A 229,229-nucleotide genomic window follows, 5' to 3' on the forward strand; every position below is an offset into this window, starting at 1 on the left:
CCATGAATCGGTTAACGATTCGGTAACGAATGATGCAGTTGCGTCGCCTCTGAAGGTGTTGTGGATTTCCACCTTCAGAGGTGTCTTTTTGTGTTGGGTGGTGAGTCAGGTTTTTCGCGCCTGTCCGCGCGGAAATATTTCTTCCTGGTTGTGCTGGCCGCTGGGCCATCAGCCAATCTTAAGGGCTTACACATGCAAAATGCCGTCAACAGCAGCGATGTCCTCGCTGACAATTTCAAACAGGCCGTTAACAGTGAAACCAATGAGATGGAAGTCTTAGGCCATCTGATTGCTGAAATCCTGCACAGCGGTATGCCGGTGACCAATAAGGCGATTATTGCCGCCCTGATTGGCCGCCTGGAGCAGGAAGCCGATGTCGTCCAGCTGGATGTCTACCGTCACCTGCTGGAACTGGTGGTTCACCAGACTCCGGATGATTTTTCGCTGTAGCCGCAGCGGATTCCAGGGATGGAATCAACCTTATCGCCCCGTTTTACTGGCGCCTCGCGTCATCCCCCGGTAACATCGCCCGCGTTAACTTTTCCACTAAATATTGCTATGCCGTGACGGCATGCGCATCCAATAAAAGAGCCTGCAACAGATGAGTCAAACTGCCGATCGCCCCGCTGCCACAGCGAGCGACATCACGGTCGCACGTGTGCTGCGTTCACCTTCTCTTTTCACCGGCGAGTGCCTGGCCGGGGTGATTACCGCCCTGGCGCTGATACCGGAAGTGATTTCGTTCTCCGTGATTGCCGGCGTCGACCCTAAAGTCAGCCTTGTCGCTTCGGTGGTGCTGTGCCTGACGCTGTCGATTCTGGGAGGACGGCCAGCAATGGTCACCGCGGCGGCCGGTTCCGTCGCGCTGGTGATCGGGCCGATGGTGCACGCGCATGGCGTGGAGTACATTCTGCCGGCGGTGATCCTCGGCGGTATGATTCAAATCATTTTCGGCCTTGCCGGGCTGTCGCGCATGATGCGCTATATTCCGCGCTCGGTGATGATCGGCTTCGTTAACGCGCTGGGTATACTGATTTTCTTTGCGCAGGTGCCGCACGTCTGGGGCCAGTCGGGCCTGGTGTGGCTGCTGTTCGCCGCCACGCTGGCCATCGTGCTACTGCTGCCCAAAGTGCTTAAAAGCGTGCCTTCGCCGCTGGTGGCTATCGTGGCTGTCACCGCAGTCGCGCTGCTGCTGGGCTATCGCGTGCCCAACGTCGGCGATGAAGGGCCAATGCGCGCCGGCCTGCCGGATTTCAATACCCTGCTGGTGCCGCTTAATCTGCAGACGCTGCAGATTGTCTGGCCCACCGCGCTGTCGGTCGCCTTCGTCGGCCTGATGGAATCCCTGCTGACCGCCAAACTGGTGGATGACATGACCGATACGCCTTCCGGCAAGCGGCGTGAATCCTGGGCGCTGGGCGTCGGCAATATTCTGGCAGGCTTTTACGGCGGTATCGCCGGCTGCGCGATGATCGGCCAGACCATTGTTAACGTTGAGCTGGGCAAGGCGCGTACCCGGGTGTCCACCGTGGCCGCAGCGCTGGTGCTGCTGTTACTGGTCACCGGTCTGAGCCAGATCATGGCGCAGATTCCGATGGTGGTGCTGGCGGGCATTATGATGGTGGTCGCGGTGAAAACCGTGAACTGGCACAGCCTGCAACCGGCCACGCTAAAACGCATGCCGTGGTCGGAAACGCTGGTGATGGTGCTGACCGTCGCCGTCACAGTGTGGACCGGTAATCTCGCGCTTGGCGTGCTGGTGGGCGTGATGCTCGCCATGATGCTGTTTGCCCGCCGCATCGCTCACGTGATTCATGCCGAACGCCAGTTGAGTGACGATGGCGAGCAGGTGCACTACACGGTGCGCGGCCCGCTGTTTTTCGCCAGCAGCAACGATCTGTTTGAGCATTTTGACTACGGCCACGATCCGCAGCGCGTCACCATCGATTTGACCCACGCGCAGATTTGGGATGCCTCCAGCGTGGCGGCGCTCGACGCCATTGAGTACCGCTACCAGCGGCACGGCGCCAGCGTCACCTTCACCGGCCTGGATAACCGCAGCAGCGATTTCCGCGATCGCCTCAGCGGCAATCTCGGCTAGATGTGCGATAGGGACGCCCGGTGCGGGCGTCCTGTTCGGCATTATTTTACCAGGGCAAACAGATCATTGAGCGATTCGCTCATGGTTGGGTGGGTAAAAATCTGGTCACGCAGCACGCTATACGGCAGCCCGGCATCCATTACCGTTTTCACGATGTTAATGACTTCATGCGAGTCCGCTGCCAGCAGCGCCACGCCGAGAATTTGCTGGCTGCCATTATCAACCACGGCTTTCAGCATGCCACGGGTGTCGTCAACAACGCGCGAACGCGGAATCGCGGCGACCGGCAGTGTCACCACCTGAATATCCCGCCCCTGCGCGCGCGCCTGCGCTTCAGTCAAACCAATGCGTGATAACACAGGCGTCATAAACACGGAATACGGGATGTTAACGCGATCTTCGGTGGTGCGCGTGCCCTTGCCCAGCAACTGATCGTAAACGATGCGGAAATCATCAAGCGAAATATAGGTAAACTGTGGCCCACCGGTAACATCGCCCAGCGCCCAGATATGATCCACGGAAGTTTTAAGCTGTTTATCGACGCGCACCGCGCCGCGCGCATCGGTCACCACTCCCGCGTTTTCCAGTTTCAGTGCCTTCGTCGCCGGACGACGGCCCGTGGCAACCAGCAGCACATCGACTTCACGATCGCCCAGTGCGGTATGCAGCGTCACGCTGTCGCGACCGCTGGTCACACGCTGTAATGAAGTGTTGAGCTCGAGCTTAACGCCCTGCTCCTGCAGGATCCCGGCTATCGCCGCACTGATATCATCATCTTCCCGCGCCAGAAATTGCGGTGCACTTTCAAACAACGTCACTTCGCTGCCAAAACCGGCAAACATGGAAGCAAACTCAACGCCAATATAACCGCCGCCAAGGATCCCCAGCCGCTGCGGTAGTTGCGTCAAATTCAGGATACCGCTGCTGTCAACCACGCGCGGTCCGGCAACTAAGCCTTCCAGTGCGGGAAACACCGCTTCGGCACCGCTATTGATAAAAATTCGCTCAGCATGAATCTGGCTGACCTGCTGTGAGGAGGTGATTTTCAGCGTGTGGGCATCCACAAATTCCGCCTCACCATCAATGACATCGACCTGTGCAATAGCGGCCAGGTTGAGATAATTCTTCTCACGCAACAATTCTACTACTGCCGCTTTGCGCTGCATGGCATCGCTGAAACTGGCATGATGTTGCACATCGTGGACCAGTGCTTTCGTTGGGATACAGCCAACATTAATGCAGGTGCCACCATACATTGCGCGGGATTTTTCGATGATCGCGACACGCCATCCGGCGCGCCCCAGTGCCGCCGCCAGTGTTTTACCTGCTTTACCAAATCCGATGATTGCTGCCTGATAATGGTTCATGATGTTCTCCATGAGCGTCAAAAATAGTCATCACCCAAAGCTTACGGTTTGCTGCCGCGCCGTATTTCGCCGCAACGCTGGTATTTTTGTCTTTGCGTCTGAATCAAGCGGGCAGTTCAGGGAAAAGGGAAAAAACAGATGGATCCATTGAGTCAACTGCTGCTGCTGCATAACCCGCAGGGCAGCATAGATAAGAACTGCGTGCTGAGCGGTGAGTGGCAACTGCCGCACAGCGCCGGGCACCTGTGCGCAGTGCGCTGGCATACGGTCACAGGTGGCCCGGTCATGCTGGATATGCCCGTCACTGCGGGTGTCGAACTCAATGCTGGCAGCGTCATATTTCTGCCGCAAAACGCCGCGCATCGTATTTATCAGCGCCATACGCAGCCAACCCAACTGGTATGCGGCCTGCTGGAACTCCCCGCGTCGGCGCATGCTTTCCTCACCGCCCTGCCCGAAGTGCTAATGCTGGCCCCCGAACCCACAAGCAGCGATGGTCGCTGGCTGGCTGCGGTGCTGCCGTTCATCACCCAGAGTGCTGACGCACTGCCAGCTGCTGGTGATGCCGCACTTCGCAGCCAGCAGATTGGCAGCCTGTTCACACTGGCGGTGCGCCATGGGCTCTCAACTCACGCAGCGCACCCCGGCTTACTCTCCCTGGCTCTGCATCCACGACTTGGCCCTTTAATCACCCAACTGTGCGCCGCGCCGGAAAGGCCGTGGACGGTAGAAGCCATGGCTCAGCAAGTGTTTATGTCCCGCGCTTCCTTCGCGCTGCTGTTCCGCCAGCTCAGCGCTACCACGCCGCTGGCCGTGCTCACCGCCCTTCGTCTGCAGCTGGCCGCTCAGCGACTGGCGCGCGAAACAGCCCCGTTAATCAACATCGCTCTGGCCGTCGGCTACGCCAGCGAATCATCCTTTCACAAAGCGTTTGTCCGTGAGTTTGGCTGCACACCGGGAGAATACCGACGTCGTGTTGAAACGCTGGCGCAGGACCGCTAAGAGTAAAGAAGAAAACTGTACGCGCTTCGCTTGCGTAAAGGCGGATTCGTGGCTTTGCTTATTTCTCAGTGCGTTAACGATTACGCGGTTCGTAACAGGAGGAGAGCAGGATGAGTGGTTTGATGAAGGCAGCCTTAGCGGCACTGACATTGGTTACCCTGGCCGGCTGTATGCAACACAGCGATGCGGTGGGCAGTGACGGACGTCCGCACGCACCCAGCAAGCAGTCAGTACCTGGCGCCAGCGAAGGCGAAGGCCCGGTCGGCCAGCCACAGGATTGAGATTAGCGGGACAGACGTTATGTCCCGTTTTTATTTTTCAGGCACAAAAAAACCGCCCTTGGGCGGTCACGACATTGCTACTTATTGCTTTGATTTTATTCGGTATTAAATATGGTGCCCGGGGCGGGACTTGAACCCGCACGACCATAAGCCGAGGGATTTTAAAAACTATCTGCATTCCTTATAAATCATAAGCATATGATAATTAATGCTTTTAATATCCACATATTTGGGTTTACTTGGGTTGATACGAGACATCTAGTCATGTTTTTCAGTTCTTTATGAGGCGTGAAACTTTCTGGTAAAGCTGTTCGATTCTTTGCTCTGCATCATCTGCGAAATGCATGGCTCGATGGCAGTTTGGGCATAAAGCTACGCAATTTTCCGTCACGTCTGAGCCTTCTTCAGAAAGAGGGATTACATGATGGACTTCTAAGTAAGGTAGATTGCCCTTCTTGTAAAATGGTGCTGCCTCTCCGCAACACTCGCAGTTGCCTTTACTATTGCGAAGTATCCACGCAACTACTAATGGGTCTCGAATATACACTGTAGCCTGCTTGTAAATTTTTTCTGGCTTGCCACATCCTGAAGGTTTAGTAAATTTTGACTGTAAAATCTTTTCAACACGTTGATTCAAAATTGAAATATTGTCAGTCGGTTCATAGATTTCTGACTTATCGCCGAGAATAATTTTATTCCAATCAGACACCTTATACCCATTAACATGAATAAGTATTCTTTTGGTGCCATTACCTTTAGCAATATTTGTTCTTGACTTAGAATCGAAATATTTTTGCTGCTTGCATAACTTAAGCCTCAATGTTTCAGAGTCATCTTTATCAAGATAGAAAAATTGATCTTCGCCGTAGTATAAAAGTCTATCAACAGGTAATGGTAAGCTTTTCCTAACGGGCTTAGAGGCTAAAAATGATATGATTTTTTTTACGCCATTTTCTTTTAATCGCTCAATTATTGTCGTAAGTGCCTTATTGTAATCAGGGTTATTTTTTTGTCCCCATGATTCCAGTACCAACCCAAAAAAATCATCTTCAGTGGTAATGTGGCATTTAGCATCTAATTCCAATCCATTCAGTCCAATAACATTCATGTTATGTCACTCGCAATTTATATTAGCTTATTTTCAACCTATTAAGGTTCATCATTTCAAGAGAAAATAGCAATAACGTAGTCGTATAAACAAAACCGAGGGTTATTAATTTAGCAGCTGTCATCTCAGATGATTTGCTTGATAAGTAATGAAACACATAAATAACATAAAATCCCAACAAAATCGCGCCAATGCTTGGCCCTATATCAGATAGATCGCTAGGATGTAATCCGGCATTAAAATAGTTAATTAAAAGCCTAACAAAATAAAACGTAATGCCAGAAGTAATAAACCCTATTATATAAAAGAAATTATTTTCCACCCCCGGGTTCTCAAGAGGGCTTTTATCAAATAAGCAACAGATAGTTAAAGCGCCAAAAATTTGAAGTAGAGGACGAGAGTTAACTCTTTCAAATAATTTAAAGAAAGCATCCATAGTATAAATCCTTATATTAATCCTTTGATATTTTATCGTAAGGGTTTAGCTTTAACGCCGCTTCCAAATGCTCTGGTGAGAAATGGCTATATCGCATCGTCATTTGAATTGTTGAATGACCTAATATTTGTTGCAACACCAGTATATTTCAACCATTCATCATGAAGTGACTTGCAAACGTATGTCTCAAAACATGGGTGCGTTGGCCGTCTGGCAATTCAATTTTCGCTCTTTTAATCGCAACACCGAAAGCATCATAAGCATTGCCAAATAATCGACCACGACTTTTTGGAGTTAATACATGAAGTTCTTTTGATATTGGGATAGTGTGATTCTTTTTACTTTTCGTATTGGTATAGATAATTCGAAAAGGCATGACTTGAGATTGCCTCTCCAACGGGCGTCGGTTGCGAGGCAAAGGCGTAAAATAACGCCAAGTTCTTTATTTTATAATGCGTAACACTCATGGAGTAATCTTTTAATATCTTCTTCGTATAAGAATGCAAGTTCGTTTTCACTCTCGCGAAAGAGTCGCACACCATCGAGTGGATTATCGCCTTTCCAACGTTCCAGCCTTTTTAGTTCCTTAAACACTGCACGTAAGTAAGCGTGTTCACGGTTTACTGTGGTTTCTTTCGGTATTTTCTTCATGCCATACTTTAGGTTAGCGGTGAAGTCTCCCGCCAATCGCTGCTTACGATAGCCCGCAAACATTTCATGGTTGAGTGTGAGAGCATCTGGATCATCCAAGTTATGACCGAATAAGTTCAATTTTTGCAGCCTCGCATCGCCATTGGTTAAAGACCTTCCATGTAATTCATACCAATCATTAACTAACTCATCAAGGCTAACTGCGCGGGACTTCGCTTCAATCGTATTTATGATGGAATCGTTGCCTTAAGCGAACTACTGTCGCTCGTAACGTAAAGCCTCGCCGCGAGTTGCAAATCTTTTGCGAATTCGCTTACTTCCTCTGTCCTCTGAGTAATAATCACAAACCCACTTTCCGTTTTAGGTTTTTCTGACAGATATGCAGTTTCCTCAAAAAGAAAATGAGTAATTTTTGCTGTATATGAAAAAGTGGTCAATGTTTTATTTTTGGCTTCTAAACATGACCACATAATGAGCATCAAGAAGAATGCTGACGCCAATGTTCTTCGCTGATTATCTTCAAAGAGTGCCCCTTTTCTCTGTACTCGATGGCTTTTTCAATTTTTCGGCCATAACTTTGATAGCGCCAGTCTCTTGAACTCAAAGTCCCAATAATTAGGTAGTCTAATTTTTGAGTGATGTCATCGATTACAATTCCGCCTGCCGCTTCAATTTCAGCAACACATGAGGAACGCGATCCGCAAAGAAACTTTCCTGTAAGGCAAATCACAGAGCCTTTGATTTTTAACTCATCCACATATTCAAGCGGTGAACGAATTGAGAGCCCATCTACTGATCCAGTGGCTAAATCACAGCCCGTAAAGGCTATCATGGCCTCTTTCAGTTCTTCTCTTTCATCAGGAGTTACAACACCATCAGCCAAGATGTTCTCAATTAAAAGATAAAGATCTTTGCCGGGGAAGTTTGTTTTCAACAAACCATTATTAGATAACCACCAATGAAGATAGCGGATCTCATCTTCCGTTAACTCATGATTGGCCAGCATGCCTTTACACAGACCTTCAAGAAGGTGTTTATCAGATTCTGTAGAATAAAAATCAACGTTAGGGGTGTCGAGAAGGTTTTGTTGAATGTTAAGCAGGTCGTCTTTAAATTGCTGCAATTCAACATCTTCGATAACTCCGTCTTCTAAAATGGCTGCGATTTTATCCCGCAATACCTGGACGCAATAATTTTCGCTGATTGCTTCTGATTCCAATAACCAAGTATCAAGATATAGTAATTCTTTGGCATCAATCTGCCCATCACAAGTCACCCCCTCAATAATATTGACAAGATTTGAAAGTAACTTATCTCTGTTGCGTGTGTAGTTGTAAATACTGAGTTTTCTATCCATAGCACCCCCAATTTAATTTTACGTTTGATACAATCGATGACCTTCGCAACTGATCAACTTCTTCAACGGGTCAATCCACACCTTCAAAACGCTAGTGATTATCGGATATTCTTTGCAACGTTTCACACCACAGTAAGTTGACGCGCTGAGTGATCAAAACTTCATTATTAGGTTTAAAAAATATATCGAAATGCTTTGCGTGTTGTTTTCCAAAATCTGCATGACTTCAATACTTAATTCAATCTTCTGCCTGTAAAGAAGCTTTAATAAAATCCGGCTTAAGTAGCTGAAAATGATGACCAGAATTGATTGAGCTAAATTGCACGCTCGTATTTTGTGAGGGCAAACCACTCACAATCAAAACCAGTATTAAGAACGCAATCTACTACTGCTTCACCAGTAAAGTAATTACGGTCAATCCATGTAATAATCGTTACGTCACAAACGCCGATCTTTTCGAAGAACTCTTGTTAGCAGGAAAAGCCAATCTTTCAATGATCTGCATACTAAAGCTAGTTCAGCTAAAATGCCATTTAAGTTATCCGCAATGTTAACATTCGACATTCCATTTTAAAATGCAGCATAGCCGATTTCTTGTCAAAGAATGCAATTACCCGTATTTACTTTAAAAGATAGGATGCACTTTCCACTTTAATTTACTTTGAGCAATATTATTTGTAGCTACCGAAATTTGCATAAGCGGCTGATAGACACTATAAACCCTATCTCAGGATGTTGAAAGATAGCCGTCTCTCAATCTGGTCAAGAACTCGCAAGATTCATAAATTCTTCAACCTGATCGCACTGACAAAAGAAGCTAACTATCAGTCACGTTAAGTCTCGATTTTGCCAATGATTTTATTTGGCAGCAAGGAATTTAACCATGTTTGACTTCAAAGTTTCAACCTGTATGCACTGCAACGATGCCTGCCGCAGATTCGTGCTACGTAAAATATGGAAGACAGTGTGCGGCAGGCTGGCAAAAATGCGCATACGTTGCGTATAAAGCTGAAAACAGACCAGCCGCAACAGTACAATATATACAAAGTGTTAGAGCTTAGCGATGTCACCATAATGGAGACTTTCATCAGATCAACCTGCTCTAATCCAGTGCTTGCCATACGCGTGCCTTTACAAATTCGCAAACGAGAGGCTTCTGCTGTATGTGATAAAAACTACCACTCAGGTCGGTCAGTTAGCCGCAAGTGAGATCTCACCGGAACAATTGAGTGCAATTTGCAAATGGCAAATGGCAAATTGCGGCAGGTGCCCCGCCTAACCATTATCGGCATCAATCATTGATATTACTTTCAGCATCTAAACGTTGAACAACTGGCTGCGCATGATCGAAAGAACGTAATGGTTACAATGGTTGTGGTTGGCGGGCAGAAGAAGACCGTTTGATATTATGAAGTGATATTAGGAAAAATTTTCAGGCACAAAAAAACCGCCCTTGGGCGGTCACGACATTGCTACTTATTGCTTTGATTTTATTCGGTATTAAATATGGTGCCCGGGGCGGGACTTGAACCCGCACGACCATAAGCCGAGGGATTTTAAATCCCTTGTGTCTACCGATTTCACCACCCGGGCAGGGTGTAAACTGGAGGCGCGTCCCGGAGTCGAACCGAGGTGGACGGATTTGCAATCCGCTGCATGGCCACTCTGCCAACGCGCCTTTTAATCTGAGGTGCAAGCCGTCTGCGACGTATTGCAATATCTGGAGCGGGAAACGAGACTCGAACTCGCGACCCCGACCTTGGCAAGGTCGTGCTCTACCAACTGAGCTATTCCCGCATTTGCTTATGCTTCACCGAACTTGCTGATTTTATTCAGCTTCTTGCAGCCTTGCTGCCGTTCGATGCGATGCATTCTACTTATCTGACGCAACGAGTCAATAGAATTATCCACACACTGCGTCCGTTTGCTGCTTTTTAAATCGCATCGATCAGCTATCGAGCAAATCGCCGCGTGCCGCGCTTAAATACTGGAACATTGACCAGAAAGTCAGCACCGCTGCGATGTACAACGCCACCACGCCAACGCCTACTACGGTCGCGTCCGGACGCCACAGCAGCGCCACCAGCGACAGCATCTGCGCCGTGGTCTTCACTTTGCCAATCCACGACACCGCCACGCTGCTGCGCTTGCCAATCTCCGCCATCCACTCACGTAAGGCCGAGATAATGATTTCACGCGCGATCATGGTGGCGGCCGGCAGCGTGATCCACCAGGCGTGGAAATACTCGGCGACCAGCACCAGCGCCATCGCCACCATCACTTTGTCAGCGACCGGATCGAGAAAGGCACCAAAACGTGTTGTCTGCTTCCAGCGACGCGCGAGGAAGCCATCAAACCAGTCAGTGACCGCAGCAATGACAAACAGCAGCGCCGTCGCGAAGGGAGCCCAGTGAAATGGCAGATAGAACGCCAGCACGAAGAACGGGATCAGAACAACTCGAAACAGGGTAAGACACGTCGGAATGTTAAATTGCATATGCCAGTAACTGTCTGGTGTGAGTAGGATTTAACGTATGTTCCTACATTGCCCACCCTGTTTCAATGTTAGTGTTTCAGCGAGTAGTAGATTTTTTCCGCCAGGGCGAAGGAGATACCCGGTACTTTAGCGATCTCATCGACGCTGGCATTCATCAGCGGTTGCAGGCCGCCCATGTACTTCAGCAGCTGCTGACGCCGTTTGGGTCCGACGCCTTCAATGCTCTCCAGCGCGCTGGTGTTCTTCACTTTGGCGCGTTTTTTCCGGTGGCCCGAAATTGCATGATTGTGAGCGTCGTCACGAATGTGCTGGATAACATGCAGCGCCGGCGAGTCCGGTGGCAGCGAAACGCCCTCGCCTTCCGCCGCAAAGAACAGCGTTTCCAGGCCGGCTTTACGGTCGCTGCCTTTTGCCACGCCGAGCAGAATCGGCCGGTTTTTATCCCATGGCACATCCAGTTCCGCAAACACCTGCTGCGCCTGCGCCAGCTGCCCTTTACCACCATCGATCAGGATCACATCCGGGATCTTTTCCGGTTCCAGCGCCTTGCCGTAACGACGGCGCAGCACCTGATTCATCGCCGCGTAGTCATCACCGGGGGTAATTCCTTCAATGTTGTAGCGGCGATAGTCAGCGCGCAGCGGGCCGTCACGGTTGAACACCACGCAGGACGCGATGGTCTGTTCGCCCATGGTGTGGCTGATGTCGAAACACTCCATGCGGTTAATCTGCTCCAGTTTGAGGAACGCCGCCAGCGCCGCCAGACGCTGCTGGATGGTCGAGTGCTGCGCCAGCCGCGTTGTCAGCGCCGTGGCGGCATTGGTGCGCGCCAGCTTCAGGTAGCGCGCACGGTCGCCGCGCGGTTTGCTCTGAATGCTGACTTTGCGCCCGGCCAGTTCGCTCAGCGATGCGGCCAGCAGTTCCCGCTCAGGTAGATTGAAGTCCAGCAGGATGTCCGCCGGTAAGGTACGCGCTTCGCTGCCCTGCAGATAAAACTGTCCGACAAACGTCTGTACCACTTCGGTGAGTTCCGTGTCCGCCGGCACTTTCGGAAAATAGCTGCGGCTGCCCAGCACTTTGCCCTGCCGGATAAACAGCACGTGCAGACAGGCCATGCCGGCGTCATAGGCGACGCCCATCACGTCGAGATCATCGCCCTGATTGGAAACGAACTGTTTCTCCGTAATCCGCCGCACCGCCTGAATCTGATCCCGCAGGCGCGCCGCCTCTTCGAAACGCAGGCCCACGCTGGCCTGCTCCATACGCTGCACCAGCTGATTAATTACCTGATCGTCTTTACCGGCCAGAAACAGCCGCACATAGTCGGTTTGCTGCGCATATTCTTCTTCGCTCACCAGGCCGGCGACGCAGGGGCCGAGGCAACGGCCAATCTGATACTGCAGGCACGGGCGCGAGCGGTTGCGGTAGACGCTGTTCTCGCACTGGCGAATCGGAAACACCTTTTGCAGCAGCGCCAGGGTTTCACGCACCGCATAGCCGTTGGGAAACGGACCAAAGTATTCGCCTTTGGCGTGTTTGGCACCGCGGTGCATCGCCAGGCGTGGATGCGGATCGCCGCTAAGGAAAATATAGGGGTACGACTTATCATCGCGTAGCAACACGTTGTAGCGCGGCTGATACAACTTGATGTAGTTGTGCTCCAGCAGCAGCGCTTCGGTCTCGGTATGGGTGACCGTGACATCAATATTATGGATGTTGCTGACCAGCACTTCTGTCTTACGGCTCCCCACCTGCGTGCGGAAATAGCTGCTCAGGCGTTTTTTAAGGTCTTTGGCTTTACCAACATAGATCACCGTGCCTGTCGCGTCATACATGCGGTAGACGCCGGGCTGACTGGTCACGGTGCTGAGAAAGGCTTTTGGATTGAAAACGTCACTCACTACTGATTAACGGCTCCGCATTAAACAGGCCATGGCGTATGGCCAGATGCGTTAACTCTACGTCACCACTGATGTTCAACTTGCTGAACATGCGATAGCGATAGCTATTAACGGTTTTCGGGCTCAGGTTAAGCTGCTCGGAAATCTCCGTCACCTTTTGCCCTCGGGTAATCATCAGCATAATCTGCAATTCCCTTTCCGACAAACAGCTGAACGGTGATTCGGCGCGCTGCGGCTCAATCTGGCTCAGCGCCATCTGCTGAGCGATATCAGAGGCGATGTAACGCTGACCGGCGTGCACCGAGCGAATGGCGCTGACCACTTCCTGCGGCGCCGCCCCTTTGCTGAGATAACCTGCCGCACCGGCCTGCATGACTTTCGCTGGCAGGGGATTTTCGGTGTGGATAGTCAGCATGATGATGCGGATATCCGGATTGAAGCGCACGATTTTGCGCGTCGCCTCCAGTCCGCCAATACCGGGCATGTTCATGTCCATCAGCACCACATCCACAGGATGAGTGCGGCACCATTTTACCGCATCTTCACCACAGGCCACTTCCCCGGCAATCACCAGTCCCTTCATATCTTCCAGTATGCGACGAATACCGGCGCGTACCAGTTCATGGTCATCAACAAGAAGCAGGCTGATCAACGGGACGTACTCCGCAGGTTAGTGGGGGAAAATATATTTCAGGGGCGTTATCTTACCGGGTTTCGCGTGGAAAGAACATCAGGGGCGCCAGATAAATCTCAAAACCAATGACCCATGTCAAATAGCAGGCAGCAGTGATGGTTTTTTTTAGCTGATGCAATACCATACTGGAATAAAATTGTTAAAATGTGACTAATATCATTAAGTTATAATTTATAACCCGCCTTCGCTTCTTCTCGCCCGCAGCACAAAAAAATAATTTTTCCCTGGAAGTTTTTTGCGCACAAAAAAAAGCGAACGGCGCAATTAATTAACCGTCTGCGCGCGGGTCGATGATGTGGCCTAAATTCTTCCATCAAGCGTATGATATACTCTGTTTTTTATGCACGGGAAGAATGTGTGCGCACAAGGTCATTCCACAAAGGAGATAATGATGAGTGATGAAGATTTCGTAACATCGCGCGATACCCAGGCGCTGGCGGATGAAGTTGCCTGCCTGAAAATGATGGTGACGCTGATCCTGAAAGGCATGGGCCAGGCTGATGCCGGTAAGGTGATCATCAACATGGAGCGCTACGTTCAGTCCGCGCTGGCCGATAAACCGCAGGCCGAGGTGTTCAGCAACACCATCCGCCAGATTAAAACCGCCTACCGTCAGTAAGCGGCGTGCCCTGCGCATCCTGCGCGGGGCGTTAGCTGTGTGACTGCCAGTTGACCGACACGCCCAGCGAGGGCAGCACTTCTTCCGGACTGAAGCGACGCGTGCCGCGATACTTCTCCGCCAGCGCCGGCTGCTGCACCGGAATACGAATGGCAAACAGATTGTCTTCTGACTGAATCAGTCCCGGCGAGAGCGGCTCGTACACCACCTGATGCTGCTCAAACATTTTCTCCAGCATCGGCGTGGCCGAACTGATCAAATACTCCATCCCGCTCAGCTCAGCCAGCTGTACCGAATGCCATAAGATGTTCAGCGGCAGTTCGGCATCGACTTCAAGGCGGGCCGAATAGCGCGACATTTCCCACACTTTTTGCTGATCAAAAGGCAGCACCATGCCTTCCGGCACTTCCGGCTCGTGCCACGGTAACAGACGTGCGCAGCCACAAATGCCCTGACGCGCAGTCCAGGCAATCAGCCAGGTGACATCGGAACGATCGAAGCGATCGTACTCCTGTCCCGGCGTGCTGAGTCGCGGCGGAATTGACCAGCCCTCGCCACGCGCAAAGACGCTGTAACGATAGGTGCCCAACTCGGCCAGCAAAGAGGACGGCATATCCTTTAGCTGTGTTTGAATTATTTTCATCATGCGCCCCTGACATCCCCATGTTTGCAATGATTTATTAAGCGCCAGCCTGGCGGAGTTTCCGGCGCAGGGTAGACAACTGACTGCGGCTTAGGAACTACTAAAATTAGTAGTTGCCTTTTCGCTATATCAGGCCGATGGCTGCGGCATAACAGGCAATCTGCGTTTTATTGGAAACATTAAAACGCTTTTGCATATTCTTTTGGTGAAAATTTACCGTGTGTTCAGAAATAGCCAGAATAAGGGAAATTTCGGCTGAGGTTTTCCCCTCCGCTGTCCATTTCAATATTTCCAGCTCGCGCTGACTAAAATCATTCGATAACACCACCATTGAGCCGTCATTCAGACGGTCCAGCACACGCAAACTCAGTTCCGCCAGGAAGTGCAGTTGCACCTCCAGCTCAACGCGTCTGTGCTGGGTCTGGCTGGGTTGTTGCGATGCTATAGATAATATACCAATGGCACGATTTAGTGCCATTGCCGAGCATGAAAAGCCACTTACCAGCCCTGCTGCATTGGCTTCTGCCCATAAATTGCCTGCGCCGGTAAATAAATCACGCGTCCACTCCACGCCGCGACCGGGCTGCTGGCAGAGCATTAACACCGGATCCACCGCATAGTAATTTTCACTTTCGTAGCGTTTCACCCAGCTCTGCGGATAGGTGCTAAAGAGAAAAATACGCGGTCGGGTAAAAGGCACCGGATGCTGTACCAAAAAGGCAAAAGCATCAAATCCAAGGGCCTCAACATGTTTTTGCAGCAGCGATTTCAATTGCAGCACTTCGGAAAGCGCCTTAAATTCTTTTTCAGTTTCGCCTCGCCAGACGAAATAATTATCGATGATCATTATTGCCCTGGCGCTGTTTCACGCCTTATTCATAACAGGATATCTGTGCCGATTAATGTAAAAAATAAATTAACCAGAGAAAAAATATTGATTGAAACCAGAGCGGCATTGCGGGCAAAAAGTGATAACTACCTTGTTGTCAATATGTTACCCAAATGAGAAATTAAACTACGGTGCGTTTGCCAGCGGCACCATCAGGATGATAAGTCGTGTGAATCAGAATAAGATTTTTCTGAAGAATTTTCAATCGTCCTGTTGATTAAAGGCCAGACTTCGCAGATAAAACATTCGCCTCATCATTAATCGCTATTATCTTTGCCATTCCCCTTTTTTATACCGCCCGTCATAATCTTCCTGCTGATTAAGTCCGCAGCGCGGCTTAATTCCAGTTATTTCTGCAGTGTTTCCCTGCCGTGCCCCTGTGGCAGACATTTCCGGCACCGTCTTTTCCAGCTACGCTTTAGCAGAGGCGCAAGGTGGCAGGCACCAGCATAGCTCCCTAGGCTGGCGCGATTTCAGCAAACTGAGTGGGACTGACTATGTTAAACCAGCTGGCATTACCTTTTCTGGTCGTGGGCGTGTGTACCGCCCTGATGATCGCTAAAGATCTGTTGCGTCACCCGCATCCGCTGGCGGTCATGAATATCATCTGGCCGCTCACCGGGCTGTACATGCCGTTTTTCGGCTGGCTGGCATGGTGGTATCTCGGGCGTAAACCGTCACGTCAGCGAAAACTGGCGCTGCTGCTGCCATCCGGATTAACCGGTTATGCCAGCTGGCAAACCATTTTTATTTCCACCTCGCTCTCTGCCGCCGCCTGTATATTCGGCGACATCATCACCCTGCCAATAGTCACGCTACTCAAGCATTTTGCAATTAGCCCCGCGCTGTGGTTACAGGCGGTTATTTGCGTGATGATTTCGTTACTGGCGGGATTATTTTTTCAGTTTCTGGCCATTCGCCAGCGGGAACAACTTTCTATTGTCCGTACGTTATTATTAGCGCTGAAAACAGAAACCTTTCCGCTGCTGATTTATCAAACGGGAATCTTTATCTTTATGACGCTGGCCCTAAAATATGTGCTTAATCAACAGCTCAATCCCCTGCTCAGCGCCTTCTGGTTTATGTTACAGCTGGCGATGATCACCGGATTTATTTTCTCCTGGCCGGCAAATCATTTCCTCATCAAACGCGGATTAAACCCGGCGGTGTAGTCTAGCGACAAAAGCCTGCGCCACGCATGCCAAGGTGGAAATGGCTGGCATGCGCCGCATTGTAATCCGGCCCCAGCGCATTACCGAAGCTGGCGCAGCCGTTGCGCCATAACGCGTGCAAACCGGCAGCGGCCTGCGGCGGTTGCTGCCAGTTTTTGCCTACCTGCAGCCAGCGCCCGTCCGCCAGCTGAAAGCCCGTGATGTCCCACGCCTCCGCCGTCGCATGTTCACTGCGGCGTCCTTCCTGGCGGTGATAAATATTGCGGCAGGCGTAACTGCCAACATGCGCGATGCGGCGCAGCGGCGAGGTAATGCCGGCCTGCTGCAGCGCCGCATTGCTGCGTGTGACATACAGCGTGCTGGCTACCGCCATCGGACAGCTGGCAAGAAAACTGCTGCTCAGCGTGACCTCACCGAAGCGGCTGATGCGCAGCGGTTGATCAATCGGACAATCGCCCTGCAGCGGCGGCACCTCACGGAAACTGACTCTGCCCTGCGCGCTGGCCGCGCGCATCACCGCCAGACACGCGGCCGGATCGCTGCTCAGCCGCTGCAGCTTATAGCGCGTCATCCAGCCCGGCGGATCGGTAACCTGGAGCGGTATAAACGGATTCCACTGCGGCGGCAGATGGGTTTTCAGCCAGGGTAAACTCCACCAGCCGCACAGGGCCAGCAGCACTATCGCGAGCAATGCGCGCACGCTGCCTCACTTTTTCCGGGTTCATCGAAATGACAAGTGTAGAACCCTGCGCAGCGCTGCGTGGTGCAAGCGGCTCATTTGCAGAACATTTACGCAAAATGACGGCACGGCGCGCCATGTAAATATTTACTGACACGGTAAAGCACGCAAAAGGGCACAAAGGTTTAAAAACCATTACCGAGAGTGGCCGCCTTTCCTCTATCTTATGCCCTCTTGCCCTGTGCAACAGCACGTTATTCAACAGCCAGCAGAGCTGACACAACATCAAGACAGGAAAGATATTTTTATGGTTGATCAATCTAAAGCGGCGCCCATTGAGGCCGAACAGCCGGAAAAACTCCGGCGCAACCTGCATAACCGTCACATCCAGCTTATCGCTATCGGCGGTGCCATTGGCACCGGTCTGTTCATGGGCTCCGGTAAAACCATCAGTCTGGCGGGTCCGTCGATCATCTTCGTCTATATGATCATCGGTTTTATGCTGTTCTTTGTGATGCGCGCCATGGGTGAGCTGCTGCTCTCCAACCTTGAGTACAAATCCTTCAGCGACTTTGCCGCCGATCTGCTCGGTCCGTGGGCCGGTTATTTCACCGGCTGGACTTACTGGTTCTGCTGGGTGGTGACCGGCATCGCCGACGTGGTGGCGATCAGCGCCTATTTCCAGCTGTGGTTCCCGGACTTCTCGATCTGGATGAGCGCGCTGCTGTGCGTGTTTGTTTTCCTTGCTCTGAACATTGCCACGGTGAAACTGTTTGGCGAGATGGAGTTCTGGTTCGCCATTATCAAAATTGTCGCCATCGTGGCGTTAATCATCACCGGGATTGTGCTGGTCAGCCTGCACTACCCTTCGCCGAACGGGAGTCACGCGGCGCTGAGCAATATCTGGGATCACGGCGGCATGTTCCCGAAAGGGCTGAGCGGTTTCTTTGCCGGCTTCCAGATTGCGGTGTTTGCCTTTGTCGGCATTGAACTGGTGGGTACGGCGGCGGCGGAGACCAAAGATCCGCATAAAGTTCTGCCGCGCGCCATCAACGCGATCCCGCTGCGCATCATCATGTTTTACGTGCTGGCGCTGCTGGTGATCATGGCGGTGACGCCGTGGAACCAGGTCATGCCGGATCGCAGTCCGTTCGTTGAAATGTTTGTGCTGATTGGCCTGCCGGCCGCTGCCAGCATCGTTAACTTTGTGGTGCTGACCTCCGCGGCCTCCTCAGCCAACAGCGGCATCTTCTCCACCAGTCGCATGCTGTATGGCCTCGCGGAACAGGGCGTGGCGCATAAAGCGTTTGGCCGCCTTTCAGCGCGCGCGGTGCCGACCACCGGCCTGTTCTTCTCCTGCCTGTGTCTGCTGGCTGGCGTGGCGTTGATCTATCTGATTCCGGATGTGATGACGGTCTTCACCATGGTGACCACGGTCTCGGCGATTCTGTTTATGTTTGTCTGGACCATTATCCTGTGCAGCTACCTGGCCTACCGCAAACAGCATCCGCAGCGTCATGCGGCGTCACGCTTCAAAATGCCACTCGGCAAGCTGATGTGCTGGGTGTGCATGGCTTTCTTTGCCTTTGTGCTGGTGCTGCTGACACTGCAGGAAGATACGCGCCAGGCGCTGATGGTGACGCCACTGTGGTTTGTGGTGCTGACCATGGGCTGGCTGCTACGCCGGCGTAAAGCCTGATCCACCTAAACGAAAAGGTCCGGTTATGCGGGCCTTTTTCGTTATAAGCGTTCTGTGAATTTGTGCCACGCCTGCGCCAGCGACGGCCGCAGCGAATCTTCCCGCTGTGGTGCTGCTGCCGGCGCTGCGGCGGGACCGAGATTAAAGGTAAAGGTGTAATCCGGCTCTTCCCCCATGCGCAAATCCACGATCAGCGTGTCGTTGCCCTGCTGGCGCATGGCATAAAATCCATGGCTGAACCACGCAACGCGTTCGGCGTGCCACTGGCCTTTAAACGGGGCAAAAAGCGCGGGATGGCGATCGTACCAGCGGATCTGTAAGGGACGATCGGGCGACAGCAGCGACCACCATGCTTCCCCGTAGCGCTGCGGCGTGATAATTACCGTGCGCCACACCAGCGTGTTGAACGCGGTGGGCGTCACCAGCAGTTGCTGCGGCTGCACGGCCTGCTGCGTCAGCTGGTGCTCAATATGCCGGGTAGCAATACTTTGCGCCACCATACTCCAGCCCAGGTACAGCGTGCTGATGAGCAATCCGGCCTGATTCCAGCGTAGCCCGCACGCATCCCGCCGCCACAGTGCGACGATCAGGGCGATCAGCAGCGGTAGCGTGTAGAGCGGATCGATGATGAACATGCTGCCGATGGCGAACGGGTAATCGGTCAGCGGCAGCCCGAGTTGCGTGCCGTACACCGTGGTCAGGTCCAGCAGCGGATGCGTGATCAGTGCCAGCCAGATGGCGAGGCACCAGGCGCGCCAGTGCTGCCGGCTGCGCGTCACGCCGGCCACCAGCCAGCCGGGTAACGGTGCCACCAGCGTCAGCCACAGCAGCGCGTGGCTCTCGGTGCGGTGCAGCGTCATGTTGCGGATGGCATCGCCGTGGTCGATAAACACGTCGAGGTCCGGCAACGTGCCCGCGACCGCCCCCGCCAGCGCCGCCTGCCACAGCGGCACGCGTTTGCCCATTACGGCCACGGTCACCGCCGCGCCCAGCGTTAGTTGTGATAGCGAATCCATGCACTCTCCTGGTCAGCCACGGGGATCAGCGCACGCGGATCCCTTCAATGATCATGCGCTGAACGTTATCCAGCGTCTGGGCAAAAAATTCCGCATCGTTTAGCGTCTGGCCGGTGATGGCTTCCACCTGGGATGCGAAATCAGCGTAGTGCTGCGTGGTCGCCCATAGCAGAAAGAACAGATGCTGCGGCTGCACGCCGGCAATACGTCCTTCGGCGATCCACTGTTCGATAATCGCCGCTTTGTCATCCACCAGCGCTTTTAAATCCCCCGCCAGCTCGCCCTTCAGCAGCGGCGCGCCCTGCAGCATCTCCAGACAGAACAGGCGTGATGCCTGCGGGTGGTCACGCGACACTTCCAGCTTGAGACGAATATAGTTGCGGATGGCCACCAGCGGATCCTGGTCATGACGCAGCGCACGCAGCGGCGCCAGCCACACATCAAGAATCTCTTTTAGTACCGCCACATACAGCACTTCTTTTGACGGATAGTAGTAAAGCAGGTTGGTTTTTGAGACGTCCGCGCGCTCAGCCACTTTATCCAGACTGGTGCCGTGAATGCCAAACTGCGAGAAGAAGGCCAATGCCGCTTCCAGAATAGCTGCCCGTTTCGCCGCAACGGCCCGCGATCGGCGTCCTGGCTTTTTTTCATCGCTTTTCACACTGTTACCTCTTCCATCCTGCGAAATCGCATCATAACAAACGCCCTGTTTCCTGCCTAATGCTGTGCCCTGCACCTTTTTCGCTCAGGTGACGCATGAAAAACGTGCAATTTGTTTTGACCAGATGGTCTGTTTTGGACCAGTCACTCAGGATTCACTACGTCGCCAATTTTAACTGATTGTTATATATCACTTTTAAAATTGTGGCACAGGCTTTGCAATTTTGTGATCGAGCGCCGCCCGCAGGATGCGTGCAGGATGCAACGCAGCGCGTGAAGCAATCCATGTTCAATGCAGAGAGGTTTCACATGAAAATTGGCGTTTTCGTTCCGATTGGCAACAATGGCTGGCTCATCTCCACGCATGCCCCGCAATACAAGCCGACCTTTGAGCTCAACAAAGCGATTGTGCTCAAGGCTGAGCACTATCACTTCGACTTTGCCCTGTCGATGATTAAGCTGCGCGGCTTCGGCGGCAAAACCGAATTCTGGGACCACAACCTGGAGTCCTTCACCCTGATGGCCGGGCTGGCCGCGGTGACCTCACGCATTGAAATCTACGCCACCGCCGCCACCCTGACGCTGCCGCCCGCCATCGTGGCGCGCATGGCCGCCACCATCGACTCCATCTCGGGCGGCCGCTTCGGCGTCAATCTGGTCACCGGCTGGCAGAAGCCGGAGTATGAGCAGATGGGGCTGTGGCCGGGCGATGAATATTTTGCCAGCCGCTACAACTACCTGACGGAGTACGTCACGGTGCTGCGCGACCTGTGGGGCACTGGCCAGAGCGACTTCAAAGGTGAGTTCTTCACCATGAACGACTGTCGCGTCAGTCCGCAGCCGCAGAAGCCGATGAAGGTGATTTGCGCCGGTCAAAGTGATGCCGGCATGGCCTTTTCGGCGCAATACGCTGATTACAACTTCTGCTTCGGCAAGGGCGTCAATACCCCGACCGCCTTTGCGCCCACCGCCGCACGCATGAAACAGGCCGCGGACAAAACCGGGCGCGACGTCGGTTCCTACGTGCTGTTTATGATTATCGCCGCCGAAAGCGACGAAGCCGCGCGCGCCAAATGGGAACACTACAAAGCCGGCGCAGACGAGGAGGCCCTCGCCTGGCTCACCACGCAGAGCCAGCAGGACACCAAATCCGGCAGCGACACCAATGTGCGCCAGATGGCCGATCCGACCTCTGCCGTCAACATCAATATGGGCACGCTGGTCGGCTCCTATGCCAGCGTGGCACGCATGCTGGATGAAGTGGCGCTGGTGGAAGGCACCGGAGGCGTGCTGCTGACCTTTGATGATTTCCTGCAGGGCATTGAAGATTTTGGTGAACGTATCCAGCCGCTGATGGCGTGCCGCCGCGCGCTGATTGACGCCCACAAGGAGGTTGCATAATGAATACCGTCGTTTGTGCCCACAGCAGCAGCCAGCCTGCAGTGACTCTGCCGGCGCGCCCGGAAGCCATCGCCCTGCCGCCGGCGCAAAGCGCGCTGATTGTGGTGGATATGCAGAACGCCTACGCCAGCCAGGGCGGCTATCTCGATCTGGCCGGGTTTGATGTCTCCGCTACCCAGCCAGTTATAGCCCGGATTCATCAGGCGGTCACCGCCGCCCGCGCGGCAGGGATGCAGATCATCTGGTTCCAGAACGGCTGGGATAATCAGTATGTCGAAGCCGGTGACGCCGGTTCGCCTAATTTCCATAAATCCAACGCACTGAAAACCATGCGTCAGCGGCCAGAGCTGCACGGCACGCTGCTGGCAAAAGGCGGCTGGGATTATGCGCTGGTGGATGAGCTGGTGCCGCAAGCAGGCGATATTGTGCTGCCCAAACCGCGCTACAGCGGCTTTTTCAACACGCCGCTCGACAGCATGCTGCGCAGCCGCGGTATTCGTCATCTGGTGTTTACCGGCATTGCCACCAACGTCTGCGTGGAATCGACGCTGCGCGACGGCTTTTTCCTCGAGTATTTCGGCGTGGTGCTGGCAGATGCCACCCATCAGGCCGGACCGTCGTTTGCTCAGCAGGCGGCGCTGTTCAACATTGAAACCTTTTTTGGCTGGGTCAGCGATACCGACACCTTCTGCGAGGCGCTGAAGTCGTAACCGCCGTTTCACCTGCACGCTTAATAATAAGGACTCTGAGTCATGCCTAAAACAGTGATTATTCCTCCCGGCACCACGACGCCTATCGCTCCGTTTGTGCCCGGCACCTTAGCCGATGGCGTGGTGTATGTTTCCGGTACGCTGCCGTTCGATGCCGACAACAACGTGGTGCACGTCGGGGATGCGGCGGCGCAAACCCGCCACGTGCTGGAGACCATCAAAAAAGTGATCGAGACCGCCGGTGGCAGCCTGCAGGACGTCACTTTCAACTCGATTTTCATCACCGACTGGAGCAACTACGCGGCGGTAAACCAAGTGTATGCCGACTATTTCCCCGGCGACAAACCGGCGCGCTTCTGTATTCAGTGCGGTCTGGTGAAACCCGATGCGCTGATTGAAATCGCCAGCGTGGCACACATTGGCCGGCAGGAGGCGTAATGCATCTGGACATTCAGGGATTAAGCGCGCCCGACGCGCCGACGCTGGTACTGTCGTCCGGGCTGGGCGGCGTGGCCGCTTTCTGGCAACCGCAGCTGGCGGCACTGACGCCGCACTATCGCGTGGTGACCTACGATCAGCGCGGCACCGGTCGCAGCCCCGATGCGCTGCCGGAAGGTTACAGCATGGCGATGATGGCAGCGGAACTGGCCGACGCGCTGGCGGAGCATGGCATCGAACAGTATGACATCGTGGGCCATGCGCTTGGCGGGCTGATTGGCCTGCAGCTGGCGCTCGATTATCCGCAGCGCGTGGGACGTGTGGTGGTGATTAACGGCTGGCTGGCGCTGGATGCCCATACCGAGCGCTGCTTCCAGGTGCGCCAGGATCTGCTGCTCAACGTTGGTGTGGAAGCGTTTGTGCGCGCGCAGCCGCTGTTTCTTTATCCGGCCGAATGGCTGGCACGCCATCAGTCGCGCATCAGCGCGGAGGATGTGCATCACGTGGCGCATTTCCAGGGCATGGAGAACCTGCTGCGGCGTCTGCACGCGCTGAAATCGGTCGATTTCCGTCCGCACGCCTCGCGAATCACCCAGCCGGTGCTGGCGATATGCAGTCAGGATGACCTGCTGGTGCCGTGGAGCTGCTCGCCGCAGCTGGCGCAGGCGCTGCCCAACGGCAGCCTGATTGAGATGCCGTGGGGCGGCCATGCCATGAGCGTGACCGATGCCGACAACTTTAATGCGCTGCTGCTGCACTGGCTGGCGGACACCGCCACGCCGGCTCGCCGCGCCAGCTAATCACGGAGCCGATGATGAGCGTACATGAACTGCCTCTGCTGCCCGAAGTGAGCCAGCAGGCTTTCCGCGATGCCATGTCCGGCCTGGGCGCGGCGGTCAATATCATCACCACCGACGGTCCCGCCGGACGCGCCGGTTTTACCGCCACCGCGGTGTGCAGCGTCAGTGATACGCCGCCGACGCTGCTGGTTTGCCTCAATCGCAACGCGTCGGTGTGGCCTCTTTTCCGCGATAACGGCGTGCTGTGCGTGAACACGCTGGCCGCCGGGCAGGAGTCATTGTCGACGCTGTTTGGCGGCAAAACCCCGATGACCGAACGTTTCGCCGCCGCCCGCTGGCATACGCAGCGCAGCGGCGCACCGCTGCTGCAGGGGGCGCTGATGGCGTTCGACTGCACCATCACGCAGGTCGTCAGCGTGGCGACACACGACATTCTGTTTTGCAACGTGATGGCGCTGGAGCGCCATGATGCCCAGCCCGGTCTGATGTGGTTTGACCGTCGCTACCATGCCCTTTCACGGCAGGACGCCCGCTAACGCCGCACCGTGCGGCCCGGTTCGACCACTACCCTGGAGAAGACGATGGCGAGTTCCTGGTTCCCCCGCTGGCAGAAAAAGTCAGCCATGAGCGATAACGGGCTGATTGCCCCCGACGAGACCCTGCCGCTTGGGCAGACGTTCGTGCTGGGCCTGCAGCATGCGGTAGCAATGTTTGGCGCAACGGTGCTGATGCCGCTGCTAATGGGGCTGGACCCCAATCTGGCGATTCTGGTTTCCGGTATCGGCACCCTGCTGTTCTTTGTCATTACCGGTGGTCGCGTGCCGAGTTATCTCGGATCGAGCGCCGCGTTTGTCGGCGTGGTGATCGCCATTACCGGCTTCAACGGTCAGGGGCTCAATCCCAACCTGGCGCTGGCGCTGGGCGGCGTTATTGCCTGCGGCGCGCTCTACACGCTGATTGGCCTGGTGGTGATGAAAGTCGGTACTGGCTGGATTGAACGGCTGATGCCACCGGTGGTAACCGGTGCGGTAGTGATGGCCATCGGCCTTAACCTGGCACCGATTGCGGTGCACAGCGTCTCCGCCTCGATGTTTGATAGCTGGATGGCGGTGATGACGGTGCTGTGCATCGGGCTGGTGGCGGTGTTCACCCGCGGCATGGTGCAGCGGCTGCTGATTCTGGTCGGGCTGATTGTCGCCTGGGCGCTGTACACTCTGCTGACCAATGTGATGGGCTTCGGCAAGCCGGTTGATTTCAGCCGCGTGGCCAGCGCCGCATGGTTTGGTCTGCCGCACACCACCGCGCCGGTATTTGATATGCAGGCAATCGTGATGATCGCACCGGTGGCGATTATTCTGGTGGCGGAGAACCTCGGCCATATTAAAGCGGTGGCGGGCATGACCGGACGCAATCTCGATCCGTGGATGGGACGCGCGTTCGTCGGCGACGGCCTGGCAACCATGCTGTCCGGCTCCATCGGCGGCAGCGGCGTCACCACCTATGCCGAAAACATTGGCGTGATGGCGGTGACCAAAGTCTACTCCACGCTGGCGTTTGTCGCTGCGGCGCTGATTGCGCTGGTGCTGGGCTTTTCGCCTAAGTTCGGCGCGCTCATCCACACCATTCCCGGCCCGGTGATTGGCGGCGCTTCAATTGTGGTGTTTGGCTTAATCGCTGTGGCCGGCGCACGTATCTGGGTGCAAAACCATGTCGATTTTAGCCAGAACAGCAATCTGATTATGGTGGCCACCACGCTGGTGCTCGGCGCCGGGGATTTTGCGCTGAAGATTGGCAGCTTTACCCTCGGCGGCATCGGCACGGCCACCTTCGGTGCCATCATCCTCAACGCAATTCTGCAGCGACGCGGTGCCGCGCTGACCCAGCCGGCGGCGCGCCCGCAGCCTTAAGGCTTCTGCGGTGCCTGCTCCGGCACCGCTTTTTTGCGCCGCAGGCGCAGTTCACTGACAATCACCCCGCAGACAATCAGTGCGCCGCCCAGCAGCGCCGCCGCCGGTAACCGTTCGCCGGCAATGCGTCCGACCACACCGGCCCACACCGGCTCGCCGGCATAAATCACCGTGGCGCGCGTCGGCGAGACGCTGCGCTGCGCCCAGTTCATGGTGACCTGAATCATCGCGCTGGCCGCGCCGAGGCCCAGCGCGCTGAACAGCAGCGGCGCCGATAGCGTGGGTAAAGATTCGCCGTTGGGCAGCATCAGCACGAAGGCGCAGGCCGAGGCCACCAGCAGCTGTACCAGCGTCACGCGGCGCACATCGACCTGCCCGGCGTAGCGGCTGATAAGAATGATCTCGGCGGCAATGGCGAGGGTGCTGAGCAGCGTGGCGATCTCACCGGCATTCAGCGTCAGGCTGCCATCCTGCGGACCCGCCACCAGCACCAGACCGGTGAACGCCAGCAAAATGCCCAGCCACGCCATCAGGCCCGGCGGCCGGCGCAGAAACAGCCATTGCAACAGCGGCACCACCGGCACGTAAAGTGCCGTCAGAAACGCCGACTGGCTGCTGGAAATGGTTTGCATACCCCAGGTTTGCAATCCGTAACCGCCGGCAATCGCCACGCCAATCAGCGCACCCGCTTTGATTTCCAGCCAGGTAATGTGACGCAAATAGCGGCGAAAGAAAAAGGCCAGCAGCAGCGAGGCGGTAGCGAAACGCAGCCCGACAAAAAAGAACGGCCCCGAGTGTGCCATGGCGCGATGCACCACCAGAAAGGTGCCACCCCAGACCATAGTGATAAAAATAAGTACCAGCTCCTGACGCGTAATACGCAGGCTGAGGCGGGAAGTGGAAGCAGACATAACGCACCAGAATAGAGGACTGGCGCACATTTTTGCTGATTAGCCGGGCAAATTGCAATCATTGTAACCGCCGGGCGTACCCGGCGGCCGGGGAAACCGTCACAGACGCACTATTTTTTCGCGCGGCTGCGTCCCCCCTTTTCACCTGCTTCGGCAGCACGCTGCGGATCATTTCTGAAATTCCCGCCGCTGTTTTTACCGCCTTTACGACCCGCTTCCGCGGCCCTTTCGCGATCTTCCGCGAAGTTGCCTGATCCTCCACGATGTTGAGCCATCATTTCCTCCAGGTATTGAGCATAGGTGGTGAAGACATTTCACTGCGCTAACAGTGTCAGGTCAGGTGCGTAATATCTCGCCACACCCGCTTAAAGCATAGCCAATGGATGCGCACAATCAGGCACATATTCATACTTTGCAACAGATAAACCGCTTAGTATCGCTTTTATGGCAAGATATTAAGCTGAAAAACAAGCGGTTAGCGGCAGAAGTCGCAGCGCGATCTCCGTGACTGTTCAATGGCTGACCAGCATAGCGCGCAGCCTCTTCTATACTTCTTTCTGTTCCTTACACCACAGGATGAAAACACGATGGCAAAAATTCTGGTGCTTTATTACTCCATGTATGGACATATCGAGACCATGGCTAACGCGGTGGCGGACGGTGCGAAGAGCGTGAGCGGTGCCGAAGTCACCATTCTGCGCGTGCCGGAAAGTATGGATGCCGAACGGTTTGCTCAGGTCGGCGGGAAGGTTAATCAGCCGGCGGCGGAAGCCAAACCGGACGACCTGCCGCAGTACGATGCCATCATCGTCGGCACCCCGACGCGCTTCGGCAACATGTCCGGTCAGATGCGTAATTTCTGGGACCGCACCGGCGGCCTGTGGGCCTCTGGCGCGCTGTACGGCAAGATTGCCAGCGTGTTTGCGTCTACCGGCACTGGCGGCGGTCAGGAGCAGACTATCACCTCGGTGTGGACCACCCTGGCACATCACGGCATGGTGATTGTGCCCATCGGCTACGGCACCAAAGAGTTATTTGATATTTCGCAGGTGCGTGGCGGTACGCCATATGGCGCAACCACGCTGGCGGGCGGTGATGGATCGCGCCAGCCCTCGGCGGAAGAACTGGAAATTGCCCGTTATCAGGGCCAATACGTCGCCGGTCTGGCGGTAAAACTGAAAGGATAAATTCCCAACAGGAGAGAGTTATGGCAACAGAACAGTTTAAAGCTCACCACGTGGGCGAATGGGCGACCTTACGTCACACCTCACCGGAAATCGCTGAAGCAATTTTCGAAGTGGCGAATTATGACGAACGGCTTGCCGAAGAGATCTGGCGCCAGCAAGGCAGCGATGAGGTGTTATTCCGCGCGTTTGAGAAAACCGACCAGGACGTCCTGACGTGGGACGATAAGCCGGTCGAACGTAAAAACATCTGAAGCACAGGCGGGCATGTCCCGCCTTCTCATTTTTAGCCGTCAGGGAGCTTTTATGTCAGCCTATCAAAGCATTAATCCGGCCAATAATCAGCTGCTGAAAACCTGGCCATCACACGATGACAGCTACGCGCAGCAGGCGCTGCACACCGCCGATGCGCTCTACCATTCGCCGTGGAGCAAAGGCGATATTCAGCCGCGTCTGCAGGTGCTGCAGCGTCTGGCAGAGTTGATCGACCAGCGCAGCGAAGAGCTGGCCACCATCGCCAGCAAAGAGATGGGTAAGCTGATTGGCCAGAGCCGCGGCGAAGTGAAAATTTGCGCCAGCATCGCGCGCTATTATGCCGAACACGCGGCAAGGCTGTTACAGGCCCAGCCCTATCTCAGCGATGTCGGTGATGCCTGGCTCGAATACCATCCGATTGGCGTGGTGGTGGCCGTCGAGCCGTGGAATTTCCCGTATTATCAGCTGATGCGCGTGCTGGCACCGAACCTGGCACTGGGCAACCCGGTGCTGGCGAAACATGCCAACATTGTGCCGCACTGCGCCGACGTGTTTGAAAAGCTGGTGCTGGAAGCCGGTGCGCCGCAGGGCGCGTGGACCAATCTGTTTATCTCTAACCAGCAGGTGGCCGATCTGATTGCCGATCCGCGCGTGCAGGGTGTGGCGCTCACCGGTTCAGAGCGCGCCGGCAGCGCGGTGGCTGAGCAGGCCGGTAAGCACCTGAAAAAATCCACGCTCGAGTTGGGCGGTAACGATGTGTTTGTGGTGCTGGACGATGCCGACATCGATGAAGCGGTGCGCCAGGGGGCGCAGGCGCGGCTCAGCAACTGCGGTCAGGTGTGTACCGCGGCCAAGCGCTTTATTCTGCATGAAAAGATTGCCGATCGCTTTATGGCTAAGTTTAGCGCGGCGCTGCAATCCGCGACGCCTGGCGATCCATTAGATGAAAAAACCACGCTGGGGCCGCTGTCGTCACAGGATGCACGTGACCGACTGGTGAAACAGGTGGACGAGGCGGTGGCGCATGGCGCACGCGTGGAATGCGGCGGACGCGTAATCGACGGCGTCGGCTGCTACTACCAGCCAACCATCCTGACCGGCCTGACGCCGGATAACCCGGCTTACTATCAGGAGTTTTTCGGCCCGGTGGCGCAGGTATATGTGGTGGCGGACGATCGTGCTGCCGTGGCACTGGCCAACGACTCACACTACGGTTTGGGCGGTTCCGTGTGGACGCGGGACATTGCGCGCGGACGCAACATGGCTTCGCAGATTGAGACCGGCATGGTGTTTATCAATTCGCAGAGCGATACCGCGGCTGAGCTGCCGTTCGGCGGCGTGAAGCGTTCCGGCTATGGCCGTGAACTATCGGATCTCGGGCTGAAGGAGTTTGCTAACCAGAAACTGGTCGTGGTAGCCGGTTAAGCGGCATAAAACCACCGTTGAACTGAACGGTGGTTTTTTCGATTCACTGCGGTGTGCGTCAATGCGCAGCCGGTAACAACACAGCAGGGTCGCCGTGCATGGCGACCCTGCTGGCGTTTTAGTTGCTGGCCGCTGCCGGCTGTTGCGCGGGTTTAGCGTCCGCCTCCGGCTTCGCCGGCGCTGCCTCAGCCTGCGCTTTCTGCGCCGCTGCGGCATCGGCTTTCGCCTTCTCCTCTGCGGCCTTCTGAGCGCTGGCCTTCTCAGCTTTGGCTTTGTCGTCCGCCGCTTTTTGCGCCGCGGCCTTGTCCGCCTTCACTTTTTCCTCAGCGGCTTTGGCGTCAGCGGCTTTCTGCGCTGCAGCTTTATCAGCCGCGGCTTTGTCAGCCGCCGCTTTATCTGCGCTGGCCTGATCCGCTTTGGCCTGTGCGTCATCGCTGGCTGCCGGCGCGGCAGCAGGCTGTGCGGCCGGTGCCGGTGCGGCTGGCTGCAGCGGCGTACCCTGCAGCGCGTTGTTCAGCGCGCTGGTGAACTGATCCCAGCTGCAGTAGCCGTTGGCGTCAGTGTCACACCCCGCCAGCTGCAGCGTAACGCGCTTCGGTGGGTTCTTCAGGCTCAGCACATCGGCATTACGCAGCTGATCCGCCGTCTGATAGACATACTCCACTTTCAGCAGATCTTTGTTGTTCTTTGCATCGTGCCAGCGTTCAAACACCACCTGGCCGCCAATCGGGGTTTTCTCGTCGTTACCCGGCAGCTCGTATGGCTTAACCTGCAGCGCGCTCAGCAATGACGCGATATTCGAATCGTGTCCGACCATCAGCGTGACTTTTGGCGCGGTGGCTTTATCCTGATCGACCAGCTGGCTACGGATGTAATCCACCAGCGGTGCGGCAACGTCACGCGCCACTTCCGGCGCGGTAAACAGCGCATCCTGATAGCCATTCTTGATCGCCGCCAGCTCTTTCCACTGTTCAGGCGTTTTGATTTGTCCCCAGGCAACCTGATCCGCCGGGAAACCTTCGTAATACTGCAGCGTAAAGGCGTCGACCAGCGAGTTACCCACTTTCAGCGGGCCATTGACGCCGGGCTCTTTGCCGTTTTCCGCGCTAAAGGTGTTGTCGCCGCTGCTCAGGTCGCACTGTTTCTTGCCGTTACAGGCCGGGGCTGATTTGTAATCCACGATTTTTTCCAGCCGCTGAAAGGCCGGCTTCAGCGCCAGCTTCTCATTGGCTGCGGTCATCGCCGCCAGCGCTTTCTTGTTAAACGCTTCGCTGCCATCGGTGATTACCGGATTGAAGATTGGGTCCATGGTGCCCATCGCATCCTGATGGGTGACAGCGATATCGCAGCCCGGGAAAGCACCGGTGACGAAATACTGCGCCGTCGCAACGGTGCGCTGCAGGCTGTTGGCATAGACAAAGATGTTGCTGCTGTCCGGACAGGTGCCGTTCTGTACCAGCCCCTGCTGGGCCAGCCACTGACGGGTGTAGTTACCCATGTAGACTTCCAGCACGCCGCCTTTGGTGGTCAGCTCACCGCCGGGCACATCCCACTGCGGCCAGCTTTTTTTCGTCGCCTGCTCCAGCACGCTGCCGTTGTTGGCCAGCGGGGCACGCAGGTTGTGACGACTCAGCATCAGGACCTGCTGCAGTTGCATGTCGCCATCCGCGGCGTAAGCGCTCATACCCATCGGCAGCGCCGCGATCACTGACAGCGCGCAAAGACTCAGTTTCTTGATCATTGTGCCTATTCCATAATTCATCAGGGAAACACTCTGGCATTCAAGCGATTAGCTCGCCAAAGAGCGAATTACCGCACAGTGTAACCCAGCTTGCCTGAGAAAATCGCCAGATGTTTGCAAAAACCGTGCATCGACTATAGCAGTAAACGCGCTGGCCGTCGGGTTACGGCAGCAGATTGAAAAGCTTCAGGATGTTTTTCAGAAGGATGGAAAGCAGAAAAGCGAAAAGCCCGCATCGCTGCGGGCTTCTCTTATATGGCGGAGGAACAGAGATTCGAACTCTGGGATGGTTTCCCATCGGCGGTTTTCAAGACCGCTGCCTTAAGCCACTCGGCCATCCCTCCTGAAATCTTTTTGTCACCTCACACTGCGAGAGTGTGAAGTGGCGGAGGAGGAGAGATTCGAACTCTCGGATGGTTTCCCATCGGCGGTTTTCAAGACCGCTGCCTTAAGCCGCTCGGCCACCCCTCCGCAATGAGGCGCACTATAAACATCCCCCCGAACGATGTAAAGCATCCAATGATTCGTTCGCCTGAAAAACAGTCAAAAATGATTTTTTTGCCGTCTTAATCGTCATTCTGCTCAGTGAAACAGCAATTTATCGCGTAAAGATGGGTAAAACGCCTTTTCTGTCCTCTGACCGTTGCGTATTCTCAGGCCATATTTGGTGTTCTCTCTCTAACAGGAGCGCATGATGGACAGAATAATTAGCTCGTCACAGCAGCAGTCGCTACTCAGCACCCATAAAGTGCTGCGCAATACTTATTTCTTACTTGGCCTGACGCTGGCGTTTTCCGCCGTCACCGCCACGCTCAGCACCGTCTACGCTCTGCCCTCGCCGGGACTGATTCTGATGCTGGTGGGCTTTTACGGATTGATGTTCCTGACCTATCGCCTGGCGAACAGTCCGGCGGGTATTCTGGCCGCGTTTGCCTTTACCGGCTTCCTTGGTTACTGCCTCGGCCCGATTCTCAGCTCGTTCCTCACCGCCGGTATGGGTGATGTTATCGCCATGGCGCTGGGCGGCACCGCGCTGGTGTTCTTCTGCTGTTCCGCCTATGTCCTGACCACGCGTCGCGACATGTCTTTCCTTGGCGGCATGATGATGGCCGGCTTTGTGGTGCTGCTGGTGGCCGTGGTTGCCAATATCTTCCTGCAGCTGCCCGCGCTGCACCTGGCGATCAGCGCCCTGTTTATTCTGTTCTCTGCCGGTGCCATTTTGTGGGAAACCAGCAACATCATTCAGGGCGGTGAAACCAACTACATTCGCGCCACCGTCAGCCTGTATGTCTCGCTGTACAACATCTTTGTCAGCCTGCTGAGCCTGCTGGGCTTCGCCAACCGCGACTAAGACGTAACGCACGCACCGTTAAACCCCGCTCCGGCGGGGTTTTTGCTTTTTATCCGCCGCCGCCTTTACAATAGCGCGCTGACGATATGAGGAAATAATGTGATTTTTGCCGGTAAAGAGATTGCCACTGACGCAGAAGGCTATCTGAAAAATAGCGCCGACTGGAGTGAAGCGCTGGCGCAGGCCATCGCCCAGCAGGAAGCGATTGAGATGAGTGAAGCGCACTGGGAAGTGGTGCACTTTGTGCGTGATTTTTATCAGCAGTTTAATACCTCGCCGGCGGTGCGCATGCTGGTCAAGGCCATGGCGCAAAAGTATGGCGAAGAGAAAGGCAACAGCCGCTATCTGTTTCGCCTGTTCCCGGAAGGTCCGGCCAAACAGGCCACTAAAATCGCTGGCCTGCCAAAACCGGCGAAGTGTCTGTGATCACCCGGTAGTAAACCGCGTCGGCCGCTCCGCCAGCTGATGCGGCTCCACCAGCACCTTATCGACCCGGGCACTGGGCGGTCCGCCTGCCTTCAGCCATGCAATCAGTGACTCCACCTGCTGCGCTTCTCCCGCCGCCAGCACCTCCACGCTGCCATCCGCCAGATTATGCGCATAGCCGGTGACGCCCAGCGCGTTCGCCTGCGCCTGGGTGTAATAACGGAAGCCCACGCCCTGCACCCTGCCGTGAACCCAGATTTTGTAACCTGTCGTCGCCATGGCGATCTCCCCTTTGTGCGTTGCATTTTGCCGCCATCCACCGGAAAATGGCGCCTCATTTTTTCAGGTAAGCATAGCAAACATGACCGTTCGATTGATTCTCGCTAAGGGACGTGAAAAATCCCTGCTCCGCCGCCATCCGTGGGTGTTCTCCGGGGCCGTTGCCCGTATGGAAGGTAAAGCCCAGTCGGGTGAAACCATTGATATCTGTGACAGCAACGGCAAATGGCTGGCCCGCGCCGCCTACTCTCCTCAGTCACAAATTCGCGCGCGCGTCTGGAGCTGGCAGCAGGATGAGTCAATCGACATCGCCTTCTTTGTGCGCACGCTGCAAAAAGCCCAGCAGTGGCGCGACTGGCTGGCGCAGCGCGACGGGCTGGACAGCTATCGCCTGATTGCCGGCGAGTCCGATGGACTGCCGGGCGTCACGATTGATCGCTTCGGTAATTTCCTCGTGCTGCAACTGCTGTCGGCCGGGGCGGAGTATCAGCGCCCGGCTCTCGTCTCGGCGCTGCAGCAGTTCTATCCCGACTGCGCCATCTACGACCGCTCTGACGTGGCAGTGCGCAAGAAAGAGGGCCTGGAGCTGGCGCAGGGTCCGGTAAGCGGTGAACTGCCGCCTGCGCTGCTGCCGATTACCGAGCACGGTATGCAGCTGCTGGTAGATATTCAGGGCGGTCACAAAACCGGTTATTACCTCGATCAGCGCGACAGCCGTTTTGCCACCCGTCGTTACGCGGAAAATGCCCGCGTGCTTAACTGCTTCTCCTACACCGGCGGCTTTGCGGTCTCTGCCCTGCTTGGCGGCTGCCGGGAAGTGATCAGCGTGGATACCTCGCAGGACGCCCTTGACGTAGCAAAACAGAACGTGGCGCTTAACGGGCTGGATGTCTCACGCGCGCAGTTCCTGCGTGACGATGTGTTCAAACTGCTGCGTCGCTACCGCGACAGCGGCGAGAAGTTCGACATGATCGTCATGGATCCGCCGAAATTCGTTGAGAATAAAAACCAGCTGATGGGTGCCTGCCGCGGCTATAAAGACATCAACATGCTGGCAATGCAGCTGCTGAATCCGGGCGGCATTCTGCTGACCTTCTCCTGTTCCGGGCTGATGGCCACCGAGCTGTTCCAGAAAATTATCGCCGATGCCGCTGTTGATGCCGGTCGTGATGTACAATTTATAGAGCAGTTCCGTCAGGCAGCCGACCATCCGGTGATCGCCAGCTATCCTGAAGGGCTTTATCTGAAAGGCTTTGCCTGTCGCGTGCTGTGACTTGAAAACGCTGTCCCTGCCCCCATATCGGTGGCAGGGCAAAGTTTTGGGAGGTCACAATGATTGCCAGTAAATTTGGAATTGGACAGCAGGTCCGGCACCGTCTCTCCGGGGTGCTCGGCGTGATTGTGGATGTCGACCCGGAGTATTCGCTGGACGATCCACAGCTGGATGAGGTTGGCGCGACGGAATCGCTGCGTGCGGCCCCCTGGTATCACGTGGTGATGGAAGATGAGGAAGGCGAACAGGTGCATACCTATATCGCTGAGATTCAGCTGGCCGGCGAAACCTCGTTCGAACATCCGGAACAGCCATCCATGGATGAGCTGGCCGCCTCGATCCGCCAGCAGCTGCAGGCACCCAGCCTGCGGCATTAAGGGTACGGCGACGCCGCGTCGCCGTTTGTCTTTACCGCATCACGCCCAGCCGCGGGATTTCTATCTTCGGGCAGCGATCCATCACTACCGTCAGCCCGGCATCACGCGCCAGCACTGCCGCCTGCTCATTGATCACGCCCAGCTGCAGCCACAGGGTTTTGGCTCCGATAGCAATCGCTTCCTGCGCCACGCCCCATGCCGCTTCGGAATTGCGGAACACATCCACCATGTCGATCTTGCCCGGAATCTCCGCCAGCGTGCCATATACGGTCTGGCCCAGCAGCTGCTGTCCCGCCAGCTTCGGGCTCACCGGCACCACGTCATAACCCTGATCGAGCAGATATTTCATTACGCCATAGCTGGCACGCTCAGTGCGATCGCTGGCACCGACCAGCGCGATGCGTTGGGTTTGCGTCAGGACATCGCGAATCGTTTGATCGTTCATGTTTTTCTCCTTGTTCACTCGCCTGAGTGTAGATGCCATTGCGCGCTAAAGTGCAAGCGCAGCGCACGAAAAGTTTGCGCGGCGACACGAATAAATATGTTAAAATGTAAATTAACTGCCATAATGTAATAATTTGCTACACATCGCCCTTTTTCCCCTGTTCCGGGAGTTGAAATGAAGCTGTCTCTGGCTGTTACGGGTTTGCTGTTGCTGCTCGTATCGGCAACCTGCCATGCCATCACCCTGAAGCTCGATCCGCAGATCGACCTGCTGGTGCTGGATGGGCGCAAAATCTCAGGTTCGCTGCTGAAAGGCGCGGACAGCCTTGAGCTGGAGCGCGGTCAGCATCAGTTTCTGTTTCGCGTGGATAAACCCTGCGCCGATGCCACCCACTTCCGCTCAGAACTGATGATCGTCACCTTCACTGCCGACGCCCATTCCGTAGCGATTCGCCTGCCGGCGCTGAATAACCGCCGCGAACGCAGCCTGTTTGATAAATCGTTAAATTTTCAGCTGATTGATGAGCGTGGTAATGAAATAGCCAGCATTCGCGATCGGTTGCCGGGTGAGAGCAGCGGCAATGTTGAACAGGCGATGATCAATTACAACCGTACGGCACAGGCGGCCAGCGTGCCGCGTTTTGCGCTGCAGGCGGCCAGCGTACCGGACGCCAGTCTCAGTCTGGATATGGTATGGCAGGACGCCAGTAATTTGCCCGCGCTGCAACGCTGGCTGCAGCGTGTTGATGCCGCCACGCGGCAGCGTTTTATCAGTTGGGTGAAAACCCTACGCGCAAGTTGATAGCAGCTGAACGCCAGGGGTAAACTCGTGCATTCACTACGTTTGCACGCGCCGAAACAGGAAGCCCCATGGAGCAGACCGTTCGTACCCTGAAAGTTCAGAAACACATCGCCCTCGTTGCCCACGACCACTGCAAAGCCTCGCTGCTGGACTGGGTGAAAATCAATCAAAATGCGCTGCAACCTCACGTGCTATACGCCACCGGTACCACCGGCAACCTGATCAATCGTCACACCGGACTGGATGTGAATGCCATGCTCAGCGGGCCGATGGGCGGCGATCAGCAGGTCGGCGCGCTGATTGCTGAAGGAAAAATTGATGTGCTGTTCTTCTTCTGGGATCCGCTCAATGCAGTACCGCACGATCCGGACGTCAAAGCGCTGCTGCGCCTGGCTACCGTATGGAATATCCCGGTAGCAACCAACCGCGCCACCGCTGATTTCATTATCCATTCGCCGATGTTTGCCAGCGAAGTGACCATCCAGATCCCCGATTATCAGCGCTACCTCACGGAACGCCTGAAAGCCTGATGGCTCAGGCCTTCCGGCTCTGCGCAACGCCCAGTTCGCGCAGGTGTTCGACAAACACGGAAGGCCGCTCTTTATCAAACATCAGCCACACCTGCTGACGCGCGCGCGTGATGGCCACGTAGGCCAGGCGCCGCTCTTCGGCATGCGGAAAATCCTCCGGCTGCGGTAGCAGTCCCTCTTCCATGATCGACTCGCGCGCCTGCGCCGGAAAACCGTCACGCCCTTCGTGCAGCCCCAGCACGATGACAAAATCCGCCTGCTGGCCTTTACTGGCGTGGATGGTCATGAAATCAATACGCAGTTTCGGCCAGCGGGTTTTGGCTTTATCCAGCATGGCCGGACGCAGATGATGGTAACGCGCCAGCAGCAGTACGCGCTCGTCCGGCTTTGCGTAACCGCTCAGCTTGTCGAGCAGCGCTTCCAGTTGCTCCTGCGGCAGCAGCGTAATGGATTTCTTGTTCCCTTTGCTCAGGCTGTTGAGCGGCTTGCGCAGCTGATGCGGATTCTGCTGCACAAAGCGGTTGGCAATGTCACCGATGCGATCGTTGAAGCGGTAGGTGGTATCCAGCACGCAGCGGTCGCCTTCGCCAAAATAGTGATGAAACGCGGTGGTCAGGCTCATCTCCGCGCCGCTAAAGCGATAGATCGCCTGCCAGTCATCGCCGACCGCAAACAAACTGGTGCGCTTATTTTGCTGCCGCAGCGCGCTGAGCAGCGCCGCCCGCTGCGGTGAAATATCCTGGAATTCATCCACCAGAATGTGCTTCCACGGGCTGATAAAGCGGCCCTTCTCCAGCACAGCGATCGCCTGGTGGATCAGCCCGGAGAAATCCACCGCGCCCTCGGCTTTCAGTGCGCTTTTCCATGCTTTCAGCAGCGGTGCCATCAGCCTGACGCGCTTCGTGAAATTGTCGCGCAGCGGTTCCGGCACATCGGCAATCATCGCCGCCTGCGCGCCGCCGTGCATGCGCATCAGGCCGAGCCAGCGCTCCAGCCGCACGGCAAGACGCTGCGCCAGTTTGTCATCCTGCCAGAACGGACCTTCCGGCACGTCCCACGCCAGCTCTTCCTGCAACCACTGTCGCCAGCCGCTGGCCTGCGCCTTTTTGCTGTTGCACTGCTCGCGCCAGTTTTCGATCAGCAACTGACGTCGCGCGCTGCTGTCACTTTCCAGCCGGCTAATGACCGGCTGCTTATTGCTGCCTTCACGAATGATGTGCAGCGCCAGCGCGTGGAACGTACGCGCCTGAATCGCGCTCTCACCCAGCCGCGTCTGGATCCGATCGTTCATCTCTTCCGCCGCCTGGCGACCAAAAGCCAGCAGCAGGATTTGCTCCGGCTGCGCCAGTTTGCGCTGTAACAGCCAGCCGGCGCGCGCCACCAGCACCGAGGTTTTACCGCTGCCCGCGCCGGCCAGCACCAGCAGCGCGTCTTCACCGTTGACCACCGCCTCACACTGCGATGGATTGAGCGGCGTGGTTTCAACGGTGGAGAAGAAGGCGTGATTATCGCTGATCACCCGCGCGCTCCATTCACGGTTGCGCTGCCGAATCGCGCTCTCGCCCTGCTCGAGCCACTGCTGGCAAAAGCGCCACAGCGTGCGGCAGTTATCAAACTCCTCCAGCCGTGCCAGCGGCAGCGGTAAGGCGGAAAACTGGCGCGTGATGGTCTCTTTTACCGCAGCCAGCTCGCTGCGCTTCAGCCAGCGATCCTGGCCGGTAAACGCGACGATCTCCTGCTGCAGCGCGCTCAGCACCTGCGCGCTGATTTCGCTCATCTCGAGGCTCCACTGCTGCCACGCCTGCTGCAGGTAATGATAAAAACGCTGGGTTTCCTGCCACTCGGTGCCGTGCAACCGCACCACTTTCTCTTCCGGTAACAAAAACTCCAGCTCGCCCCACACCAGGCCGCGTTTGCAGGTAATACCGATCAGCTGATTAAACGGGATCAGGTACTCGTGGCGATCGCCGCTGACTTCCACACCGGCAGCCAGCAGTCGCACCCGGTTATAGGGATGCTGTGCCAGCCGTTTGCCCATGGATGTTGCTTTTAGTTCCATCTCCGCACCGTCATGTGGAATTCAATTATCGCGCAGTTTACCTGTCAGACCCTTAGCGCTCCAGCCTTAAAACACGCTAAACTGGGCGACACATATTGCGGATTGCAAAAGGAAAATCGCGTTATGCGCACCGTGCTTAATATTCTGAATTTTGTTCTTGGCGGCTTTATCACCACCCTCGGCTGGCTGCTGGCCACGCTGATCAGCATCGTGCTGATCTTTACCCTGCCGCTGACCCGCTCCTGCTGGGAGATCACCAAACTGTCCCTGCTGCCGTTTGGCAACGAAGCGGTTCACGTTGACGTGCTGCGCCCGGAGAGCAAAAGCCACGTGCTGAACGCCGGCGGCACCTTCCTCAACCTGTTCTGGCTGATTTTCTTTGGCTGGTGGCTGTGCCTGATGCACATCTCGACCGGCATCCTGCAGTGTCTGAGCATCATCGGTATCCCGACCGGCATTGCCCACTTTAAAATCGCCGCTATCGCGCTGTGGCCGGTAGGTCGTCGCGTGGTGTCAGTGGAAGAAGCGCAGGCGGCGCGTGAAGCCAACGCGCGGCGCCGCTACTGAGGCTGAAGATGATGCCTGACGCTTTGCCCGGCTGGCGCCGTTATCTGTTCAACAGCAGCCTGCGCTACCTGCTGCGCATCTTCTTCGCGCTAGCCGGCTGTGCCGCCGTTCCCTGGTGGCTGCAGCAGATTGAGTGGACCATTCCGCTAACGCTCGGCGTGGTGGCGGCGGCGCTGGCCGATCTTGACGATCGCTGGACCGGCCGCGTGCGCAACCTGCTCATCACGCTGGTGTGCTTCTGCATCGCCTCGGTCTCGGTTGAGCTGCTGTTTCCGCACCCGTGGCTGTTTGCTATCGGTCTGGCGCTCTCCAGCTGGGGATTTATCCTGCTGGGCGCGCTGGGGCAGCGCTACGCCACCATTGCGTTTGGTGCCCTGCTGATCGCGGTGTACACCATGCTGGGCATTGGCCTGTTTCCGCAGTGGTGGATGCAGCCGGCGCTGCTACTGATTGGCGCGCTGTGGTACAACCTGCTGACCTTTATCGGCCACCTGATGTTCCCGGTGCGCCCGGTGCAGGAGCAGCTGGCCGCCAGCTTTTCCCAGCTGGCGCGCTATCTGGAAGCCAAGGCCAATCTGTTTGATCCCGACGGCGGTGAGCAGGATGACGCGGCGCTGATCGCCACCGCGATGGTCAATAGTCAACTGGTGGCGCAGCTCAACCTGACGAAAACCACCATTCAGAGCCGTTTACGCGGCGACCGCGGCTCGCGCAGCACGCGGCGCAGCCTGCATTACTATTTTGTGGCGCAGGATATTCACGAGCGCGCCAGCTCGTCGCATCTGCAATATCACCTGTTGCGTGATGACTGGCGTTACAACGAGGTGCTGTTTCGCTTTCAGCGACTGCTGAACATGCAGGCGCAGGCCTGTCGCCAGCTGGCAGAAAATATCGTGCTGCGCCAGCCGTGGCACCACGATAGCCATTTTGCGCGCAGCTTTGAACGGCTGGAGACCGCCCTGCAGCGCCTGCAACATAACGATCCGCAGGCGACGCACATTCGTCCGCTGTTCTGGTTGCTGCGCAACTTACGCGCCATTGACGCGCAGCTGGCGTCGATCGAATCAGAGCAGCGGCTGGCAGAACCGCTGACGCAGAGCGATCACCATCTGTCGCGTGAAGGCTTGAGTGGCTGGGCGGATATCCGGCTGCGCCTCAGTCGACATCTGAGTCCGACCTCGGCGTTGTTCCGCCACGCGGTGCGCATGTCGCTGGTGCTGTGCGTGGGGTACGCCTTCATTCAGCTTACCGGCCTGCATCGCGGCTACTGGATCCTGCTGACCAGCCTGTTTGTCTGCCAGCCTAACTACAACGCCACACGGCGGCGGCTGGCGCTGCGCATTGGCGGAACCCTGGCCGGTATTGCGATTGGCCTGCCGGTGCTGTGGCTGGTGCCCTCTATCGAGGGCCAGTTGGTTTTGATTGTGCTGAGCGGCGTGCTGTTTTTCGCCTTCCGCCAGATTCAGTACGCGCAGGCGACGCTGTTCATCACCCTGCTGGTGTTGCTGTGCTTCAATCTGCTGGGTGAAGGCTTTGATGTCGCCCTGCCGCGCGTGGTGGATACCTTGCTCGGCTGTGGCCTGGCCTGGCTGGCGGTGGCGTTTGTCTGGCCTGACTGGCGTTTCCGTCAGCTGACGACGGTTGCCGATCGCACGCTGAATGCCAACTGTCGTTATCTTGATGCCATCCTGGAACAGTATCATCAGGGTAAAGATAACCGTCTCGCCTACCGCGTGGCGCGCCGTGACGCGCACAACGCCGATGCGGAACTGGCGTCCGTGGTGTCCAATATCAGCGGCGAACTGAAGCAACAGCCGCCGCTGCGCGAGAATGCGTTCCGTCTGATGTGCCTCAACCACTCGTTCCTCAGCTACATCTCGGCGCTGGGCGCGCACCGGGAGCAGCTGACGCAGGGCGAACTGCTGACGCTTTTAGATGACGCGGTATGCTTCGTCGAGGATGTGCTGCAGATCGAACGCGTCAGCGAAGCGCAGGCGGAAACGATGCAGCAGGCACTGATGCAGCGCCTGAGCGCGCTGAAAACCAGTGAGGAGGCGCAGGCACCGCTGGTGTTGCAGCAGCTGGGGCTGCTGGTTGCGCTGCTGCCGGAAATTGCCCGTCTGCGCCGCACCCTCGCTGCCGCTTAAGGCAACAGGCTCTCCGCCGCGGCGTGCTGGCGGAGCGTTTCCTGATACCAGGCGCTTAACTCTTCACGTACCGCCGCCGGCAAAGCGGCCTGGTGATGGCCGGAAATGGCGCCTTCCAGCGCCAGCAGCGTTTTCAGGCCGATATCTTTATTCACCGCCCGCAACTTCAGCCAGCTCTGACGCGAGCCCATTTCATACAGTAAGCGAACAGAATTGATCCCGACTTTGTGCAGCATCAGCTCCATGCGCAGGCTGAGATTGGGCAGATCTTTCAGCCTGAGCAAGACAAGTCTGTTCGCCGCCTCGGCGCGCGCCGCAGACAGCGAACTGGCCGATAAGCGCAGCAGCTGATCGGCGTCCTGCCAGAGCTGTTTATCCACTTTGTAGTAGCTGAGCGTCACCGGCATGCCGCGCTTGCGATATATCAACGGTTCCAGCGGGCGCTGTGCGGCATAGTGCTGCAGCGCCTCGCTGGCGCGCAGATAGAGCGCATCCTCATTGATGTAAGCAAACACCACCTTTTCGACCGCCAGCGCGTAACCACCAAACTGGGTGCGCGATTCAATTTTTCCCAATGCCGCTAACTGGGCTTTGGACTGCTCAACCACCGGATTATTTTTCTTCATAACGTCCCCTTTTCCTCATTCCTTGCGCGGGAAATTTCCTATAAAAAGCTCAGAGATTCATCTGGTTAGAAGATAGAAAAAACGATTTAGCTGTTCAATGAATAAAAGCGGCAACGCGCGGTTCTTGTGCGGAATTTGCGAGGCATTTTCAGAAATTGAGGTTGATCTTTATCCAGGAACTCATTACTGTATATTCATACAGTTCATTACTGAGTGATTAAAATATGCGTACTCAATACTCTGGCCCTGCTGATCGTGCTCACCGTTTCGCTGCGACGGGCTTAACGCAACCTTCTCTGGGTGGTATTACTGAACTGCGTTATAGCGAGCAGCCCGGCATCATGCCGCTGCTGTTACTGCCGGTCCTCAAGCAGCTGAGCACGCAGTCACGCTGGCAGCTGTGGCTGACGCCAGCGCACAAACTGAACCGCAGCTGGATGCAGCAGTCAGGATTACCGCTGGAAAAGAGTATGCATATTACGGAATCCGAGCGTTTAAGCACGGTTGAGAGCATGGTGAAAGCGTTGCGCACCGGCAACTACAGCGTGGTACTCGCCTGGATTCCTTATGAATTGAGCAATGAAGAGCGCCTGGAACTTGAGCAGGCAGCCGCCGAAGGCGAAGCGCTGGGATTGATTATGCGTCCTCAGGGGCGGGATCTTGCTCTGTCCAGACAGCCAAACAGCGCAAAAATTCCCTCTGATTTGTTTCATTAAGTAAAACTAAGATTTTTCTCACGCTATTTTTTCACAAAGTTGCGGCTAAGCCACTGATTCTTTTCCCGCCAGCTATGACAATGGCTTAGCCGCATTTTTCTTTTCTGGTAGCGAAAATTTTGCCATGTCATTTGTTAAAATGTGTGTATAAATCCCTGTTTTTTTATCCGCTGACGTCACATCATACTTGTAAGTTTCCAATCTCGTTGTAGACTTTACCTCGCCAGGGTGCTCAATAACCTCCGTTTTTTCGGTAGAGTCATAAGCGAGCGTTTAGACCCGGCGAAGGATTACAACCAAGAGCAACCTTTTTGCTCATTGCCTATTTGGATGATAACGAGGCGCAAAATGAAAAAGACAGCTATCGCAATTGCAGTGGCACTGGCTGGCTTCGCTACCGTAGCGCAGGCCGCTCCTAAAGATGACACCTGGTATACCGGTGCTAAACTGGGCTGGTCTCAGTATCACGATACTGGTTACTACGGTAACGGTTACGAAAACAACGACGGTCCAACTCACGAATCTCAGCTGGGCGCAGGTGCTTTCCTGGGCTACCAGGCTAACCCATACCTGGGCTTCGAGCTGGGCTACGACTGGCTGGGCCGTATGCCGAACAAAGGCAACGTGACCAATGGCGCATTCAAAGCACAGGGCGTTCAGCTGGCAGCTAAACTGAGCTACCCAATTGCTGACGATCTGGACGTGTACACCCGTCTGGGCGGCATGGTATGGCGTGCTGATTCAACTCAGACCAACCCAGACAACGGCCGCATCAGCAACCACGACACCGGCGTTTCTCCGCTGGCTGCTGTTGGTGTTGAATACGCACTGACCAAAAACTGGGCGACTCGCCTGGACTACCAGTGGGTTAACAACATCGGTGACGCAGGTACCGTTGGTGCGCGTCCAGACAACAGCATGCTGAGCGTCGGCGTTTCTTACCGTTTCGGTCAGGACGAAGCTGCTGCACCAGTTGTTGCTCCAGCGCCAGCTCCGGCTCCGGTTGTTGAAACCAAGCGTTTCACTCTGAAGTCTGACGTGCTGTTCACCTTCAACAAATCTACCCTGAAGCCAGAAGGCCAGCAGGCTCTGGATCAGCTGTACAGCCAGCTGAGCTCAATGGATCCGAAAGACGGTTCTGTTGTGGTTCTGGGCTTCACCGACCGCATCGGTTCAGACCAGTACAACCAGAAGCTGTCTGAGAAACGTGCTCAGTCTGTTGTCGACTACCTGGTATCTAAAGGTATCCCGGCTAACAAGATCTCTGCACGTGGCATGGGTGAATCTAACCCAGTTACTGGCAACACCTGTGACAGCGTGAAAGGCCGCAATGCCCTGATCGACTGCCTGGCGCCAGACCGTCGCGTTGAAATCGACGTGAAAGGTATCAAAGACGTTGTAACTCAGCCTCAGGCTTAAGTTATCGCGCAATAAAAAACCCCGCTTTGGCGGGGTTTTTTTTGGCTTTTTATCACACGCAATTTTTTGCTATTCGTTATCCGCGCCGCCTTTACCCAGAATCGCCTGCAGATCCTGCTTCAGCGTCGACATCTGACTGGCATACTTCTCTTTGCGTTCTGCATCTTCGATCAGCTGAACGATGGTCTCTGACAGGGTGCTGTTACGACGCTGCGCCAGACCGGCCAGACGCTGCCACACCAGATACTCCAGATCAATCGATTTTTTCCGCGTGTGCTGATGCTCTGCGTTGAAATGGCGTTTGCGCCGCGCGCGTATGGTCTGCTTCAGACGGTTTTCCAGTTCCGGATGGATATGCTTTGCGATCCAGTCACCGACCTCAACCGGGTTATTCTCCATCGCCAGCAACGTCTCTACCGCCGCCTGCGCAGCGCTCAGCTCAATATGCCGGGTGATCAGCTCACCTTCCCGATGCTTTTTCACCAGGTATTTCCACTTCCATCCACTTTCAAGATTTTCGAGTTGCTGGTATTTCATCGGAATCTCATCGTGATCACGTAACAAACTAAGAATAACAGCTTTTTTCCCGGATGCAGCAAGGAAAAACATGTTGCGGGCATCACAGTTCAGGCCGGAAGTGCGCCGTGCTTAACCGGGTTGAATCCTGTATAATCGCGCTTTTCCTGAACCAGACTAATGCGAATATTTTGACCAGCACTCAACTTACGTGGCAAGCCCTGCAGCCGGATAGCTCACGCTACCAATCACTTTTCTCAACCGTCTCTCTGGAAGATAGCGATACGCTTGCCGCGGTTCAGCCGCGTCTGCTGAATGCGCTGGCGCATTTACATCATCAAACGCTGGGCTTTCCGCTGCTGCTGTTACGCAGCCAGGAAAACAGTGATTATCTGGCGTGGATTGCCGAAGCGGCGCAGCGCTTTCAGCCTGATGAGGACGCGCTGTACGGCGGTGATTACCATGTGATGGGCGACAACGTCAGCCTGCAACCGCCTGTCGATGCCAGCCGTCCCTTCACCAGCACCGGCGGCGTGCATTACGCCGACTGGATTGAGTCCGAGCAGCTGTTTGGCTGCGTGCGTCAGTATAAAGATCGCGTACAGCTGGAGCCCGGTCTGCTGCATCAGGCTAACGGTGGTACGCTGATTCTGTCGATCAATACCCTGCTGGCGCAGCCGCTGCTGTGGCTACGCCTGCGCAAAGTGATCGAACTGGGCCGCTTCGACTGGTACTCACCGGACGAGCGTCGTCCCCTGCCGGTGACCATTCCCCCACTGCCGCTGCAGCTGCGTCTGATTTTATGTGGCGATCGCGAGGCGCTGGCCAGCTTCCAGGAACTGGACGTTGAAGTGCACGAAATGGCGCTCTACAGCGAGTTCGAAGAGAATCTCCAGCTGGTCGATGAGGATGACATGGCCAACTGGTGCCGCTGGACGCTATGCCAGGCGGAGCTGGCCGGCCTGACGCCACCCGAAGCTGATTTCTGGCCGCTGCTGATCCAGGAAGCGGTGCGTCTGACCGGCGATCAGGACACGCTGCCGCTGTGCCCGCGCTGGCTGCGCCGTCAGCTGCAGGAAGCCGCGCTGCACGGTGAGACACTGAATGGTGAGGCGCTGAAAGAGGCGCTGGAAGCACGCCAGTGGCGCGAGAGTTTCCTTGCCGACCGGATGCGCGATGAGATCCTGCTGAATCAGATCATGATCGAAACGGAAGGCGAAGTGGTCGGGCAGATCAACGGCCTGTCGGTGATTGAATTCCCTGGCCATCCACGTCCGTGGGGCGAGCCGTCACGCATCACCTGTGTTGTGCATCCGGGCGATGGCGAGTTTACCGACGTGGAGCGCAAAGCGGAGCTTGGCGGCAACATCCACGCCAAAGGCATGATGATCATGCAGGCATATCTGATTTCTGAGCTGGAGCTGGAACAGCAGCTGCCCTTCTCGGCATCGCTGGTGTTTGAGCAGTCTTACTCCGAAGTCGACGGTGACAGCGCCTCGCTGGCCGAGCTGTGTGTACTGATCAGCGCGCTGGCAAACCAGCCGCTGAACCAGCAGATTGCCGTTACCGGTTCGGTGGACCAGTTTGGTAACGTGCAGCCGGTGGGTGGTCTGAATGAGAAAATCGAAGGCTTCTTCCACATCTGCCAGTCGCGTGAGCTGACCGGCAAACAGGGCGTGATTCTGCCTGCCAGCAACGTGCGCCATCTCAGCCTCAGCGACGACGTGGTAGAAGCGGTGCAGCAGGGCCAGTTCCATATCTGGGCGATTGAGCGCGTTGACGAAGCGCTGCCGCTGTTAACCGGTATTGCCTGGCAGAGCGAAAGCGGCGACTCGCTGCTGAGCACCATTCAGGAGCGCATTACTCAGCTCAATCAGCAGGAAAACCGACCGCGGCCCTGGCCATTACGCTGGCTCAACTGGTTCAACCACAGCTGATTACATTGCCCAGCGTACAACTGTTCGCTAATATTCGGGCTTCACTAAAAGAAGGCATATTGAGAACATGGTAGATAAACGCGAATCCTATAGCAAAGAAGACCTGATTGCCTCTGGTCGCGGCGAACTGTTTGGCGAGAATGGCCCACCGCTTCCGTCTGACAACATGTTGATGATGGACCGCGTGGTCAAAATGACCGAAGACGGCGGCAAATTCGATAAAGGTTATGTGGAAGCCGAACTGGATATCCGCCCTGACCTGTGGTTCTTTGATTGCCACTTTAAAGGCGATCCGGTGATGCCAGGCTGTCTGGGTCTGGATGCTATGTGGCAGCTGGTTGGCTTCTATCTCGGCTGGCTGGGTGCGGAAGGTAAAGGCCGTGCGCTGGGTGTGGGTGAAGTGAAATTCACCGGCCAGGTTCTGCCGACGGCGAAGCTGGTTACTTACAAAATTCACTTCAAACGCGTCATCAACCGCAAGCTGGTGATGGGCGTGGCCGATGGCGAAGTGTTCGTCGACGGTAACCTGATTTACACCGCGACTGACCTGAAAGTGGGCCTGTTTAAAGACACTTCAGCGTTCTGACCCGCCAACAAAAACCTCCGCACGCAGCGGAGGTTTTTTTTCCTGTTTACAGACATCCGACGGTGCCTAAGCCACCGCCGACCTGTCCTCCATGGCTTGTCGCCAACCTCCCAACCAGTGAGACCGGGCATCGATCATTTGATAAGGGCATATCTCTTTTGAGCGGCCGGTAATGCCTGCCTGATAGCCTCGTGAATGTGCTCGTTCCAGGCGGTCTCTCTTCTGTCTCTTCATACCTCGTTTCCCTCATTTCAGGTCTGGTGGAATCTGGTGGAAAGAAAGAGTGGTGAATTAATGTTCAACCACAGTAATGTTCTAACCTGTGGTGGGTGAAAGGTCAATGCGCAAAATTCACGCCAATGTCATCAATTTGCCGTGAAATCGACACAAATCCCTCAGTGCCGCCGCCATATCTGGCTGATTCCGCAATAAAAAAGTCCCTGATTTGCGCGCCGTCACATAACGGCAAATCAGGGACTTAGCATAAGCATCGAACAAATCCTAATTTAGCGTCACCACGCTGTTAGCGATTTGCTGTGCCGTTTGCTGCCAGCCGAGCGCCAGCGTGCGCACCAGCGCATCGTAGCCATCTTCGGTCTGCGGCAGCGTCAGATTAAAGCCATGTTTGATAAGCCGGCCTTGATGTTGTAACAGCCATTCACCGCTTACTACCACCTTGCCGTCATAGCGACCATGGAAGCCGGTGACGTGCACGCTGAGCGTATCGTGCGTGTCACCCAGCGGCTGACTGGCCACCAGCCGGCCGGGCAACGCCTGGCCGAGGTTACTCACCAGTGTCTGCTGCAGCTGCTGGTCGAGCGGACTGGCCCACAGATTATTGGCGGCAATCACGTACTTCACGTCGCTGGTTTGATAAACCAGCCCGTTGCCAGCGAGATAATCCGGCACGCTCACCTGTTCAACCCAAATCATCGGCTGGCTGGCGGAGGCGTCACTGCTGACGCGCGCCATATTGCTGCCCGCAGGCAGCTGGTAATAAGTGGTGTCGATGGTGCTGCTGCAGCCCGCCAGCAGCAGCACAGCACCGATAATCAGCCCTTTTTTCACTGTTTCGCCCTCTTTGGCTGCGGATCCTGACCCGGTTTGGCTTCAAATACCAGCGCGTTGCTCTTGCTGTTGAGCGTTTTCAGCACCGGCTGCAATTCGCGCAGCACCTGGTCAAGGCGCTGCATATCGCCCACCAGTTTGTTATACGCTGGCGATCCCGGCTGCAGCCCCTTCATGCTGCGATTAAGCTCGCGCAGGGTTTGCTGCATATCGGCCGGCAGCGTTTTCATCGCCGGGTTGGCGGTGATCTGATTGAGGTTATCCAGCGTTTTCTGCAGCTGCTGCAGGGTGCGCTGGCTCTCTTTCAGCGTGCCGGTGGCCTGGTTGATCATCGGGTTGAGCGGCAGCGCGTTGATCTTATCCAGCGCCGCCATCAGTTTCTGCTGAATCTGGCTCAGGCCGCCGCTCACGGTCGGAATCACTTCCAGCCCCGCCACTTCGTTCGGTCCTTTGTAAGCCGGTGCATTGTCATAGAAGTCGAGATCGACAAACAGCGCACCGGACAGCAGGTTGCCGGTTTTCAGCGTGGCGCGCAGGCCGCGTTTCTTACCATCCTGCAGATGCTGTTCAAGATTGAAGTCGCCCCCCAGACGGCTGATAAAGCGGTCCGGCTCGATGCGGATCAGTACCGGCACGCGGTAATCGGTGTTCAGCGCCTGATTCACGCCCGGGATCATGTAAGGCACCTGAGCCACAGTACCGAGACGAATGCCGCGGAACTCGACTGGCGCACCAACCTGCAGACCACGAATCGAGTCGCTGAAGAACATCAGGAAATCAGTGTGTTTGGTGTACAGCGAATCCTGAATGCTGCGCTGGTCATCATACAGGTGGTAGTCGTCCTGATTTTTGGCCAGCTCGCCGAGTTCCCAGCCGTCCGGCACGTCAAAGCTCACACCACCGCTAAACAGGGTCGTCAGCGAGCCCATTTCGACGCGCATGCCGGAAGCGGACATATCCACCGCAATGCCGCTGTCTTTCCAGAAGCGCACGTTGGTGGTAATCAGGCGATCGTAAGGCGCGGCGATGAACAGCTGATAGGTCATCATGCGCTTGTCGGTATCAAAGGTGCTGGTTTCCACCGTGCCGACGCGATAGCCGCGGAACAGCACCGGATCGCCCGGATTAAGCTGGCCGGCTTTTTTGCTGTCAAGGATGACGCGAATACCTTTGGCATCCGGCGGGGCCAGCGGCGGTGCGTCGAGCAACTGATAATGCTCTGGCTTATCCCCTTTGGCGCCCGGCTGCAGTTCAATGTAGGCGCCGGAGAGCAGCGTACCGAGGCCCGTCACCCCTTCCCGGCCAATCTGCGGCTTCACCACCCAAAACACGCTGTCTTTATGTAGCAGTTTTTCCATGCCGGCATTCAGGCGCGCGGTGATCTCCACATGGTGCAGATCGTCCGTCAGCACCGCGCTTTCGACGGTGCCCACGTCGACGCTGCGGCTTTTAATGGTGGTTTTACCGGCAACAATGCCTTCGGCGTTTTCGGTGATCAGCGTGACCTGCGGTCCCTGATGGCTGAAGTGATAAAACAGAATCCATCCGCCGATTAACAGCGTGACGATAGGTACGATCCACACCGGCGACCAGCGTTTAATCTGGTCGACGTTAGCAATGCCGTGTTGGTTGTCCGTCAAGACGCGGCTCCTTACGTTCAGTTTCCTGTAGGCGATCCCAAATCAGGCGCGGATCAAACGTCATGGCGGCGAACATAGTCAGGATCACCACCAGCGCAAACAATAGCGCGCCTGGCGCAGGGTAAACACTCATCAGCTGGCCCATGCGCACCAGCGCAGACAGCACAGCGATCACAAACACATCAATCATTGACCAGCGGCCAACAAACTCCACCACCTCATAAATCAGGTGCATCTTCTCGCTGTCGCGCCGGCCGCGGCCGCTGGCGTGCCAGCACAGCCAGCCAATTGCCACCATCTTCAGCGAAGGCACCATAATACTGGCGATAAAAATCACCAGCGCGACCGGCCAGGAACCATCGCCCCACAGCAAAATCACGCCGGCCATAATGTTGGAGGGATACTGCGAGCCGAGCGTTTCGGTCACCATGATCGGCATAATATTCGACGGGATATACAGCATCACCGAGGTGATCAGCAGCGCCAGCGTCCACTGCAGGCTGTGCTGCCTGCGCGGCGCAGCGCTCACGCCGCAGCGCGGACAGGTTTTCTGCGCGGCCGGCAGAATCGCGGTGCAGCACGGACAGCTGCGCAACCCCTGCTTCAGTCCGCTGATGCCCGCCTGCGGCGTTTGCGCCAGCGGCGGCAGCGGATCGATGCGCTGCCAGACCCAGCGGCGATCGACGCACTGAAACGCACGCAGCTGCAGCAGACAAAACAGGCACCACGGCCAGAAACTGCTGCCAAGGCCAATTTCACCGTAGGCCATCAGTTTGACGAAGCTGACCAGCACGCCGGCCATGAAAATTTCTGCCATACCCCAGCTGCGCAATTGAAACAGAATGCGTGCCAGCCCGAGTCGCAGGCTGTGCGGCAAGCGCACCGGATTCACCAGCAGCAGAATGGCGATCATGCAGAAAGCCGGAATGCCCTGCACAAACAGCAGGAACAGCGTGGCGAGGCTGCGATAATCCTCGCGATCCATCACCTGCGGGATAGCCATCAGCGAGATCTGGCTGCTGAGCCCAGCCACATGCATGCTGATAAACGGAAACAGATTGGCCAGCAGCAGCATAAACAGCGCCGCCAGCGCATAGCCGGTGGGACGTTTACGCGGTTCGTGCCAGTTAGCCACCAGCGTGGTGTGACAGCGCGGACAACGCGCACGGCTGCCCACCGGTACGGCGGGCAGTTTTACGGTTAAATCACACTGCGGACAGAGCATCCAGTGCTGCGTCTGATGCGTGGCACACATGCTGACTCCCTCTGCGTTATGCGCCGTTTTTCAGCGCTTCCAGCTCTTCCCACCGTTCAAAGGTGGTTTCCAGCTCCTGCTCCGCCTGCGCCAGCGCATCCAGCACCGGCTGCGTTTTGTCGTGCGGCTGGCTGAAGAAGTCCGGATGACTCATCTGCGCCTGCAGCTCACCGATACGCGTTTCCAGCTGCTCCAGCTTTTGCGGCAGCTGTTCCAGTTCACGCGTCAGGTTATAGCTTAGCTTGCCTGCGCTGCGTTTGGGGGCGTCGGCTTTTTCTGCCGGTTTAGCCGCTGTGCTTTTGACCGGTGCAGCTTTGGTCTGTTTGTAGGCGGCGCGCTGCTGCTGCGCATCATGGTAGCCACCGACGAAGGTACCGATCTCGCCGTTGCCTTCAAAGATCCAGCATTCGGTCACGGTGTTATCCACAAACTGACGATCGTGGCTCACCAGCAGCACGGTGCCCTGATAGCCATCAACCAGCTCTTCCAGCAGCTCGAGCGTTTCGACGTCAAGGTCGTTGGTCGGTTCGTCAAGAATCAGCAGGTTACTGGGCTTGAGGAACAGACGCGCCAGCAGCAGACGGTTACGCTCGCCGCCGGACAGCGCACGCACCGGCGTCATGGCGCGTTTCGGGTGGAACAGGAAGTCCTGCAGATAGCCGAGCACGTGGCGCGGCTTGCCGTTGACCATCACTTCCTGTTTGCCTTCCGCCAGGTTGTCCATCACGGTTTTATCCGGATCCAGCTCCGCGCGGTGCTGATCGAAGTAGGCGATTTCCAGTTTGGTGCCGCAGTGCACGCGACCGACATCTGCCTTCAACTGGCCGAGCATCAGCCGCAGCAGCGTGGTTTTACCGCAGCCGTTCGGGCCAATCAGGGCGATTTTGTCGCCGCGCTGCACCTGGGTGGAGAAATCCTTCACCAGCGTTTTGCCGTCAACGCCGTAATCCACGTTTTCCAGCTCAAAGACGATTTTGCCGGAACGCGCCGCTTCACCGACCTGCATATTGGCTTTGCCCATCACGTCACGCCGTTCGGAGCGTTCACGACGCAGTGCTTTCAGCGCGCGCACGCGGCCTTCGTTACGGGTGCGACGCGCTTTGATGCCCTGGCGAATCCACACTTCTTCCTGCGCCAGCTTGCGGTCGAATTCGGCGTTTTGCATTTCCTCAACGCGCAGCGCTTCCTCTTTGCCGAGCAGGAACTGATCGTAATCGCCCGGCCATGACACCAGCTTGCCGCGATCGAGGTCGACAATGCGCGTCGCCATATTGCGGATAAACGAGCGGTCGTGCGAAATAAACACGATGCTGCCGTTGAAGGTTTTCAGGAAGCTTTCCAGCCAGTCGATGGTTTCGATATCGAGGTGGTTAGTCGGTTCGTCGAGCATCAGCACGCGCGGGTTGCTGACCAGCGCTCGGCCCAGCGCGGCTTTACGCAGCCAGCCACCGGAGAGTGACGACAGTTCGGTGTCCGGCTGCAGCCCGATTTGCTGCAGCACATCGTTGATGCGGCTGTCGAGCTGCCACAGGTTGTGATGGTCGAGAATCGTCTGCAGTCGCCCCATTTCGTTGAGGTTTTTCTCGCTCGGATCTTCCATCACTAAATGCGATATGGCGTGGTAGGCCTTGAGGTGCTCAGCCTGTTCGGCCACGCCCTCGGCGACGAAGTCGTACACCGAACCGGTGATATTGCGTGGCGGATCCTGTTGCAGCCGCGCGACCACCAAATCCTGCTCATAAATAATGCGGCCGTCATCCAGCGGCTGTTCGCCGTTGATGATTTTCATCAGCGTCGATTTACCGGCGCCGTTGCGCCCAACCAGACAGACGCGCTCGCCCTCTTCGATATGCAGTTCGGTGTTATCCAACAGCGGCGCATCGCTGAACGACAGGTAAGCGCCATGGATACTGATCAGTGACATAAAACTTATTCCTTACCGGCGTGGCTTACCAGCCAGCAGTTGTGAATTTGACGGTTGCGCGCAAAGTCCTGCGACAGCGTTTTTTGCGTAATTTCCTGCGCCTGCAGACCCAGACGCTGCAAGCCGTCCAGATCCATTTTGAAGCCGCGCTTGTTATTGGAGAACATAATGGTGCCGCCGCGACGCAGCATGCGCTTCAGGTTCTGCAGCAGCATCAGGTGGTCGCGCTGCACATCGAAGTCATCTTCCATGCGTTTGGAGTTGGAGAAAGTCGGCGGATCGATAAAGATCAGATCGAACTGCTCATCGCTTTCGCGCAGCCAGCTCAGGCAGTCCGCCTGCATCAGGCGATGCTGGCGCCCGGTTAATCCGTTCAGGCGCAGGTTACGCTCGGCCCACTCCAGATAGGTGCGCGACATATCGACCGTGGTGGTGGACTTGGCGCCGCCCAGCCCGGCATGCACGCTGGCGCTACCGGTATAGGAGAACAGGTTAAGGAAATCTTTCCCCTGGCTCATCTGGCCCAGCATCTGGCGCGCAATACGGTGGTCGAGGAACAGGCCGGTATCGAGATAATCCGTCAGGTTCACCAGCAGCCGCGCGTTAAACTCCTGCACTTCAAAGAATTCGCCCTTCTCGCTCAGCTTCTGGTACTGGTTTTTGCCCTTCTGCCGTTCGCGGGTTTTCAGCACTAGGCGATTGGCCGGTATCTCCAGCACGCTCAGCGTGGCACCGATTACGTCAAACAGGCGCTGGCGCGCTTTGGTCGCATCCACGGTTTTCGGCGGCGCGTACTCCTGAATCACCACCCAGTCGGCGTAGCGATCGACCGCCACGTTATACTCCGGCAGATCGGCGTCATACAGGCGGTAGCAGTCAATATTCGACTGGCGCGCCCACTTGTCCAGTTTTTTGCTGTTCTTACGCAGGCGGTTAGCAAAGTCTTCGGCAATCTGTGCGCCGCCTTCGGCGCTGTTCTCCGCCAGCTGGTAGTTCTTCTGTACGCACTCCAGCGGACCGTTTTTCGCTTTAAACTGGCGATCGGCGCGCAGCTGCAGGCAGCTGAGCAGCTCGGGTGAGGCGCTGAACAGCGACAAATTCCAGCCGCCAAACTGCTGTTTCATGATGCGGCCCAGCTGGCTGTGCAGCGCAATCAGCGCCGGCTCGCTCTCCAGACGCTCACCGTACGGCGGGTTACTCAGCACCGTACCGCTGACCTCTTCGCCTGCCAGCGGATTTTTCAGCTGCAGCACATCCTGCTGCGCAAAAGTGAACAGATCGAACACGCCGGCGCGGCGCGCGTTGGCACGTGCCCACTCCAGCACGCGACCATCATTATCATAGCCAAAGAAGCGTGACGTGGTGGCGGCCGTGCCGGCGCGCGCACGCTGCAGCGCGTCGCTGCGCACTTCCTGCCACAGTGCATTGTTGTGGCGTTTCCAGCGGCTGAAGCCCCAGTGCGAACGCAGCAGGCCCGGCGCGCGATCGCAGGCGATCAGCGCCGCTTCAATCAGCAGCGTACCGGAGCCGCACATCGGATCGACCAGCGGCGTGCCGTTCTGCCAGCCGGAGCGCATCACAATCGCCGCCGCCAGGTTCTCTTTAAGCGGTGCCTGGCCGGTTTGCTGACGATAGCCGCGCTGGTGCAGCGCAGTGCCGCTCAGATCCAGCGCGATGCTAACGCGATCTTTGTTCAGCCACGCGTTAATGCGGATGCCCGGCTGCTCGCGATCGACACTCGGACGTTCCAGATTCTGCCGGGTAAAGCTATCGACAATCGCATCTTTGATGCGCAGCGCACCAAACTGACTGTTGCGAATCACCTCATTGGTGCCGCTAAAGTGGATGGCGAACGTGGTGTTGCTGTCAAACAGCTCGCTCCACGGGATGCTTTGCGCGCCGACGTAGAGATCGAGATCGCTCCAGACGCCGAATTCTCCCAGCGGCAGCAAAATACGTGAAGCCAGACGGCTCCACAGCAGGCTTTGGTACATTACGCGGTCGTCGGCTCGGAAGTGGACGCCGCCCTGCACCACCTGCAAATCCTGCGCACCCAGCGCGTCCAGCTCAGTTTTCAACAGCTCTTCGAGCCCACGCGCCGTACTGGCAAACAGAGAATTCATATCGTCACTTTTACTCTTGCTAAAATTGTTGCGCATTATAGCGAATCAGCGTCCTATGTCATAAAGTTAGCTTCTTTTTGTCTGTACGGAGTTGTGATGATTACCCTGTCTCGCCTGTATATTCACCCGGTTAAATCGATGCGTGGTTTGCAGCTGTCACACGCACAGGTGCTGGAAAGCGGTCTGGCCTTCGATCGCATCTTTATGGTGACCGAAGCGGACGGGACCTTTATTACCGCCCGCCAGTTTCCGGAGATGGTGCGTTTCACGCCCGCCCTGCTGCCCGACGGGCTATTCATCACCGCGCCGGACGGCAGCCAGGCGCTGATCCGCTTCAGCGATTTCAGCGCCCAGCCGGCACCGACGGAAGTGTGGGGCAACCAGTTCACTGCGCGCATTGCGCCTGACACCATCAACCAGTGGCTGAGCGGCTTTTTCCCGCGCCCGGTGCAGCTGCGCTGGGTTGGCACTGAGCCGTCCCGCCGGGTAAAACGCTTCGACCAGGTCCCGCTGGGGTTCGCTGACGGCTTCCCTTACCTGCTGGTCAACATGGCGTCGCTGCAGGATCTGCAGCAGCGCTGTCCGGCCAGCGTGCGGCTGGAACAGTTCCGCCCCAATCTGATCGTCAGCGGCGCCAGCGCCTGGGATGAGGACAGCTGGAAACGTATTAAGATCGGCGAGATCACCTTCGAGATGCCGAAGCCGTGCAGCCGCTGCGTGTTTACCACCATCGGCACCGAAAGCGGTCGCAAGCACCCGCAGGGCGAACCGCTCGCCACGCTGCAGCGCTTTCGCAGCGCGCAGGACGGCAGCGGTGATATCGATTTCGGCCTCAATCTGATTGCGCTTAACAGCGGCATCGTGCGCGTCGGCGATACGGTTGAAGTGCTGGAACGGCAGACGCCGCGCGCTTACGGTGCCGGTGAGGTGGTGGAAACGCTGCAGGCCGCCAGCAGCGCGCCGGCCGCCGTGACCATTGGCTATCAGGGTCAGCAGTTTGCCGGCGATAATCAGCAGATATTACTGGAACAGTTGGAGATGCAGGGCTTTCGCATTCCCTATTCGTGTCGGGCCGGAATCTGCGGCAGCTGCAAAATGACGCTGGTGTCGGGTGACGTAAAGGCACTGAAGCAGAGCGCGGTGCGCGGCGATGGCACCATTCTCAGCTGCAGCTGTATTCCGAACGGAGATATCGAACTGGCGTAAGCGCTACACCGCGCGGGCGAAGGGCGCGCTGCTCTCCTGCAACTGCGGCTGCAGGCGATCGTTCATGATCTTGATGGCATCGCCGAGCTGCATCCCTTTGCCCGCCACCGTCAGCGCACTCTGCGCCAGCAGACAGAGCGCGGCATTCTCGCCGCTTTCGACCACCAGCAGCTGCGCCTGTTCGCCGCTGTCAGCCAGCGTTACCGCCACCATATCGCCCGCGACGGGCTGCCAGCTGTGCGCATGGCTGGTGAAGTGCCAGCTTTTCGGCATCAGCGGCTTAAGGAAACGGCTGGCCACCAGCGCGTTCAGCACCAGCTCGGCGCGCTGATCGCTTTTTAATCCGCTCTGGCGACAGCGCTCTTCAAAAGTAAAATAAAGCGCAGCGTCATCAACGCAAAAACCGCTGTCATTAAAGGCATCGGGCGTCAGCATTTTGCGCGAGAAGCGCGAGCGAAATAACATTCCATCGGCCAGATCCAGCATCATCCGGTCATGCTCTGCGTCAAAATACCAACGCCAGTTGTCATCGGGTTTGATTTTCATGGGGTGCCCTGTGGATTTACGCTGCGCTAAACGGCGCTCAAATTTAAAATATTGCTTTAAGGAAAAAGCTGAAAATTGTACGAACAGGACAAAATATAAACGAGCCGGAGGGAGAAATAAACCCCCCGGCCAGGGAAAGTGAGAAATGTCTTAGAGATGGGTCACGATATCTTTAATTAAACCCGGACCTTTATAAATAAAGCCGGAGTATATCTGCACCAGCGTTGCGCCAGCCGCCATTTTTTCCCGTGCCGCGACCAGCGAATCAATGCCGCCGACGCCAATAATAGGCAGACGTCCCTGCAGCTCCTGCGCCAGACGGCGAATCACCTCGGTGCTGCGCGACTGTACCGGACGGCCACTTAATCCCCCCGCTTCGTCGGCATATTTTAACCCGCTCACCAGCGAACGATCGAGCGTGGTATTGGTGGCGATCACGCCGTCTATTTCGTGACGCACTAAACTGTCGGCAACCTGGATCAATTCTTCTTCAGAAAGATCCGGCGCGATCTTCACCGCCACCGGCACATATTTCAGATGGCTTTCCTGCAGCGCCCGCTGTTTTAATTTAATCGCCGACAGCAGATCGTCCAGTGCTTCGCCATATTGCAGCGAACGTAATCCGGGGGTATTCGGTGAGGAAATATTGATGGCAATATAACCGGCGTGCGCATACACCTTTTCCATGCAGGTCAGATAATCGTCTTTGCCCTGCTCTACCGGCGTGTCTTTATTTTTACCAATATTGATGCCGAGCACGCCTTTAAAGCGCGCCTTTTTCACATTCTCTACCAGGTGATCGACGCCGAGATTATTAAACCCCATGCGGTTGATGATACCTTCCGCCGCCACCAGCCGGAACATGCGGGGTTTGTGATTGCCCGGCTGCGCGCGTGGCGTCACCGTGCCCACTTCGACAAAGCCAAAGCCCATGGCGCCAAAGGCATCAATGCACTCCGCGTTCTTATCCAGACCCGCAGCCAGACCCAGCGCGTTCGGAAAGGTCAGCCCCATACAGGTCACCGGGCGTGACGGCAGCGACTGACGAATCAGCCCTTCCAGCGGCGTGCCGCTGATGAAGCGTAACTGTTGAAAGGTGAGTTCGTGCGCGCGCTCTGGATCGAGCTTAAACAGCGCCGGCCGGACGATAGGATATAGCATGCACTCTCCTGAATGGCGGAAGCTTCGTGAAAGTCGGGTGCACGGGAATTTGTGCGCCAGAATGGTAAGGTGCTCTGGCGCAAAAGTAAATTACTCTGGGATGCAACAATTTGATCGGTATCAGCGTCGGGCGGAATAGCGTCCCAGACGATCGCGGCAGGCCTGCAAACCGCTATAAATCGCCGGGCAATACCACAGCAGTTTCAGTCGCGCGTTGTGCTGTAACACTTTACGCACCAGTTGATTCACCTGCGGCTGCCACTCGGCGGGCACCGTCATGTGATTTTTGCGGATTTGCGTCAGGCAGCCGTGCATCACCGTCTGGTAATAATCGTCCAGCAGCGCCTCATCGTGCGGCAGTTGCTGCTGCTGCAGGAACTGCTCACTGCCAGCGCGGGCGATAAAGTAATTTTTCACCCATGAGAAGTCGCGCGTGCTCTGCGACAGTGAACTCAGCATAAAGCGTTTGTAGTAGTAGCTCTGGCTGGTGCAGTACAGCGCGCGCGCCTGCAGATAAAGGGCAAACATAAAGGGCGCGTCTTCATGGTTCTGGATCGGCAGAAACTGCAGATCGAGCTGGTCAATCAGGTGACGCGAGATGATGCTGCTCCAGATCACCCGATGCGCCGACTGATGCTGAATCAGCGTGCGCAGCGTGGCGCTGCCGCCCGGCAGCAGGCCGCTGACGTGGCGCTGATGGATGGTCTGATAATGGCGCTGCGGCGCTGGCAGGTCGAAAAACATCTTCGCGCCAAAGCAGAACAGATCAATCTCCGGGTGACGCGCCTGCACGCGGCGGAAATCGGCGAACAGTTCGGTCGAGACGAAGTCGTCGGCATCCATAAAATAGACGAAATCGCCGCTGGCTGCGGCCAGCCCCTTCATGCGCGCGGCACTGACGCCGCCGCGTCCACCACTCAGCAGCGTCACCTGCGGATGCTGCGCAGCAAACGCCGTCAGCCAGGCCACGCTGTCATCACTCGAGCCATCATCAATAATGATGATCTCTTCCGGCGGCGATGACTGGCGAAGCAGCGACCCCAGGGTTTCCGGCAGCCAGGGCGCGCAGTTCCAGTTAGGGATAATTACCGAAACCGTCGGCGTGCGGCGTGATGTCATGCTCATCCTCTTTCCTCTGCGTTAACAAGCGGCGCGCGCAGGCGTTTTAGCACCAGGCTATGTAACAGACAGCACACGCCAAGGTTAAAGGCCCCGATCAGCCCCAGCCACAGCAGGTTGATCCAGCGATTCTGGTTCCACTCAATGGGCAGCAGCGTGCTGAGCCAGGCAATCAGCGCCGACACCGCCCAAATCAGCGCTACGTCGCGCGTCAGCCAGCTGAAATGGATGCCCGGCGCAAAGCGGCGATGCACCAGCCACGCCCAGCCAACTAAATAGAAGATGTTCTGCCCCAGCCACAGCCAGCCGGTGCCCAGCGCCCCGTAATGGACGGCACACCAGATGTTGAGCGGCACCAGCACGACGGCAAAACAGGTGAATCCCTGCATGTGCAGTTTCAGATTGCCGTTGACGTATTGCAGGTGATACAGCAGGCCGCAGATCGCCTGGATACCGCTGCCGAGCGCATACAGGCTAAGCACAAACGCCATCTCTTCGACAATTTGCGGTTTCTGCGTCCACGCCCACAGTAGCGGTCCGGCATAGCAGGCAATGGTGATGCTGAGCGGGGCCATAAAAATTGCCACCGCCTGGGTGGTATAGCGATAGAGCTTCAGCGATTCGGCATCGCCCTGCTGACGGGTTTTCATGCCGGTCATGCGCGGCACAATCGCCTGCATAATCGGACTGCTCAGCAGCAGGATACCGGTCGCGGCCGTGGCGACCACGGTGAACGAGCCGTATTCACTCAGTGGCAGGGTTTTTGACAGCACCAGCCGGTCAATCTGCGAAATAAAGGTCCACACGGCGCTGGAGAAGGCGGCGCTCAGCGCAAAGCGGATAAAGGGTTTGAGCACGCCTTTCAGATCGTCGCGCTTCTCTTTGCGCGCTGCGCGGGGCACCAGCTGACAGGATTTCCAGATACAGCAGGCGGCTTCGGCAATCGACACCAGCAATTGCCAGATAAAGAAGGTCAGCAGCGGATTCGGGAACAGCTGGATCACCAGTACCGCGCCAAAAGTACGCAGCGTGGTAATGATCAGGTTCACGCCGTTGAGCCAGACCTGATGCTCAAAACCGACAATCACGCTGCGATACGGGCTGGTACGCCAGCGAATCGCGGCGGTGATCACCATGATCGCCACGGCAACTACCACATCACTGGCGGGCAAGTGCTGCGCATCCAGCCAGTGCGTGGCAATCCATGGCGTCGCCAGCCAGCCGAGCACCACCAGCACCAGGGTGGAGAACAGGAAGAAGCGGGTCAGCGTGGCAAACAGCGCCGGAAACCAGACAAATTCTGCCTGATTTGCCCGGTAGCGTGCCGCCTCGCGCATCAGCGTGGTTGAAACGCCCGCGTCCAGCAGCTGCAGCCAGGTCAGCAATATAGAAAAGAAGCCCACGAGGCCGTAAGCTTCCATACCTAAATGCTGAATATACAGGGGAACTACTAAAATACCTGACAGCGTCAGATAGATCTGGCCAACATAGTTGGCAATCGCGTTACGTTTGATAGACATAAAAACTCTGGCGTCTGGGTATTTTTCTCAGTGTTAACAGCGTGACACAAAAATACCTCAGCGCCCACGGGAGTAATTCTTAAAATTAACGCTGGCGCTATCTCAGCGGCTTTTTCTCATTTTCATCAGTGAGAAATAGAGGTCGGGCTGTTTCAGTAACAGTTTTTCCATTGTGCTCTGCGGTGAAAACTGATCGGCAAAGTAGCGCACCGCGTGCCGCACATTATTAGAGAACTGCGTTTCAGCGTTTAATTCCTGCTGTACCAGCTGTAATAACCCGCTGCGTAAATAACTCTGGCGATAGCGGTTTCGCTCAGGAATAAAGTGTGACAAACGGGTGACCTTTTCATACTCCGTCATAAATTGCTGATAGCTGGGTGGCGGATTAACCGTGGTGACCTCATGCTCAGCGCGAGCATCCAGCAGCCATACCGTTTGCGTATTTAACAGGCCGGCCAGCATCACATCCTGAATGCGTACCAGCGGAGCGGCATTTTTCACCAGCGCGGCGCGCAGGATGACCGCATAGTTATTCTGCTGCCACAGGCGCTGCGCCTGCAGCTGCTGGAACAGCTGCAGCGACGACTGCAGGCCGCTGCTCAGTGCGCGTGGTGCCAGTGAAACCAGCATGCAGTTGAGCTCCGGGCGCTGATGGCTGAGCGTTGCCACTTCCTGCAACAGTGCAGCAGAGGGCGCAAAGCCGTCGGCGGCAAACAGTAAGAACGCGTCGTCGCTGACGCTCTCCGCCGCTGGCTGTGGCACAGCGGTAAACTGGCTGTGCGCGGCATCCGGCTGCAGCAGATAACACAATAGTGGATTAACGTTATCAGCCGCGACGCGCGCGGGCTGAGCGGCAACCGGCTCAGCCGGGTGCACTAACAGAGCAGACCTTCCCATATTCCTCTCCCTAAAAATAATACTGAATAATGGCCAGACAAAAATCCGCCCAATTAAGGCGCAAATAAGGCAGTGACTTTTTTTTAGCGTAAGAAAACTCAATCAATTATAAACAGCCCGCCGACGGCATGACTATTGGCCCTTGCCAGACTGGCTGATAATTTACCGTTTATTGTTAAGCGCAACTGAAGCAATCCCGGCCAGAGTGCTGAAGTAATACGTAATATCGGTAACAGGAAACGCGTTAAACGGTGCGATTTTAATAAAACGCCACGCTTTGACACACTTACTCGCTAATTTGAGACCAGCTTAAAATGGAACATTCTAAACAGCCACTACGAAAAATCCTGGTGCCCGCTTTAAACTTACGTCAGCGTTTGTTTGCTACTCCTTAAATTACCTCATCTATTTCTTCTTAAGCCTGACGACAATGGCGCGCCCGGCGATATGTGTCGACGGTTACACCTCTGATTTAACCAGGCAACAGCGCTTTTAATCATTCTCACCTTGCCCGTGACGGAAGCCGCTAATGAAAACCCGGCAATCTGCGGGTGCAATTCAGATTAACCTTAGAGGCGCTTTTCCCTTCCTTTATAAGAGGGCGCTATTCCCGCCTGACGGCTATCCATTGCCGGATAAATCATTTACGCCTCGCCGCCTGCTCTGTCAGGATTGAATGCATCAGTTCTCAATAATTGCTAATCAATAACTTTCAGTTATAAGGAGTGACCATGCGGGTTATTACGCTGGCGGGGAGTCCGCGTTTTCCTTCACGTTCTACGGCGCTGCTGAGTGTGTGCCAGCGGGCGCTGGAAGCGCGTGGCGTTGAGGTGATTCCGTGGAATATTCACAACTTTCAGCCGGAAGATTTGCTGTATGCGCGCTTTGACTCACCGGCACTGACCGCGCTGAAAGCGGATTTAGCGCTCGCGGAGGGGCTGATCGTCGCCACACCGATTTATAAAGCCTCTTTCTCAGGTGCGCTGAAAACCCTGCTCGACCTGCTGCCAGAGCGGGCGCTGGAACATAAAGTGGTGTTGCCGCTGGCGAGCGGCGGCAGCGTGGCGCACATGCTGGCCGTTGACTACGCGCTGAAACCGGTGCTGAACGCGCTGAAAGCGCAGGAAGTTCTGCACGGCGTGTTCGCCAGTGATACGCAGATCACCCATTACGACCGCCAGCCTGAGCTGGATGCGCTGCTGAGCGAGCGCATTGATGAGGCGCTGGAAACCTTCTGGCAGGCGCTGCACCGTCGTCATCAACCCTATGCTCAGGCTGTATAAAGGAACTGCGATGAAAAGGATGTTAACCCGCTGGCTGCTGCCGACCGTTACCGCGCTGTTTGCCCTGACCCTCACGGCTCAGGCTGCCGAAGCGCCAGCACAATTCCGTATCGGCTATCAGAAAGGATCGGTCAGCATGGTGCTGGCCAAATCGCATCGGCTGCTGGAGCAGCGCTTCCCGGCCACCAACATTCAGTGGATCGAGTTTCCGGCCGGTCCGCAAATGCTTGAGGCACTGAACGTGGGCAGCATTGACCTGGGCAGCACCGGTGATATCCCGCCGCTGTTTGCTCAGGCCGCCGGGGCGGATTTGCTGTATGTCGGCTCGGAGCCACCTAAGCCGCAGGCTGAAGTGATTCTGGTGCCGAAGGACAGTCCCATCCACAGCGTGGCGCAACTGAAAGGCCATAAAGTGGCGTTCCAGAAAGGCTCCAGTTCGCACAATCTGCTGCTGCGCGCGCTGGAACAGGCCGGGCTGAGCTTTAACGATATTCAGCCGACTTATCTGACGCCAGCCGATGCGCGCGCCGCGTTTCAGCAGGGCGATGTTGACGCCTGGGCGATCTGGGACCCCTACTATTCCGCTGCGCTGCTGCAGGGCAACGTCCGTGTGCTGGTGGACGGTAGCAAGCTGAATCAGACCGGTTCGTTCTATCTCGCCACGCGCAGCTTTGCTACCGATCACGGTGACTTCGTGCAGCAGGTGCTGCACACCTTTAGCGAAGCCGACGCGCTGACGCGTAGCCAGCGCCAGCAAAGTATCGATCTGCTGGCACAGGCGATGGGCCTGCCGAAGTCAGTTATCGCCAGCTACCTTGACCATCGTCCTCCGACCACCATTACGCCGGTCAGCGCCCACACGGCGCAGGCCCAACAGCAAACTGCCGATCTGTTTTATGCCAACCATTTAATGCCGGTCAAAGTCACCATTGCCGATCGCATCTGGCAGCCACAGCCGGCCCGGCCATAAGGAAATTTATCATGAGCGTATCCGTATTCTGGTTTCTTCCCACCCACGGCGACGGCCACTATCTCGGTACCGCCGAAGGCGCGCGCCCGGTGGACCACGGTTATCTGCAACAGGTGGCGCAGGCCGCCGATCGCCTCGGTTTTGGTGGCGTGCTGATCCCCACCGGCCGGTCGTGTGAAGATGCATGGCTGGTGGCCGCATCCCTGATTCCGGTGACGCAGCGCCTGCGTTTTCTGGTGGCGCTGCGCCCGGGAGTGATTTCCCCGACGCAGGCCGCACGGCAGGCCGCCACGCTCGATCGTCTCTCCAACGGGCGCGCGCTGTTTAACCTCGTCACCGGCGGCGATCCGGAAGAGCTGGCGGGCGACGGCGTTTTCCTCGATCACCGCGAGCGTTATGCCGAATCTGCGGAGTTTACCCGGGTCTGGCGCCGGGTGAGTGAAGGCGAAACGGTCGATTACGAAGGCAAGTACGTCAAAGTGCGCGGTGCACGATTGATGTTTAAAGCGGTGCAGCAGCCACGTCCACCGCTGTGGTTTGGTGGCTCATCGGATGCCGCGCAGGATTTGGCCGCGGAGCAGGTGGATGTCTATCTGACCTGGGGCGAACCGCCGGCGCTGGTCAAAGAGAAGATTGAACAGGTGCGCGCCAAAGCGGCGGCGCAGGGGCGCACGGTGCGCTTCGGCATTCGTCTGCACGTGATTGTGCGTGAAACCAATGAGGAAGCATGGCAGGCGGCAGACCGGCTCATCGCCCATCTTGACGATGCCACCATTGCTAAAGCGCAGGCGGCTTTTGCCCGCACCGATTCAGTCGGTCAGCAGCGCATGGCCGCGCTGCACGGCGGACGGCGCGATCGGCTGGAGATCAGCCCAAACCTGTGGGCCGGCGTCGGTCTGGTACGCGGCGGTGCCGGGACTGCACTGGTGGGCGACGGTCCGACGGTCGCGGCGCGTATGCAGGAGTATCAGGATCTCGGCATCGAAACCTTCATTCTGTCTGGCTATCCGCATCTGGAAGAGGCCTATCGCGTGGGCGAGCTGCTGTTCCCGCATCTCGACCTGGCCGTGCCGGAAATCCCGCAACCCCGCGTGGTGCAGGCGCACGGTGAAGCGGTCGCTAATGATTTCACCCCGCAAAAAGTCGCGCAGAGTTAAGGAGTCGCGTATGGCAAAGGTCAATAAACAGCTGAGCAATGCCCTGCTGCCGTGGGCGCTGCCGGTGCTGCTGGTGGTGGTGTGGCAGATTGCCTCACAGGCCGGCTGGCTGTCGACGCGCATCCTGCCCTCGCCGGAGAATATTGTCATCACTTTCTGGCATCTCGCGGCCAGCGGTGAGTTGTGGCAACACCTCGCCATCAGCGGCTGGCGAGCGGCAATCGGCTTTGCCATTGGCGGTTCGATTGGCCTGATTCTCGGGCTGATTACCGGCACGTCGCGCACCGGCGAACGGTTGCTGGATACCTCGGTGCAGATGCTGCGTAACGTGCCGCACCTGGCGCTGATCCCGCTGGTAATTCTGTGGTTCGGCATCGACGAGTCAGCCAAAATTTTTCTTGTGGCGCTCGGCACCCTGTTCCCTATCTACCTCAATACCTATCACGGCATACGGAATATTGACCGCGGCCTGGTGGAGATGGCGCGCAGCTATGGTCTCTCCGGCTGGAGCCTGTTTATTCAGGTGATTTTGCCGGGCGCGTTGCCGTCAATCATGGTTGGCGTGCGCTTTGCCCTCGGTCTGATGTGGCTGACGCTGATCGTGGCCGAAACCATCTCGGCCAACTCCGGTATTGGCTATCTGGCAATGAACGCCCGTGAGTTTCTGCAAACCGATGTGGTGGTGGTCGCCATCATTCTCTATGCCCTGCTGGGCAAACTGGCCGACGTGACGGCACAGCTGCTGGAGTGTGTCTGGCTGCGCTGGCATCCGGCTTACCAATTGAAGGAGGAGAACGCATGAGCAACGCAACGCTAAGCCCGGCGCGTCTGAACCGCGGTACCCCGGTAGGCGTCAATGGCGTCACCAAGCAGTATGGCAATCGCACCATCCTGAATCATATCGATTTACATATTCCGGCCGGCCAGTTTGTCGCGGTGGTCGGCCGCAGCGGCTGCGGTAAAAGTACCCTGCTGCGCCTGCTGGCCGGGCTGGAATCCACCACGCACGGTGAACTGCTGGCGGGCAACGCGCCGCTGGCCGAGGCGCGCGAAGATACCCGCCTGATGTTTCAGGATGCGCGTCTGCTGCCGTGGAAGAAAGTGATCGATAACGTTGGCCTCGGTCTGAAAGGCCGCGAGTGGCGCAGCGCCGCGCTGGAAGCGCTGGCGGCGGTCGGTCTGGCCGATCGTGCACATGAGTGGCCGGCAGCGCTCTCCGGCGGACAGAAACAGCGGGTGGCACTGGCGCGGGCGCTGATTCATCGTCCCGGCCTGCTGCTGCTCGATGAACCGCTCGGCGCACTTGATGCGCTGACGCGCATTGAAATGCAGGGCCTGATTGAGTCGCTCTGGCAGCAGCATAATTTTACCGTGTTGCTGGTGACGCACGATGTCAGCGAAGCGGTGGCGATGGCCGATCGCGTATTGCTGATTGAAGAGGGTCAGATCGGGCTGGATTTGGCGGTGGATTTACCGCGTCCGCGCCGCAAAGGATCGGCGCGCCTTGCTGAGCTGGAGGCCGAGGTGCTGGATCGGGTGATGAAGCGGGGAACCTCAGAGCAGCCCCTGCAGTTCGCGCAGCAGCGTTAATTCAGGACGCGCGATAAATCGCGCCGCTACAGAGGATTGCAACACTTTGTAGCGGCGCAATTTATTGCGCATTGTTTTCTTACGCGTTCAGCGCTTTGGTGATCTTCTCGTACAGATCGCCGGACAGATTCTCCAGCCCTTTCAGCGTCTCCAGCGCCTGACGCATCAGCGCCTGACGTTCGGCACCATAACGCTTCAGACGAATCAGCGGCTCAATCATGCGCGCTGCCACCTGCGGGTTGCGGCGGTTGAGATCGGTCAGCATTTCCACCAGGAACTGGTAGCCGCTGCCATCTTTGGCGTGGAAGGCTGCCGGGTTGGCCGAGGCAAACGCGCCAATCAATGAACGGATGCGGTTCGGGTTACCCATGGTGAACGAACGATGCGTCAGCAAGCTACGAACCTTGCTCAGCACGTCTGCCGCCGGGCTGGTGGCCTGCAACATAAACCACTTATCCATCACCAGACCATCCTGATGCCAGCGCTCGTCGTACGCCGCCAGCAGCGCATCACGGCACGGCAACTGCGCCGCCACCGCCGCTGACAGCGCGGCCAGCGCATCGGTCATGTTGCTGGCTTTGTCGTACTGCGCCTGCACCAGTTTGCTGGCCTGCTCCGCGTCCGCAAACGCCAGATAACTCAGGCAGACATTCTTCAGCGCGCGCTTGCCGATCTCGGCATGCTCGACTTTGTAGTCGCTGCTCTGGTTGGCGAGATACACCGCGTAAAACTCATCGCTCAGCTCATTCGCCAGCGTGCGCACCAGCGCCGCGCGCACTGCGGCAATCGCCAGCGGGTCGATCACCTCGAACAGTTCGGCAATCTCGTTCTCTGACGGCAGCGTAAGGATCAGCGCCATCAGCGCCGGATCGCCCTGCTCATCCAGCAGCACCGCGCGGAAAGCATCGGCGACGTGCAGCGGCAGCGACAGCGGCTGGCCCTGCTGATGGCGCGCCACGTTGAGGCGGATATACGTCGCCAGCAGGCTTTGCGCCGCATCCCAGCGCGAGAAGTCATTGCGCGCGTGGCGCATCAGGAAAGTCAGCTGCGCATCGCTCCATTTATAGTCGAGCTTCACCGGTGCGGAGAATTCCCGCAGCAGCGACGGCACCGGCTGGAAATAGACGTTGTCGAAAATGAAGGTCTGGAACTCGTCGGTGACGTTCAGCACGTGATGAACCGGATGACCGTTGTGCTGCAACGGAATGACCTTGCCTTCGCCGTCATACAGTTCGATATCCAGCGGAATGTGCAGCGGCAGCTTCTCTTTTTGATCGGCGGTCGGGGGCGTGTGCTGCGTGACGTGCAGCGTGTACTGCTCCAGCTCCGGGTTGTAGTCATCACGCACCGTCAGCACCGGCGTGCCCGACTGACTGTACCAGCGGCGGAACTGTGACAAATCGACGTTGGAGGCATCTTCCATCGCCTGCACGAAATCATCACAGGTGGCGGCGCTGCCATCGTGACGCTCGAAATAGAGCTGCATCCCCTGCTGGAACTGCTCTTCACCCAGCAGCGTGTGCAGCATGCGAATCACTTCAGAACCCTTCTCATACACCGTCAGGGTGTAGAAGTTGTTCATTTCAATCACCTGATCCGGGCGGATCGGATGGGCCATCGGGCTGGCATCCTCGGCGAACTGCGCGCCGCGCATCACGCGCACATTATCAATACGGTTGACCGCGCGCGAGCCGAGATCGGAGCTGAACTCCTGATCGCGGAAGACCGTCAGACCCTCTTTCAGGCTGAGCTGGAACCAGTCGCGGCAGGTCACGCGGTTGCCGGTCCAGTTGTGGAAATATTCGTGACCAATCACGGCTTCAATGCCGAGATAATCTTTGTCGGTGGCGGTTTCCGCTTTGGCCAGCACGTATTTGGAGTTGAAGACGTTGAGGCCTTTATTCTCCATCGCGCCCATGTTGAAGAAATCCACCGCGACGATCATAAAGATATCGAGGTCATATTCGAGGCCGAAACGCTCTTCGTCCCATTTCATGCTGGCTTTGAGCGAGGTCATCGCCCAGTCCGCGCGGTCGAGGTTGCCGCGATCGACAAAAATTTCCAGCGCCACGTTACGGCCGGAACGGGTGGTAAAGCTGTCACGCAGCACATCGAAATCGCCGGCGACCAGCGCAAACAGGTAGCAGGGTTTCGGGAACGGATCCTGCCATTTCACCCAGTGACGCCCATCCTCGTGCTGACCGCTCGCCAGCTTGTTACCGTTGGACAGCAGGTACGGATAGCTAGCCGCGTCGGCGATCAGGGTAGTGGTGAAGCGCGCCAGCACGTCCGGGCGATCGAGATACCAGGTGATATGCCGGAAGCCTTCGGCTTCACACTGGGTGCAGAGCGCCTCGCCGGATTTATACAGCCCTTCCAGCGCGGTGTTTTTATCCGGATGGATTTCATTAATGATGGTCAGGGTAAAGTTGTCCGGCAGCTGGCTGATGATCAGTGCGCCCTGCTCTTCGCGGTAGTGCGGCCACGGATTGCCATCCACCGCCAGCGACAGCAGCGTCAGCGCTTCACCGTCCAGACGCAGTTCAGCCTGCTGCGCGCCAAGGCGTTTTACCTGACTGACGGCGGTGACGCGCGTGGTGGCCGCATCAAGATCAAACGTCAGGTCGATATCGGTGATGGTGTAGTCCGGCGCCCGGTAGTCGTGGCGATATTTAATTTGCGGCTGTTGCGTCATAAATCCTTCTCGCATCGTTAATATAGTCAACCCTCAGAGTCTAAGCGGGTTGCGCCCGGGTTGCCACGCACAATGCGTGCGTTGCGCCAAAAGTCTACAATTCATTAACAATGGCACAAATGACCCTCGACCTGTCACCTGCAATTATGGTGTGATCGCGGTGATTACTGTTTTATACTCCTGCGTCTTTATGACTTTGTTGAATACCGGGCTCTGCTCCGCGGAAGAGGATGCTGAAACGCACCATGACTGGACACGCTTCCCCGATTTTGACCACGCTGCTTGATACCGATGCCTATAAGCTTCACATGCAGCAGGCCGTTTATCATCGTTACTACGATGTCCCGGTAACGGCAGAATTTCGCTGCCGCAGCGATGAGCAGCTCGGCCAGTATGCCGACGCCATCCGCACGCAAATTACTGCCATGCAATCTCTGGCGCTGAGCGATGACGAATATCGTTACCTCAGCAGCTTACCGTTTTTCCAGCAGGATTATCTCGACTGGCTACGCCAGTTCCGCTTCGATGCCTCGCAGGTTGAGGTGCGCGACGATCACGGGCATCTGCGCATACAGATTCGCGGCCCGTGGCGTGAAGTGATTCTGTGGGAAGTGCCACTGCTGGCGCTGATCAGCGAAGTGGTACACCGTCACCGGACGCCGGAAAGCGGCGCGGAACAGGCGGTGGCGCATCTGCAGCAGAAGCTGGTGCACTTCCGTGAGCAGGTGGGTGATCTCGATATGTCGCGCTTCCAGCTAATGGACTTTGGCACACGCCGTCGTTATTCGCGCGCGGTGCAGGAAGCGATTGTCAGCACGCTGAAAAACGAATTCCCGTGGCTGCTGGGCACCAGTAACTACGATCTGGCGCGCCGGTTGCAGCTTAACCCGGTCGGAACCCAGGCACACGAATGGTTCCAGGCACATCAGCAGATCAGCCCGGTACTGGCCAACAGCCAGCGCGCGGCGCTGCAGTCGTGGCTGGATGAGTACGATAACCAGCTCGGCATTGCCCTGACCGACTGCATCACGATGGACGCCTTCCTGCGTGATTTCGGCCCCGGTTTTGCCCATCGCTATCAGGGCCTGCGCCATGATTCGGGCGATCCGGTGGAGTGGGGAGAAAAAGCCATTGCGCATTATCAGCGGCTGAATATCGATCCGCTCAGCAAAACGCTGGTGTTCTCCGACAATCTCAACCTCGATAAAGCGCTGGCGCTGTATCGGCATTTCGGTCAGCGCGCGAACGTGGTATTTGGCATCGGCACCCGCCTCACCTGCGATATTCCCGGCGTCACGCCTTTGAATATCGTGATCAAACTGGTGAGCTGCAACGGCAAACCGGTGGCCAAACTCTCCGACAGTCCCGGTAAAACCATCTGCCAGGATAAAGCCTTCGTGCGCGCCCTGCGCAAAGCCTTCGACCTGCCGCTGGTCAAACGCGCCAGCTAATTGGCCTGAGCAGGGTGCTTGCGCCCTGCTCTGCGCCAGAAAATCTCTTTATTCTCCGGCAATTTTGCTTGTTTCCTGGTGGCTCGCAAGTAACATAGCTAAACCCCGGAATGGGGCTTATTTCACTCCATCTTCATTTATATAGAGAGATTTTTATGAGCGTAGTGCCTGTAGCGGATGTACTGCACGGCCGTGTCGCGGTTGACAGTGAAGTCACCGTACGTGGTTGGGTACGTACCCGAAGAGATTCCAAAGCCGGTCTTTCCTTCATCGCCGTTTATGACGGTTCCTGCTTTAATCCCGTTCAGGCCGTCGTCAATAATTCTCTGAATAATTATCAGGATGAAGTGCTGCGTCTGACCACCGGCTGTTCGGTGATCGTCACCGGTAAAGTGGTGGAGTCGCCGGGTGAAGGCCAGGCATTCGAACTGCAGGCGACCCAGGTTGAAGTCACCGGCTGGGTGGACGATCCGGATACCTATCCGATGGCAGCTAAACGTCACAGCATCGAATACCTGCGTGAAGTGGCGCACCTGCGTCCGCGCACCAATATTGTCGGTGCCGTGGCGCGCGTACGTCATACGCTGGCGCAGGCGCTGCATCGCTTCTTCCATGAAAACGGCTATTTCTGGGTCTCCACGCCACTGATCACCGCCTCTGACACCGAAGGTGCCGGCGAGATGTTCCGCGTCTCAACGCTGGATCTGGAAAACCTGCCGCGCGACCCGCAGGGCAAAGTCGATTTCGATAAAGACTTCTTTGGTAAAGAGGCTTTCCTGACCGTTTCCGGCCAGCTGAACGCCGAGACCTACGCCTGTGCACTGTCCAAAGTGTACACCTTTGGTCCAACGTTCCGTGCCGAAAACTCGAATACCAGCCGTCACTTAGCGGAATTCTGGATGCTGGAGCCGGAAGTGGCGTTCGCTACGCTGGACGATGCGGCTGCGCTGGCGGAAGCGATGCTGAAGTATGTGTTTAGAGCGGTACTGGAAGAGCGCGCTGATGATATGGCGTTCTTCGCCGAGCGCGTGGATAAAGAAGCCATCGCCCGTCTGGAGCGCTTCATCACCACGGATTTCGCCCAGGTAGACTACACCGACGCCGTCGACATCCTGCTGAAAAGCGGCCAGAGCTTCGAGAACCCGGTGTCATGGGGCGTCGATCTCTCTTCCGAACACGAGCGTTATCTGGCGGAGAAACACTTTAAAGCGCCGGTGGTAGTGAAGAACTACCCGAAAGATATCAAAGCGTTCTACATGCGTATGAACGACGACGGTAAAACCGTGGCGGCGATGGACGTGCTGGCACCGGGCATCGGTGAAATCATCGGCGGTTCCCAGCGTGAAGAGCGTCTTGATGTACTGGATGCACGCCTCGCTGAAATGGGCCTGAATAAAGAAGATTACTGGTGGTATCGTGACCTGCGTCGCTATGGCACCGTGCCACATGCCGGCTTCGGTTTAGGTTTCGAACGTTTGATCGCCTATGTCACCGGCGTACAAAATGTAAGAGACGTTATCCCGTTCCCACGCACGCCACGTAACGCGAATTTCTAAGATTTAAGATTAAATATAAGAAATTCATATATATATTGAGGTCGGCCCTGCCGGCCTTTTTTTATTTTTGTAAATTTTGAGTTCTCTCACAAAGTTCCCGATATTTTACAAATTGTAATACAATTTTGCTTTTTGATACGCAATTACGAGAATTGAATCATTTTCGGGCTAGAATTAGCAACCCCGTGATGGAAAGATGCGTGCAGACACAGGAGACATCAAACTTCTTTCAAGGTTCCCGTAAAGGTTTCTTGACGGCAGTGGCAGATGTCCAAATAACTCCAATGAGGGTAATAAATAATGATGAAGCGCAACATTCTTGCAGTGGTTATCCCTGCTCTGTTAGCTGCCGGCGCAGCAAACGCAGCAGAAATTTATAATAAAGACGGCAACAAACTGGACCTCTACGGTAAAGTTGATGCGCGTCATCAGTTCTCTGACAACGCTGGTGATGACGGCGACAAATCTTATGTTCGTTTTGGCTTCAAGGGTGAAACTCAGATTACCGACCAGCTGACCGGTTACGGCCAGTGGGAATACAACATTCAGGCTAACGTGACTGAGAACCAGGGCACCGAAGGCTCTAAAACTCGTCTGGGCTTTGCCGGTCTGAAATTTGGTGATGCGGGCTCCTTCGACTACGGCCGTAACTACGGTGTTCTGTACGACGCAATGTCTTACACTGACCAGCTGCCAGTATTCGGTGACGATACCCTGTATCAGGACAACGACAACTTCATGGTTGGTCGTTCAAACGGTCTGGCTACCTACCGTAACAGCAACTTCTTCGGTCTGGTTGATGGTCTGAGCTTTGCCGTGCAGTATCAGGGCAAAAACGAAGGCCGTGACGTCCTGAACCAGAATGGCGACGGCTGGGGTTCTTCTGTAGCGTATGACACCGGTATGGGCATCAGTGCTGTAGGTGCATACTTCTCTTCTGACCGTACCGATGCACAGGTTACTGATGGCAACGGCGATAAAGCTGACGCTTACGGTTTCGGTCTGAAATATGACGCGAACAACGTATACCTGGCTGCATTCTACGGTGAATCACGTAACACAACGCCTTACGGTGGCACCAACACCCAGACTGCTAACAAAGTTCAGGCTTTCGAAGTTGTTGCTCAGTACCAGTTCGACTTCGGTCTGCGTCCATCCATCGCTTACCTGCAGTCTAAAGGTAAGGACCTGAGCGGCGCGACTGGCAACGGTTCAACCTTCGCTGGCGGCGATGCTGACCTGGTTAAATACATCGAAGTCGGTACCTACTACTACTTCAACAAAAACATGTCCACCTATGTTGACTACAAAATCAACCTGCTGGACGACAACGACTTTACCCGTGCGAAGGGCATCAGCACCGACGACGTGGTTGGCGTTGGCCTGGTTTACCAGTTCTAATCTGCCGATTCGAACTGCGTAACACCTCAGAAACGGAGCCTTCGGGCTCCGTTTTGCATTTCAGTGATCGGGCTCCCGATTAGCGCCATTACTTTATACGCCACAGTTATTTCTTTTTTATGTCAGCGGTTGGCAAGCGTTGCGTCTGACGTTAACCTGATAGCTCATTTTGCTAAAGTTCACCCAAACGGAACTGACTCATGTTTGAATCAATCTCTGCCGCACCAGCCGATCCTATTCTGGGACTGGCTGACCTGTTTCGCGCCGACGACCGCCCGAATAAAATCAATCTTGGCATTGGTGTTTATAAAGATGAAACCGGCAAAACGCCGGTGCTGACCAGTGTGAAAAAAGCTGAGCAGTATCTGCTGGAGAACGAGACCACCAAAAACTACCTCAGCATTGATGGTCTGGCTGATTTCGCGCGCTGCACGCAGGAACTGCTGTTTGGCAAAGAGAACGCGCTGATTAGCGCTGGCCGCGCCTGCACCGCGCAGACGCCGGGCGGTACCGGTGCACTGCGCGTCGCCGCGGATTTCCTCGCTACGCAAACCAACGTCAAACGCGTCTGGGTGAGCAATCCCAGCTGGCCGAACCACAAAAACGTGTTCAACGCCGCCGGTCTGGAAGTGTGTGATTACCAGTATTACGATGCGGCGACCCACAGCCTCGACTTTGATGGCATGCTGGCCTCGCTGCAGGAAGCGCAGGCGGGCGACGTGGTGCTGTTCCATGGCTGCTGCCATAACCCGACCGGTATCGATCCTACCGCTGACCAGTGGCAACAGCTGGCGCAGCTGTCGCTGGAGAAAGGCTGGCTGCCGCTGTTCGACTTCGCCTACCAGGGCTTCGCACGCGGTCTGGATGAAGATGCTGAAGGCCTGCGCATTTTCGCAGCGTCCCATCAGGAATTGATCGTCGCCAGCTCCTACTCGAAGAACTTTGGTCTGTACAACGAGCGTGTCGGTGCGCTGACGCTGGTGGCGGCAACGGCCGACGTGGCGAAGACAGCATTCAGCCAGGTGAAATACAGCATCCGCGCCAACTACTCTAATCCGCCGTCGCACGGTGCTGCCGTGGTCGCCACCATTCTCGGTAACGACGCGCTGCGTACCATCTGGGTGCAGGAACTGACCGACATGCGTCAGCGCATTCAGCGCATGCGTCAGCTGTTTGTGAATACCCTGGCGGAGAAAGGTGCACAGCGCGATTTCAGCTTCATCATCAAACAGAACGGCATGTTCTCGTTCAGCGGTCTGACCAAAGATCAGGTGGTGCGTCTGCGTGAAGAGTTTGGCGTGTATGCGGTGAATTCCGGTCGCGTTAACGTGGCAGGCATGACGCCGGATAATATGTCGGCGCTGTGCGAAGCCATCGTCGCGGTGCTGTAACCAACGAAAAATGGGCCTGATGGCCCATTTTTATTATTGCAGGAAAGGATTACTGACGCGCTCGTGGCCGAGGGTGGAAATCGGGCCATGGCCAGGGACAAACGTCACATCATCACCCAGCGGCAGAAGTTTATCCCGGATGGCCGCGATTAGATCGCTGTGGCTGCCCTGCGGAAAATCGGTGCGCCCGACGCCACCGTTAAAAATCACATCACCTGAGATCAGCAGACGGCCAGCACGGTCAAAGAACACGATATGGCCAGGCGTATGCCCTGGACAGTGCAGCACTTCCAGCGTCACGTTGCCCAGCTGTACCGTTTCGCCCTCTTCCAGCCAGCGATCTGGCGTCAGCGGCGCGCACTCCGGCAAACCAAACATCCGGCTTTGAGTGGGCAGGTTATCGAGCCAGAAGGCATCGGCTGGCTGCGGCCCGACGATCGGCACCTGATAGTGCTGCGCCAGTTCCGCAGCGGCACCGACGTGATCGAGATGGCCGTGGGTCAGCAGGATTTGCGACGGCGTTAAGCCTCGCTCCGCCAGCACGGCAATAATGGTTTCGGCATCGCCGCCGGGATCAACCAGCGCAGCCTGTTGCGTCTCGTCATCCCAGATAACGGAACAGTTCTGTGAAAAGGCGGTGACCGGAATAATCAGGTAATTCATAGCGCTCCATGACCGACACACGCAGCGCTGCCGGTATCAGGACCAGTGCCTTGCAGGCCCGGTATCAATGTGTACGAAGTTGCTGCGCGGGTAATATCCTACACCACCGGCGCGCATAGATAACGCCGCTTTGCGAACATTGCTCAGAGAAATGCCCTCAATGTGGAAATCCATCGCCTGCCCTTTGGTGTGATAGCTGTGTTTAGCCACGCCAGGGCCCGATTCACGCAGCATATTATTGGTCGCCAGCGTACGGTAGCCGGAGATCAGCTGCACCGGTTTGCGCGTGTTGAGCAGCGTCTGCAAACGATACAGCTGGTCAAACAGATGCGGATCGATGTGTTTAACCTGATTGGCGCGGTAATCGCGGAAGAAGTGGTTTAAGCGAGCTAACTCATCCTTGTCATAACTCTTACCGTTAAAAAACTCAGTTTTGAGGGTTTCACCGGTATGCATGTTACTGAGCGTTAATACCCGGGGGCGGGAGGTGGAAACTGACGCCAGCGCTGCACCCGGCAGCAGTGACAATCCAGCCGCTGCGCCACCCAGCAGCAATAAACGACGACGTTGAGAATCAAAATTAGCCATGAAGCGGGGTTACCTAATCTAAAACGATAAAAATATGTGCAAAAAGTACACAAGGCCGAACAGTAACCGCAGCCTGGTGAGCAGTCAACCCGCAATCTGTCACAGAATGCGCAAGACCGGTCTGAAATCAATTTTCCAGACCGGTCTTGCCATTTTCTTTAAAGGAAGGATAACAGGGAAATCAACGCTTAGAGCAGCAGCTGCCCCGCTTTGGTCAGCACCTGGCTGCCGGAGCGCGCCGGGTTATCATAATTGTAAATATCTGTACGATACTGCGGCTGGCCGTCGTCCGCCACCCAGGCCGTAAGGTAGTAGAGATTGACCGGAATGCGATGGCGAATCGGCACGTAGCGCGTATCGCCCTGCTTCAGCGTGTCAGAGATACGGCTGTCGTTCCAGCCCGCATCCTGCAATAGCAGATCGGCCAGTTCAGAAGCTTTGTTAACGCGCACGCAGCCGGAGCTGAGCGCGCGGATATCACGCTGGAACAGGCCATGATTCGGCGTGTCATGCAGATAAATCGCGTCTGAACTCGGCATGTTGAATTTATAGCGGCCCAGCGAGTTGCTGGCTCCCGGCGCCTGACGAATGCGATACGGGAAACTGGCGGCGGACACCATGTGCCAGTCAATCATCGACGGGTCGATCACTTCCGCATCAGCGCTCCAGCCCGACAGCAGCGTGTAGCCGTGCTTATACAGATAGCTCGGATCCTGCTTCACCTTCGGCACGATATCCTGGCGCACCAGCGTGGTGGGCACGTTCCACGGTGGATTGAGCACCACATTATTGAGCGCGCTGCGCATCAGCGGCGTTTTGCGGTCCGGACGACCGACAATCACCCGCGATGACAGAATGGTGTTGCCGTTGTTGTAATATGTGAGTGAATAGTTGGGGATATTCACCATGATGCCGTTATGCATATCATCCGGCAGCAGACGCAGACGCTGGATATTCAGCGCCAGCAGCGCCGCACGCATCTGCGGCGAAACATTCAGCCACTCGCGGGTACGCGGGCCGATGGCACCGTCGTCTGCCAGTCCCTGCCAGTGCTGGAAGCGTTTTACCCCCTCCACCAGCGTGTTGTCGTAGACATTATTGCTGGCAGCCGGGGTTAGCGTGCTGATGTTGCCGCTGGCCTGCGGTACCTGCGCCGGCAGATCGCTGACGCTGGTGGCCGACGGACTGACGGTCACGGGCTGATCGCTCTGACTCACCGGCTGCGGCGCCGTCGGGACGGCATCGTCGGCTGGCGTGGGCGTCGCGCTATGCGTGCCGGTCAGCATCCCGGTGCGCTGCAGAATCTCACGCAGCGCCGGCACATCATCGCTGATCTGACCCGGGCGCAGCGTGCCCTTGTCGCGCAGCTGCGGCCACGGCCGGTTATCGGTCAGCAACGCTTTTAACGCGCTGTGCATCGGTGCGTACTGCGGATGCTGCGGCTGCAGCGACACCACAAAGGCGCGGCTGCCGCCGCCGTTCACCGCATTCTGCCACTGATTGATGGCGGAGAGTGACGGCATGGTCAGCTTGTACGGCACATTGCTGTACAGCCAGGTTTCGCCCTGGGTCGGTACGTTAGCGACAAACTGCAGATAGCCAAGCATAGCGTCGCTCAGCACCACGTCCCGCGCGAAGCCTTTGATATCCGGATTAGTGAGCAACTCTACCCAGCGGGTAAACTGCGGCTGTACGCCGGAGAGCGCCACTTCTGCCAGCTGCTGCTGGAAAGCCTGCACGGCGTCGCGATCCTGCCACAGCGGCGCCATGTTGCGTGCCGCATAGATGCCGGCGAGGCCGGGCAGATAAAAGGGTCGTTCGCTGGGGCTAAATGCCTGCTGAATTTGCTGCTGGCTGGCAGCTACAGACAGCGTGCTGTGCGGCAGCGCGCCGACGTCTGCCGCCTGGCTGATAGTCAGCGGTGCCGCCATCAGTGACAAACTGAGTGCTATTGCAGCACGATTAACTCTGCTCTTCTTGTTCAGCAACATCCCTGCCCCCTTCTTACCAAAGACACAGCATCCTGAAAACGCCGTGTACCGCCTGTACTCTTATGGTTGAGTATAAAATAAAAAACGGCATCCGCCTCGCAGGGCCGATGCCGTTTACAGATTAACCGCAGCCTGAATTTTTAACCAGATTTGCTGCTAGCTATTTTCAGTGGCCACGCCTGCGCCGGGATTTTCCTGTTTCACCGGCGTCGGATCGGCGGAGAAACCGCGCAGTCCGACCACGTGCACATGCTCCGTATTGTTAAAGACTTTACGTACCAGCTTATAAGTGGTGCCTTTTTCCGGACTGATATTCTCCGGCGCGGCGATCACCAGCTGCATTTCCAGACGCTCGCACAGTTCGAACAGCGTGGCGATGGAGCGCGCATCAAGACGCGCGGCTTCATCGAGGAACAGCAGGCGGCACGGTGAAATATCTTTACCGCGCAGACGCCGTGACTCCTCTTCCCAGCTCTGCACCACCATCACCAGAATCGACATACCGGTACCGATCGCTTCACCGGTCGACAGCGCCCCGCTTTCGGCGCGCAGCCAGCCGTCTGAGCCGCGGTTCACTTCCACTTCCATCTCAAGGTAGTTGCGGTAGTCGAGCAGCTCTTCACCGATGGTCTGCGCCGTGCGCTGGCCCATATCAATCTGCGGATTGAGACGCTGATACAGCTTCGCCAGCGCTTCCGAGAACGTGAGGCGATTGCTGGTAAACAGATCCTGATGCTGTTCATGCTCTTCCGACAGCGTATCCAGCAGCATGGCGTGCGTTTCGCGTACGTTGACGTTCAGCCGCACGCTGCGCACCTGGCCAAAGCTCACCGCCTGCAAGCCCTGGTTCAGCTGACGGATGCGGTTCTGCTCGCGCTGAATGGTTTTGCGGATGATATTGGCCGCGCTGCGCGAGCTGATCGCCAGCGTCTGCTCACGCGCCGTCAGCTCTTCGGTCAGGCGGTTCAGCTCAATCTCCATTTGTTCGATGGCTTCGACCGGGTCATCGGTGCGGATAATGTCCTGACGGATACGTTCACGCAGATGCTGATAAACGGCGATAAAGAACTGAATCTTGCGCTCCGGCCGTTTTGGATCTTCCGACATGCGCAGCACATCGCGCAGGTGTTCGTTATCCGCGACCGCCAGGCGCAGCGCGCCGAGGGCTTTATCCGACATCGAGCGCAGCTCGTCGCCGCTCAGGTAAGCCAGTTCGCGGCGATGCAGACGGCGCTCGACGCCGTTCTCTTTCACCAGACGCAGCACGGTGCACCAGCCCGCTTTGGCGCTGACGACCTGCTCACGCATCAGGTGATAATCGCGCTCCAGCTTGCGCAGCTTCTTCTGCAGGCTATCCATCTCGGCTTCGCAGAAGGTGAGCTGTTTCTCCAGCTGATTGCGACGCGCACGGTTGTGGCTGAGCGCCGTGTAGAGTTCGTCACGCCGGCTGCGCGCGCGCTCCTCGGCGCTGGCATCGGCGTGCACGCCAATATCCTGCATCTCCTGCTGCAACTCTTTCAGCATGTCGCGCTTGGCGTCGTACGAACTCTTCAGCGACGCCAGCACCTGGGAATACTGCGTCAGCTGCGTCTGATGCTCGCGCAGGCGTTCGCGCGCGCAGCTGCGTTCGCCTTCCGCCTGCTCCAGACGCTGGCGCAGTTTTTCGTTGAGATCGCTGTTACCGGTCAGCATGTCGGCCGAATCTTCATAGCTGAAGTGCGCGCGGCGCTGCACCACTTCGGTCAGGGCAAATGCCTGCTGACGCGCTTCGCGCTGCTGCTGCTGCGCCTGCTGATAATCACGCGTCAGCTGTTCGTGCTGCTGCGGATCGCTCTGCAGCACCGCCACCAGCGGCTCCAGTTTGCTGAGTTTCGCGCCGTGCTGATGCAGGAAGCGCGCGGCTTCCTGGGCTTCTTCCACCCGCTCACGAATCTCTTCGCAGCGGTCGGCCAGCGAGTCGTCAAGCAACAGGTTAACGCGCGGCAGCAGGCGGTTGAGCTGCGCCACACCCTCTTTTGCCTGCTCGAACTGAGCACGCTGCTGCTGGTTGTCATTCTCGTGCTGCGCCAGCGCACGCTCCAGCTCGCCCCGACGACTGTTGAGCTGACGCATCTGCGCTTCCGGATCTTCGTCGAAGGCCACCGCCAGGTGGCTGCCGATAAAGCGGCTAAACGACTGATGCAGACGCTGGGTTTTCTGCACGTCAAACGACAGTGTGGCAAAACGTTCGGCCAGCTGGTCGCGCTCATTGTTCAACAGCTCCAGCTGATTTTCCCGCGCCGCGCGACCAAACAGCGGCACTTTCGGGAAGCGCGAATAACGCCACTGGCGCTCCGCCACTTTGACAACGACCGCATTTTCCAGCTCGTCGACGCTAAAGACGCTGTCATCAAACGACTGCGGATCGCCTTCGATCAGATAGAGATCTTCCGGACACTCTTCCAGGCCGTCGAGCATCTCGCGCACCAGCGACAGGTCCGGTACCACAATGGCGTGGCGCGATGGGCCATACAGCGCGGAGAAGTACGGCGCATCATCCAGCGTCACGTCATCGTAAATTTCTGACAGCAGCACGCCGCCAAACCGTTCCGCCAGCTGAGTCAGGCGCGCATCTTCCGCGCCGCCCGGCTGGCTGAGTCGCGCAATCTGCTGCTCGACTTCACGCTTGCGCGCCGCCACTTCATCACGCTCAACGGTGGTTTCACGCTCGCGCTCCAGCAGCTGCTGCATATATTCGGTGATCTGCTGGCTGCTGCTCAGCGTCTGGCCGGTCTGCTCGCTCAGCTGGGTAAGAATCTCCTGCGCCGCCAGCCAGTGCGGTGCCCGCGCGGTCAGCGCAGTGATGCGCTCGCGCAGCTGCTCCAGCTCCTGGCGCATCAGCATGCGGCGTTCACCGGCGTCGGCCACGCTTTCGTTCAGCTGCTCTATCTGCGCTTCCAGTTCACGCTGCAGGCCTTCCAGCGCGTCAGCGTCATAATGCTGGCCCTGACGTTTACAGAAGTCGGCCAGCAGACGTTCGGCGTCATGCTGCTCGCGTAGGCGGGTTTCCAGTTCGTTGAGACGCAGACGCAGCGAAGAGAGCTGTTCGGCATGATGGCGCTGGTTAGCGGCATCGCGCAGCAATTCGCGCCCGACCTGCCACGCATCCTGCCGGCTTACCTCGCCAGCAATACTGGTGACCAGCGCCAGCGCCTGTTCAAACTGGCTGTGCGCCGCTTCCGCCACGCTCAGCTTCTGCTCCAGGCGCAGCAGCCGTTCGGTGGCCTCTTCTTCGCGCGCCTGGAAGGTTTCCTGCCACTCTGCGGCGTTGTCGATGGTGAGGTCCGGCAGCTGGCACTGCGCCCGCGCTTTTTCCAGCGCCTGCAGCGCCTGCTGATACTGAATGGCGCGGGTTTGCTGCACATCAAGCGCCTGCTGAAAATCGGCCAGCTGGCTTTTCAGCTCGTCGACTTCAATTTCCGCCGCTTCAGCGCGCGCTTCGTTCTCTTCCTGCACCTCACGCGCTTCGGCCACCACTTCATTCTGCTCTTCAAGACGGTAGGTCAGCTCTTCCAGATCGGCGTCGTAACGCGCGATCTTCTCCTGCTGACGCATCGCTGTCTGGACCAGATTAAGGTGATCGCTCGCCGCCTGATAATCAGCTTCCAGATCGCTCTCTGCGCCGTTGTGCTCAGAGAGTTCGCGCGCCATTTCGATGTGACGATACTGTTCCGATGCCAGCTGATTGCGGCTGGTGAACAGCTCGTTACGCAGCTGCAGCGCACCGTCGAGATGGATGCGACGCTCGTTGGCGTGGCGCATGTAGTCGGCAGAAACGTAGCTGGTGGCTTCAGAGATCAGATGCTTAAACAGATCGCGATCCGACTGCGTGACGCGAATCGCTTCCAGCGTCATGCGGTTTTCGCGCAGCGCCGCTTCCATATCCTGGAACGCTTTACGCACGCCACCGTTTTCCGGCAGCAGGTAATCGCGCAGCGAGCGGGTAATGGCGCTGGAGATACCGCCATACAGCGAAGCTTCGATCAGGCGATAGAATTTGCTGCGATCGCCGGCGGTGCGCAGACGACGCGGCACCACGCCGAGCTCAAACATCATGGCATGGTAGTCCGTGACCGAGCTGAACTGGCGGAACTGCACGCCCTCCTGCGCTTCCACCCGCTCCTTCACTTCTGCCAGCGGCAGCACGCGCGCCTGACGGCTGCCGAGAATTTCGGTCAGCATATCGGTTGGCAGCGTATCGGTCGGCAGGCCGTGAATACTGAACGGCTTGATGTCGACTTTCTTATCGCGTCCGGCCACCTGCTGCAGGCGCACGCCAGCCACCACGCGCTGATGGCGCGAGTTGACCACATCCAGCACCGCATAGCAGACGCCCGCGCGCAGTTTGCCGTGCAGGCCCTTGTCGCGCGAGCCGGACGTGGCACCGGCTTCAGTGGTGTTACGGAAATGCAGCAGGGTTAAGTCCGGAATCAGTGCCGTAACAAACGCCGCCATGGTGGTCGATTTACCGGCACCGTTACCGCCGGACAGCGTGGTGACCAGCTCATCCAGATCAAAGGTGCGGGCAAAGAAACCGTTCCAGTTGATCAGCGTGAGCGATCGAAATTTACCGCGTTCAATCATGCCTGTTCATCCTCCGCGCGCTCGCTCGCGTCGTGTTCGCTGTCATTTTCTGCCTCGTCGCTCTCACTGGCGACCGGTGCGTTCTCCAGCGTCATCGCTTCACCGTCACGAATCAGGCGCAGCTGCGCTTCACGTGCATCGTCACCGCTGCGCACATCCGCACCAAAGCGGAAAACGGACTCCATGATGCGGAACTTGCTGCTGTCGTTGCCCATAAACCACACCATGCCGAGACGGCGCAGACGGCTGAGCGACGCACGCATCTTCTCCTGCAATTTGGCGCGATCCAGGTCCGACCCGGTGGAGCGCTGGTTAACCAGCTTCAGCAACCTGCTTTCATCCGCCAGCGACAGCAGCTCGTCGTACAGCTCCTGCTGGGTGAAAATGCCCTCGTTGGCCAGCCGCTCCGGGCTCAGGTAGAGATAACAGAGAATTTTACCCACCATCATGTCGAGCTCGGACAGCACCGAGCGCGGGATCAGCGTGGTTGAGCGCGGACGCAGATAGAAAAAACCTTCCGGTGCGCGGATCAGCTCAACGTTGTAGCGCGCATAAAACTCTTCCAGAAACGGCTGGTAATCCATCAGAAAAGCGTGATTATCCAGCTCTTCAATACCAATGTGGCGGCCGGCGCGTAACTGGCTATCGAGCGCGGGAAAAATCGGGTTTGCCAGTGCCAGCGCCAGTTTGACCGGCATCACTTGTTCAATATTTGTCGATGACATGTGCCTGCACCTTAGCTCCGTAATCATTAATGGTCTGCCATTCCGCAGGCAGACCGGCTAAATCGGCTTCGGCCACGCCGAGTCGCACCGCCTGATCGATGACGATGCGTGCGAGGTCGAAGTGACGCGCGCGGGGATACTGCGCCAGATAGTCACGCATCACCGTGGCGAGATGCAGCGGCTTCTGCTGCTGCTTGTAAATCTGCAGCGCTTCTTCAATCATCGCCGCCAGCTGCTCGCGGATTTCGTTAAACTCTTCGTACTCCATCTCCGGCGGCAGCTCGCCCATCACCTCGTCGTTACGCAGCGTCATCTCTTCATCGCGCATGTCATACAGACGGTCGGCATTGGCGTAGGTCAGCGCCCACGGCTGATCGAAATAGTTCTGCACCGACTGGCGTAAACGCTGCGCGAACACGCGGTTTTTATCCATGTCGATGGCGGTACGAATAAATTTGTGCACGTGGCGGTCGTAACCGATCCACAGATCGATGGCCTGCTGGCCCCAGCTGATAATGCGATCGAGCTTGTTTTGCAGGTCAAACACCAGCTTGTCGACGAAGCCCAGATCCGGGCTGCTCAGCGTGGCGTCCTGAATCCGCAGCAGATTAGCCTGCAGCTTGTCGCCTGCCGCTTCCAGCGTATCCTGCAGTTCGCGCAGCGTGCCGGAGGTCTCCGACAGCAGCAGCTCACAGCTGGAGATGGCCGCGCGCCAGTCTTTATTCAGCAGATCGGCGATATCGCTTTTTACCGCCTGCTGCTGTTCGTCCATCAGGCGCTGCGTCATGTCGATGCTGTCGAAGATTTCCGCGACCGAATATTTCAGCGGCGCAAAGACGTTGCGATGCCAGTGAAATTCGTCGCCATCTTCCTCGGCGGCGTCGGCGGCGCGCTTCAGCTCCTGCGCAACAATCGACAGCTGCATCGACAGGCGCAGCGTGGAAAATTCGCGCTGGCGGATGTAATAGTCGGTGATGCCGATCGCCAGTGGCGTCAGACGATAGATGGCGTGACCTTCGGTCAGCTCGCTGGTAAAACGGTTAAGCAGGCGCTGACGCACCATGTCGTTGATGGCGTTGTTGGCACGGACCTGAACGGTTTCGTGGGTTTGTTCAAACGCTTTGCTGACGTGACGAAAGGCGTCAATCAGCTCACCTTCACTCATCTCGCCGTCCATGCGCTCCCCGTTGAGGGTGGCGATGGCCAGCAAAAACGCCAGACGTTCTACCGGCAGCGCAAGGGAAAAGTCATTCTTGCGCGCCCATGCCACCAGTTCGGGGACCGTCTGGGAAAATTCGCTCATAGTTGATCCTTCTACCTGGGTTTGCGCGCAGTCACGTGGATATAGCGCCCTAAACTCAAAAAGGGCTCCTGACGACAGTAGCGCCGTTCCATCTCAATAATTTCCTCAACGCTCTTCCCGGCGCCGGGCTGCGGCTTCATGTAGTCACTGAACACGCGGATACCGGCACGCTGCTCGGTGATAAATCCGCACTGCGTCAGCCAGCGCTGTACATCGTCAGGATCGCGGGGGAAATCCGGTGACAGCGTGCGTTTTTTGCGCTTGTTCATGTTGGCGCGCAGATAGCCGAAATTGCCGAGCGTCAGAGTGCGGAACGTCAGGCCGTGCGCGTTATAAAACATCAGCGACAGCACACCACCGGGTTTCAGCGTATGCCACAGCGCCTGCAGCACCGCCAGCGGATCCGCCACCCACTCAAGCACAGCGTGAAACAATACCAGATCCACCGGCTTATCCAAATGTTCGCCAACCTGCTGCGCGCTAATTTGTTTGAATTGCATGTTGTGGCTCACACCTGCGCTGTGCGCATGGGCGGCGGCCAGCTTAAGCATCTCGCCCGACAGGTCGCACAGCAGTACCTGATGCCCCTGCGCGGCGAGGCCGCTGGAGATCTGACCGACGCCACCACCGGCATCCAGCACCGTCAGCGGGCCAGCGGGCAGCGTCGGCAGAATGGCGTTCAGCTCATCCCAGATGATCGCCTGACGCACCTGGCCTTTACGGGTGCCATAAATATTTTGCGAGAATTTATCCGCCAGATCGTCAAAGTTACGATCCTGCATGGTGATGGCTCCGCTTTGATGCATTCAACTTGTGCTATTTTGTCACAGGCTCGACAAGAATGAACCTTTCATGCCGCAGTAACTGTCTGGCTGCTGTTTTTTCGGACAAAAGGAGACGTTTTCGATGTTTTTTGCCTTAAAAAAATGGATTGGCGCGATGCTACTGCCTTTGCCATTGCTGTTAACGCTTATGGCGGCAGGACTTTTACTGCTCTGGTTCAGCCGCTGGCAAAAAAGCGGCAAAATCCTTATCTCATTGAGCTGGCTGATGCTGTTACTGTTGAGTCTGCAACCGGTGGCCGATCGGCTGCTGGCCCCGCTGGAAAACCAGTATGCCACGTGGAATGGCAGCGAGCCGGTGGACTATATCGTGGTGCTGGGCGGGGGTTACACCTATAACCGGCAGTGGGCACCAAGCTCCAACCTGCTGAACAACAGCCTGCCGCGCGTGACCGAAGGCGTTCGCCAGTGGCGACGCTATCCTCAGGCCAAAATGATCTTCACCGGTGCCGCTGCGGGCTACAATCCGCGCAGTAACGCCAGCGTTGCCGCCGACGTGGCGCGCAGCCTTGGCGTGCCCGACGATGCCATCATCGTGCTGGATCAGCCGCATGACACCGGCGAAGAAGCGCTGGCGGTGAAGCAGACCATCGGGCAGCATCCGTTTCTGCTGGTGACGTCTGCCAACCATCTGCCACGCGCCATGCACTTTTTCCAGAGCGCCGGCCTGAATCCGCTACCGGCACCGGCTAACCAGCTGGCGATCACCTCACCGATCAGCGTCTGGGATCGCACGCTGCCCTCGCCGCTGTGGCTCAGCCATAGCCAGCGCGCGGTGTACGAAACGCTGGGGCTGATCTGGCAGCGGCTGCGCGGCAGTGGCGAACCTTCAGCCGAGCCAGGGGAGTAGCTGAGCGCGGGCATGGTCAAAGCGCGGCCGGTCAAACTGGCCGCTGCTGACCAGCGTGTCAACGCAATCCCACAGCTGATAGAGCCAGCGGCGCCAGACGAAACCGTCATCCACCGGCGCACGCTGTAAATAGTGCTGCAGCAGCGATGCTTCAGCACCGTTTTCCGCCAGGCGCATCAGCTCATACTCACGCGGTGCCCACAAAATGGTGCCCGGCTGGGTCATCGCCACCAGCTGATCGCTGTGCGGGTCTTTCAGCATACTGGCGAGACGCAGATTGCCGTGCATTAGCACGCACGGGTCGTCAAAGCCGGCAAACAACTGCGCCAGCTGTTCGCGGCTGCGAAACAGAATCTGACGATCGGCGTGGGTAAATCCGGGGGGCGACAGATAGCCCAGCGTGGACCACAGCACTTCCACCCGCTGGCGATACCATGCCGGCCAGCGATTTTCCTGCACGCTGTCAACGCTGCCGACCAGGCCATGGCTGTCAATGCGATGCCACGCCAGCAGCCCTTCGACAATCTGTTCACACAGCTGCTCCCAGCGCGCTGCCGTGCGCGCCGGCGCTTCGGCCGATACGCCATTTAAGCGCGCCAGCAGCAGCATTTCATGCGCCGGTGGTTGCTGACTCAAAACCAGGCCGTACACCGTGGGCAGCGTAATCAGCCCTTCATGCGCCAGCATGGTGAGTTTTTTCGCTTCGAGCGCGGCGCGTCCCTGATGACGAAAATATTTGGCCACCAGCGGCATCGGCTTGCCGTGGTCATCATAGAGGGCGTAAAGACGCGATTGTGCCTGTTCGCTGATGGTTTCCAGCCGGCTGACGCCTTCGCCCAGCACCAGCGCCAGTTCTGCACGGAGTTGTTCCATGGAAGAGTCCTCCGGAGTTAACTCATTGCACCATCCTGGAGGTCATGACGGCGCGAAACTTAGCGCCAGATCAAACTTTGCGGCCAGCCGGGTCGCTGGCCGCTGACGATTATGCCTGCATCGCTTCACGCACGCGCAGCAGATCGTCCGGCGTATCCACACCGACGCTCGGCACGGTGGCCGCTACCGCCACGTGAATCTTTTCGCCGTACCACAGCACGCGCAGCTGCTCCAGCAACTCGATCTGCTCCAGCGCACAGGGTTGCCATGCCACATAGCGACGGATGAAACCGGCGCGATAGGCGTAGATACCGATGTGGCGCAGCAGCGTATCGCCAATCTGCTCACGCGACTGCGCGTAACGTTCGCGATCCCACGGAATGGTCGCACGTGAAAAATAGAGCGCATAACCGCTGGCATCGGTGACCACTTTTACCGCGTTGGGATTGAACGCCTCTTCTGCCTCGTGAATCGGTACCGCCAGCGTGGCCATGCCGGCATCCGCCTGGGCCAGATTGTCCGCGACCTGACGCACAATCTCGGCCGGAATCATCGGCTCGTCGCCCTGCACGTTCACGATGATGGTATCGTCAGCAAACTGATACTTTTCAATCACCTCGGCCAGACGCTCGGTACCAGATTGGTGGTCGGCGCGCGTCATGCAGACTTCCCCGCCGGCAGCGGTCACCGCCGCCGCCACGTCAGGATGATCGGTGGCCACAATCACCCGCTCAGCACCGGACTCGCGTGCACGCTCCATCACGTGCACCACCATCGGTTTACCGTGAATATCCAGCAGCGGTTTGCCCGGCAGGCGCGTGGAGGCGTAGCGTGCCGGAATAATCGCCACGAAACTCATGGATGAATCTCTTCAACGGACAGGGTGCGCGCTTCTACTTCCAGCAATACCGGAATACCGTCTCGCACCGGAAACGCCAGGCCGTCGGGTTTGCAGATCAACTCCTGCTGCTCTTTGTTGTAATACAGTTTTCCGTTGCAGACCGGACAGGCCACAATCTCAAGTAAACGGTGATCCATACTTTTCTCCTTTCAGGACCGATACGTCAGAGGATTAGCATACCATAGCGCAATCAGGGACGGCGCGCCGCCATCGGCTTATATGCTGACGTGCCAGCGCGTGGACCAGGCGGCCCGCAGCGCATCAGGCGCGTTTTCCAGCACCACTTCGCTGGCGCCCTGCCAGGCGGCGAAGCGGTTAATGGCTTTATGCACATCGGCGAGAAACTGCTGGCTCATCCGCACGCCGGGCTCCAGCCAGAAGGCTCGCAGAATCAGGCGCTGCGCCTGGCGATCCATTTTGGCATCGACGCGCCCTTTCAGTACGCCGCGGTGCAGCAGCGGCAGGACAAAGTAGCCGTATTTACGTTTGTGCTCCGGCGTATAGCACTCGATGCGGTAATCAAAATTAAACAACTCAAGCGCGCGGCGGCGATCCCATACCACCGGATCAAACGGTGACAGCAGCGCGCTGTGCGTGGCGGCCTGCGGCTGCGCAAGTTGCGGCAGCAGTGTATGGTGCAGCCACATCTCACCCAGTTGCTCAACCTCGACGCGCTGAATCACTCCCTGCTCAGCGGCCTGCGCCAGCCAGAGTGCGATGGGCGCACGTTTCAGCCGGTAGTAATCGGCCAGCCAGCTGGCGCGGAAAATGCCGAGGCTGCGCGCGCTGTGCTCCAGCATCTGCATCACCGCCTCGTTCTCGCTCAGCGCATGCTGCTCGTCGCGCCAGTGCGGCATCACCCGGCTACGCAGATCGTAGACGCGCTGGAAGTTACGGCGCCCGACAACCATCAGTTCACCGGCGCTAAACAGGTTCTCCAGATGTCGCTTGTGCGGCTTCCACGCCCACCAGCCGGGTTTGGTGTGCTTGTCGCTGGCAAAATCAGCGGCGCGAACCGGACCGGTGGCGGCGATATGTTGCAGCAGATCGGCGATCTCCTGCTGATGCTGATCCACCCATTGCTGATTGTATTTCCAGCCCAGGCGCTGCGGTGCCAGCATGCGGTGACGCAGCAGCGGATAATCTTCAAAAGGGATAAAACAGGCTTCATGCGCCCAGTATTCAAACAGTGCGCCCGCCGCCAGCGTTTGCTCCAGCCACTCAGCAGGAAAAGCGCCCAGCCGGCTGAACAGCACCAGATACGGACTGCGCGCGACCACATTAATCGTATCGATTTGCAGCAGCGACATCTGCCGCACACAGGCGTGAATATCGGCAAAACGCGCCTGACGGCGCGGCGGGCGTAGCAGGCCCTGGGCAGAGAGGTGCAGGTTGCGGGCGGTTTGCAGAGAGAGGGAATGCGTGCTGGTCATTACGTCGTCCCTTTGGATGGTTAGCGCGACCGGGCGTCGCGCGCAGCTGTACAGAGTTGCGTCAGATCGGCCAGTAATGCGGCCAGCGGCGCGCCCGCCAGATGCGCATCCACCGGCAGATACCACCAGTTAGCGCGGGCAAAATGGCGGCACTTGACCGCGTCTTTTTCCGTCATCAGCAGGCACTGTGCATCCTGAGTCAGGCTGCGTAACTCTTCTTCGCTGTAAGCGTGGTGATCGGCAAAGGCGATCTCTGCCACCGGCTGCACGCCCTGCTGCTGCAGCGTAGTGAAGAAACGCGGCGGATGACCGATGCCGGCCATCGCGACAACTGGCGGCAGCTGCGTCAGCGCAGCCTGTTCACCGGTCAGCAAATTGACCGCCAGACCCGGCTGCAGCGTCATGGCGATCTCGCCAGCCTGCGCGCTGCCCCCGTTGACCACCACGGCATCAACCTGCTCCAGCCGCGATGCGCGTTCACGCATCGGTCCGGCCGGTAACCACCAGCCGTTGCCAAAGCGGCGCACGCCATCCACCACCACGATTTCGCGATCGCGCTCTAACGCATAGTGCTGCAGGCCATCATCCGTCACAATCACATCCAGCGGATGCGCCGCCAGCAGGGCCTCGATTGCCAGCCGGCGTTGCGGTGCCACTGCCACCGGCACCTGAGTGCGCTGGGCGATCAGCACCGGTTCATCACCAGCCTGTTCCGTCGCGCTATCCTGATTGACCAGCAGCGGATAGCGTTCCGCTTTACCACCGTAACCGCGCGACACCACACCCGGACGCAGCCCCTGCTGTTGCAGCGCCTGCACCAGCCAAATCACCAGCGGTGTTTTACCGTTGCCGCCCGCGGTCAGGTTGCCAACGACAATGACCGGACAGGGCGCGCGCCAGCGGGTACGCCAGCCGCGCTGATAGCTTAGGCGAATCAGCCAGGTGATAGCGCCATACAGCAGACTCAGCGGCCACAACAGCAGCCACAGCGGCGAGCGTCCGCTCCAGATACGTTCAATCATTGACCGAACTGCAGTTTGTGCAGCTGCGCGTAAGCGCCTTTCTGCGCCAGCAGCACCTCATGGGTACCGCGTTCCACGATTCGCCCATCCTCGACCACCACGATTTCGTCGGCCTTTTCAATGGTGGAGAGACGGTGCGCAATCACCAGCGACGTGCGGTTCTTCTGCAGCTCGTCCAGCGCCGACTGGATGGCACGCTCGGATTCGGTATCCAGCGCCGAAGTGGCTTCGTCGAGAATCAAAATCGGGCAGTCACGCAGCAGCGCACGAGCAATGGCGATACGCTGACGCTGGCCGCCAGACAGCAGCACGCCATTTTCACCAATGACCGTATCAAGACCGTTATCCATCTTGTTGATGAAGTCCATAGCGTGCGCCATGGTCGCCGCCTGCTCGATTTGCTCGCGGGTATATTCACCGTTGCGCGCATAAGCGATGTTATTGGCGATGGTGTCGTTGAACAGATGGACATTTTGCGAGACCAGCGCCACCTGATTACGCAGCGAGCGCAGGGTGTATTCCCGCAGGTCGTGGCCATCCAGCAGAATCTCGCCCTCGTTGATATCGTAAAAACGCGTCAGCAGGCTGGCCATGGTGGATTTACCCGAGCCGGAGCGGCCCACCAGCGCCACGGTTTTACCCGCGGGCAGCGTGAGATTAATATCACGCAGCGCCGGAATGTCGCGGCCCGGATAGGTAAAGGTCACGTTGCGGAATTCAACGTCCCCTTTTGCACGCGTGATTTCGCGCTTGCCGTTGTCGATCTCCTGCTCGCTATCCAGAATAGTGAACAGCGTTTGACAGGCCGCCATGCCGCGCTGGAACTGGGCGTTGACGTTGGTCAGCGATTTCAGCGGGCGCATCAGGGCGATCATCGACGAGAACACCACGGTAATGGTACCGGCAGTCAGGGTATCCATCACGCTCGGGAAGCTGGCCGCATACAGCACAAAAGCCAGCGCCAGCGACGCGATCAGCTGGATTACCGGATCGGAAATCGAAGAGGCCGAAACCAGTTTCATGCCCTGCTGGCGCATTTTATTGCTCACCTGCGAGAAACGCTCAGCTTCTACTTCCTGTCCGCCAAAAATCAGTACTTCTTTGTGCCCTTTCAGCATCTGCTCAGCACTGGTGGTTACCTGCCCCATGGTGTTCTGCATATTTTTACTGATGCTGCGGAAACGCTTGGATACGGTGCGGATGGCAAAAGAGACCAGCGGCGCCAGCAGGATCAGAATCAGTGACAGCTGCCAGCTGTAGTAAAACATCATGATGAACAGGCCAATGATCGATGCGCCTTCGCGTACCACCGTCACCAGCGCGCTGGAAGAGGAAGAGGCCACCTGTTCAGAATCATAGGTAATCCGCGACAGCAGCGTACCGGTAGACTGCTGGTCAAAGAACGCAACCGGCATGCCCATCATGTGGCCGAACAGGCGACGGCGCATGTTCATCACCACATTGCCGGAGACCCATGAGATGCAGTAACTGGAGATATAACTGGTTACGCCGCGGATCAGCATCAGGCCGATGACCGCCAGCGGCATCCACAGCAGAACGGATTTGTCGGCTTTGCCGAAACCATCATCCAGTAAAGGTTTCAACAGGGAGAGCATTAGGGTGTCGCCTGCCGCATTGAGTATCAGCGCCACGGCGGACACAATCAGGCCAGCCTTGTGCGGTGCAATCATCGGCCAGAGTCGGCGAAATGTCTGCCACGTTGAGAGGTCTTTGTCTTGATGCATTATTTATTCACGCTGTTTGAAATAGCCGCTCATTCTACCTGGAATCGCGTTTGACGCCAAACCACTGATGATACCAGCGGGGGATTATTTGCTCTCTTAACCCCTTAATCTGCCAGCGACCCTGCCGTATCGCGATGTGAATCTGGCCTGATTGCGCAGTGTCATACCAGCGATAGCCCTGCTCGCGGTAACGCTGGACCACGGCGACGGCGGGCATACGCCAGGCGTTATAGCGCGCCAGCGAAGCCAGCGCCGCCTGCCCGGCAACACTCCGTAACAGTAAAGGGCCGGAGGAGCTCCGGCTGCCATGATGGGGCACCTGGATAACAGTGGATTGTAAGCCGCCCTTTTCCAGGGCGACCAGCTTGCGCTCCGCCTCCAGCTCGATGTCCCCGGTCAGTAACAGGCTGAACTGACCATCATCCACGCGCACCACGCAGGAGTCGTTATTTTGCCCGGCGGTCTGCGCGCGCGGCGGCCATAGCGCGTGAAAGTGCAAACGCCCCCACTGCCACTGCTGGCCGCGATAGCACGGCAGATGCCCGGGCTCGCCGAGCGCGCTGCGGACGCGCAGACCAGGCTGCGCCTGTTGCAGCGCGGCTAATCCACCACGGTGATCGAGATGCTTGTGGCTCAGGATCACCCCTTGCAGTTGGCGCCCGGTGTATTGCAGCCAGGGTAACAAAACCCGCCCGCCCGCATTGTCCTCTGCCCAGCCGGGTCCGCTGTCATACAGCATCACCTCATTTCCCTGGCTTATCGCCACCGCCAGACCATGTCCGACATCGATCATGTCAATCTGCCAGTCGTCCTGCTGGGCATTGCTGCGCCAGAGCCACAGCAAGAGCAACAGCGCGCAGCAGGGCATCAGCGCCTTCGCGAGCAAGCCGCTGCGCCACAGCGCCAGCCCGGCCCAGAGCAGCAGCACCGCCGGCAGCGTATCGCTCCAGCGCCACCAGCCGGCGGGCAGCCACGCCAGCCCCTGCATCACCAGGCTGACCGACAGGTCGGCCAGCTGCCATAGCGGAATGGCGATTGCAGGCAGCGGCAACAGCATCGCCAGCAGAATCAACGGCACGGTAATCAGCGACACTACCGGAACCGCCAGCAGGTTGGCCACTAGCGCGCTGAGGCTGAGCCCGTGGAACAGAAAGATCTGCAGCGGCGCCATCAGAATCATCAAGCCCAATTGCAGATGCAGCAGTCGCAGCATGAGCCAGCGGCGCGGCTGGCGGAAACGTGGCGGCAGAGGAAACCACTGAAACCACAGTATCAGCATCGCCACGGCCAGCGCCGACAGCCAGAAGCTCTCTGACAGCACCGTCAGCGGATCAAGCCATAACAAACTCCCCACGCAGAGCGTCCACACCTGCCAGTTGCTCAGCTGCCAGCCAGCTATACGCTTCGCCAGCCACAGCGTTAACGCCAGCATCGCGCGCTGTGCCGGCGGATGACTGCCGGAGATCCAGCAATAGGCTGCCGCTGTTAACCCGCTGATCAGCAGCGGCATCAGATAGCCGATTTGCCTGGCAGGTAACACTAACTGAATGACGCGCGCCAGTAGCCAGCCTACGCTGGCCGCCAGCGCGATATGCATGCCGGAGATGGCCATCAGGTGTGCGGTACCGGTTTCGCGCAGCAAGGCTCGCTGGGCCGGGGTCATCGCATCACGCACGCCAAAGGCCAGTGCCTGTATTATTGCGGGCTGCGTTAACCCGGTGAAACGCGCCAGATGATGATCGATAAAACGCGTCCGCCAGCTGCAGCGCAGAGACTCAGCCTGCTGGCGGACAATACGCCCCTGCAGCGCGCTGTGGTTAGCAATGGCAAAACGCTGCAGATCAAATTCGCCCTCGTTGAGCCGGGCGTGCACCGCACGTAGCCGCAGCTGCATCTGCCAGCGCTGTCCGGCACACCAGGCGACCTCATCGCTGACATTACGCAGCGTGACAAACAACGGTGGAAAGACGTAGCGGTCACCTGCCCGGATTACCTGCGCCGTGAGCTGGTTCTTCGCGGGATTCACTGCCGTTATCTGAAGCGTGGCCGCCACCGGTGCCACGGTCAGTTGCTCGAGGGTATCGACCGTCTGACGCGCCTCGATCAGTGCCCAGCTCAACAGCAGCAAGCCCAGTCCGGCGTAGCGCAAAAACATTACTGACGTACACGCCAGCAACAGTGCGCTTATTAACAGCAGCACAATGGTGCTGTAAGCAGGGATCTGCGGCAGCATACCCAGCGGCAGCGCCGCGAGGAGCATCATTCTGGCTACCACTGTTATTGTCACGCGCACGCCCTCTTCTGTCATTGCCGCGGATTGTGCGCGCTGGCAGAGGGAAAAGCATGTGGTTAAATGTCGATTTCAGAGAGGGATTACGCGCAGTTTATGGTGGTTGCAGGAAATGAACAGCAACATGGAAGCAGGATCGCAAACCTGAATGCGAGGCAAAAAAAAACGACACCTAAGGGTGTCGTTTTTATCGTTCGGTAACGGCTTAGCCGTAGATATTTGCACGGTCACGCAATTCTTTGCCTGGCTTGAAGTGGGGAACGTATTTACCTTCCAGTTCCACTTTGTCACCCGTTTTCGGGTTACGACCAGTGCGCGGTGCGCGGTAGTGCAAAGAAAAGCTGCCGAATCCCCGGATTTCAATGCGCTCGCCCTGGGCCAGCGTAGTGGCCATGTGCTCGAGCATCTCTTTGACCGCATCCTCAACGACTTTCGCCGGGATATGAGTATGCTGGCCAGCAAGTCTTTCAATCAGTTCTGACTTGGTCATGTAACCTCCGGTTAATCCCTGTTTGGAAAGGTATGACAGCTTTTACCGAAACCGGACGATTTTCACCGTCCGGTGCTTCGGGTCGATTACTCGCCTTTAGCCGCTTTGAACGCTTCAGCCATTGCGTTAGAGAAGTTGCCATCTTCCTGTTTGGTGTTAACAGTGTTGATAGCTTCTTTCTCGTCAGCCTGGTCTTTAGCACGAACAGACAGGCTCACAACGCGGTTCTTACGGTCAACGCCGGTGAATTTCGCTTCAACGTCGTCGCCTACGCTCAGAACCTGAGTGGCGTCTTCGATGCGGTCCAGAGAAGCTTCAGAAGCGCGCAGGTAACCTTCTACGCCGTCAGCTAATTCTACTGTAGCACCTTTAGCGTCAACTGCAGTGACTTTACCCGTCACGATTGCGCCTTTCTTGTTCAGGGTGATGTAGTTGTTGAATGGATCTTCAGCCAGCTGCTTCACGCCCAGAGAAATACGCTCACGCTCTGCGTCAACCTGCAGTACAACGGCAGCGATTTCGTCGCCTTTCTTGTACTCACGAACGGCTTCTTCGCCAGTCGCGTTCCAGGAGATGTCAGACAGGTGAACCAGACCGTCGATGCCACCGTCCAGGCCGATGAAGATACCGAAGTCAGTGATTGACTTGATTTTACCTTCAACGCGATCGCCTTTGTTGTGGGTCTCTGCGAACTGCTGCCATGGGTTAGATTTGCACTGCTTCAGACCCAGGGAGATACGACGACGCTCTTCGTCGATGTCCAGAACCATAACTTCAACCACATCACCTACGTTGACAACTTTAGATGGGTGGATGTTTTTGTTGGTCCAGTCCATTTCAGACACGTGTACCAGGCCTTCAACGCCTTCTTCGATTTCAACGAAGCAGCCGTAGTCAGTCAGGTTGGTCACGCGACCGGTCAGTTTGGTACCTTCCGGATAACGCTTAGCGATAGCAACCCATGGATCTTCGCCCAGCTGTTTCAGGCCCAGAGATACACGAGTACGCTCGCGGTCGAACTTCAGCACTTTAACAGTGATTTCGTCGCCCACGTTGACGATTTCGCTTGGATGCTTAACGCGCTTCCACGCCATATCGGTGATGTGCAGCAGGCCGTCAACGCCACCCAGGTCAACGAATGCGCCGTAGTCAGTGAGGTTCTTAACGATACCTTTGACTTCCATGCCTTCCTGCAGGTTTTCCAGCAGCTGATCACGCTCAGCGCTGTTTTCAGATTCGATAACCGCGCGGCGAGAAACCACGACGTTGTTACGCTTCTGATCAAGCTTGATTACTTTGAATTCAAGCTCTTTGCCTTCCAGGTGCAGGGTGTCGCGGACCGGACGAACGTCAACCAGTGAACCTGGCAGGAACGCACGAATACCGTTCAGCTCAACTGTGAAGCCACCTTTAACTTTGCCGTTGATAACACCGGTAACAGTTTCAGCGTCTTCGTAAGCTTTTTCCAGCGTGATCCAAGCTTCGTGACGTTTAGCTTTCTCACGGGACAGCAGGGTTTCACCGAAGCCGTCTTCTACTGCATCCAGAGCAACGTCAACTTCGTCGCCCACCTGGATTTCCAGTTCGCCGGCTGCGTTCTTGAACTGTTCTGCAGGGATAGCAGATTCAGATTTCAGACCCGCATCAACCAGCACGACGTCTTTGTCGATAGCAACAACGACGCCACGAACGATGGAACCCGGACGGGTTTCGATTTCTTTCAGGGACTCTTCAAAGAGTTGAGCAAAAGATTCAGTCATATTGATAATCTTAGGATTCTTCAATTTAACGTCCACCTGACGTCATTGTCGGATGGGGTTGTTTCACATGCCCTGCACCGCTTCCCTGGCACAGGGTTACTACAATTCGGTCGCCGAAAAGATTAAATGCCCAGCTTCTGGCGGGCATAATCTAGTGCCTTTTCAATCACTTGCTCAATGGTCATGCTGGTTGAATCCAGCACCAGAGCATCAGCGGCTGGCACTAAAGGCGCGATGGCGCGGTTACGATCGCGGTCGTCGCGTTCCTTTATCTCGGATAAAAGGCGATCAAAGTTAACACTAAAGCCCTTTTCCTGCAACTGTAGCATACGGCGATGCGCACGCTCTTCGGAGCTGGCATCGAGGAAAATTTTAACGGGCGCGTCCGGGAAAACCACGGTGCCCATATCTCGTCCATCGGCGATTAAACCCGGCTCCTCGCGGAAAGCACGCTGTCGGCGCAGCAAGGCTTCACGCACGCGCGGAAATGCCGCCACGCGCGACGCCGTATTGCTCACTTCCTGGGTGCGGATTTCGCCGGTGACATCCTCACCTTCCAGCACTACCTGCATTTCACCGTCTACCGACAGAAAACGCACGTCAAGGTGCGCCGCCATAGGCACCAGCGCTTCTTCCGACTCGATATCCACCTGATGATGCAGCGCGGCCAGAGCCAGTACGCGATAAATAGCCCCTGAATCCAGCAGGTGCCACTGCAACGACTCCGCCATCGCTTTACATAAAGTCCCTTTACCCGCGCCGCTTGGGCCATCAATGGTAATTACCGGGGCGATTGCCGTCATTGTTCTCTCCTGTTGCTGCGTGCTGATGATCAGCCTTCTTGGCTGTCTGGATTGCGCGGCATTATACGCTGCCCGCGTCCGCTTGGTTACCCTTTAGCGTAGACAGCGCCAGAAATTTCGACAGTTTCAGAACAATTTCCCGCCAGTGAGGCCAGCAGAGGGTTCAGAAGCCCGGCACAGCGGTACCGGGCTGGCGGATTAGGATGCGTGGCTGATTTTTGCCAGCTGCTGGAAGTAATCCGGGAAGGTTTTCGCCGTACAGCCGGGATCGAGAATGGTTACCGGCGTGTCGGACAGCGCAACCAGCGAGAAACACATCGCCATACGGTGATCGTTGTACGTGCCGATATCGGCGTGCTGTAACTGCGCAGGCGGTGTGACGCGAATAAAATCGTGCCCCTCTTCCACTTCCGCCCCGACTTTACGCAACTCGGTCGCCATGGCCGCCAGGCGATCGGTCTCCTTTACGCGCCAGTTATAGATGTTGCGCATCAGCGTGGTGCCTTCGGCAAACAGCGCGGTGGTAGCGATTGTCATTGCCGCATCCGGAATATGGTTCATGTCCATATCAATGGCGTTCAGCGCACCGCGCGTGCAGGCAATATAATCGTCGCCCCACTCGATCACCGCTCCCATCTTCTCCAGCACATCGGCAAAACGGATGTCGCCCTGCACACTGTTGCGGCCAATCCCGGTAACGCGCACCGTGCCGCCTCTGATTGCCGCAGCGGCAAGGAAATAGGACGCTGACGACGCATCGCCTTCCACCAGATAATCACCTGGCGACTGATACTGCTGCTGACCTTTCACCACAAAGCGCTGATAGTGCTGATTATCAACGTCCACGCCAAAGCAACGCATCAGGTGCAGAGTGATATCAATGTAGGGTTTGGAAACCAGCTCGCCTTTGATGGTGATCGTGGTGTCGTTCTGTGCCAGCGGCGCGGTCATCAGCAGCGCCGTCAGGAACTGGCTGGAAACGCTGCCATCGACACTGACTTCGCCGCCGGTAAATCCGCCGTTCAGACGCAGCGGCGGATAGTCGGTTTGTTCGAGGTAATCAATGCGCGCGCCGCCCTGCCGTAACGCATCGACCAGATGGCCGATCGGACGCTCTTTCATGCGCGGTTCGCCGGTCAGCACCACCGACTGCTCGCCGAGGCACAGTGCTGCCGCCAGCGGACGCATCGCGGTTCCGGCATTGCCCAGGAACAATTCCAGCGGCTGTTCGGCACGCAGCGGTCCACCATTGCCGACCACTTCACACACGGTGCGATCGGCTGACAGGGTATAGCTGACGCCCAGCGCCTGCAGCGCATTAAGCATGTGTTTAACATCATCGCTGTCGAGCAGGTTGGTCAGGCGCGTGGTGCCGTTCGCCAGCGCGGCCAGTAACAGGGCGCGGTTTGATACGCTTTTTGAGCCCGGTAAGTTTACCGTGCCGTCAACGCGGGCAATCGGCTGTAAAGTCAGGGAGTCCTGCATGTGAAACCAAATCTCCAGAAATACGAGACCCTGTCCAGTGACAGGGTCTGATGCCAGCCGGGCAGGCTGGCACTAAAAAAGATAATTAACCGTGACGACGTTCGAAGTCGACCATGAATTCGGTCAGCGCTTTAACGCCTTCCAGCGGCATCGCATTGTAGATCGAGGCACGCATACCGCCAACCACACGGTGCCCCTTCAGCGCATGCAGGCCCGCCTTCAGTGATTCTTCAAGGAACACCTTATCCAGCGCAGCATCGGCCAGCTGGAAAGGCACGTTCATCCGGGAACGGTTTTCACTGGCGACGTCGTTACGGTAGAAGCTGCTGCTATCAATCACGCCGTACAGCAGATCGGCTTTCGCCTGATTAACCTTGTCCATCTCTGCTACACCGCCCTTCTCTTTCAGCCATTTGAACACCAGGCCGGAGAGATACCAGGCAAACGTCGGCGGCGTGTTAAACATCGAATCGTTTTCGGCCAGCACTTTGTAATCGAGAATGGAGGGCACCCAACGCTGCGCTTTGCCCAGCAGGTCATCACGCACTACCACCAGCGTCAGGCCAGCGGGACCGATGTTCTTCTGCGCGCCGGCATAAATCACGCCGTAGCGGCTGATGTCGAGCGGGCGGGACAGGATGGTGGAAGAGAGATCGGCCACCACCACTTTATCGCCGAAGTCTGGCTCTTCATCGATGGCAATACCGTCGATGGTTTCATTCGGGCAGAAATGCACATAAGCAGCATCATCGCTGAGCTGCCATTCACGCATCGGTAACAGTGCGCGTTTACCCTCACGGGTGGTTTTGATGTCAATGGCGTTCGGCGAGCAGAATTTTTCTGCTTCTTTAATAGCACTGTGCGCCCAGTAGCCGCCGTCGATGTAATCCGCGCGGCTGGCATCGCCCAGCAGGTTGCCCGGGATTGCCGCGAACTGCGCACGCGCGCCGCCATGGCAGAATAATACTTTGTAGTTGGCCGGGATTTTCAGCAGATCGCGAAAATCCTGCTCCGCCGCTTCCGCGACTTCAATAAACTCTTTGCTGCGGTGACTGATTTCCATCACCGAGGTGCCTAAGCCATGCCAGTTTGTCAGTTCTTGTTCTGCACGACGAAGCACTTCCACCGGCAGCATTGCCGGTCCGGAGCTAAAATTATAAACCTGCGCCATTTCCCCTCACCATTGTCATATCGAACGGTTATGAATACCCCATCGGTTTTATCATTGCCTCCGGATGGCTGCAATCATTTATCCGGCAGCGATCACATTTCCAGAGCCCGCTCCACCGCAGCTTATGTCACAAATGTAATAAGCCACGGAATTTTGTGAGGCAGCCCGGTGAAGTAAAATCAGACAGCTGCCAGAGCGCGAAAAAGCCGTAACAATGCGTTGAGAAATTTGGCGGAGCAATAGCGAAGCAGGCGCAAAACCCGTATTATTGCGCGCTTTACGCCCAACCATCGACTTGAGAGAGCGCCACCATGACGCAAACGTTTATTCCAGGTAAAGACGCCGCACTGGAAGACTCCATCGCACGCTTCCAGCAGAAACTGCAGGATCTGGGTTTCAACATTGAAGAAGCTTCCTGGCTGAACCCGGTGCCGCACGTCTGGTCTGTGCACATTCGCGACCGCGACTGCCCGCTCTGTTTTACTAACGGTAAAGGCGCCAGTAAAAAAGCGGCGCTGGCCTCAGCGCTGGGCGAATATTTTGAGCGCCTCTCAACCAACTACTTCTTTGCCGATTTCTGGCTGGGTGAAACCATCGCTAACGGCGACTTCGTGCACTACCCGAACGAGAAATGGTTCCCGCTGAGCGACGATGACAGCCTGCCGGAAGGCATTCTGGATGCGCGCCTGCGTAAGTTTTACGATCCGGAACAGAGCCTGAGCGCGTCCGACCTGGTGGATCTGCAGTCTGGTAATGCCGATCGCGGTATTTGCGGCCTGCCATTTACCCGCCAGTCCGATCAGCAAACCGTGTACATTCCGATGAACATCATCGGCAACCTGTATGTGTCTAACGGCATGTCCGCTGGCAACACCGCCAATGAAGCGCGCGTACAGGGCTTATCCGAAGTGTTTGAGCGCCATATTAAAAACCGCATTATTGCGGAATCCATCAGCCTGCCGGAAATTCCTGAAGCGGTGATGCAGCGCTATCCTGGCGTGGTAGAGGCCATCAATCGTCTTGAAGCGGAAGGTTTCCCGATTTTCTCCTATGACGCTTCGCTGGGCGGCAACTATCCGGTGATCTGTGTGGTGCTGTTCAACCCGGCTAACGGCACCTGCTTTGCCTCTTTTGGCGCCCATCCGGACTTTGGTGTCGCGCTTGAACGTACCGTCACCGAACTGCTGCAGGGCCGCGGCCTGAAAGATCTCGACGTGTTTACCCCGCCCACCTTCGATGATGAAGAAGTGGCTGAACACGCTAACCTTGAAACCCACTTCATTGATTCCAGCGGTCTGATCTCCTGGGATATGTTCAAAGACGATGCCGACTATCCCTTTGTCGACTGGAGCTTTGCCGGCACCACCCATGAAGAGTTCGATACGCTGATGGCGATCTTCCGTGCGGAAGATAAAGAAGTGTATATCGCCGACTACGAACATCTGGGCGTTTACGCCTGCCGCATTATCGTACCGGGCATGTCTGATATTTACCCTGCCGAAGACCTGCTGCTGGCGAATAACAACATGGGTGCATCACTGCGTGAAACGCTGTTATCCCTGCCGGCAACCCAGTGGCAACCCGAGGAGTATCTGGCGCTGATCGAACAGCTGGATGAAGAAGGTCATGATGACTTCACCCGCGTGCGTGAACTGCTGGGGCTGGCGACCGGCAAAGACAACGGCTGGTTCACGCTGCGTATTGGCGAGCTGAAAGCGATGCTGGCGCTGGCCGGTGGCGATCTGGATCAGGCGCTGATTTGGACGGAATGGACCATGGAATTCAACCAGTCGATCTTCAGCCCTGAGCGTGCCAATTACTACCGCTGCCTGCAGACTCTGCTGCTGCTGGCGATGGAAGAAGATCGCGATCCGCTGCAGTATCATCGCGCGTTTGTGCGCATGTATGGCGAAGCCGCCGTCGACGCCGCTTCGGCTGCCATCAGCGGTGAGGCACCGTTCTACGGTCTGCAGGTGGTTGACCGCGATCTGCACGCGTTCCCGGCGCATCAGGCACTGCTGGCCGCGTATGAAAAATTACAGGTGGCAAAACGTCGTTACTGGTCTGCGAAATAAATCGGCGCATTTTGTCTGTGACCAATTAGCCTGAAAATTAACGGGCACTGGCAGTATCCAGTGCCCTTTTTTATGCCGCTGAAAATTCATCGGGCGCAGAAAATAATAAATAACAATTCACTATCATTGATAAACAGCATTTAACAAAATAATGCTGAAGCCAGCCGCACTTTCAACTTATTTTGCATAAATTAAAAATTATTTATTGAATTAATTTCAATAGCTTAACTGAATTTTTGGCCATTTTGCGGCTTTGCTTAACCCTGCCGTTTCGGCAAATATGATCCACATCAACTCCTGACCTATACTCCTTTGTTAGTATCTTTACAGACAATTTCTGGAGAGCGTTAGTGTGAAAGCTGACAACCCTTTTAATTCATTATTACCGGCGGCGATGGCAAAAGTCGCAGAAGATGCCGGTGTCTATAAAGCGACGAAACATCCCTTAACCACCTTCTTTCTGGCTATCACTGCTGGCGTCTTTATTTCCATTGCCTTTGTGTTTTATATCACCGCCACCACCGGCAGCGGCACTATGCCGTATGGCATGGCCAAATTGATCGGCGGCATCTGCTTCTCACTGGGTTTAATGCTGGTGGTTGTTTGCGGCGCTGATTTGTTTACTTCAACGGTGCTGATCGTGGTGGCAAAAGCCAGCGGACGCATTACCTGGCTGCAACTGGGTCGTCACTGGCTCAATGTCTACGTTGGTAACCTGTGCGGCGCGCTGTTTTTTGTGGCGCTGATTTGGCTGGCCGGTGAGCATATGGTCGCAAATGGTGCCTGGGGATTAAATGTCTTACAGACCGCCGACCACAAAATGCATCATACGTTTATCGAAGCGGTAAGCCTCGGTACACTGGCTAACCTGATGGTGTGTCTGGCGGTGTGGATGAGCTACTCCGGCCGTAGCCTGCTCGACAAAATGGTAGCGATGATTTTACCGGTTGCGATGTTTGTAGCCAGCGGCTTTGAGCACAGCATCGCCAATATGTTCCTGATCCCGATGGCCATCATGATTCGCGATTTTGCCAGCCCGGAATTCTGGCAAATGACCGGTGCCAGCGCGGCGCAATTTCCTGCACTGGGCATTGGCGATTTTATTGTTAATAACCTGATTCCCGTAACCATCGGCAACATCATTGGCGGCGGTCTGTTAGTCGGGTTGACCTATTGGGTTATCTATCTGCGCGACGGTGAGTCCGCGCACTGAGTCATTAAGTACGGGCGTGCTGAGCAGCGCGCCATACGTTACAGTCTCCCTAAATAAGGCAGGTATATCATGTCCGAACTGAATGAAAAAATGGCGTCAGCCTGGGAAGGATTTAGCGCCGGTGAATGGCAGAACAGCGTCAACGTCCGTGACTTCATCCAAAAAAACTACACGCCGTATGAAGGTGACGAAGCATTCCTCGCCGGCGCGACGCCAGCCACCACCAAACTGTGGGACAGCGTGCTGGAAGGCATCAAAATTGAAAACCGTACCCATGCACCGGTTGATTTCGACACTGATTTAGCGTCCACCATCACCTCACACGATGCGGGCTATATTAATAAATCGCTGGAAACCATCGTTGGTCTGCAGACTGAAGCTCCGCTAAAACGCGCCATTATCCCGTTTGGCGGCATTAAAATGGTGGAAGGCTCCTGTAAAGTTTACGGCCGCGAGCTGGACCCGGCGCTGAAGAAAGTTTTCACCGATTACCGCAAAACCCACAACCAGGGCGTGTTTGACGTTTACACCCCGGATATCCTGCGCTGCCGTAAATCAGGCGTGCTGACCGGTCTGCCAGATGCATACGGCCGCGGTCGTATTATCGGTGACTACCGTCGCGTCGCGCTGTACGGCATCGACTTCCTGATGAAAGACAAAGTGGCTCAGTTCAACTCACTGCAGAGTGACATGGAAAATGGCGTTGATCTCGAAGCCACCATTCGCCTGCGTGAAGAGATTTCTGAGCAGCACCGCGCACTGGGCCAGATCAAAGAGATGGCCGCCAAATATGGCTTTGATATCTCTCTGCCAGCCACCACCGCGCAGGAAGCAGTACAGTGGACCTACTTCGGTTACCTCGCAGCAGTGAAATCACAAAACGGTGCCGCGATGTCGTTTGGTCGCGTGTCCACCTTCCTCGACGTTTACATCGAGCGCGATATCAAAGCCGGTAAACTGAGCGAAGAGCAGGCGCAGGAGCTGATTGACCATCTGGTGATGAAATTGCGTATGGTGCGCTTCCTGCGTACGCCGGAATACGATGAGCTGTTCTCTGGCGACCCAATCTGGGCCACTGAATCACTGGCTGGTATGGGCGTTGACGGTCGTACGCTGGTGACGAAAAGCACCTTCCGCTTCCTGAACACGCTGTACACCATGGGTCCATCACCGGAACCAAACATGACCATCCTGTGGTCTGAGAAACTGCCGGTTAACTTCAAAAAGTATGCGGCAAAAGTCTCCATCGACACCTCATCGCTGCAGTATGAGAACGATGACCTGATGCGTCCGGACTTTGACAATGATGACTACGCCATCGCCTGCTGCGTGAGCCCGATGATTGTCGGTAAACAAATGCAGTTCTTCGGCGCACGTGCCAACCTGGCTAAAACACTGCTGTACGCAATCAACGGCGGTGTGGACGAGAAGCTGAAAATGCAGGTCGGCCCGAAAGAAGCGCCAATCACTGATGATGTGCTGGATTATGACACCGTGATGGCGCGTCTGGACCACTTCATGGACTGGCTGGCAAAACAGTACGTCACGTCACTCAACATCATCCACTACATGCATGATAAGTACAGTTATGAAGCCGCGCTGATGGCACTGCACGACCGTGACGTTTATCGTACCATGGCGTGTGGTATCGCAGGCCTGTCTGTCGCCGCGGACTCACTTTCAGCGATTAAATATGCCAAAGTGAAACCGGTCCGTGACGCCGATGGTCTGGCAGTTGACTTCGAAATTGAAGGTGAATATCCGCAGTTCGGTAACAACGACCCGCGCGTGGATGACCTGGCCTGTGACCTGGTCGAACGTTTCATGAAGAAAATTCAGAAACTGCAGACCTACCGTAATGCGGTGCCAACGCAGTCGGTACTGACCATCACCTCCAACGTGGTATACGGTAAGAAAACCGGTAACACCCCGGATGGTCGCCGCTCCGGTGCGCCATTTGGACCAGGTGCCAACCCAATGCATGGCCGTGACCAGAAAGGTGCTGTCGCTTCACTGACTTCCGTGGCCAAACTGCCATTTGCCTACGCCAAAGACGGTATCTCTTATACCTTCTCTATCGTACCGAATGCGCTGGGCAAAGATGATAACGTGCGTAAAACCAACCTTGCTGGCCTGATGGATGGTTACTTCCACCACGAAGCCAGTATCGAGGGCGGCCAGCACCTGAACGTTAACGTCATGAACCGTGAAATGCTGCTGGATGCCATGGAGCACCCTGAGAAATATCCACAGCTGACCATCCGCGTTTCCGGTTATGCCGTACGTTTCAACTCGCTGACGAAAGAGCAGCAGCAGGATGTGATTACCCGTACCTTTACTCAGTCGCTGTAATCCTCCTCATTGTAATCGAAAGGCTCCTGCGGGAGCCTTTTCTCCACAAGCCAGTTTTGCCAGTCTGCTTTTGCAGGCAGTCTGGCAAAACCGACTTACATCCTCAGAGCACAACACAGATTGTGCCGCCTGCGCGCCAGGCTGAACCGGAGAATACATCGCAATGTCAACCATCGGTCGTATCCACTCGTTTGAATCCTGCGGCACCGTTGACGGTCCCGGCATCCGTTTTATCACCTTCTTCCAGGGCTGCCTGATGCGCTGCCTGTACTGCCACAACCGCGATACCTGGGACACTCACGGCGGTAAGGAGATTACCGTCGATGAGCTGATGAAGGATGTGCTGTCGTATCGCCACTTTATGAATGCGTCTGGTGGCGGCGTGACGGCATCCGGCGGTGAAGCCATTCTGCAGGCTGAATTTGTGCGCGACTGGTTTCGCGCCTGCCAGGCCGAGGGCATCCATACCTGCCTCGACACCAACGGCTTTGTGCGCCGTTACGATCCGGTGATCGATGAACTGCTTGATGCAACTGACCTGGTGATGCTCGATCTCAAGCAGATCAATGATGATATCCATGAGATTCTGGTCGGCGTGTCAAACCACCGCACGCTGGATTTCGCCCGCTATCTGCAAAAGCACGGTAAAAGGACCTGGATTCGCTATGTGGTGGTGCCGGGTTATTCGGACGATGACGATTCGGTGCATCGCCTTGGTGAATTTACTAAAGACATGACTAACATAGAGAAAATCGAGCTGCTGCCTTATCACGAACTCGGCAAGCATAAATGGATTGCGATGGGTGAAGAGTACAAGCTGGAAGGCGTGAAGCCGCCAACGAAAGAGACCATGGAGCGGGTGAAAAATATTCTTGCCGGTTACGGCCACAACGTCATGTATTAAGACGGTTGGCCTGCAGCTGAAGCTTTACCGGTAAGAAACAGAGCGTTACCGCCGGGACATTTGCGACAGGTTGCGAATGTCCCGTTTAAGCACTGCCATCAGGCATGCGCCACCGGTGTTGCATGCTGATCGGCTTTACGCAGCAGCATCACCAGATAGACCAGCGCCACCACCGCAATCATCACAAACAGCAGGCGATCGGAATAGTTCTGCATCAGCATTGCGGTCATCCCCGGCCCGACCAGACTGCCAACGGTATAACTGAACAGCAGCGCCTGATTCATCGCCACCAGTTCATGATGCGCTACCGTTTCACACGCCCAGGACATCGCTACCGGATAAAGCGTAAAGCCAGCCAGCCCCAGCACAAACAGTGCCGGCGCCATTGCCGTTCCGCTCAGCATAGCAATCGCACCCAGAATCACCACGAACACCTGCACGCGCAGCACCATCAGGCGACCAAAGCGGTCGGCCAGACGCCCTACCGGCCACTGACCGACAATCCCGGCACTGACCAGCAGCGCCATCCAGTAACCCACGGTGGCATCGCTCATGCCCTGATGCGAAAGATAAAGCGGCATCAGGCCGTAGAGCGAACCGAGCACGATACCGGAGATAATGCAGCCGTTGATACCTAACCGCGAGCTGCGGCGGCGCAGCATGCTCCAGATACGCCCGGTTGAGGCTTCTTCAGTAGCCGCACCGGCGTTGACCTGCACAAACACCACGGGCAGCACGGCACAGACGATCAGCGCGCTCACCCAGGGAATGACGTGCAGCAGTTCTGTCGAGACACGGCTCACCAGCAGCTGACCGGCAACGGTGCCAAGATAGTAGATGATCATGTAAGCGGCCAGCAGCTGACCGCGATTGCGCACGGTACCGCTGCACAATAGTGCACTCTCAACCACCACCCAAATCAGTGCACAGCCTACGCCCGCTGTGAAGCGCAGCAGCGTCCAGCTGTAAAAGCCGTCCAGCAGCACCATGCCCATGGTTGCCAGCGCAAACAGTACGCTGGCAAGGTAAAAGCAGCGATTAAAGCCATAGCGATTAATCAACCAGCCCGCCAGCAAGGTGCCCAGTAAGTTGCCGGTGTAATAAGCAGAGCTCGCCATGCCCACCTGCCAGGTCGGCAGTTGATCGTGAGTGAGCCACAGCGGCACCAGCGTATTAAGCACAGCAATAGACACCGTCATCAGCATTAAGCCGCAAAGCAGCAGCAGGACGGGGCGCGACCAGGTTGACATAGGGAATAAAACCAAAAGAAATGAACAGATTTGCGCGCAGTTTGCCATTGACGATGGCAAAGTCAATGTGCAAAAAAACAGCGCCGCACATTTTGCTGCTGAACAATTTATTATTTTTATCTTCAGCGGGTTACAGGGCTTGAGAAAGGTCTTATATCTGAATCTATCTACATGAATTTATACATTTTTGATGGTTTGACGCGCAACGATGACGATAACGTTTATTTCTGATTAATTCCGGTTAAAAAATAATGGCTGACGCGCTTAAGAAATAAAAAACCCGGCCTGAGCCGGGTTTGTGCATGAATGCCTGTTAGCCGATATATTCCAGCCCGCCCATATACGGGCGCAGCACGTCCGGCACTGTAATACGACCATCCGCCTGCTGATAGTTTTCCAGCACGGCCACCAGCGTACGCCCCACCGCCAGGCCTGAACCATTCAGCGTGTGCACCAGACGCGGTTTTTTGTCCGTTTTGCTGCGGCAGCGAGCCTGCATGCGGCGCGCCTGGAAATCCCACATATTCGAGCAGGAGGAGATTTCACGGTAGGTGTCCTGCGCCGGCAGCCAGACTTCCAGGTCATAGGTTTTGGCTGAGCCGAAGCCCATGTCGCCGGTGCACAGCAGCACTTTACGGTACGGCAGGTTCAGCAGCTGCAGCACTTTCTCCGCATGGCCGACCAGCTCTTCCAGCGCGTCCATGGAGGTTTCCGGTGCGACGATCTGCACCATCTCCACTTTGTCGAACTGGTGCATACGGATCAAACCGCGCGTATCGCGTCCGTAAGAACCGGCTTCGGAACGGAAGCAAGGCGTGTGGGCAGTGAGTTTGATCGGCAGAGATTCCTCTTCAACGATCTCATCGCGCACCAGGTTAGTCAGCGGCACTTCGGCGGTCGGGATCAGCGCATAGTTGCTGCTGCCTGCTTCTTCGCCCAGCGGTTTGGTATGGAACAGATCCTCACCAAATTTTGGTAACTGACCGGTACCGTACAGCGTCTCGTGGTTCACCAGATATGGCACGTAAGTTTCCAGATAACCGTGCTGCTGGCTGTGCAGATCGATCATGAACTGGCTCAGCGCGCGATGCAGACGAGCAATCTGGCCCTGCATCACGATAAAGCGCGAACCGGTCAGTTTCACCGCCGAGGCGAAATCCAGCCCTTTGACCGCTTCACCCAGCTCTACATGGTCTTTCACCGGGAAATCGAATTGGCGCGGCTGGCCCCAGCGGCTCACTTCCTGGTTTTCGCTGTCATCTTTACCCAGCGGCACTTCGTCGGCCGGCAGGTTAGGCAGCGCAAGCGCAAAGTCACGAATTTCGTTCTGCAGGGTATCCAGCTCTGCTTTCGCCGCATCCAGGCGTTCGCCCAGCGCGTTCACTTCCTGACGCAGCGGCTCGATATCTTCCCCACGTGCTTTGGCCTGACCGATGGATTTGGAGCGGGAGTTACGCTCAGCCTGCAGGTTTTCAGTTTCTACCTGCAAAACCTTACGACGCTCTTCGAGGGAGCGCAGCGTATCCACATCCAGTTTAAATCCCCGGCGTGCCAGTTTTTCTGCGACTGCGTCTGGCTCATTACGCAGCAGATTGGGATCGAGCATGCTTATCCTGTGTAATAAAAGGTTGATTGAACGAATGGAGGGATGCATTCCACCGGAATGCATTGAAATCCTTGCTCACCTTACCGTAACGCGTTTATCAGCGGTAGCGTTTTATCGGGCTATTTTGATCCTGTTCAGCAAGCCAGGCGAGTTTTTCACCGATCTTGCTTTCAAGGCCACGATTGGTGGGTTGATAGTAGCGCGTCTGCGCCATTTCCGGCGGGAAAAACACCTCGCCGGCCGCATAGGCATTGGGTTCGTCATGCGCGTAACGGTACTCTTTGCCGAGGCCCATTTCTTTCATCAGCTTCGTCGGTGCATTGCGCAGATGTTCCGGCACATCGTAATCCGGGAACTCACGTGCATCACGCATCGCCGCTTTGAAGGCGGTATAAACAGCATTGCTTTTTGGCGCACAGGCCAGATAAACAATTGCCTGGGCAATTGCACGTTCCCCTTCCGCAGGCCCGACGCGGGTAAAACAGTCCCACGCGGCAATTGCTACCTGCATGGCGCGCGGATCGGCATTACCGACATCTTCCGAAGCAATCGCCAGCAGCCGCCGCGCCACGTACAGCGGATCGCCACCGGCAGTGATGATGCGCGCGTACCAGTAAAGCGCCGCATCCGGGGCTGAACCACGAACCGATTTGTGCAGTGCCGAGATGAGATCGTAAAAGCGGTCGCCTTTGTTATCGAAACGCGCCGCGCGTTCACCCGACACTTCATTCAGCAGCTGTGGCGTTAGCTCCCGCTGTCCCTGCGCATTGAGCTCAGCCATATCGGCCATCATTTCCAGCGTATTCAGTGCGCGTCGTGCATCACCATTGACCAGTTCAGCGATCATGCGCCGGGTATTGTCCGGTAACAGAATATCGCTGTCGCCGTAACCGCGCGTTTTATCCTGCATCGCCTGATCCAGCACCTGTTCAATATCCGCGCTGGTCAGCGATTTAAGCAGATAAACGCGGGCGCGCGACAGCAGTGCCGAGTTCAGTTCAAAAGAAGGATTTTCCGTGGTTGCGCCAATGAAGGTGATGGTGCCGTCTTCGATGTGTGGCAAAAACGCATCCTGCTGGCTCTTATTGAAGCGATGCACCTCATCAACAAACAGAATAGTGCGACGCCCCACCTGGCGATTCTGCCGCGCGCGCTCAATGGCCTCGCGGATCTCTTTAACGCCGGAAGTCACCGCTGAAATGCGTTCGACATCGGCTTTGCCGTAATGCGCGATGATCTCCGCCAGCGTGGTTTTACCGGTACCCGGCGGTCCCCATAAGATCATGGAGTGCAGCTGACCCGCTTCAATAGCGCGCGGCAACGGCTTACCGGCCGCGAGCAGATGCTGCTGACCAATATATTGCTGCAGCGTCGCTGGCCGCATACGCGCAGCCAGCGGTCTGAACTCATTTGACGGTGCAAAATCCAGCGACAGGTTACTCACCCTCACCTCACTGACGTTGATCGTCCACCGTTACCCCTTTTGGCGGCGTAAAGGTGAATTTATCCGGGCTGATAGCGCCGTTTTTCTGGCTCTTCAGCTGATAGCTGCTGCGCTGTCCATCCTGCTCAATCGCGCTGAACTGATTGATGGTGCCTGCGGAAGTAACATTGATGGTGAACTGTTTCAGGTTGCCATCGCTGCTTTTAGGCGTCAGCTCAAAATTATCCCCCTGCTGCTTAATGTTGTACTGCTGCCAGTCAGAGGGCTGGTTACGCGCAATCAGCATAAACGGCGTGTTGCTGGTGGCATTCTGCAGCAGGCTTACGCTCGCCTGTTCCACAAAAGGATTATAGAACCACAGATTTTTACCGTCGGAGATAATCACGCTTTCGTCCGGTGCGGTCATATGCCAGTTAAACAGGCTCGGACGTTTCACCCACAGTTCGCCTTCGCCGTCCTGCACGTTTGCGCCGCTGCCGTCAGTCACCTTCTGGCTGAAGCTGGCATGGAAGCTGTTCACTTTATTAAGGCGCTGCTGCAGATCGCTGGAAGCATCCGCCAGGGCAGAAGAAGCAACAAAACCGGCCAGCAGGCCACAGGCAATAACGCGAAATTTCATCTGATACGATTCCTTATTCATGGTTTCCTGACACTTACTGCATTAACCGTAGTCGCCGCTCCGTCAGTTCGACAGGAGAAAAAGCCGAAAGCTCCCAATGATATGGGGATCGGACCACAGATAAACAACGGGCCAGTTTACACTGGCCCGGTAGAACACTGCGGAGAAAAGTCTTACATTTCGTGAGGTGGCGGTGACAGCACTTCACGGTTACCGTTGTGGCCTGGCTCCGAGACAATGCCCTGCGCCTCCATCTGTTCGATAATCCGCGCCGCGCGGTTGTAGCCAATACGGAACTGGCGCTGCACGCCGGAGATCGACGCGCGGCGTTTCTCCACCACGAACGCCACCGCCTGGTCAAACAGCGGATCCAGCTCTTCATCGCCGTCCAGGCCGCCAGCACCGCTTTCACTCTCTTCACCGGCGGTAATGCTGTCGATGTACTGCGGTCGCCCACGCGCTTTCCAGTCCTGCACGACCGCATGCACTTCCTGGTCACGCACAAAGGCGCCGTGAACACGTACCGGCATGGAGGAGTTAGGTGGCATATAGAGCATGTCACCCATACCCAGCAGGGATTCCGCACCGCCCTGATCGAGAATGGTACGCGAGTCAATTTTACTGGATACGGTAAAGGCAATACGCGTCGGAATGTTGGCTTTAATCAGGCCAGTAATCACATCCACCGACGGACGCTGGGTAGCCAGCACCAGGTGAATACCTGCCGCACGGGCTTTCTGTGCCAGGCGCGCGATCAGCTCTTCGACCTTCTTGCCCACCGCCATCATCAGGTCAGCGAACTCATCAACCAGCACCACAATGTACGGCAGTTTTTCCAGCACCGGCGGCGTGGTGTCCATGCTGTCGCCCGGTTTCCAGAACGGGTCCGGAATTGGCCGGCCCATAGCGGCCGCCTGCTCGATCTTCTCGTTATAGCCAGCCAGATTACGCACGCCCAGCGCAGACATCAGCTTATAGCGGCGCTCCATCTCGACCACACTCCAGCGCAGCGCGTTGGCCGCGTCTTTCATGTCGGTGACCACTTCCGTCAGCAGATGGGGAATGCCCTCATACACTGACAGCTCGAGCATTTTCGGGTCGATCATGATAAAGCGCACTTCTTCCGGCGTGGCTTTATACAGCATGCTGATGATCATGGTGTTGACGCCAACCGACTTACCGGAACCGGTGGTACCGGCCACCAGCAGGTGCGGCATCTTCGCCAGATCGGCCACCACGGGCTGACCAGAGATATCTTTACCCAGCACCACCGACAGCGGCGAAGGGTTGTCGCGGAACTTATCGCAGTCCAGCACCTCACGCAGATAGACGGTCTGACGATGTTTATTGGGGAGCTCCAGGCCGACATAAGGCTTGCCCGGAATCACCTCAACCACACGCACCGCAACGGCAGAGAGCGAACGTGCCAGGTCACGCGACAGGTTAGAAATACGTGCGGCCTTGACGCCTGGAGCCAGATCCAGTTCAAAGCGGGTGATTACCGGCCCTGGAGAGATGCCCACCACTTCGGCTTTCACGCGGTAATCCGCCAGACGCGCTTCAACCAGACGCGCGGTCTGTTCCAGTGCGAACATATCCACCGGTTCCTCTTCGGCCGGCGGCGACGTCAGCAGATCCAGCGTCGGCAGCGGCGTGGAAGGTTTCTCCAGCGGCTGTTCGTGACGTACCAGGAAGGGGTGGAACAGGCTGTCCTGCGCAGGGGCGACCGGCTTCGGCGTCTCAGCCGGCGCGGCGTAAACCTCGTCGTCTGGCGTTGACCACGGGCTGGTTTCCTCACTCAGCGATGCGGGTACCGCCGGCTCAGGTGCCGCTGGCTGCTGCCACTGGGCCGGAGCATCCGGCTCTGGCGTGGCGGCAATGGTAAACAGCGGTTCGCTTGGCGTGTCATCAACCAGGTCTTTCATCGGAGAGAAATCAAATGCTGCTGAGGTATCCAGATTAAATACCGGCGCGCTCTCCTGCTCAGGCTGGCTGTAACGCTGTTGCTGCTGATGAGCAAACTGCTGCGCCAGCTGGGCCTGCTGCAGCGCATCTTCATCTTCTTCCTCTGCCGGCTGCTGCTGCCAGCTGTCACCGTACCGCTGCTGCTGCTGCTGCTGCGAATGGAACGCTTCGCGCAGCTGGGCTTCCTGCAACGCAGCGTTATCATCATCGTGCGGCTGTGGCACTTGCCAGCTGGCGCTGATTTCCGGCTGCTGCTGGTCGGCCTCTTCACGGGCCTTCTCTTCTGCCATGCGTTGCGATGGCAGTTTGATACCGTATGAGGCCAGCTCACGCCGGGTTGGCAGCTTAACTTTGTTAGGACGCGGCAGTTCCGGGCCAATACCCTGTTTCACCTGCGGGTTGTAATCGCGCTCCGACACCACATCAAAGGCTGGCGTGTAAGCCGCAGAGCGGGCAGCAGCGGCGGCCGTCGCTGAACCGAGTGCGGCAGCGGCTGCCGTATTCAGCGGTGTGGCGGCCTGATCGGCACTCTGCCAGTTACCCATGCGCGGGCCATCATCTTCTTCAGCGAGCGAAAAGGCGTCGGCGGCCGGTGACGCAGGCACTTCGAAGCGATATAACGGGGGAGCCGCTGGCGTGGGCTCTGCTGGCGTGGGCTCTGCTGGCGGAATAGCTTGCGCCGCAGGCGCACTGGCAACGGATACCGATGCCGGAGCAGCCGCAGTCAGCTGTGACGGCGCAGGTTGTGGAGCTACGTTTACCGCCGGTGCGGATGGCTCAGGCGCAGCGACGGCCGGCGCCTGACGTGCGGCGTCACTGGTGGCGGCCAGCGCAGCCGCGGTAGCCGCACTGGCTTTCGCCAGCAGAGGATCGTCGCTGGCGACTTCAGCCACAGGTTCCGCTACCTGTCGGGGCTTAGCCAGCAGTACGTCATCTTCGTCGTCCTGAGCCGGCGCAGTGCGCAGTGGCGGAACCGCTTCGTCGGGGTGCGCCTCGTCGTAGTCGTCTTCTTCCTGCCAGGGTTCATCATGGCGCGAGCGGTTGCTGGCAAAGGTCAGCACGCCCATCACCACGCTGCCGATCTTCTCGGCAATCGCCAGCCAGGACCAGCCGGTATAAAGCGTGATACCCGCCGCCCAGACGCACAGCAGCGTCAGCGTGCCACCGGCACCGCTGAACCAGGGCGCCATCGCATTGCTCACCAGGCTGCCAATTACGCCGCCGGAGGCAAAATACCAGATATCGTCCACGTTCAGCGCAGCCAGTCCGCAGGTGGTCACCACCAGCGCCAGCACGCCAATCAGCCGCAGGCCCACCGCAAAATAGTCGATGTAATCCTGGCGATCGCGCTGACGGAAGGTGATCCAGCACAGACCAATAATCACTGGCGGAATGGCGTAGGCCATCACACCAAAAATAAACAGCAGGGTATCGGCCAGCCATGCGCCCACGCTGCCGCCCAGATTGTGGATCGGCTCGTGCCAGGCGGTTTGTGACCAGCTGGGATCGGAGGGATTAAAGCTAACCAGCGACACCATCAGATAGATGGCAAACAAGGCCACCAGGATGAGCAACGCTTCCAGCAGCCGACGTCCGCTGCTCAGTGGTTGTAATGAAACGTCTTTATCTTCTGTATATTCCTGGCTCAAGAGAACTCTCCAGGTGCCTGTAAATTAAGAAGGCAACAGCGCCAGGCTTGCCTGACGCTGGTCCTGTATGAATTCACAGGAGTGTACCGAAATCCTGCAAGCTTTGCACCTGCCCTGCGTTACCGGGTCTTAATCACCAGACGATTGCTCTGTTTGACCTCTTCCATCACCACGTAGGTACGGGTGTCGTTGACGCCCGGCAGGCGCAGCAAGGTCTCACCCAGCAGTTTACGGTAGGCGGACATATCCGGCACGCGGGTTTTCAACAGGTAGTCAAAGTCACCGGAAACGAGGTGACATTCTTGAGTTTCCTCAAGTTTTTGTACGGCGGCGTTAAATTGTTCAAACACATCCGGCGCGCCGCGATTCAGAGTAATCTCAACGAATACCAGCAGTGAAGCATCGAGATAGTGCGGGTTCAGCTGCGCGGTGTAGCCCAGAATGAAACCCTGACGTTCCAGGCGACGTACGCGTTCAAGACAAGGTGTTGGCGAGAGGCCGACACGTTTTGAAAGCTCAACGTTGGAAATACGACCGTCTTTCTGCAGTTCATTCAGAATATTTCTGTCGATCCGATCCAGATCTTTTCCGGGGCGTTTCTTGTTGTCTACCATTATTATTGTCTCTCTTAATTCCTTCCCTTTACCTGCCAAACCCTGAAAACGTTCAATGTTCAGGGCCTTACTGAAGTGAAGTCTTTAAGCCTGTGCAGTAACGCGACCATCCGTATGACGCATGCTGTCTGTCCACATCATGCGTCATTACCAATGTCAGGCTGAGTTTATTTGGCGAAATTGCGCAAAACAGAGCTGAAATTCTGTTTCGAACCGCTAAATTTTCTCTGCTTCTGACAATGTTTTCGCAAAAGCGCAGGCGATTGTCAAAGTAAAACATCCAAATTCAGTACAAGATGCCAGACAGCGTACTGGGTTGCTGTTTTTAAATGAGAATTTTTATACAGCTGCACCACAAATTGCCGAGCAATGCCCCCTTTTGGCGCAGCGCGCGTGCAGAATTGCCATTCATCGTCTACGCCGCTTGCAGTGATTGTTAACAAAATTGCTGAAACCTTTTTTTGCGACAGTAATTTCCCTACAATCGAAAACTATGTTGTCAGACACACACTGAGGAACGCATGAGTACGGCCAAACACAGTAAGCTGCTCATTCTGGGCTCCGGCCCTGCCGGTTACACCGCAGCGGTTTATGCCGCCCGCGCTAACCTGAACCCGGTTTTGATTACCGGACTGGAAAAAGGCGGCCAGCTCACCACCACGACTGAAGTCGAAAACTGGCCGGGCGACCCGCACGATCTGACCGGCCCTGCGCTGATGGAACGCATGCAGGAGCATGCTGAGAAGTTCAACACTGAAATCATCTTTGACCATATTCACACGGTTGATTTGCAGAACCGTCCGTTCCGCCTGACCGGCGACAGCGGCGAATACACGGCGGATGCGCTGATCATCGCGACCGGTGCTTCAGCGCGCTACCTTGGCCTGCCGTCAGAAGAGGCATTCAAAGGCAAAGGGGTTTCGGCCTGCGCTACCTGTGATGGTTTCTTCTATCGCAACCAAAAAGTCGCGGTTATCGGCGGCGGTAACACGGCAGTTGAAGAGGCGCTCTATCTGGCGAACATCGCTTCCGAAGTGCACCTGATTCACCGTCGTGACAGCTTCCGCGCTGAGAAAATCCTGATTGACCGCCTGATGGAGAAAGTGCGTAACGGCAACATCGTGCTGCACACTGACCGCGCGCTGGACGAGGTGGTAGGCGATCAGATGGGCGTCACCGGGTTGAAACTCTCGTCAACCAAAGGTGAAGCCCCGCTCTCGCTGGAAGTGGCGGGCCTGTTTGTCGCCATCGGTCATAGTCCGAACACGGCGATTTTCGATGGCCAGCTGGATCTGGAAAACGGCTATATCAAAGTGCAGTCCGGCCTGCAGGGCAACGCCACGCAGACCAGCGTGCCGGGCGTGTTCGCTGCCGGTGACGTAATGGACCACATCTATCGTCAGGCCATTACCTCTGCCGGTACCGGCTGTATGGCCGCGCTGGATGCGGAACGTTATCTGGATGGTCTGGTTAAAAACGATAAGTAAGTTGTTAATTATCTGATCATAATTGCACTGAGGCGGCCACTTTTGGTCGCCTTTTTTATCGCCTGCGTGCTACAGTTCTGCCACCCGTCTGTCCGGCATTTAGCGTCGGATTTTGCCTCTCGTCACGGTGATCAAACGGCTTCGCATGAACAAATCACGGCAACACGAACTGCTGCGCTGGTTACGCCAGCAACGTCATCATGGCGCACGCAGCCTGCGACTGGCCTCGCTGGCAGGTTTTGCTGCGGCGTTAATTCTCATCGCCCAGGCCTGGCTACTGGCCTCCCTGCTGCAAAAACTGCTGGTGGAACAGCAACCCCGCGCTGAACTGGTGAGTGATTTCCTGTTACTACTGCTGTGCTTCGCACTGCGCGCCGCGCTGCACTACGGTCGTGAGATGGCCGGCTTCAGGGCCGGCGTGGCGATTCGCCGTGCGCTGCGGCAACAGGTGCTGGACCGGCTGAACGCGCTCGGTCCGGCCTGGATTCAGGGCAAACCGGCCGGGAGCTGGGCGACGCTGCTGCTGGAACAAATTGAAGAGATGCAGGAGTATTACGCGCGCTATCTGCCGCAGATGTCGCTGGCGGTTTTTGTGCCCTGCGCCATCCTGATCGCCATTTTCCCGATTAACTGGGCCGCCGGACTGATTCTGCTGGCGACCGCGCCGCTGATTCCGCTGTTTATGGCGCTGGTCGGCATGGGAGCGGCCGATGCCAATCGGCGTAATTTTCTTGCGCTGGCGCGTCTGAGCGGCGATTTCTATGACCGGCTGCGCGGACGCGAAACGCTGCGCCTGTTTCACCGCGCGGATGCTGAGCAGCAGGCGATTGCCGCCACTACGCAGGATTTTCGTCAGCGTACCATGGAAGTGCTGCGCCTCGCCTTTCTCTCCTCTGCGGTGCTGGAGTTTTTCGCCTCGCTGGCGATTGCCGTGGTCGCGGTCTATTTCGGCTTCTCGTACCTGGGTGAACTCAATTTTGGCCATTACGGCACCGGCGTGACGCTGTTTGCCGGTTTCCTCGCGCTGATTCTTGCCCCCGAATTTTTCCAGCCGCTGCGCGATCTCGGCACCTTTTACCATGCCAAAGCGCAGGCGGTGGGCGGCGCAGACGCGCTGGATACCTTCCTGCGCGAAACGCCCCAGCGCGCGCCGCAGGCGGCCACACAAACGCTGGATGCTGACGCGCCACTCTCCCTCCGGGCGCAGGATCTGGTGATCATGACCGCCACCGGCGAGGCGCTGTCACAGCCGCTGAATTTCAGCCTTGCTCCCGGTCAGCGCGTGGCGCTGGTCGGTCAAAGCGGGGCCGGAAAAAGTGCGCTGATGAATGTCCTGCTCGGTTTTCTGCCCTACCAGGGTTCACTGTGCATTAACGGCCAGGAACTGCGCGACATCAGCCGCAGCAGCTGGCAGCAGCAGCTGGCCTGGGTAGGACAAAATCCGCAGCTGCCGGCGGCGACGCTGCGTGACAATCTCCAGCTTACTGACACGCCGGTGGAAGAGGCCACGCTGACCGCCGTGCTGCAGCGCGCTGGCGTCAGCGAATTTTTGTCGCGTCTGCCGCAGGGGCTGGATACGCCAGTTGGCGATGGCGGCATCGGCCTGTCCGTTGGGCAGGCACAGCGCATCGCCGTTGCGCGGGCGCTGCTGAAACCGGCCCGCCTGCTGCTGCTGGACGAACCGGGCTCCGGGCTCGACAGCCAGAGCGAGCAGCACGTGATGGGCGCGCTACAGCAGGCCGCACAGCAGCAAACTACGTTAATGATTACCCATCAGTTGCACGCCCTCGACCAGTGGGATGAAGTGTGGGTGATGCAGGCCGGACAACTGGTGCAGCAGGGCCACTGGCAACAGCTGATCGCTGAAGCCGGCCCGCTGCGCGAGCTGGCGCAGCATCGTCAGAAGGAGATTGCCTGATGCGCACGTTACTGCCTTTCCTGCGCCTGTATCGCCGCCATCCGTGGCGTTTAGGTCTTGGCGTGGTGCTGGCGATTGTCACGCTGCTCGCCAGCATCGGCTTGCTGACGCTGTCCGGCTGGTTTCTTGCTGCCTCTTCGCTGGCTGGCGTCGCCGGCTTGTACAGCTTCAATTACATGCTGCCCGCAGCTGGTGTGCGTGGCGCGGCAATCACCCGCACCGCCGCGCGCTATTTTGAACGGCTGGTGAGCCACGACGCCACTTTCCGCGTGCTGCAGCATCTGCGCGTCTTTACCTTCAGCCGGCTGATGGCGCTGGCACCGGCGCAGCTGGCGCGCTTTCGTCACGGCGAACTGCTGAACCGATTTGTCAGCGATGTTGATACCCTCGACCATCTCTATTTACGCGTTATTTCTCCACTGCTGGGTGCGGCGGTGGTGATTGTGGTGGTGACCTGTGGCCTGGCGCTACTCGATATGCGACTGGCGCTGCTGCTTGGGGCGATCATGTTGCTGACGCTGCTGCTGATGCCGCCGCTTTTCTGGCGACTCGGCGCGCGCACCGGCGCGCAGATTGCCCGTTACCAGGCTCGCTGGCGCCTGCAACTGACGCACTGGCTCAGCGGACTGGCCGAGCTGCAGATTTACGGCGCGGCGGCGCTGTGGCGACAGCGGCTGGATCAGGAAGAACGTGCGTGGCAACAGGCGCAGCAGCAGCAACACCGGCTGCAGGCGGTGGCGCAGAGCCTGCTTACGTTGATCGCCGGCAGTACCGTTACGCTGCTGCTGTGGCTGGCCGCCAGCGGCGTCGGCACCAATAGCACACCGGGTGCACTGATTGCCCTGTTTGTGTTTTGCGCGCTGGCCGCGTTTGAAGCGCTGGCACCGGTGGCCGGCGCATTTCTGCCACTGGCGCAGGTGACGCACGCGGCGCAGCGCGTGCAGGAGATCATCGATCAACCGCCAGCCATTCACTTCCCGACACAACCGGTTGCGACGCAGCGCGGCCTCAGCCTGACGCTGGAACAGATCGATTTCAGCTATCCGCAGCGGCCAGAAGCGGTGCTGCACAATTTCTCCCTGACGTTAGCAGCCGGTGAACATCTGGCGCTGCTGGGCCCGACCGGCTGCGGGAAATCCAGCCTGCTGGCGCTGATCACGCGCGGCTGGGAAGCGCAGCGCGGCACGATTCGCCTGAACGGGATTGATCTGACGGCGTGGGACGAAGCCAGCCTGCGTCAGCGCATCAGCGTTGTCACGCAGCGCGTCCATCTTTTCAGCCAGACGCTGCGCGCTAATCTGCTACTGGCAGCACCACAGGCCAGCGATGCACAGCTGATTGACGTATTGCAGCGGGTTGGGCTGGCGCATCTGGCGCAGCAAAGTGAAGGGCTGAATGCGTGGATGGGAGAAGGCGGCCGACCGCTGTCCGGCGGTGAACTGCGCCGGCTGGCGATTGCCCGTGCGCTGCTGCACGATGGCGACCTGTGGCTGCTGGATGAGCCGACCGAAGGTCTGGATGCCGCGACCGAGCAGCAGATTCTCACGTTGCTACAGCAGGTTAGCCAGGGAAAAACGCTGATCATGGTGACGCATCGCCTGAGCGGACTGGAAAAAATGGATCGCATCTGTGTGCTTGACGGTGGGCAGATTATCGAATCCGGCAGCCATGACGAATTAATCTCAAAAGCTGGACGCTACTGGCGTTTCCAGCAGCGCTTTGCGCTATAGTCTATGCGTTTAGCCTGAGGGTGACCGACGCCATGAGACTGGTACAACTTTCCCGGGATTCGCTCAATTTCCCGCCGCCGGAGATGGCGCTGCGTGAACCAAACGGCCTGCTGGCCATGGGCGGCGATCTCTCCCCTGCCCGCCTGATGAATGCCTATCAGCGCGGTATTTTTCCGTGGTTTTCGCCCGGCGATCCAATTTTATGGTGGTCGCCAGATCCACGCGCGGTCCTGCTGCCGGAGTCGTTTCATCTCAGCCGCAGCATGGCGCGCTTCCATCGCCGTTCGCCCTATCGCGTCACCATGAATCACGCCTTTGCTCAGGTGGTGGAAGGTTGCGCCAGCGGGCGTCAGGAAGGCACCTGGATCACCTTTGAAGTGAAACGCGCCTGGCTTCGCCTGTATGAGCTGGGTCATGCGCACTCAATTGAGGTCTGGCAGGATCAACGCCTGGTTGGCGGCATGTATGGCCTGGCGCTCGGACAGATTTTTTGCGGCGAGTCGATGTTTAGCCGGGCGGAAAATGCCTCTAAAACCGCGCTGTGGGTTTTCTCACAGCACTTTATTGCGCATCAGGGACGGCTGATCGATTGTCAGGTGCTGAATCCGCATACCGCCTCGCTGGGCGCAGTTGAAATTCCGCGTGTCGACTATCTGCAATACGTGCAAACGCTGGCGTGGCAACCGGTGCAGACCGGCTGCTGGCAAACACAAACCCTTTTTTGACCGACCCCGCAGATGTTTTGCACACAATTCCCGACAAAAGTGATACAATAAGCAAGTTTGGTATGTCGTCCGCGCTTCGCTGTGGCGAGCCGGAATTGCCAGGCTGGGAATCTCACCCTGTTCCCGAAGCTGTTTCAGTTGCGCACCCGATGCCGATTGCTGCAGATTCTTAGCCCGCTAATCCCCCGCAGACGTCAAAAACACCCGAATTTATCCGTAATGCACGCGCAGCGGCGCGACGCACGGCGAAGCGTTGGCAAAAACAACCAACGTTTCTTTACATAAATCATGGAATTCGGCATTATCTTGCCGGTTCAACAGTTTGGTAGTTCACCCAGAGGATTCGATGGCCAAAGAAGACAATATTGAAATGCAAGGTACCGTACTGGATACGTTACCTAACACCATGTTCCGCGTAGAGCTTGAAAACGGGCACGTGGTTACCGCTCATATCTCCGGTAAAATGCGTAAAAACTACATCCGCATCCTGACGGGCGACAAAGTGACTGTCGAGTTGACCCCGTACGACCTGAGCAAAGGCCGCATTGTCTTCCGTAGTCGCTAAGTTGTTGCACTCGCCTCGCGTTTGCTGATGTAAACTAAGCGCGAAAAAAAAGGCCGGATTTTAATCCGGCCTTTTTCTTATCTGCGCACCGGCTTAATGCACGGTGCCCTCGGTTTTGCGTTTTTCCGCACTCATGAAGTGGTAGGTGAGCTGGTTTTTCTCTTTATCCAGTCCAACCGACACCGATCCGCCATCTACCAGCGAGCCAAACAGCAGCTCGTTAGCCAGCGGTTTCTTCAGGTTTTCCTGCACGGTACGCGCCATCGGACGCGCGCCCATCGCTTTGTCGTAACCTTTTTCGGCCAGCCAGTCGCGCGCATCATCGCTGACTTCCAGCGACACACCTTTCGCATCCAGCTGTGCCTGCAGCTCAACAATAAATTTATCCACCACCTGATGGATCACCTGAGTATCAAGGTGACGGAACCAGATAATATTGTCGAGACGGTTACGGAACTCCGGCGTAAAGATCTTTTTGATCTCTTCCATCGCGTCGGTGCTGTTGTCCTGCTGAATCAGGCCGATGGATTTACGCTCGGTCTCGCGCACCCCGGCGTTGGTGGTCATCACCAGCACCACGTTGCGGAAGTCCGCTTTGCGGCCGTTGTTATCGGTCAGCATTCCGTTGTCCATCACCTGCAGCAGCAGGTTGAAGACATCCGGATGGGCTTTCTCGATCTCATCCAGCAGCACCACCGCGTGCGGATGCTTGATGACGGCATCGGTCAGCAGACCGCCCTGATCAAAGCCGACGTAGCCCGGAGGCGCACCAATCAAACGACTGACGGTGTGACGCTCCATATACTCGGACATATCAAAGCGCAGCAGTTCAATGCCAAGCGCCTTCGCCAGCTGCACGGTGACCTCGGTTTTACCGACCCCGGTCGGACCCGCAAACAGGAACGACCCGACTGGCTTACGCTCCTGCCCCAGACCCGCACGGCTCATCTTAATAGCTTCAGTCAGCGCTTCAATCGCGTTGTCCTGACCAAACACCAGCATTTTCAGACGGTCGCCGAGATTTTTCAGCGTATCGCGATCGGTGGCCGAAACGCTCTGCTCCGGAATACGCGCGATGCGCGCCACCACGGATTCGATGTCCGACACGTTGACGGTTTTCTTGCGCTTGCTGACCGGCACCAGACGCGCACGCGCGCCAGCTTCATCGATCACGTCAATCGCCTTGTCCGGCAGATGACGGTCATTGATGTATTTCACCGCCAGCTCAACCGCCGCACGTACCGCTTTGGCGGTGTAGCGCACATCGTGATGCGCTTCGTACTTCGGCTTCAGCCCGTTAAGAATTTGTACCGTCTCTTCAACCGATGGCTCAGTGATATCAATTTTCTGGAAACGGCGCGCCAGCGCACGATCCTTCTCAAAGATATTGCTGAACTCCTGATAGGTCGTGGAACCCATCACGCGGATTTTACCGCTGGAAAGCAGCGGCTTGATCAGGTTCGCCGCATCCACCTGGCCGCCCGATGCCGCACCGGCACCGATAATGGTGTGGATCTCGTCGATGAACAGAATGCTGTTGTTATCCTGTTCCAGTTGTTTCAGCAGCGCTTTAAAACGTTTTTCAAAATCACCGCGGTATTTGGTACCGGCCAGCAGCGAACCAATATCCAGCGAGTAGATGGTGCACTCTTTCATCACTTCCGGCACGTCGCCCTGCACAATGCGCCAGGCGAGCCCTTCCGCAATCGCGGTTTTACCGACGCCCGATTCGCCCACCAGCAGCGGGTTATTCTTGCGACGACGGCACAGCACCTGAATGGCCCGTTCCAGCTCTTTATCGCGGCCGATCAGCGGGTCAATTCCGCCGACGCGAGCAAGCTGATTAAGATTGGTGGTGAAGTTTTCCATACGTTCCTCCCCGCCTGCTTGCTCTTCGTTAACCGGATTTTCCGCGCTGTTCTGCGGCTGGCCCGGTTCGTCTTTACGCGTACCATGGGAGATGAAGTTCACCACATCAAGGCGGCTCACTTCGTGTTTGCGCAGCAGGTAAGCCGCTTGCGACTCCTGCTCGCTGAAAATGGCGACCAGCACGTTCGCACCGGAAACTTCACTGCGACCGGATGACTGGACATGGAAGACCGCACGCTGCAGCACACGCTGGAAGCTGAGCGTCGGCTGAGTGTCGCGCTCCTCTTCGCTGGCAGGCAGCACCGGCGTGGTTTGTTCGATGAAGGCTTCGAGTTCCTGACGCAGAGCCGCAATATCCACCGTACAGGCTTCCAGTGCCTCTCTGGCCGACGGGTTGCTGAGCAGCGCCAGCAACAGATGTTCGACGGTCATAAACTCGTGACGGTGCTCGCGCGCTCTGGCGAAAGCCATGTTTAAACTGAGTTCCAGTTCTTGATTGAGCATTTGGCACCTCCCCCAATTATCGCTCTGACGGACTGAATCCTATATGGAGACAGCTTCAGGCTTTTTCCAGCGTACACAGCAACGGATGTTGATTTTCCCGCGCGTAATTGTTCACCTGGGCGACTTTGGTCTCCGCCACTTCTGCAGTGAATACACCACAGATTGCCTTTCCATGGTAGTGAACTTTCAGCATCAGTTGCGTTGCACGTTCAACATCATAAGAAAAGAACTTTTGCAGAACGTCAATAACAAATTCCATAGGTGTATAATCGTCATTATTCAGAATGACTTTATACATTGAAGGCGGCTTTAACCCTTCGCGTACTTTGTCTTCGGCCAGATGTTCAAAGTTAAGCCAGTCGTTTGTGTTTGCCATAATGTTCCGTTGAAATTCTGCGTTACGGTAGCGCACATTTCTGTGCTCTCACCTCAAGTTTAACACGCCTGTCAAGCCGCTTTTCCTGTGGCAAAAATCGGTCCTGAAAGCGCATGCGCGACCTGTATCACAAAATTTGCAATAGCGTTAACTGCCTCAAATTTTGATGAATTTCTCCCCGTGCGCCAGGGCCGTTTGCTTGACGATAAGGTCCGTTTCTCTACATTCTACTTACACAAGCTGATTGAGTTTTAAACAAACTCGACTCACAGCTTCAATGACCTCACCTACTTATCAAAATGTCTTGCGAGGGAAGTAAAAGCATGGAGACGGGTACTGTTAAATGGTTCAACAACGCCAAAGGCTTCGGCTTTATCTGTCCGATTGGCGGCGGCGACGATATCTTCGCACACTACTCCACGATTCAGATGGAGGGATACAGAACGCTGAAAGCGGGCCAGCACGTTCAGTTCGATGTCCATGAAGGGCCGAAAGGCAACCATGCCAGTCTGATTGTGCCCTGTGAAGCATCGTCACTCTCCTGACGGGCGCGCGTCTGCTCTCATTCTGACCACTCCCGAAAAAAAATGCCAGCCGCAGACGCTGGCATTTTTCTTTGGCGTCCCGCGGCAGTTTTACTCTGCCCGACCGCGCGCCAGCCACATCACGCGGCCAAACAGCTGATCGAGCAACGGCGGAATCGCCTGCGGCCCGCGTTCGGCCGCTGCCATCGCCACCGCAATCGCCAGTTCCGGCTTCGAGCTGTGATGAATGGCTTTGGTAATAATACGCCGCGCGTTCATCGGCACGTTTAACGGCAGGTGCGCCATCTGGTGATAGACATCACTAAAGCCCTGCTTATAAAGGAAGTGTTCGATGTCGGGCGCCGGGAACTGCGTGAGATGGTCGCTCTCCTGCTCATGCGGCTGTAGCTGGCTGCGCGCGGTGGCGGCATATTTTTTTCCGGCCTCGTCGCCGTCAGTCAGCACGTGCCAGGCAATGCCCATGCGGCGCGCATATTTCAGCAGCGGCTTAAGCCCGGACTGCGCAAACTCAATCACCTTCACGCCTTCCGCGGCAAAATGGTAGCCGCGCTGCCGCGCCAGCTCATTGATGATCCACACTTCGGTTTCACCCTCTACCAGCAACCAGCAGCGGGCAAACAGCGCCGACGGACGGTTAACGCGGATGTGAAAGCCGATACGGCGCGCCTCTTCGGCACTTAATCCCTCCGGCCCGATACGCCACGCCGCCACGCGGTCGGGCTCGCGCACCAGTCGGCAGATTTGCTCCAGCGCCACCTGTGACAGCAGCTCGCCGGAGTTAGTGGTGGCGATTTTTTGCAGCGGCATCAGCGCCAGCAGATTCCACGCCACCGACAGCATGATGGGATGCAGCCGCGTTTCCGGATCCTCCACCAGCAGCAAGGGGCGCGCGCCTGCGGGCAGCGCATCGCTGCCGTGCGCCTGCAGCAGGAGCGAGAACATGCGCAGCAGAATCACCTGGCGACTGCGCGATTCGGTACCGGCGATCAGCTGATTGAGCTGATCGAGCGAACGCCAGCCCTGACTGCCGTCACGCAGCTCCGGCGCAACCCGCGCGGCACCCGTGTCCGGTTGCTGTACCAGAAAATAGTGCGCCATCAGCTGCTGCATGGTGTGCAATCCCTGGCGCAACAGCTCGTCGCTCAGGGTTTGCGGCCGCGCCACCAGATCGCGCGTCAGGCTATGCATCTCCTGCGCCAGCGCGCTTAGCGTATCAGCGCGCCGCTGGGTGTCGTTGTCGTTATGGCGCGACCGCCGGCCAAAGCGCGCATCACGCAGGCGCAGCACCGGATAGTACGCGCGCAACTGCGCCAGCGCGGCGTCGGTGCCCGCCAGCGGCAGCACCTCGCCACGCGCGTCAATAAAGCGCCAGCGGGTTTTGACCTCGTTACCCTGGCGCGTCGCCAGCGTACTGAAGCGCAGGTAGCGCCCTGCGTCATCCTGCTGCCAGAACGGCGCAAACAGCGCTTCATGCTCATCGCCCTGCGCGCGAAAGCGAAACACCAGCTGCAACTTATGTAGGCGTGCTTCCACCTCACCGGGCGGGAAATGGAAGTCCTGTTCGGTGAACATATAGGGCTCAGCGGCCGGTGCCAGCAGCAGCGTTAGCGCATCCAGCAAACTGGATTTACCCCACGCGTTTTCCCCAATCAGCAGGTTGGTGTCGGTCAGCGGCAGCGACAACCGGTTAATGCCGCGAAAGCCGTGTATATCGATATGTTCCAGAATCATCGCGCAGTCCCTCCGTGCTTTGCCAGAGCATGGTCCGCCGCGCTGCGTTGGTCAAGTCGGCAGCGGGAGAAAAGGTTTACACTTCAGGCATTTTCCATTAGCGTGGCGTCTCGCAAAAAAGGACGTCATTTTTCATGTATACCGGACTGCTTATCATTCTGGTGCCGCTGATGGTGGGCTATTTGCTGCCGTGGCATCAGCCTGCACTGTTGCAGCGCGTTAACCGCCTGCTGAGTTTGCTGATTTACGCCATTCTGTTTTTTATGGGTACCAGCCTCGCCTTCCTCGACAATCTCGGCACCAACTTGCTGATCGTATTTAAAACCGCGCTGATTGCCGCGGGCGCCATCCTGAGCTGCTCGCTGCTGGCGCTGTGGCTGCTGGATCGCCGCTGGCCGTGGCGGCAGCAGCATCGCCAGCAGAATCTGCCGTCGCGCTGGCACATGGTTCTGGAGTCACTCAAGCTGTGTGTGGCGGTGCTGGCCGGTTTCCTGCTGGGATTAACCCAATGGGCGCCGCTGCGCCATGCCTCCACCCTGAGCGAAATTGCGCTGGTGGTGCTGCTGTTCCTGGTGGGCGTGCAGCTGCGCGGCAGCGGCATGACGCTGCGCCAGATCACCCTGAACCGGCGCGGCATGACGGTAGCGCTGGTATCCCTGTGCGGCTCGCTGGGCGGCGGCGTGCTGGCGGCGTGGCTGCTCGGCGTTTCGCTGTCAACCGGACTGGCGCTGGCCAGCGGCTTCGGCTGGTATTCGCTGTCCGGCATTCTGATGACCGAAGCGTACGGCCCGGTGATCGGCAGCGCCGCCTTCTTTAACGATCTGCTGCGCGAGCTGGCTGCGGTGCTGCTGATTCCGGTGCTGGTCAACCGCTACCGCAGTATGGCACTCGGGCTGAGCGGTGCCACGTCGATGGATTTCACCCTGCCGATTCTGCAGCGTGCCGGCGGAATGGAGATTGTGCCTGCGGCCATCGTGCACGGTTTTATCATGAACCTGCTGGCGCCGATCCTCATCGCCCTGTTTTCCGCCTGACGCGCAGCGCATTTTTTCACGCCCGCTGCGCTGCGGCTTCGTCTACGCTTTCTCTCTGACACGTTTTTTGCCATCCGACTGGATGGCCAACACCAGAAAGGAGCGAACGATGAAGCAAACTGTGGCGGCCCTGCTGGCCAAAACGCTGGAGAGCGCCGGCGTAAAACGCATCTGGGGCGTAACCGGTGACTCCCTCAACGGACTGAACGACAGCCTCAACCGCATGGGCACCATCGAATGGATGCCAACGCGCCATGAAGAAGTGGCCGCTTTTGCCGCCGGGGCGGAAGCACAAATCAGCGGTGAGCTGGCGGTGTGCGCCGGCTCCTGCGGCCCTGGCAACCTGCATCTGATCAACGGCCTGTTTGACTGCCATCGCAACCATGTTCCGGTGCTGGCAATTGCCGCGCACATTCCTTCGAGCGAAATCGGCAGCGGCTATTTTCAGGAAACCCATCCGCAGGAGTTATTCCGCGAGTGCAGCCATTACTGCGAACTGGTCTCCAATCCGGAACAGCTGCCGCAGGTGCTCGGCATTGCGATGCGTAAAGCCATCCTCAATCGCGGCGTGTCGGTGATTGTGCTGCCGGGTGACGTGGCGCTGCAGGCGGCGCCGGAGAACGCGCGCAGCGAATGGTATCCGCCGCAGCTGCCGCAGGTGGTGCCGTCGGTCAGTGAACTGACGCGCCTCGCAGAAACGCTTAATGAAGCGAAAAATATCACCCTGATGTGCGGCAGCGGCTGCGCCGGTGCCCATGCGGAAGTAGTAAAGCTGGCCGAAACGCTGAAAGCACCGGTGGTGCACGCCATGCGCGGCAAAGAGCACCTCGAGTACGACAACCCGTATGATGTCGGCATGACCGGGCTGATCGGCTTCTCATCCGGCTATCACGCCATGATGAACGCCGACACGCTGGTGCTGCTCGGCACTCAGTTCCCTTATCGCCCGTTCTACCCGGCGGACGCGCGCATTATTCAGATTGATATCAATCCGGCCAGCCTCGGCGCGCACAGTCACGTCGACATGGCACTGGTGGGTGACATCAAAGCCACGCTACAGGCGCTGCAGCCGCAGCTCACCAGCCACAGCGACCGTCATCACCTCGATCGCGCACTGGAGCACTACGCGGATGCGCGCAAAGGGCTGGACGATCTGGCGACCGCCAACGATAAGCAGGCGATTCACCCGCAGTATCTGGCCCAGCAGATCAGCCACTACGCGGCCGATGATGCCATCTTTACCTGTGATGTCGGCACGCCAACGGTGTGGGCGGCGCGCTATCTGAAAATGAACGGCAAGCGCCGTCTGCTCGGCTCGTTTAACCACGGTTCGATGGCCAACGCCATGCCGCAGGCGCTGGGTGCACAGGCCATCGATAAACAGCGTCAGGTGGTTGCGCTGTGCGGCGATGGCGGCTTCAGCATGCTGATGGGCGATTTCATCTCGCTGGCGCAGCTTAAGCTGCCGGTGAAGCTGGTGATCTTCAATAACAGCGTGCTGGGCTTTGTGGCGATGGAGATGAAAGCCGGCGGCTATCTCACCGACGGCACCGATCTGGAGAACCCGGACTTCGCCGCCATCGCCACCGCCTGCGGCATCAAAGGGATTCGCGTGGAGAAAGCCTCGGAGCTCGATGGCGCGCTGCAACAGGCGTTCGCCCACGACGGTCCGGTGCTGGTGGACGTGATCACCGCCAAGGAAGAACTGTCGATGCCACCGCAAATCAAAGCCGAGCAGGCTAAAGGTTTCAGCCTGTATATGCTGCGCGCGATCCTGAATGGCCGCGGTGATGAAATCGTCGAGCTGGCGAAAACCAACTGGCTGCGGTAAAACGAAGAGACTTGCCGGATTAATTATCATGCGGGCGCTTAGCCCGCTTTTTTATGTCAGGAGAACAACGTGATCGATTTACGCAGTGATACCGTGACCCGCCCGAGTGCCGCGATGCTGGATGCGATGATGGCGGCCGAAACCGGCGATGATGTCTATCGCGATGATCCCACCGTCAATGCGCTGGAGGCTGAAGCGGCGCGCCTGAGCGGTAAAGCGGCTGCGCTGTTCTTCCCTACCGGCACCCAGGCCAACCTGGTGGCGCTGCTGTGCCACTGCCAGCGCGGCGATGAGTACATCGTCGGCCAGCAGGCGCATAACTACAAATATGAGGCTGGCGGTGCCGCGGTGCTCGGCAGCATCCAGCCGCAGCCGATCCTCGCGGCTGCCGACGGCACGCTGCCGCTGCACGACGTGGCGGCCGCCATCAAGCCGGACGACATGCATTTTGCCCGCACCCGCCTGCTGAGCCTGGAAAATACCCATCACGGCAAAGTGCTGCCGCTGAGCTACCTTGAACAGGCGTGGCAATTTACCCGCGAGCGCCAGCTGGCGCTGCACATTGACGGCGCGCGCATCTTTAATGCCGTGGTGGCGCAGGGTGTGCAGCTGATCGATATCGCCCGCTACTGCGATAGCCTGACCATCTGCCTGTCGAAAGGACTGGGTACGCCGGTCGGCTCCCTGCTGTGTGGTGATGAAGCTTATATCGAGCAGGCGCGGCGCTGGCGCAAAATGACCGGCGGCGGCATGCGCCAGGCCGGCATTCTGGCGGCTGCCGGTCTCTACGCGCTGCAGCACAACGTGGCGCGTCTGCAGGAGGATCATGACAACGCCGCGTGGCTCGGCGCGCAGCTCAGCGCTCTTGGTGTGGAAGTAGTGAGCCAGCATACTAACATGCTGTTCGTGAAAGTGCCGGCGGAGCAGGTCGCACCGCTACAGCGCTGGATGCAGGCGGGCGACGTGCTGCTCAGCGTAGGTCCGCAGACCCGCATCGTCACCCATCTGGATGTCAGCCGCCAGCAATTACAGCAGCTGGTGGCGCGCTGGCAGGCCTTTCTGCAGCCGTAACGCCGCAACGCGCGGCTACGGTGCCGCGCCGTATTTCGCCAGCAGCGCACGGGCGATGGCCAGCGTCTCGACATCGGCTTCGCCACGGTAATCACGCGGGCGGAAATGCATCTGAAACGCCGCAATCAGTTTGCGCTGCATCTGCGGCGTTTGCGCAGCGGCAACGTCATAACCATAGCGCTGCAGCGCAGTCAGCAGCGCTGCGCTCTCCACCGGCGCATCCGGCGGCTGGTTAGCCAGATAGCGCTGTACCGTGGCGGCATCCGGCCACGCTCCCAGCCCCTGCCGGGCCAGCTGTTGCCACGGAAACAGCGGACCGGGATCCTGCTTGCGCTGCGGCGCGATATCACTGTGCCCGACAATATTTTCCGGACTGATGCCGTAACGCTGGCTGATATCGCGCACCAGCGCGGCCAGGGCCGTGATTTGCGCGGCGGTGAACGGCTGCCACTGCCGGCCGGTCAGCGTGCGGCGATAGCCGTCATTGACGATTTCGATGCCAATTGAGGTGTCATTAATGCGCGTTGCGCCGCGCCAGAAGCTCGGTCCGGCATGCCACGCCAGCTGGTTTTCAGGCACCAGCTGCCAGATCACCCCGGTGCCGTTTTTCTGCGGCGGCTGATGCGGAATCAGATAGTGTGCGCTGACGTTGCGGTCCGTCAGGGTTGCCAGCGACGAGGGAAAGTCCTCCGCCGTGTAGTGGATTACCACCACTTTGATGCGCGGTCTGGCCCCCTGCGCCGGGTGCGCGCTATCGACCCAATAGCCGTTGCGCGCTTCCAGCGTCGACTGGCAGGCGCTGAGCAGCAGCGCCATCGCCAGCAGTAACACCGCGCGCATTAGCGCACGATCACCGCAGTACCGGTAACGCTCACCATCAGCATGCTGCTGTCTTTGCCCACGGTTTCGTAGTCAATATCAATGCCAACCACTGCATTGGCGCCCATGGCTTTCGCCTGTTCTTCCAGCTCTTCGAAGGCGATCTGCCGCGCTTTGCGCAGCTCTTTCTCATAAGCACCGGAGCGGCCGCCGACGATATCGCGGATGCCGGCAAAGAAGTCGCGGAAAATGTTGGCACCGAGAATCGCTTCGCCGGTCACAACGCCGCAATATTCAGTGATGCTCTGCCCTTCCAGGGTTGGCGTAGTCGAAAATTTCATCGTTCTCTCCTGTGGTGATTCATGAGGCGATAGCTCGTACGGCGTAAAAGCACGGCTATACTCTATGCTAAAAATGGCGCTTTGCCAGTGAACAATAAGGAAATCGAGATGAGAAACAAAGCCTTTGCGCTGCTTGTTCCCGCTGCATTGCTGCTGAGTGCCTGTACCACCGTTGAGCCGGTGATCAAGGACAACGGGCCGCGTACCGCCCCCTGCGTTGACGGCGGTCCGGACAGCGTGGCGCAGCAGTTCTACGATTTACGTGTCAGCCAGCCAACCCAGGGATTGCCGGACAGCACCACGCTGGCAAAATATCGCCCGTACCTGAGCGACAACCTGTATCAGAAACTGCTGCATGCCAGCAGCCAGAGCAACCCACCGGCAGCGTGGCGCCAGGGCGATCTGTTCTCCAGCCTGGCACAGGGACCCACCGCCGCTGACGTGGCCAGCGCCTCCAGCATTCCTAACCGCGACGCGCGTAACATCCCGCTGCGCGTGACGCTGAGCCGCGGCGATAAAAGCTGGCGCGATGAAGTGCTGATGATCCACGAAGGTACCTGCTGGGTGGTGGATGATGTGCGCTACGTCGGCGACTGGCCACACGCCGGTGGCGGCTCGCTCAGCCAGCTGCTGGAAGAGAAAAAATAGTCGCGCATTTTTTCCGCACTCAGCCGCAACCATTAGCGCGCCGCACCATTGCGGCGCCGCTAAGCTTCCGTGCAACAGCCGACGCTTACCCGTCAGCCCCTTTCCCCGCTGCCCTGCCCGATTTTGTGCTACGCTTTTGCTGTTTAATTGCTCTTTAATAAATTTTAACCCACCTCAATTGCATAACTATTCTGGTGACGTTAAGATTTGCGACACTAATTGCTATTCATTTTTTGCGCATGAGTATTCAACTAAACGCCATCAACTGTTTTTACGGTGCCCATCAGGCGCTGTTCGATATCAACCTGGCCTGCCCGCAGGGCGAAACGCTGGTGTTGCTCGGCCCGAGTGGCGCGGGTAAAAGTTCACTCCTGCGCGTGCTCAACCTGCTGGAGCTGCCGCGTTCCGGTAGCCTGCAGATTGCCGGCAACCACTTCGATTTTAGCCAGACGCCGTCCGACAACGCGATTCGCGAACTGCGCCAGAATGTCGGCATGGTGTTCCAGCAGTACAATCTGTGGCCGCACCTCAGCGTGATGCAGAACCTGATTGAAGCACCCTGTCGTGTGCTCGGGCTCAGCAAAGATGCGGCACGCGCGCGCGCCGATAAACTACTGGAACGCCTGCGTCTGACGCCGTACGCCGATCGTTTTCCCCTGCACCTTTCCGGTGGCCAGCAGCAACGCGTGGCAATTGCGCGCGCGCTGATGATGGAGCCGCAGGTGTTGCTGTTTGATGAACCGACCGCCGCGCTCGACCCCGAAATCACGGCACAGATCGTCAGCATCATTCGTGAGCTGGCCCAGACGCAGATCACGCAGGTGATTGTGACCCACGAAGTTGAGGTGGCGCGCAAAACCGCCAGCCGCGTGGTGTACATGGAGAACGGTCGCATCATTGAACAGGGCGATGCCAGCCACTTTACACAGCCGCAAACCGAGGCGTTTGCTCATTATCTTTCGCACTAAGTCAGGATGCTTCTAATGAAAAAAGTTGTACTTGCTGCACTGCTTGCCAGCCTGAGCCTGAGCGCTTCTGCCGCGCAAACCCTGCGTTTCGCGACCGAGGCGTCTTATCCGCCGTTTGAATTTGTCGACTCCGACAACAAAATCCAGGGCTTTGACGTCGATCTGGCCAATGCGCTGTGCAAAGAGATCGATGCGACCTGCACCTTTACCAACCAGGCCTTCGACAGCCTGATCCCCAGCCTGAAATTCCGCCGTTTTGACGCGGTGATGGCCGGCATGGATATCACGCCAGAGCGTGAAAAGCAGGTGCTGTTCACCAAACCTTACTACGACAACTCTGCGACCTTCATCGCGCAGAAAGGCAAGCTGGCGGACGTTGCGGCGCTGAAAGGCAAGCGTGTGGGCGTACAGAACGGCACCACGCACCAGAAATACCTCTCTGACAAGCACAGCGACATCACCATCGTGCCTTACGACAGCTACCAGAATGCGGTGCTCGACCTGAAGAATGGCCGTATTGATGCAGTGTTCGGGGATACCGCCGTGGTTAACGAGTGGCTGAAGCAGAACGCCAACCTCGCCGCGCTGGGTGAGAAAGTGACCGACAAAGCCTACTTCGGCACCGGCCTCGGCATCGCCGTGCGTCAGGGCAACAGCGAACTGCAGCAGAAGTTCAACGGCGCGCTGGATAAGATCAAAGCCGACGGCACCTACAAAACCATCTACAACAAATGGTTTCAGCAGTAATTTCTGATGAATGAAATGATTCCACTCGCAAGCGCCGCCGGCATGACCGTCGGCCTTGCCGTTTGTGCCCTGATCGCCGGCCTCGCGCTGGCGATGATTTTTGCTGGCTGGGAATCGCTGCGCTGGAAACCGCTGGCGTGGATCGGTACCGGGCTGGTGACGCTGATTCGCGGCCTGCCGGAAATTCTGGTGGTGCTGTTTATCTATTTCGGTGCCTCGCAGCTGCTGCTGACGCTGTCGGACGGCTTCCAGCTCAATCTGGGCCTGTTCACCCTGCCGGTGCAGATGCAGATTGAGAACTTTGATGTCAGCCCGTTCCTGTGCGGCGTGATTGCGCTGGCGATGCTCTATTCGGCTTACGCCTCTCAAACGCTGCGCGGTGCGCTGAAAGCGGTGCCGTCCGGCCAGTGGGAATCAGGCCAGGCGCTGGGCATGAAAAAGTCAGCGATTTTCTTCCGCCTGATTATGCCGCAGATGTGGCGCCATGCGCTGCCCGGACTCGGCAATCAGTGGCTGGTGCTGCTCAAGGATACGGCGCTGGTGTCGCTGATTAGCGTCAACGATCTCATGCTGCAGACCAAAAGTATTGCGACGCGCACCCAGGAGCCGTTTACCTGGTATCTGGTGGCTGCCGCAATCTATTTAGTGATTACGCTATTCAGTCAGGCGGTACTGCGCCGTATTGAATCACGTACCACGCGTTTCGAGCGGGGGGCCTGACGCATGCTGGCGTATTTACCTGAGCTACTGAAAGGCCTGCATACCAGCCTGACGCTGACGGCCGCCTCGCTGGTCGCCGCGCTGCTGCTGGCGCTGCTGTGCACCATTGTGCTGGCGCTGAAGCTGCCGCTGCTCAATTGGCTGGTCAAAGGCTATATCACCCTGTTTACCGGCACGCCGCTGCTGGTGCAGATTTTCCTGATCTATTACGGTCCCGGCCAGTTCCCCAGCATTCAGAACGTGCCGTGGCTCTGGCATTTACTGTCGCAGCCGTGGCTGTGTGCCATGCTGGCGCTGTCGCTTAATAGCGCAGCCTACACCACACAGCTGTTCTACGGCGCGGTGCGCGCCATACCATCCGGGCAGTGGCAGTCCTGTGCCGCGCTGGGCATGCGCCGCCGCGATACGCTGCGTATTCTGCTGCCGTACGCGTTTAAGCGCGCCCTCTCCTCTTACTCCAACGAAGTGGTGCTGGTGTTCAAGAGTACTTCGCTGGCCTATACCATTACGCTGATGGAGGTGATGGGCCACGGCCAGCTGCTGTATGGCCGCACCTACGACGTCACCGTGTATGCTGCCGCCGGTCTGATTTATCTGGTGGTTAACGGCCTGCTGACGCTGCTGATGCGCCTGGTCGAGAAGCGCGCGCTGGCGTTTGAGCGCCGCAACTGATCGTCTGACGCGGTGCGAAGGAAAGCGCCGCGCCCTTCCTCACTGTATCTGATCGCAGCCAAATAAATTTTTAATCATAATTATTGCATACAAATGCATTAACTGGCATCGTGTAAATCGTTTCGCCTCTGGCATGGTTTACAGGAGCCTTATAATGAAAAAATGGATTGTTGCGGCAGTGATGGCAACGCTGGCAATGAATGCTTATGCGGCAGAGAAAATTCGCTTTGCTGCCTCAGCCACCTATCCCCCGTTCGAATCACTCGATCAGAATAACCAGATTGTCGGTTTTGATATTGACCTCGCCAAAGCGCTGTGTCAGCAGATGCAGGCCGAGTGCACTTTCACCAACAATGCCTTTGATAGCCTGATTCCTTCGCTGAAATTCCGTCGCTATGACGCGGTCATTTCCGGCATGGATATCACCGCCGAGCGCAGTAAGCAGGTCGATTTCACCCAGCCCTACTACGCCAATTCGGCGATTGTCATCGCCCATAAAGGTGAATATAGCGATTTTAGCCAGCTGAAAGGCAAACGCATCGGCGTGGAAAACGGCACCACCCATCAGAAATACCTGCTGGAGAAGCATCCGGAAGTAATTGCGGTGGCCTACGACAGCTACCAGAACGCAATCCTCGACCTGAAAAATGGCCGGCTCAACGGCGTATTTGGTGACAGCGCAGTCGTCAATCAGTGGCTGAAGGCCAATGCGGATTTGAGCGCGGTCGGCGAGCACATTACCGACAGCGACTACTTCGGCACCGGGCTCGGCATTGCGGTGCGCAAGGGCAACAGCGCGCTGCTGCAACAGCTGAATAGCGCGCTGGCGGCGTTGAAAGCCAACGGTCGCTGGCAGCAGATCAATCAGAAGTGGTTCCCGGAATAAGCATTATGGAGTTGCGTGGCGCCGGGCCTGCCAGGTTCTGCACGTCCTCAGCGCAGCCGGGCGCTACGCGATTCCACCCTTATGACGCAGTAACGTCAGCACCTCGAAATGTGCGGTGTGCGGGAACATATCGAACAGCTGCACGCGGCTGATGTCATAGTCGGCCAGGCGCGCAATGTCCTGCGCCATGCTGGCGGGATTGCAGCTGGAATACAGAATGTAGTCCGGCGCCATGCGGCTCAGCCAGGCGCACAGTTCTGCGCCAATACCGCGACGTGGCGGATTGACCAGCACCAGCTGCGGCACGCTCGCATGCCCGGTGGCAAACTGCGTGGAATCCAGCGCGGCAAAACTCACCTGCTCTAACCCCAGCTGCTGCGCCGACTGCTGCGCGCAGGCGATGGCTTCCGCACTGATTTCAATGCCGGTCAGCTGCATCTGCGGCGTGGCGCAGTGCAGGCCAAAGCCGCCAACGCCACAGAACAGATCCCACATGCTGTGCACCGGCAGCTCCGCCACCCAGTCGCGTGCCGTTGCGTACAGCGCAGCCGCCACCTGCGGGTTAGTCTGGAAGAAACTTTGCGGACGGATATACAGCGGCACGTCGTTGAAGCGTTCCGGCAGCGCCTGCTCAGGCGTCAGCGCCATCTCCTCCTCGCCCTCCAGTATCGCCATGTGCACCGGCTGAATATTGGCGGAGATCACCTGCAGCTGCGGCAGCTGCTGTTGCAGCCACGGCAGCGCGGCGCGCAGTTGCGCCAGTTTGCTGTGCGAGCGCAGGACAAAACGCAGCATCATGCCGCCCTGGGTACTCTCCGTCAGCAGCAAAAACTTCAGCTCGCCGCGTTTGCGCGCTACGTTGTACGGCGTCAGACCGGCACGGGCGATAAAGGGTTTCAGCACGTCGAATACCGCCGCGAAGCTGGCGGGATAGAGCGGACAGGCGCAGAGATCCACCGGCTCGCCGTCTCGCGCCACCATGCCGAACAGCGGTTTTTCCACGCTGCCGCTCACCACCATCTTGGCTTTATTGCGAAACCCCTGCTGCACCGAGGTAACCGGCGGCCGCCAGTCGGCGACCGGCATGCCGTCCAGCAGCTGCGTCAGCTGCGCCTGCTTGTCGCTCAGCTGTTGCGGATAGGGTTTTTCCAGCCACTGACATGAGCGACAGCGACCGGCCTGATAAAGCGCGCAATGCATGGAAAGGCCTGTATTGAGAATCGGGAGCAAAAACGGGGGCCGATTGTATCACCGGCTGCGGAAAAATGCGCGACTGCTGGCCGGCACAAACAGCAGCAGCAGCACCAGCACATCCGGCAGTTTCTGCAGCAGCGTGTGGTGAATAATCTGCGCGTTATTCTCGCCGGGAATGCTGAAAATCTCCGGATAGATCCAGCCCACCGACGCCATCAGCATGTACAGCAGCACCACGATCTGTGTGGCCACGTAGCCCCAGCGCCCGGCATTACTGCCGCGCATCAGGGTAAAGGCACAGCGCAGTTCAAACAGGAAAATCAGCTGGCTGGCGATAAAAATTAGCGTGGAGTCCCACGCCTGCGCGCTGCGGTGCACGAAATTGGCGATTTCGTCATAGCCCAGCTCATTGGCCAGCATCAGCACGCTGATACAGCGCGTGGCGATAATGGCGCTGCCGGCAATGGTCACCGGCACGGGCGTGGAGGTTAACACCAGGTTTTTCAACGTTTCCGACATTGCGCGCGCTCCATAAGAAAAGGCTGACAGAGTCAGCCTTGCTTATATTGGCAAATGTTGCGTCACTCAGCCACGTTTTGCTTTCTGAATATCGCGCAATCGCTGTTTTTCTTCGTGCGCCATAAAGCGCCAGGCAATAAAGCCGACCAGCCCGACCACAAACAGAATCAGCGAGGCCAGCGCGTTGATCTCCGGATTGACGCCGCGCCGCACCGTGGCAAAGATCGCCATCGGCAGCGTGGTAGCGCCCGGCCCGGTGACGAAGCTGGCGATCACCAGGTCGTCCAGCGACAGAGTAAACGCCAGCAGCCAGCCGGTAATGATCGCCGGGGCAATCATCGGCACGGTAATCACGAAGAACACCTTCAGCGGCGTAGCGCCGAGGTCCATCGCCGCTTCTTCAATTGAGCGATCCAGCTCGCGCAGCCGCGAGTTGATCACCACCGCCACGTAGGCGGTACAGAACGTGACGTGCGCCAGCCAGATGGTCAGCATGCCGCGATCGCCCGGCCAGCCAAAGGTATTGCCCATCGCCACGAACAGCAGCAGCAGCGACAGACCGGTGATCACGTCGGGCATCACCAGCGGCGCGGTGAGCATGAAAGCAAAGCCGCTGTGGCCGCGAAAACGCCCGAAGCGCACGATAATCACCGCCGCCATGGTGCCGAGCACTACTGCCATGGTGGCCGACAGCGCCGCGATGGTCAGGCTCAGGCCAACCGCATCCAGCATCGCATCATCCTGGAACAGCACGCGATACCAGTGAAACGAGAAGCTCTCCCATACCGTCACCAGCTGCGAGCTGTTGAAGGAGTAAACCACCAGCAGCAGCATCGGCGCGTACAGGAACAGGAAGCACAGCGCCAGAATCGCGGTGCGCCACGGAGAGCGGATTACCGGTAGCTGATTCATCCCTTCTCCCCCATTTCACGGTTTTGATGTTTGTGGAACCAGACGATAGGCAGAATCAGGATCAGCAGGATGATCACCGCCAGCGCCGAGGCCACCGGCCAGTCGCGGTTGTTGAAGAACTCCTGCCACAAAATGCGCCCAATCATGATGCTGTCCGGTCCGCCGAGCAGTTCCGGGATCACGTACTCGCCCACCGCCGGGATAAATACCAGCATTGAGCCAGCAATAATGCCGCCTTTGGTCAGCGGCACGATGACGCTGAAGAAGGTTTTCAGCGGGCGCGCGCCGAGGTCGAGCGACGCTTCCACCAGCGAATAATCAATGCGCGTCAGCGCGGTGTAGATCGGCAGCACCATAAACGGCAGGTAGCAGTAAACGATACCGATATACACCGCCGTGTTGGTGTACAGGATGATCAGCGGATGATCGATCACGCCAAGCCACATCAGGAAGCGGTTGAGGATCCCGTTGTTGTTCAGCAGCCCCATCCACGCATAGACGCGCACCAGGAACGAGGTCCACGACGGCAGGATCACCAGCAGCAGCAGGATGGTGCGCATGGAGGGCTTGCTGTGCGCCACCGCCCACGCCAGCGGATAACCGATCAGCAGACAGATCACCGTTGAGATCGCCGCCACCTTCAGCGAGGTGAGATAAGCTTCGGCGTACAGCGGATCGTCGGTTAGCGTCAGGTAGTTGCCCAGATTGAGCACCAGGTTGAGCTGGTCGTCCGCCCAGGTCACCAAATCGGTGTACGGCGGAATGGCGCGCGCAATATCGGCGAAACTAATCTTCAGCACGATGAGGAACGGCAGCATAAACAGCAGGATTAGCCACAGATAAGGCAGCGCGATCACCAGCTTGCGACCGTGCTGCATTTTCATGCGTGTGCCCCAGCGCTGCAGCGGTGTGCCCGCTACCTCCGGCTCGCTGCGTTGAGAAATCTGGCTCATAGCGCCTCCTTAAACCGTCAGGACCACACAGCTGTCGGCATCCCAGCACAGGCGCACTTCATCGCCCCAGGTGGGCGCGCCTTTCCGGTAGCGATGCGCATTCTGCAGCTGGGCGCTGATCATCTGGCCGCTGCGCAGCCGTACGTGGTAAATCGACAGATCGCCGAGATAGGCGATATGCACCACTTCGCCCACAGCAAAGTTGCAGCCGTCGGCCGGCACCTCGTCGCACAGCATGACTTTTTCCGGCCGCAGCGCCACGTGCACCGGCACGTTGTCCACAATCGACACATCGGTCTGCACCTTGAGCGGATGCATCAGCCCCGGACTGTCGATCACCACGCCTTCGTCGCGGCGTTCGCGCAGCAGGCCATCAAACACATTCACCGAGCCGATAAACTCGGCGCTGTAGCGGCTGGTCGGGTGCTCGTAAATCTCTTCCGGCTCGCCGATCTGCACAAATTTACCGCGGTTCATGATGGCGATGCGGCCCGCCATGGTCATGGCTTCTTCCTGATCGTGGGTCACCATCACGCAGGTAGCGCCTACGCGCTCCAGAATATCCACCACTTCGTGCTGCATGCGGTCACGCAGTTTTTTATCCAGCGCGCCCATCGGTTCGTCGAGCAGCAGAAGCTTGGGACGTTTCGCCAGGCTACGCGCCAGCGCCACGCGCTGACGCTGGCCGCCAGAAAGCTGGTGCGGCTTACGTTTGGCGTATTCTTCCATATGCACCAGCGCCAGCATCTCTGCCACGCGGCTGCTGATTTCGCCTTTCGGCAATTTGTCCTGCTTCAGGCCAAAAGCGATGTTCTGTTCCACCGTCATGTGCGGAAACAGCGCGTACGACTGGAACATCATGTTGATGGGCCGCTGATACGGCGGCACGTGGGACAGATCCTGACCATCCAGCACAATCTGGCCGCTGCTGGGAATTTCAAAGCCGGCCAGCATCCGCAGCAGCGTGGACTTGCCACAGCCGGAAGCGCCCAGCAGTGCGAAAATTTCGCCTTTGTAAATGGTCAGGCTGACATCATCCACGGCGTGCTGGCCGTCAAACGATTTCGTCAGGTTGCGGATTTCCAGCAGCGGCGTTAACGCCTTAGCCGTTTTATTTTGGGGGCGGGGAATCGCGTCGTTCACTCACATGTCTCCGGCGCTAAGCGGGATAGCGCGGCACAGCCAGCCGCTAAATGACACAACAGAGGCCAGCACCGCGCCTCTGTTGTCGTTTACCGATAAGGGAATCCGTTCAGAACGAATTACTTACCACTTTTTACTTTAGTCCATGCACGGGTACGCGCACGATCCAGTTTCGGATCCTGGACCTTGAGCACAAACAGTTTGGCCATCGCTTCCGGCGTCGGGAAGATTCCCGGATTGTTGCGCACATCCGCATTGATCAGCGGCAGCGACGCTTTGTTGCCGTTGGCGTAGTTCATCTTGTTGGAGACGTCGGCAATCACTTTCGGATCCATGATGTAGTTCAGCCACTGATAAGCCGCATCCAGATTTTTCGCGTCTTTTGGAATGGCCATCATGTCGAAGAACGCCAGCGCGCCCTCTTTCGGAACGCTGTAACCGAGATGGACACCGTTGTTGGCTTTCACCGCGCGATCTTTCGCCTGCAGAATATCGCCAGACCAGCCGATGGCGACGCAGATGTTGCCGTTGGCGAGGTCATTGATGTACTGCGAAGAGTGGAAGTAGCGGATATTCGGCCGCAGCTTCAGCAGCAGATCGGTCGCCGCACCGGTGTAATCTTTCGCGTCAGAGCTGTTCGGATCTTTGCCGAGGTAGTTCAGCACGGTGGCAAAAATCTCTTCTGGCGCATCGAGGAACGAAACGCCGCAGCTCTTCAGTTTTTCCAGGTTTTCCGGCTTCAGCACCAGATCCCAGCTGTTCACCGGCGCATCGGCGCCCAGTGCCGCTTTGACTTTATCGATGTTATAGCCAATACCGGTGGTGCCCCACAGGTAAGGAATGGCGTATTTGTTACCCGGATCGTGCTGGGCCACTTTCGCCATCAGATCGGGATCGAGATTTTTATAGTTAGGCAGCTTGCTCTTATCCAGCTCCTGGAACACACCCGACTGCAGCTGACGCGCGAGGAAGCTCGACGACGGTACCACCACGTCATAACCGGTGCTGCCGGCCATCAGTTTGCCTTCCAGCACTTCGTTGGAGTCAAACACGTCGTAGACCACTTTGATGCCGGTCTGCTTTTCAAAATTGGGCACGGTGTCGGCCGAAATATAATCGGACCAGTTATAAACGTGCAGCGTTTTATCCTCTGCCTGAGCGCCCACGGCCGCAGCCATCAGCACACCTGCAACCACACCTGGCAACCATTTTTTTGACTGGTTGATCATGTTTTTCTTCCTCCTGAGCGGGTCATCACAACGCTGCATACACGCGATCCGGTCGTTGCGTTGTCTGTTAAATTACAGCCACACAATGAATCAATATTCAGCGGGAGTTTAATAGCAAAAACCTATAGCTGCGCCGTAGTTGCACGTATCAGACAGCCCCGCAAGAATAGCCCCCCTGATTCCTGCGTGCCAGATCCCAGCTTAAAAAACGCCTTTTTGCGATAAGTTATGCATGTTTCTGCTATGCACTCTGGCACTAGCGGCATAAAGCACGACTAATATCTGGCAATAAAGGGCAAAATGCAGAATAAAAAGTGGTGGACCTGAAATGAAAACTGCCGCAAAAAGCGGCAGTTAGCAGGAGGGGAAAAATCAGTGCAGCATGCTGTGGCTGCTGACGCTCGGCGGACGCTCCTCGTCTTCGCCCATCATCAGCAGATGATTAGCGAACGCTTCCATGATCACCATCGAAATCCCCTCTTCGCTCTGCTTCATGAAGTGGGTGAACTGACCAAAGGTGATGCCGGCGCTTACGCTGATTGACTGGCAGACGATCAGCTTCGGCAGGTTGTCATCCTGTATATCGATAAAGGCTTTCACCGTCAGCGAACTGGCATTGATTTGCGACAGTTCACCAACCAGCGGGATCAGCGCGGTGGGCTTTACTTCTGCCAGCGCCGAGAAGAGGATAACGTTATCCACCAGGTCGATTTTCGCGTCAAACACCCCGTCAAAATTCTGCATATGCGGCAGATGCAAAGCCTGGCAGGCATCGCATTCGAACCAGGTGATATTTTGTTGATCCAGCCAGCGACGCAGCATGTCGATGTCAGGAACGACCAGTGAATCCATCGTTGTATCCTGTGGGGTGAATAAATAAGCGCCTTAGCTTACGGAAAAATGGCTGCAGATGCCACGAAAACCGCGCAAAAGCGCGGTTCAGCCCCCGGTTTTCGGACGATAACCGGGACAGGCGTGCTGCTCAATCCAGCGGATCATCATGGCGGCAATGTCTAAACCGGTGCTGCCTTCGATGCCCTCCAGCCCCGGAGAGGCATTGACCTCCATCACCAGCGGACCCCGGTTGGCGCGCAGAATATCCACGCCCGCCACGGCTAATCCCAGCGTTGTGGCCGCTTTGACCGCGATCTCGCGCTCCTGATCGGTAATGGTGACGGCGCGGGCGCTGCCGCCGCGGTGCAGATTAGAGCGGAAATCGCCCTCTTTGGCTTCCCGCTCAATCGCCGCCACCACTTCGTCACCAATCACCAGGCAGCGGATGTCGCGCCCGCGCGCCTCTTTGATGAACTCCTGCACCAGAATATGCGCATTGAGACCGCGAAACGCATCGATCACGCTCTCTGCCGCCTGGCGGGTTTCCGCCAGCACCACGCCGATCCCCTGCGTCCCCTCCACCAGTTTCACCACCAGCGGCGCGCCGCCGACCATGGCGATCACATCCTGCGTATCATCCGGCGACGAGGCAAAGCCGGTAACCGGCATGTCGATGCCCTCGCGCGCCAGCAGCTGCAGCGAGCGCAGCTTGTCGCGTGCGCGGGTAATGGCCACTGACTCGTTGAGCGGATAGCTGCCGAGCATCTCGAACTGACGCAGCACCGCCGTACCGTAAAAGGTGGTGGCGGTGCCGATGCGCGGGATCACCGCGTCGAAATGGCCGAGCGCCTCACCGCGATAGTGCACCGCCGGCGAGTCGGAGTTGATGTTCATGTAGCAGGAGAGCGGATCGATCATCTGCACCTGATGGCCACGCGCTTCCGCGGCTTCACGCAGGCGTTTACAGGAGTAGAGCGCGCCGTCACGGGTGAGAATGGCCATCTTCATTGCAGCGGTCCCTGTGCTTAGCGCGTTGCCCAGCCCTGCTGATGCAGGTAGTCCAGCATGAACGGTCGCGTTTCTTTAATGATCAAACGCTGAATCAGTTCGCTCCAGTTTTCCGAGCGCTGATTGCTGTCGCGCTGCTGATAGTAAGCGGTGATCTGCTGGTCATATTGCGCCAGCACCGCTTTATCCAGCGGCTGGTAGCGGTTTTCATGCACCAGCATCGCCTGCGGCATGCGCGGCTTGACGTCCGGTGACGCGTCGGGATGGCCGATGCAGAAGCCAAACAGCGGCAGCACAAACTTCGGCAGCCCCAGCAGCTCCGTCACCTGCGCGATGCTGTTGCGAATGCCGCCAATAAACACGCCGCCTAAACCGAGCGATTCCGCAGCCACCATGGCGTTCTGCGCCATCAGCGCGGTATCGACACAACCCAGCAGCAGCTGTTCGGCACGGCCCAGTTGGGCCTCAGGGCAGATTTGCTGGTGGCGGTTGAAGTCGGCGCAGAACACCCAAAACTCCGCTGCGGCGCTGACCCACGGCTGCCCGCCGGTGAGCTGCACCAGCTGCTCGCGCAGGGCGCGGTCGGTGATACGGACAATGGAAGAACATTGTAAAAAACTGGAGGTCGAGGCCGCCTGCGCCGCAGCGATAATCGCGCTGCGCTGGGCGTCATCAATCCCCTGCTCAGTAAAGGCGCGAATGGAACGGTGGCTGCAAAGCAAATCAATAGTCGGCGTCATAATCCTCTCCGGTTACTTCTTTTTGTGGTTGTGATTGAACAACTGCGGTGCCATCGCCTTTGCGGTGCGCCACATCATCAGCCACGCTGCCGGCAACATCAGCGCAATGCCGAGGAAAAACAGCAGCGTTGCCAGCGGTTTTTTCGCCATGAATGCCGGTGCCGCCAGCCAGTCGTTGACCAGCAGCAGCGCGCCAATCACTGCCAGCACGCCCAGCGCTTCCAGCAGTAGCACGGGTTTGGGCAACGTCGCCAGATTACGCATGGTTCAGAGCTCCTCAGTGTTCATCTGTTTCTGCTGCAGGTGATACCCGAATACTGTAGTACGGCATTGTGACCGGGTATAGACAGCGCGCATTAGAGTAACAGGCAATTTCTGCTTTTCTTAAGCAGGATGGGCGGGCATGATGTGACGCATTATTCACGCTGTGATGTGAGACAAGTCACAAAACAGCAGCGGAAGGAGAGAAGCAATGATTGCAGTGATTTTTGGCCGTTCCAGCTGCCCTTACTGCGTACGAGCAAAAGAGTTAGCCACGAAGTTAACCAGCGAGCGCGACGATTTTAATTATCAGTACGTCGATATCCAGGCGACCGGCATCACCAAAGCCGACCTGGAAGCGCGTGCCGGCAAACCGGTTTCTACCGTGCCGCAGATCTTCCTCGACGACCAGCACATCGGTGGTTACACCGAATTTGCTGCGTGGACCAAAGAAAACCTCGGCATCGAAGCCTGACCTGACGGGCCTGCGGGCCCGTCTTCGCTTCACTCAGCTGGTCCGCATCGCCAGCATAATGCGCAACAGGCGCACCAGCAGCGCACCGCACCCCGCCCAGAATAGTGCACTCAGGCTCCACGCCGTCACCAGCAGCAAGCTGTGCGTCATCGGCATCACCAGCCACACCCACATCATGCCCAGCAGCGTCCCGCCCAGCGCGATCCACAGTGTGCCGATCAGCGGACTGTCCGGCTGCAGCAGCGCCATCACGATGCCCGGCAGCAGAAACAGCAGCAGTTCCGGCTGTCCACGCACCGCCTGCGTCGCGGCGGCGGACCAAAAATGATGTGCAAAAATAAACACCAGCGTATAAAGCATCACGCCCAGAACCGATGCTGGCCAGCGATTATTGCGCTGCAACATACCTCTCCTCAACTTTGACGTTAACAATATTGAAACTTTTAACTGCCCTGATGCGCTTACGTGGAAATAAAAAGAAACAGCTGAAGGCAGAAGGAATGAAAACTGCTGATAGCTGAGGGTGTTAATTATGATTAGAATGGCGCCGCTTTATGTGGGTCACAGATTAAGAACATTCGGTGACCGGGCCGTGCGCTGCCGTCACAAGATAGCGAAAAAATCCCCTCCCATCAACCCGTTACAGGTAAATAAGAAGTTAAACCGTGAACATTAACGTCGCAGAATTGTTAAGCGGAAATGACGTTCTGTTATTATTTGTCGTATTAGCCCTCGGCCTGTGCCTGGGTAAATTACGCCTTGGCTCCGTACAACTCGGTAATTCTATTGGTGTGCTGGTGGTTTCGCTGATTCTGGGTCAGCAACACTTCGCGATTAATACTGACGCCTTAAGTCTGGGCTTTATGCTGTTTATTTTTTGTGTCGGGGTGGAAGCCGGTCCCAACTTTTTCTCCATCTTTTTCCGCGACGGTAAGAACTATTTCTTTCTGGCGATCGTCATGGTGGTCAGCGCCCTGCTGATTGCGCTGACGCTCGGCAAACTGTTTGGCTGGGATATCGGCCTCACCGCCGGCATGCTGGCCGGCTCGATGACCTCAACGCCGGTGCTGGTGGGCGCAGGCGATACGCTGCGGCAAAGCATCAGCGACACGCAGCTGCTGGGGCGCATGCAGGATAACCTCAGCCTGGGTTACGCCCTTACCTATCTGATTGGGCTGGTCAGCCTGATTTTCGGCGCACGCTACCTGCCGCGCCTGCAGCATCAGGATTTGCCGACCTGCGCCCAGCAAATCGCGCGCGAGCGCGGTCTGGATGCGGACAGCCAGCGTAAAGTGTTCCTGCCGGTAATTCGTGCTTATCGCGTTGGTCCGGAGCTGGTTGAGTGGAGCGGCGGCAAAAACCTGCGCGAGCTGGGGATTCACCGTCAGACCGGCTGCTACATTGAGCGCCTGCGGCGTAACGGCATTCTCGCCAGCCCGGACGGTGATGCCGTGCTGCAGCTCGGCGACGAAATTTCTCTGGTGGGCTATCCGGATGCCCATGCGCGTCTCGACGCCAGTTTCCGTAATGGTAAAGAGGTGTTCGATCGCGATCTGCTCGACATGCGCATCGTCACCGAAGAGATCGTGGTGAAAAACCACAACGCGGTGAATAAACGCCTGAGCCATTTAAAACTGACCGATCATGGCTGCTTCCTCAACCGGGTGATTCGCAGCCAGATTGAGATGCCGATCGACGACAGCATTATGCTCAACAAAGGCGATGTGCTGCAGGTGAGCGGCGAAGCGCGTCGGGTGAAAAGCCTGGCCGATCGCATCGGCTTCATTGCTATTCACAGCCAGATGACCGATCTGCTGGCGTTCTGCGCCTTCTTTATCATCGGCCTGATGATCGGCATGATCACCTTCCAGTTCAGCAACTTCAGCTTTGGCCTGGGCAACGCCGCCGGGCTGCTGTTTGCCGGCATCATGCTCGGCTTCCTGCGCGCCAACCACCCGACGTTCGGCTACATCCCACAGGGCGCACTGACCATGGTGAAAGAGTTTGGCCTGATGGTGTTTATGGCCGGGGTTGGCCTGAGCGCCGGCAGCGGGCTGCAGCACGGTCTCGGCAGTGCGGGCGCGCTGATGCTGCTGAGCGGCCTGCTGGTGAGTCTGTTGCCGGTGGTGATTTGCTATCTGTTCGGCGCTTATGTGCTGCGCATGAACCGCGCGCTGCTGTTTGGTGCCATCATGGGCGCGCGCACCTGCGCACCGGCCATGGAGATCATCAGCGATACCGCGCGCAGCAGCATTCCGGCGCTCGGCTATGCCGGCACCTACGCCATTGCCAACGTCTTGCTGACGCTGGCGGGGACGCTGATTGTCATCATCTGGCCGCTTTTGCCTGTTTAAAAATATTTTTACACGCGTCAGAACTAATCGGACGCGATGCAGTCTGAATAAGTGCCACTGCTTTTCTTTGAAATCCCCAAATTGAGGAGCCCGTTAGCCTTCTGCTAGCGGGTTTTTTTATGCCTGCTACGCGCTCCCCTTAAGGTTTCCCTAAGCGTGATTTGCCACCCTGTGACTCTGGTTTCGCTATTTGCAAATATTCATGCAACTTTCATCAAAGTTAAACACTCCAACAACCCGCAGTGAGATTCGGAGCGCGGCTATTTATTCTCTGTCCGCGCGCTTCTACGCTATCAACCTTATTTTGCTGGCAATTCTGGCGCTGGCGTTTCTGTGGTGGTCGCGCCACGAAAGCCTCGACATCGCCATCAGCCAGCGCTGGTTTGATCCGCTCACCCGGCGTTTTCCGTGGCAGCACAACCGCTGGCTGGATCTGATTAACCATCGGCTGATGAAGGATGTGATTATCGCTGGCGCGGTGCTGCTGTTACTGCGCGGCCTGCAACAGCGCGACGCCCGGCGTGTGCTGGTGGCCCTGCTGTTTGGTATGGGGCCGCTGGTGGTGGGCATGCTGAAGGCGCACAGCGCGCACTCCTGTCCGTGGGATCTGGCGCTGTTCGGCGGCAATGCCGCAAGCTTTCCGCTGCTGGCGGCGGTACCGGCCAACAGTGGCCCGGGCCAGTGCTTTCCGGGCGGCCATGCTTCCAGCGGCTTTGCGCTGATGGCGCTGTTTTTTTTGTGGTGGCCGGAGCGTCCACGCCGCGCGCTGCTGGCGCTGGCAGTGGGTATCGCCTGTGGCCTGCTGATGGGCTATGGCCAGGTGATGCGTGGTGCGCACTTTTTCTCCCACAATTTGTGGGCGGGCTGGTGGGTGTGGCTCAGCCAGCTGCTGATTTTTGCCGCAATTTCTTTTTGGGTAAACAAGACGAGGACGAGGAAACGTGATGGAAGCTCTTAACCACACCCTCTTTTTATGGATTAACGCCACGCCGGATTCTCCCGCGTGGCTGATCAGCCTGGCGACCTTTATCGCCAAAGATGTGATTGCGATTGTGCCGTTGCTGATTGTCGCCCTGTGGCTGTGGGGACCGCGCGATCAGCTGCAGTCGCAGCGCGCGCTGGTGCTGAAAACCGGCATGGCGCTGATTTATGCGCTGAGCATCTCCTGGTGCGTGGGCCAGCTACTGCCACACCCGCGCCCGTTCGCCATTGGCTTCGGTCATCAGTTCCTGTCACACGCTGCTGATGACTCCTATCCCAGCGATCACGGCACCACGATTTTTACCTTCGCGCTGGCGTTTATTTTCTGGCACCGTCTGTGGTCCGGGGTGGTTTTGCTGGCGATTGGCAGCGCTATTGCCTGGTCACGCGTGTATCTCGGCGTGCACTGGCCGCTGGATATGCTGGGCGGTTTTCTGGTGGGGTTGCTTGGCTGTCTGGCTTCGCATCTGGCGTGGCAGCTGTACGGTCAGCGCATGCTGGCGCTGACGCATCAACTCTACCGCGCCCTGTTCGCGATGCCGATTAAAAAAGGCTGGGTGCGCGGATAAACTGCGCCGGCAGGCGGGTTAGCCACGGGCTGACCCGCCGCCCTGAGATTAACTGAACCACTTACCAAACCAGCCGTTGAATTTCATCATAATGAAATCCCAGATGCGGCCAATAAAGCCGGCTTCCGGTACATCCTCCATCGCCACCAGCGGACGCTGCTCAATGGTTTTGCCATCCAGCTGGAAATCGATAGTGCCTACTACCTGATTCTTTTTCAGCGGCGCTTCCAGCTGCGGTGCGTTAAGGGTAAAGCTGGCCTTGAGATTTTTCATCTGCCCTTTCGGGATAGTGATCGCCGCATCCTTCGCCACGCCGAGGTTGACCTGGCTGTTTTCGCCAAACCACACGCGCTGCTGGGCAAACGGTTTATCCGCTTTAATCGGCGTAACGGTTTCATAGAAACGGAAGCCCCACGTCAGCAGCTTTTCACTCTCGCGAAAGCGAATGGCATCGGTCTGCGCGCCCAGTACCACCGAAATCAGGCGCATATCGCCATCGACCGCTGAAGCAACCAGATTGTTGCCCGCCCCTGAGGTATGCCCGGTTTTGATGCCGTCAACCTTAAGGTTGCTACTCCACAGCAGGCGGTTGCGGTTCATCTGTTTGATATTATTAAAGGTAAATTCTTTTTCGCTGTTCAGCGCATACTCTTCCGGCACATCACCAATCAGGCGCTGGCCGATGATCGCCATGTCGCGTGCGGTGCTGTACTGGCCTTCGGCGTCCAGACCGTGCACCGTCATGAAGTGGGTGTTTTGCAGGCCAAAGGCTTTAACGTAATGGTTCATCAGGCCGATGAAGGCATCCTGACTGCCGGCGACATAATCCGCCAGCGCGATACAGGCATCATTCCCTGACTGAATCACCACGCCCTTATTCAGTTCCGAAACCGGGCTGCGGTCGCCCGGTTTAAGAAACATCAGCGACGATCCGCGCAGTTTCGGATTGCCGGTGGCCCAGGCATCCTGGCCGATGGTCACCATGTCGTTACTGGTGATTTTGCCGGATTTCAGCGCCTGGCCGACCACGTAGCTGGTCATCATTTTGGTCAGACTGGCGGGATCAAGACGCTGGTCGGCATTGGACTCTGCCAGCACTTTGCCGCTGCTGTAGTCCATCAGAATCCAGGCCTTTGCCTCAATCTGCGGTGCCGCCGGTGCCTGCTCGGCCTGAGTGGTGACAGGGACGAAAAGCAACAATAATGAACTGGCCGCCAGTGGCCGCCAGACTGAAGTCAGGGATGTTTTTCTCATGAGCGTGACCCAATTGTCCTTGTAAAATCACGGATTTGTGCAGGTAAGACATGTCTTACCAAACGCTAACGGTTCACGCCGGTGAAAAAAACCGCCAAACCGTAAAGTTTTTTAGAGTTTGTTAGAGTAACCCTGGCATTAAGGCCGCTGCGCTGCCAGTGCGCGGGCGTCAGGGCAGAGGAAAAATTGCGAGAAATTCCGAATTTTCGCAGAACAGTTAAGCCAGTCACAAAATTCCGCTAACCTGATGCCAGTCAGCCCGAGGAGAATCATGATGGACTTAGCCGTTTTCGATCTGGATGAAACCCTGATTTGTGAAGACAGCACCAGCCTCTGGCTGCGCTGGCTGGTTTCGCAGGGGTTTGCACCGGAAGAGATCATTCGTCAGGAGCAGGCGCTGATGGCGCAATACCACGCCGGCAGCCTGTCGATTGAAGAGTACATGCGCACCACGCTCTCACCGCTCACCGGCATGGCGACGCTCACCGTCGCAGGCTGGGTGCGGCGCTTTATTCATCGCGATATCCTGCCGCGCGTCTTTCCCGCCGCGCGCGAACGCATTCAGTGGCATCAGCAGCGTGGCGACACGGTAATGATTATTACCGCCAGCGGCGATCACCTCGCCGTGCCGATTGCGGAACGGCTGGGCGTACACGGCGCGCTGGCGATTGGCGTGGAAGTGGTCGATGAACGCTACAGCGGTGAGATTTACGGCACCGCCACTTACCGTGAAGGCAAAGTTTCACGACTCAGCGACTGGCGAGCGCTGCAGCAGGATCGACGCTTTGAGCGCACCTGGGCGTACAGCGATTCGATGAACGATCTGCCGCTGCTGTCGCATGCCGATCATGCATGGGTGATTAACCCGGATGCGCTGCTGCAGCAGGAAGCGCAGCAGCGCGGCTGGCAGGTGTGTAACTGGGTGCGCTGATTTAACCCCGCGCGGCGCTGGCGGCATCCGCCAGCCCGACTTTCAGCAGCTTGCCATTGGCCTCATCGGTCAGCACATACAGATAACCATCCGGTCCCTGACGAACATCGCGGATACGTTCGCCACGATCGCCCAGCAGCCGCTGCGCCTCTTCAACCTTCTCGCCGTTAACGCGCAGACGGATCAGACTTTTATCTTTCAGCGCACCGATAAACAGCGAGTTTTTCCACTGGGGAAAGCGCGCGCTATTGTAAAACGCCATGCCGCTGATGGCCGGCGATTGCTGCCAGTAAAACAGCGGCTGCTCAGTGCCGGCAACGGCGCTGCCCTGCGCTTCCGGCACTTTCTGCCCGCTGTAATCAATGCCATACGTCGCCAGCGGCCAGCCGTAATTTTTGCCCTTCGCCGCCAGATTCACCTCATCGCCGCCGCGCGGGCCGTGTTCACTCTCCCACATCTGCTGCGTCCATGGATTGAGCGCCAGCCCCTGCGGGTTGCGTACGCCGTAAGACCAGATCTCCGCGCGTGCGCCCTGACGATGGTTAAACGGATTATCCGCCGGCACCTTGCCGTCCTGCGTCAGGCGGACGATTTTGCCCGACAGCTTGTCCAGCTGCTGCGCGCTGCGGCTGGCAAAGTTATCGCCGAACGCGATGTACAGATAGCCCTGGCGATCAAACGCCAGCCGCGTGCCGATGTTGGCACCGCCGGAGAGTTTCGGCGTTTGCTCCAGCACCACCTTAAAATCCTGCAGCTGACGGAGATCTGCGCTGAGCGTGCCGTAACCCACCACGCCGCCCGCGCGGCCGGTGTCATCGGCAATGGTATAACTGAGCCACACCCGACGGCTTTGCGCGAAGTCCGGCGCCAGCACCACATCCAGCAGACCGCCCTGGCGCCTGGCCCACACGTCGGGTACGCCACTAATCGGCTGCGATAGCCCCCGGCCCGGCTGCCAGCTGCGCAGCTGTCCGGAACGTTCGGTAATCAGCAAGGTTTGCTGGTCGGGCAGAAACGCCACCGACCATGGATGATCGAGCTTGTCCTGTAACACCTGCACCTGGACATCAGCCGCCAGCGCGGTAAAGGAACCGCTGAGCGCGCCAGCCAGCAGCGCAACACGCCATAAACGCATGGGATTCTCCTTTTCACAGTCTGCCGTTAAGGGTAGTCAGCCAGTAAGAAAGGATGTGCAGGATTTACAAAACATTAAGCCCGGCGCAGTGGCCGGGCGGATAGCAGGCAGGATTATTCGAAGCAGGTTTCCGGGTTTTCCGACAGTGAAATGAAGGATTCACCGCCTTTGGTCAGCGCAATAATGCCGCCGCTTTCAATATCATAAACCCAGCCATGCAGGCGCAGCTTACCTTTGCGCAGCGCGACCGAAACGGAAGGATGCGTTTTGATATTGTTGAGCTGAGCAATCACGTTCTCTTTCACCATTTCGTTGAGGCGTTTCTCAACCGATTCGTAGTTGCGCTCTTCCACCACCGCTTTTGCCGCATTGGCGTAGTGCAGCCAGTGATCAACCGCCGGCATGCTCTCGAGATCGGCGTTGGACGCAATCGCGTTCATCGCACCGCAGTTGGAGTGACCACAAATGATAATTTCGGTTACGCCCAGCGCGACCACTGCATACTCGATGGTTGCTGACACGCCACCCGGCTCCGGACCGAACGGCGGGACGATATTACCGGCGTTACGGATCACAAACAGCTGGCCCGGCTCCGACTGTGTCACCAGCTCTGGTACCAGACGGCTATCCGAACAGGAGATGAATAAAGCTTTAGGATTCTGGTTGGACGCCAGACTCTTGAAAAGATCCTTCCTTTCAGGAAACACATTCTGTTGAAAATTCAGAAAACCTTTGACGATCTCTTGCATTTGTCTGCTCTCACATTATCCACTTCAGCCCCGGCAGAGAGAAACTCACCGCTGGCGCGCTTTAAAATTCTGTAATGTCGATAATAACTTACAATTATCAACCCGATATTTAAGCAAAATCGACCCGCTTGCACAACCCGGATGTCCGCCACCCAGTGACTATTGAGCGTGGGTTACCCTCAGCAAGCATAGCGTTAACATCAATTTTTGCCGCCAATCAGATTCTCACGCAGCCTATACATTTTCCCCGTCAACCTCTGTACAATCGCGCTCCTGTCCACCTTAATTATGATGAATTTTTATCCTTATGAGCCATGTCAAAAATCCGCCGCGTGTAGGCTTCGTCTCTCTCGGCTGCCCAAAAAACCTCGTTGACTCTGAACGCATCCTGACGGAACTGCGGACAGAAGGCTACGACGTGGTGCCACGCTACGATGATGCGGAGATCGTCATCGTTAACACCTGTGGATTTATTGACAGTGCCGTACAGGAATCACTGGAAGCGATTGGTGAAGCGCTGAACGAAAACGGCAAAGTGATCGTCACCGGCTGCCTCGGTGCCAAAGTGGATCAGATTCGCGAAGTGCATCCGAAAGTACTGGAGATCACCGGCCCGCACAGCTACGAGCAGGTGCTGTCGCACGTGCACACTTACGTGCCAAAACCCGAGCACAACCCGTTCCTCAGCCTGGTGCCGGAACAGGGCGTGAAGCTGACGCCGCGCCACTACGCTTACCTGAAAATTTCCGAAGGCTGTAACCATCGCTGCACCTTCTGCATCATCCCGTCAATGCGTGGCGATCTGGACAGCCGTCCGATTGGCGCAGTACTCGATGAAGCTAAACGTCTGGTGGAAGCGGGCGTAAAAGAGCTGCTGGTGATCTCGCAGGACACCTCCGCGTACGGCGTCGATGTTAAACACCGCACCGGTTTCTGGAACGGTTCGCCGGTGAAAACCAGCATGGTCAGCCTGTGTGAGCAGCTGGCGAAACTCGGCGTCTGGGTGCGTCTGCACTACGTTTATCCGTATCCGCACGTGGATGACGTGATCCCGCTGATGGCCGAAGGCAAAATCCTGCCTTACCTCGATATTCCACTGCAGCACGCCAGTCCGCGCATCCTGAAGCTGATGAAGCGTCCGGGCGCGGTTGAGCGCACGCTGGAGCGCATCAAACGCTGGCGTGAAATCTGTCCGGAGCTGACGCTGCGTTCCACCTTCATCGTGGGTTTCCCGGGCGAAACCGAAGAAGATTTCCAGATGCTGCTCGACTTCCTGCGTGAAGCGCGCCTCGATCGCGTTGGCTGCTTCCAGTACAGCCCGGTTGAAGGCGCCACGGCTAACCAGCTGCCGGATCAGGTTCCGGACGACGTCAAGCAGGCGCGTTTTGACCGCTTCATGCAGTTGCAGCAGCAGATCTCCGCAGAGCGTCTGCAGGAGAAAATCGGTCGCGAGATTCTGGTGATCATTGATGAAGTGGATGAAGAAGGCGCGGTCGGCCGCAGCATGGCCGACGCCCCGGAAATCGACGGTGCGGTCTATCTGAATGGCGATCGCCAGGTGAAGGTCGGCGAGGTGGTGCGGGTCAAAGTCGAACACGCCGACGAATACGACCTGTGGGGCACGCGCGTTTAACCGTACTTTTGCTGGTGCGCTTTTTTGCGCGCCAGATAATCGTTATCGGCGCGCAGCCGGTCCCAGCACGCTTTGAATACGGCCGCCGCAGCGGCCTTTTCTTTTTCTACCGTCCGCGGCAGCTCTTTGCCGTCGGCATCGTATTTCCGTCCGCCCTGATGATTGCTGTAGCGGCGCGCGCGGGTGTAGCCCATCTGAATAAATTTGCGCGCCATATCCATATCGACAAAATCATCCTGCGCGCGATACGCCTCGAACAGCTGCATGATTTTTTCTGATGACTGCTGCGCCAGCTCGACGGTGCGAAAGCGCCAGTGCGGCAGAATTTCGCTCTTATAAGGTTCCACCATCAGCACCCCCTGCTCGCCGCGCCCGACCTGATACAGCTCCGGATGCTGACGGAAGTCGAGCTGTTTAAAATCCTGCTGGTAATTGAAGGGTTTCATCCCCTGGCCTCCTGTCCGTAACCATTACTGCGGTGAATTATTTCGCTGCCGCACTTTAGTGATGCTTTTTTCCACCGATAACATAACTACCGGCTCATTTGCTAAGAGATGCTCACATGTTCAACAAGATGAAAATTGTGACCGCCATTGTGGTTATTCTGGTGGTATTCACAGCCATGCAGGCCATATCCGGCTCGCTCTTTTTCTCCTCGCTGCGCGCGGGACAACATAATTTCACCGCCAGCAATCAGTTGTCTCATCAGCAGCGCGAGCTGGGCGACGGCTGGCAAACGCTGGTGAAAACCCGCGTCACCATCAACCGCGTGGCGATCCGTATTCTGAAAAATCAGACCGACGAGCAGTCGCTGGCGGCGATCAACAAGCTGCTGCTGGCAGCCGGTGCCTCGCTGGAAGCGGCGCAGCAGCACTTCAATCAGTATAGAAGCTATCCGCGCATCGACGGCCAGAGTGCGTCGACTGCCGATCTGATCGACAATAAATTCAAAGCGTTTGCCGCGCTGCTGCAGCAGTCCGCCGTGTTTCTGAAAGCCAATAACTACGCGGCCTACGGCAACCTCGATGCGCAGCAGGCGCAGGATGAACTGGAACAGGCTTATCAGCAGTGGCGCGATGAAAACATGCAGCTGATTAATCAGCGCAGCCTGCAAAATGACAGCAACTATCAGCAGGTGCTGATCATGATTGCCGTCATCGCGCTGGTGGTGGTGCTGATGGTGGCGGCGGTATGGACGCTGGTACGCCGCGTGCTGCTGGCACCGATGCAGCAGGTGCAGCAGCAGATCGAGCGCTTTGCCGAAGGCGATTTGTCAGCCAGCCTGCAGGTGGCAGGCCGCAGTGAAATGGCGGCCATTGCCGCCAGCCTGAATCATATGCAGCAGGCGCTGCTTGGTACCATTAATAACGTGCGCGACAGCGCGGATGCCATTTTTGGCAGCGCCAGTGCCATCGCCAACGGTAATAACGATCTCTCGGCGCGCACCGAACAGCAGGCTGCCTCACTGGAAGAGACCGCCGCCAGCATGGAACAGCTGACCGCGACCGTGAAGCAGAATGCTGACAACGCGCGTCAGGCCACGCAGCTGGCGAAAACCGCGTCGGACACCGCCGATAAAGGCGGTAGCGTGGTGGAAGGCGTGGTGAAAACCATGCGCGACATTGCGGACAGCTCGAAGAAAATCGCCGACATTACCAGCGTCATTGACGGTATCGCTTTCCAGACCAACATTCTGGCGCTTAACGCCGCGGTAGAAGCAGCGCGTGCCGGTGAGCAGGGGCGCGGCTTTGCGGTGGTAGCGGGCGAAGTGCGCAACCTGGCCCAGCGCAGCGCGCAGGCGGCGAAAGAGATCAAACTGCTGATTGAAAACTCCGTGCAGCGCGTGGACCTCGGTTCGCAGCAGGTCAGCAGCGCTGGCGATACCATGCAGGAGATTGTCAGCGCGGTGACGCGCGTCACCGATATCATGGGCGAGATTGCCTCGGCCTCCGATGAGCAGAGCCGCGGTATCGACCAGATTGGCCAGGCGGTGAATGAGATGGATCGCGTGACGCAGCAGAACGCCACGCTGGTGCAGGAATCGGCCAGCGCCTCGGCGTCGCTGGAGCAGCAGGCCAGCCGATTGTCATCGGCGGTGGCGCGTTTCAACACCGGCGCCCGCCCGGCCGCTGCGGTAACCGAGCGGGTGGTGAAACCGGTGCTGCCCGCCCCGACCCGCGCCCTGCCCGCGGCGGTGAGCCACGGTAACGACAACTGGGAAACGTTTTGATGCGCTGAGGCGTAAAAGGATACCGGTGCGCATGAATGCGCACCCTACAACAAGCAATGCCGCTGGACATTAATGTGCGAGCGGTAAAAAACGCGCAATGCCCTCATATCTCAATGTGCAGCCGACAATATGTTGCGCAATGACCTTGTAGGGTCGCCATTCATGGTGACCCAAATACTGCACTGACAAATATTTCCCCTGAATAGCGGCACCGTGGCTCCGGTTCATGCCTGCCAGCTCGAAAATCAGCTCTTCAGTTTCGGGTCCAGCGCATCGCGCAGGCCGTCGCCCAGCAGATTGAACGCCAGCACGGTGAGAAAAATCGCCAGGCTGGGGAAGATCGCCACGTGCGGCGCAATCACCATATCGGCGCGCGCTTCGTTGAGCATCGCGCCCCACTCCGGCGTCGGCGGCTGCGCGCCCAGGCCGAGAAAGGACAGGCTGGCAGCGGTGATGATCGAAGTACCGATACGCATGGTGAAATAGACCACAATCGACGACACCGTACCGGGCAAAATGTGACGCATGATAATGGTCCAGTCGGAAGCACCAATACTGCGCGCCGACTCGATATAGGTCTGATGTTTCAGCACCAGCGTATTGCCACGCACCAGACGGGCAAATGCCGGAATACTGAAAATCGCCACTGCCACAATCACGTTGCTCATGCCACTGCCCATGATCGCCACCACCGCGATCGCCAGCAGGATGCCGGGAAACGCAAACAACACATCGCAGATGCGCATGGTGATGCGATCCCACCAGCCTTCGTAATAGCCCGCCAGCAGCCCCAGCACGGTGCCGATCACCGTGCCAATCGCCACCGAGAAGAAGCCGGCGATCAGCGAAATGCGCGTCCCGACCAGCACCCGGCTGAAGATATCGCGTCCAAGTGAATCGACGCCAAACAGATGCATCCACGACGGCCCTTCGTTGAGCCGGTCGTAGTCAAAATAGTTTTCGGCATCAAACGGGGCGATCCATGGGGCGATAAACGCCACCACAATCAGCAGCAACACAAACGCGCCCGCCAGCAGCGCCACATGCTGACGGCGAAAGCGCCGCCAGAATTCACGCCACGGCGTGCGAACCCGGTTTTCCGTCATCAGCGGCAGGGATTTCAATGCCGCCTCGCGTCGCCAGTTCTTCAATTGCGACTCCTTACCTGTAGCGAATAGCCGGGTTGATCGCCGCGTAAAGCATATCGACGATCAGGTTAATCAGAATGAACTCCAGCGAGAACAGCAGCACCTCGGCCTGAATCACCGGGTAATCGCGCATCTCCACCGAATCCACCAGCAGACGGCCCAGTCCGGGCCAGTTAAACACCACTTCCACCACAATCGAGCCGCCGAGCAGAAAGCCGAACTGCAGCCCCATCATGGTGACCACCGGAATCATGGCATTGCGCAGCCCATGTTTGACCACCACCAGCGATTCGCGCACCCCTTTGGCCCGCGCGGTGCGCATATAATCTTCCTGCATCACTTCAACGAACGAAGCGCGGGTAAAGCGCGCCATCACCGCGGCCACGGCGGCACCGAGCGTAATTGACGGCAGAATGTAGTGCTGCCAGCTGTCGGCGCCCACCGTCGGCAGCCAGCCGAGCTCGACCGAAAAGACCTGCATCAGCAGCATACCCAGCGCAAATGCCGGGAAGGAGATGCCGGAAACCGCCAGCGTCATGCCGATGCGGTCCGGCCAGCGATTGCGCCATACCGCCGAAACGATGCCGATCGCCATGCCAAACAGCACCGCCCACACCATGCTGCTCAGCGTCAGCCACAGAGTAGGAAAAAAGCGCGCGGCAATTTCGGCAGAGACCGGCCGCTTTGACACCATCGACTGACCAAAATCACCCTGCAAAGCATTGAGGATAAAGTGCCAGAACTGCTGAATCAGCGGCTGATCGAGTCCCAGCTCCTGACGCACCAGCGCCACCACTGAGGCATCCGCTTCCGGTCCGGCAATCAGGCGCGCCGGGTCTCCCGGCAGCAGATGCACGAACAGGAACACCAGCACTGCGACAATCAGCAGCGTGGGAATCAGCCCGAGCAGGCGTTTAAGAAAATAGTTGAGCATGCGAAATCCCGCGCAGCATCGGCCAGCCCCGTAAGGCTGGCCGCGTCTGTTACTTCAGATCCGCCTCATCAAAATTGAATGAGGTATCGGGCATGACGTAAAAACCGGTCAGGTTTTTATTGTTCGCAGACAGCAGCTGCTCCACCACCAGCGGAATCCACGGGTGATCGTTCCAGATGCGGTCCTGCGCGTCTTTATACAGTCTGGCTTTCTGGTCGCGATCGGTGGTCTTCAGCGCATCCGCCAGGTCTTTATCCACCTGCGGGTTGCTGTAGAACGCGGTGTTGAAGATAGCCGGTGGCCACGAGCTGGTTGCGAACAGCGGCGTCAGCGCCCAGTCGGCTTCGCCGGTGGAGGCTGACCAGCCGGTGTAGAACATGCGCACCCCGCTCTCTTTCTGCCCTTTACTCTCCACTTCCGCCGCGCGCTGGCCGGCATCCATCGCCGTGACTTTCACCTTCACACCCACCTGCGCCAGCTGCTGCTGGGTGAACTGCAGCACTTTCTGCGCGGTGCTGTGGTTATGCGATGACCACAGCGTGGTTTCGAAACCATTCGGGTAGCCCGCTTCCTTCAGCAACTCACGCGCTTTGGCCGGATCGTATTTGATGGCCGGATAGCTCTGGGCAAAATCAATGCGCGGCGGCACGATGCCGGTGGCTGGCGTGGCGTAACCGGCAAAGGCCACTTTGGCCAGCGCCTGGCGGTTGATGGCGTACTCCAGCGCTTCGCGCACTTTCGGGTTATCGAACGGCTTTTGCGTCACGTTGAGGCTAATGTAACGCTGCATGATCGACGGTGTGGTCACCACATCCAGCTTGCTATTGGCCTGCAACAGTTTGGCCTGCTCTAACGGCACCGGGAAGGCAAAGCTGGCCTCGCCAGTTTGCAGCATCGCCGCGCGGGTGTTGTTGTCCACCACCGGACGCCAGGTAATGCTGTCGAGTTTTGGATAGCCCGGTTTCCAGTAGCCCGACCACTTTTTCACTTTGACAAAGTCGGTCTGGTTCCAGGTGTCAAAGGTATAAGGTCCGGTGCCTACCGGATGGAAACCGATGTCCTTACCATATTTTTTCAGCGCGGTTGGCGAAATCATCACCGCAGCCGGATGCGCCAGATTGTTGATAAACGCTGAGAACGGCTGCTTCAGGGTAATTTTCACCGTGGACGGATCGACCACTTCGGTGGTGGCGATATATTTAAACAGGTTATAGCGCTTGAGATGGTTGTCCGGATTGCTGGCGCGGTCGAGGTTGACCTTCACCGCTTCAGCATTGAAATCCGTGCCATCCTGGAATTTCACGCCCGGACGCAGTTTGATGGTATAAGTCAGCCCATCGCTGCTGGCCTGATAGCTTTCAGCCAGCACGTTGACCAGCTTCATGTCTTTATCGAAGCCGAACAGGCCCTGATAGAAAGACTTGGCCACCGCCTGCGACAGCGTGTCGTTGGCGTCGTACGGATCCAGCGTGGTGAAGGTCGACGCCACGGCAATCACCGCATCTTTGGCCGCCCAGGCGGGCAGCGCCAGCGCCGAACTCAACAACCCGGCAGTGATAACCCCTTTTCGCATGATATGGTGCATCGTTATCGTTCTCCTGTAGTCCCTGTCTTGCGCGCCCTGCACAGAGGGCGCGGTTGGTTGCTGCTCAGGCGCCGCTAATGGCATGGCGGGCGACAAAATGGCCCGGCGCCACTTCCAGTAACGGTGCCACTTCCGGCTCATCACCCAGCGGGCGAATCGGGCTGGGGATCTCATCGACCATCAGCGCCCGCTCGCGGTGCCGATGCGCCGGATCGGCCACCGGCACCGCGGCCATCAGTTTTTTGGTATAAGGATGGCGCGGCTGTTCGAACACCGCCTGACGCGGTCCCATCTCCACAATCTGCCCGAGATACATCACCGCCACGCGATGGCTGATGCGCTCCACCACCGCCATGTCGTGCGAAATAAACAGGAAGGCGATGCCAAATTCACGCTGTAAATCCAGCATCAGATTGATGATCTGCGCCTGAATCGACACATCCAGCGCGGAGACGGACTCGTCGGCGATCACCACTTTAGGATTGAGCGCCAGCGCGCGTGCGATGCAGATACGCTGGCGCTGACCGCCAGAAAACTCGTGCGGGTAGCGCTGCGCGTGTTCGGGTAGCAGACCGACGCGTTCCAGCAGCCAGGCGACGCGTTTCTCTGCCTGCGCGCGCCCCATGCTGCGATGCACCAGCAGCGGCTCCATAATTGAAAAGCCGACGGTAAGGCGCGGATCGAGCGACGCATACGGATCCTGAAAGATAAACTGAATATCGCGGCGCAGCGTGGCCAGCGCCCTGCCCTGCAGTGCATCAATGCGCTGGCCGTCAAAGGTGATGCTGCCGCCCTGGCTGGCGACCAGCCGCAGCAGCGAGCGTCCGGTGGTGGATTTGCCGCAGCCGGACTCGCCCACCAGCGCGAGGGTTTCGCCTGCATAAAGATCGAAACTGACTTTTTCCACCGCGTGGACGCGACGCTTCACCCGATTGAGCAGCCCGCCGCGAATATCAAAGCGCGTAACCAGATCGCGCACCTGTAAAATCGGCGGACGGTCGTGACGCACGGTATCCTGCGGCGTGCTGGCCTCTTCGCGGCCGTTGGTATGCAGCAGCGGAAACTTCGCCGGCAGCGGCTGGCCGCTCATCGCCCCGAGCTTTGGCACGGCCGCCAGCAGCGCGCGGGTATACGGCTGCTGCGGCGCGTCGAACAACTGCTGCACCGGCGCGCGCTCAACCACATCGCCGCGATACATCACCTGCACGCGATCGGCCATCTCCGCCACCACGCCCATATCATGGGTAATAAAGATGACGCCCATCTGCATCTCTTTTTGCAGCACGCGAATCAGCTGCAGAATCTGCGCCTGGATGGTGACGTCCAGCGCGGTGGTCGGCTCATCGGCAATCAGCAGCGCCGGCTTGCACGACAGCGCCATGGCGATCATCACGCGCTGGCGCATACCGCCGGAGAGCTGATGCGGATAGCGCGACAGCACATTGTGCGCTTCCGGAATGCGCACCAGATCCAGCATGCGTCGCGCTTCGGCCTGCGCCTGCTGGTGACTTTTACCCTGATGCAAACGAATAGATTCGGTGATCTGTTCACCAACGGTGAACACCGGGTTGAGCGACGTCATCGGCTCCTGAAAGATCATCGCCATGTCCGCACCGCGCACCCGGCGCATCTGGCTGGCGGACGCCCGCATCACATCCAGCACCTCGCCGTTGCGCCGCCGCAGCAAAATTTCACCGCTGACCGCGCCGCCGGCCTGTGCAATCAGACGCATCAGCGCCAGCGACGTCACCGATTTACCCGAGCCCGATTCGCCCACCAGCGCCAGCGTTTCTCCGCGATGCAGATCGAGTGAAAGCTGCCGCACGGCGTCCGTCACGCGCCCTTCATGCTCAAAGCGCACACAGAGGTCGCGTACCGCCAGCACCTGCTGCGGCGCAAACTGCTGCTGTAGATCCGTCATGCCTGCTCCTTAGCTGTCGCGATAAATCGCCACCTCAACTTCGCCGCCCACATAAGCGAATCCGCGGTACATGCCTTCGCTGTTAAACGGCAGCGCCACGTTGCCGTGGGCATCAACGGCTATCAGCCCGCCGCTGCCCTCCAGCTCCTGCACTTTGTCATGAATCACGCTGGCGGTGGCCTGTTGCAGCGAACGACCGCCATATTCCATCTGCGCTGAGACATCGTAAGCCGCCAGCGTACGAATAAACACTTCGCCGGTACCGGTACAGGAGACCGCCACGGTGGCGTTGTTGGCATAGCAGCCGGCGCCCGCCAGCGGTGAATCGCCGACGCGGCCCGCCTGCTTGTTGGTCATGCCGCCGGTGGAGGTGGCGGCCGCCAGATTACCCTGCAAATCGAGCGCCACCGCGCCCACGGTGCCAAATTTGCGATCCGGGTCCAGCGGATCGCTCCCCTGCGCCGCGCCATCATGATCCAGCAGCATTTGTTCGCTGCCCAGCGCGCGCTGCAGTTGCTCCCAGCGTTCTGGCGTCGAGAAGAAATCAGGCTCGACCGGCGTCAGCCCCTGTTGCGCGGCAAAGGCTTCCGCCCCGCTGCCAATAAAGAGCACGTGCGGACTGGCTTCCAGCACTTTACGCGCGGCAAGAATCGGATTGCGGATACGGCTGACGCCAGCGACGGCGCCAATATCCAGCGTACGGCCATCCATCAGGCTGGCATCCAGTTCATGGGTGCCCTGATGGGTGAACACGGCACCTCTGCCGGCATTGAACAGCGGGCACTCTTCCAGCAGCCGTACCGCTTCGGTCACGGCATCCAGCGCGCTTCCGCCGCTGGCCAGAATCTGCTGGCCGGCGCTGACAATCGCGGCCAGTTGCTGACGATAGAGCTGCTCTTTTTCGGCGCTCATTGCCGCACGCGTAATCGCGCCGGCGCCGCCGTGAATTGCGATAACTGCTTTAGCCATAACCGTTACCCTGTCAAGGAATCAGAGCCAAAAACACTGATTTAGAATGGTTTTCATCTTTTTTTGGCAATTTTCGACTATAGAAAGCCCCTCCCTGCTTGTAAAGCAGAAAGTGTATCAGCGGTCATAACCTTTTAATGTGGATTATGCTTTTTTGTGAATTAAGGGTGAGAACGCAGCAACCTTAACATTATGACTGGCGCGCTTCTCTCTGGCACCGAAAAGGCAGTGAGCAACTTATTCGCCCTTACCTTTTGTGTGGCTTCAGTGCCGGTTAAAAATCGGGTAAGTTAAAGGCCCATTCATGAAAAGGAATATTCAGTGGAAGATGAAAAAGGGGTAAGGATTGCACTCTCCCCGGTGCAGCTGGCAGCCGTCCTTTCAGATCGCAGCGTCAGCGAGGGTGAAACGACCAGCAACCGCATTTTCGGAGGGCTCGGGCTCGCTGGCGGGGTGATTGAGCTTTTTGGTGCTGGCGCGCTGTGCGTCGTGCCTGAGCCCACCATGCTGACCAAAGCTGGCTGCGTCTTTGTCGGCACTCACGGTCTCGACACGCTTCAGGCCAGCCTGCGCCAGATATGGACTGGCAGACAGGTCGCTACCGACACGTTTAATTCGGCCGTGTCACTCGCAGAATCGCTCGGCGCTGACCATCAGACCGCCATGAATGTCGGCCTGACGGTAGATATCGCCATTCCGATGGCATTTGCCTTTGCAGCCGGAGCAGAGCACGTCATCGCGGTGCGTGCCGGGCGGGTCAAAATCGCCGAGCATGAGTCGCTCTCAGGGTGAGCACCCGGTGGGCACACGATTGAGCGACATATCGCCAAAACGCCGGATGAGCTGCGGGAGAGGCTTCGTAACCGGCCTCGTCTCGATGAGGCCAGTAGCTTTAAGTCTCTGAGCGAGGCGGAAGCACTGATCAGTAAGGTGCTGGCAGATAATAAGCATCAAATTCAGATGTGGGTGAAAAATATCCCTCCAGGCTTGCAAGCCCGTATGCGCCTGAGTCGGCGTTTTTCACATCCGGTTGGTATAGTCGTGAGTAAAGGGCGTGAAGAGGTTGAGACCTGCTACGCCGTTCGCGTCATACTGGATTTTAAGCCCTACAACGGCAAACCTTACTTTATCATTACCGCTTTCCCGGAGTTATGATGGACCGTATCAGTATCAGTGAACTGGATAATTTTATTGGCATCTGGTTTGGGCAGGATTATGACCTGTTTGAACCGGGTGATGAGATCGAGCCCAAAATCGAGGCGTATATCAGAGAAGCGCATAAAGGAAACCTGCACGCCATGCTGGCAGACATCGAGCTGTTTCTGGCAGAGTGCGATGACGTCGAATCTGATTTCCGTGACCGCTATAAAAGAGAGTTTGTTCCGGCCAACTGGGATACCACTGCGGGCGCGTTTCTGTCACTGGTGCATAAGAAAGTATCTGCCGCACTCACATCATAACGTCAGCACCGTTGTTAACATGACTCTCACTTTCAGTCTGAACAAATCATGTTCGCCGGCGGATTCGTCACCGCGCACTAATTTCCATTCCCTTTGATCTCGCATGTGACTCAGCCGACAACAGCCACCATAATAGGCAGCATTCGCCTTTAACCCGACAGAGATGGACATGGAACCTTTTACCGCCGGACTGATTTCCCTTGAAGACGCGCAGCAGAAAATGCTGCAGCAGCTGCAACCGATTAGTGATTGCCTGAGCGTCGCGCTGGCCGATGCCGCCGGGCGCATTACCGCGAAGCCGGTGATTTCGCCGCTGGACGTGCCGCCGTTCGATAACTCTGCGATGGACGGCTACGCGCTGCGCCTGAGCGACCTGTCCGCTGACCGCGTGTTGCCGGTAGCGGGCAAAGCGTTTGCCGGCACCCCGTTTAATGGCGAGTGGCCAGCCGGCAGCGTGATTCGCATTATGACCGGCGCACCAGTCCCGGCCGGCTGCGACGCCGTGGTGATGCAGGAGCAAACCGAACCGCGTGACGGCGGCATTGTTATCACCGCGCCAGTGTGTGCCGGGCAAAATATTCGCCGCATCGGGGAAGATATTCAGGCCGGTAAGCAGGTTCTGGATGCCGGTGTGCGGCTTGGTGCCGCGGAGCTGCCGCTGCTGGCGTCGCTGGGTATTGCGGAGGTCAGCGTGCTGCGTAAGCTGCGCGTGGCCATTTTCTCCACCGGTGACGAATTGCAGGCGGTGGGCCAGCCGCTGGCTGAGGGCCAGATTTATGACACCAATCGCTTCACCGTGGCGCTGATGCTGCGCAAACTTGGCTGCGAGGTGATCGACCTCGGCGTGATCGCTGACGATCCCGCGTTGCTGCGCCAGGCCTTCAGCGAAGCCGATCGCCAGGCCGACGTGGTGATCAGCACCGGCGGTGTGTCAGTTGGCGAGGCGGATTTCACCAAAGCGATGCTCGAAGAGCTGGGCGCGATTACCTTCTGGAAGCTGGCGATCAAGCCCGGCAAGCCGTTTGCCTTCGGCCGTCTGGCCAACAGCTGGTTCTGCGGGTTGCCGGGCAATCCGGTGTCGGCGGCTGTGACTTTCTATCAGCTGGTGCAGCCGCTGCTGGCCACGCTGACCGGCCAGACCACGCGCATCATGCCGCTGCGCCAGCGCGCGCGCGCAACGCAGCGTCTGAAGAAAGCGCCGGGCCGGCTCGATTTTCAGCGCGGCATCCTCAGTCGCGGCGATGATGGCGTACTGGAAGTGCGCAGCACCGGTGCGCAGGGCTCGCATGTGTTCAGTTCCTTTGCGCTGGCCGACTGCTTTATTGTGCTGGAGCGCGATCGCGGTGACGTTGAGCCGGGCGAATGGGTTGATGTCGAGGCCTTCAACAGCCTGCTGGAGGGCTAATGCACACAGAGCTGAGCGATGAAGAGATGCTGCGCTACAACCGGCAGATTGTGCTGCGCGGCTTCGATTTCGACGGCCAGGAACGGCTAAAAGCCTCACGGGTGCTTATCGTTGGCCTGGGCGGACTGGGCTGTGCCGCCGCGCCCTATCTTGCCGCCGCCGGCGTCGGTCATCTGACGCTGCTGGATTTCGATCGCGTCAGCCTGAGTAATCTGCAGCGCCAGATTCTGCATAGCGATGAGCGCATCGGCATGGCAAAAGTCGCCTCGGCCCGTCAACAGCTGGCGGCGCTCAATCCACACTGCACGCTGGAGCCGATCGATGCGCAGCTGGATGAAGCCGCGCTCGGCGAACTGATCGCGCGTCACGATGCGGTGCTGGACTGCAGCGACAATGTCACCACGCGCGAACAGGTGAACCGCGGATGTTTTCAGCATCGGGTGCCGCTGATCTCCGGCGCCGCCATTCGTATGGAAGGCCAGCTCAGCGTATTTACCTGGCAGCCCGGCGAGCCCTGCTATCGCTGCATCAGCCGCCTGTTCGGCGAGCAGACGCTGAGCTGTGTCGAAGCCGGCGTAATGGCTCCGCTTGTCGGCGTGGTAGGTGCGATGCAGGCGATGGAAACGCTGAAGGTGCTGAGCGCCTTTGGCCAGCCGGCCAGCGCGCGACTGCTGATGTACGATGCGATGAGCGCCGAGTTTCGCAGCCTGAAAGTGGCGCAGGATGCGCAGTGTGAAGTGTGTGGCCAGCGTGAGGAATAACGTCAGGGCGTGACATAAGCGTCAGGTATTGCTGAGCGGCGCAATTTATCAGGCGATAAGTTGCGCCGCTGATGAGGGCGGCTGCTAAACGGCTACGCCGTTAGACGATGCCCTGGCTGCGCAGGTAATCTTCGTAGTTGCCGGTGAAGTCAACGATGCGATCGCCTTTCATCTCGATGACGCGCGTCGCCAGCGAGCTGACGAACTCACGGTCGTGCGAGACGAAAATCAGCGTGCCTTCGTACATCTCCAGCGCCATGTTCAGTGACTCGATCGACTCCATATCCAGGTGGTTGGTCGGTTCGTCCATCACCAGGATGTTTGGCTTCTGCATCATCAGCTTGCCAAACAGCATGCGGCCCTTCTCACCACCGGACAGCACTTTTGCTGGCTTCTTGATGTCGTCGTGGCTGAACAGCAGACGACCAAGAATACTGCGCACCGCCTGCTCGTCGTCGCCTTCCTGCTTCCACTGGCTCATCCAGTCGAACACGCTCAGGTCGTCAGCAAAATCTTCGGCGTGATCCTGCGCGTAGTAACCAATGCGCGCATTCTCCGACCATTTCACCGTGCCGCTATCCGGCTGCAGTTCGCCAACCAGCGTTTTCAGCAGCGTGGATTTACCAATACCGTTGGCACCGAGAATAGCCAGTTTCTCACCCACTTCCAGCAGCAGGTTAAGATTTTTAAACAGCGGACCGTTATCAAATCCTTTGGTCAGCGCTTCCACTTCCAGCGCATTACGGAACAGCTTTTTATCCTGCTCGAAACGAATATAAGGGTTCTGACGGCTGGAGGCTTTTACCTCATCCAGTTTGATTTTATCAATCTGCTTCGCGCGCGAGGTGGCCTGACGCGATTTTGAGGCGTTGGCGCTAAAGCGGCTAACGAAGGATTGCAGATCGGCAATTTGTGCTTTCTTCTTGGCGTTATCCGCTAATAAACGCTCGCGCGCCTGGGTCGCCGCCGTCATATATTCGTCATAATTGCCGGGATAAACGCGCAGCTCACCGTAATCCAGATCCGCCATGTGCGTACACACCATATTCAGGAAGTGACGGTCATGCGAAATGATGATCATGGTACTGTCACGTTCGTTAAGCACCTGCTCCAGCCAGCGAATGGTGTCAATATCCAGGTTGTTGGTCGGTTCGTCGAGTAACAAAATATCCGGGTTAGCAAATAATGCCTGCGCCAGCAGCACACGCAATTTCCAGCCTGGGGCAATTTCACTCATCGGACCGTAATGCTGCTCCACCGGAATGCCCACGCCGAGTAATAATTCTCCGGCGCGTGATTCGGCACTGTAACCGTCCATTTCACCGTAGGCGACCTCAAGGTCGGCGACTTTATAGCCTTCCTCTTCGCTCATTTCCGGCAATGCATATATGCGATCGCGCTCCTGCTTCACCGCCCACAATTCCTGGTGCCCCATAATCACGGTATCCAGCACGCTATATTGCTCGAAAGCAAACTGATCCTGGCGAAGCTTACCGATGCGCTCATTAGGGTCGAGGGAAACATTTCCGTTAGTCGGAACCAGGTCGCCGCCCAGTATTTTCATGAAGGTCGATTTACCGCTGCCGTTCGCACCGATTAAACCGTAACGATTACCGCCGCCAAATTTAACGGAGATATTCTCAAACAGTGGCTTACTGCCGAACTGCATAGTGATATTGCTGGAAACTAACACGGCATTGACCTTTGTTACGCAGTGGAGGAAAAAACAGCGGGCATTATGCCAGAAGCGGCCTGGATGAGCCACCTCTGCACCCGGATACGCAGAGGCAAGGCGGAGAACACCTTGTTGCCAGAGGTAAAATAATTGCGACCGTGCCGGACAGGTTATCCACGGCGCGGGAAATGAACCGCCGCCCGTGCCCGGAGCGAGGCCAATAAAAAAGCCGGAGACGCTGACGCCTCCGGCTCCCGCTTACAAGGATTGTGCAGATTATTTGATCAGGAAGCTGTCGAGGCTTTTACCTGCATCCAGCGCTTTTTTAATCGCAGCTGGGGTACGGCCCTGACCGGTCCATGATTTCTCTTCACCGTTTTCGTCGGTGTAAGAATATTTCGCCGGACGCGGCGCACGCTTGGCGCGTTTTTTACCGGTTTCCAGTGCACCCAGTAATTCGTTCGGGTCGATACCGTCTGCCAGCAGCATTTCACGGTATTTAGACAGCTTCTCTTCTTTTTCGCGGTTCTGCGCTTCTTCCGCTTCAACTTCGTCGCGGCGCTCAGTCACCACGACGGTTAATTTTTCCAGAATTTCTTCCAGATCGCTCAGTGGCAGTTCACGAGCCTGTGCACGTAATGTGCGAATGTTGTTCAGAACTTTAAATGCGTCACTCATCACAATGTCCTTGCTTAAGGGGGGTAAATAAACTGTAGTGGCAAGATTACCCAATTCAAATAAAAAAATAAATTAATTTTGCAGACCGGATTAATCCGAATGGATTAGCCTATTCCTGGCAGGCGCGTTTAAACCCAATGTGCGGCGTGAATTAACGGTGAATTAACATCAGCGGTTCAGTACCACCGGCTGGAACTGGAATCGATTTCATTGCTTATTCACGCGTAGGAAACAAGCGTTTAGCGCTTATTGTGCGCTGAGGCAGTAGTCAGCATAAAGGTAAAAAAACATTAATAGTGTAAGTAAAATCCTTTTTAACGCGGATGGCATTGGCGTCACAGATGCGAGCAATATCTCATTTTGCCATTAAATAAATAAAAAAAGGCCGGTTGTTAACCGGCCATCATGCAAAAATCGTATGTCTGTGGTTATCCGCTTTTCTTCACTGCCGGTCGCAATAGCTGGGGCGCCGGCGCATCAGACAGCCGGTCGTGCAAATAATGTTCAATCTGCTCCAGCGAACGATGGCGTGTTTCCGGTACCCAGCGAATAACAAAAATCGCGCCGCCTATGCCAATCAGCGCGAAAATAAAGAACGCGCCGGATAAGCCAACCGACGCCAGCAGAACCGGGAACAGCAGAGAAATAAGAAAATTGGCGATCCACAACGCAAATACCGCGCCGCCCATAAAAATACCGCGTAACCGTGTGGGGAAAATTTCTGACAGCAGCAGCCAGGTGACCGGCGATAACGCGCCCTGCTGGAAACTCAGAAACATCAGCATACCCAACAGCACCATATAACTGCGCAAGATATCCGGCTGACCGTTAACTGTTTCCGGCATCAGGTAACTGACGGTGCCAATAAACACCAGACAGGCGGTACAACCAAACTGACCTATCATCGTCATGGTGCGGCGACCGATGCGCCCCAGCAGCCAGATCCCCACAAAGGTCATTAATACCGAGACCGCGCCATTGGCAATGGTGGCAAACAGCGCAGCGTCATTGCTCATCCCCACCGCTTTCAGCATAGTCGGCGCGTAGTACATGATGGTATTTACGCCGGTCAGTTGCTGGATGGCGGCAATACCGATACCGATCAGGAACAGTTTGATCAGCCACGGCTGGCGCAGTTCCCGCAGACGCGGACGCTGCTGTTGCTCGTCCGACAGCGTCTCTTCGATCTCCATCATCTCCCACTCAACGTCTTCGCGCGCGCGGGTGCGTTCCAGCACCTTGCGCGCCTCAGCGAGACGGCCTTTCATGGCGTACCAGCGCGGCGTGTCCGGCATAAACATCATCCCGAACCACAGCAGCACCGCCGGCAGCGTGGCGACCGCCAGCATCCAGCGCCAGGTCGTGTCGCCCCCCCAGGCTGCGTTGAAGCCGGCGTTCGACATATAGGCCAGCATTTGGCCGGAAACGATCATCAGCTCCTGCATGGTCACCAGCTGACCCCGTTTGTTGGCTGGTGCCATTTCGGCGATATACACCGGTACGGTGGCGGACGCACCGCCCACGGCCACGCCAAGGACCAGGCGGAAGAAAATCATCCAGCTGACATCAGGTGCCAGTGCGGTACCCAGCGCGCCGAGTGCAAAAATAATCGCCAGTACCAGAATAATTTTTCTCCGCCCGACCGCGGCGGCAAAGTGACCGGAAGCCAGTGCGCCAAACGCCGCGCCGAACAGCAGACTGCTGGTCACTAGCCCGGTGGTAAATGGGGTGAGATGCAGATCGTCGCCCATGAATAACAGTGCGCCGGAGATCACGCCGGTATCGTAGCCAAACAGCAAACCACCGAGGGTGGCAATCAGCGCAATGACTTTCACAAAAGGCTCGGTGCGCGTGCTACTGTTTGGCCCTGATGCCGGATTGGGCGTCATCCAGGTTTCGCGGGACATAACCAACTCCTTTCCTGAGATAAGAAGCCTTAAAATAGATTATTTCCACCACAATGAATAAATATGAAATTTAAATTTTGCGCCACGGGTCATTATCTTTGCCTTTAATTGAGATAATGATCACACAACCTGATTCAGGGCGCAGAGAAGTCAGTGCAAATTTTGCACAACAAACAGAAGGGAGAATATTTATTTCAAGTAAGGCGCTGACCGCACGCCGTGAATGCGGTCAGCGATGGCAGATTAATTGACTGCGGTGGCCGGACCAAAGACGTCATAGTCCGACAGCGTCACCTGCTGATACGGCTCCCAGCCGCCGCCCAGCGCTTTATACAGCGCTACCAGGTCCAGCGCGCTTTGCATGCGCGCCTGGGTGGATTGCGCCTGCGACTGCGCCAGCTGGCGCTGGGCATCCAGCACCTCAAGGAAGGTGGAGATGCCCTGTTTGTAACTGTCACTGGCGAGGTCAAAGGCGCGCTGCAGTGCGCCGGTGGTCTCATCCAGCGCGGTAACCTGTTGCTGATCGGCGCGGTAGCTGACCAGCGCATTTTCCACATCCTGCAGCGCCGTCAATACCGTCTGGCGATAATCGAGCGCCGCACTCGCCTGCTGCGCGCGCGCCAGTTTCACGCTGGAAACCAGACGTCCGCCCTGAAAAATCGGGATCGACAGCGCCGGGCCGACGCTGAAGAAGTGGCTGCTCCAGTCGTCAAGGTAGCTGGCATCGGTGTTGCGCACGCCCAGCTGCCCGGTAAGCGACAGGCTGGGGAACAGGTTCGCGACTGATACGCCGATATTGGCGGTCTGCGCATGCAGATTCGCTTCAGCCTGGCGGATGTCCGGACGACGGCGCGCCAGCGTCGATGGAATGCCCACCGCCACCAGCTTCGGCAACGCCGGCAGCGCTTTGCTGCTCATCAGTTCGTTATCCAGCGCGCCCGGCGTTTTGCCCAGCAGCACTGCCAGCCCGTTCATCGCCTGACGTTCCTGGGCCTGATACTGTGGCAGCTGCGCGTTAAGGGAGGCCAGCTGCGCACGGGCATTCTCAACGTCGGTGAGTGGCGCCAGACCGTTACGCTGCTGGCTTTGCGTCAGCTCCCAGGTTTGCTGCGCCACGTTGATCTGCTGTTGCAACGTCGCCAGCACCGCCTGCGCGCCGCGCAGCTGCAGATACGCGCGCGCGACCTCGGCTTCCAGCGACACCAGCGCATCGTTACGCTGCTCGATCGCCGCCTGCTGCTGCGCGTCCGCCATCTCCATCTGGCGTCGTACTTTGCCCCATAAATCCAGTTCCCAGCTGGCGTCAAAGCTGCCCTGATACAGCGTGACCGAATGGGTCAGACCGTTGAGCTGATCTGCTACGTCATCATCCACCTGATCGTACACCCCGTTGGATTTCAGCATGCCTTTCAGGCCGAGCTGCTGACGCGTCACTTTGGCCGAGCCGTTAAGCGACGGGAACAGCCCGCCACGCGCCTGCGCCAGCTGTTCGCGCGCACCGGCGATGCGCAGCACCGACTGTTGCAGCGTCAGGTTGCCAGCGATGGCGCGCTCAATCAGGCTATCAAGCTGCGGGTCGTTAAAGCTTTTCCACCACGAGGGATTGGTCGCGGACGCCAGCGGTTTTGAGGCTTCCTGAGAGGGCAAATCACGGTAGCTACCGGGCGTGTGCGCCTGCGGCGGCTGATAATCGGGCCCGACGGCACAACCCGCCAGCAGCATGGACAGCGCCAGCAGCGTCAGCGACGGCGTAACGCGCGAAGAGGTGATCATGTTAATGTGCTCCTGCACTGCCTTCGCTTTTGATCGGCGAAAGCAACCAACAAAAAGGAATCAATAGCACGGCGACAATGCTCAGTCCCATGAACACGTCGATGTAAGCCAGAATACGCGCCTGGGCAATCATCTCCTGATAGAGCTGACCGCTGGCCAGCGTCAGCGGATCGCCCACCGCGCTGGTAAAGTCACGAATCGCCTGCGCCCAGTGCTGCAGCGTGAGGTTGAACTGCTCATTGAGCGGCGACATGTTGTGCACCATGTGGGCCGATCGCACCTGTTCACGTTCGGTGATGCCGGCAGTGGCCAGCGAAATGCCGATCGAACCGGCCACGTTACGGAACATGGTGAACAGCGCGGAGGCATCCGCATTCAGGCGCTGCGGCACGGTGATAAAGGCAATGGTGGTGAGCGGCACAAACAGGAAGCCGAGGCCAATCGACTGCGCGCTGCGCATCAGCACCAGCGTGGTGAAATCCACGTTGGGCGTCAGGGTGCTGGAATAGAAGAAGGCCAGCGCCAGACAGGTAAAGCCAAAGGCGATGATGTAGCGCGTCTGCACAATCGGCATCAGCTTCAGCACCAGCGGGATGGTGAGCACGATCAGCACCGCGCCGGGCGACAGCACCAGCCCGGACCAGGTGGCGGTATAACCGAGATCCTGCTGCGCCAGCTGCGGTAACACCACCGAGCTGCCATAAAGAATCATCGCCATGCCCGCCATCAGCAGACCGGCCACCCAGAAGTTGCGATCCTTCATCACCGTGATATCCACCACCGGCTTGCGCGCATACAGCAGCCAGTAAACCGCACCGACGATGCCGACGGCCGCCAGCATGGCAAACAGGCGAATGAAGTGTGAGGCGAACCAGTCTTCGTCTTCACCGCGATCGAGAAACACCTGCAAACAGCCGAGACCCAGGGTAATCAGGCTGATGCCGATATAGTCGATTTTCAGCCGGCCCTTCTCCCACTTGCGCTCCCACGGCGGATCTTCCAGCAGCTGATAGATCGCCAGCACCGTGAGGATCCCCACCGGAATATTAATAAAGAACACCCAGCGCCAGCTGTAGTTATCAGTGATCCAGCCACCGAGCGTCGGGCCAATGACCGGCGCGACAATAATGGCAATCGATGACAGGCCAAAAGCCTTGCCGCGATCTTCCGGCTTGAAGTAATCCAGCAGCACCGACTGCTGCACCGGTTGCAGCCCGCCGCCGAAGAAGCCCTGCAGTACGCGGAACAGAATGATTTGCCACAGCTCGGTGGCAATGCCGCACAGGAAGGAGCAGATGGTAAACATCACGATGCAGATCAGGAAGAACTGCTTGCGCCCAAACAGGCGGCTGAAAAAGGCCGAGATCGGCAGCACAATGCCGTTGGCAACCAGATAGGAGGTCAGTACCCAGGTGGATTCATCGTAGCTGGATGACAGCGACCCCGCGATGTGCGGCAGCGCAACGTTAACGATGGTGGTGTCCAGAATTTCCATGAACACCGCCAGCGTTACCGTGATGGCAACCAGCCAGGGATTGCTGGCCGGACGCCAGCTTTCGCTCGCACTCATTCCACCGTCACCTTCGGTTCAACCGACAGGCCAAGCGGCAGCGGATGATTCGGGTCGAGTCCTTTATCAATCACAATTTTCACCGGCACGCGTTGCACAATCTTCACGTAGTTACCGGTGGCGTTCTCGGCCGGGAAGGTAGAGAAGCGCGAGCCGGAGCCCATCTGCACGCTGTCGACGTGCCCTTCCAGCTTCATGTCCGGCCAGGCATCAACGCCAATCTCCACTTTATCGCCCGGATTCATGCGCGCCAGCTGCGACTCTTTGAAGTTGGCGGTGATCCAGATATCCGGCGATACCAGCGAAAACAGCGCGCTGCCGGCCTGCACCAGCGTACCGGGCTGCACGTTGCGTTTGGTGACGAAACCGTCATACGGCGCGCGTACTTCGGTGTAAGAGAGGTTAAGCTCGGCAGTGTTGAGCTGAGCCCGGGCTTGCTCGACCTGCTGCTGCCGCGCTTCGACATTGGTTTCCTGCTGACGAATCTGCAACTGCACCTGCGAGGCCACTTCGACCTGCGCTTTGGCGCTCTGCAGCTGCGCTTCAGCCGAGCGTAACTGCGCAGCGGCGGTATCAATGTTGCGCTGCGAGGTTGCGCGCGGGTCAACACCGCGCTGACGACGGTAATCCGCCTGCGCATTGAGTAAATTGGCCTGCGCCCGCGCCTGGTCGGCCAGCGCCTGATCGCGCTGCGCCGGATATTGCACCCGTGCCAGCGCCAGCTGCGCCTGCGCCTGATGCAGCTGCGCCTGCGCCAGACCGAGCTGTGCTTTGGCCTGATCGCGCTGTGCGGCGTTATCACGCGGGTCGATCAGCACCAGCAGATCGCCTTTCTTCACCCGCTGGTTATCTTTTACCAGCAGCTGCACCACGTAGCCCGACGCTTTGGGCGCGATGGTCACGGCATCGCCTTCGGTGAACGCATCGTCGGTGGTTTCAATGTTGCGCGTGCTAAACCAGAACCAGAATCCCACCAGCAGCATAATCACCACCACAATCGCCAGAATGATCAGCGGCTTTTTGCCGGGGCGTTTACGGGGTGATTGCTCGTTATCCTGACTGGAATCTGACGTGTTGTTGTCTTTTTGCTCATCGGCGGATGGCGGATTGTGGTTTTCACTCATAATTTGTCATCACTGGCTGGTAATCCCGATCCCCGGGCGAAACGGTCAACTTAACCTTAGATGGGAAATTGACAAATGCCAGTGTAACTTTACATAAGCTAACATCCGACGCATTTTCTGCCACATCACTTAACGCGCTAATAAATCAGCGCGTCTTGCAAAGGCGGACAGGTTGGTCAGGGTTAGCGCAGCAGCTGTAACAACAGCCAGCCGCACAGCATCGACCAGGCAAGCATCGGCAGGGAAAACAGATGGAAACGCCACCACACTTTGGCGTCCTGTGCCATGCGCAGCGCAATCAGGTTGGCCAGCGATCCCGGCAGCAGGCCAAAGCCGCCGATATTCACCGCCCAGGCCAGCACTTCGGAAGGCGGGACTTTTTGTAACAGCAGAATAGTGGCCGGCACGTTGCTGATCACCTGCGACAGGCCAATCGCCAGCAGATAGATACCGCCCTCGCCCAGCTGACCGATGGCGGCAAAATGCGGCTGCAGAATCGGCAGGTGCATCAGTAAAAAGACATCAATGAACATCGCCACGAACACCAGCAGCAGGCTCCAGTCGATGGTCGCCAGCACCTGACGCGCCATCAGCAGAAAACAGCCCGCCACCAGCAGCAGCGCCCAGCCGGTGAGTTTCAGCTCCAGCGCGACGATAAACACCACATACAGCAGGACGCTGACGATAAACAGCGGTTTCTGCCACTGCTGATTGCCTGGCGCATCATGCTTCTCAATGCTGCGCGCCGGGAAGCTAAACCACGTCAGCACCACCAGCGTCAGCATCAGCATCGCCGCCAGCGGCGCCATCTGACCGATAAAACCGGCCACGCTGAGCGTGCCGTGGCTCCACAGCAGGATGTTTTGCGGGTTGCCGACCGGCGTCAGCAACGAGCCGGCGTTGACCGCCAGCGCTTCAAAGATGATCAGCCGGGAGATGGGCAGGCGCGAGAACTTGCGCAGCGTCAGCGTAAGCGGCACCAGGATAAACAGCGCCACATCATTGGTCAGGAAGGTCGAGAGCAGCGCCGCCGCACACACCATAAACAGCGCCAGCGTGCGTTCGTGCTGGAAGCCCTGCGCCAGGCGCGCACCGAGCACATCAAAATAGCCGCTGTTTTCCAGCCCTTTTGTGAGCATCAGCAAACCGGTGAGCGTCATGATGGTGTGCCAGTCAACGGCGGCGGGCAGCTGCGGCCAGCGGTAATCCGCCAGCGGCAACAGAATCACGCCCAGCAGCAACAGTAAATGCAAAACGCGGTCACGCATTAAGGAACGAAGCACGATGGGCATGATGGCAGAAGGCCTTGTAGGTTAGCGATTCTCGTAAAATTTCTGGAACACGGCGAGGGTTTCATCACTGACGTGATGCTCGAGGCCTTCGGAATCCCGGCGGGCGGTTTCCGGGCTGACGCCCAGCGCCAGCAGAAAGGTTTCAACGATGTGATGGCGCACGCGGCTGGCTTCAGCCAGCTTTTCGCCTTCCGGGGTGAGGAACACGCCGCGATACGGCACCTGCTCAACCAGACCGGTGGTACTGAGACGCTTCAGCATTTTGGCCACGGTCGGCTGCGAAACGCCCAGACGTGCCGCCATGTCGACCTGGCGCGCCTCGCCAAATTCACGAATTAAATCAGAGATTAACTCAACGTAATCGTCAATCAGCTCACGGCGATGCGCTTCGCGTACCTGACGAAATCCTTCGACATGCTCCTCAATATCTTTCAGCGGCCCCTGGGGCATGTGGGTGGCGCTTTTCGCACGACGACTCATTCAGCTTCCTCTTTATTATCTGCCGCACTTTACCTGCGGTGCGGGCTGGCTGCGCTCATTGTAAACCAGGCACAAATAAGCACAAATTTTTCCTGAATAGTGTTGGCTAAAGAGTATAGCCAGTGCTATCTTTGTACATGTTGTAAGCGAATAGCCTACAAAGGAGGCAACGATGAACGAACCCTGGCTGTTGCTGCTCCTTTTCCTGCTGTTTATTGCAGGGCTGTGCTTACTGTTGAGTTACCCGTTTTCCAGGAGGTAAAGATGAGCACGATGAAAAGCTGCCTCGACTGCGGCAAATGCTTTCAGACCGTACAAAGCAAACCGGCTTTTGAGCTGAAGTCGCTGTTGTGTCTGTTTAGCCGCTCGCCTTTTGCCCTGCGCCTGATGCTGCTTGAGAAACTGACCGGCAAAAAAATCGCCGCGCAGCCCTGCCCGAATCTAATCTGGCGCGGCTGAGTTTCCTCAGGGCTTCACATTCTGACCCGCTGCCTGCAGCGGGTTTTATTTTGCCTGCGAAAAACGCCCTTCACGGCAGCGTTTTCAGGCATAAAAAAACGGCCCGTAAAGGGCCGTTTCTGTGCAACTCTGGTCTAAGCAAAAACTTAGAAGCTGTAACCTACGCCAGCAATCCAGGTGCCCACGTCGACGTTACGGATGCGGCTCTGCTCGTAGCCCACGTCCAGAGCAACGTTCTGGATTGGGTTGAACTGCATACCTGCGCCGTAAGAGAAGCCTACGTCGCTGCTGTCGGTTTTAGACTGACCGGCAGTCTGGTTCTGCTGGTATTTGCCGTAGCCGATACCTACTACGCCGTAGATGCTGGCCCAGTCGTTCAGACGGTAAGCCGGACCACCGGTGATGCCGTAGTACTGACCTTTGTTGTACACGCCATCTTCAGTGCGATCTTTTTCGGTGTAGGTGAAAGAACCGATCCAACCCAGTGGGTTAGAACCGTCTTCGTAGCGGTATTTCAGGTTGAAGCCGTTAGCTTTGTTAGCAACGCCCTGATAGTCGCTCTGCGCGTAGCCGGCAGAAACGGTGCTCTGTGCCATGGCGGAACCAGCGGAAACTGCCAGTACACAAGCCAGTGCTGAAAGACATGCAATTTTTTTCATAACCACCTCAAATGTGAATATACTTCTCTCCTGACAACGCTAAAAATATAACAAAACTTAGCAAGAAACTCTGCCCGCATTTTGTTGTCTAACAGATTGTTTGGTGTAACAGAAAGTTAATGAACTTTCCTATGTCATTCATTTTTCTTATAAAAAGCATCATCTTTCTGCAATAATCCTGCGCACAGAAAATTATCGGTTTAAGTAAATTCCTAAACTAACCTGACATTTCTTTACGGAAATGGCCCTGAATATGGCGTTTTTTCAGCCAGTCGCTGGTGCATTTTTTCCACCGTCGCGCTTTATTCGCCGAAATTTCGCCCGAAAAGAGGTGTGAATGAGGCGTCACTGACGCCAGATGATGCGAGGCGGCCGCGCCCGATAAAAAAGCGGCGACAGAAACCCCGCATCATTGCCTCAGCCGCCTCCTTATTTCCCGCCGATTGCTTTACACTGGCTGCCCGTTGCCTGGTTATTCATCATCACAGGAATTGATCACAGGATGTCTGCACCTCTTTCCCACCCCAAACTAGCGCCGGTAGTGCTGCCGGTTGCCGTATTACTGATCGCCATGCTGTCGCTGCAGGGCGGCGCGTCACTGGCAAAATCGCTATTTCCTACCGTCGGTGCGCCTGGCATTACCGCGCTGCGTCTGGGACTGGGCACGCTCATCCTGTGCGCGATTTTCAAACCCTGGCGCCTGCGCTTCAGTGCAAAGCAGCGCAAGCCGCTGCTGATGTATGGACTGGCGCTGGGCTGCATGAATTACCTGTTCTATCTCTCGATCCGCACCGTGCCGCTGGGCGTAGCGGTGGGGCTGGAGTTTCTTGGCCCGCTGACGCTGGCGCTGGCCGGCGCACGCCGTCCGCTGGATTTTCTCTGGGTGCTGCTGGCGGTCACCGGCCTGTGGTTCCTGCTGCCGATTGGCCATGGCCTGAGCCATATTGATCCCACCGGCGCGCTGCTGGCCGTGGGTGCCGGCGCCTGCTGGGCGGTCTATATTCTGACGGGCCAGCGGGCAGGCGCGGAACACGGCCCGGCCACGGTGGCAATGGGCTCGCTGATCGCCTCAGTGATTTTTGTGCCGCTCGGTCTGACCTTTGCCGCGCCCGGTATCTGGCAGTGGGAAATTCTGCCGCTGGCGTTGCTCATCGCCCTGCTCTCCAGCGCCATTCCTTACTCGCTGGAAATGATGGCGCTGACGCGTCTGCCGGCGCGCATTTTCGGTACGCTGATGAGTCTGGAACCGGCGATGGCCGCGCTCTCCGGCATGCTGTTCCTCGGCGAGCTGCTGACGCTACAGCAATGGCTGGCGCTGCTGGCGATTATCGCCGCGTCTGCCGGCTCGACGCTCACCATGAAACAGAAAGCGGCACATATAAATGAAGTGGATATCAACACGCCGCAATAAGCCGTACAGGTCAGCCGGTTATTTAACCGGCTGTATATAGACACATTCTCATTATCATTTCTTAAATAACCACACGGTAAGCTGTTATTATTTTGCAACATGATAGAAGAATAATTAACATACAACCTAAGCCACTGATTTTAAATAATTTTAATAAAATCGTTATTTTCACAGCTTAACATTAAGCTTTAGCTATTCCTGTCATTGATTTAATCAATCCTGCAGAGTGAAAAACTGCTGCTATACTTATTCCCGTGCTTGATTAGGACAACCATCAATAAGAGGACATTAATGATGAGTACCGCAAAACTGGTTAAAACAAAATCTTCCGATCTGATTTATACCCGCAATGACGTGGCTGATAGCGAGAAGAAAGCTACCATTGAGGTGCTCAACCGTCTGGTCGTGGAATTTATTGACCTGTCGCTGATCACCAAGCAGGCGCACTGGAACATGCGTGGCGCAAACTTCATAGGCGTACATGAAATGCTGGATGGCTTCCGTACCGCGATTACCGATCACCAGGACACCATTGCAGAACGTGTGGTACAGCTGGGCGGCGTTGCGCTGGGCACCACGCAGGTGGTTAACGACAAGTCACCGCTGAAAAGCTATCCGCTGAATATTCACAGCGTACAGGATCACCTGAAAGCGCTGGCCGATCGTTACGCCGTCGTGGCTAACGATACGCGTAAAGCCATCAGTGAAGTGAAAGACGAAGATACGGCTGATATCTTTACTGCCGCATCGCGTGACCTTGATAAGTTCCTGTGGTTTATCGAATCAAATATCGAGTAATGCTCAAACAGGCGGGTTATCCCGCCTTTTTTATGCCTGCTATCCGCCCGGCTTTTTTGACGCCGTTAACAATTCCTTAATCCTTTCTTTCCCTTATTATCACTCTGATGCACACTGTGCCTGCACCACCACAGCACAATGCACCATTTTGGTGATTCATTCTGGTGCAAACTTTTCCCGACGTGCAGAATCGTGTCAGCCTGCCCCGGCAATCTGTTGATTTCCGCGTTTGAGAAAAGTTGGCATAATTTTTTCATATGATGAGCCGTACATCAGGCCACCAGGCCTGACGGGTAATAAGGAAAAAAATGATGAAGTCGTTGATTAAAGTCTCCGTGGCCGCGCTGGCGCTGGCCTTCTCGCTTTCCTCCACTGCAGCAGACAAGAAACTGGTGGTCGCTACCGACACCGCCTTCGTTCCGTTTGAATTCAAACAGGGCGACAAGTACGTCGGCTTTGATATCGACCTGTGGGACGCTATCGCTAAACAGCTGAAGCTGGATTACACCCTGAAGCCGATGGATTTCAGCGGCATCATTCCGGCGCTGCAAACCAAAAACGTTGACCTGGCGCTGGCCGGCATCACCATTACCGAAGAACGTAAAAAAGCCATCGAATTCTCTGACGGCTACTACAAAAGCGGCCTGCTGGTGATGGTGCGTAACAACGAAAACGACATCAAAGGCATCGACGATCTGAACGGTAAAGTGGTCGCAGTGAAAAGCGGCACCGGTTCGGTGGATTACGCCAAAGCGCATATCAAAACTAAAGACCTGCGCCAGTTCCCGAACATTGATAACGCGTACATGGAGTTAGGCACTAACCGTGCTGACGCCGTGCTGCACGACACGCCAAACATCCTGTACTTCATCCACACCGCTGGCAAAGGCCGTTTCAAAGCCGTCGGTGACTCCATCGAAGCGCAGCAGTATGGCATCGCTTTCCCGAAAGGCAGCGACGACCTGCGTGAGAAAGTGAATGGCGCGCTGAAAACCCTGCACGACAACGGTACCTACAACACTATCTATAAAAAATGGTTCGGCAGCGAACCTAAATAATTCAGGCCTGACGCCTTTTTATCAGCAGGGAGCTTTGTTCTCCCTGCTTTTTACATTTCCACTGCAACAGATTCTGGAGTCACACCATGGAGTTTGACTGGAGCGTCATCTGGCCCGCCTTACCGATCCTGATCGAAGGCGCCAAAATGACCCTGCTTATCTCGATCCTCGGCCTGATTGGCGGCCTGGTTATCGGCCTCGTAGCCGGTTTCGCCCGCGCCTACGGCGGCTGGATCACCAACAACATCGCGTTAGTGTTCATTGAACTGATTCGCGGCACGCCGATCGTGGTGCAGGTGATGTTCATCTACTTCGCCCTGCCGATGGCCTTCCCGGACCTGCGCATCGACCCGTTCACCGCCGCCGTCGTGACCATCATGATCAACTCAGGTGCTTATATTGCGGAGATTACCCGCGGTGCGGTGCTGTCGATCAACAAAGGTTTCCGTGAAGCCGGCCTGGCGCTTGGCCTGTCGCGCCGCGAAACGCTGCGCTACGTGATCATGCCGCTGGCGCTGCGCCGCATGCTGCCGCCGCTGGGTAACCAGTGGATCGTCAGCATCAAAGACACCTCGCTGTTCATCGTGATTGGCGTGGCGGAACTGACCCGTCAGGGCCAGGAGATCATCGCCGGTAACTTCCGCGCGCTGGAGATCTGGAGCGCCGTTGCCATCATTTACCTGGTTATTACGCTGGTGTTGAGCTTTGTGCTGCGCCGTATTGAGAAAAGGGTGAAAATCCTGTGATTGAATTTAAAAACGTCTCGAAAAACTTCGGCCAGACTCAGGTACTGCACGACATCAACCTGAAAATTAATCAGGGTGAAGTGGTGGTAATCATCGGCCCGTCCGGCTCCGGTAAATCTACCCTGCTGCGCTGCATCAACAAGCTGGAAGAGATCAGCAGCGGCGAACTGATTGTCGATGGCATGAAAGTTAACGATCCGAAAGTGGATGAACGCCTGATCCGTCAGGAAGCCGGTATGGTGTTCCAGCAGTTCCATTTGTTCCCGCAGATGAGCGCGCTGGACAACGTGGCCTTTGGTCCGATCCGCGTGCGCGGGGCGAAGAAAGACGCCGCACACAAACTGGCGCGTGAGCTGCTGGGCAAGGTCGGCCTCGCCGAGCGCGCGCACCACTTCCCTTCTGAGCTGTCCGGCGGCCAGCAGCAGCGCGTGGCGATTGCCCGTGCGCTGGCGGTGAAGCCGAAGATGATGCTGTTCGATGAGCCTACCTCGGCACTCGATCCCGAGCTGCGTCACGAAGTGCTGAAAGTGATGCAGGATCTGGCGGAAGAAGGCATGACCATGGTGATCGTGACCCATGAAGTGGGCTTTGCACAGAAAGTAGCGTCGCGCCTGATCTTTATCGACAAAGGCACCATCGCGGAAGATGGCAATCCGGACGATCTGATCACTAACCCGCCGAGCGACCGTCTGCGTGAGTTCCTGCAGCACGTCTCTTAATACGGCGTAAAAACAACAAAGCCGCTGCGGATCCCCGTAGCGGCTTTTTTTTTACCTGAGCAGCGCTTAGCGTGCCAGCCGCTGCGCGCGCGTGGCGGGCGGTAAAAATGTCCAGGCGATAAAGCGGCTCTGCTTCTGGCCCTGCGCCATGTCGACGATGCGTACCTGATAAGCGTCGTGCGCCTTCAGCCGGTCGCGCAGTTCAGGCAGATGCTCTTTGCGCGACACCAGCGAGGTAAACCAGACGATGCGATCGCCTAATGCGACGCTTTCATCGATCATTCGGCCGATAAACGCACGCTCACCGCCGTCGCACCACAGCTCGTTATGCTGACCGCCGAAATTAAGCGGCGCCTGCCTGCTCAGGCCGAGATTGCGCACTTTACGCTGACTGCCGGCCGCCGCATCGGCCGCCGAGGCGTGGAACGGCGGATTACACAGTACCGCGTGATAGCGTTCGTTCTTGTGCACCACGCCAGCAAAAATCGCGCTCTCCTGCTTCTGACGGCGCAGGCGAATGGCGCGCTGCAGGCCGGGATTGCTGGCCACAATCTGACTGGCGGCGTTAACGGCGTCCGCGCTGATGTCGGTGCCGGTAAAGCGCCAGCCATACTCCGCGTGACCGATCAGCGGATAGATGCAGTTGGCACCGCAGCCAATATCCATCACGTCGAGATCGCGCGGCAGCACGCCACCGTTATCGCTGGCCAGCAGATCCGCCAGCGCATGGATATAGTCAGCGCGGCCTGGTACCGGCGGCGTCAGATAGCCTTCCGGCAGCTGCCAGTTCAGGTTATAAAACAGTTTCAGCAGCGCCTGGTTCAGCAGCAGCACCGCGTGCGGATCGGCGAAATCAACCGACAGCTCACCGTAACCGTTGGGGCGCACTTTGTCCGCCAGCGGCGGATGCGCGGCAGTCAGGGCAGCAAAATCATAACGGCCCTGATGGCGGTTACGCGGATGAAAGAGCGCGGTAGCGGCAGGCTTGTTCATAGATTCTCCGGACATTAATGCGCGCGTAAGATACGCTGGATGACGGCAGCGCACAATCCGCCAGGAAAATTTAGTGCAACGAATTTAAATCTATTCTCCCTAAAACTGCATCCGCAATACTGCGTCCAGCCGCCAGCGCCGCCGGAACACGCAGTATCCAGGACGAATCAGGAGCGCAAATGCGTCAACGTTACACTTATCAGCCACGCAGTGGACACGGTCTGCCTCACGATCCGCTCAACGCCATCGTCGGCCCGCGCCCGATTGGCTGGGTCAGCTCGCAAAGCGCCAGCGGCCAGCGCAATCTGGCGCCCTATAGTTTCTTTAACTGTTTTAACTACCATCCGCCAATCATTGGTTTTGCCAGCAGCGGCTGGAAAGACAGCGTGCAGAATATCAGTGAAACCGGCGAGTTTGTCTGGAACCTGGCGACGCGTCCGCTGGCAGAAGCCATGAATGAGAGCTCCGCCTCGGTACCGCCCGATCACGACGAGTTTGCCCTCGCCGGCCTGACGCCGCTGGCCGCTTCCCACGTTAACGTCAGCATGGTAGCGGAGAGCCCGGTCAACTTTGAGTGTCGCCTGACGCAGCTGATTCGCCTGCAGGATGCACAGGGAGGCGAGCTGGAGAGCTGGCTGGTACTGGGCGAAGCGGTGGCGATTCACATCGATGAAGCGCTGCTTGAGAACGGCATCTATCAGACCGCCAAAGCGCAGCCGATTCTGCGCGCTGGCGGACCTTCCGCCTATTACGCCATCAGCGAAGATCAGCGTTTTGATCTGGTGCGCCCGGACGCGCGCCGCGGTTAAATCAGGCCACTGGCGGCGCGCCCCCTCGCGCCGCTAGCAGGCCAGCGTCTGTAATACCTTCACCGTCCGGGCTATCTCCGGTGCCAGCCAGCGATCCTCCTGCCAGGTGGCAACCTCAGCACGCAGCGCGCGTAGCGCCCGGCCCGTGCCGCTGGCCAGCTGCGCCTCACCGTGAAAATCCAGCGCCTGCGCCGCCAGCAGGTACTCAATCGCCAGCACCTGCCAGAGGTTATTCAGCAGCCTGAGCAGCTTGAGCGCCGCGCCGGTACCGAGGCTGAGGTGATCCTCCTGCAGTCCCGAGGTGACGTAATTGTCCAGCACCGCCGGCTGCGCCAGCTGACGATTCTCCGCGCACAGGGAAGCCGCCACGTATTGCGCGATCATCATGCCGGAGTTGACGCCCGGCTGCGCCACCAGAAACGGCGGCAGCCCGCTGACCAGCGGATTGACCAGCCGATCCAGCCGGCGCTCGGCAATACTGCCGATCTCCGCCATGGCAATCGCCAGCAGATCGGCCGCCATGGCAACCGATTCGCCGTGCGGATTGGCCTGCGACACCACGCGCCAGTTATCCGGCGTGCCCAGTACCAGCGGATTATCGGTGCAGGCATTCAGTTCGATCTCAACCTGACGCGCTGCGTGGGCGAACTGGTCGCGGCTGGCGCCGTGCACCTGCGGCATCGAACGCAGGCTGAGCGCATCCTGGGTGCGTATGCCGCAGCTCGCCGCCAGCAGCGGGCTGTCGCTCAGCAGCGCACGCAGACGCTGGCCGCTGTGCTGCATGCCGGGGCTGGCTTTCAGCGCAATCACCTCGGCATCAAACGCCGCCAGCTGACCGCGCAGCGCTTCAAAGCTCATCGCGCCGGTGACATCCGCGCAATCCAGCAGCCGCGCCGCATCGTCCAGCGCCAGACAGCTCAGCCCGGTCATGCACGGCGTACCGTTGACCAGGCTCAGGCCCTCTTTGGCACCGGGGCGATACGGCTGTAAACCGGCCAGCCGCAGCGCCTGCTCCGCCGGCATCACCTGTTGCTGGTACTCAACGTCGCCCACGCCAATCAGCGCCAGCCCGATATGCGCCATGTGGGTGAGATAACCGACTGAACCCTGCGACGGCACCTGCGGCGTGATCTGCTGATTGAGCAGCGCCAGCAGATGCTGCACCAGCGCCACCGAAACGCCGGATTTGCCGTGGCTGTAGTTGGCGATGGCCGCACACAGAATGGCGCGCGTCTGCTCGCGCGTCAGCAGCGGACCGACGCCGCAGGCGTGGCTCAGCAACGTATTGCGTGACAGCTGGCTGAGCTGGTCTTCCGGCAGCGTGATGTTACACAGCGCCCCCAGCCCGGTGTTGATGCCATAGGCAATCTGGCCGCTGGCAACGATCTGTTCGACGATCTCGCGACCGCGCGCAATGCGCTGCCAGGCAGCGGCGCTCAGCGTCAGTTCGGCGTTATGTCGCGCTACCTGTACCAGCGCCTGCCAGGTCAGCGGCGCATCGCCCCAGACGACGGTCATACTGGCTGCTCCGCGTGATGGCTCTGATGGCTGGAGATAAACTGCTTAAAGCGCGATGAACCGCTGGCGCCAAACATCGCTTCCGGCGTGCCCTCGCAATCGATGTTGCCCTGATGCATAAACACCACGCGATTAGAGACGTTGCGCGCAAAGCCCATCTCGTGCGTCACCACCAGCATGGTGCGCCCCTCTTCCGCCAGGCTACGCATCACCTTGAGCACCTCGCCGACCAGTTCCGGGTCGAGCGCCGAGGTTGGCTCATCAAACAGCATCACCTCCGGATCCATCGCCAGCGCACGGGCAATCGCCACGCGCTGCTGCTGGCCGCCGGAGAGCTGCGCCGGATAAAAATCCCTGCGGTTAAGCAGCCCGACGCGATCCAGCAACTGTTCTGCCTGGGCGATACAACTCTTTTTATCGCGCTTCAGCACATAGTGCGGACCTTCAATCACGTTCTGCAGCACCGTCATGTGCGACCACAGATTAAAGCTTTGAAACACCATGCCCAGCCGCGATCGCAGGCGTTCAATCTGCTTAGGATTCGCCGCCAGCTGATGGCCGCGCGCGTGGCGCTTCATTTCAATGGTTTCGCCGCCGACGCTCACCACGCCGGCATCCGGCGTTTCCAGCAGATTGATGCAGCGCAGCAAGGTACTTTTGCCCGAGCCGCTGGCACCAAGAATTGAAATAACATCGCCCTGATGCGCCTGCAGCGAGATGCCTTTGAGCACCTCCATAGCGCCAAAGGATTTATGGATATCAGTGGCGGACAAGGTGACTGGTGAAGTGGAATGCATATTAGTCTCCGGCAAGCGGTTTAACGGCAGGCAGCGGCTTTTTTTCAGCGCGGTGCACCGGGGTCAGACGGCGCTCTAACAGCGCGTACAGCTGGACGATAATAAAGTTAAGAATCAGGTAGATCGCCGCAGCGCAGACAAACACCTCCATGGTGCGATAGGTACGCTGGATGATCTGCTGCGCTACGCCAGTGACATCCCATACCGTGACCAGGCTGGCGAGCGCGGTGGATTTCACCAGCAGAATCGCCTCGGTGGAGTACGCCGGCAGCGCATAGCGCAGCATGATCGGCGCGATGATGCGGCGCAGCAGCAGCCAGCGTGACATGCCGCAGGCCAGACCGGCTTCGACCTGACCTGCCGGCACCGCCAGCAGCGCACCGCGCAGGATCTCAGCGGTGTAAGCGGCGGTACACAGCGACAGCGCCAGCACCGCGCAGATAAACGGCTCGCGCAGAAACGGCCAGACGAAGCTGTGGCGAATCACGCCAAACTGGCCGAGCCCGTAGTAGATGAGAAACAGCTGAATCAGCAGCGGCGAGCCGCGAAACACCAGAATATAGCCGCGCGCAAAACCGCTCAGCAGCCGCCAGTGGCTCATGCGCAGCGCCAGAATGCCCAGCGCCAGCAGCCCGCCGCAGACAAAGGCGCTGATAAACAGCCCGAGCGTCACCGGCAGCGCCGCGCTCAGCTTAAGAAAAGTGTCGGCAAGAAAAGCGAAGTCGATCATGCTGCTGCTCCTTAGTGCTGTGCCGCAGTGCGACTTTGCCATGCGCGGCCGAGGCGCGATTCCGCGCGGCGAAACGCATGGTTCGACAGCAGTGTCAGCAGCAGATAGCAGCCACCGCCAATCAGGTAAAAGGTGAAGTAATCGCGCGTTGAACCGGCCGCCACCTGGCTGGCGCGCATCAGCTCGACGATGCCGGTCACTGACACCAGCGCCGAATCTTTCAGGCTCATCTGCCAGACGTTGGACATCCCCGGCAGCGCGTAGCGCACAATCTGCGGGACGAGGATGCGCTGGGCGATACGCCAGCGCGGCATCCCGATGGCTACCGCCGCTTCGACTTCGCCCTTGGCCAGCGCCAGGCGCGCAGCGCGATACACTTCACCCTGATAGGATCCGGAGATGAGCCCGATAGCCAGCGCGCCAATCAGGAACGGCGGCGCTTCAATAAAGCCGTCTGCACCAAACAGCTGGCCGACCAGCGTGATCAACCCCGATCCACCGAAGTAGAACAGGTAGATCACCAGCAGTTCCGGGATGCCGCGAAACACCACCGAATAGCTTTCACCCAGCCAGCGCAGCCAGCGCTGGTGCGAGAGTTTCGCCGCCGCCACGCCGGAACCGACCACGGCGCCAATCATCAGCGCCGCCAGCGACAGCAGCAGCGTGGTACCGGCGGCGCTCAGAATCAGGCGACCCCAGCCATCTGCACCAAAACTCAGCAGGCTCATCATCTTTCACCTCACTTACGGCGTTACGTCAGTTTTAAACCACTTCTCGCTCAGCTTTTTCACCGTGCCGTCCGCCAGCGCAGCGTGAATGGCGGCATCAAGTTTGGCCTTCAGGTCGTTATCAGCCATGCGCACGCCCATCGCTTCGCCTTCCCCCCAAATCGGACCGCCCAGCTGCGGGCCGCTGAACGTCAGGTTGCTGTTCTCTTTACGCGCCAGCATCGACTGCGCGAAAGTCACGTCATCAAACACCGCATCGATGCGACCCGCCTGCAGATCGAGAATCGCATCCGCCGAAGCGGTGTATTCGCGCACGTCGGCCACGTCTTTGAAGTATTTATCGATAAACGGCGTATACACGGTGCCGGAGGCAATGCCGATGGTTTTGCCCTTGAGCGCCGCCTTCAGCGGGGCGATGGCCGCATTGATGGCCGCCTCGTCGTCGTGCAGTTTGATGATGTTCTTATCGGCCGGCAGCAGCGGGTTATCTTTGCTGGTGATGAAGGTCGCCGGCGTTGACGCGTACGGCGTGGTGAAGTTGACCACTTTTTTCCGGTCCGGCGTAATCACAATCGCATCCATGATGACGTCATATTTCCCGGCGTTCAGTCCGGCAATCATCCCGTCCCAGTTCTGCACCACCAGCTTGCACTGAATGCTCATGCGCTTGCACAGATCTTCCATCAGTTCAGGTTCGAAGCCGCCCAGCTTGCCGCCCGGCAGCGTCAGGTTCCACGGCTCATAGCTGCCTTCAGTGGCGATGGTGATGGATTTCCACTCTTTAGCCTCGGCAGCCACGCCGGCCAGCATCAGGCTGGCAAACAGCGTGGTAAGGCAAAAACGGCGAAACGGGGCACGGTGTGTCATACGTCTTCTCCTGGTGGTTAACAAATCTGGCTGTCTCTGTTGGCTGATACAGCGCAAATGACATTTCATGTATATACAAGTTAGCTTGCGGCAGATCATTGTCGGCATAAGCTTTTTGTGAGCCAGCCAGAATAAATAGTCATCATTGCCGCGCGGTCTTTACTTGTACATACAAGCTAGCAAGGGCTGTGCCAGATCGGCAAAGACGGTAAACGGAGGGGATCGGCGTCAGACGGAACGCGTCGTGCACCCTTTCAGGGCAGGGGTTGCACAGGATTGGGGAGTGAGGCAGCGGATGTACATCCACCACATGAGAAACGGGGTCACCGTGATGGCGACCCGCATCAATTAAACGGCTTTCCCCGCCTGCAGAAACGCCTGCAGCAGCGGCTTCAGCACGTGCTGCAACCGCGTGGCGCGATTCTGCTGCCAGGCAAACGGCGGCGCCTCATCCATGTAATTCAGCTGCGCCAGCTCCAGCTGCACCGCCTGCACTCCCTGCGCTGGCTGGCCGTAAGCGCGCGTGATGTAGCCGCCTTTGAAGCGTCCATTCACCACCCAGCTGTAGTCGCTTTGCGCGGCGCACACCTGCTCAATCGCCGCGATGCTGGCCGCCGAACAGCTGGCGCCATCGTTGGTGCCGATGTTCAGGTCCGGCAGCTGGCCGTCGAACAGGCGCGGAATCACCGAAGCGATGGAGTGCGCATCAAACAGCAGCGCATAGCCATGTTCGGCTTTTAACCGCGCCAGCTCCTGCTGAATCTGCTGATGATAGGGTTGCCAGATAGTCTCGAGATAGCGCTGGCGCGCCGCGCTGTCCGGCGTCATGCCGGGTTTGAAGGTCGGCGTGCCATCAAACAGCGTCTCCGGATAGAGCCCGGTGGTGGCCGTGCTGTACAGCGGCTGGTTGTCCGGCGGACGGTTGAGATCGATCACGAAGCGCGAGTAGTGCCCAATCAGCACGCTGGCACCGAGGTCGCGCACAAAGTCGTACAGCAGCGGAATATGCCAGTCGGTATCCGGCAGGCCGCGCGCGGCCTCGCTCAGCCCGGCGTCAACCTCCGGCGTCAGTTGGGTACCGGCATGCGGAATACTGACCAGCAGCGGCAGCTTACCGGCGGTGAAATGAAAAGGGGTCATTGCGCTTCTCCACGATAGATAACCTGGCACGGCAGTTCGCCGCCCAGCCAGTAAACCAGCTCAGCCGGGCGAGCCAGCGGCCAGTGGACAAAATTGGCTACTTTGCCTGGCTCCAGCGAGCCGTGCGTGGCCTGCAGGCCAAGCGCCTTCGCGCCCCACAGCGTGACGCCGGCCAGCGCTTCCTCCGGCGTCAGGCCAAACAGCGTACAGCCCATGTTCAGCATCAGCCGCAGCGACAGCGCCGGTGACGTGCCCGGATTGGCATCGCTGGCCAGCGCCATCGGCACGCCGTGCTGGCGGAACAGTTCGACCGGCGGACGCTGCGTCTCGCGCAGCAGATAGAACGCTCCGGGCAGCAGTACCGCCACCGTGCCATGCTCCGCCATCGCGCGCGCATCCTGTTCGGTGGCATATTCGAGGTGATCGGCAGAGAGCGCACCATAGCGCGCCGCCAGTGCGGCACCGCCGAGTGCCGACAACTGTTCAGCGTGCAGCTTTACCGGCAGGCCGAGCGCTGTGGCGGCATCAAATACCGCGCTCACCTGCTGCGGTGACAGCGCCAGGTGTTCGCAAAACGCGTCGACCGCATCCGCCAGCCCCTCCGCTTTCACCCGCGGCAACAGGCGCTGGCAGATAATATCGATCCAGCCCTGCGGGTTATCCCTGAACTCTGGCGGGAAGCCGTGCGCCGCCAGGCAGGTGGCCTGCACATCGGCAGGCACCGACTGCGCCAGCTCGCGGATAGCGCGCAGCAGAGTAAGCTCGCTCTCTTCATCCAGCCCGTAACCGGATTTAATCTCCACCGTGGTCACGCCCTCAGCCAGCAGGCGATCGAGCCGCCAGCGTGCCGAGTCGACCAGCTGCTGCTGGCTGGCCGCGCGCGTGGCGCGCACCGTCGACAGGATGCCGCCGCCCTGCGCGGCGATCTCCGCGTAGCTCACGCCGTTGAGCCGCTGTTCGAACTCCTGGCTGCGATCGCCGCCAAACACCAGATGCGTGTGGCAATCCACCAGACCGGGCGTAATGATGCCGCCGTCAAACTGCTGCTGCCGGCGCGGGGCAAAGTCCGGTAACGCGCTGCGCGGGCCGACCCACACCAGCTCGCCGTTATCCACCGCCACGGCGCCATCCTCAATCAGGTTATAGCGACCGTCACGCATGGTGACCACATCGGCCCCCAGCCACAGGCTGTCGATCTGTTTACTTGCCATCCCACTCCCCTTTTGTCTGGCGATTTACACTGCGCCTCAAAGTATGTATATGTATATACAACTTTCCGCCATTGAGGATCAACCATGGCAGTTTATTTTGCCCCACGCGCACGGCTGGCCGACGGCTGGCAGGAAAACGTGCTGATCGCAACCGACGATCAGGGATTTATTCGCGCCCTTACCGCCGACAGTACGCCCGGTGACGCCGTGCGCCTGGCCGGCCCGGTGATTCCGGCGATGGCCAACCTGCATTCCCATGCCTTCCAGCGCGCCATGGCCGGGCTGGCGGAAGTGGCAGGCGATCCGCAGGACAGCTTCTGGACGTGGCGCGATCTGATGTACCGCATGGTGCAGCGCCTGTCGCCTGAGCAGGTCGGTGCCATCGCCACCCATCTCTACATTGATATGCTCAAGGGCGGCTACAGCCAGGTGGCGGAATTTCACTATCTGCATCACGATCCGCACGGCCAGCCCTATGCCGACGATGCGATGCTGCACCAGCTGATGCAGGCGGCACGCACTGCCGGTATCGGCCAGACGCTGCTGCCGGTGCTGTACAGCTACAGCGGCTTCGGTGCGCAGCCGGCCAGCGACGGTCAGCGACGCTTCATTCAGCACACCGATGCCTATCTGCAACAGCAGCAGCGCGTCGCGCAGTGGAGCGCGCAGCAGCCGCTGATCAACCACGGCCTGTGTTTCCACTCGCTGCGCGCGGTAAGCGAAGCCCAGATGCATGAGGTGCTGGCCGCCAGCGCTGCGCATCTGCCGGTGCACATTCACGTTGCCGAGCAGGAAAAAGAGGTTAATGACAGTCTGGCATGGAGCGGCGAACGGCCGGTGGCGTGGCTGTATAACCGCTTTGCCGTTGATGCACGCTGGTGCCTGATTCACGCCACCCATCTCGATCAGCAGGAGATCGCGCGCATGGCGGACAGCGGCGCGATTGCCGGTCTGTGTCCCACCACCGAGGCCAATCTCGGCGACGGCATCTTCCCGGCGGTGGAGTACATCGGGCGCGGCGGACGCTGGGGCATTGGCTCTGACAGCCACGTTTCGCTCAGTGCGCTGGAGGAGCTGCGCTGGCTGGAGTATGGCCAGCGGCTGCGCGATCGTCGCCGCAACCGCATCACGCTAACCGATCAACCTTCGGTCGGCGATCTGCTGTGGCAGCAGGCGGCGCAGGGCGGCGCGCAGGCCTGTGGCATTGCCAGCGGTGAGCTGGCGGTGGGCAAACGCGCCGACTGGCTGGTGCTGGAGGAGGATGCGCTGCTGGCCAGCGTCAGCTCCGCCGCGCTGATCAATCGCTGGCTGTTTGCCGGCAGCAGCCAGCAAATTCGAGACGTGTTTGTTGCCGGACAGCCGGTGATTCAGCAAGGCCACCACGCGGCGGAAGAAGCGGCCGCCGCTGGCTTCGCCCGGGCAATGCGGGCACTGCAATGATCGCGCGCTTTGACTACGCGCAGCTGCCGGTCAGCCGCTGGCGCAACGGCGGTGGGGAAACGCGCGAAATTATCAGCTATCCGCCGGGCGCAGCAGAGTTCCAGTGGCGCGCCAGCATCGCCACCATCGACGCCGACGGGCCGTTCTCGCCCTTCCCCGGCGTCGATCGGGTAATTACCCTGCTTCAGGGCGATAGCGTGCTGCTGCGCTGTGAACAGGCCGAACAGCCGTTGCTTCCCCATCAGCCGTGGGCCTTTCCCGGCGAATGGGCGATAGAGGCGCAGGTCAGCGGCAGCTGTCAGGACTTCAACATCATGACGCGGCGCGACAGCTGGCGCGCGGCGGTAAGCGTGGAGCAGCAGGCGGTCAGCGGCCTGCATGGCGTGGCGTATGTGCTGGCCGGTACATGGCGCAGCAGTGTGGGCGAGACGCTGCAGGCGCAGCAGGGAATATGGTGGCTACAGGAGCAGCAGCAGCTGGTGCCGCAAACGGCAGAGGCCAGCCTGCTGTTTATCGCGCTTAGCCGTGTCCCCTGAAGCGGCCCAGCAATTTGTAGCGTGAGCCTGGATAGAGCAGGCGCGCATAGGTGACGATTTTGTTGTCGCTCCACGTCTGACGGCGGATAAGCAGGCACGGCTCGTGCTCGTCCAGCGCCAGATGCTTACGCTGGCGCAAATCCGGCAGTACCGCTTCAACGATATGCTCACCGGCGGTCAGCGGGGCGACGCGCATCAGATAAGTGTACGGCGTCAGGCTGTGATAATCCTGGCTGAGGTAGTCAGGCGCGACCAGCGGATTGACCAGACGATCTTCCAGCTGCACCGGCAGCTCATTTTCGTAGTGCACGATCAGCGAATGATACAGCGTCTGGCCGGTGGAGAGTCCCAGCACCGCCGCCTGTTCCGGATCCGCCTTCATCTGACCTATCGAGAGAATTTTGCAGCTGTGCGTATGGCCGCGCTGGGCAATTTCATCGGCGATGTTATGCACTTCCAGCATTGCGGTGTAGCCCTTCATCTCCGCGACAAAGGTCCCGACGCCCTGCATGCGCACCAGAAACCCTTCGCTGGTGAGTTCGCGCAGCGCGCGGTTGATGGTCATGCGGCTGACGCCCAGTTCATTGACCAGCTCGCTCTCCGACGGCACCCGCTGATTGGCTTTCCAGTGACCTTCCCGGATCTGGCTGACGATTGCCTGCTTAACGCGCTGGTAAATGGGCGCGGGTTCATCCCCCATCGCTGCCGCCAGCTGTGCGATTGCCGTTTGCTCCGCCATTTCCTGTTCCTTTTCCAAATGATATGTGAAGTTTACTGTCTCGCCGCCTAAATGTATATACATCCAATGGTGCAAAGCCTGCCCGCGTGGTGCAGCTGCCGCCCGCTTTTGGTGCAGCGTAGCAGGCTGGAGGTTGCCGCGCCCGCATTGCGGCACGTTTCACAGAATACGATCAATCTGGCACAGCACTTGCTACTTGTATAGACAAGATTAGACACTTATGCTTCACTCACAACACTTATAGCGCCCCTGGCGGATGCCATCGCAACTTGCGCTCCGCCACAACGTGGCAGATCACTTGTATAGACAGGAGTAGACTATGTCAGGTTCGGTTCAGGCAATTCGCCTCGTTCCCGGTGAAGTGGACCTCGCCACCTTACGCCGTATTTATCAGGAAAAGGTGACGCTGCAGCTGGCAGAGGAAGCGCGGGCGGATATTGACCGCGCACGTGAAACCGTCGAGGCCATCGTCGCCTCGGGCAAAGTGGTGTACGGCATCAACACCGGCTTCGGCAAGCTGGCGCAAACGCAGATCCCCGCCGAACGCCTGGCGGAACTGCAGCGTAACCTGGTGCTGTCACACAGCGTCGGCCTCGGCGATCTGCTGCCGGACAACGTCACCCGCCTGGTGGTCGCCAGCAAAATCATCAGCCTGGCACGCGGCCACTCGGGCATCCGCATGGAACTGATTGACGCGCTGCTGGCGCTGTTCAACGCCGGCGTGATGCCGTGCATCCCGGCGAAGGGATCGGTTGGCGCATCCGGCGATCTGGCGCCGCTGGCGCATCTCTCCCTGATGCTGCTCGGTGAAGGTCAGGTGCGCATTGACGGCCAGCTGGTGCCCGCCAGCGAAGGCCTGGCCCGCGTCGGCCTGCAGCCGATTGTGCTGGGACCAAAAGAGGGGCTGGCGTTGCTCAACGGCACCCAGGTCTCTACCGCGCTGGCGCTGCGTGGGCTGTTTGAAGCCGAAAATCTGTTTGCCGCCGGGCTGATGGCCGGCGCGCTGTCGCTGGAAGCAATTAAAGGCTCGGTTAAACCGTTTGATGCGCGCATCCATCAGGCGCGCGGCCAGCACGGGCAGATTGCCGTCGCCGCTGCGGTAGCGACGCTGCTCGAAGGCAGCGAAATTCTCAGTTCGCACAGCAACTGCGGACGCGTGCAGGATCCCTACTCGATCCGCTGCGTACCGCAGGTGATGGGCGCCTGTCTCGATAACCTCAGCCACGCCGCGCGCGTGCTGCAGATTGAAGCCAACGCCGCTTCTGACAACCCGCTGGTTTTCAGCGACAGCGGCGACGTGATCTCCGGCGGTAACTTCCACGCCGAGCCAGTGGCCTTTGCCGCCGACATCATCGCGCTGGCGATTGCCGAAGTCGGTGCTATATCCGAACGCCGCCTGGCGCTGCTGCTCGACACCGGTCTCTCCGGCCTGCCGCCCTTCCTGGTGCGCGACGGCGGCGTGAACTCGGGCTTCATGATTGCGCAGGTTACCGCTGCCGCGCTGGCCTCGGAGAACAAATCGCTGGCGCACCCGGGCAGCGTCGACAGCCTGCCGACCTCAGCCAATCAGGAAGATCACGTGTCAATGGCCACCTACGCGGCACGGCGTCTGGGCGAGATGTGCTTCAACACCGCTGCCGTGGTCGGCATTGAAGCGATGGCGGCGGCGCAGGGCATCGACTTCCACCGCCCGCTGCAAAGCTCTGCCGCGATCGAACAGGAGATGAGCCGCATTCGTGCGCAGGTCGCCTTCCTCGATCAGGACCGTTTACTGGCGCCGGACATTGATGCCATGCGCCTGTGGGCCAGCAGTTACGTCTGGCCTGAAACCCTTACTGCGCTGCTGCCAAGCCAGCGTTCTACTGCTAATTAAGGAACCGATGATGAGCGAAACTTTGACTCAGGCTGTTGCCCGTGAAATCCGTGCGCCGCGCGGTAATGAACTGCACTGCGCCAACTGGCTGATTGAAGCGGCATACCGCATGATTCAGAACAACCTCGATCCTGACGTGGCCGAACGCCCGGAGGATCTGGTGGTGTATGGCGGAATCGGCAAAGCCGCGCGTAACTGGGCGTGCTTTGAACAGATTCTGCGCTCGCTGCGCGCGCTGCAGCCGGAAGAGACGCTGCTGATTCAGTCCGGCAAGCCGGTCGGTGTGTTCCGCACCCATGCCGATGCGCCGCGCGTACTGCTGGCCAACTCCAACCTGGTGCCGCACTGGGCGACATGGGATCACTTCCACGAACTGGATAAGGCCGGGCTGATGATGTATGGCCAGATGACCGCCGGTTCATGGATCTATATCGGCGCGCAGGGCATCGTGCAGGGCACCTTTGAAACCTTCGCCGAAGCCGGTCGCCAGCACTATAACAGTGACCTGACCGGCCGCTGGATCCTCACCGCCGGTCTGGGCGGCATGGGCGGCGCGCAGCCGCTGGCGGGCGTGCTGGCCGGTGCCTGCGTGCTGGCGATTGAGTGCCAGGAGTCGCGCATCGATTTCCGTCTGCGCACCCGCTACCTCGACCATAAAGCCTACAGCCTGGATGAGGCGCTGGCGCTGATCAAAGACGCCACCGAAGCCGGCCAGGCGATCTCCGTGGGTCTGCTGGGCAACGCGGCCGAGCTGGTCCCGGAACTGGTGCAGCGCGCGAAAGCGGGCGGCATGAAGCCTGACATCGTGACCGATCAGACCTCCGCGCACGACCCGATCAACGGCTATCTGCCTGTGGGCTGGGACGTGGCGCGCTGGGAAGCCGAGCGCGTCAGCAATCCGAAAGCAGTAGAGAAAGCGGCACGCGCCTCCATGGCGCAGCACGTGCAGGCGATGCTCGACTTCCACCACATGGGTGTGCCGACCGTGGATTATGGCAACAATATTCGTCAGGTAGCGCTGGATGAAGGGGTGAAAAACGCCTTTGATTTCCCGGGCTTTGTGCCGGCGTATATTCGTCCGCTGTTCTGCGAGGGCAAAGGCCCGTTCCGCTGGGTGGCGCTCTCGGGCGATGCGGAAGATATCTATAAAACCGACGCCAAACTGAAAGAGCTGTTCCCGGATCACAAAAACCTGCACCGCTGGCTGGATATGGCGCAGGAGCGCATCGCCTTCCAGGGCCTGCCGGCGCGTATTTGCTGGCTGGGGCTGGGCGAGCGTCATAAAGCGGCGCTGGCATTCAATGAGATGGTGCGCAACGGCGAGCTGAAAGCGCCGATCGTGATTGGTCGTGACCACCTCGACTGCGGCTCGGTGGCGTCACCTAACCGTGAAACCGAGGCGATGAAGGATGGCTCGGATGCGGTGTCAGACTGGCCGCTGCTGAACGCGCTGCTGAACACCGCCGGCGGAGCCACCTGGGTGAGCCTGCACCACGGCGGCGGCGTCGGTATGGGCTTCTCGCAGCATTCCGGGGTGGTGATCGTCTGTGACGGTACGGCTGAAGCGGATGCGCGCCTTGGTCGCGTACTGTGGAACGACCCGGCCACCGGCGTGATGCGTCATGCCGATGCGGGTTACGAGCTGGCGCAGACCTGCGCAGAGCAGCACGGTCTCAATTTGCCGATGCTGAAGTAGTTCCAGGTGCGCATCAATGCGCACCCTACAGGATGTCACCCCGGCTAAACAATAACGTCGTGTTGGCCTGTTAAGCCGTAACATTGTTCCAAAAGAGTGCATTGTGTAGGGTCGGCATTGATGCCGACCTTGCCCCCATCCGCTTATGCCAATCCGCTATAGCCTATAGCCAAATTATTCCTTTCCACGATAGACGCCCCCCACGCTTACCACTACAGTGGACACTTAACTTCCCGCGTCGGAGATTGCGCAGCTGACGCTGCTGATGGAGCCTTACCTTATGAGCCTGCCTGCTGTCCTGCTGGAAAACGCCCTCACCTGGCGTCGTCAGTTACATCAACACCCTGAACTGGGTTACCAGGAGCAGCAGACCAGCGAGCTGGTGGCCCAGGTGCTGACCGATGCCGGACTGCAGGTGTTTCGCGGTCTCGCCGGCACTGGCGTGATCGGTACGCTGGAAAACGGTCCCGGTCCGGTCATCGGGCTGCGCGCCGATATGGATGCCCTGCCGATCACCGAAAAAGGCGAGCCGCAGTGGAAATCGAGCCGGCCTGGCGTGATGCACGCCTGTGGTCACGATGGCCACACCGCGATACTGCTGGCCGCAGCCTGTCAGCTGGCCGCCACGCGTAATTTCAAAGGTACGGTACACTTCCTGTTTCAGCCGGCCGAAGAGAATCTCGGTGGTGCGCGCAAAATGGTGGAGGAAGGTCTATTTCAGCGCTTCCCGATGGATGCCGTGTACGCGATGCACAACTGGCCGGGATTGCCGGTGGGATCGCTGGCGGTAAATCCGGGCGCGATGATGGCATCGCTGGATTCGTTTGAGATTACGCTGCACGGCAAAAGCTGCCATGCGGCGATGCCGGAAAGCGGTGCCGACCCGATGGTGGTCGCCGCCGAGCTGATTCTGGCGCTGCAAACCATCCCGTCGCGCCGCCTGTCACCGCTGGCGTCGGCGGTGGTCAGCGTCACCCAGATTCACGGTGGCGAGGCCATTAACGTCATTCCGGAGCAGATCACGCTGCGCGGTACGGTGCGATGTCTGCAGACCGACGTGCGCAATCGCGTGCGCGGTCTGATTGAAGATTTTGTCACCACGCTGCCGCGCCCGTTTGGCGTCAGCGGCGAGATTCACTGGTATCCCGGCTATCCGGTTACCGCCAACCATGTCGCCCCGGCGGAGCAGGTGCGTGACGTGGCATGCCAGCTGCTGGGTGAACAGCAGGTGCACTGGCAGGTTAACCCGTCGATGGCGTCTGAAGATTTCGCCTGCATGCTGGAAGCCTGTCCCGGCGCCTATTTCTGGCTCGGCGCTGACGGTGCCACGCCTTCAGCCCCGCTGCACAATGCGAACTATGATTTCAACGATGCGCTGCTGCCGATTGGTATTACGTTCTGGCAGCAGCTGGTGGAGAGCGTACTGATTAAACGCTGATGGCGCTGCTCAGCAAGCTCCTTCAGCTGCGCAGGCGTGCACCCCCTGCGCAACCGCTGCGGTGACCGCCGTCACCGCCCAGGTTTTTCGTGCATAGCCGGCCGGGCAGCCCGGTTAAATTCCCGCCTGCTGTAACCGCGTTTCGGCATCGGCCATTGTTGCGGCTTCGCCGGTCGCCACCAGACAGCACGCCAGCTGCAGGCGCAGCGCCTGCGGCACCGCGCGTTCACCGGCCAGCACCTGACGGATCCACGCTGCGGTATCCTGGGCGCCTTTGCTCTCTGCTAACGCCAGCGCGACCTCTGGCTGCCGCTCGACCCACACTTCCGCTTCTGCGCCGGCACCGCGAATATAATTAATCGCCGGGCAGCGCTGCGGATTGGCATAGACCTCACCTTCAGTGCCGTTCAGCAGAATGGCCGGTGCATCGATATCCTGGAAGAATTTCCCCACGCGCGGCACATATTCCGGATGCGACACGCTCGCCAGCCGCAGCGCGGCGCGTTCGGCAAACGGCGTCGCCAGCTTGGCCAGCGTGTGCGCGCTGTTACGCACGCCCATGCGCCAGCGCAGCGCCAGCTGTTTAGCCATTGGCGCACATAAATCATCGATGGTGATGAACGCCAGCTCGCCAGCGTCGAGTTTCGCCTGCGCCTGCTGTGCACTGGTCACTGGCGCAATATCCAGCGCCGCCAGCACCGCTTCGCTGGTCACGCGGGTTGGGTCGTCGCTGACGCCGTGCAGCAACACCGGAAAACCGAGCTTCACCAGCAGCAGCGCCAGCAGCGGCGTCAGGTTGCCCTGGCGACGCGCGCCGTTATAGCTGGGGATCACAATGGGCATCGGACGCTGTGCCGGGGCCTGCAGCCGCATCATGCGCTGCTGCATCGCGTGGTAGAAGCCGCGCATCTCTGCTTCCCCTTCGCCTTTGATGCGCAGCGCAATCAGCACGCCACCCAGTTCGAGATCCGGCACCTCGTCCGCCAGCATCGCGCTGTAAAGCGCCACGGCAGTGTCAAAGTCGATATCGCGTGCGTGATTCTTGCCGCGGCCAATCTCTTTAATGATCTTATTCAGTTCCATCATACTTCCCGCTTCCAGGGCGCGCCGTCACGCGGCGGCCAACAATCGTGCATCCGGCTGTTGCCGCATACTCAGGATTTCTTGCTGCGCTTCGCCGGTTTGTCCGCTTCCGGCACCGGCGGTTGTTCAATCGGAAACACCGGCAGCGCGGCCAGCAGGCGGCTGCCGTAGGTTTTGCTCAGCAGCCGGCGATCGTAAATGACGATTTCACCAAAACACTGATGGCTGCGGATCAGACGCCCGACCTGCTGGATCAGCGTAAACGACGCGCTGGGTAAACTTTGTACTTCAAACGGGTAGCGTTTCAGGCTCTTCAGCCACTCCCCTTCGGTCAAAATTACCGGACTGTCTACCGGCGGAAAAGCAATTTTATGGATGTGCACCTGCGACAATAGATCGCCTTTCAAATCGAGCCCTTCGGCAAAGGATTGCAGGCCAACCAGAATGCTGCTTTGTCCGGCGGTCACCCGTTGCCGGTGAAGCTCCACCAGCCGTGAACGCGGCTGATCGCCCTGCACCAGCATCGACAGACGCAGCTCCGGCACCAGGCTGACAAACTGCTGCATCGCCCGTCCGCTGGCAAACAGCACCAGCACGCCTTTGTGCTGCTGCGCCTGCATTTGCTGGCGGAAGAAGCGCGCCATCTCAGCAATGTGCTCCGCTTCATTGGCCAGCAGCGGCTCATAGCGCATTTGCGGGATGATCAGCTTGCCCTGATCGACATGATTAAACGGCGAGTCGAGTGCCACAAAGCGGTCGCCGGCCTTTTGGTTCAGGCCGGACATCTCCTGCAGGCGATTAAAGCTGTTCAGCGAACGCAGCGTAGCCGAGGTCACCACCACGTGCGGGATTTTGCGCCACAGCAGCTTTTCCAGCTGGTCGCTGACGCGAATCCCGGCGCAGTGAAACAGCAGATGCGCCTGGCCGTCACGAATTTCACGCGTCACCCATTTCGACACCGGCGCGTTGGACGCTTTTTCCATCGCCGCCAGCCGCCACAGTTTGCTGATGGATTCAAACCAGCCGAAGTGGCGATTGAGCTGCAGGATGGCTTTGTGCAGCCGCATGATATCGGCCTTGCCGGTCTGTTCGCCCAGCTCGTTGAGCAGCCCTTCGCTCAGGCCACGCAGCGCATCACTCAGCTTAAACAGCCGCGCGCACAGGGTCAGCAGTTCTGGCGGCAGCTCACCGAGCACAAAGCGAAACTCGCCTGGCTGATTGTCGCGCGGCAGCAGAGGATTGAGCGCGTTGCACAGCGTCTGCAGCTGCTCGCGCATCTCATCGCAGTGTCCTTTCAGACGCTCGGGATTGCTCAGCGGCGGCGGGGATTTCGGCCGGAACTGCGCCATGATGGTCTCCACCAGCCGCACAAACAGATCGAGCTGCAGGCTGCTCCAGCCCGGCGTGATCTCCGCGCTCATCTCCAGCGCATCCCGCGCCACTTCCGGCAGATGGTGTCCTTCATCCAGTACCAGCATCAGGTGTTTGGCCGGCGGCAGCACCGACTCATTCTCCATTGCCGCCATCACCAGCGCATGGTTCGCCACCACCACATCGGCCTGCTCGATTTCGCGTCGCGCCACAAAGAACGGGCATTCGCGATACCAGCGGCAATGGTGTGCCAGGCAGTTCGCTTTATCAGTGGAGAGGCGCTGCCACAGGCTGTCGTCAATCGCCACGTCGCTGTGATCGCGCAGGCCATCCCACTTATAGCTGCTGAGGTCTTTCTCCAGCCGCGCGCAGAATTTCTGCTCCTCTTTCGAACCGGTCACCGCCTGTTCGTCGAGATACAGCAACAGATCACCCTGCTGATCGTCCGTGGCTGCCAGTGCGGTCAGGTTGCGCGGACAGACATAGCGTCCGCGACCAAAAGCCGCGGTGAAGGTGAGGTCAGGAATGATTTTCTTTAATAGCGGCAGATCTTTGCTGAAGATCTGATCCTGCAGCGCCACGTTGGCGGTGCTGATGACTAAACGTTTCTCTTCGGCACGGCTGACCGCAATGCCGGGAATCAGGTAGGACAAGGTTTTGCCGACGCCGGTGGGCGCCTCAATGGCCAGATGGCGCCCCTCGTCACCGGCCAGACTCTTCGCCACTTCGGCGATCATCTGGCGCTGCGGCGCGCGCGGGATAAAGTCAGGAACCTGCTGCTGCAGCGCCTTATACCATTGCGCAATCTGGCTTTTTATCGCTGCTGTCAGGGCCATAGTGAATACTGTTTGTTAAACCGGCCTGTATTTTTACACAGTATTGCCGCAGCGTCAGCTTTCGCGCTCAGTTTTTCGCGCTGGATTCAGAATTTCGCGCATCGCGCGGATCAGCGGCTCGCGCGCGCGGCCGCGCCGGAATGCGAACGAAAACGGCGCACGAAAGTGAAAATGGTGGGGCAGCAGGCGCAGCAGCTGGCCCTGCTGCTCGCGACTGCGCGCGTAGTGCTCGGGCAAAAAGCCGATATAGCGCCCGGAGAGAATCAGCGTCAGCTGCGCTTCAATGCTCTCAACCGAGGCGGTGCTGTGGCGGAAACCGCGCTTGTTCAGCTCCTGCTGGTTCCAGTAGCGCCGCGTTACCATGCCGGTCTGCTGCACGCGACGCACATCCGCATCGCCCTGCGCCAGCGCATGTTGCGGACTGCAGTACAGCCACTGCTGCTCCTCGTACAGCGGCAGCGTCACCAGATTGCTGGCGCGCAGCGGAAAGTGCCCGATGGCCAGGTCGAGCCGATCTTCCAGCACCTGCTGCTGCAGTTCGTTGGGCTCGCACACGCTGAGGGTGAGAAACACCGCCGGAAAGCGCTGGTTAAAACGGGCGATAACCGCCGGCAGATCCAGCGTGCTGTCAGTGACGGTGGCATCGACCACGCCGAGCGCAAACGTGCCACCCTGCGCGCTTTTCAGCGTCTCCACCTGCGACTGCCAGCCGCTCAGGGTCGCCAGCATTTCCCGGGTATAGGCGTAGAACTGTTCGCCTTTGCTGGTCAGCGCAAAGCCTGCGCGCCCGCGCTGGCACAGAATAAAGCCCAGCTGGCTTTCCAGTTCACTCATGTAGGCGCTGATGGCCGGCGTGGTCATGTTCAGCGCCTGCTGCGCACGCGAATAGCCCTGGTTTTCCACCACGCTGGCGAACACCTGCAGCAGTTTCAGATTGGGTAAGGTTGGCACCGCACTTCCTTCAGGGATTGCTGACAATAGTTAACGAATCGCTGAAGTGATTATCGGCTGACAGGGATTTTTTCTGCAAGCCGCTTTGGCGATGATGCAGCCATTCCCTGAAAAAGAGAGCTTTCGCTATGTCGCAACAAAATTTGCTGTTCCCGGCGCGCGTGCTGCGTGGTGCGGGTGTGATTAACCAGCTGGGGGCTATCTGCGCCGGGCTGGGCCAGCGCGCACTGCTGATTGGCGGCCAGCGCGCGATGCAGGCGGTGGCGACGCAGGTGAAGCTGCAACTCGACGCCGCTGGCGTCACGCTGCTGGCACCGGTGTGGTTTGGTGGCGAAACCTCGCTTAACCATATCGAACGGCTGGCGGCGTTAGCGGTTGAACAACAGGCAGAGGTGCTGATCGGTGCGGGCGGCGGCAAGGCGCTGGACACGGTTAAAGCGGTGGGCGCGCAGCTCGGGCTGCCGGTGATAACCGTCCCGACGATTGCCGCCACCTGCGCTGCGGTGACCCCGCTGACCATTCGCTACGACGATAACGGCAACTTCTTAGATATTTTCCCGCTGCCACAGGCGCCGGCGGCGGTGCTCATCGACAGTGAGTTACTGGCAGCCGCCCCTGCCCGCTGGCTGGCCGCGGGCCTCGGCGATACGCTGGCTAAATGGTATGAGTTCCGGGCGGTAAGCACGCGCCATCCGGCACGCACCGGCAATGCGCTGTCATCGCTGGCGCACAGCCAGATCTGCTATGAGGTGATCGCAGAGCACGGTCCGGCGGCTTACGCAGCGGTGTTGCGCGGTGAGAGCGGCACTTCGCTCGATCAGGTGCTGGACGCGATTTTTACCTGGGCCGGTCTGACCTCGCTGATGAGCAATGGCGCCCACGCCGCCGCTGCGCATGCCATTTACGAAGGCTTTACTTTCTGCGACAAAACGCGCGAGTTTGGTCACGGCCTGCTGGTGGGTTACGGCAATTTGTGCCTGCTGGCGCTGGAGGATCGCAGCGACGAAGAGCTGGTGAATGAGATGCGCCTGGCGCGCGACTGCGGCGTACCGTTGACGCTGGCAGAGATTGCCGCGCTGGAGGAGAGCGAGCTGGCGTTGATTATACGTGAGTCTGTCCACGCGCCGGATATGGCGAACATGGCCGAACCGGTCAACGAAGCGCGGTTGCGGGCAGCGATGGCGCGGATTGAAGGGCTGGCGGAACGGGTTTGATTAAGGAAACCGCGAATCGCACCCTGGTCGTAGCGGCGCGATTCATCGCGCAATAAATTGCGCCGCTACGAAAAGTGCCCTTGTTTTGAATGTATTTAAACGTTAACAGACACGCATTTCGCCATGGCTGGCGCCCCACTGTTACCGGGTCGCCAGCAACACCGCGACTTGCCGCACATCCGCCACGTTATCCAGCGTCAGGCACAGCGTTTCCAGCTGCTGCACCTGTGCCGCCGGCAAGACGCGCGCGGCGAGGCTGCGGTATTTGGCGTGCAGCGCCGCGTCGCTCAGCGGATTCGCCGGCGATCCGGACGGCACCGCGACGTGCTGCTGCCACTGCTGGCCCTGCACCGTCTCCAGCCGGACCCACGGCTCATCATCGCGCCCCTGCTGGTGGTCAATCTCCAGCTCAATACGCGCCATCAGCGCGGCAGCTTCCGCACTCAGGCGACGGCTGTCGTCATAACTCGCCAGCTCCGCGGAGCCGAACAGCGCACGCGCCGTCAGCGCATACGGCAGGCTCATTTGCGCGGCGGCGAGGCTGGTGAGCTCACGCGTGCCGCACATCTCCAGCAGGAACGGATTGAGCCCGACCACAATGCGCGCGATGTCCCCGGTCGCCACCGCATGCTGCTCAAGCAGCAGACCCAGCGCATCGATTGCCGCATGCGTACCGCGACAGGCGGCGTACGGCTTGATGGAACAGCGCGCCAGTTTCCACACCTCGCCCAGTTGGGCCGTGAGCGCGGCGGGCTGTTGCGTTTCACCGGCCAGCGTTTGCAGAAAGCCACCCCAGCGCGCCTCAAATACCGCAGCCGGTCCGCTGATGCCGCGCTGTGCCAGCAGCGCCGCCTGTACGCCCCCTTCCGCCGCGCGCGCCGCGTGCAGCTTTTTGGTTTGTGAGCCATCATGAATAAAGCCCCACAGGCCACCACTGAAGCTGGCAGCGATGCCCAGCGCCGAGGCACACTGCGCGGCCGGCAGCCGCAGCAAACAACTGACGGCAGCCGCCGCGCCAAAAACGCCACAGCTGGCAGTTGAGTGCCAGCCCGCACCGTTGTGCGCCGCATAACCCCCGCAGGCTTCCAGCACGCGACGGCCGATGTCATAACCCACGACCATCGCGGTGAGAAATGCCCGCCCGTCGACCGGATGCGTCGCCAGCGGCAGTGCCGCCAGCAGCGCCGGTAACACCACGGCACCGGAGTGATCGCAGCCACCGGTGTCGTCCAGTTCATACATGTGCGCCGCCACGCCGTTGAGCCACGCCGCCTGACGCGGGGAAGTTTGCTGCGCACAGCCCCACAGCTGCGCCACGGCGCTGCCGCCCTCTTCGGCCACCAGCGCCCGGCATTCGCGCCAGATCGGGCTGTCACAGCCCGCCAGCGCCGCGCCGAGCGTATCCAGCAGATGGCGCTTCGCCTGCGCTACCAGCGGTTCCGGCAGCTGGGCAAAGCGGGTGGCTGCGATGAAGTCCGCCAGCCGATCAAGCGTGGTGTCCATGTTCGCCTCCGCTGACCCGGGCAAACACCTCTGCCGGATGATCGGCATCGTTATCCGGCTGCGTCTGCCAGTGCGCGGCCACCTGGCCAGCAGTAGCGATCCACACGTCATGCTGCTGCAGCGTCTCCAGCAGCTGACGCAGCAGGCCAATGCGCCCGGCGGTGCCGATAATTTCCGGGTGCAGCCGCAGCAGGTAGCACAGGCCGAAACGGTGAAAACCGTGGAAATCCTGCGTCAGGTTGGCCAGCGTTTCGCCATAGGGCGCGATGCGCGATTGTCCGGGCGGAATCGCCGGGCTGAGGTTGAAGGCAAAATAGGGCGCATCCTCCAGCGTGTAGTGCATGGGCAGCTCCACCAGCCGGGTGCCGGGGTGAAAATAGGGTAAATCATCACCGCGCCAGCTGGAGGACCAGCGGATGCCGTGCGTTGCCAGCGCCGCAGCAAGGCCCGGTTTCCACTGGCCGGCCGGCGTGCGAAACCCTGCAATCGGCTGGCCGGTCAGCTGCGCCAGCCGCTCGCAGCCGCGCGTTACGCTGGTAATCTGCTGCGCCAGCGTCAGCGCAGAGAAGTCTTCGTGTCGCTCACCGCTGCAGGCGATCTCATGCCCGGCGGCGACAATACGCTGCAGCACCTGCGGCTGCTCTTCGGCGACGATGGCCGGTAAGCACCAGCTGGCCAGCAGCTGTTTCTCCGCCAGCAGATCCAGCAGACGATCAACGCCGCGCAGCGTGCCATAGCGCCACACCGACAGGGTTTTATCGCGCCCGGCGACCGCAGGGGCCTGCGTCAGGATGCCGTGAATATCGTGATAGTCGATGGTAATGATGGCCGCCGATTGTTTGCCCGACGGCCAGCGTGAATGTTCAGTCATGTTGCTGCTCCTGCAAATACCACGCGGCCACCGCATCACAGCGCGCAAACCACACATCGTCGCGCGCCGTCATGTGGGCAAACAGCTGCTCCAGCAACAGCAAACGGCCGGGCTGCCCGGAAATTTTCGGGTGGAACAGCGTGGTCAGGCACAGTCCTTCGGCCATCGCGCCGTCAAATTCGCGCTGCCAGTTGTCACCGGTGTGCGCATAGCTGGCGATGCGGTCGCCGCCCTGTGGAAAATCCGGCTGGCGCGTGTAGGCCAGCGAGGCGTAATCATCCATCTCCCATTTGCCGGGAATCTCCACCAGCGGCGTATGCCCGGCGACGGCAATGCTGTACGGCCGATCGTCACCACGCATGCTGCTGGAGTAAATCACCCCGGCTTCCCGCAGAATCTGCGGCGTTTCGGCGTGCCAGTCGCCGGAAGGAGTACGAAAACCGCAGGCGCGGATACCAAGATGTTGCTGAAAGATGGCGGCAGAGCGCGCCATCACGGCGCGCTGTTCATCTGGCGTAATCGCCCAGAACGATTCGTGGCGATAACCGTGATAGGCCACTTCGTGGCCCTGTTCGATAATCGCCTGGCACTGCCGCGGCCACTGCTCCACCACCCACGCCGGCACAAAAAACGTGGCCGGCAGTTGGAAGGCGCGCAGCAGATCCAGCAGCCGACCGAGCGCGCGAAACGGCCCGTAGGCGCCAAAGGTGAAATACTCTGGTGTTGACCACAGGCTGCCATTGAGCATGGCATCGCCAGTGGGACCATCAAGATCAAACGCCAGCGCCATACAGCCACGCTTGCCCTGCGGCCAGCGCACTGCGCCCGGTTGTTGCATACGCCCGCTCCTTAGCCCTGATTTACCGTGGCTTCGGCAATGCCGTTGTCGCTCAGGCCCCATTTGCTGAGGATTTTCTGGTAGCTGCCATCGGCAATCATGGCATTGATAGCTGCCTGAATCGCCGTGGTCAGCTCACCGGCATCTTTACCCAGCGCCATGCCGGTGTACTGGAAGGAGAAGGCTTTATCCAGCGGCTTAAAGGTGCCTTTTTCCAGGTTCATGATGTACGGCAGGGTTTCGCTGCCCTGTACCGCGCCATCCAGACGACGCTGACGCAGCTGCGTGCGCGCATCGGCGGTGCCTTCCGCGCCCACCACGATAATCGCGGGTTTACCGGCCGCTTCGCAGTGCGCTTTTGACCAGGTCGCAATCTCCTGCGGGAAGGTGGTGCGGCGGCTGGTACCTACTTTTTTGCCGCACAGATCGGTGGCGCTGTTGATGTCGCTACGCGCCGCCAGGGTGTAGAACTGCGGGCCGGTTTTGAAGTAGTCGATAAAGTTAACCACCTTCTGCCGCTCTTTGGTGTCGGTCATGCCGGACATCACCAGATCGACGCGTTTGGTCACCACCGCGTTGACCATCTGTTCAAACGCGATCTCCTGCCAGTTAACCTTCACGCCGAGCTTCTCGCCAATTGCCTGGCCCAGCTCATAATCGACGCCGCTCAGCTGATTGGTGGCCGGATCTTTAAAATCCATCGGCGGGTAGTTCGGCATGATGGCGACGGTCAGCCCCTTCTCTTTGATACTGGCCGGTACGGCAATCTCCGCCCAGGCAGAGGATTGCAGCAGCAGCGCGGCACTGATGGCACTCAATAACAATTTTTTCATCTATTCACCCCGGTCACGTTAAAGAAGAATCGCGTTGATAAAGTTTTTCATCCGTGGGTTTTGCGGGTTCAGCAGAATCTCTTCCGGTGCGCCCTGCTCAATAATGCGTCCCTCATCCATAAACACCACCTGGTTGGCGACCTCACGCGCAAAGCCCATTTCGTGGGTCACCACCAGCATGGTGGTGCCTTCTTTTGCCAGCTGGCGCATTACCGCCAGCACTTCACCGACCATCTCCGGATCGAGCGCCGAGGTCGGTTCATCAAACAGCATCAGTTTGGGTTTCATCGCCAGCGCGCGGGCAATCGCCACGCGCTGCTGCTGACCGCCGGAGAGTGACTGCGGATAGTCGTGCGCTTTGTGCGCCAGTCCGACGCGATCCAGCAGCGCCATCGCCTCTTCGCTGGCCTCGCGTTTCGGACGCAGCAGCACGCGACACGGTCCCTCGATGATGTTCTCCAGCGCGGTCTTGTGCGGAAACAGGTTGAAGCGCTGAAATACCATGCCGGTCTGCAGCCGCTGGCGCGCAATCTGTTTGTCACTCAGCGGGTGCAGCTTGTTGCCGGCAATGCGATAACCCGCCAGTTCGTTGTCGACCCAGATACCGCCCTGATCCACTTTCTCCAGCTGGTTGATACAGCGCAGAAAGGTGCTCTTACCGGAACCCGACGGGCCGAGAATGCACATCACCTCGCCGTAGTTCACTTCCAGGCTGACGTCCTTCAGCGCGTGGAACTGATCGAAATATTTGTTCACCTTGACGGCGCGCACGATGTTTCTCATCTCTCACTCCCGGTTACTGGCGACGACGATGGCCGCGTGAGAAGTAGCGTTCCAGCTGGCTCTGCCCGAACGACAGCAGCGTCACGATAATCAGGTACCAGATGCCCGCCACAAACAGCAGCTCCATCACGCGCGCGTTGGCGAAGTAGATGGTTTGCGCGTTGTACAGCAGCTCGGAGTACTGAATCATGCTGGCCAGACTGGTGGTTTTGATCATGCTGATGAACTCATTGCCGACCGGCGGCAGAATCACCCGCATCGCCTGCGGCAGAATGATGCGCTGCAGCGCCTGCAAACGTGGCATGCCGATGGCTTTGGCGGCTTCATACTGACCGGTATCCACCGATAACAGCCCGGCGCGCACCACTTCTGAGGTGTACGCGCCCTGATTGATGCTCAGGCCGAGCAGCGCGGCGAGAAACGGCGTCATCACCGTGACGGTTTGCACGCTGAACAGACCGGGAATGCTGATGGTGGGAAACACCAGCGCCAGGTTGAACCACAGCAGCAGTTGCAGAATCAGCGGCGTGCCGCGAAAGATCCACGCATAGCCCACCGCGATATAGTGCAGCACCGGATTGGGCGACATGTACATGATGGCGGTGATGACGCCAAACAGGATGCCCAGCGCCATCGCCAGCACCGACATAATCAGCGTGTTAACCACGCCGTTAAGGATCGCCTGCGCGGTGAAGAACTGGCCGACGAACGACCACTCAATATTGCCGTGCGCAAAGGCGTTAACCAGCAGCGCCAGCAGCACGAGGATCACTGCCGATGCGGTGATGCGGCCATAATAGCGGCGCGGCACCACCTGATAGCGATCGAGATCGTAATGTGGCTGGACGCGGCCATTGTTGACCGATGGTTCAACCGGTGTGGTGTGTGACATAGGCTCTCCTCAGGCGCGCGGTCCGGCGTAGTCATCGGCCCAGCGCTGCTGGTCCTGCATCAGGGTTTGCAGACGGGCCAGCTGCTCGCGCACCCGTGCCGGCGCGGTGCCGCCGTAGCCGCTGCGGGCTGCCAGCGCCGCTTCCAGGGTTAACGCCTGACGCACCTCGGGCGTGAGACGTGCATCGACGCCGTGCAGCTGCGCATCGCTGAGATCGGCCAGGCCGCAGTTTTCGCGTTCACACAGCTGCACCAGCTGGCCGGTAATCTCGTGCGCCTCGCGGAATGGCACGCCGCGCATTGCCAGCCAGTCGGCCACTTCGGTCGCCAGCGTAAAGCCATCCGGCGCCTGCTCGCGCATCACCTCAGTATTGAATTTCAGTGTCGCCATCATGCCGGCCATGGCAGGCAGCACCATCAGCAGCGTGTTGACCGCATCAATCACATTACGTTTGTCGTCGCTGAGATCGCGGTTGTAAGAGAGCGGCATGGCTTTCATGGTGGTCAGCAGCGCCATCAGGTTACCGACCAGCCGGCCGCTGCGGCCGCGCGTCAGCTCGGCAATGTCCGGATTTTTCTTCTGCGGCATGATCGAGCTGCCGGTGGCGTAACTGTCGTGCAGCTCCACCCAGCGGAACTGCCGTGACGCCCACAGGCACACCTCTTCACACAGCCGGGACAGGTTGATGCCGATCATGCTGGTGACGAACAGGAATTCCGCGGCGTAGTCGCGGCTGGCGACTGCATCGATCGAGTTTTCGCACGGTGCCAGATAAGCGAGATCGGCAGCGGCCAGCTGTGGCTGACGCGCAATCGCCGAACCGGCCATCGCCGCTGCGCCCAGCGGACAGCGCGCGCTGCGGCGATCCCAGTCCTGCATACGCTCGATATCACGCGCGAAGGATTGGGCATGCGCCAGCAGCTGATGGCCAAACACAATCGGCTGCGCCTGCTGCAGATGGGTGAAGCCGGGCGCGACGCTGTCGGTGTGTTGCGCGGCCTGCGTCACCAGCGCCTGCTGCAGCTGCAACAGCGCGCTCACCAGCTTACGGCCGTTATCCCGCAGGTAGAGACGCAGATCGTTGACGGTCTGATCGTTGCGTGAACGACCGGCACGCAGCTTGCCGCCCAGCGCGCCGAGGCGTTCTGTCAGCGCGCGTTCGATGAAGGTATGCACGTCTTCATCGGCGGCAATCGGCTGCAGCTGGCCAGCGCGATAATCGGCGTCCAGCGCGTCAATCGCCGCCAGCATGGTATCCAGCTCGTCAGCACTCAATAGCCCGGCACGCGCCAGCTCGCGCGCATGGGCGCGGCAACCGGCGAGGTCGTACGGCGCCAGCGCAAAGTAATAATCCGGGCTACGCGACAGCGCGGTTAAACTGGCTGCCGGAGCCGCTTTAAAACGTGCGCCCCATAACAGTTCGGCATTCTCAGACATGCTATTTCCCTCACAAATCAGCCGCAGCAATATGAAAAAGTTTGGATTCAGCCGGCAGCGATAATAAAAACTTATTTTATTGCCACGCTGGCAAATAGGTGGTATTTCAGATTCACTGTACTTTCACCGCAATTATTCCGGAGTTGAATAGCAAAAATGGAAAGTAAAGTTTCCCAGTCTGGAAACAATGCGAATAATCGCGGCGATAATGCGGTTCTGGCGCTGAGTAATATCGACTTAAAATTGCTGCGGGTATTTAAATGCGTAGTGGAAGCCGGCGGATTAACCGCTGCCAGTCACGAATTAAATATTGGCCTGGCGGCGATCAGTAAACAGGTTTCTGACCTAGAGATTCGGCTGGGCATGACGCTGTGCAGCCGCGGCCGTGAAGGTTTTGAGCTGACGCAGTACGGCATCAATGTTTATCAGGCCACGCTGGAGCTGTTCGTATCGCTCAACCTGTTTCGCGAGCGGCTGCACAATAGTCGCAACGAGCTGCTGGGCGACATCGCGATTTGCGTGGTGGATAACACCATTAGCGATCCGCACTCACCGGTCACCAGTGCGGTGCAACAGTTGCACCAGAAAGCGCCAAAGGTGCAGATTCGTCTGCAGACCGCACAGCTGGATGATATTGAACGCGGCATAAGCGAAGGGCGTTTTCATTGCGGCATTGCGCCCGTGTATGAAATGAAAAATGAGTTTGATTACTTCGAACTTTATAAAGAATACGCAAAATTATATTGCGCTGCGTCACATCCTCTCTATTGCGGATCTTGCGATAAAAATATTTCGGTGGATGTATTACGTCAGCAGAAAATTATTAATCATTTATATGTTACCCCACGCGATGAACGCCGCCTGATTCCGGTGCAGGAGAGCGGTGTGCAGGCGGTGCAGGTGGAATCGGTGGCCATGCTGATTTTAACCGGTCACTTTATTGGATATTTACCGGAACATTATGCCGCTCCGTTTATTGCCCGCGGACAATTGTGTGAGCTGGGCGATGACACGCTGCGGCGCGAAACCGCATTTTGTCTGGTGATGAAGAAAGGCCGGAAAATAAATCCGATCATCCGGCTGTTTATGCAGGCGCTGGGGTTGAGCGATGCGGCGGCGGCGCACTGATTTGGTGCGTGTGACCGGGTTTCTGCTGGCACGGGATGGGAATGTGCACGCTGATGCCCTCACCCCGGCCCTCTCCCACCGGGAGAGGGAGACGCAGCCTGCAGAAAGGGAGAGGCAGCCTGTGGACAAGGGAAACGAAACGCGGCGTCCGGTAACAGCAACCAGAACGCTTATGTCAGCCGCTTATACATCACCGTGGTAGCATCCAGCTCGCCGGCCGTGGATTCGGCATAGTACGGAATCGAACCCGCCACCTGCCAGCCGAGCGACAGATAGAGCGCGCTGGCCACATCGCCGCTGCGCGTATCCAGCACCAGCAGCGTTTTTCCCTGCTGCTGCGCCAGCTGTTCGGCACGTAACATCAGACGGCGCGCAATGCCCTGACGTCGCGCACGCGGATGCACCAGCAGCTTGCTGATCTCCGCGCGATGGCGGCCGTTGGGCATACTGCTGAAGCCCAGCATCACCGTGGCCACTATCTCGCCCGCTTGCCAGGCCACCAGCAGCTGGTTATCGCCGCTCGCCAGGCTGTAAATTTTGTCCTGCCAGAAACGCGCCATCACTGCGCGATCGTCTGCGTCAATGAAGCCGACGCTGGCACCGTCTGCCACGCAGCCGTGCAGCACCTCACACAGTGACGCCAGCAGCGGCTGCGCCTGGGTGGCGCTGAGAGAGTCGATTTCAATCATGGTTTACACACCACCAGAATGTAGCGCGCGCCGCCTTCGGCATGCGCCTGAAAAGAGGAACGTCCGCTGAGATGGAAACGCAGGCAATCGCCGGCCTGAAGCGTCCAGCTCTGCGTCTCCATGGTGAGGGTCAGCTCGCCCGACTGCAGCCAGATGTGCTGTTCCAGCCCCTGTACCGGCGGCGCATCATAATCAATGCGCGCGCCTGGACGCAGCACGCCCTCCACCAGCTCCGCTTTAAACTGACTGGCCGGCGGCGAGACGTTGCGCCGCTGGAAGCCGCTGAGCGTGTCCTGCCAGACCGGCTGCTGCTCCGCTTTCAGTAGCAGCGCCGCTTCTTCTTCTACTTCGCTGAGCAGTCGCGACATGGTTAAACCGTAGGCCACGCACAAGCGATTAAGCAAAGCGGCGGTAGGGCTGGTCTCGGCGCGCTCAATGCGCGACAATGATGCCCGGCTAATGCCGGTTGCCAGAGCCAGTTCATCCAGCGACCAGCCGCGCTGCAGGCGTAATTCCGCCAGACGTGCCGCAAGCCGATCTTCCGTATTTAGAGCAGACATCTTCAACCTCTCATTTTCGGGAAATAAATCTCACATAAGAGATAAAGCCCGAAATCGTGCAGTGGGTCAAGTTGTACAATAAAATAATCATTGTACAAGCTCACTCTGGCGGTTAAGGTGTTGTTATGCAGGTCAGAATTTTAGAGGATGCCATGGCCTTATACAGTATCGGTGATGTTGCCGAGCGCTGTGGAATTAACCCGGTAACCCTGCGCGCCTGGCAGCGTCGTTATGGATTGTTAAAGCCGCAGCGCACTGAGGGTGGTCATCGACAATTTGATGATGAAGATGTTCAGCGGATCGAAGAGATCAAACGCTGGATAGAGAGCGGTGTGCCTGTTGGCAAAGTCAAAGCCCTGCTTGAAGGAGAGACCTTCAACGTGCATGACGGCTGGACGGCGCTGCAGGAAGAGCTGATGAGCGTGCTGCGCCACGTGCGCGCCTCCAAACTGCGCACCAAAATCGCCACCATTGGCCGTGAACACCCGGTCGATGCGCTGATTGACCACGTTTTTGTACCGGTACGCCAGCGTCTCGGGCTGGATCAGAATACCGCCCGCACCATGTGCAGTCTGCTGGACGGCGCGCTGATTGATTATGTCGCGTTCTGTCTGGCAGGCGCGCGTAAAAAAGCCGGCAAAGATGCCTTAATGATTGGCTGGGGCGTAGAAGATCGCACCCGCATCTGGCTGGAAGCCTGGCGCTTAGCGCAGCAGGGCTGGCGCATTGATGTGCTGGCGGAACCGCTGGATATGCCGCGTCCGGAGCTGTTTCCCGGCCAGCATCTGTTTATCTGGACCGGTAAAAAGCCGACGCGCCGCCAGCTGGAGCAGTTTGAACACTGGCAGGCTCAGGGCTTCTCGATTCACGTCCACGAACCCACCTGAAAAATCGCACATGCGGCCTTTGCCTTACCGCATGTGCGCGTTATCATGCCGCACTTCATGACTTTTCTCAGGTTTACCTATGAACTGGAATAAAATTCTCATTGGCACCCTGTTTGCCATCATGGCGATTGGCGGCATGGGCGGCATGATGCTGGTTGGCTACAGCCTTATTCTGCATACCCACTGAGTGCGTGCTGCAACCGCTCCAGCAGCCGGTCGCAGATCAGCGCCAGCAGCGCCACCAGCAGCGCGCCCTGAATCACATAGGCGGTATTGAAGCCGCTCAGACCGATAATCACCGGCGAACCCAGACTCTCCGCTCCGACGGTTGAGGCGATGGTCGCGGTGCCGATGTTGATCATCACAGAGGTGCGCACGCCTGCCATAATCACCGGTGCCGCCAGCGCCAGCTCTATCTGCCACAGACGCCGCCACGGTCCCATTCCCAGACCGACGGCGATCTCACGGCTGCTGGCCGGAACGCTGTCCAGTCCCGCCAGCGTGCCCTGCAGAATCGGCAACAGCCCATACAGAAACAGCGCCATCACCGCCGGCGCAGCGCCAAAGCCCATGACCGGCACGGCAATCGCCAGCACCGCCACCGGCGGAAAGGTCTGACCGGCAGCCGCCAGCGTCTCCAGCAGCGGGCGGAACGCCCTGCCGCCGTGACGGGTAGCGAAGACCGCACAGCCAACGCCCACCACAATCGCCAGCGCGCTGCCGCTGATCACCAGCAGCAGATGGGCCAGCGCCAGCTGCCAGAAACTCTCCTGCAGGTACAGCGGACGCTCCAGCTGTGGAAACCAGTGCGCAAACAGCGGCGCACTGTGCGGTAACCCCCACAGCAACAGCAGAAATATCCCCAGCAGCCAGTAGAGCGGATCGCGCAGCACTCGCATCAGCCCGCCTCCTGCTGTCGCAGCAAATCGCTAAAGTGCAGCACGCCCAGCGGCTGCTGATGCTGATCGACAACCGGTAATTTGTCGGTGCGGCGCGCAATAAACTGCGACAGCGCCTCGCGCAGCGTCAGCCCGGCGGCGATCGGTTCCGCCTCCAGCCACTCACCGCGTCGTGCCGCACTGCCGGCCCGCCCCAGCGCCAGCAGACGCACGCCCAGCTCGCTGCGGCCAAAGAACTGGCGCGCGAAATCACTGGCAGGCTGCGTCAGCAGGTCAATCGGCCGTCCCTGCTGCACAATCTCTCCGCCGTCCATCAGCACCAGCTGATCGGCGAGGGTTAACGCTTCGTCGATATCGTGCGTCACCAGCACCACAGTGCGCCCCGACAGCTGCTGAATGCGCAGCATCTCCTGCTGCAGCGCCTGCCGGTTGACCGGATCGAGCGCGCCGAACGGTTCATCCATCAGCAGCAGTTCCGGGTCGGCCGCCAGCGCGCGCGCCACACCGACACGCTGCTGCTGGCCGCCGGAGAGCTGGTGCGGATAGCGCGACGCCAGCTGACTGTCGAGATTGAGCAGCGCCAGCAGCTCCTCAACCCGTGCGGCAATTTTTTCCCGCGGCCAGCCGAGCAACGACGGCACGGTGGCGATATTTTTGGCCACATTCCAGTGTGGAAACAGGCCGATGGACTGAATGGCATAGCCAATGCGCCGCCGCAGCGCGCGCGCATCCATCTGCTCGATCGGCTCACCGGCAAAACGGATTTCGCCGCTGTCATGCTCAACCAGCCGGTTAATCATCTTCAGCGTGGTGGATTTACCCGAGCCGGACGTGCCGATCAGCACGGTAAAACTGCCCTTCTCAATCTTTAGCGACAGGTTGCGAATCGCCTCTTTACCGGCGAACGCTTTGCTCACCTGATGAAATTCAATCATGTCCTCTCTCCAGCAGCGCCGACAGCAATCGCAGCAGCGCATCGAATATCACCGCCAGCGCCACCACCGGAATCACGCCCAGCAGCACCAGATCCAGCGCGCTGCTCAGCAGCCCCTGAAACACAATGGCGCCGAAGCCGCCGGCCCCAATCAGTGCGGCGACCACCGCCAGCCCGACGGTTTGCACCACCACCACGCGCAGTCCGGAGAGCCACACCGGCAGCGCCAGCGGCAGCTCGGCGTGCCAGAACTGCTGCCAGCCGCTCATGCCCATGCCGCGCGCGGTTTCACGCACCTCCTGCGGCACCTGCTGCAGCCCCGCGACCACGCTGCGCACCAGCGGCAGCAGTGCATACAGCACCAGCGCAATCAGCGCCGGCGCGACGCCAATCCCGCTGATACCGAGGCGCGCCAGCTGCGGAAAATGCGCCGCCAGTCCGGCCAGCGGTGCAATCAGCAGGCCAAACAGCGCCACGGACGGCACTGTCTGGATCAGATTCAGCACGCTGAAGGCGGCATGTTGCCAGCGGGCGCGACGCGCGATGGCGAGTCCCAGCGGCAGACCAATCAGTAAGGTGGGCAGCAGCGTGCCGCCCAGCAGCAGCAGATGCTGGCTGAACGCGGCGTTAAAGACGGCGGTGCGATTGCTGTACTCTTTCAGCAGCGACAGCGCGTCCAGCTGACCACTCAGCAGCAGTATCAGCGGCGGCAGCCACAGTTGCAGATTAAGCAGAATACGCAGCGGCGTCTGCTGGCTAAGCTGGCGAATCGCTTCGGCGGCCAGCAGCAGCGCTAATCCTGCCGCACACCATAGGCCGCTGCCCAGCGCGGTACGCGCCAGCGGGCTGCCGCTGCGGGCCAGCTCACTGGCGGCGTGGCCGCCGATGCCAATCAGCAGGGCGAACAGTAGCTCCGCGCCCAGCAGCTGCGCCAGCGCCGCGCCGCGACCTGGCGGCCACCACAATCCCAGCCATAGCCATAACAGCGGCAGCAGCAGCAGCCAGCCCGCCGTTACCTGCCAAAGCATCAGCGGCTGTCCGGAGACCAGCCGGTTGGCCGCATAGCTCAGCAGCGGTAGCGCTCCCAGCGCCAGCGTGATCAGCAGCGTCAGCACCAGCAGCACCGGCTGCTGGCGCGGTCGGTTTATCCGTGACAGCACCGCTTACAGCAACTTATTCTGCTGCAGCCACTGCTGCGCCACCTGGCTGGCGTCCTGACCGTCAACGGCGATTTGCGCGTTGAGCTGCTGCAGGGTTTTCTCATCCAGCTTGCTGAATACCGGCTGCAGCCAGTCGGCAATCTGCGGGTACTGTTGCAGCACGCTGGCGCGGATCACCGGCGCGGGCGCGTAAATCGGCTGTACGCCCTTCGGGTCGCTCAGGGTTTGCAGGCCGAGCGCCGCGACCGGGCCGTCGGTACCGTAAGCCATCGCCGCATTGACGCCGGACGTTTGCTGGGCGGCCGCTTTGATGGTAACAGCGGTGTCCCCGCCGGCCAGCGACAGCAGCTGTGACTGGCCCAGCTTGAAGTTGTAGGCTTTCTCAAACGCCGGCAGCGCATCGCTGCGCTCGATGAACTCCGCCGACGCCGCCAGCTTAAAGGTGCCGCCTTTTTTCAGGTAAGCGCTGAGATCGTCGAGGGATTGCAGGTTATTCTGCTGCGCGACATCGCCGCGCACCGCAATGGTCCAGGTGTTGTTAGCCGGTGCTGGCGTCAGCCACACCAGATGATTTTTCTCTGCATCGAGCTTTTTCACCTTCTCATAGCCCTGCTGCGCGTTTTTCCACGCCGCGTCCTTCTCATCATTGAAGAAGAACGCCCCGTTGCCGGTATATTCCGGATAGATATCCAGCTCACCGGCGGTGATTGCGCCGCGCACCACCTGCGTGGTACCGAGCTGGATTTTATTCACGGTTTTTACCCCATGCTGGTTCAGCACCTGCAGAATGATGTTGCCGAGCAGCGAACCTTCAGTATCAATCTTGGAACCTACCTTGACCGGGTCCGCTGCCTGCACGGCCCCGACACTCATCGCGAATGCGATCATCCCCAATAAACCCTGCTTAATCATGGCGCTTTCCTCAGCATTATTTTCTTTCAGTGATTATCAAGCGTAGCCTGGCGAAACGGGATGGGTGCGGTCAAGCGGCGCAATTCGTTCTTTTTCTGCTATCCGTTGCCGGTTTTATAGAACGCTTTGGTTGCACTTATAACCAAATAGAATTTTTCACATCCGTGGCGCGGCTTATGCTCATAGCCCCCACTCTTTACAATAAATCACACAACATCATGTCCGACTTAACTTCTTCGGCGCACGTGGCGCTGGCAGGGAATACGCCGCAGGGCGATACGCAGTGGATTCGCAGTGCAGCCGACGTGACGCGGCTGGTCAATAACAGTAACGCCTCGCGCAGCAATGCGCGCATCGTCATCGCCATTGCGCTGGGCGGGGTTTTTCTCGACGCCTACGATCTCGGTGCGCTGGCCTTCGGTATTAAAGATGTCACGCGCGAATTCAATCTGACGCCCGCCGGCACCGGCATGGTGGCGTCGGCTATCACCTTTGGCGCGATTGTTGGTGCGCTGATCGGTGGCTATCTCACCGATAAAATTGGCCGCTATCGGGTCTTCATGGCCGATATGTTCTTCTTCGTGGTGGCGGCACTGGCCTGTGCCTTTGCGCCGAACGAGTACGTGCTGGCGGCGGCGCGCTTTGTGATGGGGCTCGGCGTCGGCATCGATCTGCCGGTGGCGATGGCGTTTCTGGCGGAGTTTTCCCGACTGCGCGGTCAGGGCAATAAGGCCGCCAGCGTCGCGATGTGGTGTCCCACCTGGTACGCGGCGATCAGCATCTCCTATCTGCTGGTGCTGCTGCTGTATGCGGTGCTGCCAGAGAGCCATACTGACTGGCTGTGGCGGCTAATCCTCGGCTTTGGCGCGGTACCGGCGCTGTTGATCATCGCCATCCGCAGTCGTTACATGAGCGAATCACCGATCTGGGCGGCAAATCAGGGCAACCTGCAGGGTGCAGCGGCAATCCTGCGGCGGTCGTATAACATCAACGCGGAGGTCGCGCAGGATGCCGATCTCACTGCCGTACAGCCAGTACGTAAAGCCAGCTGGCGCAACTACGGCGCGCTGCTGCAGGGCGTTTACCGCCGCCGAACGCTGCTGGCAACGATAACCTCGATTGCCTCGTCGTTCGCCTATAACGCCGTGGCCTTTGGCCTGCCGGTGATCATCTCCAGCTTCCTCGCGCAGTCGATGCTGACCACCATTCTGGTCTCGCTGGCGCTTAACCTGCTGTTTGCGTTTGTCGGGGGGCTGCTGGCGGTACGACTGGTGCCGCGGCTGGGCGCATGGAAGATGTCGGTGGCCGGTTACGCCTGCCAGTGTGCGGCGCTGCTGGGCCTGGCGCTGATTGGTCGCCCGGCCGGCGGCGAGGAAGCGGCCCTGGCGATTGCCATGCTGGCGCTGTTCCTGTTCGGTCAGGGGTTTGGTCCGGGTTCGCACACCATGACGTTTGCCTCGCTGAGCTATCCGGCTTCGCTGCGTGGCGTGGGCGTCGGCTTTAACCAGACGCTGATGCGCGCCAGTTCGACGGTATCCCTGTTTGTGTTTCCGCTGCTGGTGGCGGCGTTCGGCACCGGCGTGTTCTGGGTGATCCTGCTCGCACCGCTGGCTGGATTACTGGCGCTGCTGGCGATTCGCTGGGAACCGTCAGGCTATGATGTCGATGCGGAAGATTTTCAGTAAGCGGATAACGCCTCAGCGATGAGGCGTTGGCTCAGGCGGTGAGGCGGAAATCGCCCAGCGTGTTGGGGATGCGCGGAAAAGTGTGCAGGAACCACGGCGTGAATTTTGCCGGATTGTCGCGCATCTCCTGCTGAATCTGTTCGACTGAGCGGTAACACCAGTCGTCAGCCTCATCAAGGTTGAGCACCGGCACTTCGTCACTGATGGCGAAAAACACGTGACCGTACTCATGTTCGATCAGACCGTTGCTGAGCGGCAGGTTATAGCTCAGTTCAAACACCGGCGTTAACGCCAGATCCAGTCCCATCTCTTCACGCAGGCGGCGCTCAGCCGCATCGCGCGTCGGCTCCTGCGGGTAGGGATGGCTGCAGCAGGTATTGCTCCACAAACCGCCGCAGTGATACTTGCTTTGCGCCCGGCGCTGCAGCAACAGTTCATGGCGCGAATTGAACACGTAAACCGTTACCGCACGATGCAGCAATCCTTTCTCATGCACTTCCAGCTTTTCCATCTTGCCGGTGGGACGATCGAGGTGGTCAACGAGGATAACTTCAATGGCGGGCATGACAACTCCTTCGGAAAAATCCCCACTATTGTACACAATAGCGGAAGCGGCAGCGGAGAAAATCGCGCACATTCCGTGCGCTGGCGCGATAAGCAGTAAGCTTAGCAGCCAGCAGATAATTCAGCAGAAAAAGGCGGGGAAAAGCGTGACAGCGGCGCAAAAAACGCGCCGCTGTGCTCTCTGACGGGATGAATTACAGTTTGAAGCCGTGCACCACCTGCTCAAGCTGCACGCTCTGCTCTTCCATGGCGCGCGCCGCTGCCGAGACCTGCTCCACCAGCGCCGCGTTCTGCTGGGTGCTGCCGTCGAGCTGGGTAATCGCCACGTTCACCTGTTCGATCCCCATGCTCTGCTCACGGCTGGCGGACATGATTTCGCTCATCAGCGTTGTGACGCTGCTGACGCCCTGCATCAGCTCGTCCATGGTTTGTCCGGCCTGCTCCACCAGCTGGCTGCCGGTGTCGATATTGGCCACCGACTCTTCAATCAGCTTTTTGATTTCGCGCGCGGAGTTGGCGGAACGCTGCGCCAGATTGCGTACCTCCGAAGCCACCACGGCAAACCCGCGGCCTTGTTCACCGGCGCGTGCCGCTTCTACCGCCGCGTTGAGCGCCAGAATGTTGGTCTGGAAAGCGATGCTGTCGATGACGCTGATGATATCCACCACCTTACGCGAGGAGTGATGGATTTCGCCCATGGTGCTGACCACCTGACGCACCACTTCACTGCCGCGCGCCGCGACCTGAGACGCGCCATCTGCCAGCTGGTTGGCGTGCGTGGCGTTGTCGGCGTTCTGACGCACCGTGCCGGTCAGCTCTTCCATCGACGCGGCGGTTTGCACAATGGAACTCGCCTGCGATTCCGTCCGCGCCGAGAGATCAGCGTTGCCGCTGGCGATTTCGCGTGAAGCTGCGGTAATCGCCAGTGCGCTGTCGCCCACCTGGCGCATCAGCCCTTGCAAATGGGCGATGAACTGGTTGAAGCTTTGCGCCACAGCGTTGAATTCCGGGCTATTGCTGGCTGGCAGACGCTGCGTCAGATCCGCACCACCGGTCGACAGCGCTTCGATGTTTTGATGCAGCAGATTCAGGCGTTTCATCATCGCGCGGACAAAGCCAAGCAGCACCAGCAGCAGCAGAATCGCCAGCGGGATCTGGACCAGGCCGAGACGGGTCAGCATGCTGTGCGTCTGCGCATCCAGCAGCGCTGACGGCACGTCGCTGGCCAGATACCACGGGCTGCCGGGAATGGCCTGCAGGAACAGCGTGTGCTCACCATCTTCTCCGCTGAAGGTGGTTTGCGACGGCTGAGAACCGGCCTGTGCCAGCAGCCCTTTCAGCGCCGCCGCCATTGGCAGCTGGGTATCAGCCAGATTTTCCAGCTTCGGCGTCCCCTCCAGCAGCGCGGCATTGCCGACCACTTTGCCGTCCGCTTCGACAATCAGTACGCGACCATGAATCGCCTCACCCATCTGCTGCGCCAGCTGGTTGAAAAAGCCGAGCGTGACGTCAATGGTTGAGACGCCCCACACAGTGCCGTTACGGTAAATCGCCATGGCGCAGTTGGTGCGCGGCTGCGGGCTGGCGGCATCCTGATAAGCCTTCGCCCACGCGCACTGGCCTTTTTCTGCGGCCATGCCATCTTTGTACCACGGCTGCTCCCAGTATTTGTCGGCAGCATCGGAGTTCCAGTAGGTGTTGACCTGCAGCTGGTTGCTGGCGTTACGCGCAAAGAACGAGCTGTCTTTCTCTTTCGCCGGATCGCGCCGGTTAGGTAACGGCCAGATACCGCCGCCGAACACGTTGCTGTCCTGATACTGGTTAACCAGCGCCGGCAGCAGCGTATCAATGGCGGCGCTGTCCATCACGCCCGCCGCTTCGGTAATCGCACGCTGCTGCGCCTGCACGCGGTTCATCTGCTCGACGATACGTCCGGCGAGACCATCCACCTCATAGCGCACCAGCCGGCTTTCGTTCTGGCTAAGCTGTGGCGCGATGAACTGGTTGATCACCAGGACGGTGACCAGCATAAGAACAACGAAGAATGCGACTAAGGTCGCGGTGAAACGGGATTGTGTGGTTTTTAACATCGGTGTGCCCTTACCCTGGTGTGGCGAGTTGCCTGATCGAGGTTAACGGCTTGTTACAGAGGAACTTGAGGTGCGCCAGATCACAAAATGATTAACTGATTGAATAGCGTGATCATAAGAGCGCTTATTGTCACTGGCCTTACCCTGCTGTTCCTCAGCAATGAAGAGACTGCAAAGAATGAAACGTAACGCTAGGGTGCTCCTGACCAGGCATTAACGATTAATCCTGCGCCGGAAATAAACAGAATGACGTCTATCAGCACGGCAAATTGTGTGACTGACAGTCTCTGGACTATCACCTTCGTGCTCAGGGTGCCCAGCATAATGCCACTGCCCACTAACACACCGGTGAGCACAATCTGCATTGAGAGCGCCTGCTGGAAGGCAAACGCACTGACCTTGCTGAAATATAACAGCAAGGCGCTCGATGCTTCCGTGCCAATAAATGCGCCACGACTCAATCCATAGGCGGTAAAAATCAGCACGCTCACCGGTCCGGTGGAGAGAGCCAGTCCGGTCAGAAAACCCACCACGCCACCACAAAGCCCTAACTGCTTTATCGAGAGTGTCCAGTGACTGTTTTTCAGGTTGCGTCTGACCAAAATCATCACCCAGAAAAACAGACCCAGCGCGCCATCAATGATCCAGGCGGGTAAAGAGAGCAGCACATGCGCGCCTAACGACGCAGCTGGCACGCCAGGCAGGCTATAGGCCAGAGTGGCGCGCCAGTCGATTTCACGCCACCAGACCGCGATGCGCGAGAGATTTCCCAGGATTGCGGCGATAGCCATGACCGGCATCGCCACTTTGGGGCCGAAATTGCTGACCATCAGCGGCAGCAGCAATAACGAAGAACCGGTGCCGATGATGCCACTCAGCGCTCCGGAGAGGATCGCGATCAGCGTCACAAATAGATAATCACCCACTGACTTTCCTCATTTTCAACGGCAAAGCACGCATCTTAATGAGGGCAATTCGATCATAATATCGATAAATATTGCCCACCACTGATACTAAAAGTCACAGATGAAAAAACGTAACCTGCCGCCGTTGAATGCATTGCGGCTGTTCGAAACGGCCGCGCACGCCAACAGCCTGAGTGACGCGGCTGAGGAATTAGGGATGACTCACGGTGCCGTTAGCCGTCAGATCAAATTGCTTGAAGAGTGGCTGGGACAACCGTTATTTGAACGCCAGGGACAACGCAGCGTGGCGGCGGAACATGCCCGGGCTTTTGCCGCAGAGATCAGCACCGCTTTTGACATCATCAGCGATGCTGCGGTGCGCTTTGGCAAAACACCCAACACCCGCACGATACGCGTCAATGCGCAAACCACCTTTGCGATGCACTGGTTGATCCCGCGCCTGCCGGCATTCCATAGCCAATATCCTGACATTGAAATCTCGGTATCCACCTCAAACAGTTCGGAGGTGAAAGGGCTATCTGGCTTTGACGTATTGATTCGCCGGGATGCGCTGAACAAACCTGAATGGCGTTACTTTGAGAAGAAAGCGTTATTTGAGGAAAAGCTCACCCTGATTGCCGCGCCGAAACTGTTAGCCAGAAAAGCGCTGAACACCCCTGCAGACCTGGCGGCTCACGTTGTCGTGTTATCCAGTACGCGGTCAGGCGAGTGGGAACGGTGGATGAAGCAGGCTGGCGTCGGCGAGGTGCGCCCGGAACGTTTTCAGCGATTCGAACACAATTATATCAGCCTGCAGGCGATTATTGATGGCGTCGGTGTGGGTATCGGTGGAATACAAATGCTGGGACATGATCTGCAGGGCAACCGGCTTGTCACCCCGTTAGCTATTGAGGCGAAGGGGAGCCGCTACGTGGCGTTAATTGCGCCTGATGTGGACAAATCATCCTCGCTAAACCGCTTTGTCGCATGGCTGGAACGGGAAGCATGCGCTTAATACCCGCCTGGTCGCTGCCAGAGGGGTATGTCGGGGCTTTTTCGGCAGGCACTACGGTGCGGACTCCACCACTTCCTGGCGCGGACGGAACACATGATCGCTGCCCTGCGCCAGCAAACGCTGCAGCAGCTGCTGGCCGCCGCGATCGTCCGCCTGGGCAAACAGCCGCTCGGCTTCGGTGATCGGCGTCGCCCACAGCAGATTTGGCCGATCGCCGTCGCGCTTCGGCAGCCGCAGTTGCGCGTTTTCGCCCGCCAGCCCGTTGGCCAGCAGGAAGCTTTCAAAGCCGACCGGCGCAACTTCCGACGCCAGCGTGTGCCCTTCGCCAATCCACGTCAGCCGCGCCCACGGCAGATGAGCAAACTCCGCCAGCGCGCTGGCCATCTGTACCGCGTTGGCCTCGGTCATCACTTCACCATCCACCGCCATCGCCAGCTCTACACGCCGGTACTGCGGTGCCAGCTCGTCAAACAGGTAATCCACCTGCGGCATCGGCCGGATACTCATGCCGAGCGTGAAGAAATACCACACGCCGTTATGCCAGTGCTGCGAAATCGCCATCGGCGGCCAGTTGCCCTGATCGATGGCGTAATATTTTACTGACTCACCAAACTGCGCCTGGTAACGTTGCAGCAGCTCGCTCTGCACGCGATCCCACTGCTGGCCATCGTGCCAGTCACGCCAGAAATGACGCTGCTGTTCGGCGCGCGCGTAGTAATCGTTGGTGGAGGCTGAACCGAGCGGCGCGGTGAGACGGTTTTCTTTGATGCAGCCCGCCGAGAAGCTGACCTGCTTATCCTGATACAGGCTCCAGCCGGGGATCACCGCCAGCAGCTGGCCGTAATACCACAGCGCGGCACCGTCGTCGCTGGGCTCCCACAGAATCTGCAGGCCGGCCGGATCGAGCATCGGCTCCGCTTCCAGCGTGCGGCAATAGCTGGCGCTGAGCAGCGGCGCAATACCCTGCTCCATCGCTTCGCGATCTTCCTGCGCCGGTGCCGGCAGCAGATTGCGCAACCAGCAGCCGCGCACGGCGTACTGACTGCGGAA

The 229,229-nt window shown here is 58.0% G+C and carries 207 protein-coding genes, 5 tRNA genes and 2 pseudogenes (1 of these 214 cut by a window edge); 87 read left to right on the forward strand and 127 right to left on the reverse strand.

The window, feature by feature from the left end; translation table 11 throughout:
• The first annotated feature begins 192 nt into the window (after positions 1-192).
• Both AC6I79_RS12050 and AC6I79_RS12055 read left to right on the forward strand, forming a co-directional pair.
• Positions 193-450, forward strand: coding sequence for a biofilm/acid-resistance regulator YmgB/AriR (locus AC6I79_RS12050; protein ID WP_058759735.1), 258 nt, complete (start codon positions 193-195; stop codon positions 448-450).
• 151 nt (positions 451-601) lie between these two features.
• The gene (locus tag AC6I79_RS12055; RefSeq protein ID WP_498027307.1) at positions 602-2,101 is read left to right on the forward strand and encodes a SulP family inorganic anion transporter; all 1,500 of its coding nucleotides are present in this window, start codon (positions 602-604) and stop codon (positions 2,099-2,101) included.
• 41 nt (positions 2,102-2,142) lie between these two features.
• Here the strand turns inward: AC6I79_RS12055 and rclA are convergent, their stop codons facing one another.
• On the reverse strand, positions 2,143-3,468 hold the full coding sequence (rclA, locus tag AC6I79_RS12060; protein ID WP_498027308.1) for a reactive chlorine resistance oxidoreductase RclA: 1,326 nt from the start codon (positions 3,466-3,468) through the stop codon (positions 2,143-2,145).
• A gap of 138 nt (positions 3,469-3,606) precedes the next feature.
• Between rclA and AC6I79_RS12065 the strand changes: the two genes are divergently transcribed.
• Together AC6I79_RS12065 and AC6I79_RS12070 are read left to right on the forward strand one after the other, a co-directional pair.
• Positions 3,607-4,470: a helix-turn-helix domain-containing protein gene (locus AC6I79_RS12065; protein ID WP_058780781.1), complete on the forward strand. Its 864-nt coding sequence runs from the start codon at positions 3,607-3,609 to the stop codon at positions 4,468-4,470.
• A gap of 110 nt (positions 4,471-4,580) precedes the next feature.
• Positions 4,581-4,751, forward strand: a complete 171-nt coding sequence (locus AC6I79_RS12070) for a hypothetical protein (RefSeq protein WP_058769590.1) — start codon at positions 4,581-4,583, stop codon at positions 4,749-4,751.
• Positions 4,752-5,022: 271 nt separating this feature from the next.
• Here AC6I79_RS12070 and AC6I79_RS12075 read toward each other — a convergent pair whose 3' ends face one another.
• From AC6I79_RS12075 to uvrY, 11 genes and pseudogenes are all read right to left on the reverse strand, one after another.
• The gene (locus tag AC6I79_RS12075; protein WP_072208546.1) at positions 5,023-5,859 is read right to left on the reverse strand and encodes an HNH endonuclease; all 837 of its coding nucleotides are present in this window, start codon (positions 5,857-5,859) and stop codon (positions 5,023-5,025) included.
• Between the two features lie 22 nt (positions 5,860-5,881).
• On the reverse strand, positions 5,882-6,295 hold the full coding sequence (locus tag AC6I79_RS12080) for a hypothetical protein (protein WP_058775402.1): 414 nt from the start codon (positions 6,293-6,295) through the stop codon (positions 5,882-5,884).
• Positions 6,296-6,311: 16 nt separating this feature from the next.
• Positions 6,312-7,306 (reverse strand): annotated as a pseudogene (locus AC6I79_RS12085) (phage integrase); the annotation flags it as partial.
• A 118-nt stretch (positions 7,307-7,424) separates the two neighbouring features.
• A complete protein-coding gene (locus tag AC6I79_RS12090) occupies positions 7,425-8,303 on the reverse strand; it encodes a BRCT domain-containing protein (protein ID WP_058775401.1) in 879 nt (292 codons plus the stop codon).
• Between the two features lie 314 nt (positions 8,304-8,617).
• Positions 8,618-8,755, reverse strand: a complete 138-nt coding sequence (locus tag AC6I79_RS12095) for a helix-turn-helix domain-containing protein (RefSeq protein ID WP_081049454.1) — start codon at positions 8,753-8,755, stop codon at positions 8,618-8,620.
• Between the two features lie 1,055 nt (positions 8,756-9,810).
• Positions 9,811-9,896: transfer RNA gene (locus AC6I79_RS12100), tRNA-Leu, on the reverse strand.
• 11 nt (positions 9,897-9,907) lie between these two features.
• Positions 9,908-9,981: transfer RNA gene (locus AC6I79_RS12105), tRNA-Cys, on the reverse strand.
• 43 nt (positions 9,982-10,024) lie between these two features.
• Positions 10,025-10,100 (reverse strand) — tRNA-Gly (locus tag AC6I79_RS12110).
• A 151-nt stretch (positions 10,101-10,251) separates the two neighbouring features.
• A complete protein-coding gene (pgsA, locus tag AC6I79_RS12115; RefSeq protein ID WP_021508275.1) occupies positions 10,252-10,800 on the reverse strand; it encodes a CDP-diacylglycerol--glycerol-3-phosphate 3-phosphatidyltransferase in 549 nt (182 codons plus the stop codon).
• 68 nt (positions 10,801-10,868) lie between these two features.
• The gene (gene uvrC, locus AC6I79_RS12120; protein WP_021508276.1) at positions 10,869-12,701 is read right to left on the reverse strand and encodes an excinuclease ABC subunit UvrC; all 1,833 of its coding nucleotides are present in this window, start codon (positions 12,699-12,701) and stop codon (positions 10,869-10,871) included.
• Positions 12,694-13,353 (reverse strand): UvrY/SirA/GacA family response regulator transcription factor, encoded by a 660-nt coding sequence (gene uvrY / locus AC6I79_RS12125; RefSeq protein ID WP_021508277.1) that lies wholly within the window; start codon positions 13,351-13,353, stop codon positions 12,694-12,696. Before uvrY ends, uvrC begins: the two co-directional genes overlap by 8 nt.
• A 433-nt stretch (positions 13,354-13,786) precedes the next feature.
• On the opposite strand from uvrY, the gene AC6I79_RS12130 reads away from it, so the two are divergent.
• Entirely contained in the window at positions 13,787-14,014 is a 228-nt protein-coding gene (locus AC6I79_RS12130) for a DUF2594 family protein (RefSeq protein WP_010616664.1), read from the forward strand.
• 31 nt (positions 14,015-14,045) lie between these two features.
• On the opposite strand, the gene AC6I79_RS12135 is transcribed toward AC6I79_RS12130, so the two are convergent.
• Positions 14,046-14,657, reverse strand: coding sequence for an acyl-homoserine-lactone synthase (locus AC6I79_RS12135; protein ID WP_031279842.1), 612 nt, complete (start codon positions 14,655-14,657; stop codon positions 14,046-14,048).
• A gap of 124 nt (positions 14,658-14,781) precedes the next feature.
• Positions 14,782-15,504 (reverse strand): autoinducer binding domain-containing protein, encoded by a 723-nt coding sequence (locus AC6I79_RS12140; protein ID WP_498027309.1) that lies wholly within the window; start codon positions 15,502-15,504, stop codon positions 14,782-14,784.
• Between the two features lie 539 nt (positions 15,505-16,043).
• Here AC6I79_RS12140 and AC6I79_RS12145 point away from each other — a divergent pair.
• Positions 16,044-16,718, forward strand: coding sequence for a DUF4396 domain-containing protein (locus AC6I79_RS12145; protein WP_127833902.1), 675 nt, complete (start codon positions 16,044-16,046; stop codon positions 16,716-16,718).
• Between the two features lies 1 nt (position 16,719).
• On the opposite strand, the gene AC6I79_RS12150 is transcribed toward AC6I79_RS12145, so the two are convergent.
• Positions 16,720-17,418: an extensin-like domain-containing protein gene (locus AC6I79_RS12150; RefSeq protein WP_058769587.1), complete on the reverse strand. Its 699-nt coding sequence runs from the start codon at positions 17,416-17,418 to the stop codon at positions 16,720-16,722.
• 286 nt (positions 17,419-17,704) lie between these two features.
• On the opposite strand from AC6I79_RS12150, the gene cycA reads away from it, so the two are divergent.
• Positions 17,705-19,096 carry a D-serine/D-alanine/glycine transporter gene (gene cycA / locus AC6I79_RS12155; RefSeq protein WP_021508281.1) on the forward strand — a complete coding sequence of 464 codons (1,392 nt, stop codon included), beginning with the start codon at positions 17,705-17,707 and terminating at the stop codon, positions 19,094-19,096.
• Positions 19,097-19,137: 41 nt separating this feature from the next.
• On the opposite strand, the gene AC6I79_RS12160 is transcribed toward cycA, so the two are convergent.
• Together AC6I79_RS12160 and rutR are read right to left on the reverse strand one after the other, a co-directional pair.
• Positions 19,138-20,112: a metal-dependent hydrolase gene (locus tag AC6I79_RS12160; protein WP_159378290.1), complete on the reverse strand. Its 975-nt coding sequence runs from the start codon at positions 20,110-20,112 to the stop codon at positions 19,138-19,140.
• Positions 20,113-20,137: 25 nt separating this feature from the next.
• Positions 20,138-20,773 carry an HTH-type transcriptional regulator RutR gene (gene rutR, locus AC6I79_RS12165; RefSeq protein ID WP_031279844.1) on the reverse strand — a complete coding sequence of 212 codons (636 nt, stop codon included), beginning with the start codon at positions 20,771-20,773 and terminating at the stop codon, positions 20,138-20,140.
• 308 nt (positions 20,774-21,081) lie between these two features.
• Here rutR and rutA point away from each other — a divergent pair, with 308 nt between their 5' ends.
• Genes rutA through rutG form a run of 6 tightly spaced genes read left to right on the forward strand, consistent with a single transcriptional unit; the run spans position 21,082 to position 26,028 of the window.
• A complete protein-coding gene (rutA, locus tag AC6I79_RS12170; protein ID WP_159378291.1) occupies positions 21,082-22,173 on the forward strand; it encodes a pyrimidine utilization protein A in 1,092 nt (363 codons plus the stop codon).
• On the forward strand, positions 22,173-22,883 hold the full coding sequence (gene rutB, locus AC6I79_RS12175) for a pyrimidine utilization protein B (RefSeq protein ID WP_141496467.1): 711 nt from the start codon (positions 22,173-22,175) through the stop codon (positions 22,881-22,883). Before rutA ends, rutB begins: the two co-directional genes overlap by 1 nt.
• Before the next feature lie 42 nt (positions 22,884-22,925).
• Positions 22,926-23,321: a pyrimidine utilization protein C gene (rutC, locus tag AC6I79_RS12180; RefSeq protein ID WP_021508286.1), complete on the forward strand. Its 396-nt coding sequence runs from the start codon at positions 22,926-22,928 to the stop codon at positions 23,319-23,321.
• On the forward strand, positions 23,321-24,121 hold the full coding sequence (gene rutD / locus AC6I79_RS12185) for a pyrimidine utilization protein D (RefSeq protein ID WP_159378292.1): 801 nt from the start codon (positions 23,321-23,323) through the stop codon (positions 24,119-24,121). The genes rutC and rutD overlap by 1 nt, the downstream gene beginning before the upstream one ends.
• Positions 24,122-24,135: 14 nt before the next feature.
• Positions 24,136-24,657, forward strand: a complete 522-nt coding sequence (gene rutF, locus AC6I79_RS12190) for an NADH-dependent FMN reductase RutF (protein ID WP_058769583.1) — start codon at positions 24,136-24,138, stop codon at positions 24,655-24,657.
• A gap of 45 nt (positions 24,658-24,702) precedes the next feature.
• Positions 24,703-26,028 (forward strand): pyrimidine utilization transport protein G, encoded by a 1,326-nt coding sequence (gene rutG, locus AC6I79_RS12195; RefSeq protein WP_141496468.1) that lies wholly within the window; start codon positions 24,703-24,705, stop codon positions 26,026-26,028.
• On the opposite strand, the gene AC6I79_RS12200 is transcribed toward rutG, so the two are convergent.
• Both AC6I79_RS12200 and AC6I79_RS12205 read right to left on the reverse strand, forming a co-directional pair.
• A complete protein-coding gene (locus AC6I79_RS12200) occupies positions 26,025-26,939 on the reverse strand; it encodes a DMT family transporter (protein WP_159378293.1) in 915 nt (304 codons plus the stop codon). The two genes, rutG and AC6I79_RS12200, sit on opposite strands and share 4 nt — an antisense overlap.
• A gap of 110 nt (positions 26,940-27,049) precedes the next feature.
• The gene (locus tag AC6I79_RS12205) at positions 27,050-27,214 is read right to left on the reverse strand and encodes a con-10 family general stress protein (RefSeq protein WP_010616548.1); all 165 of its coding nucleotides are present in this window, start codon (positions 27,212-27,214) and stop codon (positions 27,050-27,052) included.
• A 312-nt stretch (positions 27,215-27,526) separates the two neighbouring features.
• Here AC6I79_RS12205 and wrbA point away from each other — a divergent pair, with 312 nt between their 5' ends.
• The 3 genes from wrbA to AC6I79_RS12220 are packed head-to-tail and all read left to right on the forward strand — an operon-like array spanning position 27,527 to position 29,803.
• Positions 27,527-28,126 (forward strand): NAD(P)H:quinone oxidoreductase, encoded by a 600-nt coding sequence (gene wrbA, locus AC6I79_RS12210; protein ID WP_021508291.1) that lies wholly within the window; start codon positions 27,527-27,529, stop codon positions 28,124-28,126.
• Between the two features lie 20 nt (positions 28,127-28,146).
• The gene (locus tag AC6I79_RS12215) at positions 28,147-28,377 is read left to right on the forward strand and encodes a YccJ family protein (protein ID WP_021508292.1); all 231 of its coding nucleotides are present in this window, start codon (positions 28,147-28,149) and stop codon (positions 28,375-28,377) included.
• 52 nt (positions 28,378-28,429) lie between these two features.
• Complete coding sequence (locus AC6I79_RS12220; protein WP_498027310.1) at positions 28,430-29,803, forward strand: NAD-dependent succinate-semialdehyde dehydrogenase; 1,374 nt, start codon at positions 28,430-28,432, stop codon at positions 29,801-29,803.
• Positions 29,804-29,921: 118 nt separating this feature from the next.
• Here the strand turns inward: AC6I79_RS12220 and agp are convergent, their stop codons facing one another.
• The 3 genes from agp to AC6I79_RS12235 form a co-directional block, all read right to left on the reverse strand.
• Positions 29,922-31,544, reverse strand: coding sequence for a bifunctional glucose-1-phosphatase/inositol phosphatase (gene agp, locus AC6I79_RS12225; protein WP_021508294.1), 1,623 nt, complete (start codon positions 31,542-31,544; stop codon positions 29,922-29,924).
• A gap of 256 nt (positions 31,545-31,800) precedes the next feature.
• Positions 31,801-31,888: transfer RNA gene (locus AC6I79_RS12230), tRNA-Ser, on the reverse strand.
• A 39-nt stretch (positions 31,889-31,927) separates the two neighbouring features.
• Positions 31,928-32,015 (reverse strand) — tRNA-Ser (locus AC6I79_RS12235).
• Between the two features lie 223 nt (positions 32,016-32,238).
• Between AC6I79_RS12235 and yccA the strand changes: the two genes are divergently transcribed.
• Positions 32,239-32,895 carry an FtsH protease modulator YccA gene (gene yccA / locus AC6I79_RS12240; protein ID WP_021508295.1) on the forward strand — a complete coding sequence of 219 codons (657 nt, stop codon included), beginning with the start codon at positions 32,239-32,241 and terminating at the stop codon, positions 32,893-32,895.
• A 99-nt stretch (positions 32,896-32,994) separates the two neighbouring features.
• Positions 32,995-33,321 carry a sulfurtransferase TusE gene (gene tusE, locus AC6I79_RS12245; RefSeq protein WP_010616552.1) on the forward strand — a complete coding sequence of 109 codons (327 nt, stop codon included), beginning with the start codon at positions 32,995-32,997 and terminating at the stop codon, positions 33,319-33,321.
• Here the strand turns inward: tusE and yccX are convergent, their stop codons facing one another.
• A complete protein-coding gene (yccX, locus tag AC6I79_RS12250; RefSeq protein ID WP_058769579.1) occupies positions 33,322-33,600 on the reverse strand; it encodes an acylphosphatase in 279 nt (92 codons plus the stop codon).
• A gap of 82 nt (positions 33,601-33,682) precedes the next feature.
• On the opposite strand from yccX, the gene rlmI reads away from it, so the two are divergent.
• Together rlmI and hspQ are read left to right on the forward strand one after the other, a co-directional pair.
• Positions 33,683-34,873 carry a 23S rRNA (cytosine(1962)-C(5))-methyltransferase RlmI gene (rlmI, locus tag AC6I79_RS12255; RefSeq protein WP_498027311.1) on the forward strand — a complete coding sequence of 397 codons (1,191 nt, stop codon included), beginning with the start codon at positions 33,683-33,685 and terminating at the stop codon, positions 34,871-34,873.
• A gap of 59 nt (positions 34,874-34,932) precedes the next feature.
• Positions 34,933-35,250, forward strand: a complete 318-nt coding sequence (gene hspQ / locus AC6I79_RS12260; protein ID WP_021508298.1) for a heat shock protein HspQ — start codon at positions 34,933-34,935, stop codon at positions 35,248-35,250.
• A gap of 31 nt (positions 35,251-35,281) precedes the next feature.
• On the opposite strand, the gene AC6I79_RS12265 is transcribed toward hspQ, so the two are convergent.
• Positions 35,282-35,695 carry a CoA-binding protein gene (locus AC6I79_RS12265; protein ID WP_394516709.1) on the reverse strand — a complete coding sequence of 138 codons (414 nt, stop codon included), beginning with the start codon at positions 35,693-35,695 and terminating at the stop codon, positions 35,282-35,284.
• Between the two features lie 174 nt (positions 35,696-35,869).
• Here AC6I79_RS12265 and AC6I79_RS12270 point away from each other — a divergent pair, with 174 nt between their 5' ends.
• Positions 35,870-36,496, forward strand: coding sequence for a YccT family protein (locus AC6I79_RS12270; protein ID WP_021508300.1), 627 nt, complete (start codon positions 35,870-35,872; stop codon positions 36,494-36,496).
• A 68-nt stretch (positions 36,497-36,564) separates the two neighbouring features.
• Positions 36,565-37,026 (forward strand): methylglyoxal synthase, encoded by a 462-nt coding sequence (locus AC6I79_RS12275; RefSeq protein ID WP_021508301.1) that lies wholly within the window; start codon positions 36,565-36,567, stop codon positions 37,024-37,026.
• Positions 37,027-37,030: 4 nt separating this feature from the next.
• Here the strand turns inward: AC6I79_RS12275 and helD are convergent, their stop codons facing one another.
• Positions 37,031-39,085, reverse strand: a complete 2,055-nt coding sequence (gene helD / locus AC6I79_RS12280; RefSeq protein WP_058775391.1) for a DNA helicase IV — start codon at positions 39,083-39,085, stop codon at positions 37,031-37,033.
• A gap of 123 nt (positions 39,086-39,208) precedes the next feature.
• On the opposite strand from helD, the gene AC6I79_RS12285 reads away from it, so the two are divergent.
• Both AC6I79_RS12285 and yccS read left to right on the forward strand, forming a co-directional pair.
• Complete coding sequence (locus AC6I79_RS12285; RefSeq protein ID WP_021508303.1) at positions 39,209-39,652, forward strand: YccF domain-containing protein; 444 nt, start codon at positions 39,209-39,211, stop codon at positions 39,650-39,652.
• An 8-nt stretch (positions 39,653-39,660) separates the two neighbouring features.
• Positions 39,661-41,799, forward strand: a complete 2,139-nt coding sequence (gene yccS / locus AC6I79_RS12290; protein ID WP_058775390.1) for a YccS family putative transporter — start codon at positions 39,661-39,663, stop codon at positions 41,797-41,799.
• Here yccS and AC6I79_RS12295 read toward each other — a convergent pair.
• Positions 41,796-42,425: a TfoX/Sxy family DNA transformation protein gene (locus AC6I79_RS12295; protein ID WP_058775389.1), complete on the reverse strand. Its 630-nt coding sequence runs from the start codon at positions 42,423-42,425 to the stop codon at positions 41,796-41,798. The genes yccS and AC6I79_RS12295 overlap by 4 nt on opposite strands.
• A 224-nt stretch (positions 42,426-42,649) precedes the next feature.
• Here AC6I79_RS12295 and sulA point away from each other — a divergent pair, with 224 nt between their 5' ends.
• Together sulA and ompA are read left to right on the forward strand one after the other, a co-directional pair.
• Positions 42,650-43,141 carry an SOS-induced cell division inhibitor SulA gene (sulA, locus tag AC6I79_RS12300; RefSeq protein ID WP_031279848.1) on the forward strand — a complete coding sequence of 164 codons (492 nt, stop codon included), beginning with the start codon at positions 42,650-42,652 and terminating at the stop codon, positions 43,139-43,141.
• A gap of 348 nt (positions 43,142-43,489) precedes the next feature.
• Positions 43,490-44,560, forward strand: coding sequence for a porin OmpA (gene ompA / locus AC6I79_RS12305; protein ID WP_058759727.1), 1,071 nt, complete (start codon positions 43,490-43,492; stop codon positions 44,558-44,560).
• 69 nt (positions 44,561-44,629) lie between these two features.
• On the opposite strand, the gene matP is transcribed toward ompA, so the two are convergent.
• Positions 44,630-45,097 (reverse strand): macrodomain Ter protein MatP, encoded by a 468-nt coding sequence (matP, locus tag AC6I79_RS12310; protein ID WP_021508308.1) that lies wholly within the window; start codon positions 45,095-45,097, stop codon positions 44,630-44,632.
• A 53-nt stretch (positions 45,098-45,150) separates the two neighbouring features.
• Between matP and AC6I79_RS12315 the strand changes: the two genes are divergently transcribed.
• A complete protein-coding gene (locus AC6I79_RS12315) occupies positions 45,151-47,013 on the forward strand; it encodes an AAA family ATPase (RefSeq protein WP_127833892.1) in 1,863 nt (620 codons plus the stop codon).
• A gap of 67 nt (positions 47,014-47,080) precedes the next feature.
• The gene (gene fabA, locus AC6I79_RS12320; RefSeq protein WP_010616565.1) at positions 47,081-47,599 is read left to right on the forward strand and encodes a bifunctional 3-hydroxydecanoyl-ACP dehydratase/trans-2-decenoyl-ACP isomerase; all 519 of its coding nucleotides are present in this window, start codon (positions 47,081-47,083) and stop codon (positions 47,597-47,599) included.
• A 66-nt stretch (positions 47,600-47,665) separates the two neighbouring features.
• Here the strand turns inward: fabA and rmf are convergent, their stop codons facing one another.
• From rmf to rlmKL, 6 genes are all read right to left on the reverse strand, one after another.
• Positions 47,666-47,833, reverse strand: coding sequence for a ribosome modulation factor (gene rmf / locus AC6I79_RS12325; protein ID WP_013508548.1), 168 nt, complete (start codon positions 47,831-47,833; stop codon positions 47,666-47,668).
• A 267-nt stretch (positions 47,834-48,100) separates the two neighbouring features.
• Positions 48,101-48,667, reverse strand: a complete 567-nt coding sequence (gene pqiC, locus AC6I79_RS12330) for a membrane integrity-associated transporter subunit PqiC (protein WP_021508310.1) — start codon at positions 48,665-48,667, stop codon at positions 48,101-48,103.
• Positions 48,664-50,307 carry an intermembrane transport protein PqiB gene (gene pqiB, locus AC6I79_RS12335; RefSeq protein ID WP_021508311.1) on the reverse strand — a complete coding sequence of 548 codons (1,644 nt, stop codon included), beginning with the start codon at positions 50,305-50,307 and terminating at the stop codon, positions 48,664-48,666. The genes pqiC and pqiB overlap by 4 nt, the downstream gene beginning before the upstream one ends.
• Positions 50,279-51,562 carry a membrane integrity-associated transporter subunit PqiA gene (gene pqiA, locus AC6I79_RS12340; RefSeq protein WP_058780796.1) on the reverse strand — a complete coding sequence of 428 codons (1,284 nt, stop codon included), beginning with the start codon at positions 51,560-51,562 and terminating at the stop codon, positions 50,279-50,281. Before pqiA ends, pqiB begins: the two co-directional genes overlap by 29 nt.
• 16 nt (positions 51,563-51,578) lie before the next feature.
• Positions 51,579-53,486: an ABC transporter ATP-binding protein gene (locus AC6I79_RS12345; RefSeq protein WP_159378296.1), complete on the reverse strand. Its 1,908-nt coding sequence runs from the start codon at positions 53,484-53,486 to the stop codon at positions 51,579-51,581.
• A 5-nt stretch (positions 53,487-53,491) separates the two neighbouring features.
• Entirely contained in the window at positions 53,492-55,609 is a 2,118-nt protein-coding gene (gene rlmKL / locus AC6I79_RS12350) for a bifunctional 23S rRNA (guanine(2069)-N(7))-methyltransferase RlmK/23S rRNA (guanine(2445)-N(2))-methyltransferase RlmL (protein ID WP_264239576.1), read from the reverse strand.
• A 96-nt stretch (positions 55,610-55,705) separates the two neighbouring features.
• On the opposite strand from rlmKL, the gene AC6I79_RS12355 reads away from it, so the two are divergent.
• Positions 55,706-56,815: a YcbX family protein gene (locus AC6I79_RS12355; protein ID WP_421039355.1), complete on the forward strand. Its 1,110-nt coding sequence runs from the start codon at positions 55,706-55,708 to the stop codon at positions 56,813-56,815.
• 3 nt (positions 56,816-56,818) lie between these two features.
• On the opposite strand, the gene AC6I79_RS12360 is transcribed toward AC6I79_RS12355, so the two are convergent.
• The 5 genes from AC6I79_RS12360 to AC6I79_RS12380 all read right to left on the reverse strand — a co-directional run bounded on the left by AC6I79_RS12360 (position 56,819) and on the right by AC6I79_RS12380 (position 62,058).
• Entirely contained in the window at positions 56,819-57,361 is a 543-nt protein-coding gene (locus tag AC6I79_RS12360) for a cell division protein ZapC (protein WP_058759732.1), read from the reverse strand.
• Positions 57,362-57,511: 150 nt separating this feature from the next.
• Complete coding sequence (gene pyrD, locus AC6I79_RS12365; RefSeq protein WP_498027312.1) at positions 57,512-58,522, reverse strand: quinone-dependent dihydroorotate dehydrogenase; 1,011 nt, start codon at positions 58,520-58,522, stop codon at positions 57,512-57,514.
• A 120-nt stretch (positions 58,523-58,642) separates the two neighbouring features.
• Positions 58,643-59,647, reverse strand: a complete 1,005-nt coding sequence (locus AC6I79_RS12370; protein ID WP_260641277.1) for a glycosyltransferase family 2 protein — start codon at positions 59,645-59,647, stop codon at positions 58,643-58,645.
• Positions 59,644-61,161, reverse strand: coding sequence for a lipopolysaccharide biosynthesis protein (locus tag AC6I79_RS12375; protein WP_021508319.1), 1,518 nt, complete (start codon positions 61,159-61,161; stop codon positions 59,644-59,646). Before AC6I79_RS12375 ends, AC6I79_RS12370 begins: the two co-directional genes overlap by 4 nt.
• A gap of 102 nt (positions 61,162-61,263) precedes the next feature.
• Positions 61,264-62,058 (reverse strand): hypothetical protein, encoded by a 795-nt coding sequence (locus AC6I79_RS12380; RefSeq protein WP_031279850.1) that lies wholly within the window; start codon positions 62,056-62,058, stop codon positions 61,264-61,266.
• A 731-nt stretch (positions 62,059-62,789) separates the two neighbouring features.
• On the opposite strand from AC6I79_RS12380, the gene ssuE reads away from it, so the two are divergent.
• The 5 genes from ssuE to ssuB are packed head-to-tail and all read left to right on the forward strand — an operon-like array spanning position 62,790 to position 67,058.
• Positions 62,790-63,341, forward strand: coding sequence for an NADPH-dependent FMN reductase (gene ssuE / locus AC6I79_RS12385; protein WP_021508321.1), 552 nt, complete (start codon positions 62,790-62,792; stop codon positions 63,339-63,341).
• A 10-nt stretch (positions 63,342-63,351) separates the two neighbouring features.
• Entirely contained in the window at positions 63,352-64,311 is a 960-nt protein-coding gene (locus tag AC6I79_RS12390) for a sulfonate ABC transporter substrate-binding protein (RefSeq protein ID WP_498027313.1), read from the forward strand.
• Between the two features lie 11 nt (positions 64,312-64,322).
• Positions 64,323-65,468, forward strand: coding sequence for an FMNH2-dependent alkanesulfonate monooxygenase (gene ssuD / locus AC6I79_RS12395; RefSeq protein WP_058775379.1), 1,146 nt, complete (start codon positions 64,323-64,325; stop codon positions 65,466-65,468).
• Between the two features lie 10 nt (positions 65,469-65,478).
• Entirely contained in the window at positions 65,479-66,270 is a 792-nt protein-coding gene (gene ssuC / locus AC6I79_RS12400) for an aliphatic sulfonate ABC transporter permease SsuC (protein WP_498027314.1), read from the forward strand.
• The gene (gene ssuB, locus AC6I79_RS12405; RefSeq protein ID WP_021508325.1) at positions 66,267-67,058 is read left to right on the forward strand and encodes an aliphatic sulfonates ABC transporter ATP-binding protein; all 792 of its coding nucleotides are present in this window, start codon (positions 66,267-66,269) and stop codon (positions 67,056-67,058) included. The genes ssuC and ssuB overlap by 4 nt, the downstream gene beginning before the upstream one ends.
• A gap of 79 nt (positions 67,059-67,137) precedes the next feature.
• Here the strand turns inward: ssuB and pepN are convergent, their stop codons facing one another.
• Positions 67,138-69,753, reverse strand: coding sequence for an aminopeptidase N (pepN, locus tag AC6I79_RS12410; protein WP_159378301.1), 2,616 nt, complete (start codon positions 69,751-69,753; stop codon positions 67,138-67,140).
• A 245-nt stretch (positions 69,754-69,998) separates the two neighbouring features.
• Here pepN and pncB point away from each other — a divergent pair, with 245 nt between their 5' ends.
• The 4 genes from pncB to AC6I79_RS12430 all read left to right on the forward strand — a co-directional run bounded on the left by pncB (position 69,999) and on the right by AC6I79_RS12430 (position 75,552).
• Entirely contained in the window at positions 69,999-71,204 is a 1,206-nt protein-coding gene (gene pncB / locus AC6I79_RS12415; RefSeq protein WP_059009047.1) for a nicotinate phosphoribosyltransferase, read from the forward strand.
• 155 nt (positions 71,205-71,359) lie between these two features.
• A complete protein-coding gene (gene asnS / locus AC6I79_RS12420) occupies positions 71,360-72,760 on the forward strand; it encodes an asparagine--tRNA ligase (RefSeq protein ID WP_159378302.1) in 1,401 nt (466 codons plus the stop codon).
• A 300-nt stretch (positions 72,761-73,060) separates the two neighbouring features.
• Positions 73,061-74,161 (forward strand): porin OmpC, encoded by a 1,101-nt coding sequence (ompC, locus tag AC6I79_RS12425; protein ID WP_328803090.1) that lies wholly within the window; start codon positions 73,061-73,063, stop codon positions 74,159-74,161.
• 200 nt (positions 74,162-74,361) lie between these two features.
• Positions 74,362-75,552 carry an amino acid aminotransferase gene (locus AC6I79_RS12430; RefSeq protein WP_021508330.1) on the forward strand — a complete coding sequence of 397 codons (1,191 nt, stop codon included), beginning with the start codon at positions 74,362-74,364 and terminating at the stop codon, positions 75,550-75,552.
• 33 nt (positions 75,553-75,585) lie between these two features.
• Here AC6I79_RS12430 and AC6I79_RS12435 read toward each other — a convergent pair whose 3' ends face one another.
• From AC6I79_RS12435 to cmoM, 7 genes are all read right to left on the reverse strand, one after another.
• Positions 75,586-76,215 (reverse strand): MBL fold metallo-hydrolase, encoded by a 630-nt coding sequence (locus AC6I79_RS12435; RefSeq protein ID WP_021508331.1) that lies wholly within the window; start codon positions 76,213-76,215, stop codon positions 75,586-75,588.
• A 36-nt stretch (positions 76,216-76,251) separates the two neighbouring features.
• Positions 76,252-76,803: a peptidoglycan L,D-endopeptidase MepK gene (gene mepK / locus AC6I79_RS12440; protein WP_031279855.1), complete on the reverse strand. Its 552-nt coding sequence runs from the start codon at positions 76,801-76,803 to the stop codon at positions 76,252-76,254.
• Between the two features lie 188 nt (positions 76,804-76,991).
• Positions 76,992-78,794: a L,D-transpeptidase gene (ldtD, locus tag AC6I79_RS12445; protein WP_498027315.1), complete on the reverse strand. Its 1,803-nt coding sequence runs from the start codon at positions 78,792-78,794 to the stop codon at positions 76,992-76,994.
• A gap of 156 nt (positions 78,795-78,950) precedes the next feature.
• Positions 78,951-83,417, reverse strand: a complete 4,467-nt coding sequence (gene mukB / locus AC6I79_RS12450) for a chromosome partition protein MukB (protein ID WP_498027316.1) — start codon at positions 83,415-83,417, stop codon at positions 78,951-78,953.
• Positions 83,414-84,142 carry a chromosome partition protein MukE gene (gene mukE / locus AC6I79_RS12455; protein ID WP_031279857.1) on the reverse strand — a complete coding sequence of 243 codons (729 nt, stop codon included), beginning with the start codon at positions 84,140-84,142 and terminating at the stop codon, positions 83,414-83,416. Before mukE ends, mukB begins: the two co-directional genes overlap by 4 nt.
• A complete protein-coding gene (mukF, locus tag AC6I79_RS12460; RefSeq protein ID WP_058757757.1) occupies positions 84,123-85,445 on the reverse strand; it encodes a chromosome partition protein MukF in 1,323 nt (440 codons plus the stop codon). The genes mukE and mukF overlap by 20 nt, the downstream gene beginning before the upstream one ends.
• 11 nt (positions 85,446-85,456) lie before the next feature.
• Positions 85,457-86,227 carry a tRNA uridine 5-oxyacetic acid(34) methyltransferase CmoM gene (cmoM, locus tag AC6I79_RS12465; protein WP_058769552.1) on the reverse strand — a complete coding sequence of 257 codons (771 nt, stop codon included), beginning with the start codon at positions 86,225-86,227 and terminating at the stop codon, positions 85,457-85,459.
• 124 nt (positions 86,228-86,351) lie between these two features.
• Between cmoM and elyC the strand changes: the two genes are divergently transcribed.
• Positions 86,352-87,137 (forward strand): envelope biogenesis factor ElyC, encoded by a 786-nt coding sequence (gene elyC / locus AC6I79_RS12470; protein ID WP_021508338.1) that lies wholly within the window; start codon positions 86,352-86,354, stop codon positions 87,135-87,137.
• Here elyC and AC6I79_RS12475 read toward each other — a convergent pair.
• The 12 genes from AC6I79_RS12475 to serC form a co-directional block, all read right to left on the reverse strand.
• Positions 87,117-88,010 (reverse strand): YcbJ family phosphotransferase, encoded by an 894-nt coding sequence (locus tag AC6I79_RS12475; protein WP_021508339.1) that lies wholly within the window; start codon positions 88,008-88,010, stop codon positions 87,117-87,119. The two genes, elyC and AC6I79_RS12475, sit on opposite strands and share 21 nt — an antisense overlap.
• Positions 88,011-88,119: 109 nt before the next feature.
• Positions 88,120-88,869, reverse strand: coding sequence for a 3-deoxy-manno-octulosonate cytidylyltransferase (kdsB, locus tag AC6I79_RS12480; protein ID WP_058757760.1), 750 nt, complete (start codon positions 88,867-88,869; stop codon positions 88,120-88,122).
• The gene (locus AC6I79_RS12485) at positions 88,866-89,048 is read right to left on the reverse strand and encodes a Trm112 family protein (RefSeq protein ID WP_010618270.1); all 183 of its coding nucleotides are present in this window, start codon (positions 89,046-89,048) and stop codon (positions 88,866-88,868) included. The genes kdsB and AC6I79_RS12485 overlap by 4 nt, the downstream gene beginning before the upstream one ends.
• Positions 89,049-89,126: 78 nt before the next feature.
• Complete coding sequence (locus AC6I79_RS12490) at positions 89,127-90,344, reverse strand: winged helix-turn-helix domain-containing protein (protein ID WP_021508341.1); 1,218 nt, start codon at positions 90,342-90,344, stop codon at positions 89,127-89,129.
• Positions 90,345-90,364: 20 nt separating this feature from the next.
• On the reverse strand, positions 90,365-91,366 hold the full coding sequence (lpxK, locus tag AC6I79_RS12495; protein ID WP_058775372.1) for a tetraacyldisaccharide 4'-kinase: 1,002 nt from the start codon (positions 91,364-91,366) through the stop codon (positions 90,365-90,367).
• The gene (gene msbA, locus AC6I79_RS12500; RefSeq protein ID WP_021508343.1) at positions 91,363-93,111 is read right to left on the reverse strand and encodes a lipid A ABC transporter ATP-binding protein/permease MsbA; all 1,749 of its coding nucleotides are present in this window, start codon (positions 93,109-93,111) and stop codon (positions 91,363-91,365) included. The genes lpxK and msbA overlap by 4 nt, the downstream gene beginning before the upstream one ends.
• 34 nt (positions 93,112-93,145) lie before the next feature.
• Positions 93,146-95,374 (reverse strand): DNA internalization-related competence protein ComEC/Rec2, encoded by a 2,229-nt coding sequence (locus tag AC6I79_RS12505; protein ID WP_498027317.1) that lies wholly within the window; start codon positions 95,372-95,374, stop codon positions 93,146-93,148.
• 232 nt (positions 95,375-95,606) lie between these two features.
• The gene (gene ihfB / locus AC6I79_RS12510) at positions 95,607-95,891 is read right to left on the reverse strand and encodes an integration host factor subunit beta (protein WP_010618275.1); all 285 of its coding nucleotides are present in this window, start codon (positions 95,889-95,891) and stop codon (positions 95,607-95,609) included.
• 86 nt (positions 95,892-95,977) lie between these two features.
• Positions 95,978-97,651 carry a 30S ribosomal protein S1 gene (gene rpsA, locus AC6I79_RS12515; protein ID WP_021508345.1) on the reverse strand — a complete coding sequence of 558 codons (1,674 nt, stop codon included), beginning with the start codon at positions 97,649-97,651 and terminating at the stop codon, positions 95,978-95,980.
• 122 nt (positions 97,652-97,773) lie between these two features.
• The gene (gene cmk / locus AC6I79_RS12520) at positions 97,774-98,454 is read right to left on the reverse strand and encodes a (d)CMP kinase (RefSeq protein WP_021508346.1); all 681 of its coding nucleotides are present in this window, start codon (positions 98,452-98,454) and stop codon (positions 97,774-97,776) included.
• A 198-nt stretch (positions 98,455-98,652) separates the two neighbouring features.
• On the reverse strand, positions 98,653-99,939 hold the full coding sequence (gene aroA, locus AC6I79_RS12525; RefSeq protein WP_058769547.1) for a 3-phosphoshikimate 1-carboxyvinyltransferase: 1,287 nt from the start codon (positions 99,937-99,939) through the stop codon (positions 98,653-98,655).
• A gap of 85 nt (positions 99,940-100,024) precedes the next feature.
• A complete protein-coding gene (gene serC / locus AC6I79_RS12530) occupies positions 100,025-101,110 on the reverse strand; it encodes a 3-phosphoserine/phosphohydroxythreonine transaminase (protein ID WP_021508348.1) in 1,086 nt (361 codons plus the stop codon).
• 311 nt (positions 101,111-101,421) lie between these two features.
• Between serC and ycaO the strand changes: the two genes are divergently transcribed.
• The 4 genes from ycaO (at position 101,422) to pflA (ending at position 107,654) form a co-directional block, all read left to right on the forward strand.
• Positions 101,422-103,185: a 30S ribosomal protein S12 methylthiotransferase accessory factor YcaO gene (gene ycaO, locus AC6I79_RS12535; protein WP_104092767.1), complete on the forward strand. Its 1,764-nt coding sequence runs from the start codon at positions 101,422-101,424 to the stop codon at positions 103,183-103,185.
• Between the two features lie 352 nt (positions 103,186-103,537).
• Positions 103,538-104,398, forward strand: a complete 861-nt coding sequence (focA, locus tag AC6I79_RS12540; RefSeq protein ID WP_021508350.1) for a formate transporter FocA — start codon at positions 103,538-103,540, stop codon at positions 104,396-104,398.
• A 69-nt stretch (positions 104,399-104,467) separates the two neighbouring features.
• Positions 104,468-106,750: a formate C-acetyltransferase gene (gene pflB, locus AC6I79_RS12545; RefSeq protein WP_058769544.1), complete on the forward strand. Its 2,283-nt coding sequence runs from the start codon at positions 104,468-104,470 to the stop codon at positions 106,748-106,750.
• Between the two features lie 163 nt (positions 106,751-106,913).
• Positions 106,914-107,654: a pyruvate formate lyase 1-activating protein gene (gene pflA, locus AC6I79_RS12550; RefSeq protein WP_159378305.1), complete on the forward strand. Its 741-nt coding sequence runs from the start codon at positions 106,914-106,916 to the stop codon at positions 107,652-107,654.
• 98 nt (positions 107,655-107,752) lie between these two features.
• Here pflA and AC6I79_RS12555 read toward each other — a convergent pair whose 3' ends face one another.
• From AC6I79_RS12555 to lrp, 6 genes are all read right to left on the reverse strand, one after another.
• The gene (locus tag AC6I79_RS12555) at positions 107,753-108,904 is read right to left on the reverse strand and encodes an MFS transporter (protein WP_058769542.1); all 1,152 of its coding nucleotides are present in this window, start codon (positions 108,902-108,904) and stop codon (positions 107,753-107,755) included.
• 313 nt (positions 108,905-109,217) lie between these two features.
• Positions 109,218-110,510, reverse strand: coding sequence for a serine--tRNA ligase (gene serS / locus AC6I79_RS12560; RefSeq protein ID WP_058757768.1), 1,293 nt, complete (start codon positions 110,508-110,510; stop codon positions 109,218-109,220).
• Between the two features lie 97 nt (positions 110,511-110,607).
• Positions 110,608-111,954, reverse strand: coding sequence for a replication-associated recombination protein A (locus tag AC6I79_RS12565; RefSeq protein ID WP_021508355.1), 1,347 nt, complete (start codon positions 111,952-111,954; stop codon positions 110,608-110,610).
• Positions 111,955-111,961: 7 nt separating this feature from the next.
• The gene (gene lolA, locus AC6I79_RS12570; protein ID WP_010618286.1) at positions 111,962-112,573 is read right to left on the reverse strand and encodes an outer membrane lipoprotein periplasmic chaperone LolA; all 612 of its coding nucleotides are present in this window, start codon (positions 112,571-112,573) and stop codon (positions 111,962-111,964) included.
• Positions 112,574-112,746: 173 nt separating this feature from the next.
• Positions 112,747-116,187: a DNA translocase FtsK 4TM domain-containing protein gene (locus AC6I79_RS12575; protein ID WP_159378306.1), complete on the reverse strand. Its 3,441-nt coding sequence runs from the start codon at positions 116,185-116,187 to the stop codon at positions 112,747-112,749.
• 119 nt (positions 116,188-116,306) lie between these two features.
• Complete coding sequence (lrp, locus tag AC6I79_RS12580; RefSeq protein ID WP_006118610.1) at positions 116,307-116,801, reverse strand: leucine-responsive transcriptional regulator Lrp; 495 nt, start codon at positions 116,799-116,801, stop codon at positions 116,307-116,309.
• Positions 116,802-117,322: 521 nt separating this feature from the next.
• Here lrp and trxB point away from each other — a divergent pair.
• The 5 genes from trxB to infA all read left to right on the forward strand — a co-directional run bounded on the left by trxB (position 117,323) and on the right by infA (position 123,226).
• On the forward strand, positions 117,323-118,288 hold the full coding sequence (trxB, locus tag AC6I79_RS12585; RefSeq protein WP_058775366.1) for a thioredoxin-disulfide reductase: 966 nt from the start codon (positions 117,323-117,325) through the stop codon (positions 118,286-118,288).
• A 145-nt stretch (positions 118,289-118,433) separates the two neighbouring features.
• Positions 118,434-120,206 carry a heme ABC transporter permease/ATP-binding protein CydD gene (gene cydD / locus AC6I79_RS12590; RefSeq protein WP_104092765.1) on the forward strand — a complete coding sequence of 591 codons (1,773 nt, stop codon included), beginning with the start codon at positions 118,434-118,436 and terminating at the stop codon, positions 120,204-120,206.
• Positions 120,206-121,936, forward strand: a complete 1,731-nt coding sequence (cydC, locus tag AC6I79_RS12595; protein ID WP_058780816.1) for a heme ABC transporter ATP-binding protein/permease CydC — start codon at positions 120,206-120,208, stop codon at positions 121,934-121,936. The genes cydD and cydC overlap by 1 nt, the downstream gene beginning before the upstream one ends.
• Positions 121,937-121,968: 32 nt before the next feature.
• Positions 121,969-122,661: a leucyl/phenylalanyl-tRNA--protein transferase gene (gene aat, locus AC6I79_RS12600; RefSeq protein ID WP_058769537.1), complete on the forward strand. Its 693-nt coding sequence runs from the start codon at positions 121,969-121,971 to the stop codon at positions 122,659-122,661.
• A gap of 346 nt (positions 122,662-123,007) precedes the next feature.
• Positions 123,008-123,226 carry a translation initiation factor IF-1 gene (gene infA / locus AC6I79_RS12605; RefSeq protein ID WP_002211347.1) on the forward strand — a complete coding sequence of 73 codons (219 nt, stop codon included), beginning with the start codon at positions 123,008-123,010 and terminating at the stop codon, positions 123,224-123,226.
• Between the two features lie 93 nt (positions 123,227-123,319).
• Here infA and clpA read toward each other — a convergent pair whose 3' ends face one another.
• Together clpA and clpS are read right to left on the reverse strand one after the other, a co-directional pair.
• Positions 123,320-125,599, reverse strand: a complete 2,280-nt coding sequence (gene clpA / locus AC6I79_RS12610) for an ATP-dependent Clp protease ATP-binding subunit ClpA (protein ID WP_021508362.1) — start codon at positions 125,597-125,599, stop codon at positions 123,320-123,322.
• 55 nt (positions 125,600-125,654) lie between these two features.
• Positions 125,655-125,975 carry an ATP-dependent Clp protease adapter ClpS gene (gene clpS / locus AC6I79_RS12615; RefSeq protein ID WP_021508363.1) on the reverse strand — a complete coding sequence of 107 codons (321 nt, stop codon included), beginning with the start codon at positions 125,973-125,975 and terminating at the stop codon, positions 125,655-125,657.
• A 323-nt stretch (positions 125,976-126,298) separates the two neighbouring features.
• Here clpS and cspD point away from each other — a divergent pair, with 323 nt between their 5' ends.
• On the forward strand, positions 126,299-126,520 hold the full coding sequence (gene cspD / locus AC6I79_RS12620; protein ID WP_058757774.1) for a cold shock-like protein CspD: 222 nt from the start codon (positions 126,299-126,301) through the stop codon (positions 126,518-126,520).
• 90 nt (positions 126,521-126,610) lie between these two features.
• On the opposite strand, the gene AC6I79_RS12625 is transcribed toward cspD, so the two are convergent.
• Positions 126,611-128,251 carry a DUF2813 domain-containing protein gene (locus tag AC6I79_RS12625; RefSeq protein WP_498027318.1) on the reverse strand — a complete coding sequence of 547 codons (1,641 nt, stop codon included), beginning with the start codon at positions 128,249-128,251 and terminating at the stop codon, positions 126,611-126,613.
• A 134-nt stretch (positions 128,252-128,385) separates the two neighbouring features.
• Here AC6I79_RS12625 and AC6I79_RS12630 point away from each other — a divergent pair, with 134 nt between their 5' ends.
• From AC6I79_RS12630 to ltaE, 3 genes are all read left to right on the forward strand, one after another.
• Complete coding sequence (locus AC6I79_RS12630; RefSeq protein ID WP_021508365.1) at positions 128,386-129,285, forward strand: LysO family transporter; 900 nt, start codon at positions 128,386-128,388, stop codon at positions 129,283-129,285.
• A gap of 109 nt (positions 129,286-129,394) precedes the next feature.
• Positions 129,395-131,116, forward strand: a complete 1,722-nt coding sequence (gene poxB / locus AC6I79_RS12635; RefSeq protein ID WP_021508366.1) for a ubiquinone-dependent pyruvate dehydrogenase — start codon at positions 129,395-129,397, stop codon at positions 131,114-131,116.
• Positions 131,117-131,185: 69 nt separating this feature from the next.
• Positions 131,186-132,187, forward strand: coding sequence for a low-specificity L-threonine aldolase (ltaE, locus tag AC6I79_RS12640; protein WP_059008976.1), 1,002 nt, complete (start codon positions 131,186-131,188; stop codon positions 132,185-132,187).
• Positions 132,188-132,202: 15 nt separating this feature from the next.
• Here the strand turns inward: ltaE and AC6I79_RS12645 are convergent, their stop codons facing one another.
• Positions 132,203-133,027, reverse strand: a complete 825-nt coding sequence (locus tag AC6I79_RS12645) for an N-acetylmuramoyl-L-alanine amidase (protein WP_498027319.1) — start codon at positions 133,025-133,027, stop codon at positions 132,203-132,205.
• Complete coding sequence (locus AC6I79_RS12650) at positions 133,027-133,347, reverse strand: heavy metal-binding domain-containing protein (RefSeq protein WP_132465365.1); 321 nt, start codon at positions 133,345-133,347, stop codon at positions 133,027-133,029. Before AC6I79_RS12650 ends, AC6I79_RS12645 begins: the two co-directional genes overlap by 1 nt.
• 108 nt (positions 133,348-133,455) lie before the next feature.
• Here AC6I79_RS12650 and AC6I79_RS12655 point away from each other — a divergent pair, with 108 nt between their 5' ends.
• From AC6I79_RS12655 to AC6I79_RS12680, 6 genes are all read left to right on the forward strand, one after another.
• Positions 133,456-133,995, forward strand: coding sequence for a lipoprotein (locus AC6I79_RS12655; RefSeq protein ID WP_021508370.1), 540 nt, complete (start codon positions 133,456-133,458; stop codon positions 133,993-133,995).
• 239 nt (positions 133,996-134,234) lie between these two features.
• A complete protein-coding gene (gene artP / locus AC6I79_RS12660) occupies positions 134,235-134,963 on the forward strand; it encodes an arginine ABC transporter ATP-binding protein ArtP (protein WP_021508371.1) in 729 nt (242 codons plus the stop codon).
• A 15-nt stretch (positions 134,964-134,978) separates the two neighbouring features.
• Positions 134,979-135,710 (forward strand): arginine ABC transporter substrate-binding protein, encoded by a 732-nt coding sequence (artJ, locus tag AC6I79_RS12665; RefSeq protein WP_021508372.1) that lies wholly within the window; start codon positions 134,979-134,981, stop codon positions 135,708-135,710.
• 6 nt (positions 135,711-135,716) lie between these two features.
• A complete protein-coding gene (gene artQ / locus AC6I79_RS12670; protein WP_021508373.1) occupies positions 135,717-136,430 on the forward strand; it encodes an arginine ABC transporter permease ArtQ in 714 nt (237 codons plus the stop codon).
• A gap of 3 nt (positions 136,431-136,433) precedes the next feature.
• Positions 136,434-137,102, forward strand: coding sequence for an arginine ABC transporter permease ArtM (gene artM / locus AC6I79_RS12675; protein ID WP_059008982.1), 669 nt, complete (start codon positions 136,434-136,436; stop codon positions 137,100-137,102).
• 154 nt (positions 137,103-137,256) lie between these two features.
• Complete coding sequence (locus AC6I79_RS12680) at positions 137,257-137,988, forward strand: arginine ABC transporter substrate-binding protein (RefSeq protein WP_104092759.1); 732 nt, start codon at positions 137,257-137,259, stop codon at positions 137,986-137,988.
• Positions 137,989-138,051: 63 nt separating this feature from the next.
• On the opposite strand, the gene rlmC is transcribed toward AC6I79_RS12680, so the two are convergent.
• The 10 genes from rlmC to AC6I79_RS12730 all read right to left on the reverse strand — a co-directional run bounded on the left by rlmC (position 138,052) and on the right by AC6I79_RS12730 (position 146,784).
• A complete protein-coding gene (gene rlmC / locus AC6I79_RS12685) occupies positions 138,052-139,188 on the reverse strand; it encodes a 23S rRNA (uracil(747)-C(5))-methyltransferase RlmC (protein WP_159378308.1) in 1,137 nt (378 codons plus the stop codon).
• Positions 139,189-139,236: 48 nt separating this feature from the next.
• Positions 139,237-139,701: a YbjO family protein gene (locus AC6I79_RS12690; protein ID WP_021508377.1), complete on the reverse strand. Its 465-nt coding sequence runs from the start codon at positions 139,699-139,701 to the stop codon at positions 139,237-139,239.
• A gap of 66 nt (positions 139,702-139,767) precedes the next feature.
• The gene (gene potI, locus AC6I79_RS12695) at positions 139,768-140,613 is read right to left on the reverse strand and encodes a putrescine ABC transporter permease PotI (RefSeq protein WP_058757786.1); all 846 of its coding nucleotides are present in this window, start codon (positions 140,611-140,613) and stop codon (positions 139,768-139,770) included.
• On the reverse strand, positions 140,610-141,566 hold the full coding sequence (gene potH, locus AC6I79_RS12700) for a putrescine ABC transporter permease PotH (protein ID WP_021508379.1): 957 nt from the start codon (positions 141,564-141,566) through the stop codon (positions 140,610-140,612). Before potH ends, potI begins: the two co-directional genes overlap by 4 nt.
• A 9-nt stretch (positions 141,567-141,575) precedes the next feature.
• A complete protein-coding gene (gene potG, locus AC6I79_RS12705; RefSeq protein ID WP_021508380.1) occupies positions 141,576-142,709 on the reverse strand; it encodes a putrescine ABC transporter ATP-binding subunit PotG in 1,134 nt (377 codons plus the stop codon).
• Positions 142,710-142,828: 119 nt separating this feature from the next.
• Positions 142,829-143,938: a spermidine/putrescine ABC transporter substrate-binding protein PotF gene (gene potF, locus AC6I79_RS12710; protein WP_021508381.1), complete on the reverse strand. Its 1,110-nt coding sequence runs from the start codon at positions 143,936-143,938 to the stop codon at positions 142,829-142,831.
• Positions 143,939-144,310: 372 nt separating this feature from the next.
• On the reverse strand, positions 144,311-144,790 hold the full coding sequence (locus AC6I79_RS12715) for a type III secretion system chaperone family protein (protein WP_021508382.1): 480 nt from the start codon (positions 144,788-144,790) through the stop codon (positions 144,311-144,313).
• An 87-nt stretch (positions 144,791-144,877) separates the two neighbouring features.
• Positions 144,878-145,780 (reverse strand): 30S ribosomal protein S6--L-glutamate ligase, encoded by a 903-nt coding sequence (gene rimK, locus AC6I79_RS12720; protein ID WP_021508383.1) that lies wholly within the window; start codon positions 145,778-145,780, stop codon positions 144,878-144,880.
• Positions 145,781-145,797: 17 nt separating this feature from the next.
• Entirely contained in the window at positions 145,798-146,520 is a 723-nt protein-coding gene (gene nfsA / locus AC6I79_RS12725; protein ID WP_021508384.1) for an oxygen-insensitive NADPH nitroreductase, read from the reverse strand.
• A gap of 12 nt (positions 146,521-146,532) precedes the next feature.
• Positions 146,533-146,784, reverse strand: a complete 252-nt coding sequence (locus AC6I79_RS12730; protein ID WP_021508385.1) for a DUF1418 family protein — start codon at positions 146,782-146,784, stop codon at positions 146,533-146,535.
• Positions 146,785-146,992: 208 nt separating this feature from the next.
• Between AC6I79_RS12730 and AC6I79_RS12735 the strand changes: the two genes are divergently transcribed.
• Complete coding sequence (locus AC6I79_RS12735) at positions 146,993-147,256, forward strand: GrxA family glutaredoxin (RefSeq protein ID WP_010618314.1); 264 nt, start codon at positions 146,993-146,995, stop codon at positions 147,254-147,256.
• Positions 147,257-147,289: 33 nt separating this feature from the next.
• Here AC6I79_RS12735 and ybjM read toward each other — a convergent pair whose 3' ends face one another.
• The gene (gene ybjM / locus AC6I79_RS12740; RefSeq protein ID WP_021508386.1) at positions 147,290-147,661 is read right to left on the reverse strand and encodes an inner membrane protein YbjM; all 372 of its coding nucleotides are present in this window, start codon (positions 147,659-147,661) and stop codon (positions 147,290-147,292) included.
• Positions 147,662-147,921: 260 nt separating this feature from the next.
• Here ybjM and AC6I79_RS12745 point away from each other — a divergent pair, with 260 nt between their 5' ends.
• The 3 genes from AC6I79_RS12745 (at position 147,922) to ybjG (ending at position 151,160) form a co-directional block, all read left to right on the forward strand.
• Complete coding sequence (locus tag AC6I79_RS12745) at positions 147,922-149,610, forward strand: aspartate:alanine antiporter (protein ID WP_021508387.1); 1,689 nt, start codon at positions 147,922-147,924, stop codon at positions 149,608-149,610.
• 202 nt (positions 149,611-149,812) lie between these two features.
• On the forward strand, positions 149,813-150,568 hold the full coding sequence (locus AC6I79_RS12750) for a phosphatase PAP2 family protein (protein ID WP_072209945.1): 756 nt from the start codon (positions 149,813-149,815) through the stop codon (positions 150,566-150,568).
• The gene (gene ybjG, locus AC6I79_RS12755; RefSeq protein WP_498027320.1) at positions 150,555-151,160 is read left to right on the forward strand and encodes an undecaprenyl-diphosphate phosphatase; all 606 of its coding nucleotides are present in this window, start codon (positions 150,555-150,557) and stop codon (positions 151,158-151,160) included. Before AC6I79_RS12750 ends, ybjG begins: the two co-directional genes overlap by 14 nt.
• A gap of 48 nt (positions 151,161-151,208) precedes the next feature.
• Here the strand turns inward: ybjG and AC6I79_RS12760 are convergent, their stop codons facing one another.
• On the reverse strand, positions 151,209-152,414 hold the full coding sequence (locus AC6I79_RS12760) for a serine hydrolase (RefSeq protein WP_498027321.1): 1,206 nt from the start codon (positions 152,412-152,414) through the stop codon (positions 151,209-151,211).
• A gap of 274 nt (positions 152,415-152,688) precedes the next feature.
• Here AC6I79_RS12760 and AC6I79_RS12765 point away from each other — a divergent pair, with 274 nt between their 5' ends.
• Entirely contained in the window at positions 152,689-153,345 is a 657-nt protein-coding gene (locus AC6I79_RS12765; RefSeq protein WP_021508391.1) for an HAD family hydrolase, read from the forward strand.
• A 1-nt stretch (position 153,346) separates the two neighbouring features.
• Here the strand turns inward: AC6I79_RS12765 and AC6I79_RS12770 are convergent, their stop codons facing one another.
• Entirely contained in the window at positions 153,347-154,480 is a 1,134-nt protein-coding gene (locus AC6I79_RS12770) for a PQQ-dependent sugar dehydrogenase (protein WP_498027322.1), read from the reverse strand.
• Between the two features lie 113 nt (positions 154,481-154,593).
• Entirely contained in the window at positions 154,594-155,229 is a 636-nt protein-coding gene (locus AC6I79_RS12775) for a carbonic anhydrase (RefSeq protein ID WP_021508393.1), read from the reverse strand.
• A 307-nt stretch (positions 155,230-155,536) separates the two neighbouring features.
• On the opposite strand from AC6I79_RS12775, the gene rimO reads away from it, so the two are divergent.
• Complete coding sequence (gene rimO, locus AC6I79_RS12780; protein WP_021508396.1) at positions 155,537-156,862, forward strand: 30S ribosomal protein S12 methylthiotransferase RimO; 1,326 nt, start codon at positions 155,537-155,539, stop codon at positions 156,860-156,862.
• On the opposite strand, the gene AC6I79_RS12785 is transcribed toward rimO, so the two are convergent.
• Positions 156,859-157,308 carry a DUF4385 domain-containing protein gene (locus AC6I79_RS12785; RefSeq protein WP_498027323.1) on the reverse strand — a complete coding sequence of 150 codons (450 nt, stop codon included), beginning with the start codon at positions 157,306-157,308 and terminating at the stop codon, positions 156,859-156,861. The two genes, rimO and AC6I79_RS12785, sit on opposite strands and share 4 nt — an antisense overlap.
• Before the next feature lie 116 nt (positions 157,309-157,424).
• Here AC6I79_RS12785 and AC6I79_RS12790 point away from each other — a divergent pair, with 116 nt between their 5' ends.
• Entirely contained in the window at positions 157,425-159,092 is a 1,668-nt protein-coding gene (locus tag AC6I79_RS12790; RefSeq protein ID WP_278426591.1) for a methyl-accepting chemotaxis protein, read from the forward strand.
• A 245-nt stretch (positions 159,093-159,337) separates the two neighbouring features.
• Here the strand turns inward: AC6I79_RS12790 and gsiD are convergent, their stop codons facing one another.
• The 5 genes from gsiD to AC6I79_RS12815 all read right to left on the reverse strand — a co-directional run bounded on the left by gsiD (position 159,338) and on the right by AC6I79_RS12815 (position 165,649).
• Positions 159,338-160,243, reverse strand: a complete 906-nt coding sequence (gene gsiD, locus AC6I79_RS12795; RefSeq protein ID WP_058757796.1) for a glutathione ABC transporter permease GsiD — start codon at positions 160,241-160,243, stop codon at positions 159,338-159,340.
• Between the two features lie 10 nt (positions 160,244-160,253).
• The gene (gsiC, locus tag AC6I79_RS12800) at positions 160,254-161,174 is read right to left on the reverse strand and encodes a glutathione ABC transporter permease GsiC (protein WP_058769519.1); all 921 of its coding nucleotides are present in this window, start codon (positions 161,172-161,174) and stop codon (positions 160,254-160,256) included.
• Positions 161,175-161,223: 49 nt separating this feature from the next.
• Positions 161,224-162,759 (reverse strand): glutathione ABC transporter substrate-binding protein GsiB, encoded by a 1,536-nt coding sequence (gsiB, locus tag AC6I79_RS12805; protein ID WP_058769518.1) that lies wholly within the window; start codon positions 162,757-162,759, stop codon positions 161,224-161,226.
• A gap of 64 nt (positions 162,760-162,823) precedes the next feature.
• Positions 162,824-164,680 (reverse strand): glutathione ABC transporter ATP-binding protein GsiA, encoded by a 1,857-nt coding sequence (gene gsiA / locus AC6I79_RS12810; protein ID WP_159378325.1) that lies wholly within the window; start codon positions 164,678-164,680, stop codon positions 162,824-162,826.
• Between the two features lie 9 nt (positions 164,681-164,689).
• The gene (locus tag AC6I79_RS12815; protein ID WP_159378326.1) at positions 164,690-165,649 is read right to left on the reverse strand and encodes an isoaspartyl peptidase/L-asparaginase family protein; all 960 of its coding nucleotides are present in this window, start codon (positions 165,647-165,649) and stop codon (positions 164,690-164,692) included.
• A 321-nt stretch (positions 165,650-165,970) separates the two neighbouring features.
• Here AC6I79_RS12815 and AC6I79_RS12820 point away from each other — a divergent pair.
• The 4 genes and pseudogenes from AC6I79_RS12820 (at position 165,971) to moeB (ending at position 169,275) form a co-directional block, all read left to right on the forward strand.
• Positions 165,971-166,804: pseudogene (locus tag AC6I79_RS12820) on the forward strand (RNase A-like domain-containing protein).
• A complete protein-coding gene (locus AC6I79_RS12825; RefSeq protein WP_021508405.1) occupies positions 166,804-167,109 on the forward strand; it encodes a contact-dependent growth inhibition system immunity protein in 306 nt (101 codons plus the stop codon). Before AC6I79_RS12820 ends, AC6I79_RS12825 begins: the two are co-directional and overlap by 1 nt.
• Before the next feature lie 169 nt (positions 167,110-167,278).
• A complete protein-coding gene (gene moeA / locus AC6I79_RS12830; protein ID WP_315975539.1) occupies positions 167,279-168,514 on the forward strand; it encodes a molybdopterin molybdotransferase MoeA in 1,236 nt (411 codons plus the stop codon).
• Positions 168,514-169,275, forward strand: coding sequence for a molybdopterin-synthase adenylyltransferase MoeB (gene moeB / locus AC6I79_RS12835; RefSeq protein ID WP_159378328.1), 762 nt, complete (start codon positions 168,514-168,516; stop codon positions 169,273-169,275). The genes moeA and moeB overlap by 1 nt, the downstream gene beginning before the upstream one ends.
• A 100-nt stretch (positions 169,276-169,375) precedes the next feature.
• Here the strand turns inward: moeB and AC6I79_RS12840 are convergent, their stop codons facing one another.
• The 8 genes from AC6I79_RS12840 to mntR form a co-directional block, all read right to left on the reverse strand.
• On the reverse strand, positions 169,376-170,968 hold the full coding sequence (locus AC6I79_RS12840; RefSeq protein ID WP_031279866.1) for an ABC-F family ATPase: 1,593 nt from the start codon (positions 170,966-170,968) through the stop codon (positions 169,376-169,378).
• Positions 170,969-171,226: 258 nt separating this feature from the next.
• Positions 171,227-171,628: an H-NS family histone-like protein gene (locus AC6I79_RS12845; protein WP_021508409.1), complete on the reverse strand. Its 402-nt coding sequence runs from the start codon at positions 171,626-171,628 to the stop codon at positions 171,227-171,229.
• Between the two features lie 428 nt (positions 171,629-172,056).
• The gene (locus AC6I79_RS12850) at positions 172,057-173,535 is read right to left on the reverse strand and encodes a sugar porter family MFS transporter (RefSeq protein ID WP_058757802.1); all 1,479 of its coding nucleotides are present in this window, start codon (positions 173,533-173,535) and stop codon (positions 172,057-172,059) included.
• A 243-nt stretch (positions 173,536-173,778) separates the two neighbouring features.
• Positions 173,779-175,308 carry an efflux transporter outer membrane subunit gene (locus AC6I79_RS12855; RefSeq protein WP_159378329.1) on the reverse strand — a complete coding sequence of 510 codons (1,530 nt, stop codon included), beginning with the start codon at positions 175,306-175,308 and terminating at the stop codon, positions 173,779-173,781.
• A 1-nt stretch (position 175,309) separates the two neighbouring features.
• Positions 175,310-176,878, reverse strand: a complete 1,569-nt coding sequence (locus AC6I79_RS12860) for a DHA2 family efflux MFS transporter permease subunit (protein WP_058775341.1) — start codon at positions 176,876-176,878, stop codon at positions 175,310-175,312.
• Positions 176,875-178,002 carry an HlyD family secretion protein gene (locus AC6I79_RS12865; RefSeq protein ID WP_021508413.1) on the reverse strand — a complete coding sequence of 376 codons (1,128 nt, stop codon included), beginning with the start codon at positions 178,000-178,002 and terminating at the stop codon, positions 176,875-176,877. The genes AC6I79_RS12860 and AC6I79_RS12865 overlap by 4 nt, the downstream gene beginning before the upstream one ends.
• 182 nt (positions 178,003-178,184) lie before the next feature.
• Positions 178,185-179,294, reverse strand: a complete 1,110-nt coding sequence (locus AC6I79_RS12870; RefSeq protein ID WP_058769512.1) for an SLC13 family permease — start codon at positions 179,292-179,294, stop codon at positions 178,185-178,187.
• A 21-nt stretch (positions 179,295-179,315) separates the two neighbouring features.
• Positions 179,316-179,774, reverse strand: coding sequence for a manganese-binding transcriptional regulator MntR (mntR, locus tag AC6I79_RS12875; protein WP_021508415.1), 459 nt, complete (start codon positions 179,772-179,774; stop codon positions 179,316-179,318).
• A gap of 264 nt (positions 179,775-180,038) precedes the next feature.
• Here mntR and AC6I79_RS12880 point away from each other — a divergent pair, with 264 nt between their 5' ends.
• Positions 180,039-180,233 carry a hypothetical protein gene (locus AC6I79_RS12880; RefSeq protein WP_021508417.1) on the forward strand — a complete coding sequence of 65 codons (195 nt, stop codon included), beginning with the start codon at positions 180,039-180,041 and terminating at the stop codon, positions 180,231-180,233.
• Positions 180,234-180,379: 146 nt separating this feature from the next.
• Here the strand turns inward: AC6I79_RS12880 and ompX are convergent, their stop codons facing one another.
• Complete coding sequence (gene ompX / locus AC6I79_RS12885; RefSeq protein WP_031279869.1) at positions 180,380-180,892, reverse strand: outer membrane protein OmpX; 513 nt, start codon at positions 180,890-180,892, stop codon at positions 180,380-180,382.
• A gap of 502 nt (positions 180,893-181,394) precedes the next feature.
• On the opposite strand from ompX, the gene rhtA reads away from it, so the two are divergent.
• From rhtA to glnQ, 5 genes are all read left to right on the forward strand, one after another.
• Positions 181,395-182,303, forward strand: coding sequence for a threonine/homoserine exporter RhtA (gene rhtA / locus AC6I79_RS12890; RefSeq protein ID WP_159378331.1), 909 nt, complete (start codon positions 181,395-181,397; stop codon positions 182,301-182,303).
• Between the two features lie 294 nt (positions 182,304-182,597).
• Positions 182,598-183,101 (forward strand): DNA starvation/stationary phase protection protein Dps, encoded by a 504-nt coding sequence (dps, locus tag AC6I79_RS12895; protein ID WP_021508421.1) that lies wholly within the window; start codon positions 182,598-182,600, stop codon positions 183,099-183,101.
• 311 nt (positions 183,102-183,412) lie between these two features.
• The gene (gene glnH, locus AC6I79_RS12900) at positions 183,413-184,159 is read left to right on the forward strand and encodes a glutamine ABC transporter substrate-binding protein GlnH (RefSeq protein WP_021508422.1); all 747 of its coding nucleotides are present in this window, start codon (positions 183,413-183,415) and stop codon (positions 184,157-184,159) included.
• A gap of 86 nt (positions 184,160-184,245) precedes the next feature.
• Positions 184,246-184,905 carry a glutamine ABC transporter permease GlnP gene (glnP, locus tag AC6I79_RS12905; protein WP_021508423.1) on the forward strand — a complete coding sequence of 220 codons (660 nt, stop codon included), beginning with the start codon at positions 184,246-184,248 and terminating at the stop codon, positions 184,903-184,905.
• Complete coding sequence (gene glnQ, locus AC6I79_RS12910; protein ID WP_021508424.1) at positions 184,902-185,624, forward strand: glutamine ABC transporter ATP-binding protein GlnQ; 723 nt, start codon at positions 184,902-184,904, stop codon at positions 185,622-185,624. Before glnP ends, glnQ begins: the two co-directional genes overlap by 4 nt.
• Before the next feature lie 66 nt (positions 185,625-185,690).
• Here glnQ and rlmF read toward each other — a convergent pair whose 3' ends face one another.
• Complete coding sequence (rlmF, locus tag AC6I79_RS12915; protein WP_127833848.1) at positions 185,691-186,617, reverse strand: 23S rRNA (adenine(1618)-N(6))-methyltransferase RlmF; 927 nt, start codon at positions 186,615-186,617, stop codon at positions 185,691-185,693.
• Between the two features lie 179 nt (positions 186,618-186,796).
• On the opposite strand from rlmF, the gene AC6I79_RS12920 reads away from it, so the two are divergent.
• Positions 186,797-187,426, forward strand: coding sequence for a flavin reductase family protein (locus AC6I79_RS12920; protein WP_021508426.1), 630 nt, complete (start codon positions 186,797-186,799; stop codon positions 187,424-187,426).
• Between the two features lie 33 nt (positions 187,427-187,459).
• On the opposite strand, the gene AC6I79_RS12925 is transcribed toward AC6I79_RS12920, so the two are convergent.
• The 7 genes from AC6I79_RS12925 to hutI form a co-directional block, all read right to left on the reverse strand.
• Positions 187,460-188,944, reverse strand: a complete 1,485-nt coding sequence (locus tag AC6I79_RS12925) for an HAL/PAL/TAL family ammonia-lyase (protein WP_159378332.1) — start codon at positions 188,942-188,944, stop codon at positions 187,460-187,462.
• The gene (locus AC6I79_RS12930) at positions 188,941-189,741 is read right to left on the reverse strand and encodes an ABC transporter ATP-binding protein (RefSeq protein ID WP_127833847.1); all 801 of its coding nucleotides are present in this window, start codon (positions 189,739-189,741) and stop codon (positions 188,941-188,943) included. Before AC6I79_RS12930 ends, AC6I79_RS12925 begins: the two co-directional genes overlap by 4 nt.
• A gap of 1 nt (position 189,742) precedes the next feature.
• Positions 189,743-190,471, reverse strand: coding sequence for an ABC transporter permease (locus AC6I79_RS12935; RefSeq protein ID WP_058780838.1), 729 nt, complete (start codon positions 190,469-190,471; stop codon positions 189,743-189,745).
• Between the two features lie 11 nt (positions 190,472-190,482).
• The gene (locus AC6I79_RS12940; protein ID WP_031279871.1) at positions 190,483-191,202 is read right to left on the reverse strand and encodes an ABC transporter permease; all 720 of its coding nucleotides are present in this window, start codon (positions 191,200-191,202) and stop codon (positions 190,483-190,485) included.
• A gap of 12 nt (positions 191,203-191,214) precedes the next feature.
• Positions 191,215-192,066, reverse strand: coding sequence for a transporter substrate-binding domain-containing protein (locus AC6I79_RS12945; protein WP_058769505.1), 852 nt, complete (start codon positions 192,064-192,066; stop codon positions 191,215-191,217).
• 348 nt (positions 192,067-192,414) lie between these two features.
• Entirely contained in the window at positions 192,415-193,206 is a 792-nt protein-coding gene (hutG, locus tag AC6I79_RS12950; RefSeq protein WP_059009038.1) for an N-formylglutamate deformylase, read from the reverse strand.
• Entirely contained in the window at positions 193,203-194,417 is a 1,215-nt protein-coding gene (gene hutI, locus AC6I79_RS12955) for an imidazolonepropionase (RefSeq protein WP_021508433.1), read from the reverse strand. Before hutI ends, hutG begins: the two co-directional genes overlap by 4 nt.
• Before the next feature lie 84 nt (positions 194,418-194,501).
• Between hutI and AC6I79_RS12960 the strand changes: the two genes are divergently transcribed.
• Both AC6I79_RS12960 and AC6I79_RS12965 read left to right on the forward strand, forming a co-directional pair.
• Complete coding sequence (locus AC6I79_RS12960) at positions 194,502-195,857, forward strand: formimidoylglutamate deiminase (protein WP_021508434.1); 1,356 nt, start codon at positions 194,502-194,504, stop codon at positions 195,855-195,857.
• A complete protein-coding gene (locus AC6I79_RS12965) occupies positions 195,854-196,393 on the forward strand; it encodes a HutD/Ves family protein (RefSeq protein ID WP_059009042.1) in 540 nt (179 codons plus the stop codon). The genes AC6I79_RS12960 and AC6I79_RS12965 overlap by 4 nt, the downstream gene beginning before the upstream one ends.
• Here the strand turns inward: AC6I79_RS12965 and hutC are convergent.
• Positions 196,377-197,132, reverse strand: coding sequence for a histidine utilization transcriptional repressor HutC (gene hutC / locus AC6I79_RS12970; protein ID WP_021508436.1), 756 nt, complete (start codon positions 197,130-197,132; stop codon positions 196,377-196,379). The two genes, AC6I79_RS12965 and hutC, sit on opposite strands and share 17 nt — an antisense overlap.
• Positions 197,133-197,451: 319 nt before the next feature.
• Here hutC and hutH point away from each other — a divergent pair, with 319 nt between their 5' ends.
• From hutH to AC6I79_RS12985, 3 genes are all read left to right on the forward strand, one after another.
• Positions 197,452-199,005 (forward strand): histidine ammonia-lyase, encoded by a 1,554-nt coding sequence (gene hutH / locus AC6I79_RS12975; RefSeq protein WP_058757812.1) that lies wholly within the window; start codon positions 197,452-197,454, stop codon positions 199,003-199,005.
• A gap of 10 nt (positions 199,006-199,015) precedes the next feature.
• A complete protein-coding gene (gene hutU, locus AC6I79_RS12980; RefSeq protein ID WP_125308529.1) occupies positions 199,016-200,701 on the forward strand; it encodes a urocanate hydratase in 1,686 nt (561 codons plus the stop codon).
• A gap of 280 nt (positions 200,702-200,981) precedes the next feature.
• Positions 200,982-202,139 carry a M20 aminoacylase family protein gene (locus AC6I79_RS12985; protein ID WP_021508439.1) on the forward strand — a complete coding sequence of 386 codons (1,158 nt, stop codon included), beginning with the start codon at positions 200,982-200,984 and terminating at the stop codon, positions 202,137-202,139.
• A gap of 114 nt (positions 202,140-202,253) precedes the next feature.
• Here the strand turns inward: AC6I79_RS12985 and ybiB are convergent, their stop codons facing one another.
• From ybiB to AC6I79_RS13000, 3 genes are all read right to left on the reverse strand, one after another.
• Complete coding sequence (ybiB, locus tag AC6I79_RS12990; RefSeq protein ID WP_282954345.1) at positions 202,254-203,222, reverse strand: DNA-binding protein YbiB; 969 nt, start codon at positions 203,220-203,222, stop codon at positions 202,254-202,256.
• A gap of 71 nt (positions 203,223-203,293) precedes the next feature.
• Positions 203,294-205,429, reverse strand: a complete 2,136-nt coding sequence (gene dinG / locus AC6I79_RS12995; RefSeq protein WP_058757814.1) for an ATP-dependent DNA helicase DinG — start codon at positions 205,427-205,429, stop codon at positions 203,294-203,296.
• A 54-nt stretch (positions 205,430-205,483) separates the two neighbouring features.
• On the reverse strand, positions 205,484-206,380 hold the full coding sequence (locus tag AC6I79_RS13000) for a LysR family transcriptional regulator (RefSeq protein ID WP_058780844.1): 897 nt from the start codon (positions 206,378-206,380) through the stop codon (positions 205,484-205,486).
• Positions 206,381-206,508: 128 nt separating this feature from the next.
• Between AC6I79_RS13000 and AC6I79_RS13005 the strand changes: the two genes are divergently transcribed.
• Positions 206,509-207,594 carry an iron-containing alcohol dehydrogenase family protein gene (locus AC6I79_RS13005; protein WP_498027324.1) on the forward strand — a complete coding sequence of 362 codons (1,086 nt, stop codon included), beginning with the start codon at positions 206,509-206,511 and terminating at the stop codon, positions 207,592-207,594.
• 141 nt (positions 207,595-207,735) lie between these two features.
• Here AC6I79_RS13005 and AC6I79_RS13010 read toward each other — a convergent pair whose 3' ends face one another.
• The 7 genes from AC6I79_RS13010 to argH are packed head-to-tail and all read right to left on the reverse strand — an operon-like array spanning position 207,736 to position 214,751.
• Positions 207,736-209,097: an MmgE/PrpD family protein gene (locus AC6I79_RS13010; protein WP_159378337.1), complete on the reverse strand. Its 1,362-nt coding sequence runs from the start codon at positions 209,095-209,097 to the stop codon at positions 207,736-207,738.
• Positions 209,081-209,968 carry a polysaccharide deacetylase family protein gene (locus AC6I79_RS13015; RefSeq protein WP_159378338.1) on the reverse strand — a complete coding sequence of 296 codons (888 nt, stop codon included), beginning with the start codon at positions 209,966-209,968 and terminating at the stop codon, positions 209,081-209,083. Before AC6I79_RS13015 ends, AC6I79_RS13010 begins: the two co-directional genes overlap by 17 nt.
• Positions 209,961-210,806: a polysaccharide deacetylase family protein gene (locus AC6I79_RS13020; protein ID WP_021508446.1), complete on the reverse strand. Its 846-nt coding sequence runs from the start codon at positions 210,804-210,806 to the stop codon at positions 209,961-209,963. The genes AC6I79_RS13015 and AC6I79_RS13020 overlap by 8 nt, the downstream gene beginning before the upstream one ends.
• A gap of 11 nt (positions 210,807-210,817) precedes the next feature.
• Positions 210,818-211,639: an ABC transporter substrate-binding protein gene (locus AC6I79_RS13025; RefSeq protein WP_021508447.1), complete on the reverse strand. Its 822-nt coding sequence runs from the start codon at positions 211,637-211,639 to the stop codon at positions 210,818-210,820.
• Between the two features lie 18 nt (positions 211,640-211,657).
• Complete coding sequence (locus AC6I79_RS13030) at positions 211,658-212,422, reverse strand: amino acid ABC transporter ATP-binding protein (protein WP_021508448.1); 765 nt, start codon at positions 212,420-212,422, stop codon at positions 211,658-211,660.
• 13 nt (positions 212,423-212,435) lie between these two features.
• The gene (locus tag AC6I79_RS13035) at positions 212,436-213,314 is read right to left on the reverse strand and encodes an amino acid ABC transporter permease (RefSeq protein ID WP_021508449.1); all 879 of its coding nucleotides are present in this window, start codon (positions 213,312-213,314) and stop codon (positions 212,436-212,438) included.
• 9 nt (positions 213,315-213,323) lie between these two features.
• Complete coding sequence (argH, locus tag AC6I79_RS13040) at positions 213,324-214,751, reverse strand: argininosuccinate lyase (RefSeq protein ID WP_058757821.1); 1,428 nt, start codon at positions 214,749-214,751, stop codon at positions 213,324-213,326.
• 156 nt (positions 214,752-214,907) lie between these two features.
• On the opposite strand from argH, the gene AC6I79_RS13045 reads away from it, so the two are divergent.
• On the forward strand, positions 214,908-215,879 hold the full coding sequence (locus tag AC6I79_RS13045) for a LysR family transcriptional regulator (RefSeq protein WP_021508451.1): 972 nt from the start codon (positions 214,908-214,910) through the stop codon (positions 215,877-215,879).
• 170 nt (positions 215,880-216,049) lie between these two features.
• On the opposite strand, the gene AC6I79_RS13050 is transcribed toward AC6I79_RS13045, so the two are convergent.
• Together AC6I79_RS13050 and AC6I79_RS13055 are read right to left on the reverse strand one after the other, a co-directional pair.
• Positions 216,050-216,568 (reverse strand): GNAT family N-acetyltransferase, encoded by a 519-nt coding sequence (locus tag AC6I79_RS13050; protein WP_021508452.1) that lies wholly within the window; start codon positions 216,566-216,568, stop codon positions 216,050-216,052.
• Positions 216,565-217,128 (reverse strand): helix-turn-helix domain-containing protein, encoded by a 564-nt coding sequence (locus tag AC6I79_RS13055; protein WP_058757823.1) that lies wholly within the window; start codon positions 217,126-217,128, stop codon positions 216,565-216,567. The genes AC6I79_RS13050 and AC6I79_RS13055 overlap by 4 nt, the downstream gene beginning before the upstream one ends.
• Before the next feature lie 152 nt (positions 217,129-217,280).
• Between AC6I79_RS13055 and AC6I79_RS13060 the strand changes: the two genes are divergently transcribed.
• The gene (locus AC6I79_RS13060; protein WP_031279872.1) at positions 217,281-218,015 is read left to right on the forward strand and encodes a MerR family transcriptional regulator; all 735 of its coding nucleotides are present in this window, start codon (positions 217,281-217,283) and stop codon (positions 218,013-218,015) included.
• 79 nt (positions 218,016-218,094) lie between these two features.
• Positions 218,095-218,202, forward strand: a complete 108-nt coding sequence (locus tag AC6I79_RS13065) for a YohO family small membrane protein (RefSeq protein ID WP_021508455.1) — start codon at positions 218,095-218,097, stop codon at positions 218,200-218,202.
• Here the strand turns inward: AC6I79_RS13065 and AC6I79_RS13070 are convergent.
• From AC6I79_RS13070 to osmF, 4 genes are read right to left on the reverse strand one after another with little or no spacing between them, the layout of a single operon-like run.
• A complete protein-coding gene (locus tag AC6I79_RS13070) occupies positions 218,183-218,914 on the reverse strand; it encodes an ABC transporter permease (RefSeq protein ID WP_159378340.1) in 732 nt (243 codons plus the stop codon). The two genes, AC6I79_RS13065 and AC6I79_RS13070, sit on opposite strands and share 20 nt — an antisense overlap.
• Positions 218,914-219,849: an ABC transporter ATP-binding protein gene (locus AC6I79_RS13075; protein WP_021508457.1), complete on the reverse strand. Its 936-nt coding sequence runs from the start codon at positions 219,847-219,849 to the stop codon at positions 218,914-218,916. The genes AC6I79_RS13070 and AC6I79_RS13075 overlap by 1 nt, the downstream gene beginning before the upstream one ends.
• Entirely contained in the window at positions 219,842-221,008 is a 1,167-nt protein-coding gene (locus AC6I79_RS13080) for an ABC transporter permease (protein ID WP_159378341.1), read from the reverse strand. Before AC6I79_RS13080 ends, AC6I79_RS13075 begins: the two co-directional genes overlap by 8 nt.
• Positions 221,009-221,011: 3 nt before the next feature.
• Positions 221,012-221,920 carry a glycine betaine ABC transporter substrate-binding protein OsmF gene (gene osmF / locus AC6I79_RS13085; protein WP_058780854.1) on the reverse strand — a complete coding sequence of 303 codons (909 nt, stop codon included), beginning with the start codon at positions 221,918-221,920 and terminating at the stop codon, positions 221,012-221,014.
• 218 nt (positions 221,921-222,138) lie between these two features.
• Between osmF and AC6I79_RS13090 the strand changes: the two genes are divergently transcribed.
• A complete protein-coding gene (locus AC6I79_RS13090) occupies positions 222,139-223,605 on the forward strand; it encodes an MFS transporter (protein ID WP_159378342.1) in 1,467 nt (488 codons plus the stop codon).
• A gap of 31 nt (positions 223,606-223,636) precedes the next feature.
• Here the strand turns inward: AC6I79_RS13090 and idi are convergent, their stop codons facing one another.
• From idi to AC6I79_RS13105, 3 genes are all read right to left on the reverse strand, one after another.
• Positions 223,637-224,170, reverse strand: coding sequence for an isopentenyl-diphosphate Delta-isomerase (gene idi, locus AC6I79_RS13095; RefSeq protein ID WP_058757829.1), 534 nt, complete (start codon positions 224,168-224,170; stop codon positions 223,637-223,639).
• A 193-nt stretch (positions 224,171-224,363) separates the two neighbouring features.
• Positions 224,364-226,259 (reverse strand): methyl-accepting chemotaxis protein, encoded by a 1,896-nt coding sequence (locus AC6I79_RS13100; protein WP_058769488.1) that lies wholly within the window; start codon positions 226,257-226,259, stop codon positions 224,364-224,366.
• A 191-nt stretch (positions 226,260-226,450) separates the two neighbouring features.
• A complete protein-coding gene (locus AC6I79_RS13105; RefSeq protein WP_498027325.1) occupies positions 226,451-227,185 on the reverse strand; it encodes a sulfite exporter TauE/SafE family protein in 735 nt (244 codons plus the stop codon).
• A gap of 100 nt (positions 227,186-227,285) precedes the next feature.
• On the opposite strand from AC6I79_RS13105, the gene AC6I79_RS13110 reads away from it, so the two are divergent.
• On the forward strand, positions 227,286-228,179 hold the full coding sequence (locus tag AC6I79_RS13110) for a LysR substrate-binding domain-containing protein (protein WP_104187070.1): 894 nt from the start codon (positions 227,286-227,288) through the stop codon (positions 228,177-228,179).
• 51 nt (positions 228,180-228,230) lie between these two features.
• Here the strand turns inward: AC6I79_RS13110 and AC6I79_RS13115 are convergent, their stop codons facing one another.
• Positions 228,231-229,229, reverse strand: partial view of a suppressor of fused domain protein gene (locus tag AC6I79_RS13115; RefSeq protein WP_021508468.1) — the 3' portion only. 111 nt of this gene lie beyond the right edge of the window; 999 of the gene's 1,110 nt are visible here — the last part of the coding sequence; the start codon falls outside the window, past its right edge — the gene reads right to left on this strand; it ends in the stop codon at positions 228,231-228,233.

Source organism: gamma proteobacterium symbiont of Scutellera amethystina, assembly GCF_059730845.1.

Excerpts from the sequence above, each read along its gene's own strand:
- AC6I79_RS12050 (WP_058759735.1), top strand. The coding sequence starts at position 193 with ATGCAAAATGCCGTCAACAGCAGCGATGTCCTCGCTGACAATTTCAAA.
- AC6I79_RS12055 (WP_498027307.1), top strand. The coding sequence starts at position 602 with ATGAGTCAAACTGCCGATCGCCCCGCTGCCACAGCGAGCGACATCACG.
- rclA (WP_498027308.1), bottom strand. The coding sequence starts at position 3,468 with ATGAACCATTATCAGGCAGCAATCATCGGATTTGGTAAAGCAGGTAAA.
- AC6I79_RS12065 (WP_058780781.1), top strand. The coding sequence starts at position 3,607 with ATGGATCCATTGAGTCAACTGCTGCTGCTGCATAACCCGCAGGGCAGC.
- AC6I79_RS12070 (WP_058769590.1), top strand. The coding sequence starts at position 4,581 with ATGAGTGGTTTGATGAAGGCAGCCTTAGCGGCACTGACATTGGTTACC.
- AC6I79_RS12075 (WP_072208546.1), bottom strand. The coding sequence starts at position 5,859 with ATGAATGTTATTGGACTGAATGGATTGGAATTAGATGCTAAATGCCAC.
- AC6I79_RS12080 (WP_058775402.1), bottom strand. The coding sequence starts at position 6,295 with ATGGATGCTTTCTTTAAATTATTTGAAAGAGTTAACTCTCGTCCTCTA.
- AC6I79_RS12090 (WP_058775401.1), bottom strand. The coding sequence starts at position 8,303 with ATGGATAGAAAACTCAGTATTTACAACTACACACGCAACAGAGATAAG.
- pgsA (WP_021508275.1), bottom strand. The coding sequence starts at position 10,800 with ATGCAATTTAACATTCCGACGTGTCTTACCCTGTTTCGAGTTGTTCTG.
- AC6I79_RS12130 (WP_010616664.1), top strand. The coding sequence starts at position 13,787 with ATGAGTGATGAAGATTTCGTAACATCGCGCGATACCCAGGCGCTGGCG.
- AC6I79_RS12135 (WP_031279842.1), bottom strand. The coding sequence starts at position 14,657 with ATGAAAATAATTCAAACACAGCTAAAGGATATGCCGTCCTCTTTGCTG.
- AC6I79_RS12140 (WP_498027309.1), bottom strand. The coding sequence starts at position 15,504 with ATGATCATCGATAATTATTTCGTCTGGCGAGGCGAAACTGAAAAAGAA.
- AC6I79_RS12145 (WP_127833902.1), top strand. The coding sequence starts at position 16,044 with ATGTTAAACCAGCTGGCATTACCTTTTCTGGTCGTGGGCGTGTGTACC.
- cycA (WP_021508281.1), top strand. The coding sequence starts at position 17,705 with ATGGTTGATCAATCTAAAGCGGCGCCCATTGAGGCCGAACAGCCGGAA.
- AC6I79_RS12160 (WP_159378290.1), bottom strand. The coding sequence starts at position 20,112 with ATGGATTCGCTATCACAACTAACGCTGGGCGCGGCGGTGACCGTGGCC.
- rutA (WP_159378291.1), top strand. The coding sequence starts at position 21,082 with ATGAAAATTGGCGTTTTCGTTCCGATTGGCAACAATGGCTGGCTCATC.
- rutB (WP_141496467.1), top strand. The coding sequence starts at position 22,173 with ATGAATACCGTCGTTTGTGCCCACAGCAGCAGCCAGCCTGCAGTGACT.
- rutC (WP_021508286.1), top strand. The coding sequence starts at position 22,926 with ATGCCTAAAACAGTGATTATTCCTCCCGGCACCACGACGCCTATCGCT.
- rutD (WP_159378292.1), top strand. The coding sequence starts at position 23,321 with ATGCATCTGGACATTCAGGGATTAAGCGCGCCCGACGCGCCGACGCTG.
- rutF (WP_058769583.1), top strand. The coding sequence starts at position 24,136 with ATGAGCGTACATGAACTGCCTCTGCTGCCCGAAGTGAGCCAGCAGGCT.
- rutG (WP_141496468.1), top strand. The coding sequence starts at position 24,703 with ATGGCGAGTTCCTGGTTCCCCCGCTGGCAGAAAAAGTCAGCCATGAGC.
- AC6I79_RS12200 (WP_159378293.1), bottom strand. The coding sequence starts at position 26,939 with ATGTCTGCTTCCACTTCCCGCCTCAGCCTGCGTATTACGCGTCAGGAG.
- AC6I79_RS12205 (WP_010616548.1), bottom strand. The coding sequence starts at position 27,214 with ATGGCTCAACATCGTGGAGGATCAGGCAACTTCGCGGAAGATCGCGAA.
- wrbA (WP_021508291.1), top strand. The coding sequence starts at position 27,527 with ATGGCAAAAATTCTGGTGCTTTATTACTCCATGTATGGACATATCGAG.
- AC6I79_RS12215 (WP_021508292.1), top strand. The coding sequence starts at position 28,147 with ATGGCAACAGAACAGTTTAAAGCTCACCACGTGGGCGAATGGGCGACC.
- AC6I79_RS12220 (WP_498027310.1), top strand. The coding sequence starts at position 28,430 with ATGTCAGCCTATCAAAGCATTAATCCGGCCAATAATCAGCTGCTGAAA.
- agp (WP_021508294.1), bottom strand. The coding sequence starts at position 31,544 with ATGATCAAGAAACTGAGTCTTTGCGCGCTGTCAGTGATCGCGGCGCTG.
- yccA (WP_021508295.1), top strand. The coding sequence starts at position 32,239 with ATGGACAGAATAATTAGCTCGTCACAGCAGCAGTCGCTACTCAGCACC.
- yccX (WP_058769579.1), bottom strand. The coding sequence starts at position 33,600 with ATGGCGACGACAGGTTACAAAATCTGGGTTCACGGCAGGGTGCAGGGC.
- rlmI (WP_498027311.1), top strand. The coding sequence starts at position 33,683 with ATGACCGTTCGATTGATTCTCGCTAAGGGACGTGAAAAATCCCTGCTC.
- hspQ (WP_021508298.1), top strand. The coding sequence starts at position 34,933 with ATGATTGCCAGTAAATTTGGAATTGGACAGCAGGTCCGGCACCGTCTC.
- AC6I79_RS12265 (WP_394516709.1), bottom strand. The coding sequence starts at position 35,695 with ATGAACGATCAAACGATTCGCGATGTCCTGACGCAAACCCAACGCATC.
- AC6I79_RS12270 (WP_021508300.1), top strand. The coding sequence starts at position 35,870 with ATGAAGCTGTCTCTGGCTGTTACGGGTTTGCTGTTGCTGCTCGTATCG.
- AC6I79_RS12275 (WP_021508301.1), top strand. The coding sequence starts at position 36,565 with ATGGAGCAGACCGTTCGTACCCTGAAAGTTCAGAAACACATCGCCCTC.
- helD (WP_058775391.1), bottom strand. The coding sequence starts at position 39,085 with ATGGAACTAAAAGCAACATCCATGGGCAAACGGCTGGCACAGCATCCC.
- AC6I79_RS12285 (WP_021508303.1), top strand. The coding sequence starts at position 39,209 with ATGCGCACCGTGCTTAATATTCTGAATTTTGTTCTTGGCGGCTTTATC.
- yccS (WP_058775390.1), top strand. The coding sequence starts at position 39,661 with ATGATGCCTGACGCTTTGCCCGGCTGGCGCCGTTATCTGTTCAACAGC.
- AC6I79_RS12295 (WP_058775389.1), bottom strand. The coding sequence starts at position 42,425 with ATGAAGAAAAATAATCCGGTGGTTGAGCAGTCCAAAGCCCAGTTAGCG.
- sulA (WP_031279848.1), top strand. The coding sequence starts at position 42,650 with ATGCGTACTCAATACTCTGGCCCTGCTGATCGTGCTCACCGTTTCGCT.
- ompA (WP_058759727.1), top strand. The coding sequence starts at position 43,490 with ATGAAAAAGACAGCTATCGCAATTGCAGTGGCACTGGCTGGCTTCGCT.
- matP (WP_021508308.1), bottom strand. The coding sequence starts at position 45,097 with ATGAAATACCAGCAACTCGAAAATCTTGAAAGTGGATGGAAGTGGAAA.
- AC6I79_RS12315 (WP_127833892.1), top strand. The coding sequence starts at position 45,151 with ATGCAGCAAGGAAAAACATGTTGCGGGCATCACAGTTCAGGCCGGAAG.
- fabA (WP_010616565.1), top strand. The coding sequence starts at position 47,081 with ATGGTAGATAAACGCGAATCCTATAGCAAAGAAGACCTGATTGCCTCT.
- rmf (WP_013508548.1), bottom strand. The coding sequence starts at position 47,833 with ATGAAGAGACAGAAGAGAGACCGCCTGGAACGAGCACATTCACGAGGC.
- pqiA (WP_058780796.1), bottom strand. The coding sequence starts at position 51,562 with ATGTGTGCCACGCATCAGACGCAGCACTGGATGCTCTGTCCGCAGTGT.
- AC6I79_RS12345 (WP_159378296.1), bottom strand. The coding sequence starts at position 53,486 with ATGTCACTGATCAGTATCCATGGCGCTTACCTGTCGTTCAGCGATGCG.
- rlmKL (WP_264239576.1), bottom strand. The coding sequence starts at position 55,609 with ATGAATTCTCTGTTTGCCAGTACGGCGCGTGGGCTCGAAGAGCTGTTG.
- AC6I79_RS12355 (WP_421039355.1), top strand. The coding sequence starts at position 55,706 with ATGATTACCCTGTCTCGCCTGTATATTCACCCGGTTAAATCGATGCGT.
- AC6I79_RS12360 (WP_058759732.1), bottom strand. The coding sequence starts at position 57,361 with ATGAAAATCAAACCCGATGACAACTGGCGTTGGTATTTTGACGCAGAG.
- pyrD (WP_498027312.1), bottom strand. The coding sequence starts at position 58,522 with ATGCTATATCCTATCGTCCGGCCGGCGCTGTTTAAGCTCGATCCAGAG.
- AC6I79_RS12370 (WP_260641277.1), bottom strand. The coding sequence starts at position 59,647 with ATGAGCATGACATCACGCCGCACGCCGACGGTTTCGGTAATTATCCCT.
- AC6I79_RS12375 (WP_021508319.1), bottom strand. The coding sequence starts at position 61,161 with ATGTCTATCAAACGTAACGCGATTGCCAACTATGTTGGCCAGATCTAT.
- AC6I79_RS12380 (WP_031279850.1), bottom strand. The coding sequence starts at position 62,058 with ATGGGAAGGTCTGCTCTGTTAGTGCACCCGGCTGAGCCGGTTGCCGCT.
- ssuE (WP_021508321.1), top strand. The coding sequence starts at position 62,790 with ATGCGGGTTATTACGCTGGCGGGGAGTCCGCGTTTTCCTTCACGTTCT.
- AC6I79_RS12390 (WP_498027313.1), top strand. The coding sequence starts at position 63,352 with ATGAAAAGGATGTTAACCCGCTGGCTGCTGCCGACCGTTACCGCGCTG.
- ssuD (WP_058775379.1), top strand. The coding sequence starts at position 64,323 with ATGAGCGTATCCGTATTCTGGTTTCTTCCCACCCACGGCGACGGCCAC.
- ssuC (WP_498027314.1), top strand. The coding sequence starts at position 65,479 with ATGGCAAAGGTCAATAAACAGCTGAGCAATGCCCTGCTGCCGTGGGCG.
- ssuB (WP_021508325.1), top strand. The coding sequence starts at position 66,267 with ATGAGCAACGCAACGCTAAGCCCGGCGCGTCTGAACCGCGGTACCCCG.
- pepN (WP_159378301.1), bottom strand. The coding sequence starts at position 69,753 with ATGACGCAACAGCCGCAAATTAAATATCGCCACGACTACCGGGCGCCG.
- pncB (WP_059009047.1), top strand. The coding sequence starts at position 69,999 with ATGACTGGACACGCTTCCCCGATTTTGACCACGCTGCTTGATACCGAT.
- asnS (WP_159378302.1), top strand. The coding sequence starts at position 71,360 with ATGAGCGTAGTGCCTGTAGCGGATGTACTGCACGGCCGTGTCGCGGTT.
- ompC (WP_328803090.1), top strand. The coding sequence starts at position 73,061 with ATGATGAAGCGCAACATTCTTGCAGTGGTTATCCCTGCTCTGTTAGCT.
- AC6I79_RS12430 (WP_021508330.1), top strand. The coding sequence starts at position 74,362 with ATGTTTGAATCAATCTCTGCCGCACCAGCCGATCCTATTCTGGGACTG.
- AC6I79_RS12435 (WP_021508331.1), bottom strand. The coding sequence starts at position 76,215 with ATGAATTACCTGATTATTCCGGTCACCGCCTTTTCACAGAACTGTTCC.
- mepK (WP_031279855.1), bottom strand. The coding sequence starts at position 76,803 with ATGGCTAATTTTGATTCTCAACGTCGTCGTTTATTGCTGCTGGGTGGC.
- ldtD (WP_498027315.1), bottom strand. The coding sequence starts at position 78,794 with ATGTTGCTGAACAAGAAGAGCAGAGTTAATCGTGCTGCAATAGCACTC.
- mukB (WP_498027316.1), bottom strand. The coding sequence starts at position 83,417 with ATGATTGAACGCGGTAAATTTCGATCGCTCACGCTGATCAACTGGAAC.
- mukE (WP_031279857.1), bottom strand. The coding sequence starts at position 84,142 with ATGTCATCGACAAATATTGAACAAGTGATGCCGGTCAAACTGGCGCTG.
- mukF (WP_058757757.1), bottom strand. The coding sequence starts at position 85,445 with ATGAGCGAATTTTCCCAGACGGTCCCCGAACTGGTGGCATGGGCGCGC.
- cmoM (WP_058769552.1), bottom strand. The coding sequence starts at position 86,227 with ATGCAGGATCGTAACTTTGACGATCTGGCGGATAAATTCTCGCAAAAT.
- elyC (WP_021508338.1), top strand. The coding sequence starts at position 86,352 with ATGTTTTTTGCCTTAAAAAAATGGATTGGCGCGATGCTACTGCCTTTG.
- AC6I79_RS12475 (WP_021508339.1), bottom strand. The coding sequence starts at position 88,010 with ATGGAACAACTCCGTGCAGAACTGGCGCTGGTGCTGGGCGAAGGCGTC.
- kdsB (WP_058757760.1), bottom strand. The coding sequence starts at position 88,869 with ATGAGTTTCGTGGCGATTATTCCGGCACGCTACGCCTCCACGCGCCTG.
- AC6I79_RS12485 (WP_010618270.1), bottom strand. The coding sequence starts at position 89,048 with ATGGATCACCGTTTACTTGAGATTGTGGCCTGTCCGGTCTGCAACGGA.
- AC6I79_RS12490 (WP_021508341.1), bottom strand. The coding sequence starts at position 90,344 with ATGACCAGCACGCATTCCCTCTCTCTGCAAACCGCCCGCAACCTGCAC.
- lpxK (WP_058775372.1), bottom strand. The coding sequence starts at position 91,366 with ATGATTGAACGTATCTGGAGCGGACGCTCGCCGCTGTGGCTGCTGTTG.
- msbA (WP_021508343.1), bottom strand. The coding sequence starts at position 93,111 with ATGCATCAAGACAAAGACCTCTCAACGTGGCAGACATTTCGCCGACTC.
- AC6I79_RS12505 (WP_498027317.1), bottom strand. The coding sequence starts at position 95,374 with ATGATGCTCCTCGCGGCGCTGCCGCTGGGTATGCTGCCGCAGATCCCT.
- ihfB (WP_010618275.1), bottom strand. The coding sequence starts at position 95,891 with ATGACCAAGTCAGAACTGATTGAAAGACTTGCTGGCCAGCATACTCAT.
- rpsA (WP_021508345.1), bottom strand. The coding sequence starts at position 97,651 with ATGACTGAATCTTTTGCTCAACTCTTTGAAGAGTCCCTGAAAGAAATC.
- cmk (WP_021508346.1), bottom strand. The coding sequence starts at position 98,454 with ATGACGGCAATCGCCCCGGTAATTACCATTGATGGCCCAAGCGGCGCG.
- aroA (WP_058769547.1), bottom strand. The coding sequence starts at position 99,939 with ATGCAGGACTCCCTGACTTTACAGCCGATTGCCCGCGTTGACGGCACG.
- serC (WP_021508348.1), bottom strand. The coding sequence starts at position 101,110 with ATGGCGCAGGTTTATAATTTTAGCTCCGGACCGGCAATGCTGCCGGTG.
- ycaO (WP_104092767.1), top strand. The coding sequence starts at position 101,422 with ATGACGCAAACGTTTATTCCAGGTAAAGACGCCGCACTGGAAGACTCC.
- pflB (WP_058769544.1), top strand. The coding sequence starts at position 104,468 with ATGTCCGAACTGAATGAAAAAATGGCGTCAGCCTGGGAAGGATTTAGC.
- pflA (WP_159378305.1), top strand. The coding sequence starts at position 106,914 with ATGTCAACCATCGGTCGTATCCACTCGTTTGAATCCTGCGGCACCGTT.
- AC6I79_RS12555 (WP_058769542.1), bottom strand. The coding sequence starts at position 108,904 with ATGTCAACCTGGTCGCGCCCCGTCCTGCTGCTGCTTTGCGGCTTAATG.
- serS (WP_058757768.1), bottom strand. The coding sequence starts at position 110,510 with ATGCTCGATCCCAATCTGCTGCGTAATGAGCCAGACGCAGTCGCAGAA.
- lolA (WP_010618286.1), bottom strand. The coding sequence starts at position 112,573 with ATGAAATTTCGCGTTATTGCCTGTGGCCTGCTGGCCGGTTTTGTTGCT.
- lrp (WP_006118610.1), bottom strand. The coding sequence starts at position 116,801 with ATGGTAGACAACAAGAAACGCCCCGGAAAAGATCTGGATCGGATCGAC.
- trxB (WP_058775366.1), top strand. The coding sequence starts at position 117,323 with ATGAGTACGGCCAAACACAGTAAGCTGCTCATTCTGGGCTCCGGCCCT.
- cydD (WP_104092765.1), top strand. The coding sequence starts at position 118,434 with ATGAACAAATCACGGCAACACGAACTGCTGCGCTGGTTACGCCAGCAA.
- cydC (WP_058780816.1), top strand. The coding sequence starts at position 120,206 with ATGCGCACGTTACTGCCTTTCCTGCGCCTGTATCGCCGCCATCCGTGG.
- aat (WP_058769537.1), top strand. The coding sequence starts at position 121,969 with ATGAGACTGGTACAACTTTCCCGGGATTCGCTCAATTTCCCGCCGCCG.
- infA (WP_002211347.1), top strand. The coding sequence starts at position 123,008 with ATGGCCAAAGAAGACAATATTGAAATGCAAGGTACCGTACTGGATACG.
- clpA (WP_021508362.1), bottom strand. The coding sequence starts at position 125,599 with ATGCTCAATCAAGAACTGGAACTCAGTTTAAACATGGCTTTCGCCAGA.
- clpS (WP_021508363.1), bottom strand. The coding sequence starts at position 125,975 with ATGGCAAACACAAACGACTGGCTTAACTTTGAACATCTGGCCGAAGAC.
- cspD (WP_058757774.1), top strand. The coding sequence starts at position 126,299 with ATGGAGACGGGTACTGTTAAATGGTTCAACAACGCCAAAGGCTTCGGC.
- AC6I79_RS12625 (WP_498027318.1), bottom strand. The coding sequence starts at position 128,251 with ATGATTCTGGAACATATCGATATACACGGCTTTCGCGGCATTAACCGG.
- AC6I79_RS12630 (WP_021508365.1), top strand. The coding sequence starts at position 128,386 with ATGTATACCGGACTGCTTATCATTCTGGTGCCGCTGATGGTGGGCTAT.
- poxB (WP_021508366.1), top strand. The coding sequence starts at position 129,395 with ATGAAGCAAACTGTGGCGGCCCTGCTGGCCAAAACGCTGGAGAGCGCC.
- AC6I79_RS12645 (WP_498027319.1), bottom strand. The coding sequence starts at position 133,027 with ATGCGCGCGGTGTTACTGCTGGCGATGGCGCTGCTGCTCAGCGCCTGC.
- AC6I79_RS12650 (WP_132465365.1), bottom strand. The coding sequence starts at position 133,347 with ATGAAATTTTCGACTACGCCAACCCTGGAAGGGCAGAGCATCACTGAA.
- AC6I79_RS12655 (WP_021508370.1), top strand. The coding sequence starts at position 133,456 with ATGAGAAACAAAGCCTTTGCGCTGCTTGTTCCCGCTGCATTGCTGCTG.
- artP (WP_021508371.1), top strand. The coding sequence starts at position 134,235 with ATGAGTATTCAACTAAACGCCATCAACTGTTTTTACGGTGCCCATCAG.
- artJ (WP_021508372.1), top strand. The coding sequence starts at position 134,979 with ATGAAAAAAGTTGTACTTGCTGCACTGCTTGCCAGCCTGAGCCTGAGC.
- artQ (WP_021508373.1), top strand. The coding sequence starts at position 135,717 with ATGAATGAAATGATTCCACTCGCAAGCGCCGCCGGCATGACCGTCGGC.
- artM (WP_059008982.1), top strand. The coding sequence starts at position 136,434 with ATGCTGGCGTATTTACCTGAGCTACTGAAAGGCCTGCATACCAGCCTG.
- AC6I79_RS12680 (WP_104092759.1), top strand. The coding sequence starts at position 137,257 with ATGAAAAAATGGATTGTTGCGGCAGTGATGGCAACGCTGGCAATGAAT.
- rlmC (WP_159378308.1), bottom strand. The coding sequence starts at position 139,188 with ATGCATTGCGCGCTTTATCAGGCCGGTCGCTGTCGCTCATGTCAGTGG.
- AC6I79_RS12690 (WP_021508377.1), bottom strand. The coding sequence starts at position 139,701 with ATGTCGGAAACGTTGAAAAACCTGGTGTTAACCTCCACGCCCGTGCCG.
- potI (WP_058757786.1), bottom strand. The coding sequence starts at position 140,613 with ATGAATCAGCTACCGGTAATCCGCTCTCCGTGGCGCACCGCGATTCTG.
- potH (WP_021508379.1), bottom strand. The coding sequence starts at position 141,566 with ATGAGCCAGATTTCTCAACGCAGCGAGCCGGAGGTAGCGGGCACACCG.
- potF (WP_021508381.1), bottom strand. The coding sequence starts at position 143,938 with ATGATCAACCAGTCAAAAAAATGGTTGCCAGGTGTGGTTGCAGGTGTG.
- AC6I79_RS12715 (WP_021508382.1), bottom strand. The coding sequence starts at position 144,790 with ATGGATTCACTGGTCGTTCCTGACATCGACATGCTGCGTCGCTGGCTG.
- rimK (WP_021508383.1), bottom strand. The coding sequence starts at position 145,780 with ATGAAGATGGCCATTCTCACCCGTGACGGCGCGCTCTACTCCTGTAAA.
- nfsA (WP_021508384.1), bottom strand. The coding sequence starts at position 146,520 with ATGACGCCGACTATTGATTTGCTTTGCAGCCACCGTTCCATTCGCGCC.
- AC6I79_RS12730 (WP_021508385.1), bottom strand. The coding sequence starts at position 146,784 with ATGCGTAATCTGGCGACGTTGCCCAAACCCGTGCTACTGCTGGAAGCG.
- AC6I79_RS12735 (WP_010618314.1), top strand. The coding sequence starts at position 146,993 with ATGATTGCAGTGATTTTTGGCCGTTCCAGCTGCCCTTACTGCGTACGA.
- ybjM (WP_021508386.1), bottom strand. The coding sequence starts at position 147,661 with ATGTTGCAGCGCAATAATCGCTGGCCAGCATCGGTTCTGGGCGTGATG.
- AC6I79_RS12750 (WP_072209945.1), top strand. The coding sequence starts at position 149,813 with ATGCAACTTTCATCAAAGTTAAACACTCCAACAACCCGCAGTGAGATT.
- ybjG (WP_498027320.1), top strand. The coding sequence starts at position 150,555 with ATGGAAGCTCTTAACCACACCCTCTTTTTATGGATTAACGCCACGCCG.
- AC6I79_RS12760 (WP_498027321.1), bottom strand. The coding sequence starts at position 152,414 with ATGAGAAAAACATCCCTGACTTCAGTCTGGCGGCCACTGGCGGCCAGT.
- AC6I79_RS12765 (WP_021508391.1), top strand. The coding sequence starts at position 152,689 with ATGGACTTAGCCGTTTTCGATCTGGATGAAACCCTGATTTGTGAAGAC.
- AC6I79_RS12770 (WP_498027322.1), bottom strand. The coding sequence starts at position 154,480 with ATGCGTTTATGGCGTGTTGCGCTGCTGGCTGGCGCGCTCAGCGGTTCC.
- AC6I79_RS12775 (WP_021508393.1), bottom strand. The coding sequence starts at position 155,229 with ATGCAAGAGATCGTCAAAGGTTTTCTGAATTTTCAACAGAATGTGTTT.
- rimO (WP_021508396.1), top strand. The coding sequence starts at position 155,537 with ATGAGCCATGTCAAAAATCCGCCGCGTGTAGGCTTCGTCTCTCTCGGC.
- AC6I79_RS12785 (WP_498027323.1), bottom strand. The coding sequence starts at position 157,308 with ATGAAACCCTTCAATTACCAGCAGGATTTTAAACAGCTCGACTTCCGT.
- AC6I79_RS12790 (WP_278426591.1), top strand. The coding sequence starts at position 157,425 with ATGTTCAACAAGATGAAAATTGTGACCGCCATTGTGGTTATTCTGGTG.
- gsiC (WP_058769519.1), bottom strand. The coding sequence starts at position 161,174 with ATGCTCAACTATTTTCTTAAACGCCTGCTCGGGCTGATTCCCACGCTG.
- gsiB (WP_058769518.1), bottom strand. The coding sequence starts at position 162,759 with ATGCACCATATCATGCGAAAAGGGGTTATCACTGCCGGGTTGTTGAGT.
- gsiA (WP_159378325.1), bottom strand. The coding sequence starts at position 164,680 with ATGACGGATCTACAGCAGCAGTTTGCGCCGCAGCAGGTGCTGGCGGTA.
- AC6I79_RS12815 (WP_159378326.1), bottom strand. The coding sequence starts at position 165,649 with ATGGCTAAAGCAGTTATCGCAATTCACGGCGGCGCCGGCGCGATTACG.
- AC6I79_RS12825 (WP_021508405.1), top strand. The coding sequence starts at position 166,804 with ATGGACCGTATCAGTATCAGTGAACTGGATAATTTTATTGGCATCTGG.
- moeA (WP_315975539.1), top strand. The coding sequence starts at position 167,279 with ATGGAACCTTTTACCGCCGGACTGATTTCCCTTGAAGACGCGCAGCAG.
- moeB (WP_159378328.1), top strand. The coding sequence starts at position 168,514 with ATGCACACAGAGCTGAGCGATGAAGAGATGCTGCGCTACAACCGGCAG.
- AC6I79_RS12845 (WP_021508409.1), bottom strand. The coding sequence starts at position 171,628 with ATGAGTGACGCATTTAAAGTTCTGAACAACATTCGCACATTACGTGCA.
- AC6I79_RS12850 (WP_058757802.1), bottom strand. The coding sequence starts at position 173,535 with ATGTCCCGCGAAACCTGGATGACGCCCAATCCGGCATCAGGGCCAAAC.
- AC6I79_RS12855 (WP_159378329.1), bottom strand. The coding sequence starts at position 175,308 with ATGATCACCTCTTCGCGCGTTACGCCGTCGCTGACGCTGCTGGCGCTG.
- AC6I79_RS12860 (WP_058775341.1), bottom strand. The coding sequence starts at position 176,878 with ATGAGTGCGAGCGAAAGCTGGCGTCCGGCCAGCAATCCCTGGCTGGTT.
- AC6I79_RS12865 (WP_021508413.1), bottom strand. The coding sequence starts at position 178,002 with ATGAGTGAAAACCACAATCCGCCATCCGCCGATGAGCAAAAAGACAAC.
- AC6I79_RS12870 (WP_058769512.1), bottom strand. The coding sequence starts at position 179,294 with ATGCCCATCGTGCTTCGTTCCTTAATGCGTGACCGCGTTTTGCATTTA.
- mntR (WP_021508415.1), bottom strand. The coding sequence starts at position 179,774 with ATGAGTCGTCGTGCGAAAAGCGCCACCCACATGCCCCAGGGGCCGCTG.
- AC6I79_RS12880 (WP_021508417.1), top strand. The coding sequence starts at position 180,039 with ATGAGCACGATGAAAAGCTGCCTCGACTGCGGCAAATGCTTTCAGACC.
- ompX (WP_031279869.1), bottom strand. The coding sequence starts at position 180,892 with ATGAAAAAAATTGCATGTCTTTCAGCACTGGCTTGTGTACTGGCAGTT.
- rhtA (WP_159378331.1), top strand. The coding sequence starts at position 181,395 with ATGTCTGCACCTCTTTCCCACCCCAAACTAGCGCCGGTAGTGCTGCCG.
- dps (WP_021508421.1), top strand. The coding sequence starts at position 182,598 with ATGAGTACCGCAAAACTGGTTAAAACAAAATCTTCCGATCTGATTTAT.
- glnH (WP_021508422.1), top strand. The coding sequence starts at position 183,413 with ATGAAGTCGTTGATTAAAGTCTCCGTGGCCGCGCTGGCGCTGGCCTTC.
- glnP (WP_021508423.1), top strand. The coding sequence starts at position 184,246 with ATGGAGTTTGACTGGAGCGTCATCTGGCCCGCCTTACCGATCCTGATC.
- rlmF (WP_127833848.1), bottom strand. The coding sequence starts at position 186,617 with ATGAACAAGCCTGCCGCTACCGCGCTCTTTCATCCGCGTAACCGCCAT.
- AC6I79_RS12920 (WP_021508426.1), top strand. The coding sequence starts at position 186,797 with ATGCGTCAACGTTACACTTATCAGCCACGCAGTGGACACGGTCTGCCT.
- AC6I79_RS12925 (WP_159378332.1), bottom strand. The coding sequence starts at position 188,944 with ATGACCGTCGTCTGGGGCGATGCGCCGCTGACCTGGCAGGCGCTGGTA.
- AC6I79_RS12930 (WP_127833847.1), bottom strand. The coding sequence starts at position 189,741 with ATGCATTCCACTTCACCAGTCACCTTGTCCGCCACTGATATCCATAAA.
- AC6I79_RS12935 (WP_058780838.1), bottom strand. The coding sequence starts at position 190,471 with ATGATCGACTTCGCTTTTCTTGCCGACACTTTTCTTAAGCTGAGCGCG.
- AC6I79_RS12940 (WP_031279871.1), bottom strand. The coding sequence starts at position 191,202 with ATGATGAGCCTGCTGAGTTTTGGTGCAGATGGCTGGGGTCGCCTGATT.
- AC6I79_RS12945 (WP_058769505.1), bottom strand. The coding sequence starts at position 192,066 with ATGACACACCGTGCCCCGTTTCGCCGTTTTTGCCTTACCACGCTGTTT.
- hutG (WP_059009038.1), bottom strand. The coding sequence starts at position 193,206 with ATGACCCCTTTTCATTTCACCGCCGGTAAGCTGCCGCTGCTGGTCAGT.
- hutI (WP_021508433.1), bottom strand. The coding sequence starts at position 194,417 with ATGGCAAGTAAACAGATCGACAGCCTGTGGCTGGGGGCCGATGTGGTC.
- AC6I79_RS12960 (WP_021508434.1), top strand. The coding sequence starts at position 194,502 with ATGGCAGTTTATTTTGCCCCACGCGCACGGCTGGCCGACGGCTGGCAG.
- AC6I79_RS12965 (WP_059009042.1), top strand. The coding sequence starts at position 195,854 with ATGATCGCGCGCTTTGACTACGCGCAGCTGCCGGTCAGCCGCTGGCGC.
- hutC (WP_021508436.1), bottom strand. The coding sequence starts at position 197,132 with ATGGCGGAGCAAACGGCAATCGCACAGCTGGCGGCAGCGATGGGGGAT.
- hutH (WP_058757812.1), top strand. The coding sequence starts at position 197,452 with ATGTCAGGTTCGGTTCAGGCAATTCGCCTCGTTCCCGGTGAAGTGGAC.
- hutU (WP_125308529.1), top strand. The coding sequence starts at position 199,016 with ATGAGCGAAACTTTGACTCAGGCTGTTGCCCGTGAAATCCGTGCGCCG.
- AC6I79_RS12985 (WP_021508439.1), top strand. The coding sequence starts at position 200,982 with ATGAGCCTGCCTGCTGTCCTGCTGGAAAACGCCCTCACCTGGCGTCGT.
- ybiB (WP_282954345.1), bottom strand. The coding sequence starts at position 203,222 with ATGGAACTGAATAAGATCATTAAAGAGATTGGCCGCGGCAAGAATCAC.
- dinG (WP_058757814.1), bottom strand. The coding sequence starts at position 205,429 with ATGGCCCTGACAGCAGCGATAAAAAGCCAGATTGCGCAATGGTATAAG.
- AC6I79_RS13005 (WP_498027324.1), top strand. The coding sequence starts at position 206,509 with ATGTCGCAACAAAATTTGCTGTTCCCGGCGCGCGTGCTGCGTGGTGCG.
- AC6I79_RS13010 (WP_159378337.1), bottom strand. The coding sequence starts at position 209,097 with ATGGACACCACGCTTGATCGGCTGGCGGACTTCATCGCAGCCACCCGC.
- AC6I79_RS13015 (WP_159378338.1), bottom strand. The coding sequence starts at position 209,968 with ATGACTGAACATTCACGCTGGCCGTCGGGCAAACAATCGGCGGCCATC.
- AC6I79_RS13020 (WP_021508446.1), bottom strand. The coding sequence starts at position 210,806 with ATGCAACAACCGGGCGCAGTGCGCTGGCCGCAGGGCAAGCGTGGCTGT.
- AC6I79_RS13025 (WP_021508447.1), bottom strand. The coding sequence starts at position 211,639 with ATGAAAAAATTGTTATTGAGTGCCATCAGTGCCGCGCTGCTGCTGCAA.
- AC6I79_RS13030 (WP_021508448.1), bottom strand. The coding sequence starts at position 212,422 with ATGAGAAACATCGTGCGCGCCGTCAAGGTGAACAAATATTTCGATCAG.
- AC6I79_RS13035 (WP_021508449.1), bottom strand. The coding sequence starts at position 213,314 with ATGTCACACACCACACCGGTTGAACCATCGGTCAACAATGGCCGCGTC.
- argH (WP_058757821.1), bottom strand. The coding sequence starts at position 214,751 with ATGTCTGAGAATGCCGAACTGTTATGGGGCGCACGTTTTAAAGCGGCT.
- AC6I79_RS13045 (WP_021508451.1), top strand. The coding sequence starts at position 214,908 with ATGGAAAGTAAAGTTTCCCAGTCTGGAAACAATGCGAATAATCGCGGC.
- AC6I79_RS13050 (WP_021508452.1), bottom strand. The coding sequence starts at position 216,568 with ATGATTGAAATCGACTCTCTCAGCGCCACCCAGGCGCAGCCGCTGCTG.
- AC6I79_RS13055 (WP_058757823.1), bottom strand. The coding sequence starts at position 217,128 with ATGTCTGCTCTAAATACGGAAGATCGGCTTGCGGCACGTCTGGCGGAA.
- AC6I79_RS13060 (WP_031279872.1), top strand. The coding sequence starts at position 217,281 with ATGGCCTTATACAGTATCGGTGATGTTGCCGAGCGCTGTGGAATTAAC.
- AC6I79_RS13065 (WP_021508455.1), top strand. The coding sequence starts at position 218,095 with ATGAACTGGAATAAAATTCTCATTGGCACCCTGTTTGCCATCATGGCG.
- AC6I79_RS13070 (WP_159378340.1), bottom strand. The coding sequence starts at position 218,914 with ATGCGAGTGCTGCGCGATCCGCTCTACTGGCTGCTGGGGATATTTCTG.
- AC6I79_RS13075 (WP_021508457.1), bottom strand. The coding sequence starts at position 219,849 with ATGATTGAATTTCATCAGGTGAGCAAAGCGTTCGCCGGTAAAGAGGCG.
- osmF (WP_058780854.1), bottom strand. The coding sequence starts at position 221,920 with ATGATTAAGCAGGGTTTATTGGGGATGATCGCATTCGCGATGAGTGTC.
- AC6I79_RS13090 (WP_159378342.1), top strand. The coding sequence starts at position 222,139 with ATGTCCGACTTAACTTCTTCGGCGCACGTGGCGCTGGCAGGGAATACG.
- idi (WP_058757829.1), bottom strand. The coding sequence starts at position 224,170 with ATGCCCGCCATTGAAGTTATCCTCGTTGACCACCTCGATCGTCCCACC.
- AC6I79_RS13100 (WP_058769488.1), bottom strand. The coding sequence starts at position 226,259 with ATGTTAAAAACCACACAATCCCGTTTCACCGCGACCTTAGTCGCATTC.
- AC6I79_RS13110 (WP_104187070.1), top strand. The coding sequence starts at position 227,286 with ATGAAAAAACGTAACCTGCCGCCGTTGAATGCATTGCGGCTGTTCGAA.